Consider the following 205,998-nt stretch of genomic DNA (forward strand, 5'->3'; position numbering starts at 1 on the left):
CTCTACGAGACGCCCGCCGGCACCACCTTGCTCAGCCACGAGCTGACGTTTGCCCAGGACTACATCGAGCTGATGCACCTGCGCCTGACCGACAAGGTGCGCGTGACCTTCGACGCGCCCGCTCAGGTGCAGGAAGTGCAGATTGCGCCCATGCTGCTGCTGCCCTTCGTCGAAAACGCGTTTAAGCACGGCGTCAGCGCCACCGAGCCGAGCCACATCTACGTGGGCGTGCGCCAGCCCCCGGGCGCGCAGACCGTGGAAATGGAAGTGCGCAATACCTTGTTTCCGGAGCGCCCCGGCTCCTTGGACGAGCCCGGCGGCATCGGCCTCGTCAACACCCGCCGCCGCCTGGAGCTGCTCTACCCCGGCCGCTACACCCTTACCGTCACCCCGCGCACCGCCGACCACGAATACCGGGTGCTCCTAACTCTAGCCGTATGATCCTGAACTGCATTGCCGTCGACGACGAGCCCCTGGCCCTGGGCATGGTGTGCGCCTTTATCGAACAGACGCCGTTTCTGAAGCTGGCCGGCCGCTACGGCAGCGCCGTGGAGGCCCTGCGCGGCCTGCACCAGCCCGATGCGCAGGTCGACCTGATTTTCCTCGACATCCAGATGCCCGACCTCAACGGCCTGGAGCTGGCCCGCGTGCTCGGCCGGGGCGAGGACAAGGCCCGCATCATCTTCACCACGGCCTACAACCAGTACGCCCTCGAAGGCTACAAAGTCGACGCGCTGGACTACCTGGTGAAGCCGTTCAACTACGACGAGTTCCTGCGCGCCGCCCTCAAGGCCAAGAATTACTTCGAGCTGATCCGGCGCCCGGCCGCCGTGGCCGCCCCGGCGCCCGCCCCCGAGCCGGCGGCCCCGTCCGCGCCCGAAGACGAGTACCTCTACCTGAAAGTGGAGTACCAGCTGGTGCGCGTGCCGCTCAGCGACATTCTCTACATCGAGGGCCTGAAGGACTACATCAAGGTGTACCGCCGCAGCGAAACCAAGCCGCTGCTGTCCCTCTCCAGCCTCAAGGGCGTGGAGGACAAGCTCCCCGCGCGCCGCTTCATGCGCATTCACCGCTCCTACATCGTGGCCCTGGACCACATCACGTCCGTCACCCGCGGCACCGTGCAAATCGGCGGCGAGACTATCCCCGTCAGCGACAGTTACCGCGAGGTATTTGATAAGTACCTGAGCCGATGGAAGTAAGCAGAATGTCTACAGGGCCGTCATGTCGCGCTTGTCGTGACATCTCGCGTGCTGACGTCCGGCAGTAGCTTCAGCGAGATGCCTCGGCTGCGCTCGACAGGACGGCTGGAAAAAGAACAACGGCCACCCGGATACGGGTGGCCGTTGTTCTTGCGTGGACTCCGGAAAATCAGCGGCGCTTGCGCAAGCCGCTCAGGGCGTAGGCCGCGCCGCCGGCCAGCAGCAGGGAGGCGCCGCCGTCGAGGGGCACAGCGGTAGGGTCGGCGGCGGGCGTGCCGGGCGTGGGCCCACCCGAGCCGGGCGTCTGGGCTCCGGCCGCGGCGGCAAAACCCAGGAGCGGCAGTAGTAGCAGGTAGCGTTTCATGCAGTGTTAGTTCAGCACGAGTTTGCGGGTGAGCGTGCCGGCGGCGGTGCGCAGCTGCACGGTGTACACGCCCGCGGGCAGCTGCTCCACCGACAGCGCCTGCTCCAGCAGGCGGCCGGTAAGCGGGGTGGTTTCGGTGCGCACCAGCTGGCCCAGGCTGTTGAGCAGGCGCAGCTCGGCCTGGCCCCCGGCCGTCAGCCCGGCGGCCGATACCGTGACCGTGCGGCCGTGGGCGGGGTTCGGGAACACCTGCAGCTCGGCGCCCACGAGGCGGCCGGTCTGCGCGGAGGTCACGCGCTGGGCGTTCAGGTGCAGCACGAAGCGCATGGTGTTCGGGCCGGCGGCCAGCTGGGCCGCGTAGGCGCCCTGGCGCAGGTCGTGCCAAGTGCCGGTGAGGCGGTCTTCGAGGTACAGGGTGGCCGCGGCGGGGAAATTCACCAGCTGCTGCGGCGCGAAGGTGTAGGTGCCGGCGGCGGGCGCGTGCAGGCCCAGCGGCAAGCTCACGGGCTGGCCGTCGGCGGGTAGGCCCTGGATGCTGAGCGCGTCGGCGCCGGCCTGCTGGTAGAGCGTGGGCTGCTGGCCGCCGTTGAGCTGCACCTTCCGCGCGTCGTAGCGGCCGTCGAAGCCCGCGGTAGCGCCGGCCTGCTGGTACACGTAGAGCACATCCGACGCTGCATCAGCCGCGGTGCCGGGCGCCTGCAGGGCCAGGGCCAGCAGCGGGCGCGTTTCCTGGGTGCGGTTCAGGGCGGGGTTGGTTAGGGTAGTGGTGCGGTGGGTGTTGCTTAGCACCAGCGTGGGCGTACCCGAGGCGGCCTGCACGAAGAAGGCCTGGCCCATGGGAATCAGGTGCGAAGCGCCCACGCCGTTGACGTAGCTCACGTAGCCGCCGGCGTAGGGGCCGGTGCTGCGGTACACGTAGGCCGCAGCGTTCATGCCCGTCGGGATGGACACCAGGTCCCAGTCCAGGGGCGAGGGGTAGGGGTTGCCCACCAGGTTCCAGCCCGGGGCAGCCGCGCCGCGAGTGAGCGGAATGTTGACCGTGCCGTTGCCGAGCGTGCCCACGAAATCCACCGTTTGCGGGGCCAGCTGCACGGTGTAGCCGCGGCCGGGCGTCAGGGCCTCGCCCAGGCTGGCCGGCGACTCCCAGCCGGCGTCGAAGCCGTTGCCGGGGCCGGGCGTCAGGCGCAATTCATTGTAGCCGAACACGGTGGGGAAGGGCGTCACCGAGCCGGGGTTGGCCGCCGCGTTGTAGGCCGCATTCACCGTAGGCAGGAAAGTGCCAGTGGTCAGGTCGGCCACCGTCGAGCCGCTGACGGGTGCCGCCAGGTGGCGGTAGCCGGGGCCGGCGTTCAGGGCCGGGCTGATCCAGCGCTGCACCGTGGCCGTGCCCTGCACCGCGCCGCCGTTGTTGTAGACGGCGGCCGTGCCGCTGGCGTCGGAGAGCAGGGTAAGCATCTGCCCGTTGGTGTTCAGGTTACCGGCCAGCGTGAGCAGGCCGCGCACCTGCACCGGGGCCAGCAGCCGCGCGCCGCTCGTGCCAATAATCAGGTTGCCAAACTCGGTGCCGTTGCCGCCGATGTCGTCGGCCGTGGCGCCCAGCATCGACACCGTGCCGCCGGTTTGGGTGAAGCTGCCGTTGTTCTGGAACTGCCCGTGCACGGCGAAGGTGCCGCCGGTCAGCGTGAGCTGCGCGCCGCTCTGAATCGTCAGGTCGCGCACGGCGGCGTTGGCGCCGATGACGGGGTAGCGCGGCATGCCCGCCGGAATGGTGATGTTGTCGCCGAAGGTGGGTACCACGCCGCAGGCCCAGTTGGTCGCCGCGTTCCAGTCGGTGCTCACCGCCCCGCTCCAGGTGAAGGCGCCGCCCACGTTCACCACCACGGTGGCTTCGGCAAAGCAGCCGCTGTTCACGTTGGTGGCCCGCACGCGGTAGGTGGTCGTACTGCTGGGGTTTACCTGCACCGCGGCGTCGGTGGTGCTGCTGATGTTGGTCGTGGGCGTCCAGGAGTACGCCAGGCCCTGGCGAATCGAGGCCGTGTTGTTGATCCAAGTGGGCGTGGTCGAGCCGCTGCCCAGGGTGCCGTTGTTGGCGTTGGTCGTCTGGTCGACGAAGGCGGTGCCGTTGCCCTCGTCGAGGCGGTAGTAGGCCACCAAGCCGGGCTGGGTGCCGAGCACGGTTTTGTTGTAGTCGGCCTGAATCTGGGCTTCCGAGCGGGCCACGTTCCAGAAGCGCAGCTCGTCGGCCTGTCCGTTGTAGAACTCGCCGTAGCCGCGCTGGGTGCCCAGGGTCAGGGCGTTGGTGTTGGTGGCCACGGCGCCGGTCTGGGCCTGGTCCAGCACTTTCGCCCCGTCGATGAACAGCTTCACCCGGCTGCCGTCGTAGCTGGCCGCCACGTGGTGCCAGCTGCCCTTGTAGGCCGTGTAAGGCACCGAAAACAAGCGCCAGCTGCCGCCGATGTGCAGCCACAGGCTCAAATCGTCCCAGCGCGCGTCGGTGCGGGGAAAGATGTAGCCGGTGTTGTCGGTCATGTTCGACTTGCTGGCCACGTTCTGAATGGCCGAGCCGGTGCCGACAGGGTTGATCCACGCTTCCACCGTGAGGGCCGTGCTCAGGTTCAGCGAGGCGCTGGCCGGCACGCTGGCCTGGTCGTCGGTGCCGTCGAAGCGCAGGCCGCGGCCGGCCACCGAGGCGGCGCCGTTGGTAGCCGTGGCGGTAAGCGTGGCCGAGCCACCTCCGCAGATGCTGGTGCTGCCCGCCGGCGAAATCGTCACCGTCGGCGCCGTGTCGGTCATGATGTTGAAGGGCGCCGAGGTGGCCGTGCAGCCCGCGTCGTTGGTCACGCGCACCGCGTAGGCCCCGGAGGTCGTCAGGTTCGAGAGGCCCGGGCCGTTGGCCCCGGCGGTGGTGGCGGGCAGGTCGGCGCCGTTGTACTGCCACTGGTAGGTGGCCGACTCGTCGGACAGCGCCACCGCATCGATTTCGTTCCAGCCCGCCACGGCCGCCGAGTTGATGGCTAGGCGCACGTCGCGTACGGCGAAGCTGGTCAGCGGGAAATTGATGTTCAGAATGCGCGAGTTGCCTCCGGCCGCCGCGGCGGTGGCCGTGTACACCGGCACCCAAGCGCCCGAGCCGGGGTTGCGCACGAACACCGTGTCGATGGCGCCGGGGTTGTAGGTTTCCCAAATGAGGATGCGCTTGGCCGGGGCCGGGTTGTTGAAGCGCAGCACCAGGTATTCGCGGGTGCCGTCGGCGGCCGAGCTGGCCCAGGCCCCGCTCAGGTCGCCGTAGCGCGGGTACACGTCGGGGGTGCCGGTGGTCATGCTGGCGGCCCAGCTGCTGCTGTACTCCGAGCTGAAGCGCAACACGGAAGCGGCGTAGCGCAAAGGGTTGGCGCCCAGCGTGGTGCTGAGGCTCACGTCGCCGTTGCAGACGGACGCCGCGCCGTTCGACGTGACGGGGGGCGCGGCGCACTGGGCCAGGGCGGCCTGCGCGCCCCAGGTGCTCAGCAACCCGAGCAGTGGTACGATTCGATTCATGCGAAGAATGCAGTTAGTAAGTCACGGTGGCGGCCCGCCGCCCGCAAGCGGACACGGCGGAGCCAGCGCAAAGGACGTTTCCGCGCTTGCACTCATCAATTACATCTTTGGGTTTAAGCCATGCCGAGGCCTCACATCAACGTGTGATGCGCGCCGCTCGAATTAAGCGTACACTCCGCCGGCTCAGTCGCAGATGGTGGGCAGCTCGGGCTGCCGGGCGAAGCGAAACATATCGGCCAGCTGCCCGGGCGTGGTGCGCGCCGCCGACAGCTCCAGACTGGGAATTTCGCTTTCGTGCACCCAGCGCACTTCCCCGGTTTCCATGGTATCGGTGGTAAGGGTTCCGCCTGTCACGCGGCAGAGCACGTAGCACTTGTAGCAGTACCAGGGCTCCACGGGGTGGGGGTGCAGCTTTTTGTCGTAGAGGGCCAGCAGGCGCACGGCCTCCACCTCCAGGCCGGTTTCCTCGCGGGCTTCCTTCACGGCCACTTCCTTCGGCGTCAGCCCGATGTCGGCCCAGCCGCCGGGCACCGTCCAGCGGTTGCCGTCGATTTTTTCCTGCACCATCAGGATTTCGTCGGTGCCGCGGAAGACGACCACGCGGATGTCGACCTTGGGCGTCTGGTAGCCGGTTTCGCTTGCGAACAGCGGGCCGATTTTCTCGATGGGCTCGTCGGTCAGCCGGTGCAAAATGTCCACGCTCATGGCGCGCAGCTGCTCGTAGCGCTCCGTGTCGTACACGTTCTGGCTGTACGTCAGGCCGGTTTGGGCAATAGCTTGCAGCTGCTGGGCAATGCCGAGCCAGTCGAGGTTGGTCATGAAAGGGTGGACGGTGAATCAGAGCGGAAGATAGACGCGGCGCGTGAAAAAAGAACGTCATGCTGAGCTTGGCGCAGCATGACGTTCAAACGAAACACGCGGGATGCCTTTGTCGCGCCTGGACGCTTGTGAAAGCACCGTTGCTACGCCAGCAGCACCTTGTCAGGCGTCACGGGCAGCTCGCGGATGCGTTTGCCGGTGGCGTTGAAAATGGCGTTGGTAATGGCCGGGGCCACGCCGATGATGGCAATTTCGCCGATGCCCTTGGTGCCCAGCGCGTCCACCAGCGGGTCGGGCTTGTTCACAAAGTACACCTCCACCGGCGGCGCGTCGGCGTGCACGGGCACGTGGTAATCGGCCAGGTCCTTGGTCACGTAGCGCCCAAACCGGTCGTCCATCACCGCCCCTTCGTGCAGGGCCATGCCGATGCCGCCGATGGCGCCGCCTATCATCTGGCTACCGGCCGTCTTCTGGTTGACGATGGTGCCCGCGTCGGCGCACGACACCATCTTGGTCACGCGCACCTCGCCGGTCATGGCGTGCACGCGCACCTCGGCGAAATGCACCGAAAACGAGTACATGGAGTAGTTCTGCCGCGCGTCGCCGCTGGGCTTCGACTCGGTGGTCACCTCCACGTCCTGCCCGTTGTTGGCCTTGCGCAGGTCGGCAAAGCTCATGCGCGGGCCGCCGTTGGCCTTCAGCCCGAGCTGTCCGCCGCTCAGGGTGAGTTGCTCCGGCTGCACGTTGGCGAAGGCGGCGCCGCCCAGCTCCTGCAGCTTCTTTTTCAGGGCCAGGCAGGCGTCGTTCACGGCCGAGCCCACGGTATTGACCGTGGACGAACCGCCTTGCGAGGGCGCCTGCGGAAACAGGGAGTTGCCCAGCTCAAAGCGAATCTTGTCGGTGGGCAAACCCAGAGCATCCGAGGCAATCTGCACCATGGCCGTGCCGGTGCCTGGGCCGATGTCGGTGGTGGCGCTTTGCAGCAGCACCGAGCCGTCGGCGAGCAGGGCGGCGCGGGCCTTGGCCGTGCCGCGGTTGGCCCCGAAGGTGCCCACGCCCATCCCGTAGCCGATCAGCCAGTCGCCCTCGCGCAGCTGCCCGGGCTGCAGCTGGCGCTTGCTCCAGCCGATGCGCTCGGCCCCGGCCTGAAAGCACTCTTTCAGGTACTTGGTCGACCAGGGCTTGTTTTTCTCGGGGTCCGAGTCGGTGTAGTTGCGCAGGCGGAACTCCAGCGGGTCCAGGCCCACCAAATGCGCCATTTCGTCGATGGCCGACTCCAGGGCAAAGGCGCCGGTGGCCTCGCCCGGGCCGCGCATCCAGATGGGCGTGCTCACGTCGAGGCCCAGGATGCGGTAGCGCGTGCTCACGTTCGGGGCCGCGTACATCATGCGCGTCTGCTGCACCGTCGACTCAGTAAACTCCTCGTAGGTCGAAGTCTGGCCCACCGATTCGTGGGTGATGCCCACCAGCTTGCCGTCCTTGGTGGCGCCCATCTGAATGCGCTGCCAGGTTTTGGGCCGGTAGCCGACCATGGTAAACATCTGCTCCCGCGTCAGCATGAGCTTGACCGGCTTGCCGGTGACCTTGGCGGCAATGATGGCGGCCGTTTCGTGGGGCCAGTTGTGCAGCCCGTTGCCGAAGGCCCCGCCCACAAAGGTGGCAATGACTTTCACGTTCTGCTCGGGCAAACCCCAGTCCTTGGCAAAGGCCCGCTGCGTGCCCTTCACGGCCTGCACCTTGTCGTACACCGTCAGCTGGTCCGCGGCTTCCCAGTGCGCGATGATGCTTTGCAGCTCCATGGGGTTGTGCATTTCCGACTCGTGCACGTACTCGGCCTCCAGCTTCACCGGCGCCGCCTGGTAGCCGTCGGCCTGCCCGCGGGTGTAGTCGTTTTGCGCCGATTTGGGGTTGCGCTTGGCCTGGGTCGGCAAAAAGCCCTTGCTCTTGTTGGCTTCGAAGTTGGTTTGGTGCTGCTCGGCGACGTACTGCACCTTCACCAGCCGGGCCGCGTGGCGGGCGCGCTCCAGCGTGTCGGCCACCACGATGGCCACGGGCTGGTCGTTGAAGTAGATTTTCTCGTCGTGGAACACGCGCAACGGCTGGCCGATGGCCGGCGGCTCGTCGGGGTTGCTCTTGGCCGCGAAGCCCGGCACCTTGGGCGAGTTCAGGTGCGTAATGACGGCCAGCACGCCCGGCGCCCGCTCGGCCGCCTTGGTGTCGATGCTGGTGATGCGGCCCTTGGCAATGGTGCTGCCCACCAGGGCGCTGTGCACCAAACCCGGCAGCTCGTACTCGGCCGAATACTTGGCCCCGCCGGTTACTTTCAGGCGGCCGTCCACCCGGCTCATCCGGTCCCCGACGGCCTTGCCGTCTTGCAGTGCTGCAATGTTGTTCATTGGAAGGTAGTTCGAAGGGGAAACCTAGCTGACGGCAGCGGCATTTTTCAGCGCCTGCACGATGGCATTGGGCGCCAGCTTGAGCTTGTACTGGTTGTGCTTGAACGCCTTGGCGCCCTGCATGGCCACCCGGGCCGCTTCCTGAAAGGTGGCTTCCGTGGCCGGCTTGCCAATCAGGCTTTTCTCGGCCTCGGTCAGGCGCCAGGGCTTGTGAGCCACCCCGCCCATGGCCAGGCGGGCGTCCTTGATGGTATTGCCGTCGAGGCTCAGGGCCGCGGCCACGGATACCAGCGCAAAGGCGTAGGAGGCCCGCTCGCGCACTTTTAGGTAGTGCACGTGCTTGGTAAAAGGCGAATCGGGTACTTCCACGGCGGTTATCAGCTCGCCGGCTTCCAGGTTGGTGTCGCGCTGGGGCTCGTCGCCGGGCAGGCGGTGCAGGTCGCCGAAGGCCAGGCGCCGCTCGCCTTTCGGGCCACTCACTAGCACGGCCGCGTCGAGGGCGACCAGGGCCACACTCATGTCGGAGGGGTGCACGGCTATGCACTTGTCCGAAAAACCGAAGATGGCGTGCATGCGGTTGTAGCCTTCCAGCGCCCCGCAGCCCGAGCCGGGTTCCCGCTTGTTGCAAGGCATGGCCGGGTCGTAGAAGTAGGAGCAGCGGGTGCGCTGCAGCATGTTGCCGCCCACGGTAGCCATGTTGCGCAGCTGGGCCGAGGCGCCGGCGTTGAGCGCCTGGGCCAGCAGCGGAGCCCGCTCCAGCACCTGCTTATCCTCGGCCGTGGTGCTGTTCAGGGCCAGCGCCCCGATGCGCAGGCCGTTGCTTTGCCGCTCGATTTTGTCGAAGGGCAGCTTGTTGATGTCGATGAGGCGCTGCGGGGTCATCACCCCGCGCTTCATCAGGTCGAGCAAATTGGTGCCGCCCGCTATGAACTGGGAAGTGGCGTCGCCGGCGCGGGCGTCGATGGCGGCTTTGGCTTTGGTGGCCCGTACGTACTGAAACGGATTCATACTCGCTGCTCGTTAAACTTTCTGCCCGCCGTTTTTCACTTCCTGAATGGCCGCCACGATGTTGGGGTAGGCGCCGCAGCGGCAAATGTTGCCGCTCATGTACTCCTTGATTTCGCCCTCCGAATCGGCGTGCCCCTCGCGGATGCATGCCACGGCCGACATGATCTGGCCCGGGGTGCAATAGCCGCACTGAAAGCCGTCGTGCTTGATGAAGGCCTCCTGCATGGGGTGCAGCTTGTCGCCCTCGGCCAGGCCCTCGATGGTGGTGATTTTCTTGCCGTCCTGCATCACGGCCAGCGTCAGGCAGCTGTTCACGCGCTTGCCGTCGACGTGCACGGTGCAGGCCCCGCACTGCCCGTAGTCGCAGCCTTTCTTGGTGCCGGTCAGGTGCAGCTGTTCGCGCAGCAGATCGAGCAGGGTGGTGCGCGGCTCCACCGACAGCTTGTGCTTGACGCCGTTGACGTCGAGCTTGAGCGACACTTTTTCGAAGGCGGCGGCCACTTTCTCGTCGAATTCAGTTTCGGCGGCCCGCACGACGGCGCCCGGGGCCAGGGCCAGCGCCGTCAGCAAGGACGACTGCTTCAGGAAGGTGCGGCGGGCTTCGTCGTGGCCCGGGCAGCCGGCTGGCGGCGTTTCGTGTTCCATGATGCGGGGTAAGGAAAGTCGGTAGTATCAAAAGGACAGTAACCAAACCCGACGGCGGCCGCTTGGTTTGGTTGCGTGGCGGGCGCCGGCGTCTCGGCGCGGGCCCGCAAACCTTGTGCATACGCGTCGGCGGCCGTTTCGTTAAGAAAAAGGGCCAAGCGGCGAGTAGCGCAGCTTGGCATCGCACGATAATCAAGCCGACGGCTTCGGGCGCATGCATGAGCCAGGTTGCGCGGCGTCGAGCGGCGCTACGCCCGCTAGCGGCGGCTGCGCAGCTGGCTCAGCCGCCGCCCGGCGTCGCGGGCCATGCCGGGATGCTTGGCCGTGCCCACCACCTGCGCTCCGTAGATGCCGCCGTGGCCCGAGGTCAGGTACGCCACCACGCAGCCCAGCGCCAAATAGGGCGCGGCGGGCAGTCCAAACAGCTCCAGGCCCATCAGCGTGCAGGCCAGCGGGGTGTTGGCCGCCCCGCTGAACACGGCCACGAAGCCCACGCCCGCCAGCAAAGCCACGGGCAGCGGCAGCACCAGGGCCAGGGCCGAGCCCAGCGCCGCGCCCATGAAAAACAACGGCGTCACCTCGCCGCCCTTGAAGCCCGCCCCCAGCGTGAGCGAGGTCAGCAGCAGCTTCAGCCCGAAGCTATACCCGGGCAGCGGCGCCTCAAACGCGGCCACGATGGTGGGCACGCCCAGGCCCAGGTAGCGCGTCACCTCGGCGCCGATCAGCAGGTAGAGCAGCCCCACGAGTCCGAGCAGCAAGGCGCCGCCCGCCACCGGCCGCAGCGGGGGCCGGGCTATCCACCGGCCAAACCAGGCCTGCCAGCCGTGCACCGCCGCCACAAAGACCCGCGCCGTGAGCCCGCTGAGCAAACCCAGCAGCAGCGTGGCCGCCACGCCCCCGGCCGACAGCGCCGGCACCGCCGGCACGTGGTAGTGCGTGTGGCCCACGCCCCAGGCCCGCGTCACCCAGTCGGCCCCGAACGCGGCCAGCAGGCTCGGTAGCAAGGCCTCGTAGCGCAGGCGGCCCACGCGGAATACTTCGAGCCCGAACACGGCCCCGGCCAGCGGGGTGCCGAACACCGAGGCAAACCCCGCGCTGATGCCGGCAATGAGCAGCAGGCGCCGCTCCCGGGGGCGGTGCAGGCGCAGGCCCCGCGGCAGCCACCGGCTCAGTTGATCGGCCAGGGCGCCGCCCATTTGCACGGCCGTGCCCTCGCGGCCCGCCGAGCCGCCCACCAAGTGCGTGAGCAGGGTGCCCAGCAGCACCAGCGGGGCCATGCGCAGCGGAATGACGTCGCGCGGCTGGTGGATTTCCTCGATGAGCTGGTTGTTGCCCTTGGCTACCGATTGCCCGAAATAGTGGTAGAGCAACCCCACCAGCAGCCCGCCCACGGGCAGCAGCCCCAGCAGCCAGGGCTGCGCCTCGCGGGTGCGGGTCGTCCAGTCCAGGGCCACCAGGAAGCCCGCCGACGCCGTGCCCGCCAGCGCGCTGATTACGCCGCCGAGCAGCAACCAGCGCAGCACGAACTGCAGCTGCGGCAGCGGCTCAGGCCAGCCGGAGCGCCGGGCGGATGGGGCAGGAGAGGAGGGGGCAGGCACAGAATCAGGCGTAGAGCGGACACAAAAGTAGGCGACTCCGGCGCGCCCAAGCGGCCTTTCGGTGCCGACTGCGTATGTAGTGCACTAATATTGCCGGGCCAACGCGCCGGACCGCCGTTTCCGGCGCGTGTCGGGCCCACCACTCAGCTCCACCCTCGCATGATTACCCCGCCCATTCCCGCCGTGCTGCTCGCGGCCGGCGCTTCCACCCGCATGGGCCAGCCCAAGCAGCTCTTGCCCTACCAGGGCCGCACGCTGCTGCGCCGCGCCGCCGAAACCGCCCTGGCCGCCGGTTGCGCGCCCGTTATCATCGTCACCGGCGCCCTGCACCAGGAGCTGGCCGTCGAGGTGGCCGATTTGCCGGTGCAGCTGGTGCACAACGCCGTGTGGGAGGCCGGCCTGGGCACTTCCATCGGCGTGGGCGTGCAGGCCGTGGAAGACGCCGCCCCCGAGGCGCCCGCCGTGCTGGTCCTGCTCACCGACCAACCCCTGGTCACCGCCGAATTGCTGCGCCAGTTGCTGCGCGAGTGGCAGCTCAGCGGCCTGCCCGTGGCCACCGGCTACGCCGATTCGGTGGGCGTGCCCGCCGTGTTTGGCCGTTTGGTGTGGCCGCAGCTGCTGGCCCTGCCCGCCGCCGCCGGCGCCAAGCTGCTGCTGCAGCGCCTCGGCGACGAGCTGGTGGTGGTGCCCTTCCCCGCCGCCGCCCTCGACGTGGACACGCCCGAGCAGTACCAGGCGCTGCTGGATCAACCCAGCCCGGAACCGGTCTAAGCTAGCCAGTGCGCCGACTTAGCCGGAATCAGCGCTTTGGCCCTCTCTCGTGGGCGAAGGTGTCCTCTAGCGTAGCAAGGCCGCATAACCGCCAGAGGCGGACCGCCCATCATCCTCCCGAAACCGCTGCGCGGGGCTGCCGGTACCCGCGGGCCGGTTTGTGTGGCCACGCCGGGGCCTCGTATTTTTGAGGGTCGTATTTATTTTCTTCGACTTATGCTACGCACCTCGCCGCCCGGTCGCTGGGCGGGCCTGCTCGCCGGCGCAGTGCTGCTGACCGGTTGCCCCAAGAAGTCGGACCCCCAACCCGCTGCCCCCGATTACACGCTGGAAGTGCTCCAGGGCGACGCCCAGCGCGACACCATCGGCCACATCGCCGCGGATACGGTGGTGGTGCGCGCCCGGCGCGGCGCCCGCCTGCTGCACGGCTACACCCTGCGCTACGAAGCCGGAGCCTGCGGCGAGTGGCCCACCTACCTGCCCTACCAAACCGACCGGAGCGGGCGCAGCCGCTACCGCTGGCGCCTCTCGGGCGAGGTAGGCGCTCAGCAGCTGCGCATCCGCCTCATCGATTCGGCCGGGGTGGAGCGCGCCACCGCTACGCTCCGGGCCACGGCCGTGCAGCCCACCCGCGGCTGGCACCCGGCTGCTTGCCTGCCCGGCGGAGCCGGCGCCCTGGCCCAGCAGCCCGGCGGCCGGGTGCTGGCCGGGGTGGCCGGCGCCCTTTACGCCTCCGCCGACAACGGCGTGAGCTGGCAGCCGCTGGCCTTCCCGAAGGTCATCGGCCTGACGATAGACGAGATTGTGCCGGTGGGGGCCACCGAGCTGCTGGTGCGCGCCAGCGTGCTGGGCAACAATGCCGGCACCGGCCTCTACTACTCAGCCGACAACGGCGCCACCTGGCAGCTGCGCGACGCGGGCCTGCGCAACGACTTTTTCGCCGACGTGCTCTACACCCGCGGCGGACGCATTTTGCTCAGCAGCGAGTACAACGGCCTGGTGGCTTCCGCCAACAAGGGCCAGAGCTGGAGCCCGGTGCCGCTGCCCGTGCCCGCCGCCCGCTCGCCCTTCAGCAGCCTGACCGAAGCGCCCAACGGCGACCTGTACCTGCTCGACTACGACGGCAAGATTTTCCGCGCGGCCGGGGGCGGGACGAGCTGGCAGCGCCTGCCCGATCCGCCCGCCATCCGCAACAGCTACGCCTACGCCGACCCCGACAACTTGTATGTGGGCACCAACTACGGCCTGTACCGCTCCGCCAACCAAGGCGCCACTTGGCAGCTGGTGTACCAAGCCTCGACCAACCAGCCTTACATCACCCAAGTGTTCAAGGCCGGCGGGGCGTTTTATCTGACTGTAACCGGGCAGGGCGTGGTGCGCACCGCTGATTTTGCCACCTTCCGCTACCTCACCCGCCGGGCCGACGGGGAGCCGTGGGGTGGCTGGTACGAGGAAACCCTGCTGACGACCAACGGCACGCTGCTCACCAACGGCCGGCGCTCCGGGCTGGATGGCTACAGCGGCCTGCTTTACAACCAGCGCCCCTAACGCGGCCCCGCCGCCGGTCCGCCGGTGCGGCCATTGGGGGCAGCAAACGGGCGCTCCAATGGCCGTACTTGCTATTTCTGCGTAGTTTGCCCGTTGCCAACCCTCACCTCCCAAGAGCTACATGACCACTGCCGCCGCGCCCGCCGCCGACTCGGGCTTTGAAAGCGTACCCAAGGACGACAAGCGCATCACCCGCGGCTGGACGTTCTACGACTGGGCCAACTCCGTCTACCCGCTGGTCATCACCAGCTCCATCTTCCCGATTTACTGGGGCTCGGTCACCAAGGAGCTGAGCCCCAAAACCGACGTCGTGGACTTCCTGGGCTTCCAGGTGCCCGGCTCCTCGCTGCTGACATACGCCATTTCGGCCGCCTTCCTGCTCATTGCTCTGGTGAGCCCCTTCCTGACCGCCCTAGCCGACTTCTCAGGCCGCAAGAAGCTGTTTATGCAGATTTTCTGCTACATCGGCGCCCTGTCTTGCGCGGCCCTGTACTGGTTCGACAAGTCCACGCTGGTCGTGTCGACCTTCATCTTTATTGCCGCCACGGTGGGCTTTTCGGGTTCCATTGTGTTCTACAACAGCTACCTGCCCGTCATCAGCTCCGAAGAAAAGTACGATTCGCTGTCGGCCCGGGGCTTTTCCATGGGCTACATCGGCTCAGTGCTGCTGCTGGTTATCTGCCTGGTGCTCATCATGGGCCACGAAACCTTTGGGCTCGAAACCGGCCATGCCACCCGCATCGGCTTCCTGCTGACCGGCCTGTGGTGGGCCGGCTTCGCGCAAATTCCCTTCGCCACGCTGCCCAAAGACCCCGGCCGCCCCGCCGGCGCAGCCGCATCCGATTCAGGCTGGGTGCTCAACGGCTTCCGCGAGCTGGGCAAGGTGTGGGACCAACTTCAGCACTTGCCCAACCTCAAGCGCTTCCTGCTGGCCTACTTTACCTACAACATGGGCGTGCAGACGGTCATGTACGTGGCTACCATCTTCGGCGACAAGGAACTGCACCTGGAAAGCACCGCCCTGATTACCACCATTCTGCTGCTGCAGCTGGTGGGCATCCTCGGCGCTTGGCTCTTTGCCAAGCTCTCGGAGCGCATCGGCAACACCCGGGCCCTGAGTTGGTCGGTGGTCATCTGGTGCGGTATCTGCGTGGCGGGCTACTTCGTGCAGGCCGGCTGGTCGTTCTACGCCCTGGCCTCGGTCATCGGCCTCACCATGGGCGCCATCCAGAGCCTCTCGCGCAGCACCTACTCCAAGATTATTCCCGAAAACACACCCAACACGGCCGCTTTCTTCAGCTTTTTCGACGTGACCGAGAAGCTCAGCATTGTAATCGGCACCTTCTCCTTCGGCTACATTGCCCAGCTCACCGGCTCCATGCGCAACAGCATCCTGGCGCTGATTGTGTACTTCATCCTGGGCCTGCTGTTCCTGCTCACGCTGCGCGGCAAAAAGCTGCGCGAGCATACCGCGGTCGGCGCCGGCGAAGTGCTGGCCCCGCCGCCCGCTACGCCCAACATCGGCATGCCCGCTTCCCGCTAGGCACTAGGCCGGTGTGTTTGCTTAGAACCCAGAAAAACCTAGTTTTAACGCTGATTCATCTTTCGTAAATACTATCGTATGAAACAGCGTTACTTTTCCCTCAGCGGCGGCATCTTGCTGGCTGCCCTAAACCTGCTCGGAAGGCCGGCCGCGGCGCAGGGGCTGCGCCTCGACCCCTCGTTTCAGCCCCCGCAGATTACGCCCGCCAGCCCCGCGGCCGGCCCGGCGGCCGTGCAAGCACTGGTGCGGCAACCCGACGGCAAATACCTGATTGGCGGTTCGTTTGGCAGCATCAACGGCGTGCGCGTGCGCAACCTGGCCCGCCTGAACGCCGACGGCACCTTGGATACTTCGTTTAGCGCCAACTGCCCTGCCAACGGCACGGTGCACACCCTGGCCTTGCAGGCCGATGGCCACATCCTGGTGGGCGGCAGTTTCGACTCGCTGGCCGGCGCGGCGCGCCCGCGCCTCGGGCGGCTGGCGCCCAACGGCACCCTGGACGCCGGTTTCACTCCCGTGGGCTTGGCCAACATCCGGCAGGTGGCCGTATTGCCCAACGGCGACGTGCTAGCCCTGAACCCCACCGGCGCCAGCAACTACAGCCCGCCGAGGGGGTTGTACCGCCTGAACGGGACGAGCGGCCAGCCGGTGACGGGCTTTCAGCAGGCCGTGGAAGTGCAGTGCTTTGCCGTGCAGCCCGACGGCAAAATCCTCACCGGCGGCGGCAGCGGCTCGTACGTGCTGATGCACCTGCTGGCGCGGCTCCAGCCCGACGGCCGCCTCGACCCGACGTTTACCCCGGTTACCACCTACTTCACCGCCACCACGCTGCAGGTGGCCCAGCACACCGACGGGACGATTTACTACAACTCCCAGTACACCGGCCTGGTAGGCCACGCGGGCCCCTCCACGGGGCAGCTCAATACGTTTGCCCTGCAGCCCGACGGGCGCATTCTGCTAATGCCCCTGCCCGCCGCCAATTCTCCGCTCACCGCGCGCTTGTTGGCCACCGGCCAGCCCGACGCCAGCTACTTGGCCGCCAACGGCCCGCGCGCCAGCGCTACCGGCACCGGCAACGTATTCGCCACGGTAATCCAGCCGGACGGAGCCATCCTGTATGCCGGCGACTACGCCTTGGCAGGCACCACGACTGTCTGGGGCTTGGCGCGCTTTCTGGACAATAACGCCTTGACAACCCGCGCCCAGGCCCAGCTTCCAGTGGCCGCGTGGCCCAATCCGGCCGCCGACCGGCTGCACCTGCGTTTTGAGGCGGCGAGTCAGCCGCAGCAGGTGACGTTGCTCGACAATGTAGGCCGGGTGGTGCGCCGCCAGCCCGTAAGAGGCACCGCCGAATTGACCTTGGATGTAGCCGAACTGCCGGCCGGGGCCTATGTCCTGCGCGTGGACGATGCGCAGACGAGTCCGCGGACGCAACGGGTACTGCTGCAGCGCTGATTCCGCGGCGGATGGGGCTGTATCTGCTCACACGGCTGAAAACGTAAGCCCAGAAAAAGGCCCGCTACCCCGCAGCGGGCCTTTTTCTGGGCTTTATTTGCTGTTATTGCATCCATTGGCCTGGCTAGCCGCCCGGCGGATGCTGGGGCCAATCCGTTTGTTCTTTTCCCTTCTCCCATGTCCGACCCGCTTACCCCGCCTACCCTGCAAACCGCGTTTGCCAACGAGCTACAGCAGGAATTGCACCTCACGCGCCGCCTGCTCGAGCGCGTGCCCACCGACCGCTTCGACTGGCGCCCGCACCCCAAGTCCATGCCCATCGGCAAGCTGGCCTGGCACATGGCCAACCTCACGTCCTTCCTCGACCTCTCGCTGCAGGGCACCGAAACCGACATGACCACCGTGCAGTGGCCCGCCGCGGCCACCAGCACCGACGACGTGCTGAGCCGCTTCAACGTGACGGCCGCCAGCGTGCAGCAAACGGTGGCCGCAATCGAGGACGAGCAACTGCACGGCCCGTGGACCATGCGCGTGGGTGAGCGGGTAATTCGCACCATGCCGCGGCGCATCGTGCTGCGCACCCTGGTGCTCAACCACCTCATCCACCACCGCGGGCAGCTTTCCGTGTACCTGCGTCTGCTCGACATCCCCGTGCCCAGCATCTACGGCCCCTCCGCCGACGAGCAGTAACCTTTCCGTGACGCCACGTAGAAGAATATTCGGCTGGAATGGTACATTTCGGCCGAATATTCTTTTTTCACATTTAGTGGTTGCGGTATGACTACACGTATTACTCCGGCGCTGCGGCGCTTGTTGTTCATTGGCGGTGTGCTGCTCAGCGCGGCGGCCCAGGCCCAGAGCCCGACGGTCGACCCCACCTTTCCACCCGTGCAAATCAGCGGCACAACGGCCCTGGCTGGAGTGTACGACGTGGCGCGGCAGCCCGACGGCAAATACCTGATTGGCGGCGACTTTCAAGCCGTTAACGGGCAGCCCGTCAGCAACCTGGCCCGCCTCAACGCCGACGGCAGCCTCGACGCGGCCTTCACGGCGGCCTGCGCCGCCAACGGACCGGTTGGGGCCATCATCGTGCAGCCCGACGGGAAAATCCTGGTAGCCGGGTCGTTTCAGACGCTGGGCGGCAGTGCCCGGGCGGCCGTGGGCCGGCTGCTGGCCAACGGCACGCCGGACGCCTCTTTCGCTCCGAATTTTAACACGGCCGATGGCTGGGTGAACAGCGCAAGCAATTTGCTGCTGCTGCCCGACGGCAAAGTGCTGGCAACCGGCTCCGTATACCTGCTGGGCAACCCTAACGAGCAGCGCATGTTCCGCCTCGACGGCGCGACCGGGCAGGCAGACCCCAGCTTTCAGTTTACCCTGCCTTCCCCCGACAGCCACCCCGGCCGCATGGTGCGGCAGCCCGACGGCAAGGTGATTCTCAGCGGCAGCGTGCCCTCGTACCGGCAGGCCACCATGCTCATGCGCGTCGAGGCCAACGGCAGCGCCGACGCCAGCTTTTCGCCGGTGGTGAACTACTTCACCGGCGGCATTTACACCATCGCGCTGGACGGGGCGGGGCGCATTTACGCCGGCGGCAGCTACAACGGCCTGGGCGGCGGGCACCCTGCCCTGCGCCGCTACCTGGCCAATGGCACCGTCGACCCCAGTTTTGCCTACGCCGGCGCCGGCTCGGCCGTGGTCAACGCCGTAACCCTGCAGCCCAATGGCAACCTGCTGGTTGGTAGCGGCATTACCGAGCGGGTGTTGCCGACCGGGGCCGTAGATGCCACCTACCTCTCCGCCAACGGGCCGAGCGGAAACTACAACTTCGCCTTTCGCAAAGTGCTGGTGGAGCCCAGCGGCGCCATTCTGATGGCCGGCGCGTTTGCCCTGCCCGGTACCACTGGGGTGGTGGGGCTGGCGCGGCTGAACGCGGCCAACGTGCTGCCCGTGCGCCCGGCTACCGCGGCCGCCGAACGGCTGGCGGCCTGGCCCGTGCCCACGCGCGACGTGCTGCACCTGCGTGCCACCGCCCCGGCCCAGCACGTGCAACTGCTCGACGCCTTGGGCCGCTCGGTGCGTAGCTACCGCCTGCCCGTCGCCGACCTGAACATTCCCGTCGCCGACTTGCCCGCTGGCACCTACCAGCTGCGCGTGGCCTTCACCGATGGCAGCCAAGCGGTGCGGCGGGTACTGCTTCAGTAAGCAGCTCGCAACCAAGAGCTGTTATACAACAATCCCCGGTCGTAACGGCATGTTACGGCCGGGGATTGTTGCGTTGCTGGTGGGCAAAAGCCTGCTTCTCACGCTGAGCCGGGCAGCAGCTCGGCTCGGGTGCCCAAGCGTTGGCCAGGCGTTAACGGCAGTTCGGCTGCCTCGGCCATTGGCTCCGTCCCGCACACGACGCCATTCTCCAGCAAGTGGTCGGCGGCTTCTTTGGCTGCCTTCGGTGGCCGGGCAGCCGTGGTCATCGGTAGATTAACGAAGGCTGCGGCCTGGAAGCCAACCGGCTAGCCCTGAAAGCGGACGGTGGGCAGGGCGGTAGGTCGTTAGCGCGTTCCGTAAACCTTTTCGCCCTGGATGTAAGTGCCGAGCACTTTCACCTGGCGCAGTTGCTCGGCCGGCGCCGTCATGATGTCCTGGTCGAGGATGACAAAATCGGCCCACTTACCGGGGGTGAGCGTGCCTTTCTGGTCGTCCTCGAAGGCGGCCCAGGCCGCCCAGACGGTCATGCCGCGCAGGGCAGCTTCGCGGGTAATGGCGTTTTCGGGCTGAAAGCCGCCCTGTGGAAAGTTCTTGGCGTCCTGCCGGGCCACGGCGGCGTGGAAGCCGAACAGCGGATTCAGGTACTCCACCGGGAAGTCCGAGCCCAGGGCCAGGCGGCCGGTGGCGCGCAGCAGATCCTGGTAAGCGTAGGCGGTTTTCAGCCGCTCGGCGCCCAGCCGCTCGCCGGCCCAGTACATATCGGAAGTGGCGTGGGTGGGCTGCACCGAGGGCACGATGCCGTAGCGGGCAAACTTGGCTACGTCGCCGGGACTCACCACCTGCGCGTGCTCGATGCGCCAGCGCCGGTCTTTCTGCCCCCGCAGCACCGCGCCGTAAATGTCGAGCAACAGGCGGTTGGCCGAGTCACCGATGGCGTGGGTGTTCATCTGGAAGGGGCTGGCGGCCAGCCGCTGGGCCAGCTGCCGGTACTCCTGCACCGAGGATAGCAAGAAACCCGTTTGCTTGGGCCGGTCGGTGTAGGGGTGCAGCAGGCAGGCTCCGCGGGAGCCCAGCGCACCGTCGGCGTACACCTTGAAGGAATTGACGGTGAGCCGGTCGGTGCGGGTCGGGCCCTTTTTGAGGTAGTACTGCACGTTGGCCGGCGAGGCGCTGATCATGGCGTCGAGGCGCAGCTTGAGCTGGCCCGCCCGGTGCAGCGAGTCGAGGCGCTCGATCTGGGCGGGCTCCAGGCCGGCGTCGGCGAGGCTGGTCAGGCCCAGGGCCACGCACTCCTGCTGGGCCTGCAGCAGCAGCTTGGCGGCTTCGGCGGGCGTGGGCTCCGGAATCTTGGCCGAAACCAAATCCACCGCGTTGTCGACCAGCAGGCCTGTGAGCCGGCCTTGGGCGTCGCGTTCCAGCACACCCCCGCTGATGGGCGTGCGCGCCGTCACGCCGGCCAGGTCCAGCGCCTTCTGGTTGACCAGCGCCGCGTGCCCGTCGACGCGGGTGATGAACACCGGAACGTCCGGAAACTGCCGGTCCAGGGAGTCTTTGGTCGGAAACTGCTTGGTGGGCCAGTCGTTCTGGTCCCAGCCGCGGCCCGTGAGCCACTGGCCCTGCGGGTACTGCCGGCGCTGGGCGCGCAGCTTCCGCAGCACGTCGTTCCAGGAGCTAGTACCCACCAGCACGGCGTCGCGCAGCCCGAGGGCGTAGCGGTAGAAGTGGCAGTGCGCGTCGTAGAAGCCGGGGTAGATGAATTTGCCGTGGGCGTCGACTTCGGCCTGCCCCTTGAAGCGCTGTCGGGCTTCGGCGTTGCTCCCGACGAATACCACGCGGCCATTCTGCACGGCCAGGGCCTCGGCCTTGCTGAACGCCGAATCGACGGGATAAACGGTGGCGTTGTAGACCAGCAAGTCGGCGGGCTGCCGGGCACCGGGGCAGCCGGCAAGGCCGAAGAGGAGGGCGGGCAGGACGGCCGGCAGCCAAAGCTGGCGCAGCCGCGGCAGGCGGGGCGGGCGAATCATGCGGCGAAGGTACGCCCGGCCAGCGGTTTGGAAAGCGGCGGCGCGGGGCCGTCGTCCCGGCTGGGCCGCGCCGGGCTAAGCCACCTCCGCGTCTTGGCTGGCGCAGTGCTGCAGCCAGCGGCGGGCCTCGTTTTCGCTGGTGAAGCGGGCCAGGTGATAGGGCCGCCGGTCGTAGTGCGAAAGGTCGGCAATGCGCGGATCGGCCAGGGCGCCGGCCAGCTGGTGCGGGGCCATCAGCAGGGCAATGTAAGTGGTGCCGCCGAGGCGTTTGGGGAGCTGCGGGAAGAACTGTTCGCGCATCCACTGCACGTCGCCGGCGTCGAGGCCCACCTGGCGCGGGGTGGTGTCGACGAGCCAGAAGCGGCACTGGTGCTTCTCGGCCGCGTCGAGCAGACGGTCGTAGCCGCGGGCCAGCTCGAAGGGCATGACCATGCGCTGCCAGCGCCCGGTGAGCACGGCCGCGTCGGCGTCGTAGTTGATAGTGAGGTAGTTTTGTGCTGGGGTAGGCATGGCGCAGGCCGTTGAGCGGGGAGTAAAAATAACAAGCCCCCGCTAAAAATGCCGGGGGCTTGTGATAAAAGCAGGCGGACCCGCCGCGGCCGGGCAAGCGGCCGCGGGGCGGGCCGCTTATTCGAAGCGCATGTGCTTGACCGACTCGCCGGAGTTCTTCAGCTCCAGCAGCGACTCGATGCCAATCTGCAGGTGCGAGGTGACGTAGTCGGACGTGACTTTCTTGTCGCTTTCGGCCGTTTTCACGCCTTCCGGCGTCATCGGCTCGTCCGACACGAGCAGCAGCGCGCCGTGGGGAATTTCGTTGGCAAAACCCACTACGAAAATGGTGGCCGTTTCCATGTCCACGGCCATGGCCCGGATCTGGCGCAGGTAGTCCTTGAAGTTCTCGTCGTGCTCCCACACGCGGCGGTTGGTGGTGTACACCGTGCCCGTCCAGTAGTCTTTCTCGTGCTTCTTGATCATCGACGAGACGGAGCGCTGCAGGCGGAAGGAGGGCAGGGCCGGAATTTCTGGGGGCAGGTAGTCGTCGGAAGTACCCTCGCCGCGGATGGCGGCGATGGGCAGGATCAGGTCGCCCACGCGGGTGTTGTGCTTCAGGCCGCCGCACTTGCCCAGGAACAGGGCGGCTTTGGGCTTGATGGCCGAGAGCAGGTCCATCACCGTGGCGGCCATGGCCGAGCCCATGCCGAAGTTGATGATGGTAATGCCGTTGGCTGTGGCCGTCTGCATGGGCTTGTCGAGGCCGCGGATGGGTACCTCAAACTGCTTGGCAAACATTTCCACGTAGTTGATGAAGTTGGTCAGCAGGATGTACTGGCCGAACTCCTCCAGCGGCACGCCCGTGTAGCGCGGCAGCCAGTTCTTGACGATATCGGATTTGGTCTTCATGTAGTATGGGAAGTAGGGAAGGGGCGTTTGGTTGAGGGGTTAAAACACCGCCGGCCGGGCGGAGGGGTTCGGCCGACAGCGGCGGGTACAAAAAAACCGTCGTGCATGGACTGAACGACGGCTCTGCGAAGCGAAAAGCGGGTGCAGGAGCCTGACTTGTGCCGTACCTTTGGAGGTGATGCAAGCGTTGAACCTGCCGCCTTTCGCCCACAAACTTACGCAATCCGGCGACAATTTGCTGATTTGGGACCAGCTGCGCCGCCGCCACGTGGTGTGCACGCCCGAGGAATGGGTGCGCCAGCACGTGGTGCATTACCTCGTCGAGCACCTGGGCTACCCGCGCGGGCTGCTCAGCCTGGAGCGCGGCCACACCTACAACACCCGGCGCAAGCGCACCGATCTGCACGCCCTCGGCCCCGACGGCCAGCCCCTGCTGCTGGTGGAGTGCAAAGCCGCCGCCGTACCGCTGACTTCGGCCGTGACCATGCAGATTGCCACCTACAACCAGACCGTCGGCGCCCCGCTCATGCTCGTCACCAACGGCGTGCAGCACTACTGCTGGCGCGTACACACGCTGGAGCGCACCACCCAGGCCCTCACGTTCATTCCCACCTACGCCGAAGCCCTGGAGCTGCTGGCCGTGGCCCGCTCGTAACCGACCCTGCCCCCCTCGCGCATCAGGGCTCTGGTGCTGCGGGGGCGGGTCAGGCGTGGCCGGCCGGGTGAGCTAGTTTGGTACCCAACCATGCTCCGCCGGTATTTTTTGTGGCGGATCGGCGGGCCTAGCTTACCAAAATGGCTTACCTTCCGGTTAGGTGCCCGCCGCGAACCATTGCACCTCTGGTCATGGATGCACGCGAAGCTGCCCCGGACGGGGCCAATACCGGGGTTCGGCCCGAAGCCCTGGTTTACCTGAACCCCCAAGGCGAGATTGTGCACGGCAACGAGGCCTTTGCGGCGCTTACCGGGCATGCGCCCGCCGCGCTGCAGGGGCAGGCGTTGGTGCAGCTGGTGGACCCCACCGACGCCGAAGCGGTATTGCCGCAGCTACAGCGGGGCTTGCGCGGCGAGTCGCTAACCTGCGAGGTGCGCCTGCGCACGGCCGCCGGCTCGTCCGAACGGTTTGCCCTGACCATGTTTCCCCTGCACCCCACGGCCGAGGCCGGCACGGGCGTGCTGCTGCGCCCGGTGGAAGCCACTGCCCGGGCCGCGGCCGCCGTGCAGGAGCGCGAAAAGCGCCTTTCCATCATCTTCCAAACCATTGCCGACGTCATTTTCGTGCTGCAGGTGGAGGGCCCCGGTCAGTACCGTTTTCAGTTCGTCAATCAGGCTTTCACGCGCGTAACGGGGCTCGAAGCCGCGCAAGTGGTGGGCAACACCGTGGCCGATGTCATTCCCGAACCGTCGCTGAGTCTGGTACTAGACCACTACCAGCAGGCCCTGCAAACCGGGCAGCCCGTGCACTGGGTCGAAACCTCGGACTACCCCTCGGGCCGCGTGGTGGGCGAAGTGAGCGTGACGCCGGTGCTCGACGCAGCCGGCCGCTACAGCCAGATTGTGGGCGTGGTGCACGACGTGACGGAGCGCCAGCAGATCGAACACGCCCTGCGCGACAGCTCCGAGCGGTTTCGCTACGCCCTCAAAGCCACCACCGACGCGCTCTACGACTGGGACGTGGCGGCCGACACGCTGTTCTGGGGCGAGGGATTCGAAGAATTGTTCGGCCACCAGCTCGCCCAGAACCCGACGCCGTTCAGCCAGTGGTCGGCGCACGTGCACCCCGACGACGTGGCCCGCACCGTCGACGACCTGCGCTACACGGCCCTGCACACAACGCGCACCCGCTGGCAGCAGGAGTACCGCTTCGAGCGCGCCGACGGCCGCTGGGCCACCGTGTTCGACCGCGGCTACCTCCTACGCGACGAGGCCGGGCGGGCCGTGCGCATGATCGGGGCCATGCAGGACGTTTCGGAGCGCAAGGAAGCCGAGCAGCGCCAACAGCAGCTGGCGCAAGAGCTGTTTCAGCACAACGCCGACTTGCAGCAGTTCACTTACCTGGTGTCGCACAACCTGCGCGCCCCGCTGGCCAATGCCACCGGCTTTGCGGGCCTGCTCGACCGCCTGCAGCCCGGCTCGGCCGAATTCGGGCAGACCCTGCAGCACCTGCACACCAGCCTGCGCCGCGTCGACGAGATACTACGCGACCTGAACACCATTCTCTCGGTGCGGGGGCGGGCGCTGCTCACCGAACCCGAGCCCGTGCCGCTGGCCGAGGTACTGCGCGAAGTCACCGACCTTCTAGCCGAAGACCTGGCCAGCAGCGGGGGCGAAATTCGCGACGAGCTGCCCGCCGGCTTGCGCGTGCTCGGCCGCAAAGCCTACTTCCACAGCATCTTCTACAACTTGCTCAGCAACGCCATCAAGTACCGCTCGGCCGAGCGGGCCCTGCTGGTGACCGTCCGCGCCGAACCGCCGGCCGAGGGCTGGGTGACCATCCACGTGGCCGACAACGGGGCCGGCTTCGACGCCAGCCGGGCCCGGCCCGATGCGTTTCAGCTGTACCAGCGCCTACACGCCGGCGTGCCCGGCCGCGGCATTGGCTTGTTTTTGGTCAAAGCGCATACGGAATCGATGGGCGGCCGCGTGGCCGTTGCCAGCAACGTCGGGCAGGGTACTACCTTTACGTTGCAGTTCCGCTCGCCAGCCGCATGACGATTTATCTGATCGACGACGATTCCCTGGGTAATTACCTGACCGAAGCCTTGCTCCGGCTGGAAAACTTCGCCAGCCAGATTTGCACCTACGAATCGGCCGAGGACGCGCTGGCGGCGCTGCTGCGGGCGCCCACGCCGCCCCGCGTCATTTTTCTCGATCTGAACATGCCCGTGATGAGCGGCTGGGACTTTCTCGACGCCCTGGCCCCCCACCGGCACCGCCTCCTGGGCCAGTGCCAGATCTACATCCTCACCTCATCGCTGGCGCTGTCAGACATGGAAAAGGCCCGCACCTACGACCTGGTCAGCGGCCTCATCCACAAGCCCATCGACCGGGAGGAAATCCGCGCCATTCAGGCCGAGCTAACGTTGGAAAACCGCTAAATCGGCCCGGCCTCGGCGTTAGGGCGCCGACTGACGGTAGAGCGAGTTGTCGAGCAGCCCAATGGTGAAGTACTGCGTTACCGCCCGCAGCTCGTCGCCGTAGCGGCGCAGTTTGTCGGCCGGGGGCGCGGGCAGGGGCTGGGCCGGCAGCTGGTGGGTGGCGTAGGGGTAGAGGCGCACCTCATTGTCGGCGGTTAGCTCGGTCACGTAGTCGCGGTGCACGAGGTAGTGCGCGCCGTTGGAGAGGAACAGCGCCCGGCCCGGCGCCTGCGGGTCGAACACGGAGTAGCCGAAGGGCAGCAGCTGCCGGGCGTCGGCCCCGTAGCCGAGAAAGTCGAGCACGGTGGCGGGCACGTCGGCCTGCTGGGTGACGCGGTGCGCGTCGGCCGTGGGCATGGGACGGCCCGGGTGGAAGAGCAGCAACGGGGTTTTGTACTCGCCGAGCAGGTTCTGGTAGGCCGGGGCCAGGCTCTGGGAGGTGTGGTCGGCCAGCACCACGAACAAGGTGTGCTGGTACCACGGCTGGCGGCTGGCCGTCTGGAAAAAGCGGCGCAGAGCGTAATCGGTATAGCCGATGGAGGCATGAATGGGCAGCTGCCCCGGCGCAAAGCGGCCCTGGTACTGCGGCGGTACCGGAAAGGGCTCGTGCGAGGTCAGGGTGAAGACCGTGGAGAAAAACGGCTGCGGCTGCTGGCCGAGCTGCCGGGCAAAGTACTGCAGGTAGGGCTCGTCGTAGATGCCCCAGTGCCCGTCGAAATCCGGGCTTTGCGCCCCGCCAGGGTATTCCTCCAGGCCGTAGTACTGGCGGATGCCGGCCTTGCCGCTGAACACGTTGAAGCCCATCGTGCCATTCTGCGCCCCGTGAAACACCGAGGAGGCGTAGCCGTGGCGGCCCAGCAATTCGCCCAGGCCGTGCAGCTCGTCGGTCTGAAAGTTGGAGGTGATAAACGGCGACTCCATCAGGGCCGGCAGCCCGGCCAGCACCGCCGGCAACGACTCGATGGAGCGGCGGCCGTTGGCGTAATGCTCGCGCATGAGCAGCGCGCCGGGCGCCGTCGCCAGCGAATCGAAGAAGGGCGTGTAGCTCTTCTGCCCAGGGTTTTCGACACCGTTGTACTCCGAAGCGAAGCTCTCCACCAGCAGAATCACCACGTTATCGGGCGTCGGATTCGGCCGCGGCGCGGGGTAGTGCGGGGCCAGCGCGCTGGTAAGCGCCCACTCCGAGTCGAAGTACGCGGGCCGCTCCAGGGTTTTCTGCCCGAAGCTTTTGACGAAGGTAAACGTGCTGTTCAGCGCCACGTGCCCGAGCGAAGGCGGCGTCTGCACAAAGGCGTGACCGGGGCGCAAGGGCTTGAGCTGCAGGCCGCCGCGGATGCCGAGCACCGCCAGCCCCGCTACCAGGCCCAGTTCCAGCATGGCCCGGCCCATGCGCCAGAGGGCGTGGCGCGGCGTCTGCTCCGTGGGGCGGGCCGCGGGCATGGGGTAGAAGTACCACAGCAGCCCGAAGAGCACGGCGAAGGGCAACAGCAGAAACCAGTAGTGCCACACCAGCTGCCCCGCCTGCCGCTCAATGTCGCCGGTAATGGTGAACAGCTCGTCGGAGGTGCGCCGTCCGATAAACTTGAAGTACTGGCTGTCGATGATGTTCAGGGCTAGCCCCGGCGCGTTGAGCGTGAGGTACACCCCGCGCAGGGCCCGCTGCCAGCCGCGTCCGTACCAGGGTACGAACGAGAGCAGAATAAACGGCAGATTCAACAGCAGCAGCGCCGACAAATCAAACCGGAACCCGTGCCAGAACGCCCACAGCGTCTCCGCCCCCGAGGCCTCCGCAAACACGCCGTAATTGGCCGCGAAGAACCCGAGGCGCAGCAGCAGGTACGCGGCCAGCAGCAGCGAAAACCGCCGTAGCAGCAGGCGAAGCAGGGGAGAGGGCATTAGGTGGTGACGTTGTGAGTTTGTGAAGTTGGGAAATCGGCAAAGTGTCGTTTGAACGTCAAATTCACCATTTCACAACTTCACAAATTCACCTTTTAATAATCCTTGCGCAGGCGAATTTGCTGGCCGGGCTTGAGCTTGACAATCTGCTTGTAAAGGTGGGCCAGGGAGTGCAGGCGCACTTCCGTGGGCATGCGCGTGAGCTCGAAGCTTTCGTCTTCGCTTTTCACGCACACCGGCGGGTAGATGGCCAGCAGTTCGCCGGGCTGCAGCAGGGCGCCGTACTCCATGAACTGGCCTACCGGGCCTAGGTCCAGGGCCTTGTCGGGAAAGCGCTGCACGCCTTCGATAAAGCCGGTGAAGTTCACGCCCAGGGGCTGGATTTCGCCGGTTTCCGCGTCGAGGAAGATGACCTCGCCGCGGCGCAGCAGAAACTGGTTGCCCACCGCATCCTCGGCAAAGGGCAGGTCGGAGCGCTTCACGTTGCGGTAGTTGCGCCAGAAGGCGTTGGGGCCGTCCCAGGTTTCGCGGATGCTGTGCCAGAGGGGCTCTTTGCAGCAGCCGCGAATGTGCAGCCCGCCGAAGTAAGCCACCAAGCCGTTGTTTTGCAGCATAAACGACTGCATATCAAACGGCAGCAGCTTAAAGGTTGCCGCGTCGGATACCGGCTCCCCGATGTAGGTAATGTCTTTCATACTCAAAAAGAAAGCGGTTCAGCAAAAAGCCTCCCCGGCCACGGCGGGACGGGAAGGCTTTTGAGGAAATTCAAAATTAAAGAATGAGCAATTAAAAATGCGGCTTCGGGTGGCCCGGCTTGGCCTACGCCCCCATCATTTCTAATTCTCAGCTTTTAATTGACTTAGGCTACGTAGGCCGAGTCCAGCACCTTCGACACGTTGGTCAGGGGCAGGCCCCAGGCTTCGGCTACGCCTTTGTAGACCACCTCGCCGTTGACTACGTTCAGACCCAGGCGCAGGGCGTTGTCGCGGGTGCAAGCCTCGCGCCAGCCCAGGTTGGCCAGCTTGACGGCGTAGGGCAGGGTGGCGTTGGTCAGCGCCAGCGTGGAGGTGTAGGGCACCGCGCCGGGCATGTTGGCCACGCAGTAGTGCACCACGTCCTCGATGATGAAGGTCGGGTTTTCGTGGGTCGTGGGGGTGCAGGTTTCGATGCAACCGCCCTGGTCCACGGCCACGTCCACCACCACGGCGCCGGCTTTCATGTCCTTGAGCATGTCGCGGGTCACCAGGTGCGGGGCCTTGGCGCCCGGAATCAGCACGGCGCCGATAACCAGGTCGGCCGTCTTGATGGCTTCGCGGATGTTGTAGTCGTTGGAGTACTGAGTCACCACGTTCTTGGGCATGATGTCGTCCAGCTCGCGCAGGCGGTTCAGGCTGATGTCCATGATGGTCACCTGAGCGCCGAGGCCGGCGGCCACTTTGGCGGCGTTGGTGCCGACCACGCCGCCGCCCAGGATAAGCACTTCGGCGGGGCGCACGCCGGGCACGCCGCCCAGCAGGATGCCGCGGCCTTTCAGCGGCTTCTCCAGGTACTTAGCGCCTTCTTGCGGGGCCATGCGGCCGGCCACCTCGCTCATCGGCACCAGCAGGGGCAAGGAGCGGTTGGGCAGCTCTACCGTTTCGTAGGCCAGGCAGGTTGCCTTGCGCTCGATCATGGCGTGGGTCAGCTCTTCCGAGGAAGCGAAGTGGAAGTAGGTGAACAGCAGCTGACCTTCCTTGATCAGGCCGTACTCCTCCGAAATCGGCTCCTTTACTTTCACGATCATTTCGGCCTGCGCGTACACCTCCTCGATGGTCGGCAGCAGCAGCGCCCCGGCTTGCTCGTACTCGGCGTCGGAGAAGCCGCTGCCGATGCCGGCGCTGGCCTGTACGTACACCGTGTGGCCCGCTTTGCGGAATTCAGCTACACCGGCCGGCGTCACGCCCACGCGGTTTTCGTTGTTTTTAATCTCCTTCGGAACGCCGATGATCATGGGAAAAATGCTGGGATGGGTTGACGGGGAAAACGCCGGCAAATATAGGCAAGGTTTCGCGCGAGCGGGCGAACAACAGTTAGTTTGCGCGAAAGAACCCGGCCCAGTAGCCCGCATCGGCCGCCGGGAGGAATGCCGGTGCAACCCCTCGCTGCCTTACCCCATGCTGTTCGGCCTTGAACCCCAGTCGGATGGGCCCGCTAGGGCCTAGAATCGATACCGGTTGCTCGGAATTTCAATAACCCGCGCAAACGAACCCGCCGGGGAATACACCCGCGGGTGATAAAACAACTGCAGTTGGTAATCGGCCTGGGTTTGCGGCCGCGTCGGGCCGCCGAAGCGGCTCAGGGGCAGCTCGTAGGTACGCGTGACGCTGCCGTGGGGCGGCACGGTGATGCGCTGGTCCTTGCTGCGGCGCATGTGCAGCTCCCAGGGCAGGGCCTGCCCGTTGACCCACACTACCGGCAGGCAGGCCTGCGTCTGCGCCGGATCCGACACCACGAAGGGCAAATCGTTTTGGTTGACCAGCTCCACCGTGGCGCGCACGCCTTCCAGGTCGGTGCCGGGCGTGATGGGCGGCAGACTCACGCGCACTTGCAGGCCGTACTGCGGCGTGACGCGGGGCGAGCGGACGTTGCGGGCACAGCCGCCGAGCAGGGTGGCGGCGCCGGCCAGTAAGAGCAGAGCGGGTAGGGGAAAACGCATAACCAAGTTTGTTGAGAGGGAAGGGAAGCAAAGCGCCGGAGCGCGTAGGCGGCGTACCTAAAAAATAATGCCACGACCGACGGCCGTGGCATCAAAACTGGGGGAATTTGCGCAGCAGCGTCAGAACCAGCGGGAAAGAATCGATGGACCGACGCTGTTTGAAAGTCGACTGTCAACTTTCATCTGCCGGACGCCAGATGAAGAATGATATACTCATTCGTTCAGACCGGCGCCAGCATCCGGGACCTTATTTAAACGGCACGGCCGCGCTGCCTTCTTTCAGCATGCTCTGCTGGGTCAGGCTCTGCACGATGTTAGCTTTCAGGGTAATCTTGGGGTCCGAGGCGGTGATGTCGTTGGAGTGCAAGGTCACCACGTCGGTCATCTGGCCCACTTGGCGCTGGGCGTACTGCAGCTCCAGCGTAGCCGATTCGCCCGGCTTCAGGGCTTTGGGCAGGCTTTTCACCGTCACGCAGTAGCAGCTGGAGGTAATAGGGCTCAGTTCCAGGTTGGACTTTCCGGTGTTTTTCACCGTGAACTTGGCCACGGGCTGCTGGCCCGACTCCATCTTGCCGAAGTCGTGCGTGGCGCGGTCCAGCGTGAGCTTGGGCGACTTGGCCAGCTCGGCCGGCGAGTAGGTTTTGGTCATTTCGGCCTTGTCGACCACCGTGCCGGTGATGCTGAGCACCATCGACGGCTCCTTGGCGTTGCTGGTCACCGTCACGGTCTTGTTGAACTGGCCGGGCCGGCCGGCACTGTTGTAAGCGGCGCGGATAAAGCCGGTTTTGCCGGGCAGCACGGGCGTTTTGGTCCAGTCCGGGGTGGTGCAGCCGCAGGAAGCCTGCACGTTGGCAATGACCACGGGCTGGTTGCCGGTGTTGGTGAACTTAAACTCGTGGGTGGCCAAGACGCCCTCGGCTACTTTCTTGAAGTCGTGGGCGGTTTCGGTAAACTGGAGCACGCCCTGCGCCAGCGCGCCGAGCGAGGTGAACAGTAGCAGGGCCAGGCCCAGCAAGGAAGTAAAGATGTGACGCACCATAGCGGAAGAGTTGAAAATCAGCGGAAGCCGGCCCGCAACAACAGCGCCGGGCCGTGAAGGCGCGGTGAAGCTACGCCGCGCCGCGAACCAGAGCAAATATAACCATAACCCGCGGCTGATGCACGCCGCCGAGGTAAGGTCCGTACCCTAACGCTCGTTTTGCGTACTTTTGCCTGCCTGCCGTGCGGTCAGGCCGCCCCGCCCACCGGGCGTCTGCTCCCCCAATCCATTCCCCCAGTATCCACTGCATGTCCACCGCCGACTCGGCCGTAGCTTCGGCCGCCGCCACGCTTAGCAAGGAAGAGCTGCTCCGCGATTACCGCCTCGGCTGGGAAAGCCGGCAGGCGTCGCTTGCCGGCCGCAAAGAAGTATTCATGGGCAAGGCCAAGTTTGGCATCTTCGGCGACGGCAAAGAGCTGCCGCAGCTGGCCATGGCCCGGGCCTTCCGCCCCGGCGACTGGCGCTCCGGCTACTACCGCGACCAGACCTTCATGCTCGCCACCGGCGAGCTGACCCTGCAACAGTACTTCGCCCAGCTTTACGCCCACCCCGACGTGGAGGCCGAACCCAGCACCGCCGGCCGCGCCATGAACGGCCACTTCGGCACCCGCATCCTCGACGAGGACGGGCAGTTCAAAGACCAGCTGGCCAGCAAAAACTCCTCCGCCGACATTTCGCCCACCGGCGGGCAGATGCCCCGCCTCGTGGGCCTGGCTTACGCCTCCAAGCTCTACCGCCAGAACCCCGAGCTGGCCCAGTTCGCGCAGTTCTCGCGCAACGGCGACGAAGTGGCCTTCGGCACCATCGGCAACGCCAGCACCTCCGAGGGCATGTTCTTCGAGGCCATCAACGCCGCCGGGGTGCTGCAGGTACCCATGCTGATGAGCGTTTGGGACGACCACTACGGCATTTCGGTGCCGGCCGAGTACCAGACCACTAAGCAGAGCATCAGCGAAATTCTGATGGGCTTCCAGCGCAACGCGCCGGGCGAGCAAGGCTTCGAAATCTTCGTGGTAAAGGGCTGGGACTACGCCGCCCTCGTCGACACCTACCAGCGCGCCGCTGAGGTCTGCCGCCGGGAGCACGTGCCGGTGCTCATTCACGTGACGGAGCTGACCCAGCCCCAGGGCCACTCCACCTCCGGCTCGCACGAGCGGTACAAGAGCAAGGACCGCCTGGGCTGGGAGCAGGAGTTTGACTGCCTGCGCCAGCTGCGCCTGTGGCTGCTGCAGGAAGGCCACGCCACCGAAGCCGAGCTGGATCAGATCGAGAACGAAGCCAAGGACACTGTGCGCCAAGCCCGCGCGGCCGCCTGGGAAGCCTTCTTCAACCCCATCAAGCAGGAGCGCGACGAAGTGGTGCAGCTGCTCAACGGGCTGGCTACTGAAGCCGGCCGCGAAAACGAGCTGCACGAGCTGATTCACCAGCTGGAGCACAACCCGACGCCCATCCGCGCCGATTTGATGCGCGCCGTGCGCAAGGCCCTGCGCCAGGTGCGCGACCTGAAGCGCAGCTTCGCCCGCGCCGAGCTGCGCCGCTGGCACGAGCAAGCCCTGGCCGACAACGCCGACCGCTACAATTCCCACCTGCACAGCCAGAGCGAAGACGCCGCCCTGCACGTGGAGGAAGTGAAAGCTGAGTACGCCGCCGACGCCCCGCAAGTGGACGGCCGCGAGGTGCTGCAGGCCTGCTTCGACGCCATGTTCCAGCGCGACCCGCGCGTATTTGCCATCGGTGAAGACGTGGGCCGCATCGGCGACGTAAACCAGGCCTTTGCCGGCCTGCAGGAGAAATTCGGCGAGCTGCGCATCACCGACACCGGCATCCGCGAGTGCACCATTGTGGGCCAGGGCATCGGGGCGGCGCTGCGCGGGCTGCGGCCCATCACCGAAATCCAGTACCTGGATTACCTGCTCTACGCCATCCAAATCCTCAGCGACGACGTGGCCTGCCTGCAGTACCGCACCAAGGGCGGGCAAAAAGCCCCGCTCATCGTGCGCACCCGCGGGCACCGCTTGGAAGGCATCTGGCACTCCGGCTCCCCGATTCAAATGATTCTGGGCGCCGTGCGCGGCATGTACCTCTGCGTGCCCCGCGACATGACCCAGGCCGCCGGCTTCTACAACACCCTGCTCAAGGGCGACGACCCGGCCATTGTCATCGAGCCGCTCAACGGCTACCGCCTCAAGGAACGCCTGCCCGCCAACATCGGCGAATTCACCGTGCCGCTGGGCGTGCCGGAAGTGCTGCGCCCGGGCACCGACGTGACCGTGGTGACTTACGGCTCGATGTGCCGTATCGTCATGGACGCGGCCAAGCAGTTGGAGCAGGTGGGCGTGTCAGTTGAAGTCATCGACGTGCAGACCCTGCTGCCCTTCGACCGCGAAGGCGTGATTCTGGAGTCGATTCAGAAAACCAACCGGGTGGTCTTCGCCGACGAGGACGTGCCCGGCGGGGCTTCGGCCTACATGCTGCAGCAGGTGCTCGACGAGCAGGGCGGCTACCGCTTCCTCGACTCGCAGCCGCGCTGCCTCGCGGCCCAGCCCCACCGCCCGCCCTACGGCTCCGACGGCGACTATTTCAGCAAGCCCAACGCCGAAGACGTGTTCGACGTGGTGTACGAGCTGATGCAGGAAGCCGCGCCCGGGCAGTTTCCGAGCATCTACTAGCCCCGACCTCAGCGGCTGAAAACGCAACCGCCCCGCCGTCGGCACAGGCCGATGGCGGGGCGGTTTAGGTTGGCCGCGGGCAGCGCTTAGGGCAGCACGTATTCTTCGGTGGTGATGACGTTGCTCTTGTTCTTGGCGCGGTCGTAGATGTAGATGTCGAATTTGACCTTGTTGCCGGGCGCGTACTGCGGGTAGTTGATCGGGAAGCCGTTGCCCTTGTTGATGTTGTAGGTCAGCTCGCCGCGAATGGGCTGCGCCTTGGCGTCGGCGGCCAGCATGCGTGCGAAGGTGCCGTTAAACGACAGATCCTCCACAAACTGGTTTGTGCGGCTGTTGAACACGTACATCTTCGCATAGTAGTTGAAGTTGTAGGGCGGCGCGTTGTACGGCGGGGAGTTCAGGTCTTCGGCGGCGAGGCCCAGGTCGCCGTCACCATCTTTGTAGGTGATGGTGACAAAGATTTCGTTGACGTCCGTTTCCGGGGCCGGTTTGTCCACGCGCTCCGCCCGCATGCTTTTGAACTCGATGGAGGGCTCCACCGGGTAATCCGGCGCCGGTTCGCAGGAAAACACGAGCAACGGCGCGGCGGCGGTAAGCAAGCTCGAAAGTAGACGTGTGCGTAGCATAGGAACTGGTAAGGCTGGCGTGAACATCCGGCGGCAAAAAGTACGCATTAATATCCTCTGAACGCGCAAGGGCCGCATTTGTTATGCCCTTTCCAAACCCGGTTTCCGAGCAATGAGTTTCCGCGCCGATTACTTGTCTGAGCTGCCGCAGGTGACCTTCGCCACGGCCGAAGCGCTGGCCCTGCGCCTCTTCCGTCACCAAGCCGCGCACTGCACCCCGTACCGCCGGTGGCTGCAGGCGCTGAACTGCCGCCCCGAGCAGGTGCAGCGCCTGACCGACGTGCCCTTCCTGCCCATCGAGTTCTTTAAAACCCAGGACGTAGTGACGGCCGAACCGGGCGACGCGTGGCAGCCGGTGCAGACGTTTCGCAGCAGCGGCACCACCCTGCAGCAGCGCAGCCGCCACCTCGTGCGCGACCCGCAGCTTTACCACGAGCACGCCCGGCGCATTTTCGAGCAGCAGTACGGCCCGCTCACCGGCTGGACCTTCCTGGCCCTGCTGCCCTCGTACCTGGAGCAGGGCGAGTCGTCCTTGGTCGACATGGTGGAGCACTTCGTGCGCGCCTCCCAGCAGCCGCAGCAGGAGGCTTTTTTCCTGCGCGACCACGCCGCCCTGCTGGCCGCCCTGGAAACGGCCAAGCGCACCCAGCCCGGCCGCCGGCTCATGCTGATCGGCGTGACGTACGCCCTGCTCGACCTGCTGGCGGCTTTCCCCGGCCACCCCGCGCTGCGTCTGCCCGACGCCGTGCTGGAAACCGGCGGCATGAAGGGCCGCCGCCGCGAGATGATCCGGGAGGAGCTGCACGCCGAGCTGGGCGCCGGTTTTGGGCAGGCAGTCATCCACTCCGAGTACGGCATGACGGAGCTGCTTTCGCAGGCTTACAGCCCCGGCCACGGCCGCTTCTGGGCGCCGCCGGCGCTGCAAATCCTGCTGCGCGAACCCACCGACCCCTTCAGCCCCAGCTTCGAGCGCGCGGCCGGCGCCATCAACGTGGTGGACTTGGCCAACATCGACAGCTGCGCCTTCCTGGAAACCCGCGACCTGGGCCGCCGCCACCCCGACGGCTCCTTCGAAGTGCTCGGCCGGCTGGATAACTCGGACATCCGCGGCTGCAGCCAGCTGGCGGGATAGGGGCCGCTGTCATTGCGAGCAAAGCGAAGCAATCCTTCCTCTAGTTGCAGAAACGGCACAAGAAGCAGAAACCGAAAACCACCAGAACAAAAACGCTACGGCCCGAAACCAGAGTCACCTGGTTTCGGGCCGTAGCGTTTTTGGGTAATAGGGACTGAGCCGGCGGTGCTCCTGGGGGAAGGGTTGCTTCGTCCTTCGTCCTCGCAATGACAGCCAGTGAGCCGGCGGCTTACTTCCCGGCGTAGCTTTTCGCGTCCTGCTCGGTGATGGGGTCGCCGCCCATGATGACGAGGCGTTCCACCACGTTGCGCAGCTCGCGGATGTTGCCGCGCCAGTCCAGGCTTTGCAGGTAGGCCATGCCCTCGGCGCTCATTTTCTTGGGCTTGGTGCCGTAGTCGTTGCCGATGTCGGCGAGGAACTTCTCCACCAGGGCCGGAATGTCGTCGCGGCGGTCGTTCAGCGCAGGCACCTGGATGAGGATGACCGAGAGGCGATGGTAGAGGTCTTCGCGGAAGTTGCGGTCGGCAATTTCCTGCAGCAGGTTCTTGTTGGTGGCGGCCACCACGCGCACGTTCACGCTGATTTCCTTTTCGCCGCCCACGCGGGTAATCTTGTTTTCCTGCAGGGCGCGTAGCACCTTGGCCTGGGCCGAGAGGCTCATGTCGCCGATTTCGTCCAGAAATAGCGTGCCGCCGTCGGCTTGCTCAAACTTGCCGATGCGCTGCTTCACGGCCGAGGTGAACGAGCCTTTCTCGTGGCCAAACAGCTCCGACTCAATCAGCTCCGAAGGAATGGCGGCGCAGTTGACTTCCACCATGGGGCCGCCGGCGCGGTTGCTGAGCTCGTGAATTTGCCGGGCCACCATTTCCTTGCCGGCGCCGTTGGGGCCGGTGATGAGCACGCGGGCATCGGTAGGGGCCACCTTTTCGATGGCGGTGCGTACGGCGCCCAGGGCGGCTGAGGCGCCCACCATTTCAGAGCTCTTGGCAATCTTTTTCTTGAGCGTCTTGGTTTCGGTGACGAGCTTGGTGCGGTCCAGAGCGTTGCGCACGGTCACCAGCAGGCGGTTCAGGTCGGGCGGTTTCGGGATGAAGTCGAAGGCGCCTTTCTTGGTGGCGTCCACCGCCATTTCGATATTGCCGTGGGCCGACACCATGATAAAAGCCGTGTCGGGCGCAATTTTCTGGGCGCGCTCCAGCACTTCGAGGCCGTCCATCTTGGGCATTTTCACGTCGCAGAGCACCACGTCGTACTTGTCCTTGATGAGCATGTCGAGGCCGGCGGGGCCGTCTTCGGCCTGGTCGACGGTGTAATTTTCGAACTCCAGGATTTCCTTGAGCGTGTAGCGGATGGCTTTTTCGTCGTCGATGATGAGGATGCGGGGCATGGAAGCGGGGTAGGTGAGTCGGAGGCCAAAGTAACGAAAACCGCCGCGCTGCCGTTCAGCCGGGGCCGGCCGCGGGCCCAAAATCCGGCCGGCAACCTTTGCCGCCGATTTGCGACTTTGCCGCCCCAATCACCTTTTCGTTCCCTGCGCAATGAACCGAACCCTTCCGCGCTACCTGCTGCTGTCGGCCGCCGTGGCCGGTAGCCTCTCCCTGCTGGCCCTGCGCCCTTCCGCCCCCGCCGCCGTGGTGGCCGACCCCAACAACGCCGGGCTGAAGTTGCCCGCGGGCTTCGGAGCCCTGGTGGTGGCCGAAACCGGCGGCCGCGCCCGGCACCTGGTCGTCACGCCCAAGGGCATCCTGTACGTGAAGCTGAACCGGCCCGACAAAAGCGGCCGGGGCATCCTGAAACTCACGCCCAACGTGGGCGGCAAGGTCACCGTGGCCGGCGGCTTCGGCAACTACGGTGGCACCGGCATCAGCCTCAAGGACGGCTACCTGTACGCCTCCTCGGACGAGGACGTGTACCGCTACAAGCTCGACGGGAATGGTGAAGTGACCAATCCGACCGCGCCCGAGAAAATCGTGACCGGGCTCATCAACCGCCGCCAGCACGAGAGCAAGTCCATCGTGCTCGACAACGCGGGCAACTTGTACGTGAACATCGGCGCCTACTCCAACTCCTGCCAGGAGCAGGACCGCCAGAAGGGCTCGATGGGCCAGCCCAACTGCCCGATTCTGGAGCAGGCCGGTGGCATCTGGCAGTTCCGCGCCGACAAGCCCAACCAAGGCTACGCCGAGGGCACGCGCTACGCCACCGGCCTGCGCAACGTGGTGGGCCTCGACTGGAACAGCCAGGCCAACCAGCTCTTCGTGATGCAGCACGGCCGCGACCAGCTGCACGACATTTTCCCCGAACTCTACGACACGAAGCAGTCGGCCGAGCTGCCCGCCGAATGCCTGTACGCGCTGACCAAGGGCGCCAACGCCGGCTGGCCCTACGTGTACTACGACGGGCAGCAGCGCAAGCTGATGCAGGCCCCCGAGTACGGCGGCGACGGGAAGAAAGAAGCCACCGGTAACTACCTGCAGCCCGCCGCTGCTTACCCGGCCCACACTGCGCCCAACGCCCTGCTGTTCTACACCGGCACCATGTTTCCGGAGAAGTACCGCCACGGCGCGTTTATTGCCTTCCACGGCTCCTGGAACCGCGCCCCCGAGCCGCAGAAAGGCTACTACGTAGTGTTCCAGCCCTTCAAGGACGGCAAGCCCTCGGGCAACTGGGAGGTATTCGCCGACAACTTCGCTGGCACCCCGGAAAAAGCCGCCGCCGGCCGCCCCGACCACAAGCCCTGTGGCTTGGCCCAGGGCCCCGATGGGTCGCTCTACGTCTCGGATGACAGCAAGGGCACCATTTACCGCATCGTATACACCCAGAAGAAGTCTTGATGAAGCGTTTTTTTGTTCTGCTAGCTGCCGTGACGCTGCTGCACGGCGCGGCCGTGGCCCAGCAAAAAAAGCCCGTTGCCAAAAAGCCCGCGGGTAAGCCCGCAACCGCCATGCCGGCGGCGCGGCTGGCCGCCGGCAAAACCGTGTATACCCAGAATTGCCTGACCTGCCACATGGCCGACGGCGGCGGGGTGGAGGGCATGAACCCGCCCCTAAGCAAAACCACCTGGGTGCTCGGCGACAAAACCCGCCTCGTGGGCGTGGTGCTCAACGGCCTGCAGGACCAGGACATCGACGGGGAGCCGTACCGCAACGTGATGCCCGCCCAAAACCAGCTTACCGATCAGCAGATTGCCGACGTGCTGACCTACGTGCGCAACAGCTTTGGCAACAAGGCCTCGGCGGTAACGCCGGCCGAGGTAAAAGCAGCCCGCGCCGCGAATAAGAAGTAGCGCTGCCGACGGCCAAACTGGTCGTCATTGCGAGCAAAGCGCAGCAATCCTGACTCTAGCAACAACGCCGTTACCATACTTGCTGCCCAAAACAAGCCCCGCCCGAAACGGTAACCCCAGTTTCGGGTGGGGCTTGTTGGTTTCTGCCAGTTGAGCCATTGTGCCGCGAGAGGAAGGATTGCTTTGTCCTTCGTCCTCGCAATGACGGCGGGATGAGCCGTTGCAGAAATACCACCAAATCACAACCGCCCGCCGCTGCAGAGCTGCAACGACGGGCGGTTTCGTGAGTGGTGATGCGCCTGTAAGCCGGGTTCTGTCCGCTGCCTTGCGGCCGCGGCCCCACCATTTATCTAGGCCCGAACTTGCGCGCGGGCTCCATCAGCCTACCCGCCGACCGGACGAACCGCCCGTTGCAGCGCCTTGCGGCGCTGCGTGCCGGCCTATTTGGCCTTTCAACCCCTGAGGTTTACCCAGCCGGACGGTCACCCGCCCGCTGGTGCGCTCTTACCGCACCTTTTCACCCTTACCAAAGGTGAAGTTGTGAAGTGGTGAAATTGTGAGTCACAACCTCGCCTTTCGCAACCTCACCGCGCTTGGCGGTAGTTTTCTGTGGCACTAGCTGTCCGGCGGCCGTTCCCAGCCGCCGTCCTTCCCGTTAGGAAGCAGGGTGCTCTGCGTTGCCCGGACTTTCCTCTCCGCCCCGAGGGGCGCAGCGGTGGGGCGGCGCATCACTTGCGGGCAAAGGTAACGAATGAATTGCCTTGGCTCCTAGAAAGGCTAGGAGTCAGCTCTGGCGTAGACCAAAGTCGGATAGTGCGCCTCCGGACTGTACGCTGCAGTTGAGCTTATGAAAGAGACATCAAAGGACTTCATATCCACAAAGTCGCCATTTACTTCACCGGCTGCTTCTCCACACATAGCCTTGTCATCACCGGTAGGCTCATTGTCGAACTGGAAACGCATAAAAAACTCGTTCGCCTCGGATAGATGGATAGAAATACAGACCACAGCTGGTCGAATGTTGAATAGCAAGGCTCGTTGAACGGAAGCTTTCAGCTCAAGCCAGTTAATCCTCTCCATGCGGTTTTAATATTTTAATAATCAATCTGGTTACCTCCCCGTCCACACATTGTCCTGTGGGTAGCTGTCGGGCACGAGAGTGCTGCCCAGCTTCACCTGCTTCACCGCTTTGTCGCCGGGGACATTCACCGTGACAGTGCGGGCGCCGGTTTCCCAGACGGCTACCGAGCGGTGGGCCTGCTGGGTCGTGCCGTCGGTGTACGTGATGGTCAGGTCGATGGGCACGGGCTTGCTGCCTTTGGCTGCCACCAGCACGTCGTAGCCGGCGCCTTGCTTGGTTACGCTCTGGATGGCCAGGTCGGGGTAGCCAGCGTCGAAAAACCAGCGCTGCCAGAACCAGTTCAGGTTGCGGCTCGCGCCGGCGTTCATCGCGTTGAAAAAGTCGTAGGGCATGGGGTGCTTGCCGTGCCAGGTCTCGATGTAATGGTGCAGGGCCTTGGTAAACAGCTCGTCGCCCAGCATATCCTTCACGTAGAGGTAGCCCAGGCCGGGCTTGGGGTACGAGTTCAGGAAAAAGGCCGTACCGGTCTGCTGGGTGCTCAGGGTGGCGATGGGCACGTCGACTTCAGTAGCAGCCGCGCCGGCGTAGGGCGCGATGCCGTAGTCGTCGTCCAGCTTGGGGGCGATGATGCTGGAAATCAGCCACTCGCCGATGGTAGCCCAGCCCTCGTCCATCCAGCCGTACTTGGTTTCGTTTGTTCCCATGTAGAAGGGGAACATGGTGTGGAAGATTTCGTGGTCGGTCAGCGTAATGGCGTCGGCGCGGGTTTCCACCGGGTTGTCGTTCACCATCATCGGGTACTCCATCTGGTCGAGTCCGTCGAACACGGTGATGTGCGGGTAGGGGAAGGGCCACTTGGGGAAGGTGTAGCTCATGGCTTCCACCGTTTTGCGCCCGAACTGCACCACTTCCTCGTAGTCCTGGTGCTTGGGGTTGTAAACGGCATCCACGCGGGTGCGGCGCTTGGTCTTGGGGTCGACGACGAGGCTGGTGGCCTGCCACACGTAGTGGTCGGCGGTGGCGAAGGCGAAGTCCGTCACGTCGCGGGCTTCGAAGTGCCAGGTATTCTGCGCATTCGGGGCCGTGATGCCGCGACGCTCGGCTTCCTGCCGGCTGACAATGGTGGTGTAGCCGTCTTTTTTCTCGGCCTCGCGCAGGCGCTTGAGGTAGGCCTTGCCGAGCACCTGCTCGGCGTTGGTCAGGTCGCCGGTGGCCCACACCAGGAAGTCCCGGGGCACGGTGATGTCGGCGGTGAAGTTGCAGAAGTCGTTGTAAAACTCCTGCTGGCCGTTGTAGGCAAACTCGTTCCAGCCGTCGATGTCGTCGTAGACGGCCACGCGCGGAAAGAAGTAAGCCACAAAATCGGCCCCCGGCTCAATCTCGCCGGTGCGCATATGCGAGCTTTTGTTGAGCGTGTACGAATACGCAATGGTGAGCTGGGTGCTCTGCATGCTGCCCAGCGCCTGCGGCAGCGGCACCAGCATGTTGGTGGCCTGCACGCGCCACTTGGCCGCATCCACCGCCTGCCCGTTCACCGCCAGCGCCTCGATTTTCACGCCTTCTCCGATGTCCTCGGGCTCCATGCGGCTGGCCCGGGGGGCGCCCTGCTGGTAGAGGTTCGGGTAGAGCTTCAGCAGCAGCCGCGGCAGCTCGTCGGGGCTGTTGTTCTGGTACTTGATGTCGACGGTGCCCTGCACCCGCCGCGTGGCCGGGTCGAAATTGACCTTGATGGCGTAATCGGCCGTATTCTGCCAGTAGTTGGGGCCGGGCTGGCCGTCGGGGCTGCGGGTTCCTTTGGTGTAGGTGGCCTGCAGGTTGCGCGGCACGGGCAGGTTAGGCGCGGCGGCCTGCTGGGCAAAAGCGGCGAACGGGCCGAGGGCGAGGAGGGAAGCGGCGAGCAGCAGTGACTTCATAGAAAAAACAGAACGTCATGCCGAGCGCAGCCGAGGCATCTCGCGTGCTGATGGCGGGTAGTAATGTTCAACGAAGAAATTACTATCCGGCGAGATGCCTCGGCTGCGCTCGGCATGACGGCCAAACGTTGGAAATGCTACTTCAGCCGCACCAGCGTGGCGCCGTAGCCGAACTTCTCCTTGCGCGCCTCTTCGAAGAACTTGATGTCGCGGTTGCGGCTCAGGCGCTTGTGCAGCTCCTTGCGCAGGGTGCCGTTGCCCACGCCGTGGATAAAGATGATTTCGTGCATGTTGGTGGCCAGGGCCCGGCTCAGCGCGTCCTCGAAGGCCGCCGTTTGCAGCTCCAGCACGGCGGTGTTGCTCAGGCCTTCGGTGCCGCCTTCGGGCTTGAGCGCCTCCAGGTGCAGGTCTACCTCGTGGGGCGGCGCCACAATGGCTTTGACCGGCTCGGGCTTGGGCGCGGGCACGACGGTTTTGGCGTCGCCGCGCAGCTTGTCGGCAATCTGGTCGCGCAGCTTCACCGGGTCCACGGCGGGGGCGGGCTTGGGCGCCTCGTCGGTGAGGGGCACGGCAATGGGGGCGGCAGGCTTTTCGTCGAGCTGGAAGAGGTAAGCCTCGCGCTTAATCACCGGCGCTTCGCGGCGCGAGGAGTAAAACGAGCTTGCCTTGAAAGACACGCGCTTGAGCAGGGTGTCGTAGAGCGTGGGCGCGTTCAGCTGCGACGGGAGCAGCTGCACCACGGCCGTGGCCCACTGGTCGAAGTCTTTGAGGTGGCGGTGGCCCAGCGGCTGGCTTACGGTTTTGGGCGCCAGCTTGTCGGCGGCCAGGGCGCGGTACTGCCCGCCGCGTTCCTCGCCGAAGGTAAAGAGCACGTCGGCGTCGGTGTTGTTGATCAGGTGGGCCACCAGCAGCTCCGAGGTTTGCTGCACCAGGGCCAGGTACAGCCCCTTGGGCGCGGGCGGAGCGGGGGCGGCTTTGGCCGGCGTGGTGCTGCTGCCGCTGGGCGTCGTGGTGGTGGTCGGCGCAGCTGCGGCGGGCTTGCCCGGCTTACCGGGCTTGAGCGGGCGCGGGGCAGCTACCTGCGAAGGCGCCAGCTCGCTGCCGCCGAAGGCTTTAAACTCTTCCGCGGCCACTAGCACCAGCTCCGAGCGGAGCACGGGCACCGGGAAGTCGTCGATGGTAACTTCCACCAAGTTTTGGTCGAGGATGCGGGTAACGATGCCTTCTTCGCGGCCCGACATGAGGCGCACACGGTCTCCGATATTCATAGTTGTTGCTGAGGGGTGTAGTCCTTCAATACGCGAACGGCCAGGGAAAAAGTGCCGCCGCGCGGCAGGACAAGGGGGTAAAGGTCGGCAGAGAATCGGGAAAGTTGCCTGTTAAGCTGAAGCACGCCGCTCCGCCGAAGCTACTGCCGCCGCGCTGCCTAGTAATACAAACCGTGTGCGACCAGCCCGCGCTTGCGGCTGAACTCCAGCGCCGGGGCGGGCAGGTGGAAGATGCTGGCCACGTAAAACACGGTGCGCAAGGCCTTGCTGCGCGTGGGAATGCGACGTAGGTCGATATCAAACGACAGGTAGTACTGCCGGTAGCTGTCGAGGCCGGCGGCGCGGTTGGTGGCCGCGTCGTTGTACACCATCTGCTGGGCGCCGTAGCCCAGGGCCGGCTGCAGCCAGCGCGGCCAGCGGCTGCTCTGGGGCAAAAAGGCGCCCACGTCGGCGCACAGCCAGTAGGTTTGGCCGTTGTAGTCCTTGAGCAGCCGCTCGCCGACGTTCTGGCCGAGCACGTTGGGCCGCCGGGCGGCGTAGGGCGTGAGGTGAAACGACACCTTGGGCATCAGGCGCACCTCGCCCCAGGCCAGCTGCTGCCCGATGACGCCCGCCGAACCCAGAAAGTTGGCCGCCAGGTCGGTGGCCGAGGCGCCGTAGGCCGGGTCGCGGCCGTCGAAGTATTCGATGGGGCTTTGCAGCAAAAAGCCCAGGAAGCCGCCGTACCAGAGCGCTTTTTTCGGGGAAAGGCCCGCCCAGCGCAGCATGTCCACCGCGCCGCGGCTTTCGTGGAAGGCGCCCCAGAAGTGCCCGGCTTTGTCGAGCTGCTTCCACTCGGGCAGGTCGTTGAACCAGTGAAACGGCTCGCGCGGGCCCGTGTACCAGCCCGCGGCCAGGGCCGAATAGGTGCCGGCGTAGCCCACGCCCAACGTGCCAATGACCAGCGGCAGCCGGTAGCGGGGCACCGCCGGTGGGGGCAGCGAGTCGGCGAGGGACAAGCGGCGCAAGCTGACGGGATGATGGCCCTCGACGAGGCCGCAAATGGGCAGGCGGTTTCGCAGGGCTAGCTCGGCAGCTGCTGGGGTAGGGGAAGTTGAAACGACGGGCCTGAGCGGGGGAATGACCCGGTCAGCTGCCAGGCCTTGGGCCTGAACTGAGTGAGCACTCAATCTATTAAAAAACATTAATAAACCACACAAATAAAAACCGGAGTAACTTAGGGGCGCCATTGCTCGAAAAGTACGCACAAAAGCCCAATGCGCCCGGAAATGCGCACTGGACTGCTGCCCCGGCCGTGGCCCCAACCGTTTGCGACATTCGATTTTCTTACCCATTCCCACTCGTTACATGAAAGCACTTCGACTCCTGACCGTGCTGCTGCTGGCCCTGACCGGCGTGGCGCGGGCGCAGGTGGTAACCACCAATCCGGCGTTTTTCACCGCGGCCGACCCGGTGACGCTGACCTTCAACGCGGCCCAGGGCAACCAAGGGCTCAACAACTTCACCGGCGACGTGTACGCCCACATCGGCGTCATCACCAACCTGAGCACCTCGCCCTCCGATTGGCGCTACGTGAAGTTTAGCAACTTCAACGCAGCCGACCCCTCGGTGCTGCTCACCCGCACCGGCGCCAACACCTACACGCTGAGCATCACCCCGAGTGTGCGGGCGTGGTTCAACGTGCCGGCCGCCGAACAGATCCTGAAACTGGCCATGGTGTTCCGCAACGCCACCGGCACCATCGTCGGCCGCGCCACCGGCGGCGCCGACATTTTTGTGGACGTGGCCCAGAGCAGTGCCCTGGCCGTGCGCATTACCGCCCCGACCACCGGCCAGAACCCGACGTTTATCAACTCGGGAACCACCGTCAACGTGACGGGCACGGTCTCGCAGGCTGCCACGCTTACCTTGCGCCTCAACGGCACGCAAATCAGCCAGCAAACCAACGCCACCAGCTTTAGCGGCAGCGTGACGCCCACCCAGGCCGGCCGCAACGTCATCCGCCTGACCGCCACCGTGGGCACCACCTCGGTGTCCGATTCGGCCATCGTCTACATCCGCCCGGCCGTTACCACGGCCGCCTTGCCCACGGGCGTGCGCGACGGCATCAACTACCTGGCCGGCGGCACCTCCGCCGTGCTGGTGCTCACGGCCCCGGGCAAGCAGTTCGTGTACGCCATCGGCGAATTCAACGGCTGGCAGCCGACCACGGCCGGCTACATGAACAAAACCCCCGACGGCAACCAGTGGTGGGTGCAGCTCAACGGGCTCACCGCCGGGCAGGAATACGCCTTCCAGTACCTCGTCGACGGGGAGCTGCGTGTGGCCGACCCCTACGCCGAGAAAATCCTCGACCCCAGCAACGACCAGTACATTCCGGCCGCTACCTACCCTAACCTGAAGGCCTACCCCACAGGCCAGACCACGGGCATCGTGTCGGTGTTGCAACCCAATGCCCCGACCTACACTTGGACCACGACCGGCTACCAGCGCCCGGCCAAGAGCAAGCTGGTGGTGTACGAGCTGCACCTGCGCGACTTCATTGCCCGCCACGATTACCAGACGCTCATCGACACGCTGGGCTATTTGCAGCGCCTGGGCGTAAATGCCATCGAGCTGATGCCGGTGGGCGAGTTTGAGGGCAACGAATCCTGGGGCTACAACCCCTCGTTCCACATGGCCCCCGACAAGTACTACGGCCCCAAAAACGAGTTGAAGCGCTTCGTCGACGCGGCCCACGCCCGCGGCATGGCCGTGGTGCTCGACATGGTGCTCAACCACGCCTTCGGCCAGAACCCCCTGGTGCAGCTCTACTTCGCCAACGGCAACGTGACCTCGGCCTCGCCCTGGTTTAACGTCACGCCCACCCACCCCTACAACGTGGGCTACGACTTCAACCACGAAAGCACCTTCACCAAGGCGTACTGCAAACGTGTGATGCAGTACTGGCTGCAGGAATACCGCATGGACGGCTACCGCTTCGACCTCTCGAAGGGCTTTACCCAGACCAACAACCCCAACGACGTGCCCGCCTGGGGCCGCTACGACCAATCGCGCATCAACATCTGGACCGACTACAACAACTACATCCAGACCGTCGACCCGAACGCCTTCGTCATCCTGGAGCACTTCGCCGACAACTCGGAGGAAACCGTGCTGGCCGCCGCCGGCATGATGCTGTGGGGTAACCTGAACCACAACTACAACGAGGCCACCATGGGCTGGCTGAACGACTCCAACTTCAGCTGGGGCTACTACGGCAGCACGACCCAGGGCGGCCGCGGCTGGGCCCAGCCGAACCTGGTGACCTACATGGAAAGCCACGACGAGGAGCGCCTGATGTACAAGAACATCACCTACGGCAACCAGTCGAACCCCAACCACGACACGCGCACCCTGCCCGTGGCGCTGGCCCGCCAAGAAGCCGCCGCGGCCTTCTTCTTCACCGTGCCCGGCCCCAAAATGGTGTGGCAGTTCGGCGAGCTGGGCTACGACGTGAGCATCGACTTCAACGGCCGCGTGGGCAACAAGCCCATCCGCTGGAACTACTACCAGGAGCCTGCCCGCCGCAAGCTCTACGACGTGTACAGCTCGCTCATCGCCCTGAAGAAAAGCCAAGCGGTGTTCGACAACCCCACGAGCTACTCCCAGCAGCTGGCCGGGGCCGCCAAGTCGATTCACCTCAGCGACGCCGCCCAGAAAGTAACCGTCATCGGCAACTTCGACGTGACCAGCACCACCATCGACCCGGCTTTCCAGCAAACCGGTAAGTGGTACAACTACCTCACCGGGGACAGCATCACCGTGAGCAACGTGAATGCTCAGTTGACGCTGCAGCCCGGCGAGTACCGCGTGTACACCACCACCCGCGTGCGCCGCCCCGCCACGGTGCTGGCCAGCAAAGCCGAGCAGCGCGTGGCCGCCCTCGGCCTGACGGTGGCCCCGAACCCGGCCGCCGGCCGCGCCACCGTGCGTCTGACCGCCCCCACCGCCGCGCCCGTGACGGTGAGCGTGCGCAACGTTATCGGCCGCGAGGTGCGCCGCGTGCAGCTGCCCGCCCGCCCCGCCGGCGCCGCGCTGGAAGTACCCCTGACGCTCGACGGCCTGGCCGCCGGCGTGTACATCGTGAATGTGCAGGCTGGCGCGGCCAGCGCCGCCACTCGCCTCGTGGTGCAGCCCTAATACGGCTCGGTTAGCAAGCCAAAAAAGCCTGCTCCGGTATTCGGAGCGGGCTTTTTTGTGTGATGTATAAATCAGACCGTCATCCTGAGGCGTAGCCAAGAACCTACCTCTAAGCCCGCACCGCCGCTGCCGACGAAGTGCGGCCTCTTTTTCGACAATGGCAGTAACGCGAAAGCGCAGCCACCGAGCCCAGACGAGGGGCGTTGGTGGCTGCGCTTTTCAGGTGGTGCGGGGTTGGAGGAAGGTCCTCGGCTACGCCTCAGGATGACGGTCTAAGGTCGTTGTTTTACCTACTCCGCCGCGGCCATTTCCACGTGGTAGTCTACCAGCGAATCGATAGGGGAGCGGATGATTTTGCCGACTTCCATGCCGTGGGCGCGGGCCACCTGGGCCAGTGCGTCGCGGAAGTTGTAGCCCACCGAGCCCACGCAATTAAAGGTGTAGTTCTGGTAGCCGGGGTACTGGATGACCAGGTTCTGGAAGAAGGCTTCAAAGCCGTCGACCACGATGTCGCGGCAGTAGCTCACATTGTTGTGGTCGTAGGCAAACTTGCTGAACGACGCCAGGAAGCGGTTGGGTAGCGGCTGGTTATACACACGGTCGAAAATCTGCTCGTTTTCGAGGCCGTACTGCTGGCGGAAGGCGTCCTGTAGGCCGTCGGGCAGCAGGCCGCGCATGTAGTCGCGCAGCAGGCGCTTGCCAATCCACGAGCCCGAGCCCTCGTCGCCGAGGAAGTAGCCCAGCGAGTCGATGTTGTGGGTGATGTCCTTGCCGTCGTAGATGGCCGAGTTGGTGCCGGTGCCGAGGATGGCGGCGAAGCCCGGCTTGTTGCCGAGCAGGGCCCGGGCCGAAGCCAGCAGGTCGTGGCCCACGAAGATGTTGGCCAGCGGAAACACTTGGCGCATGGCCTTTTCCACGATGGCCACGTTTTGCTCGGTGGAGCAGCCTGCCCCGTAGTAGCTCACTTCGCGCACGGCCTGCCGATTCAGCGTGTCGGGCAGGTTGGCGTCGAGCGAGGCCACGATGCCGGCCGTATCGATGAAGTAGGGGTTGTAGCCTTCCGTGTTGAAGTGCACGCGCTGCTGCGGGTCGGCCAAATCGAGTTGGCACCAGCTGGTTTTGGTGGAGCCGCCGTCGGCAATCAAGATCATAGAAAGGAGGGAGGTTGCGGTAAGACCATATGCGCGGCCAGAATGCCGCACGGGCGGCTAAGTTACGGGCCTGCGCCGAAGTTGACGCGGATCTGGGCCGGCGGTTTGCGCTTTTTTTGCTGGTGTAAGTGAGCCTTTACACACGACGTTCAAGGAGTTAGGAATAATGCAGTGTTTGATGAAAAAAACGCGCAACTTAAATGCATTGATTTTGCGTATTATTTAACATCTTTCACGCACAATTGCTGCATTTTCAACATTTCCCACATCCTCTCACACTACTCTCATGAAGTACATCTCTACCCTGTTTGCAACCGGCGCCCTGGCTTTGCTTGGCCTGAACGCCCAAGCCCAGGCCCCGATTACCATCAACGGGCAACTGGCGGCCTCGGAGGTAGCCACTAACGGTTACCAGCTGGTGGGCCGCTTTACCAACCCGCACGGCTTCGGCGACGCCGGCCTGCTGGCCCTCTACGCCGCTTCCGACGCCAACAACCTGTATTTCTTCATTGCCGGCACCCTCGAAAACAACACGGGTGGCGTGAGCAACTCCCTGCAACTGTTCATCGACCGCCCGGGCTCCACGCCCGGCGTACCCGTAGGCACCATCCTGCCGGCCGGGGGCGCCAACACGTCCTTCGCCAACACCACCATCAAGCTGGATTTGGCGGCTGATATGGCCATCGGTATCAAAGGCACGGGCACGGGCAACCAAGTGCAGGTCGACGGTGTGGTGTATACCTCCTCCACTGCCGCTACCGGCGGCGTGCTGACGGGCACGACCCCGCTGAACACCACCGGCACGGCCGGCACCATTACTGCTGCCAACGCCCCCGGTAACCTAGCGCCCTTCGTGGGCTCGCAAGTAGCTTACACCAGCAGCGCCAACCTCTCGTCGAACCCCGGCTTCAGCACCACCACGCCCGGCAACGCTCCTAGCAACGGGCTGGAAATTGCCGTCAGCCGTTCGGCCATCGGTCTGCCCACGGCGGGTGGCACGGTGCAGATTTTTGCCCTGCAGAACAACAGCGGCGGCGGCTACCTGTCGAGCGACTTTATCCCGCAAAACAACGCGGCCATTCCGACCACGCTGGGCTACCCGCTGCCCAACTTGGGCGGCCCCAGCAACGGTACGCCCAACGCCGTGGACTTCGCGAACATCCCCGGCACCCAGGCCGCCTCGCTCAACGTCACGGCCACGAACCTAACGGTAACCAGCAACCGCGCCAAGGCCGAAGCCGTGGCCCTGAACGTGTACCCCAACCCCGTGCAAGGTGAAGCCACGGTAACCTACCGCGTGCAGAATGCCCAGCAGCAGGTGAACATCGAGCTGACCGACCTGATGGGCCGCCGCGTGAGCACGGTGTTTGCTGGCCAGCAAGGTGTGGGCGTGCAGAGCCAGAAGCTCGGCGCCGGCAACGTAGCCGCTGGCACCTACCTGGTGAAAGTGCAGGTAGGCGAGCAAGTGGCCACGCACAAAGTGACGCTGCTGTAAACGGCTTCCCGTTACCACGAATGCAAAAGCCTTCCGGGTCTGACCCGGAAGGCTTTTTTGTGCGTCGACAGGAACGCAGGAGCGGCTGTTGGCCGTGGGAGCGGGGCGGTCATTGGTTGAGCTACGAGGGCAACAGCCGCTCCTGCCAGCACTAGCATTAGCTATATGCAGACTGGCTATGGCAGATGGCGCAGCTACGCGCTGCCAGCACTGCTTATGGGCAGAAACGTAAGAAGCCCTAGCCGGACTGAGGCAGCGCAACATGGCCGGAAACGAGCGGCTAGTAGCCATAAAAAAAGCCCCGCCACAAGGTGGCGGGGCTTGGCATCACGGGAGCGGTAATTAGCGCGTCACCGTGTACTTGTAGTTGCCGGCGTCGTTCAGGTCCAGGGAGACCTTGTAGCCGGTGCCGGGGCTGGCGAGCTTGATGTTGGCCCCGTCGTAGTCCAGGACGCCATCGGGTGCCGAAGCGGGCGAATCACCGAAGTTGATGGTCCATTCGTCGTTGGCGCGGAACTTATACTCGTTGTTCGAGCCAGTGCCGGGCAGGTTGATGGTGCCTTCCCACTTCTTGGTCGTCGTATTGTAGGTCAGCGGCTTCGACGCGTTCCAGCCCGAGCCGTCGTTGGTCGTGGCCGAGCCAACGATGCCCCAAGTCGTAGACGTCGCTTTGAAGGTATTGACGCCGGTGTTCAGGTCCAGCTCGATACGGTACATGCGCCCGCCGGGCAGGGTAATGTCGTTGCCCGAACCGGCCGCGGCCATCGAGCCGGTTACCGTTACCACGCCGTTGGCGGCCGTAACCGGCGTGCCCAGCGAACCGATGCCCGTCACCGTGCCCGAGGCGGACGAGGTGTTCGAGAACTTAAAGGTGTTGTTCGGCGCGGCCGGCACGTAGATGTAGCCGTCGTACTTGCGCGGAGCGGTTTCGCGCACGAAGGGCGAACCGCTGCCCAGCCCACCAAGGCTGCCGAAGGTGTACAGCTCGCGCGAGTAAGGCGTGGCGGCTACCGTCAGCGAGTTCGTGCTCAGCACCATCGACATGTTGTTGGCGTAGGCGGCGCGCAGCCGCACGTCGACTTCACCGGCCACTTCCGGGGTAAGACCGGCCCGAATCAGGGCGGCGTTCAGGTCGCCGACCTTAATCGTGTCGCGGTTCGCCCCGGCCTTGTTGGGCAGGTCAATCGTGGTGGAGTTGGCGAAGCTGCTCCCCCGCTTGGCTACTTCCAGCGAGTAGGTTACCGGAATAACGGTGGTAGCCGAGTTGTTGAACGTGAGGGGCGTCCACGAGTAGATGATACCCGGACGGGCGGCGTTGGCGCTGGTCAGCACGCCGTTGGTCGGCAGGCTGCTGGCCGCGGAAAGCGTGGGCGTCCCCGTGATGTCGGAGGTGACCTTCACTTCGTCTTTCTCGCAGGCAGCGACAACGACGAGCAAGGAACCGAGGCTCACGAGCTTAAAGAAGCTGTTTTTCATATGGAATGAGTGGGAAAAGCGTGGAAAGAAACCAAGCTGGTCGGCCCCCGCCTAACGAGGGCCGACCGCCGAAAGGTTCTAGTACCCCGGGTCGTTTTGCTGCAGGTTGGGGTTGGCCACCAAGTCCGTCGTCGGGATGGGGAACAGGTTGAACCGCGCCGCCACGCCTTGGCCAACGGCCGTACCGCCCTTGAAGGGCCACACGTAGTTGCCGCTGGTGAAGAGGCCGTAGCGGATCAAGTCCGTCCGGCGGTGACCCTCCCAGTACAGTTCCCGCGCCCGCTCGTCCAGCACCGTCTGCAGGCCTTGGCTGCCCGTGGGCAGCGCCGCAAACTGCGTAGCCCCGGCCCGGCGACGAATGTCGTTCAGGTAGGTAAGGGCTTGGGTGTTCGAGCCGCCGGTGCCGCCGCGCAGCACGGCTTCCACGTACATCAGCTCCACGTCGGCGAGGCGGAACATGGGGAAGTCCGTGTCGATGAAGTTGCCTTCGCCACCGTTCACCTTCGCGTCCGTGCCCGGCACCCCCGTCGAGGAGATGTTGCGGTACTTGGTCATCAAGTAGCCCTGGCTGAAGGTGAAGATGTCGCTGATATCACGCGACTGGCCGGTGGTGAAGAACATGGCACGCCGGTCGGAGCTGGTGGCACCGCCGTCGAACTTGTCTACCAAGGTCGACTTGGCGCGAACCCCGCCCCAGCCGCCGGCAATACCGAAGGAGTCAGCCGCAAACGCGTCGAGGGCACCGCCCACCGGGGCGTGGACCAGGAAGGTCATGCCGCCGTAGGTCTTCGTGTTGCGCCCGTCCGAAGTCACCGGGAAGATGATTTCGTTGCGCGCCGCCGCCCGGTTGTTGTCGGTGCGGAACAGGTTGCGGTAAGCGGGGGCAAGCGAGTAGCCGCCCTTGGTCAGCACTTCGTTGGCGTAGAACACGGCCTCGTTGTAGCGGGGCGTGCCGGTGTACACCTGCGCGTTCAGGTACAGCTTGGTCAGCAGCGTCCAGCAGGCGCCTTTGTCGGCGCGGGCGTATTCGGCGCGCGGCGGCAGCAGGTCGCCTTCGATGGCTTTCAGCTCGGTTTCGATGAAGGTGAACACCTCGGCCCGGCTCTTCTGCTGGGGCAGGCTGCCACCCACGGCCGCGGTTTCGTCGGCGAAGGGCACGTTGCCGAACATGTCGATGGCGTGCCAGTAGCTCAGGGCGCGCAGGAAGCGGGCCTCGGCGCGGTAAACGCGGATGGTGGCCTTGTCACCGTCCGACAGCCCGCGCTCCGACATGCGGTCCTCGGTGGTCTGACGGATGAACTCGTTGCAGAGCGAAATCTGGTAGAAAATCCGGTCATACATGGCCCGCACAAAGTTGTTGTTGGCGTTCCACGTAAGCTTGTTGTAGTCGGGCAGGTTGCCGTCGTTCCAGGCGATGATGGCCTCGTCGGTGGGCAGTTCCTGGGCCATCCAGTACTGGCGCAGGTAGTTGGAGAAGCCTTCGTCGATGCCCGTGATGTCGGGCTGGCCGGCCGGACCTTGCTGGCCGCTCACGGCCAGGGTGGCGTACAGACGAGCCAGCACCTGCTTCACCTGGGCCGGGTCGCGGTAAACCACGTCCGGTACGGCGTCGAATTCAGGAGTTTGGTCCAAGTCGCCGACGCAGGAAGAAACAGCGGGGAGCAGCAGGGCCGCCAGGGCCAGGGCTCCCAAAGTCCGCGTGAATTTGTTTTTCATCAGTGTGGGAATTAGAAGCCGAGGTTCAGACCAAGGGTGAAGGTGCGGGCACGCGGGTACACCACGTTGTCGATGCCGAGGTTGCCGTCGCGCACGGCCTCCGGGTCAAGGCCGCTGTATTTGGTGATGAGGAATGCATTCTGAACAGCGAAGGAAACCCCGAAGTTCGTGTTTTCACCGGCCAGGGAACCAAAGTTATAGCCCAGCGTGACGTTTTCCAGGCGCAGGAACGAGCCGTTCTCCAGGAAGTAGTCCGACAGCAGCACTTGGTCGGTGCCAGCCGTGAACCCGGACTTGTTGATTTCCGGCGTCACGTTGTAGAGGTAGTTAAGCGAGTTCGACGAGAAGTTCGCGCCCGAGCGGACGTTGTTGTACACGTAGTTGCCGATCTGCGAGCGGAACGTGAAGGCCAGCGAAGCCTTGCCGTAGCTCATGTTCGAGCCGAAGCCCAGCGAGGCTTTCGGGCGGGGCGACTTGTACTGGTAGCGGTCCGAGCCGTTGATGACGCCGTCGCCGTTGCGGTCCACCACTACGCCTTGCAGCGGGCGGCCGGTTTGCTTGTCGTACACTTGCTGGTACACGTAGAACGACTGGGCGGGGAAGCCCACCGAGTTGATCTGCACCGTGTTGCCCACGCCGCCCGAGATGCCGCCCACCAGGTTGCCCACGGTGTTGGCGTTGGCCACGTTGGTCAGGCTCTTGATTTCGTTGCGGTTGAAGGCCGCGTTGGCATTCACCGAGAGGTTAAACTGTTCGCCCTGTACGGCGTCCACGTTGGCCTGAATTTCGAGGCCGCGGTTCTGCAGCTTGCCCACGTTCAGGTTCAGCTCGTTGGTCAGGTTCACCAGAGCGGCCACCTGCGTGAAGCTCAGCAGATCTTTGGTGTCGCGCTGGTACACATCCACCGAACCGTAGAAGCGGCCGCCGAAGAAGCCGAAGTCCAGACCGGCGTTGTAGGTCGTAGTGGTTTCCCACTTCAGCTGGCCGTTGTAGCCCGAGCTACGCAGCGTGCGGATAAACTGGTCGCCGAACTGGTACTGCGCAGTGGTGGTGCTCAACTGGTAGCGGGGCAGGTAGTCGTAGAAACCGCCGATGTCCTGCTGGCCCGTCTGGCCCACGCCCACGCGCAGTTTCAGGTCCGATACCGTGGCGTTGTCCTTCAGGAACCCTTCGTCCTTGAGGCGCCACGCGAAGGCTGCCGAGGGGAAGTAGCCGAACTTGTTGTCGGTGGGGAAGCGCGACGAGCCGTCGGCGCGGAACGTGGCGGTGAAGAGGTACTTGCCGCTGAAGTTCAGGTTGGCGCGGCCGTAGAACGAAATCAGGTTGTACTGCTGCCGAATCGTGGAGTCGCCGTTGTAGGCGGCCACGGCGCGCTGGAACACGGTGCGGTCGGCGCGGTACTCGGGGAAGTTGTATTCGGTGTTCTTAAACTGCTGCCAGGAGTAACCGGCCAGCAGTTCGAGGCGGGTAGCGCCGAATTCGCGGTTGTACTTGCCGAAGGTTTCCAGCAGCAGGTTGTCGCGGTCTTGGCCGTAGTTGTTGTTGCGGCCGCCGCGGTTAAAGTCGGCGGCGGCGTTGGTCGGCACGAAGGTGGTGCCGCGGCCGCGCTGGATGTCGTAGCCGGCGTTGACGTTGGCGCTCAGGCCTTTCAGGAAGGGCAGTTGGTAGTCGAGCTGAATGTTGCCGATGCTGCGCTTCACGGTGCTTCGGTCGCGGCGCTGGTTCACCAGGCCCACCGGGTTGCGCGGGGCCAGGGCCACCAGGTCGCCGTTGGGCTGCAGGAACTGGAAGTAACCACCGTAAGGCGCAAACTGGGCTTCGCTGGAGCGCACCGGCTGGGTCGGGTCGAAGAACACGGCCCCGCCCACGGCGCCCTGGTCGGAGAAGTTGTTGTCGATCCACGAACCCTTCACGTTCATGTCCACGCGCAGCTTGCCGTCGAGCAGCAGGGGCGTCAGGCCCACCGAACCGGTGAAGCGCTTCAGGTCGTTGTTGATCAGCAGGCCCTGCTGGCCCAGGTAGCCGCCCGAAACGCGGTACGGCACTTTGCCGACGGCGCCGGTCACGCTGGCCGTGTTGTCGGTGGTGTAGGCGGTGCGGAAGATTTCCTTCTGCCAGTTGGTGTTGGCCGTGCCCAGCAAGGATTTGGACAGGGCGCTGCCGCGGGCGTTAACCAAGGCGCGGTACTCGTCGCCGTTGAGCACGTCCACGTACTTCACCGGGGTCGAAATAGCGTGCTGGCTCGTCACGTTCACGCGCAGCTTCTCGCCGGCCACGCCGCGCTTGGTGGTTACCAGCAGTACGCCGTTGGAGGCGCGCGAACCGTAGATGGCGGTGGCCGAAGCATCCTTCAGCACCGTGATGCTCTCGATGTCGTTCGGGTTGATGAGCGTCAGCGGGTTGGAAGCGCCTTTCAGCGTGCCGTTGTCCACCGGTACGCCGTCGATAACGATAAGCGGGTCGTTGGAGGCCGACAGCGAGGAGCCGCCGCGGATGCGGATCTGGGAGGCAGCGCCCGGCTGGCCGCTGGTAGTGGTGATTTGCACACCGGCTACTTTGCCCTGCACCAGTTGCTCGGGGTTGGTCACCTGGCCCTTCACGAACTGCTTCTCGGAGATTTGCTCTACCGAGCCGGTCAGATCCTGGCGGCGGGTGGTGCCGTAGCCCACAACCACTGCTTCGTTGAGCAGGGTGGTGTTTTCGCCCAGCGAGACGTTGGCCACGTTGGCCGTCTGCCCGGCCGTCACCGTTACGGGAATGCGCTGGGTGGAGAAGCCCACGAACGAGGCCACCACCGTGCGCGGGCCAGCCGGCACGTTCTGGATCAGGTACTGCCCGTCGGCATTGGTGGAGCTACCCAGCTGCGTACCCTCGATGATAACAGTAACGCCCGGAAGGGGCTGCTGCTTCTCGTCGAGTACGCGCCCGCTCACCGCCCCGGTTTGGGCAGCAGCGCTTAGCGTGCAGCAAATGAGAAAAAATAGCAGAAACCAGAGTTTCGGCAGGTACGAGTGCTTCATGATGACATGAAAAGGGTTGTGGGAAAATGGCAGGGATTGGCGAGGAGAACGGGAGGCCGCTGGCGCCGGGCGCTAACGTTTCCGGTAGCCCGGGAAACGGGCTGGCTAAGGCCCTTACGCATTAATAAACTGCGCAAGATATAGTTTTGGTTTTGGCAATTGCAACGGCGGAAATCAGCAAATAGCGCTGATTTTTGACTCGGTAAAACGGCCAAACAATTGTCATGACGCTGATTATCAGCGGCGACGCACCCCAAAAACTCCAAACGATTGCGTAGCAAGTGTAAGTGAGCGTTTAATCACCGAGGGTATTCGGTAGGCAAATTTCGCTGGTTTCTATCACTTTTGCGCTGTTAACCCCCCGATTATATGCGTCTTTTTTTTGTCTTGCTGACCCTGCTGGCCGGTAGCGCCCAAGCGCAAACCACTTTTCGGCTGGCGAGCATCCCCGCCAACACCCCGGCCGGGGCCACGCTCTACGTGGCGGGTTCGTTCAACGGGTGGAACCCGAGCAGCGCCGCCCACGCCCTGGCCCCGCAGCCCGACGGCAGCTACGCTGTCACGCTGCCGGCCACGGTGACCGGGGCGCTGGAGTTCAAGTTCACCCGCGGCAGCTGGGCCGCCGTCGAAACCGACGCCCAGTATCAGGACATAGCCAACCGGCGCTACACCGCCACCGGGGCCGCGGCCACGGTCACGCTGCAAGTGCTGGGCTGGAAGGACCTGGGCGGCGCGGCGCCCTGCCAGTCGACGGCCCTGCAGCCCAACGTGCAGGTCATCAGCACCAATTTTGCCATGCCTCAGCTGCCCGGCCGCACCCGTCGGGTGTGGGTGTATTTGCCCACGGGCTACGCCAGCAGCGGCGCGCGGCGCTACCCCGTGCTCTACATGCACGACGGGCAGAACGTATTTGACCAATGCACCAGCTTTTCGGGGGAGTGGGGCGTCGACGAGGCGCTGGTTGCGCTGCAGCAGAGCGGGCAGGACCCTACCGGCTGCATCGTGGTGGCCGTGGACAACGACGGGCAGCAGCGCCTCAACGAGTATTCGCCCTGGAACAACCCGCAGTACGGCGGCGGGCAGGGCGACCAGTACGTGGACTTCCTGGTGCAGACGCTCAAGCCCTACATTGACCAGCAGTACCGCACCCTGCCCGACCGCCTGAATACGGGTATCGGGGGCAGCAGCATGGGCGGGCTGATTTCGCTGTACGCCGCGCTGAAGTACCCGGCCGTGTTCGGGCGGGCGGCCTTGTTCTCGCCCGCGTTCTGGTTTGCCGAAGCCCCGCTCAAGGCTTACCTGCACCAGCACCGCGCCGCTGCCGGCCAGCCCACGCGCTTCTACTTCGTGGCCGGCACCCCGGAAAGCGCAACCATGGTGCCGCTGATGCAGGCCGTGCGCGACTCGCTGCAGCGCGCGGGCTACGCCGCCACCGACCTCAACGCCCAGGCCCTGGCCGATGGGCAGCACGCGGAGTGGTTCTGGCGCCGCGAGTTTCCGGCCGCCTACCAGTGGCTGTACCGGCCCGCCACGGCCACGGCCGCGCAACCCGGCGCGGCGGCGGCTTCCTTTCAACTGTTTCCCAATCCCGCGGCCCACACGCTGACGGTGCAGCTGCCCGCCGGCTGGCGGCGCGCCCGCATGGAAATCTTGGACTCGGCCGGGCGCGTAGTGCTGCGCCGGTCCCTGCGCAGCGCCGCCGAGGCCGTGGAGGTGGGCACGCTGCGCCGCGGCAGCTACGTAGTGCGGCTGCAGAGCGAAAAAACGACCGTCAGCCAACCTTTCGTGAAAGAATAGGTTGAAAGAACATTAGTAGATCCGCAAAACCAGCGGCTATTCGTCGGTGAATTTTAGAGGCAGGCAATTATTTGGGTGCTTATTTTGTGAATTGTTAAAATTTTAGCTCATTGTTTAAAATATTTTGATTGTTGCTTGGCATCTGTTGCCAAGCCGCGGTACTTTTGCAGCGTCAACCATTCACTCACCATGACACTTGCTTCAACCACGCCTCTGCTGCTTTGGTGGTGGCCCAACCGTTCTGCCGGTCGGGACCTGACCATTGCGTGCATAGCCTAATTTGAAGCAGTTGACCCTGCTACTCCTGAATGCTTAGCAGTGCAAGCCCGGCCCGCCAGCCGGGCTTGTTGCTTTTCGGAGCCGCCGCTACGCCTTCACCTCTTGCCGCTTTTCTATGCTGCCTACCATCACCCTGCGCACCCGCCACCTTCGCCTGCCCGCCGACACCGTCACGCCGGTGGGGCTGTACCTGCGGCTGCGCGACCAGTACCCCGGCTGCCTGCTGCTGGAAAGCTCCGACTACCACGCCCAGCAGAACGCCTTTTCTTACCTCGCCCTCGACGAACTGGCCCGCTTCGAGCTGCGCGGTGCCGAGCTGCTGGAGCGCCTGCCCGGCGGCCGGGAGCAGCGCCGCACCCTGCAGGACCCGCGCCACGAAGCCTTGGACTGCCTGCGCCAGTTTGCCGGCCGCTTTTCGGCCCCCGAAAGCGGACAGTCCTTCATCAGCGGCGGCTTGTTTGGCTTCATGGGCTACGGCGCGGCCCCGTACTGCGAGGACGTGACCTTCGACGCCGCCAAGCCCGCGCCCTACCGGCTGCCCGACGCGCGCTACGGCCTGTACCGCTACGTGCTGGCCCTGAACCACTACCGGCAGGAGCTGCACGTGTTCGAGCACACGCCCGAGGGGCAGGAGCCCGACGAAGCGGCCCTGCATCGCCTGCTGAGCGTGGTGCGCAGCCCCGTACGGCCCTCGTTCAGCTTCGCGCTGGAAGGTGAGGAGACGACCAACCAGACCGATGACGAATTCCGCCACGTACTGGCCCAGGGGCAGCGCCACTGCCTGCGCGGCGACGTGTTTCAGATTGTCCTCTCGCGGCGCTTTCAGCAGCGTTTCCGCGGCGACGAGTTTCAGGTCTACCGCGCCCTGCGGGCCATCAACCCCTCGCCCTACCTCTTCTACTTCGACTACGGCAGCTACCGCCTGCTGGGCTCCTCGCCCGAGCCGCAGCTGCGCGTGGCGGGCGGCGAAGCCAGCATCTTCCCCATTGCCGGCACCTTCCGCCGCACCGGCCACGACGCCGAGGACGCGGCCCTGGCCGAAAAGCTGGCCGCCGACCCCAAGGAAAATGCCGAGCACGTGATGCTAGTGGACCTGGCCCGCAACGACCTCGCCCGCCACGCCGAATCGGTGACGGTAAAGCGCTTCCGCGAAATTCAGTACTACTCGCACGTCATTCACCTCGTCAGCCACGTGCAGGCCACCCTGGCGCCGGGCACCGACTCGCTGCAAGTGGCGGCCGATACCTTTCCGGCCGGCACGCTCTCGGGTGCCCCCAAGGTGCGGGCCATGCAGCTCATCGAAGCGCTGGAGCCCTCGGCCCGCGGCCTCTACGGCGGCTGCCTCGGTCACCTGGGCCTGGACGGCAGCTTCAACCACGCCATTTTCATCCGCTCCTTCGTGAGCGTGGGCGGCACGCTCTACTACCAGGCGGGGGCTGGCGTGGTGGCCAAATCCGACCTCGAAGCGGAGCTCAACGAAGTACACCACAAGCTCGGCGCGCTGCGGCAGGCGCTCAAGCAGGCCGCCCGCGCCGGCGAAGAGGTGGTGGCCACCGAACTAGGCGAACGGGCACCGTTTCCCACCGCCGCGGTCTAACGCTGCTTTATCCGCCTGACCGATGAACATTCTCGTCTTCGACAACTACGATTCTTTCACCTACAACCTGGTGCAGGTGCTGCGCGAGCTGGGCCACGGCGCCCGGCTGACGGTGCGTCGCAACGACCAGCTCGACTTGGACGAGGTAGCGGCCTACGACGCGGTGCTCTTGTCGCCCGGCCCCGGCGTGCCGTCGGAAGCCGGGCTGATGCCCGCACTGATTCAGCGCTACGCCCCCGTCAAACGCATTTTGGGCGTGTGCCTGGGCCACCAGGGCATAGCCGAGAGCTTCGGCGCCGAGCTGGTGAACCTCACCGAGGTGCACCACGGCGTGGCCAGCCAGGCCACCGTGACGGTGCCCGACGAGCGGCTGTTTCAGGGGCTGCCGGCGCAGTTCAACGTGGGCCGCTACCACTCCTGGGCCGTGCGCCCCGGCTCGTTGCCCGACGCGCTGGAAGCCACTGCCCACGACAGCAGCGGCGAAATCATGGCCCTGCGCCACCGCCACTACGACGTGCGCGGGGTGCAGTTTCACCCCGAATCGGTGCTGACCGAGCACGGCCACCAGCTGCTCAGCAATTGGCTGGAAAGGTGAAGTTGTGAAGTAGTGAAAGGTGAATGGACTAACGCTGTCAATAGCCTTCACGCCCGAGCCAAACCGCTCTTCACAAGCTCACCACTTCCCAAATACACCCTTGCAATGAAAGACCTGCTCACCGCCTTATTCGACCACCACACCCTGAGCCGCCCTGAGGCGCACGCGCTGATGCTGCGCCTGGGCGAAGGGGAGGTCACGGACGTGGAAGCGGCTGCCCTGCTGGCCGTCTACCGCATGCGCCCCATCACCGTGCCCGAGCTGGCCGGCTTCCGCGACGCGCTGCTGGAGCTGTGCCGCGACCCGGAGCTGGGTACCCACGAAGTGCTCGACATCGTGGGCACCGGCGGCGACGGGAAGGCCACGCTCAACATCAGCACCCTGGCTTCCTTCGTGGTGGCCGGCGCCGGCTACAAGGTGGCCAAGCACGGCAACTTTGGGGTGTCGTCGCCGGTGGGCTCCAGCAACGTGCTGGCTTACTTCGGCTACGACTTCGACGCCGGCCCCGACCGCCTGCGCCGCCAGCTCGACGCGGCCGGCATCTGCTTTCTGCACGCGCCGGCCTACCACCCGGCCATGCGCCGCGTGGCCCCGGTGCGCCGCGACCTGGGCGTGCGCACCTTCTTCAACATGCTCGGGCCGCTGATCAACCCGGCCCGGCCGGCGGCGCAGCTGCTGGGCGTGTACAGCTTGGAGCTGCTGCGCCTCTACCAATACCTGCTCGAAGACGCCGGCACGCGCTACGCCGTGGTACACGCCCTCGACGGCTACGACGAGCTGAGCCTCACCGGCGAGGCCAAAATTGCCACCTCCGCCGAGGGCGAGCAGCTGCTCACGGCCGAAGCCCTGGGCCTGCCCGTGTGCCAGGCCGAGGAGCTGGCCGGCGGGCAGTCGGTGGAGGGCTCGGCGCGCATCTTCCGCGACGTGCTCGACGGCAAAGGTACCCGCGCCCAGTGCGACGTGGTGGCCGCCAACGCCGCCCTCGGCATCCGCTGCATCAACCCCCAGGTGTCGCTGGCCGACGCCCTCGAAGCCGCCTACGACTCGCTCGATTCCGGCCGCGCCCGCCGCGCCTTCATCGGCCTGCTAAACACGCAGTAGGGCTTCGTAGAGGAGCTTGCGCCTGCTCGCTGCGCACGGAAAACACTACCCGACGATGGAGGCGCAAGGTTGCATCTCGACGCCAGGATCTTACCATACTAACAACTCAACAGACCTCCCGAGTCGTCAGGCTTGCCCTCTCCCCAAGGAGAGGGGCCGGGGGTGAGGTTTCCCATGACAACGACCCTGAACACCCCCGACGTGCTGGCCCGCATTGTGGCCCACAAGCGGCAGGAAGTGGCCGAGCGCCGCGGCCTGGTGCCCGACAAGCTGCTGGAGCGCAGTCAATACCTCGACGCGCCCACGCTGTCCTTGCGCGGCTACCTGCGCCGGCCCGAGCTGAGCGGCATCATCGCCGAGTTCAAGCGCCGCTCGCCCTCCAAAGGCTGGATCAACGAGTTTGCGCCGGTGGAGCGCACCACGCTGGGCTACATGCAGGCCGGCGCTGCCGCCTTGTCGGTGCTGACGGATACCGAGTTTTTCGGCGGCAAAAACGAGGACCTGACCACGGCCCGGCGCTTCAACCTATGCCCGATTTTGCGCAAGGACTTCGTGGTGGACGCCTACCAACTGCTCGAAGCCCGCAGCATTGGTGCCGACGCGGTGCTGCTCATTGCCAGCGTACTCACGCCCCAGCAAATCCGCGAGCTGGGCCTGCAGGCGCAGGGCCTGGGCCTGGAAGTGCTGCTGGAAGTGCACGACAAGGAAGAGCTGGACCGCACGCTCGACGTGGCCCACGATGCCATCGACCTGGTGGGCGTAAACAACCGCGACCTGCGCGACTTCTCCGTGTCCTTGGAGCGCAGCCTGCAGCTGGTGGAGCACCTGCCGGCCCAGTTAGGCAAGGTGGCCGAAAGCGGCCTGCGCACCGCCCAGGACATCGATACGCTGCGCCGGGCCAGTTTTGAGGGCTTCCTCATCGGTGAAACGTTTATGCGCCACAGCCGCCCCGATCGGGCCTGCGCCGCCTTGGTGCAGCAACTGCGCGAACTATCGGCCGCCCGCTAGCCTTATCAGCGCTATGACCGTTTCCGCTGCCACCCTCACGCCCGCGCTGCCCAGCCCGCACCCCGACCGGCCGCTGCTAAAAGTGTGCGGGCTGAAATACCCCGCCAACGTGGCCGCCGTGGCCGCGCTGCCGGTGGACATGCTCGGCTTCATCTTCGCCCCAAAGTCGCCGCGCTACGCGCCCACGGCCCTGGACGCGGCCCAGCTGCGGGCCTTGCCGGTGGCCAAGGTCGGCGTGTTCGTCGACGAGCAGCCGGCGGTCATTCGCCGCACGGCCCTGCACTTCGGCCTCACGGCCGTGCAGCTGCACGGGCAGGAGTCGCCGGCCGACTGCGCGGCGCTGGCCGCCGCCGGGCTGCCGGTGCTCAAGGCCGTTGGGGTGGGGGAGCAGCTCGACCTCGGCCGCCTGGAAGCCTACGCCCCGCACTGCGCCTACTTCGTGTTCGACGCGGCCGGGCCGGCGGCGGGCGGCAACGGCACCACCTTCAACTGGGACCTGCTGCGCGACTACGACCTGCCCACGCCCTACCTACTGGCCGGGGGCCTCGGGCCCGACCACGCCGCCACGCTGCGGGCGCTGCAGCTGCCGGGCCTCGCGGGCTTCGACGTGAACAGCCGCTTCGAGCAAGGGCCCGGACTAAAAGACGCGGCGCGGCTGCGCACGTTTATCGACGAACTGCGCGGGTAGCGCTGCCCGCGTGGCAAGCAAGTCAGCTGCGCTACCGGTTACCCGCCGCCCCAAACCACACCAGAACGAATCATGAGCCACTACCAACCCTCCGCCCGCGGCTACTACGGCCAGTTCGGCGGCGCTTTTATCCCCGAAATGCTCTATCCCAACGTGGAGGAGCTGCGGGAGCAGTATCTGGACATTCTGGCCGATGAGAGCTTTCAGCGGGAGTACCAGCTGCTGCTGCGTGACTACGTAGGCCGCCCCACGCCGCTGTTCAAGGCCGAGCGCCTAAGCCAGCATTTTGGAGCCACCATCTACCTCAAGCGCGAGGACCTCTGCCACACCGGCGCCCACAAGGTCAACAACACCGTGGGGCAGATTCTGCTGGCCGAGCGCTTGGGCAAGAAGCGCATCATTGCCGAAACCGGGGCCGGGCAGCACGGCGTGGCCACGGCCACCGTCTGCGCACTGCGCGGGCTGGAGTGCATCGTGTACATGGGCGCCGTAGACATGGAGCGGCAGAAGCCCAACGTAGCCCGCATGCGCATGCTGGGCGCCGAGGTGCGGGCGGCCGTCAGCGGCTCCCAAACGCTCAAGGACGCTACCAACGAGGCCATCCGCGACTGGATCAGCAACCCCACGGACACGCACTACATCATCGGCTCGGTGGTGGGCCCGCACCCGTACCCCGACCTGGTGGCCCGGCTGCAGGCGGTTATCAGCGAGGAAATCCGCCGGCAGCTGCGGGAGAAAACCGGCTCGGAGCTGCCCGACTACGTGGTAGCCTGCGTGGGCGGGGGCTCCAACGCGGCCGGCGCCTTTTACCACTACCTCGACGAGCCGGCCGTGAAGCTGGTGGCCGTGGAAGCCGCGGGCCACGGCGTGGATACCGACAAGTCGGCCGCTACCTCGGTGCTGGGCCGGCCGGGCATCATCCACGGCAGCCGTACCCTGCTGATGCAGGACGAGCATGGGCAAATCACCGAGCCGCACTCCATCTCGGCCGGCCTCGACTACCCCGGCATCGGCCCGCTGCACGCTTTTCTGGCCGACTCCAAGCGGGCGCAGTTCCTGAGCATCACCGACGCCGATGCCCTGCAGGCCGCTCAGCTCTGTAGCCGCCTCGAAGGCATCATCCCGGCCCTGGAATCGGCCCACGCCATTGCCGCGCTACAGGTCATGGACTTGAAACCCACCGACGTGGTCGTGCTAAACCTCTCCGGCCGCGGCGACAAGGACCTGGAAACCTACCTGCGCGAACTGCACCTGGCTTAATGCTAACCTGACACGTCCTGGCGAGACATCTCGCGGGCTGACGCTGGATAAGCTGCCCGTTCGACGGTAGAGCTACTATCCGGCGAGATTCCCCGACTTCGCTCGGAATGACGTTTCGACGTAACGCGACATCCTCTTTGCTCATGCAAAACCGCTTTGCCGACCTGCTGGCCCGCAAGCCCCAGGGCCTGCTCAACCTCTACATCACCGCCGGCTACCCCGGCCGCCACGACACCGTGCCGCTGCTGCGGACGCTGGCCGAAGCCGGCGCCGACATTCTGGAAATCGGCGTGCCCTTTTCCGATCCGCTGGCAGACGGCCCGGTTATTCAGCAAACCAGCGCAGTGGCCCTGCGCAACGGCATGACGCTGAAGGCGCTGCTGCAGGAGCTGCGGGGCGTGCGCGAGGTGCTGCCCGACACGCCGCTGCTGCTCATGGGCTACCTCAACCCGGTTATGCAGCTGGGCATGGAGGAATTTTGCCGCCAGGCTTCCGCCGCCGGCATCGACGGCGTCATCCTGCCCGATTTGCCGGCTGAAGAGTACGCCGAATTCTACCAAGACACCTTCCGCCGTTACAACCTGCGCCCGGTATTTCTCGTGACCCCGCAAACCTCCGAGGCCCGCATCCGCCGCCTCGACGAGCTAACCGACGCCTTCCTCTACCTCGTGTCGGGTCCGGGGCTGACCGGCGGCAACCAAACCGCCGACCAGGGCGCCCAGCAGGCCTACCTGCAGCGCGTGGCCGCCCTGAACTTGCGCAACCCCCGCCTCGTCGGCTTCGGCATTGCGGATAAAGCGTCGTTTGAGCAAGCCTGTCAGCACGCCCACGGCGCCATCATCGGCTCGGCCCTGCTGCGCGCCCTCGACGGCGCCGCCGACCCGCACGCAGCCGCCCGGCAGTTTGTGCAAGGCATTCGGACAACCCAGCCTGCCTCGACGCCGGCTACTTCCTGATTTCCTCCAGCGTTTTCCCCGCTGTTCCCGGCCGGTGCTCTGCCGGAGTGCCGGCCCCTTTTCCTCGCTTTTCGCCGCCCCATGATTATTCACCTCGCCCCCGATCTTACCGCCGCCGACCAGGACACGCTGGTAGCCCAGCTGCGCGAGCTGCGCTTTAAAGTCACCCCGGTGCGCACCCAGCGCGCCGCCTACCTCGTGGCCCTGGGTCCCAAGGACGTCGACATCCGCCGCATCGGGGCCCTGCCCGGCGTGCGCGACGTGCACCGCGTATCCGACGACTACAAGCTCGTCTCGCGCAAGTGGCGCGTGCGCCCCACCGTCCTCGACCTCGGCGACGGTATCCATTTGGGCGAAGGTTCGCTGAGCATCGTGGCTGGTCCCTGCAGCATCGAAAACGAGGCTCAGATGGAGGCCGTGATGCAGCACCTGGTGCAAAGCGGCGTGCGGCTCATGCGCGGCGGCGTGTTCAAGCCCCGCTCGTCGCCGTACTCGTTCCGCGGCCTCGGGCTGGAGGGCCTGCGCGACTTTTACCGCCTGGCCCGGCAGCACGGCCTGCGCATCGTGACGGAGGTCATGCAGGTGTCGCAGGTGGAGGAAATGCTCGACTACGTGGATGTGTTCCAGGTAGGCGCCCGCAACACCCAGAACTTCAACCTGCTCGATGCCCTGGGCCAGGTCGACAAGCCGGTGCTGCTCAAGCGCGGCGTGTCGGGCACCATCGAGGAGCTGCTGCACTCGGCCGAGTACATCTTCTCGGGCGGCAACGAGCACATCATCCTCTGCGAGCGGGGCATTCGCACTTTCGAAACGGCCTCGCGCAATACGCTGGATCTGAACGCGGTGCCGATTCTAAAGGAAAAAACTCACCTGCCTGTGTTCGTCGACCCTTCGCACGGCATCGGCATCCGGGAACACGTGGCCCCGCTGGCCCTGGCCGGCGTGATGGCCGGCGCCGACGGCATCCTCTACGAAACCGCCCCGGTGCCCGAGCGCGCCGCCTCCGACGGGCAGCAGACGCTGAACTTCGACGAGTCGGCCCGGCTGGTGGAGGCGCTGCGCCGCACCTACGCCCTGCGCCAGGAGCTGGCCGAGCTGGAGCTGGTGTAAGCGGCCGGTAAACAGAACTTTGCGGCAAGGGCCGGGTTGAGGTTGTAAGTGGCCTTGCCCGGCCCTTTCTTCGCGTATGTTGTTCCAGTTCGGCCCGTACAGCTCCCTGCTGCTGCCCTTTTTCGTGCAGGGCATCGTGTTCAGCGTGCTGCTGCTGGTGCGCAGCTGGCGCCGCAGTGAGCCCGCCGACCGGTGGCTGGCCGCGCTCATTCTGCTGCTCACGGCCAACGTAGCCCAGTGGATGCTGGGCTTCGCCGGCTGGTACGACGCGCACAACGCCTACTCAACCTTCATGTTTTACTTCCCGTTTCCGATGTACCTGGGAGCGGGGCCGCTGTTCTATTTCTACTTCCGCAGCCTCACCAATCCGGCGTTTCGGCTGCAGCCGCGGCAGCGCTGGCATTTCGCGCCCTTTTTCGCCTACCTGGGCTGGTTCGCCGTCTGCTTCGGGGTCGATGTGCTGCTGCGCCACGGGCTGCTGGGCCAGCCCCTGCCCGAGCACTTCGGCACCAAAGGCGCGTTGATCAGCCTTAGCGGGGTGCACACCGCGGCCGAGCTGCTCAACTACGTCTCGCTGGCCGGCTACGGCTACCTCGCGCTGCGCGAGTTTCGGCAGTACGCCCGCTACCTCGACGACAACTTTTCCGATACCGAGCGGCGCCGCTTCCGCTGGTTGCGCCACGTGCTGGTGGCCGTGTTGGCGGGCACCATGGTGTCGGTGGCTTTTTCACTGGTGGGCTTGGGCGTGGAGCTGTCCTACGTGCAGTTTTGGTACAGCTACCTGTTTACCGGCGTGCTCCTCTATTACCTGAGCGTGGGCGGCTGGCAGGCCCAGCAGCAGTGGCGCGTACCGCTGCAGTTCGAGCCCGCTCCGCTGGGCGGCGACCCGGCCACTGCGCCGGCCGAAGTCCCGGTGGCCCCGGCGGATGCGGCAGCCGAAGCGCCGGCGGCCGAGCTGCTGCGCTGGACCGAGCGCCTGGAACAACTGATGCGCGCGGAACGGCCGTACCTGGAGCCCGATTTGTCCTTGGCTGAGCTGGCGGCGCGGCTGCGCACCAACCCTGTGGCCCTGTCCAAGGTCATCAACTCCGGGTTCGGGCAGAACTTCAACGACTTCGTCAACGGCTACCGCGTGACCGAAGCCGAGCGGCTGCTGATCGACCCGCGCTATCAGCATTACACGTTGGTAGCCATTGCGTTGGAGTCGGGGTTCAACTCCAAGTCGACGTTCAACCGGGTGTTCAAGAAGCTCCGGGGCGAAACGCCCAGCGAGGCGGCACTACGGCTCAAATCACAACCTGAGCCGTCCCAAATCATAACCTAAAGCGCAAGGCGGCGCCGGGCGGAGCAGTTTTGGGTCGTTCAACCAACCCCCAGCCCCGACCCATGAAAAAGCTGCTGTTTTCCGCCACCGCCCTGCCCAGCCTCCCCACCGACGTGGCCTGGCTGCTGTTTCGCCTGCACCTAGGCCTTTCCATCGCGCTGGGTGCTGGCTGGTCCAAGCTCGTCAACCTCAGCACCACCCGCGACCTGGACAAGCTGCTCGTCGACCCGGGGCAGCTCGGCACGCCCGACTGGTTTGTGCAGCAGGTGGCCGGCCTGGGCTTCACCTTTCCCTCGCCGTATTTCTGGGCGGCGGCAGCCGTGTGGGGCGAGTTTGTGGGCGGGCTGCTCATTGCCGCCGGGCTGCTCAGCCGCTGGAGCGCTCTGCAGCTGGCTGTGCAGTTTTTGGTCATTGCCTTTTTCTGGTACGAACACCCCGAGCCTCTCGTGGGCATGTACTACCAGCAGCTCTTGTTCTGGGCCTTCGTGGCGGTAGTGGCCGTCGGTCCCGGGCGGTATTCCCTGGATTACTGGCTCACGCAAGCCCGGCCGGAACGGGCAACTCCCGCCGGCTTGGCCGTGCGCGGAGCCGTGGCGGTGCTGGCGTTGGGGCTGCTGACTTCGGCTACCCGGGCCGGCGAAGTGCATTCCGATTTGCTGTTAGCCCCCGGTAAGGTGTTCGTGCTCGGCGGCGGGCAGGAAGCGGCTTTCCGGGTGGCGGCGCACAACGTTGGCCAAGCAGCCGTCGACGTGCAGGAACGGGGGGCCGACGGCCAGTTGGGTACCTCTTCCGTTCTGGCCCCCGGAGCGCGCACGATGCTGCGCTTTGCGGCGGGCTCGGCTGCCATCCTTACAAACGCCACCCCGGCGCAGGCCCGCTTGAGCCTGCGCATCAGCGGGGGCGCAGGCCTGGGCATGCGCTACGAAAGCGACGCGAACCGGCCCGCCACGTCTGTTTTCCCGACATCCGACCCGCAGGGGGCCGTCTTCCGCGCAGCTGATTTCCGCCCGCTGGTGGGCTATGATTGGCTGGGTACGCTCACCTATCGCGACTACCAAAGCCAGCGGCCAGTGACGCTGCGCACCCGGCTCAACGGCATGCAGGCGGGCCCGCAGGAACTGGTGCTCGATTACCAATACCAGGAACCGGAGGGCGGCATGGTCAAGGGCTTCGAGCGGCTGCGGCTGCGCCCCGACGGCCGGGGCGTGGAGTGGGACGGGCTGCCCATGCGCCTAGAGCTGCGCCAGCTCCTGCCCGACAGCACCGTGCAGCTGGTGCTGCTGGGGGAGGGGCAAGACGACAACCGCCCCGCGGCCATCCGGCGCACTGTGCTCTTGGCCCCGCGGCAGTGCAGCATCCGCAAGGACGTGCGCTTTGCCGGGCAAGCGGAGTGGCTGCAACGCCACGAGTACCGCTTCAGTCGCTAGTACTAGTCGCTGAAAATTATTGGCTCGAACCCAGGTTGGGTTGTACACTTGCAAAATCTTGCTAATTTTGCCTACATCATGCTGCACCAGGCCATTAATCGCAACTTTACCATGTGCGTCCTGCCCGTCAAATGGGCCGGAGCCGTGCCGTTGCATACCGTCTGGAAATGAAGCCTCCGCAGCTAGTTTTTCCGACCTGAAATCAACCAAGCCCGGCTCCGTACCACGGAAGCCGGGCTTTTTTTCTGCCTAGCGAGTTATGAAAGCCCCGCACTTCACCGCCGAAGACCACCTCGTGTGGAAAGTTCTCTTCGACCGTCAGACCGCCCTGCTGCACCGCCGGGCCGCGGCGCCCTTTATGGCCGGGGTGCAGCGTCTCGGCCTCAGCCGCGACGCTGCACCCGACCTCGACGCCCTGACCGAGCGCCTGCACCAGCTGACCGGCTGGGAGGTCGTGTCGGCACCCGGCCGCGTCGACGATAAAACGTTTCTGGCCTTGCTGGCCGAGCGGAAGTTCCCCGTTACGCACTGGGTCCGCTCGATGCAGTTCTTCGACTTCCTCGCGGGCCCCGACCTCTTTCACGACGCGTTCGGTCACTTACCGCTGCTCACCGACCCCGAGTGGGCGGCTTGGCTGGCGCACTTCGGCCAGATAGCCCGCCACCACCTCCACGACGAGCAAGCGGTGCAGCAGCTGGTGCGCTTGTTCTGGCACACCGCCGAGTTTGGCTTGGTGCAGGAGGGTGAGACCCTGCGCGTGTACGGCGCCGGGCTGCTGTCGTCGGCCGCAGAGCTGCACCACTGCCTTGCTGCCGAGGCGCCGCGGCAACCCTTGGAAGTCAGCGAAGCCCTGGCCACGCCCATCGTGCGCGACGGGTTTCAGCAGCAGTACTTCGTGCTGCCCGCCTGGGCCGAACTGGCTGATGCCACCGCCGAACTGGTGGTGCGACTGACTGCCGTGCCCGCTTCCGGTGCCCCCGAAGCGCCTCAATCCGCTAGCCGCACTGCCGCCGTGGTGCCGGGTTTGTCGTCCTAGCCTCTTATTAATTAGTTTGAGGGGCTGCGTGGCTCATGCCTGGGTTTGTGGCAACGCAGCTGGAAACCTTTACGCGCGTGATACCCGGCCAAGCCACGACAAACTAAGACCTCGCAAACGTCTTCTTTCAAGCTACTTGCTCATACCCGAAAACAGAAAAGCCCGCTAGCAGCGGGCTTTTCTGTTTGGTGGGGCTGCCGCAACGGGCAGCCAATAGGGAAAGGCCTACCGTTTGCGCAGGCGCTTAAGGGCGTAAGCGGCCCCGCCGGCAAGCAGCAGGGAGGCACCGCCGTCAAGGGGCACGGCGGTGGGGTCGGCGGCGGGCGTGCCAGGCGTGGGACCACCCGAGCCAGGCGTTTGAGCCTGAGCGGCGTGGACCAGAATAATCAGCAGCGAGGAGCACAAGAGCGTACCGAGGCGCAGAAGAGCAGAAGAGCGAAGCATAGAATGGAATTGGAGCAGAAACGAAAGAGGTACGCGGTTCTTACTCAATGACCACGCGCTTGGTAACGGAGCCCTGGGGCAGGGCAACGCGCAGCGTGTAGACGCCGGGGGCAAACTGACCCACCTGCAGCGTTTGGGCGGCCGCGCCGCGGCCGGCGGGCAGGGTGCGGCGCAGCACTTCCTGGCCCAGGGCGTTGAGCAGCACCACGTCGGCCGGGTGCTGGTCGGCGGGCAGGCTCAGGAAGAGCTGCTGACGGGCCGGGTTGGGGTACACCGACACCTGCGCGGCCAGGGCCGCCGCCGAGGCGGCCGTTACGCGGTTGTTGAAGATCAGCTCGAAGCGGGGCGTGCTCAGGGAGGCGTCGGCCGCGAACGAGTAGCTAGCCAGCGGGGCCAGCGGGGTGAGCGTGCCGGTGAGCAGGTCGCGCAGCTGCACGCCGGTGCCGGCGGGCAGGTTCGCCAGCTCATCTACGCGCAGCGAGTACGTGCCGCTCTGGGCCACGCGCACCAGCACCGGCACTGTCACGGGCGTCGTGCCCAGCGCGGGTCGGCCGTCGATGGCCAGCAGCGCGCCGGCCGCGTCCAGGCCCAGCAGCACGTTGTGGCCGGCCGTGAGCTTGGGCGCGTCGAAGGCCGCGTCGAAGCCGGCGGTGGCGCCGGTCTGGAAGTAGAGGGCAACTTGGTCGCTGGCACTCTGCCCGCTCAGGCTCAGCTGCAGCTGCGGGCGGGTGTCGGCGGCGCTGCGCTGCAGCGCGGCGTCGGTGTAGGTCGTGCGGCGGGCGGCGTTCGAAAGCGAAAGAGTCGCGGAGGCGCCGGGCGCGCTGGTGTGCACGAAGAAGGCTTGGCCCAGCGGGATGATATTGCTGCCGCCGTTCACGCCCACGCCGTTGACGTAGCTGGCGTAGGTGCCCGCGTACTGCCCGCTCGACTTGTACACGTGCACGGCATTGTCGAGGCCCGTCGCGCCGGTGAAGGCTTGGGTCCAATCCAGCGGCGCCGGGTAGGGGTTGCCCAGCAGGTGCCAGCCTGACTGCGTTTGCGTGCCGCGGCTCAGGCCGGTGATGGCCACGCTGCCGTTGCCGAGTGTGCCGACGAAGTCGACGGTCTGGCCCGCGGCCAGGTTGACCGTGTAGCCCCGGCCCGGCACCATCGCCTCACCCGTGCTGGCCGGCGACACCCAGCCTTGGTCGAAGTCCGCCACGGCCCCGCTGGTCGAGGCGTTGACGCGGCTCTGGTCGTAGGCAAATACCGTCGGGAAGGGCGTTACGCCGCCCGGGTTGGCAGCCGAGTTGTAGGCCGCGTTGACCCGCGGCGTAAAGGCGCTGGTGGCCAGGTCGCTCAGCGTGGTGTTGGCGACGGGGGCGGCCAGGTGGCGGTAGCCCAGGCCCGAGTTCAGGCCGCCGTCCAGGTAGCGCTGCACGGTGGCGGTGCCAGTAACCGTGGCCGCGCCGGCGTTGACGACCATGGCCGTGCCGGTCGACGACGAGAGCAGGGTGAGGTTGCCGCCCGAGGCCAGGGTGCCGTTGAGCGTGAGCAGGCGCGCCACCGAAAGCGGCGCAGTTAGCTGCGCCCCGGCCGCGCCCACCGTCACGTTAGCCAGCTGCACGGCGTTGCCGCCGCCCAGCGTTTGCAGCGCGTTGCCCGTCGTGACGAGCGTGCCCGCGCCGCTGAGTGTGCCGTTGTTGGTCAGGTTCCCGGCCAAGGAGAGGGTGCCGCCGCTGGCAATCTGCAGCGTGGCCCCGCTGACCACGTTGAGCGAGGCCGAAGCCCCGGCGGTGCCCAGGATGGGCATGCGCGGCGCGCTAGCGGGGATGAATACGTCGGTGGTGCTGGTGGGCAGCACATTGTTGGTCCAGTTGCCGGCCGTAGCCCAGTCCGTGCTGACTGCCCCCGTCCAAGTACCATTGGCGGCGGGTGGGTTCACGATGACCTGCAGGTCAAAGGTAGTCTGGGCCGGGAGGGGCAGGCCGTTGTCGGTGGCAATGAAGCTGACCGTATTGGTGCCCACGTTGCAGGGGCTGCCGGTCACGGTAAACACCGTGGTCGGGTTGCTGGTGTTGTTGCCGGTGGTGGTGATGGAGGCGTTGCAGAGGCCCCGCAGCGCCGAGCTCACGTCAACCGTTTGCGAAACCTCCGGCCCCGAAAACTGCATGGTGATGGTCTGGGTTTCGCCCTGGTTCAGCGTGATGGTGCTGCCGGCCGGCAAGCCGGCCACGGCCGGCGGAATGTTGCTGCTGCCGCCGCCGCTGCTCGCGCCGCGCACTTGGTAGCCCAGGCACTGCGCGTCCAGCCAGCTCACGCCGCCCGGTTCGCCCACGGTGGGCTGGTTGGGCGCTTGGTTGCTGTCCAGGTTGAAACGCCCGGTCTGGATGTAGTCGATACCGTTGCCGCTGTTGGCGCCAACGGTGGCCGGTACGCCGCCAAAGCCCCCGGAGCCCTGCGAGGCGCTGCCGGTGGTCCACTGCATGTCATCGTAGGAGATGAGCACGTCGTTGCCGGTGAAGCCGGGCGCCGTGTTGGCCTTGATGACGAGCTGAAAGGTGTTTTTCTTGTCGGCCTGGGTGCCGTAGTACCCGACTTTGTTCCAGACAACTACCAGGCGGTCGGGGAAAACTTTAAACCACACCGAGCCGCTGGCGGGGTTGCGCGTGTCCACGTCGGCCCAAAAAGCCGCCACCATGGGCGTGGAGATGGGAAAGCCCGACGAGCTGTAGGTCCCCAACCCCGCGTTGAAGGTGATGTTGCCGTTGGTGTTGACGTACACCGAGTTGTACGTATTGCCGAACAGGGAAAAATCCCAGCCCAGGGATACCGGGCCGTAGTAGTTGTCGTCGGCGCGCGGAACCTGCGTCCAACCGCCGGCGGCCGTCGTATCGAAGGGCTCAAAGCAGGCCGGACGGGCCACTACCGGGCCGGCGGGCCGCACGGCCGCGGGCCGATGGGCTGCCGTGGGCGACTGGTTGGCCAGCCGTTGCTTGCGCAGGGAGTAGTTCGGGTCGGTGTCGGCCGGGTCCCAGTTGCGGGGCGGGCCGGTTTGCTGGGCGAAGGCAGCGCTGCCGAGCAGCAGTGCCATCATCGCCGTGCCGAAAAGACGGCGTAATCGGGTAACGGTGGGCATAGAGTAAGAAGATGAAGTGGACAAAAAACTTGGACGAAACCGGCTTGCGGCCACGAATGACCCGACCAGCGGCAATAGTCAGAGCGAAAGTAACAGGTGTAGATATGGAAACAACCCCCAAATCCAGGATTTGGGGGTCTTTATTCTAAGCAATATACCAGCCGGGGTCAGGGGTAGGCCCGCGCAAGCAGGCAATAGACCAATGAGCGGGAAGCGCCGACCCAGCGCCAGCGCCTACGCTTTGAGCTTGAATTTCTTTAGTAAGTAGTTCAGCGCGATGGTGTTGGCCTGGGTGGCCGCCTTGGCGTCGTACTTGGGGTTCGACGGATTGGCAAAGGCGTGCACGGCGTCAAAGCTGTGTACCGTGAGTTGCTTGCCGGCCTTTTTCATATCGGCTTGAAATTGTTTCACCACCGCCGGGCTGATGCCCTGGTCCTGGGTGGCAAAGAGACCCAGCACATCGGTGTTAAGGGTTTTGAGCTTGGCTACGTCTTTTTCGGGCATGCCGTAGTACATCACGCAGCCCACGGCCTGCTTGCCGGCCAGCAGAGCTGCCTGCAACGACCAGCCCCCGCCGAAGCACCAGCCCAGCGAGGCTACTTGCGCCTTGGGCCCGGCGTGCAGCAACGCGCCGCGCAGAATGTTTTTGGCTCTGTTGTTATCCACGGCCTGCACCAGGCGGCTGGCTTCTTCGGCGGTGGTGGCCAGCTTGCCGTCGTAGAGGTCCACGGCCAGCACCGTTACGCCGGGCAGGGAAGCGGCGAGGCGGTCGGTTTCGCGCTTGATGTAGTCGTTCAGGCCCCACCATTCGTGAATCACCAGCAGGTACTTGCCGTCCTTGGTGCCCGGGCCGACTTGGTAGGCGTGGGCCGTGCTGCTGTCGGGCGTGGAGTAGGTAATGATTTTCCCGGCCTGCTGCGGGGTATAGTCCAGGGGCAGCGGCGAGTCGTGCCCGCTCATGAAGGCCGGGTCGGCGGCCAAGCTGGCGAAGGCCACCAGGGCATCGGGCGCGGGTTTGACGCAGCAAGAAGGAGCTGCTTTTTGGGCAAAACCGGTGGCAGCCAGCAGCCAAGCGGCCAGCACAAGGACGAGGTGTTTCATGGAATAAGGCTTGGGAGTGGGTTTGGTCCCTGAATCGAAAACCAAGGCAATATGTTTCGCTCCGAGGTTCTCAGGCCGGGGCTCCGGTGCGCACGTCAGCCTTAAGTTCGGTGAGCAGGGCGTAGAGCCCGACGTACGTGCGGTTCAGGTAAATGAAGTGCTCCGAACCGCGCGGTTCCCGCTGCCGGCGCAGCTCGGGCTGCTGCAGCAGGTCGTCGCCGAGGGCGTAGAGCGCCTGCATAAATGCTGGGTCGCCAAAGTCGAAATGGGGCTGGCGGAAAGGCCGGCCTACCAGGGTCAGCGAATCGTGCAGGGTGCGCAGGTACAGCTCGCGCAGGGCGGGCGCGTCGGCAGGGCGCAGCACGCCGGCTTCGGTGAGCAGGGCGGCCAAGCGGCCTTCGTCGGCTAGGGTTTCCGGAGCCAGCAGGGCCGTGAATAACCGGTGTACCTCGGCCGGAATGGTCTTTACGCAGCCGAAATCGAGGACGCCGACCGTGCCGCCGTGCTCCGCTCGCAGCAGGAAGTTGCCGGGGTGCGGGTCGGCATGCACCTGCCGCAGCGTGTGCAGCTGGTGCATGTAAAAGTCCCAGAGCGCCTGCCCGAGTTGGTTGCGCACGGCCTGCGGGGGCTCAGTGGCCAGAAACTCGCGCAAATGCTGGCCGGGCAACCAGTCCATCGTCAGGATGCGGGCCGCCGACAGCTCGGGGTAGTAGCCCGGAAACTCCAGGTGCGGCAGCTGCGCCGAGGCCTGGGCAATCTGCTGGCCGCGGCGCAGCTCCAAGGCGTAATCGGTTTCCTCCAGCAGGCGCGTTTCCACTTCCTCCAAGTACGGGCGCACGGTGGCTTCGTCGAGCCCGAGCACCCGTAGGGCAATGGGCTTGACCAAGCGGATGTCGGAGCGGATGCTGGCCGCCACGCCGGGGTACTGCACCTTCACGGCCAGGGGGCAGCCGTTTTTGCGCGCGAAATGCACCTGCCCGATGCTGGCCGCCTGCCGGGCCTGCGGCTCAAACTCGTCGAATAGCTCGTAGGGCGACTTGCCGAATGTGTCGCGGAAGACCTTGATAACCAAGGGCGCCGACAACGGCGGGGTTTGGTACTGGGCTTGGGCAAACTGCTCGGCGTAGGCCGCAGGCAGGATGTTTTTTTCCATGGCCAACATCTGCGCCACTTTCAGCACCGAGCCCTTCATTTCGCTCAGGGCGCCGTAGAGTTCGGCCGCGTTGGCCGCGTGCAGGTCCTCGGGCCGCACCTCGGCCCCGGCGGCGCGCTTGGCGTAGTGCTTCACGTAGTTGGCCCCCACTTTCAGGCCGGTTTTGGCGAAGCGGGTAGCCCGAGCCACTTTGCTGGTCGGCAGCGAGGCCAAAGACCCGGCGTCCGGCTCGCCGGCCGGCCGCGGGGCGTCGGCAGCCGGGTCGTGCGTGGGCTCGCTCATGCCCGCCGGGCCGATTGGATCAGGAAACGCGCCAGGTCCAAGGCCGAGTCAAACGTGTTGCGGCCGACTAGGTCGAAGCTGAGCGTCACGGCTTTTTCCACCGCCGCGTCGCTGCGCTCAAAGTTCAAGGACTCGTCCTTCGCGAAAAAGCCGAGCACAAACAGCGCCTGCTGCCAGAAGGCGCGCGGGTACTGCTCTTGCAGCAGCGGGCGGGCCGCCACTTCCTCGCTCAGCCGGCCTTCGCGCAGCAAATCGGCCACGAAGGTTTCGAAGTCTTGGCGGAAGTCGTCGAGCACGCGGGGCGTGAAGCCGGGCACTGCGGGCATAGAACGGCGCAAGGACTGCAGGGCGTAGCTGCGGTTCTGCTTCAGGATTTCGAGCAGCGTGAAATAAAACGCCAGCAGCTTTTCCCGCGCCCCGTAGTCGGCCCACACCGGCTCTTGCGCGGCCCGGGTGCGGGCATTCCGGCCAAAGTCGGCCCACAACTCCCGGTCGATGGCCGCGAAGGTGGGGTAGTAGCGGTAAAACTCAGCTTCCGGCAAATCCAACTGCTGCGTGAGCTGGTACACCGATGCCGGGGGCTGGTTGTGCCGGAGCACGTAGTCGAGGTATGCCTGCTTGATGCGGTCCTTTTCCATAGCACTTATCAACCACGGAAGGCCGCTAATGGTTGGGATTCAAAATTGAAAATGAGCGCAGTATTATGCATTAAAATAATATTTTATTGAACATAGTTGGTGTTTTATCCAAGGGTAGTACTTTTGACCAACTCGGTATTATGCCGCTAACCCCATGGATTATCTTATTTCCTTTCGAGTAGCACTGTGCTGGGGAGGCCTGTTGCTTACGGGCCCCACAGCCTTTGCGCAATCAATCGGCCCTAGTATTGCCGGCAGTGTGCAGTCAATTGAAAGCCAAGGTGTAAGCAAGGCGTTGGTAACGGTGGTGCACGTGCCCTCCGGCGCTAAAAAGGCCACCACCACCGACGGCAGCGGCAAGTTTGTGTTGGCGAACCTGACCGCCGGCGGACCCTACGTGGTGCAGGTCAGCCAGCCGGGGTTCCAGTCGCGGGTGGCCGATAACGTGTTTCTGACCACGGACCAGCCCACCAAGCTGACGTTCACGCTGACGCGGCCTGGTGACAAATCCGCTGCCCGCGCATCGGCTTCGACTGCAACGCCGCGCGAAGCTACCGCACCGGCTCCGGTGGCCGCACCGCTGCCGGCGCCTCAGCTCACCGCCCAGGTTGCGGCGCCGGCGTCCGGCGCCAGTGCGGGCGAGCCGGCCCGCACCTACGCCTACAAGCCTCGGGCCGCCTACACTCCGCGCAAGCCCGCGCCCGTGGTGAAGCCCGCCACCAGCGGCCACTACGACGCCAAGTCTGGCAACTACATCTACGAAACCGGCGCCCCCGTTACCCTCAAGCTCGCCGGCGGCAGCCAGCTCAGCGGCGTGGGGCAGATGTCGACCGAAAGCCTGCTGTACCGGTTCATCACCGACCCGGCCGCGCAGGTGGATACCGTGGACCTGACCAGGGGCTGGGTGAACTTCGACCGGGTGTTCTTCGAGCCCGGCAAGGCCACGCTCACGCCCGATTCGCGGGTGCAGCTCGGCCACATTGCCCAGTTGCTGCGGGCCTACCCGAACGTGCGCATCAAGCTCGGCGGCTACACCGACAGCACCGGGGCCTACAAAGTCAACCGCCTGCTCAGCGAAGCCCGCGCCCAAGCGGCCTGGGCTACTCTGGTGGAAATGGGCGTGGGCGCCAGCCGCATGGATGCCCGCGGCTACGGCCCGCGCTACGCCATTGCGCCGAACACCAGCGAGGAAGGCCGCGCCATGAACCGCCGGCTGAGCATCAAGGTGCTGCAGAAGTAACAGCTGGTTTTGCCCTGCAACCCGCCCGCGCCCGGCTTCCACCTCTGGTAGCTGGGCGCGGGCGGGTTGCAGGAGCGTCTCAGCCGGCCGAGGCGGCCTGGTACGCGGCCCGGTAGGTGCTGATGGCCCGCTCCCGCGCAAATTTGTGGTCTATCAGGGGCGCGGGGTACGCGGGCGTGCCGAACTCGGGCACCCAGCGGCGCACGTACTCGCGCGTGGGGTCGAACTTGTCGAGCTGCGAATCGGGGCTGAACACCCGGAACCAGGGCGCGGCCACCACGCCGGTGCCCGCCACCCACTGCCAGTTGCCCACGTTCAGGGCCAGGTCGTAGTCGAGCAGCTTGTCGCCGAAGTACCGCTCGCCCCAGCGCCAATCGATGAGCAGGTGCTTGACCAGGAAGCTGGCCGCCGCAATGCGGGCCCGGTTGGGCAGGTAGCCGGTTTGGTTCAGCTCCCGCATGCCCGCGTCGATGAGCGGGTAGCCGGTGCGGCCCTCGCACCACCGCTGAAAGTCCGCCTCGGCGTGGCGAAACGGCACGCCGCGCAGCCGCGGCTCGAAGCTTTGCTCGGGCAGCTGCGGGTAGTGCCAGAGCAGCATCATGAAATAGTCGCGCCAGATCAGCTCGGCCAGCAGCTTGGGATTCAGCGCCTGGGCCTGCCGCATCAGTTCCCGCACGCTCAGCGTGCCGAAGCGCAGGTGCACCGAGCGCCGCGTGCTGCTCTCGACAAGGCGCAGTTGGTCGCGGGTGCCGTGGTAGCCGCGCACCAGCTGCTCGCCGGGCAGCTCCGCGGCGGCCACGAACTGCTCGTAGGGCGCAAACCCCATCTGAGCCAACGTGGGGCGGGGCGGCACGGCGGGCAGCAGCTGCAGCCGGCCCGGCAACAACTCGGCCGAAGGGTAGGGCTGCAGCTGTTCGGGGCGCAGGGCGGCCAGCCAGGCGTCGCGGTAGGGGCCGAAGCTGCGGTGCGGGGTGCCGGTTTTGGTCAGCACTTCGCGTTGGTGAAAAATCACCTGGTCTTTCCGGGTCTCGAAACCGATGCCGCGCTCCTGGCACAGCTGCGCCACGGCCGCGTCGCGGGCGGTGGCGTAAGGCTCGTAGTCGGTGTTGGTGTACACGGCGGCTACGTCCAGCTGATCGAACAGCTGCCGGAAAACCTCTGCCGGGCGGCCGTAGTACGCCAGAAACGTGCCGCCGGCCGCGGCCGTCTGCTCCGCCAGCCGCTCCACCTGATCGTAGATAAAGGTGACCCGGGCATCCTGCGGGCGCGGGACGTGGTCGAGAATGTCGGTGTCGTAGATAAACAAGGGCACGACGGGCAGGCCACTCTGCAGGGCGGCCGCGAGGCCCGCGTTGTCGTGCAGGCGCAGGTCGCGCCGGTGCCAGAACAGGGCTATGGGCATAAGCAAGAGGGGAGGAGAGCGAGGGCAGGCGTGTAAGAGTTACCGCGCTGAATAACGCTTACACGCCTGCCCTCCCAAACGCATACCTTATTTCAGCGTGGAGTAGCCCCCGTCGACGCGGATGATTTGCCCGGTGATGAAGCCGGCCGCGTCGGACAGCAGGAAGGCGGCCGTTTCGGCCAGGTCCTGGGGCTGGCCCACGCGCTGCAGCGGGTGGCGCTTGGCGCCGGCCTCCTGCTTTTCGGGGGTGTTGAGCAGGGCCGCGGCCAGGGGCGTGTCGGTAAGCGAAGGCGCCAGGGCATTCACGCGCACGCCGCTGCCGGCGTATTCGGCGGCCAGGGAGCGGGTAAGACCTTCCAGGGCGGCTTTGGCAGCCGCAATGCTGGCGTGAAAGGGCATGCCGTTGTAGGCCGCCACCGTGCTGAACAGCACCACCGAGGCGCCGCCGGCTTTTTTCAGCCGCTTCAGCACAGCCTGCAGCACTTGCACGGCCCCCACCACGTTCAGCTCAAAATCCTGCCGAAACTGCTCAGCACCCAGCCGTTCGAAGGGCCGCAGCAGGATGGAGCCGGGGCAGTACACCACGCCGTGCAGCACCTCGGGCAGCGCCTCCAGCGCCGCGGCGTCGAACTGCGTTACGTCTAGCGTTAGGTGCTGCGTGTTGAGGGCCGCCAGCTCGGCGGAGCGGTGGCGCGAAGCCGTAATCAGGGTGGTGCCGGCCGCGTGCAGGCGCTGGGCGGTGGCCAAGCCGATGCCCGAAGAGGCGCCGACGATGAGAATGGTTTTGCCGGTAAAATCCATGCGGTGGGAGTGGTTGCGGAACTGAGCCATCAACCCGCCCGCCGCCCGAAGGTTTGCGCGCCGTCAATAACGCGTCAGCGCGAAAAACCACCCGTCGGATACCACGCGCCGCTGCCCGCTGCCGCCATCGAGCAACACCAGCTCAAACGTGCCGCGCACCTCCCGGCGGTCCGGCGTCCATTCCGTGACGGTCAGGCGCTGCGGCGCGCCCGGAGCGGCCAGCAGCTCGGGGCCCGACTGCCACTGCTGCCGGGCGTCGCGACGCTGCTCTGCAAAGCTGGCCTCGAAGCTGGTATACGTCCCCACACCGTGAAACCCGGGCACGCGCAGCACCAAGTCGTGGCGCACCTGCTGCGGGGTGGGCTGGCTCTCTTCGGTGGGCCGCTGCGCGTCGATGGCCGCCAGCACCAAGGTGCTGTCCTCCCACACCGTGGCCTCGACGGGAAACTTGCGGTTGAGCAGCGGCACGGCCAGCAGAAAAATGTCGCCCAGGTTGGAGTAATTATTAGCCACCACGGGCTGGCCATCGAGCCGGTACGAGACGGTGGCCTGGCCCGAAACCGGCTCCTGGGGCGGGGTGGGCTCCACGTCTGTTGAGGTGAGCGTGCAGGCCGTCAGCGTGGCGGCCAAAGCGGGGGCGCAGAGGAGGAGAGGCAGGAGCTTCATCAGCGTGGATCGGCGAGGGGAATGGCAAACGCGAGGGTGGCCAGCAGCGTCAGGTCGCGGTGCTGCGGGTTGAGGTTGCCCTGGGCCGTGAGGCCCAGGCGCGTCACGCCCAGCTCGTCCAGCTGCACTTGCCAGCCCAGCTCCAGCGGCAACCCGAGGGCGGTATAGCGCTGGTAGGCAAAATAATCGGTGCTCGGGCTGCTGAACAGGCCGCTGCGGCGCAGGGTGTAGCGGTAGTCGCCCAGGTTGCGCCCGGCTAGGAAAGCCACCCCGGCGGCGGCGTGGAAGCGGTGCGCGCCCGCGGTCAGGGCCCGGCCCAGCAGCAGGGCCGCTTCGGCCTGCCGCGAGCGGGAGTTCAGGCGGCTGAACACCGGATTCAGGTCAATTTCGCGGGGAATCCACCACTTGTAACGGGTGCGGGCCAGCAGCAGCCAGGGCCCCCGCTCGTACGCCGCGCCGGCCCCCAGGCCGTTGCCCACGCCGGCGCTCAGCGTAAGCCGCGACTCGGCGCGCTGCGCCCGGGCGCCGGGGGCGGCAAGAACAACGCCACCGACCGCCAAGACGGCGGCCCCAATTCGAAGGTTAAGCATAAAGCGTCGGCAATAACGGGTTAGCTGCTCAGGCAAGAGGAGGCGAGGCGGCCCGGGGTTGCATGACACGACCAGAATAGAATCCTGGGGCCGTATGCGGGCTGCCCGGGCCGAAGGCCGTTCTGCCTGCGGCGCAGCGCCGGTGGAATAGCGTGGGGTAGAAATATTCAAGTGTAACTAACTATCTTTTAGTCAACAGCCTCTTGCCGGGTGAATATAAATTAACGACGCAAAAATACTCGGCATGCCGAGTATATAGCCAGCGGAAGCAGCTCGTTTTGCGTAGCTTCACCACTCCCCATTCCCCAACCCCACAACCTCACTTTCATGAACATCCGCAAGCTGCTCGTCGCCAACCGCGGCGAAATTGCGATTCGCGTACTGCGCGCCGCCACCGAGCTCGGCATTCAGACGGTGGCCATTTACACCTACGAGGACCGCTACTCGCTGCACCGCTACAAGGCCGACGAAGCCTACCAAGTGGGCCGCGACGAGGACCCCTTGAAGCCCTACCTCGACATCGAGGAAATCCTGCGGGTGGCCAAGCAGAACGGCGTCGACGCGATTCACCCCGGCTACGGCTTCCTCTCCGAAAACGCCGTGTTTGCCCGGCGCTGCGGCGAGGAGGGCATCACCTTCGTGGGTCCCCGCCCGGAGGTGATGGAGGCCCTCGGCGACAAGGTGCGCGCCAAGCAGGTGGCCGTGAGCTGCCAGGTGCCCATCATCGAGAGCAGCCAACAGGACCTGACTTCGTTTGAGGTGGCCCGGCAGGAAGCCCAGCGCATCGGCTACCCGGTGATGCTGAAGGCCGCTTCGGGCGGCGGCGGGCGCGGCATGCGCGTCATCCGCGACGACGAGCAACTGGAAAAAGGCTTCTTCGAGGCCCGTAACGAAGCCCTCAAGGCCTTCGGCGACGACACGGTGTTCCTGGAGAAGTTCGTCGAGCGGCCCAAGCACATCGAGGTGCAGCTGGTGGCCGACAACCACGGCAACATCATGCACCTCTACGAGCGGGACTGCTCGGTGCAGCGCCGCTACCAGAAAGTGGTGGAAGTGGCACCCTCGCTGAACCTGCCCGACCACATGCGCCACCTCTTGTACGAGTACTCGCTGCGCCTGGGCCGGGCCGTGGGCTACAACAACGTGGGCACCGTTGAATTCCTCGTCAACCCCGAGCTGGACCGCATTTACTTCATCGAGGTGAACCCGCGCATTCAGGTGGAGCACACGGTGACGGAGATGATTACCGGCGTCGACCTGATCAAAACCCAACTGCACATTGCCGACGGCCGCCACCTCTCGGACCCCGAAATCGGGCTGGGCGAGCAGAAGCCGCTGAAAATCGGCTACGCCATTCAGTGCCGCATCACCACCGAAGACCCCGAAAACGACTTCAAGCCCGACTACGGCACCATCGTGGCCTACCGCTCGGCCGGCGGCTTCGGCATCCGCCTCGACCAGGGCTCGGTGTACCAGGGCGTCAAGATTTCCCCCTTCTTCGATTCGCTGCTGGTGAAAGTGTCGGCGCACGCGCCCACGCTGGAAGGCGCGGCGCAGAAGATGCAGCGCACCCTGGACGAATTTCGCGTGCGGGGGGTGCGCACCAACATTCAGTTCCTGCAAAACATCATTCAGCACCCGGTTTTCGTGGCCGGGCAGGCCAACGTGGACTTTATCAAGGACCACGCGGAGCTGTTTAAGTTCAAGCTGCGCCTCGACCGCGGCACCCGCCTGCTGGAGTTTCTGGGGGACTTGATTGTCAACGGCAACCCGGACGTGAAGGGCCACGTGGACCCGAAGCGGGAGCTGCCCAAGCCCACCTTGCCGCACTGCGAGCCGGGCCTGCAGGTACCGGCCGGCACCAAGCAGAAGCTCACCGAGCTGGGCCCCGAGGGCTTTGCCCAGTGGCTGCGCGAGGACCCGCTGATTCACTACACCGACACCACCTTCCGCGACGCGCACCAGAGCCTGCTGGCCACGCGCATGCGCTCCTTCGACATGCTGAAAGTGGCCGACCGCTACGCCCGCCTGCACCCGCAGACGTTCAGCATGGAAGTGTGGGGCGGCGCCACCTTCGACGTGGCCCTGCGCTTCTTGCACGAGGACCCCTGGGACCGGCTGGCCAAGCTGCGCGAAGCCGTGCCCAACGTGCTGCTGCAGATGCTCATCCGCGGGGCCAACGGTGTGGGCTACAAGGCCTACCCCGACAACCTCACGGAGCGTTTCGTGCAGCAAGCTTGGGAAACCGGCGTCGACGTGTTCCGCATCTTCGACTCCCTGAACTGGATGAAGGGCATGGAAGCCTGCATCGGCTTTGTGCGCAATAAAACCCAGGGCCTGGCCGAGGCCGCCATCTGCTACACCGGCGACATTCTGGATGTGCGGCGCAACCAGAAGTACAACCTCGACTACTACCTGCGCCTCGCCAAGCAAATCGAGGACGCCGGCGCCCACATCCTCTGCATCAAAGACATGGCCGGGCTGCTCAAGCCCTATGCCGCCACCGAGCTGGTGACGGCCCTGCGCAGCACCGTGAAGCTGCCCATTCACCTGCACACCCACGACACCTCGTCCTTGCAGGCGGCCACCTACCTCAAGGCCGTCGAAGCCGGCGTCGACGTCATCGACGTGGCCCTGGGCTCCTTGTCGGGCCTGACCTCGCAGCCCAACTTCAACTCGGTGGTGGAAATGCTGCGCGGCACGCCGCGGCACCGCGAGTTCGACCAGCTGAGCCTGAACGAGTTTTCGAACTACTTCGAGACGGTGCGCGACTATTACTACCCCTTCGAGTCGGGGCTGAAGGCGGGCACCTCGGAGGTGTTCCAGCACGAAATTCCCGGCGGGCAGTACTCCAACCTGCGCCCCCAGGCCGCCGCGCTCGGCCTGCTCGACAAGTTTGAGCTGATCAAGAAAACCTTCGCCGACGTGAACCAGCTGTTCGGCGACATCGTGAAGGTGACGCCCTCGTCGAAGGTGGTGGGCGACATGGCCCTGTTCCTGGTGTCGAACAACCTCACCACCGAGGACGTGCTGACCAAGGGGGACAGCATCGACTTCCCGGAGTCGGTGCGCGAACTGTTCCGCGGCGACATCGGGCAACCCGAGGGCGGCTGGCCCAAGAAGCTGCAGAAAGTGATTCTCAAGGACGAAAAGCCCTTCAAGGACCGGCCCAACGAGCACCTGCAGCCCATCGACTTCGAGCGGGAATGGACGAAGTTTCAGGAGAAATTCGGCCCGGGTGCGCGCTTCACCGACCTGTTGTCCTGGCTGTTGTACCCGAAGGTATTCGAGCAGTACTGGTCGCACCTGCAGCAGTACGGCGACGTGTCGGTGGTGCCCACGCGGGTGTTCTTCTACGGGCTGCGGCCGGGCGAGGAAACCATCATCGACATTGCCCGCGGCAAGAGCATCATCGTGCGCCTGCAGTCGGTGGGGCAGGTCAACGACGACGGCTGCCGCACCATTTTCTTCACCCTGAACGGGCAGACGCGCAATCTGGAAATCCGCGACCGGTCGGTGGAAGTCAAGACCGTGGCCAACCCCAAGGTGGACAAGAGCAAAACCGGGCAGATCGGGGCACCGCTGCAGGGCTTGCTCTCGAAGGTGCTGGTGGAAAACGGGCAGAAGGTGAAGCGCAACGCCCCGCTGTTCATCATCGAGGCCATGAAGATGGAAACCACCATCACCGCCCCGGCCGACGCGCTGGTGCAGGCCGTGAACCTGAGCGAAGGCACCTTGGTGAATGCCGATGACCTGGTGCTGACCTTGAACTAAGCCCGCAGGGCAAGCAAAACCGGCCGGTGAGCGGTGCCCGCGGGCGCCCCGCCGGCCGTTTTTTTTGGCAGAATATTGGCTAAGTTGCGACGGTTTATTCCCATTCTACTCCCATGAAATCCACGTTTCAACACCGCTTAGGCCTCCTTCTGTTAGTGACCGGCAGCCTCGCTGCCACCCCGGCCCTGGCCCAGCAGACGCCCGCCGGCTCCCAGCCCGCTAATTACAACAAGACCAACATTACCCCCGGCGAATTTCAGGCCTACAACACCTTCGACTACCGCTACGAGGGCCTAGTGGGCACCCCCTACCTGCAAAAGGGCTGGACCCAGGCCAAGGTCACCCTGGCCGACAAGCGGCAACTGACGGGCGCCCCGGCCCGCTACGACGTGTACCGCCGGGTGCTGGTGGTGCAGCCCTACGCCAACAAAAAGGATTCCGTGTGGCTCGACGCCAGCCGCATGCACGAATTCACGCTGTTGTCTCCGTTGCCGGGCCAGCCCGAGCGGCATTTCGTGCCCTTCGCCGAAGCCCCCGAGGCCGAAAAGCGCACGGCGTTTGTGGAAGAGCTGTACCGCGGCCCCAGCGGCTACGCCCTGCTGAAGCTGCCGCGCAAAGTAATGGTGAAGGCCAATTATCAGGGCGCCTACGCCGCCGACCGCCGCTTCGACGAGCTGGTGGACCGTACCGAATACTACCTGCGCCGCCCCGACGGCTCGGCGGTGGAAGTGAAGCTCACCCAAAAATCCATTGCCGGCGCCGCGCCGGCCCTCACCGCGCTTGGGCAGAGCAAGCGCAACGTCAAAACCGAGCAGGACGCCGTGGAGCTGCTGCGCTCAGCCGATGCAGCGAAGTAAAGTCTTTGAGTGTCTAAATGCGACGGCCGCCCCCGGTTTCGGGGGCGGCCGTCGTGCTATTGGGTGTAGACGGCTTCGAGCCGCAGCAGGGGCGCAGTGTCGGCCGGGGGCCCGGGGTAGAGGCGCAGCGTGTCGCCGCTGATGCGAAAATAGGTGGCTTGGCCGAGCGCGGCGACGTAGCGGGTTTCGACGTCGAGGACGGGGCAGGCCATGCGGGTGGTGAGCAGCTTGCCGAAGCGCACCTGCTCGGGCGTGGGTTGTTCGTAGGTGCCGGAAAAGCGGTTGCAGCCGGCGTTGCCCTGCACCCGGCCTTCGTCAGTGCGCAGCAGCAAGTCGATTTCGCGGCTGTCGGCGGGCAGGCGCACGGGCTCGTTGCCGAGCTGCCGCAGCACCCAACGGGTGTTGCGCAAAGGGGCGGGCGGCGTGGCGGGGGTGGTGCTGAGGCGGGCCGGGCCGGCCGTTTGGCAAGCGGTGAGCAGGAGCCCGAGGCCCAGCAGGCGCAGGTAAGCAGCAATCATAGCGGCAGGAGTAGAAAAAGGCGCGTGAATGGGCCTTTCTTAACGCGGCCGGGCCGGTGGAGTTGGGAGCAGCTAGGCAAAGGCCTGTGATTGTTGGGCTTAATTGCCGGAACGAAGCCGACGCGGTGCGTTTCCGCTAAAAAAACGCGCCCCGGCGGCCCTGCGCAGAGCAAGGCCACCGGGGCGCGGAAAAGCGGGCTGAAGCCGTTAGTAGTTGCTCGCAGCCACCGGCGCGGGGCGCGCAGTTCGGGTGCGGCCGGCCGGGGCCTGCAGGCGCTCCAGCTGCTGCAGCTGGGCGCTTTGGGCGTTGTAGCGGGCCACCAGCTGGTCGTAGGCCTGCAGCAGGGTTTGCAGCTGCGTTTTCAGCTCCGTCACCTCGGTTGCTTGGGCGTAGCGCGGGTCCATGGGCTCCGGGTCGCCGAGGCCGGTGACGGTGGCCGACGGGCGCTCCTCCAGCGTTTGGGCGTGGGCAGAGGCGTAACCGAGCAGCAGCAACGCGAAAAGAAGCAGGAAACGAACGAGCGTGGCGGGCATGTTGGGTTGTATGAAGCGTGGTTTGGATGTGACAAAACTAGGTTGTCTGCATTCCGCCCACAATCACACGAAGATGTGAGCCACGCAACCTGCCGCCCGTGCGGCCCTACTTAGTGCGGCAGGCGCACGCTCAGGCCGCCGCTGAGCACCGTGCCGCGCTGGCCCGTAACGGACCGGCCGGCGCTGACGTCGAGGCGCAGGCCGGGCAGCGGACGCCAGTTCAGGCCCAGGGTGCCGCCGTGAGTAAAGCTCTGCCGGCCAAAGCCGTAGGCCTCGGTGAAGAAGCCGAATTTGCCCGTCAGCGGCCCGTTTAGCGCCAACGTGTAGAGAAACTGTCCCTGCTTGGTGTCGGCGGCCCGGAAGCCGCTCTGACTAAAGCCCAGGTTGGTTTCGACGCCGAAGCGCTGCCCGATCTGCTGCGACACCAGCGCGCGGGCCGAGGCCAGGGGCTTGGCCAGGTGCATGGTTTGGTCGCCGGTTTTGGGCAGGGTCAACTCGGTCAGGAACACCACCTGCGAGCGGGCGTCCTGGTGGGTCGAAGCCAGCCACTTGGCGCCTACCGTAAGCGGGGCCAAACCGAAGGCCGGGCGGCTGACGTCGGCGCCGAGCAGCGGCGGCCCGGCGTGCAAATAGCCCTGCGTAAGGCGCAACTCCATGTGATTGAAGAACCCCACGCGCAGCAGGCCCGACGAGAGCGTGCGGGCCGAGCCCGTGGCCGGCAACTGCCGCTGGGTGCCTAGCTCCACCTGAAACTGGCCGGGGCGCAGCATGCTGGTGGTGACGGTCTGGCCCGGCCGATCCGGGCGAATGTTGCGCACGAAGGGCGCGTCTTCGTTGTAGGTCGGATCGGTGGCGGGGGACTGGGCCAAGGTGCGGCCGGTGGCAGCCGCAACGAGGGCGCCGGTCAGCAGGATGGTCTTGCGCATGCCCTATCGACACGCGGAAACAGGCTTGTCGTTCATTAATTGTCTGCCGGAGAGAATTAACTTTAAAATCAAGGCAAGAAGATGGTTTTAAATTGTTCTTTTCGAAGAATATAGCAAAAAACGTAACCTTTGCCGGGTGGCCCTGCTGGTCTTCGTCAACCACCAATTCCTCACCTTCACGCCATGAAACACGCTTACCTGACCCTGCTACTGACGAGCCTCGCGCCGCTGGCCTACGCCCAAACCCCCGCTCTGGCCCCGGCCGACACCGTCTCGCCGTGGAAAACCAAATTCAAAGGCTCCGTCAACGTGAGCGAAGCCCTGCTCTCGGACAACTGGAAGGGCGGGGGCGTGAGCTTTCTGGGCCTGAACGCGCTACTCAATACCCAAGCCAACTACCGCCGCGACAAGCACAGCTGGGACAACCAGGCCGATCTGCTGTTTGCTTTTGCCCAGAACAAGGGCCAGGGCTACCGCAAAAACCTCGACCGCCTGTTCCTCGACACCAAGTACGGCTACAGCATCAGCGGCGACTGGGATATGTTTCTCTCGTTGAACCTGCTCTCGCAGTTTGCCCGCGGCTACGAGTACGGCAAGGACGCCAACGGCAACGAGCAGGCCCGGCTGGTGTCGTCGTGGTTTGCGCCGGCTTTCCTGACGGCGGCTTACGGTTTCGAATACCACCCCACCACCTACTTCAAGGTACGGCTGGCCCCGTTTTCGCCGCGTTTCACCTTCGTCAACCGGCCGGAGCGTTTCCTCGCGAGCGTGGGCGCCGAGCCTTACGGGGTGCGGCCCCCGCGCGAGGTGCGCCGCGAATGGCTGGCGGCGCAGGTGTTGTCGGAGTTCGACAAGGACATTATGCAGAACGTGAACCTGAAGGCCCGCTACTTGCTCTTCGCCAACTACCAGGAACTGCGCTGGCGCACCATCGACCACCGCCTGGAGCTGGCCGTGACGGCCAAAGTCAACCGCTACATCAACGTGGCCCTGACCGGCATTGCCCTTTACGACCGCGACCAGGACGCGCACGTGCAAGCCAGCCAAGCCCTGTCGCTGGGCTTTCTGTACACCTTCCAGAACTACGTGGACAAGAAGCAGCCGTAGCGGCCGAGACGCCTTGGCCGCTACGGCAAAGCTCCGTCAGACTTAGTCCATCGAGTGCGTTTCCGTCTTGGTGGCGAAGCGGCGCAGGATGAACTCGGCGTCGTCGGCAAGGCCGGTGCGCAGGCGCTGCACGGCGGTGTCTTGCCAGTGGCGAAGCTGTTCGGGGTCCTGGCGACGGTTGCGCAGGCGGTCGGGGTGCGCGTCGAGCCAGTGCTGGACGAAGGTGCGGGCCTGCTGGTCGGTCATGGGGTCCATAAGGGTAGGAGTTGGAGTTGCCGATACCCATAAGATACACCCACTGAGCGCCGATGCGGCTGCGCGCCGGGCTGATTTTTGTCAGCGTTTGGCGCCGGGCGTTACAGCTCACGGCCCGTCACAACTGCAGTTGTGACGGGCCGTGGGGTAGGGGACATTCCGCCCGGGGTTAGCGGCGGGGCTGATTGTCGAGGTCCGGCGTGTCAGACCAGCGGCGGCCGCGGTCGGCTTGCCCCCGGCCCCGGTCACGGTCTTCGTCGTCGCGGCGGCGGAAGGCGCTGTTGCGGCTGTTCGGGTCGTAGAGCGAGCTGCTGTAGTCGTCGCCGTAGCCGTAATCGGAACGGGCACCGTCGCGGTTGCTGCCGTCGTAGCGGGAGCGGCGCTCGTCCTGGCCTTGGTCGCGGCGGCCGTCGTAGTGGCCCGCGTCGTCGCGGCGCTCGGGGCGGCGGGTGTAGTCGTCGCGGTAGTCTTGGGAGGAGCGGTTGGCGCCGCGGTCGAAGTCGCCGCGTGCAGGCAGGTTGCGGGCGTCGTCGTACCCCCGGCGGCGCGAGTCGTCGCGGTCGTCGGAGCGGCGGTCTTGGAGGTAGCCCGAAGTTCCTTCGGGGCGGTAGCCGCGGCTGTGCTGGTCGCGGGTCTGGCGGCGGTTGTCGTCGTTGTCGTAGCCGCGGGCGTAGTCGGCCCCCCCGGTTTCCATGCGGCCGGGGCCGTAGCCGCGGCCGCGGTCGGAGCCGGCGTAGTCGCCGTAGGTGCGGAAGCCGCGGCGGCGGTCGTCGTCCTCCTGGTGGCGGCGGCGGTCATCGGCTTCGTTGCGCTGGGGCTGCTCGTCGCGGCGCTGGAAGCGGCCGTATTCGTCGCGAGGCTCGTCGCGCCAGTTCTCGTTCGAGCGGCGCGAATCGTAGTTGTCGCCGAAGCGGTCCTGGCCGCGGCGGTCGTCGTGGTGGGGGTGCTGGCTGCGGCGGTCGTCGAAGTCGTCGGAGCGGCGGATGTGGTGCTGGGCCATGGGAGCGGGTAGGGTTGGTTGAGCCTTAGTTTACCCGCTCCGCGGGCTGCGGGTTGCCTTTTGGCGCCCCCTGCCCTCGTGGCCGGAGAAGCCCGGTGCCAGTGTTACCGGTGCTGCGCGCCACCCCCAAGCTCTATTCTACCTGCCAAGGGCTAAGCGGCGCACCCGCCCATGTGCAACCATGCGCCGCGACTACGCCGCTAGGTGCACTTCGACTGGCAATTCGCCGCCTCATTCCTGCGCAAAGGGCGCATTACCCCAGGCCGGGGCGCCCCGCATTTTGCCGGCTGGCGGCGCATCGTCCTGGCTCCAGCACCAGGCGCGGGGGGAAGAGCCCGGGCGGGAGCCGGTGCCCAGCGCGGCCGGTTGACAGCAACAAAAAGCCCCCGGCACGGGGCCGGGGGCTTTTTGTTGGCACTTGAATACCACAGACGGCAGTCCGTGCTTAAGCCGTGGCGAGCTGCAGCGGGGCGGGCGCGGCCGGTTCGTCCTGGTGCAGGGAAGCGTAGGCCCAGCGGAATACCAGCGGGAAAATCAGCAGCGTGAGCACCGTGGCCGACACCAAGCCGCCGATAACCACGATGGCCAGCGGCTTCTGCGTTTCGGAGCCGATGCCGGTGCTCAGCGCGGCCGGGAACAGTCCGATCATGGCCATCAGGGCGGTCATCACCACCGGGCGCACCCGCGAGGCCACGCCCTGGCGCAAGGACTCGTCGAGGGAGAGCTTCTTGCGCAGGTTCTGCTTGAACACGGAGATGAGAATGACCCCGTTCTGGATGCAGATACCGAACAAGGCGATGAAGCCGATGCCCGCCGAAATCGAGAAGTTGGTGTGCGTGACGTGCAGGGCTGCAATGCCGCCGATGAGGGCGAAGGGCACGTTCACCAGCACCAGCCCGGCGTCCTTGGCGTTGCCGAAGGTGATAAAGAGCAGAATGAAGATGATGACCAGCGACACCGGCACCACCTGGGTGAGGCGGTGGGTGGCGCGCACCTGGTTTTCAAACTCCCCGGCCCAGGCAATGCTGTAGCCCTTGGGCAGGTGAATCTGCTTGTCGACTTTCTTCTGCGCCTCGGCAATGGTGGAGCCCATGTCCCGGTCGCGGATGCTGAACTTGACGGCAATGAAGCGCTGCCCGTTGTCGTGGTACACGAAGGCTGGGCCGGTGATGGTGCGCACATCGGCAATTTCCTTCAGGGCCACCTTGCCGCCGCCGATGGTGGGCACGCGCAGCTCCCGGATCTGCTCCTCGGTGCTGCGGTACTGCTCGGGGTAGCGGATGCGCACGTCGAACTTCCGCTCGCCCTCGAAGAGCTGGGTGGCCGCCTTGCCGCCGATGGCCATTTCCACCACCGTTTGCGCGTCGGCGGTGCGCACCCCGTACACGGCCATGCGGCCCTCGTCGAGCAGCACGCTCATTTCGGGCTGGCCCAGGTTGCGCATGATGCCCAGGTCCTTCACCCCGCGCACCGTCTTGAGGATGGCCGCCACCGAGTCGGCTTTGTCGTCGATGGTCTGCAGGTCGTTGCCGAAGATTTTCACGGCCAGCGAGGCGTTGATGCCGGCCACGGCCTCGGCCACGTTGTCGATGATGGGCTGGGAGTAGTTGTAGATGACGCCCGGGTACTGGCGCAGCTTGTGGTCCATCTCGTCGATGAGCTGCTCCTTGCTAATCTTGCGCGTCCATTCCTCCTTGGGCTTCAGGTTCACCTGGCACTGCACGTAGTACATCCCGCTGGGGTCGGTGCCGTCGTTGGAGCGGCCGGTCTGGCTCAGCACGCCGTTGACTTCGGGAAAGGAGCCCAGAATTTTCCGGAATTCGGCCACTTTCTTGGTCGTCTCGGTCAAGGACGAGGACATGGGCAGCTTGGCTTCCACCCACAGCGCGCCCTCGTTCAGCTCGGGCAAAAACTCCGAGCCCAGAAACTTAAACGAGTACAGCGCCCCGGCCATGATGGCAAAGCTCACCAGCAGGCTCACGCGGCGGTGGGCCGAGGTGAAAGCGAAGCCGCGCGTGACGATGCGGTCGAAGAAGTTGACGATGGGGTTGTTCTTCTCTCGCACGTTCTTGTTGAGCAGGATGCTGGCCATGACCGGCACAAACGTCAGCGTCAGAATCAGCGCGCCGAGCAGGGCGAAGCCCAGCGTCCAGGCCAGCGGTGAGAACATCTTGCCCTCGACTTTCTCGAAGGCGAAAATGGGCAGCAGGCAGGTCAGGATGATGAGCTTGGAAAAGAAGATGGCCTTGCCCAGCTCCTTGCCGGTTTTCTTGATCAGGCCCAGCTTGGCCAGCTTGTTGTAGGTCGGCATGCCCACCTGGTGGGCCTTGTGGTCGAGCACTACGAACAGGCCCTCCACCATCACCACTGCCCCGTCGATGATGATGCCGAAGTCGATGGCGCCCATCGACAAGAGGTTCGCCGACATGCCCTTCAGGCGCAGGCAGATAAAGGCGAAGAGTAGGGACAGCGGAATGATAATGCTCACGATGAGCGTGGTGCGCCAGTCGGCCATGAACAGGAACACGATGAGCGTCACGAGCAGAATACCCTCCACCAGGTTGTGAATGACCGTGTGGGTGCAGAATTCCATGAGCCGGTCCCGGTCGTAGAAGGTTACCAGCTTCACGTCGGCGGGCAGCACCTTGGTGTTCAGCTCCTCGATTTTGGCCTTGACGCGCCCGAGCACCTCGGCCGGGTTTTCGCCCTTGCGCATGATGACAATGCCCTCCACCACGTCGTCGTTGCCGTCGAGGCCGGCCTGGCCCACGCGCGGGGCGTGACTTTCGGCCACCTGGGCCACGTTGCGCACCAAAATGGGCGTGTTGTGGATGTCGGCCACGATGATGTTGCCGATGTCCTCGGGCTTGTTCAAGAGGCCGATGCCGCGCACCACGTAGGCCTGCCCGTTCTTTTCAATCACGTCGCCGCCCACGTTGAGGTTGCTTTTCTGCACGGCCTCGTACACGTCGGTCGGGGTGAGGTTGTACTTCTGCAGCTGGGCCGGGTCCACGCTGATTTCGTAGATTTTCTTCGTGCCGCCGAAGGCCGCAATGTCGGCCACGCCCGGCACCGACTTCAGCGCCCGCTCCACCGTCCAGTCCTGGATGGCCAGCAAATCGTTGGTCGAGCGCCCGGCCTTGCTCTGCACCGTATAGCGGAAGATTTCGCCGGTGGGGCCGTAGGGCGGCTGCACGTGGTTTTCGCAGCCCTCGGGGAAGTTCACGCCGGCCAGCAGGTTGTTCACCTGCTGCCGGGCGAAGAAGTCCTCTACGTCATCGTCGAAGTTGATTTTGATAACCGACAGCCCGAACATGCTGATAGAGCGCATGTTCGATTTCTTCTGCACCGAGTTCATGGCCACCTCGATGGGCACCGACACGAAGCGCTCCACTTCCTGCGCCGAGCGGCCCGGCCACTGGCTCACGATGATGATCTGGGTGTTGGTGACGTCCGGAAACGCCTCAATGGGCGTGTGCAGGTAGCTGAAGATGCCGCCGACCACCAGCAGGGCCGTGAGGAAGAACACGAAAAAGCGGTTCTTCAGCGAGAAGGATATGATGCCCTGAATGAATTTATTCATCGGGATGCGCCGGGCGGGCCGGCCGGTAAAAGGTTGGTGAGGGGTGAGGCAAGCAGGCAAAGGGCGAAACGCCGCGCAGCCGCCGGCCCAGCGGGGCGGCGGTAGCGGCCGGGGCGCAGAGGCCCGGGGCAGGGTTGGGCGGTAAGAATCAGCTGGCCATGACGCGAGTAGGCTGGGAGCGGACTGAGAAAAGCGGGTTTGGTAGAAAACCCGCCGTGAAACACGACGGGCTTTTCTCTCACCAAACCTTGAAGGGAAGTCGGGAAAAGGATTCGGCGGGACCGGCCGCGGCCAGGGCCGCGGGCTGTTCCTGCCGCCCGCGCCGCTCGGGCCGGTACGCCGCGCGGAACAGGTGGCGCAGGTGCGCCAGGTTGGCCACCACCAGCACCGTGGTGGCGTAGCCGATGAGCATTTCGCTGGTCACGTACAGCTGCCCGAGCAGGGTGGTGGGGTACACCTCGTTGCTGCCGGCGGTGGTGAAGGTGCCCGCGCTCAGGTAGAAAAAGGTGAGCAGCTGGCCCAGCGGGTCCCGCTCGCCGAAGGGCAGCCGGAACGCCCCCGGGTAGATGCGGTGCAGGCAGTAGTAATCGAGGGCGTAGGAGGTGATGATGAGCAGCACCGTCAGGGCAATGAAGGTGGTCAGGTGCCGCAGGTGCTCGGCCGAGTCCACCGTGCGCCGAATCCAGCCGAGCACGGCCCGGGCGCAGTACCACAGCTTGCCGGCCGTGACGAGCAGCAGCAGCCCCGCCACCAGCGCCGGCCGGGCCAGCATGTACCAGTCGACCACGAAAAGCGCCGCGCCCAGCCCGATGAGGCCGGCAAAGAGCAGCAGCGCGTGCAGCACGGAAGCGGGGAGGCGAAGCATGGCGGAGGTGGTGAAAGTGGTGGTGGGGGTGCCGGAGGGGCGGGTGGTTAGTGCACGAGCACGGCTTTGGTGTCGGGGTGCAGCTCCGCGTCGGTGTGCGGGCCGTACTTGCTGTGCTCGGCGCGGTAAGCGCGCTCGAAAATCAAGGGGAAGATGAACAGCGTCAGCAGGGTGCCGGTGATGAGGCCGCCGATGACCACGATGGCCAGGGGCTTGGAGGTTTCGGAGCCGATACCGGTGCTGATGGCGGCCGGCATCAGGCCGATGGTGGCCATCAGGGCGGTCATCACCACCGGGCGCACGCGGCTGGTCACGCCCTCGTAGATGCTCTTGTCCAGGCTCATCTTGCGCAGCATGTTCTGCTTGAACACCGAGATGAGAATCACCCCGTTCTGAATGCAGATGCCGAACAGCGCGATAAAGCCGATACCCGCCGAGATGCTGAAGTTGGTGTGCGTGAGCAGGAGGGAGGCAATGCCGCCGATGATGGCAAACGGCACGTTCAGCAGCACCAGGCCGGCGTCCTTGAGGTTGCCGAAGAGAATGAAGAGGATGAAGAAGATCAGCCCGAGCGAGATGGGCACCACCTGGGTGAGGCGCTGGGTAGCGCGGCGCTGGTTTTCAAAGTCGCCGGTCCACTTCATGGTGTAGCCCTTGGGCAGGTGCACCGCCGCGTCCACTTTCTTCTGGGCCTCTTCGATGGTGGAGCCCATGTCGCGGCCGCGGATGCTGAACTTCACGGCGGCAAAGCGCTTGTTGTCGTCGCGGTAGATGAGCGAAGGGCCGTTGACCGGGCCGATGGTGGCTATTTCTGAAATCGGGATGGTCTTGCCCGCCTGCGTGGGCACCATCAGCTGGCTGATTTCGGCCGGCGTCGAGCGGTACTGCGGCTCGTAGCGGACGCGGATGGGGAATTTCCGCTCACCCTCGTAGAGCTGGGTGGCCTGCTTACCGCCCACAGCCATTTCCAGCACTGCGTTGGCGTCGGCCTTGTCCACGCCGTAGCTGGCCATCTTGTTCTCGTCCAGCTCCACGTGCAGCTCCGGCTGGCCGATGTTGCGCAGGGCGCCCAGGTCGTCGATGCCCTTGATATTCTTAAGGATGGCGTAGACCTCGCGGCCCTTTTCCTCCATCAGCTTGAGGTCGGTACCGTAGATTTTGACGGCAATGGAGCCTTTCACGCCCGAGGCGGCTTCCTCCACGTTGTCCATGATGGGCTGCGAGAAGTTGAAATCCACGCCGGGGAAGCGGCCGAGTTTGGCTTTCATGTGGTCGATGAGCTGGGCGCGGTAGGCGGCCGACTTCATCTTGTTCTGCACGTCCTTGGTGTGCTTGATCTGCACCAGGAACTCGTTGTTGTAGAAGCCCGTCGGGTCGGTGCCGTCGTTGGGGCGGCCGGTCTGGCTCACCACGTCCGACACCTCGGGGAAGGAGAGGAACACCCGGCGCATCTCGTTGCAGAGCTTGTTGGACTCGTCCAGCCCGATGCTCAGGGGCAGCTGGGCTCGCACGTAAATCGAGCCTTCGTTCAGTTCCGGCAGGAATTCCGAGCCCAGAAACTTGAAGGCGCCGAGGCCGCCGGCCACCACCAGGGCGGCAATGAGCAGGCTGATGTTTTTGCGGGCGTAGGTGAAGCGGAAGAAGCGCTGGGCCCCGCGGTTGATGGCGCGCACGAAGAAGTTGTCCTTCTCCTTCACGTCCTTCTTCAGCAGGATGCTCGTGAGCACCGGCACCAGCGTCAGGGTGAAAATCAGCGCGCCGAGCAGGGCGAAGCCGAGCGTCCAGGCCAGCGGGCTGAACATCTTGCCCTCCACTTTCTCGAAGGAGAAAATGGGGAGCAGGGCGGTGATGATGATGGCCTTGGAGAAGAAGATGGCCTTGCCCATGTCGCGGCCGGTTTTTTTGATCAGCCCGAGCTTGGCCAGGCTGTTGAACCGCGCCATGCCTTTCTCGTGCGCCTTGTGGTCGAGGGCCACAAAGAGCCCTTCCACCATCACCACCGCCCCGTCGATGATGATGCCGAAGTCGATGGCGCCCATCGACAAGAGGTTCGCCGACATGCCCTTCAGCCGCAGACAGATGAAGGCGAAGAGCAGGGCCAGCGGGATAATCACCGACACGATGACGGTGGTGCGCCAGTCGGCCATGAAGAGGAACACGATAACCGTGACGAGCACGATGCCTTCGAGCAGGTTGTGAATCACCGTCTCGGTGCTGAAGTCGATGAGCTGCTGCCGGTCGTAGAAGGTCTTGATCTGCACGTCCCGGGGCAGAATCTTCTCGTTCAGCTCCTGCACCTTGTCCTGCAGGCGGGCAATGACTTCCGAGGGGTTTTCGCCCTTGCGCATCACCACGATGCCCTCCACCTTGTCGTCTTCGAGCCCGCGGCCCACTTTACCGAGGCGCGGCAGCGCCGATTCCTGCACCGACGCCACGTTCTTGATCAGAATCGGGGCGCCGTTCACGTTCTTGATGACCGTGTTGTTGATGTCGCCGATGTTGTTCAGCAGCCCGATGCCGCGCACCACGAAGTTCTGCTGGCCCTCGTTGATGACGTCGCCGCCCACGTTGATGTTGCTGCGCTGCACGGCGTTGTACACGTCGAGCGGGGTGATGCCGAAGGTCTGCAGCTTGGTCGGGTCCACGCTGATTTCGTAGTCCTTCACCTCGCCGCCGAAGCTGTTCACGTCGGCCACGCCGGGCACGGCCTTCAGGTTGCGCTCAATCACCCAGTCCTGGATAGTTTTCAGCTCGCGCACCGTCTTATCCTTGCTCTCGATGGTGTAGCGGTAGATTTCGCCGGTGGGGCCGTAGGGCGGCTGCACCTCCGGGTCGATGCCGTCGGGCAAATCCACATCGGCCAGCAGGTTATTCACCTGCTGCCGGGCGAAAAAGTCCTCCACGCCGTCGTCGAAAATCACCTTCACCACCGACAGGCCGAAGAGCGAGGTGCTGCGCACCGAAGTCTTCTTCTGCACCGGGTTCAGCGCAATTTCGATGGGCGCCGTCACGAACTTCTCAATCTCCTCGGCCGAGCGGCCCGGCCACTGGGTGATGATGGTAATTTCGGTGTTGGTGACGTCCGGAAACGCTTCGATGGGCGTGTTGCGGTAGCTCACCACCCCGGCCACGATGGCCACCGCCGTCATCAGGAAGACGAAGCCGCGGTTTTTTAGCGAGAAGGCAATGATGCCTTGGATGAACTTGTTCATGGTTGCTTGCGAAGAAGCGGGTGGTCAGGAGCTGGGGAGGCTGTAGCAGCAGGTCGAAAGCCGTTCGGCAACGGCAAGGGAATGGCCGTCGGCGTACTTTGCGCCGACCTCGGGGGCCTCGTGGGGCTGGCTCCTGACGGAGGCTAGTCGTTCAGCTCGTCGTAGACGAGCAGCTGGTTTTTGGCGATGATGACGTCACCGTCCTTAAGGCCGGAGGCCACGTAGCTCACGTCGCCCACGGTCTTGTCGAGTTTCACCTCGCGGGTGTCCACGTGCTTCCGGTCGCGGTAGACCATCACGTAGTTGCGGTCCTTGTCGAAGATGACGGCCTCGGAGGGCACGGCCAGCATCTTGGTGGCCTCGGTGTTGAGCACGTTGATGCGGGCGTACATTTCGGGCTTGAGCAGGTAGCCGGGGTTGGCGAGGCGCACGCGCACCTTCATCACCTTCGCGTCGGGGTCGAGCACGTTGAACACCTTGTCGATGCGGCCCTCAAAGTGCTTGTCGGGGTAGGCCAGCGTCGTCACGTCGGCCTGGTAGCCCTCCTTCACTTTCGCAATGTCCGACTCGAACACGTTGGCCATAATCCACACGTCGTCGAGGTTCGACACGGTGAAGAGGTTCTGCACGTTGTCGGCGTTGAACTGCATGTGGTCGGTCACGTTCTTCTCCGTGATAAAGCCCGAAATCGGGGCCCGCAGCGTGTAGGTGCCGTCGGCCGACACGCCGTACACGCTCAGCTGCTTGCGCGACTTGCCCACGTTGCTCTGGGCTTTCTGCAGCTCCTTGCGGGCCAGCACCACGTCGCGCTCCGAGGCCAAGCCCGACTGAAACTGGTCTTCGGCCACCGCCAGGTTCTTGCGGGCAATGTCGAGGTCGGTGCCGGCCGTGGCGCTCTGGTTTTGCAGGTCGGCAATTTCGCCCGAGCGGATGACGGCCAGCACTTGGCCCTTCTCCACATGGTCGCCCAGCTCCACGTTGAGCTGCTCCACCACGCCGCCCACCAGCGGAAACACCTGCACGGTTTTGTCGCCGTTGGTGGCAATCTGGCCCGAGAGGGTCAGCTCGTTGCGCACCGGCTCGGCGTGCACCGTGTCGAGCTTGATTTCCTTCATCATTGTGTCGGAGAGCATGAAGGGCTGGGTTTCTTCGGCGGCCGGGTTGGCGTCGGAATCGGTGCAGCTGCTCAGCAGGCCCGCGGCGGCAATCGGAAAGAGCAGGGCGGTGAGGGAGCGGGAAACGCGAAGCATGGCGGTAGGCGGTGAGGTGCGCCGCGGCGGGGCGCGGGCGGGTGAAAGACTTAGTTGGCGGGCGTCAGCACCGGGCGGCCGACGGCGTAGTTGAGCTGCTCGTAGGCGCGGATGCGGTTGTTGCTCCGCTCGTTGCGCTGCAGCAGGTTTTCCTTGTAGCTCTCGTAGAAGTCGAGGAATTCCACGATGGTGATGTTGCGCTGGGCGTAGCTGCGCTCGATGCCGTCGATGAGCTTGTCGAAGTCGGCGGTGTTGCGGTCGGTGTTGGCCGACAGCTGCTCGGCCTGCTGGGCCAGCGCGTAGGCCTGGTACACCTCCTGGCGCACCTGCAGCTGCTGCTGCGAGAGTTGGGCCTGGCTGCCCTCCATCTGCGCCCGGGCCGTGCGGATGTTGCCCTGGTTGCGGTTGAAGACGGGCACGGCAATGCCCAGCGTCACCGCGTTGTAGTTCTGGATGTAGTTGCCGGCGCGGTCGTACACGTAGCCCACGGCCAGGTCAGGAGCGGCCAGGGCGTGTTGCAGGCGCAGGTTGGCCTGCTGCTGCTGCACCTGGGCCATGCGGGCTTTCACGTCGGCGCGCACGTTCTGGGCCGAGTCGGCCAGGGCGGTTTCGCCCGGGGCCTGGCTGAGCGAAAGGGCCCGAATGGCGGCCAGCGACACCTGCGGCACCAGGTACGAGGGAGTTTCGTCGCGCAGCAGCACGTGCAGGTCGGCCTGGTCCTGGGCCATGTCGCGCAGCAGGGTCTGCCGCTCGGTTTCCAGGTCAAACAGGAAGGCCTTGAGGCGCACCACGTCCTTCAGGGCGATGTTGCCCTTCTGCAGCTGCTGCTCGTAAAGGCCGATGGTGCGGCGGAATTCGCTGATCTGCCGGTCGTACACGCTCAGGGAGCGTTGCTTGAAGTACAGGTCGTAGAAGGTGGTGCGCAGCTGGTAGCGCAGGGTGCGCAGCAGATCCTGCAGGTTATACTGCTCCACCAGGGTGTTTTGCTGGGCCACCGCGGCCGCGGCTTTGCGGCGGCCGGCAATGGCGAACAGTTGCTGCACCTGCACGGCCGTGTTGCCGGTGCGCGTCACGTCCAGCGTCTTGCGCGTAAACTGGTTGTAGGCGTTCTGCTCGACGCTGATGGTGGGGTTGTCCCACAAACGAGCCTGCAGAATCTGGGCCTCGGCGGCCGAGACGTTGAAGCGCTGGGCCAGCAGGGCGAAGTTGTTGTCGACGAACTGCTGCTCGGCCTGCGGCAGGGCGAGGCGGACGGTATCGGTAGCGGCAGCCTGGACGGGCGCTTCGGCGCGGGCGGCCGCGGCCGTCAGCAGCAGGCCGGCGGCCAGGGAAAGTAAGCGAAAGGGGGCGCGGAACATTGTCGTCTGGTGAGTTGACAATGCAAGTGTACCGCGGGGGTATTAGGCGAATATTAGAGGTGCATTAGAAACAGATTAGAATCGTAATATTTTCTGAAAAATGCCATTTGCAGGTGTTTAAGGCGTTTTTTGTTAGTGAATATTTTTGATAAATGTGGTCATGAGTAGCTCCAGCTGGCGGGGCGGGGCTCTGTTAAGATATTCAGCCGGCGCAATTTTTGCCGCGTCACGCCGCATTCATTGTTCGTTCTTTTTACGTCGACTTTATGGCTCTTTCTACTCCTCGTTTCTTGGCGCTTGGTTTCTTGGTAGGTCTTGTGTCTACCCGAGCCGCGCAGGCCCAGCAGGCACCGCGCTACGTGTTTCCCAACACGCCCCAGGGCAAGGTGCTGGCCCTACCGGGCGGCCAAATACTGCTCGCCAGCAACGTCACCGGCAGCCGGGCCCTGCGGCTGCACTGGCTCAACGCCCAGGGCGACACCGTGCGCAGCCGCCGCATTACGTTGCCCGGCACGGCCGGCATCGGGCTGCGCAGCGTCGCGCCCAACCCGCACACGGGCACCGCGCTGATCGAATGCGGCGGGCGGACCGTGCTGCTCTCGGCGCAGGGCGACACGCTCTGGACGCGCCGGCTCAACGTTCCCGCGTTAGCCACTGGCACCCCCGACGGCGGCTTTGTGGCTTTGGGCGAAGGCTACGCCCCCGGCGCGAGTCAGTTCGGCCCTTACTGGGTTAAAATAGCCGCGACCGGGCAGCAAGTCGGCCAAACCTATTTGCCGCTGCCGGCCGGTATCAATTACCGGTATCCCGTGGGCGTAGTGCCGGCCGCCAGCGGTAGCTGGCTGGTGGTGCAGGAAGATCTGGCCACCAGTCCGTACGCCGCCTACCGTGCCATTCAGGTCAGCGACGCCGGCGTGATGGGCGCGCAGCTCGTGCTGCCGGTGAGCGGGTACGGGCTGGGTTCCATCGCCGCCCTGCCCAACCCCGCCGACGGTTACCTGGCCCTGATCGGCAGCCGGGTGCAGCGGTTTTCGCCGTCGTGGGTCGCGCAGTGGCCCGCGCCGGCCCCGGGCTACGACGGCATGCGCGTGGCGCCCGACGGCAACGCCCTGGTGTTCATGGCCGGGCCCTACGCCCGCATTCCGGAGGCGCCCTTGGGCTTTCCCATCGGCGTCGGGCAGGTGACGCCGCAGGGCCAGCAGCTCTACGCGGCCCTCATCGATGAGCAGATGGGGGCCATCGGGGTGGGGCTGGACATTGCCAAGAACACGACCGGCTCGTTGCTCGTCCACACCGCCGTCCGCCAGACCTCCGCTTCCAGCCCCACCTTGCTGGTGTACACGCTGCCCGCCGTAGCGCTGGCTGCCAACAAGGCCGCCGCGAACGAACTGGCTGTGTACCCGCAGCCCGCTACCGAAGCTGTGACCATCCGCACCGCCGGCTTGCAGGGGCAGCTGACCTTGCTCGACGGCCTCGGCCGCGTGATGCGGGAGTTGCCGCTTGCGGCTGGCCAGACCGAACAGCAGCTGCCTTTGCAGGGCCTAACCGCCGGCGTGTACGTGCTGCGCGCCACCGACAAGCACGGTCGAGCCCTGAGCACCCGCTTGAGCAAGCAGTAAAACGCTAGGCGTCGGGGTGGTCAAACACTACCTCGGCCATAGTGCCGCCCCCGTGCCGGGCCCGCAGCGCCAGCTGCCCGCCGTGCCGCCCGATGATGTTCCGGGCCAGCGGCAGCCCCACGCCGTGCCCCACGACGTGGCGCGAGTTGTCGCCGCGGAAAAAGGGCTGGAACAGCCGGGCGTAGTCCTTGTCGGCAATACCGATGCCGCGGTCGAGCACGCGCAGGCGCAGGGTGTGCGGGGCTTCGTAATCGAGGCGCAGCTCCACGGGCTGCTCGGCGGGGGAGTACTTTAGGGCGTTTTCCACCAGGTTGCTCAGCGCCCGCAGCAGCAGGGCCCGGCTGCCGCGCACTACCAGCCGCTCGGCGTCGTCGGGCAGCGCGCCGAGCTGCACCTGCACGCGGCGGCGCTGCTCGGTGGGCAGGCCGTTGCGCACTTCCCACACCAGCTCGTCGAGGCGGATTTCCTCGGTCTTGGGCAGGTCCACCGAGTCGGTTTGGGCTAGCTCCAGCAGGTTGTTCACCAGCAGACGAAACTGCAGCAGCTCGGCCAGCACCGAGCCCAGGGCCTCGCGGTAGGCGGGGGCGTCCCGTTCGCGGGCCATCAGCACCTGCAGCTCCCCGATGGTGGACGTGAGCGGGGTGCGCAGCTCATGCGAGGCGTTGCGTACGAAGGTGCCCTGGCTTTCGAAAGAGTCTTCCAGGCGCTCCAGCATGCGGTTGAAGGTGCGGGCCAAGCGCGAAATTTCGTCGGGTTCCTCGGTTTTGCCCTCGTCGAGGCGCAGGTGCAGGTCGCGGGCCGTGATGCGGTCCACCTGGTCGTTGATGTCGGCAATGGGCCGCAGGGCCCGGCCCGCAAACAGCCGCCCGGCCACGTAAATCAGCACGAGGCTGCCCACGAACACGGCCACCATGATGCCGGCCAGGTAGCGCAGCCGGGCCTTGCCGAAGCTGTTTTCGGCCGCCGCCACGATGACGTAGTCGCCCTGGTTGTCGTGGTAAAACACGCCCACGGCCTGCCGCGGCCCGATGTCAAAGAACACCTCCCGCTCGCTCACGATGCGGGCCAGCAGGTGCTCCGAAAGCTGAATCCGCTCGTCTTCTTCCAGAAAGCGGGGCTGCAGCTGGCTGTTGTACACCTGCAGCACTTCGTTGGGCAGGGTTTGCAGGTAGCGGCGCTCAAACTCGCGGAAGGCATTGGCGCGCATCTCGTCGCGCTCCAGAAAGATATAGCCCGTCACCTCGGCCCGGTCGCGCAGGCGGCGGTGAAACTCCTCGTGGGTGTAGCGTTCCTGCAGGATAAACGACACCGACAGCGCCGCCAGCATAATGACGGCCACCATGCCCAGAAACAGCCAGGTCAGCCGGTCGCGGATAGTCATGGGGTCAAGTGGTGAATTTGTGAACTTGTGAACTTGTGACCGGGCGTTCGTGAAGCGGGCAGAGTAGCCGCATTCACAAATTCACCACTTCACAAGTTCACCTTTCTTCTTCCCGCATCACGTAGCCCATGCCCACCACGGTGTGGATGAGCTTGCTGGGGAAGGGCTTGTCGACTTTGTTGCGCAGGTAGTTCACGTACACGTCGATGACGTTGGAGCCCGCGTCGAAGGAGTCTTCCCAGCTGTGCTCGGCAATTTCGGCCCGGCTGAGCACCCGGCCCTTGTTGCGCAGCAGCAGCTCCAGCAGGGCAAATTCGCGGGCGGTGAGCTTGAGCGGCTGCCCGGCGCGGGTGACGGTCTTGGCGGCCGTGTCCAGCGTGAGGTCGGCCAGGGCGAGGGTGGCGCCTTTCACTACGTGGCCGCGGCGGCGGGTGAGGGCGCGCACCCGGGCCAGCAGCTCCGGAAAGTCGAAGGGCTTGACGAGGTAGTCGTCGGCGCCGGCGTCGAAGCCCTCCAGCTTGTCGGCGGTGGTGCCCAGGGCCGTGAGCATAAGCACGGGCACGTCCTGGTCGCGCTGCCGGATGGCTTTGAGCACCTCGAAGCCGCTCATGCCGGGCAGAATCACGTCCAGAATAACCAAATCGAAGGAGTGGGCCAGGGCCAAGCGCGCCCCGAAGGTGCCGTCGTAGGCCACTTCCACGTCGAAATGCTCCTCCTCCAAGCCCTTGCGGATAAAGGCCGATACCTTCGGCTCGTCTTCCACCAGCAGTACTTTCATAGCTGCAAGATTACGCAACCGCGGCGCAAGGGAACCAGGCCGTAATCCAATTTGCTTGTAGATTAGCACTGTTGCCCAGCACTTACTCCTGCGCCGGGCCGGTTTTGCGGCGCATCGGCGGCTTCACCCAGGCTGCTGATTATCAGGTCCGCAGCCCGGCTTGGCTTCCGCCACCTATGCCGCAAACCACCGTCAGTCAGCGCGAGCAAGTCACCCAGCTGCTCTACGAGAAAGCCGAGGAGCTGAGCGCCGCCGCCTACCAGCACTACGCCCAGCAGGGCGGGGAGGTAGACGACGAAAGCCGCCTGCGCGCCCAGCTGCGCAGCCACCTGCAGCCCCTGGCCGACGCCGTGCTCATGAGCAGCCCGGCCCTGTTCGACTCGCACCTGCAGCAGCTGCGCCAGCGCGGCGCGGCCGCCGAAGCCCAGCTGGCCCGCCAGCTCACCGCCTTGCGCCAGACCTTGCTGCTGCGCCTGCCCATCGGCGAGTACGTGCTCATGGCGTCGCTGCTGAGCGCCGGCATTGCTCAGCTCGACGAGCCCGCGCCCGCCCCGCTGGCCGAGGAAGAACCGGCCGACGCGGCCGCCGCCTACCAAGGCATGGCGGCCGAGTACCTGCGCCGCCTGCTCGTGCCCGACCGCCCCGGGGCCTGCCGGCTCATCCTCGACGCGGCCCGCGGCGGCACCGACGTGCGCGAACTGTACCTGCAGGTGCTGCAGCCTGCCCAGCGCGAAGTGGGCCGGCGCTGGCACCGCGGCGAGGTCAACGTGGCCGAGGAGCATTTCTGCACCGCTACCACCCAGCTTATCATGGCCCAGCTGCAACCCTACCTGCACGGCACCCCGCGCAACGGCCGCCGCCTGCTGGCCGCCTGCGTGGCCGGCGACCTGCACGCGCTGGGCCTGCAAATGGTGGTCGACTTCCTGGAGCACGACGGCTGGGACGTGTATTACCTCGGCGCCAGCGCCCCGGCCGATTCCGTGCTCAAAACCGTAGCCGATTTGCAAGTCGACCTGGTGCTGACCGCCGCCTCCATGCCCCACCACGTGCCGCTGGTCACTGAGTTCATCAGTGAGCTGCGGCGCAACCCCGAAACCAACCTGACCCGCGTCCTCGTCGGCGGCCGGCCCTTCAACTACGACGCGACGCTGTGGCAGCGGGTGGGGGCCGACGCCTGGGCCCCCAGCGCCGACCAAGCCGTGCAGGCGGTGCGGCAGCTCTTCGGCGAGTCGACGGCCAGCCCGGCGTAGTGTCAGGCAAGCGCCTGCTAAAAAGGCCGGACCGCCGCGGGGCAGTCCGGCCTTTTTGTCGGGGTGGCCGAAAAATGTTAGGCGTGCCGAATAAATTTTAGTCGTCCTCGTAGTCCAGTCCGAGCACGTTATTGAGGGCGCCTTGCAGCTCGGCGGCGGCGTGCATTTGCCCGGCTTTGCGGGCTACGGTAAGGCCCGTACGCAGGATGTTTTCGGCTTCGCCGAGGTGCCCTTGTTCCTGCCGAAGCTTGCCTGCGTGGTAGTAAGTACCCACATAATCAGGGTGTTCCGCGAGGAGCTTCTGGTAGTAGAGCCAAGCCGTGTCCAGGTCGCCAGCCGAGCGGTATTCGGTGGCCAACGCGTACACGGTAAAGGCGTCGGTGGGGTCTTCCTTATAGAAGGTGAGCAGTTGCTCCAGGCGGCTCGGTGAGGTTTCCATCGGTGGGATTTTCCAGTATCTTCGGCCCGAAATTAGGGCATAGCCCGCATCTTCTGACCCTTAAGTCGACCTGATGAAGTTTCTCGTTTGCATTAGCAACGTCCCGGACACGACGACCAAAATCACGTTCACCCCGGATAATAAGGAGTTTAACAAGGCGGGCGTGCAGTTCGTCATCAACCCGTGGGATGAGTATGCACTCACTCGCGCCATTGAGTTGAAGGAAGCCCAGGGCAGCGGCACCGTGACGGTGCTCAACGTGGGCGAAGCCGATACCGAGCCTAATATCCGCAAGGCCCTGGCCATCGGGGCCGACGACGCCATCCGCGTCAACGCCGCGCCGAAGGACGCGTGGTTTGTGGCCCAGCAGATTGCCCACTACGCTAAGGAAGGCGGCTACGACGTCATCCTGATGGGCAAGGAAAGCATCGATTACAACGGCTTCCAGGTGCACGGCATGGTGGGCGAGCTGCTCGGCATTCCGACGGTGGCCCCGGCCATGAAGCTGGACATGAGCGGCAACACCGCCACGCTGGAGCGCGAAATCGAGGGCGGCAAGGAAATCGTGGAGGTGAACACCCCCTTCGTGGCCTCCTGCCAGCAGCCGATGTGCGAGCCGCGCATCCCGAACATGCGCGGCATCATGACGGCCCGCACCAAGCCGCTGAAAGTGGTGGAGCCCGTAGGCGAAGGCGCCGCTACCGCGGTGGCCGAATACGCGCTGCCGCCCAAAAAGCAAGGCGTGAAGCTCATCCCCGCCGAGCAGGCTGGCGAGCTGATCAAGTTGCTGCGCAACGAAGCCAAAGTCATCTAATCCAGAACTGAGATTGTAGAGCGTAGAACTTAACATTTCGATGTTAGTTCTTGATGGTGAATGGCTTATCCATGGCTGTTCATAGTCCTAAGCTCTAGCTTCTAACCTCTCTGAAAATGTCAGTACTCGTAGTAGTAGAATGCGATAAGGGCGAAGTGAAAAAGTCTTCGCTGGAAGTAGCGTCGTACGGCGCGCAGGTGGCCCAGGCCCTGGGCACCACGGCCACGGCCGTGGCCGTGGGCGAAGCCACCGAAGCCAACTTGGCCAAGCTCGGCGAACAGGGCATCTCGAAGGTGCTGTTCGACAACGAGCCGCGCCTAAAGGATTTCGTCAACGGCGCTTACACCAAGCTCATTGCCGCCGCCGCTGATAAGGAGCAAGCCAAAGTCATCGTGCTGGCCAACTCCAACATTGGGGCCTCGGTCGGTTCGCGCCTGGCGGTGCGCCTGAAGGCTTCCTTGGCCACCAACGTGGTGGAGCTGCCCAAAATCGACGGCGGCCAGTTCACGGTGAAGCGCGGCGCCTTCTCGGGCAAGGCCTTCGCCGACGTGGTGCTGTCGGGCGAGCGGAAAATCATTGCCGTGAAGAAAAACAGCATTGAAGCCCTGCACAACGGCGGCCAGACGGCTCAGGTGGAAAGCTTCTCGGCCCAGCTTTCGGACGCCGACTTCGCGGACGCCCCCAAGCAGGTAATCATGCAAGACCAGGCCGGCGGCATCCTGCTGCCCGAGGCCGACAAAGTGGTATCGGGTGGCCGCGGCATGAAAGGCCCGGAAAACTGGCACCTCATCGAGGACCTGGCGAAGGCGCTGGGGGCGGCTACGGCCTGCTCCAAGCCGGTGTCGGACGTGGACTGGCGCCCCCACCACGAGCACGTGGGGCAGACGGGCATTACCGTTTCGCCGAACTTGTATATTGCCTGCGGCATCTCGGGCGCCATCCAGCACCTGGCCGGCGTTAACTCGTCGAAGGTTATCGTGGTCATCAACAAGGACCCCGAGGCCCCCTTCTTCAAGGCTGCCGACTACGGCATCGTGGGCGACGTGTTTGAGGTGCTGCCCAAGCTGACCCAGGCCGTGAAAGAACTGGGCTAGCCCCGGTGACTGCGCAGAGTGCGGGCGGGAAAAAAATGCGCTAACATTTTCCTCTCGCCCGCATTCTTGCGTTAGAAGCAATTCAGTCACCCGTTCACCTTCCGCACAACTACTTCCCCCTCGTGAAGAAAATTCAGCTCGAAATTCTGGGCTTGTCCTCCAGCCAGTCGCAATCGGGGTCGTTTGCCCTGATCCTGGGCGAAAAGCACGGCAACCGCCGCTTGCCCATCATCATCGGCATGTTTGAGGCGCAGAGCATTGCCATCCAGATCGAGAAAATCAACCCCAACCGCCCGCTTACCCACGACCTGTTCAAGTCGTTTGCCGAGCAGGTGCACGTGACCATCCTCGAAGTGCTGATTTCGGACCTCAAGGAAGGCGTGTTCTACTCCAAAATCGTGTGCTCCGACGGGGCTACCACGTTTGAGCTGGACTCGCGCCCCTCCGACGCCATTGCCATCGGCCTGCGCTTCGGCGTGCCGATTTACACGGTGGAAAGCGTGATGAGCGAAGCCGGCATCATCCTCTCCGACCTCGACGAAGGTGCCGACACCGACGACGAGGACGATGACGACGAGGACGACGACACCCCGAGCACCCGCAGCGAGGTGGCCGAGCACAAGGAGCCTTCCGGGCAGGTGTCGCAGGAAGAGCTGACCAAAATGCTGGCCCAGGCGCTGGAGCGCGAAGACTACGAGAAAGCGGCCAAAATCCGCGACGAGCTCAACAAGCGCGGCGACAAGGACAAAGACAAAGAATAGCCGGCCTCAGCGGCCCGGCCACAGGGCAGCGGCCCGCGTCTCCCCGGACGCGGGCCGTTTGCGTTCAGTAGGTTGCAAGTGAACAGGCACGGCCGGGGAGGGGTGCACTGCCGGCGCCGCGGCCACGTGGTGGTGGTCGAAAAAGTCGCCCAGCCCTAGCGTGAACAGCAGCAGGCCGTAAAGCGTGTGCTCCAGCCAAACCAGGCGCAGGGAGCGGGTGCGGGCGTAGGTCTGGGCGAAAAACCAGCCACCGACAAACGTCAGGCCCACGGCAAGCCAGTTCTGGTACACGATGTGTAGTAGGGCAAACACGACGGCGCTGACCCACACGCGCAGCTGCTTGCCGGGAAACAGGCGGCGGTAGCGGCGGAAAAAGAAGGCCCGATATATCAGTTCCTGCGGGTACACCGACAGCACGGGATAGAGCACCAACAGCAGCACCCAGACCAGCGGCTGCCGACGCGGCAGTGCCAGCCACTGCTCGGGGTAGTGCCAGAGCACCAGGCCGGCCAGCAGCAACAGGCAGGGCAGCAACCGCCGCAGCAGACGGCGCAGCTGGCTGGGCTCCCGGCGCGCGTTTGGGGCCCGCCAGAAAGCCTGCTGCCCGAACTTGCGGTGCTGCCCCAGCCACCACGCCGTGCTGCCGCTCACCAGAATCAGGAGCGCGGCCAGCACGGCCGGTTGCCACCAGAAATACAGCAGGAGCGGGGCTAGCACGAACAGCGCGGCCCATTCGAGCCAGAGGTACAGGGTGCGGGCAAAGCGGGGCATACCAAGCGGCGGCGGACACAACGGCCACGCCCGGCAGGTGCCGCACGTGGCCGCAATTGAGTAGACTTGCACCTTCGCTTACGCAAGCCACTTCCCCGCGTTTATGTCTACCCCCGAAACCCACCCTGCCGCCGAGCAGGACCTGCGCTACCCCATCGGCCATTACCAGCTGCCCGAGCAGCCGCTCACGCAGGAGGAGCGCCACGGCTACATTCAGCAGCTGATGGCTCTGCCCACCGAGCTGCGCATGGCTCTCGACGGGCTCAGCGGTGAGCAGTTCGACACGCCTTACCGCCCGGGCGGCTGGACGGTGCGCCAAGTGCTGCACCACCTGCCCGATTCGCACGTGAACAGCTACACGCGCTTCCGCCTGGCCCTGACCGAAGACAACCCCACCATCCGGCCCTACGACGAGTCGGCCTGGGCCCAACTGCCCGACGTGAGCATCGTGCCGCCCGATGTGTCGCTCATCTTGCTCGATGCCCTGCACGCCCGCTGGGTGGTGCTGCTGAGTCAGCTCACCGACGAGCAGTGGCTGCGCACCTGGTACCACCCCGAGGCCCAGCAGACCATTCGTTTGGATGAGGCCCTGGTGATGTACGCCTGGCACGGCCGGCACCACACGGCCCATATCACCAGCCTGCGCAAACGCATGGGCTGGGGCAACTTCCAGCAGTAGAATATTGGGTGCGGTGGCACCGGCTGTTTATCGGAGGCTACACCCCGGCACTTCCGGCCGTCATGGCTAGGCCCAGCCGAAGTAACCTTGCCACTCGCGGCACGACGCCGCTGGCTTAAGCCAACAACGCCACCGCCCGGAACTCCAGACGCGGAGTTTCGGGCGGTGGCGTTGTTAGTCGGCGGGTATTGTGTTGGCGGTGCTCCTGGAGGAAGGATTGCTGCGCTTCGCTCGCACTAACAGTGGCTACCACCGTCGGACGGCGCAAACGCTAAATGTCCTTCGACGGCTCCTGACGGATTTCTTCGAGGCTGCCGCCTTCCATTTCGATGCGTTTGGCGGCGCGCACCAAGCTGCTGCTGAAGATAAACTCTTTCAGCTCGGGCACTTGCGCATTAAGAATTTCGTCCTTGGTGCCGTCCCAGAGCTTCTGGCCCTTGTGCAGGTACACGATATGGTCGCCGATTTCCACCACCGAGTTCATGTCGTGGGTGATGATGACGGTGGTGATGCCGTACTCGTGGGTGATTTCGTAGATCAGCTCGTCGATCTTGATGCTGGTGAGCGGGTCCAGGCCGGAGTTGGGCTCGTCGCAGAAGAGGTAAGTACAGTTCGGGGCAATGGCGCGGGCAATGCCCACGCGCTTTTTCATGCCGCCCGACAGCTCCGAGGGCATCTTGTTGCCGGCCGCTTCGAGGCCCACCCGCTTCAAGCAAAACTCCACCCGGTCGCGCCGCTCGCCCTTGCTCATGTCGGGCGTGAGCATGCGCAGCGGGAATTCCACGTTCTCGAACACGTTCATGGAATCGAACAGGGCCGAGGCCTGGAACAGCATGCCGATCTGCTTACGGATTTCCTGGCGGATTTCGATTTTGTTGTTCGTGAAGACCGTCCCGTCGAAGGTGATGGAGCCGATGTCGGGTTTGAGCAAGCCCACAATGCACTTGAGCAGCACCGATTTGCCGGTGCCCGAGCCGCCAAGCACTAGGTTGCACTTGCCCGTCTCGAAGGTGCAGGTAACGCCCTTCAGAATGGGGGCGTCGCCGAAGGATTTATGAACGTTGTGGATTTCAATCATCTGTCAAGTGGTGAAATTGCGAACTTGTGAGGTGGTGAAATCGGCAGGAGTGCCTGCGGTTCACAAATCCACCACTTCACAATTTCACCTTTAGAGGAGCGTCTGCGCCAGCACGTAGTCGGCCAGCAGGATGGCAATAATGGAGTGCGTGACGGCGGTGGTGCTGCTGGCACCTACTTCCAGGGCGCCGCCCTCGGTGTAGAAGCCGCGGTAAGCCGAAATGGCCGACACCAGGAAGGCAAATACCACCGACTTGATCAGGGCAAACGCAATGTTGTAGGGAATAAACGTGTCGCGGATACCTTCCACGTACTCCTGAGCGGTCATGGCGCCCGAGAGCGTGCCGGCGAGGTAGCCGCCCAAAATCGACAGCACCATGGCCAGAATTACCAGCAGCGGGAAGGTGATGATGGCGCCCAGAATGCGCGGCAGCACCAAATAATTGCTGGCGTTGATGCCCATGACTTCCAGCGCGTCGATTTGCTCGGTGATGCGCATGGTGCCCAGGCCGCCGGCAATGCTGCTGCCCACCTTGCCCGCCAGCACGATGCTGGTGATGGTGGGGGCCAGCTCCAGGATGGTCATTTCGCGCACCATGTAGCCGATGGTCGACTTCGGAATGAGCGGGTTGGTCAGGTTGTAGGCAATCTGCACGCAGGTTACGGCGCCGATAAACGCGGATACAATGCTGACAATGAACACCGAATCGATGCCGATGAGCACGGCTTCGTCGAGGGTGCGGTTCCAGAGCACTTTCACGCGCTCGGAACGGATAAACATACTCTGCAGGAAAAGCAGAAATTGGCCGAAAACTTTGACCATAGCGTAGGCTGGCGAGAAAAAAATGGAACCGCCGGGGCGGTGCTGGTCTACATACGTACAAACCGCGAAACAATCTTACGCGATATGCAGAAAACAATTGTGGTGACGGGCGGCAGCAAGGGCATTGGCCGCGCCATTCTGGAGCGTTTTGCCCGCGCCGGCTGGCGCCTCGTCACCTGCGCCCGCTCGGCCGAGGACCTCGACGCCTTGCGCGCCGACTTGGAGCAACAGTTCCCGGATGCGGAGGTTCAGGCCCTGCCCGCCGACCTGAGCAAGCCCAACGAAGCCCGCCGCTTCGTGGACTTTGTGCTCGGCCTGGGCGGCCCGGTCGATGTGCTCGTCAACAACGCCGGCTCATTCATCCCTGGCCGTTTGCAGGACGACGCCGCCGACGGCTCCACCCTGCGCGACATGCTGGCCGTGAACCTGCTCTCGGCCTACGACGTGACGCGCGGCCTGCTGCCGCAGCTGCTCCAACAGGAAGCGGCCCACATCTTCACCATTTGCTCCACCGCCAGCCTGATTCCCTACCCCAACGGCGGCTCCTACGGCGTGGCCAAGTTTGCCCTCTACGGCATGACCAAGAACCTCCGCGAGGAGTTAAAGCTCACGCCCATCCGCGTGACGGCCGTGCTGCCCGGCGCCACTTACACCGCCAGCTGGGAAGGCGCCGGCCTGCCCCCGGAGCGGTTTATCAAAGCCGAAGACGTGGCTGACGCCGTGTTTGGCACCTGGAGCCTCTCGCCGCAGGCCGTGGTGGAGGAGCTGCTCATCCGCCCGCAGCTGGGAGACATTTAGGGCATGAGGGTGTGAGGGGAGGAGTGTAGAAATTCTGGTTCCGTCAACTCCTACACTCTTACCCTACTGTGCCACCGCGCGGCCCTTGCCGGTCACGCTGATTTCCTTCTGCCGGGCCGAGCCGTTGTAGTACAGGCTGCCGTTGCCGGCCACGCTGGCGCGCAGGTAGTCGGTGGCCTGTACGTGGGCGTCGCCGTCGCCGAGCTTGTCCAGGTCGAGGTAGGCGCGGTGGGCGCGCAGGTCTTGGGCGTAGAGGCTGCCCAGGTCGCCGACGGTGGCCAGCAGCTCGTCGGTCTGCCCGCTGAGGCGCATGTCGCCCAGCTCGTAGAGGTCGACGAAGAGGCGCTGGCAATTCACGTCGAATTCGATGTCGCCGGCGCGGGAGAGGTGCAGAAAGAGCGTGTCCTGGCGAAAGGTGCCCTGGGTGCGCAAGGTTTTTTCGCCGATGTGAAACACGTCGGTGAGGCGCGGGGTGTGCAGGGTGACTTGCCGGGGCACGTCGTAGCGGCGCATCCAGTTGCAGCGGCTGGTGTTGTGGATGGTGAGCGTGCCGTCCTGCTCGGTCAGCTGCAGGTCTTCCTGCAAGTTCTGACCGGTGCGCACGGTAGCGTAGGTTTCGGCGTCTTGCACCACGGTCACTTCCACGTTGTCGTAGAGGCGCAGCACGTGGAAGGGCGCCAGCTCGCGCCGCTCTTCCGTGACCTTGCCGCTGCTTTTGAGACAGTCGCCCTCGTGGTCTTTGCCGCAGCCGCCGAGCAGCAGCGCCGCCAACAGCAGGGCCGGGGCTGCGTATGCCCCTAGCCGGGGGCGCGTACTAACTTGCGCGCCCGTTTTGCACCGGTTCATCAACACTTCTTCCAACCTAACAACGTATGGATCTGAACGGCAAGGTAGCCATTGTCACCGGCGTCAGCAAAGGCATCGGCTTGGCCACGGCCCAGCTGCTGCTGCTGCGCGGGGCCGTGGTGGCCGGCTGGGGCCGCCGCCGGCCCGCCGAGCTGCAGCACGAGCGGTTTTCGTTTTTTGAGTGCGACGTGCGCGACGAAGTGCAGGTGCAGGAGGCCTTCACCAACACGCAGCGGGAGCTGGGCCAGCAGGTGCACGTGCTCGTCAACAACGCCGGCCTGGGCCTGGCAGGCCCCGTCGACGGCTTTGATTCCCAGCAGTGGCACCGCATGTTCGACACCAACGTGCACGGGCTGTTCTACTGCACCAAGGCCGTGCTGCCGCAGATGAAACGCCAGCAGCTGGGCCACATCGTCAACATCTCGTCCATTGCCGGCCTCAACGGCATCGAGAACATGGCCGGCTACTGCGCCACGAAGTATGCGGTGCGGGGTTTTTCGCATTCTTTATTCAAGGAAGTGCGCCCGGACGGCATCAAGGTGACCTGCCTGTACCCGGGCTCGACGCAGACCAATTTCTTCGACGACATTCCCGGCACCACCGCCCACGAGCACATGATGCAGCCCGCGGACATTGCCGGCTGCATCGTCTACGCGCTGGAAACGCCGTTCAACTTCCACGTGGTCGACGTGGAAATGCGGCCGCTGCAGCCCAAAGGCCGCTGACCATGCTGCTGATTTGGGCGGGCTCGGCGCTGCTGCTCTGGTACACCCTGCGCCAGTACCGCCGGGCCCGGCCGCAACGCAGACCCGCGCAGCGCTGGTTTGTTTTCCTGGCGCTGGCCTGGCTGGTGCTGCTCGGCATCTGGGTGGTGCTGCCGCTGGTGGCCTCCTGGATCGGGGAGTACCTGCTGAAGAAACCCTGAACCGGCGGCAATGCGCCCGCTGCGCCGTACTTTCGCCCTCCTTATGGTTGAAATCCAACATTTGACCAAGCTCTTTGGCCCCCAGGCCGCCGTCAACGACATTTCGTTCACGGCCGGCCGCGGCGAAATCCTGGGCTTCCTGGGTCCGAACGGGGCCGGCAAAAGCACCACCATGAAAATTGCCACCGGCTACCTGCCGCCCAGCAGCGGCACGGTGCGCGTGGCCGATTTCGACGTGGTGGAGCAGCCCTTGGAAGTGCGCCGCCGCGTGGGCTACCTGCCCGAGCACAACCCGCTCTACCTCGACATGTACGTGCACGAGTACCTCGACTTCATCGGGCGCGTGCACGGGCTGGGCGGCAGCACCCTGCGCAACCGCGTGCGGGAGCTGGTCGGCCGCGTGGGCCTCACGCGTGAGCAGAATAAGCAAATCGGTGCCCTCTCGAAGGGCTACCGGCAGCGCGTGGGCCTGGCCCAGGCCCTGGTGCACGACCCGCAGGTGCTCATCCTCGACGAGCCCACCACCGGCCTCGACCCCAACCAAATCGGCGAAATCCGCACCCTGATCCGCGAGCTGGGCCAGGACAAAACGGTCATTTTTAGTACCCACATCCTGCCCGAAGTGCAAGCCCTCTGCGACCGGGTGGTCATCATCAGCCGCGGGCAGCTGGTGGCCGACGCGCCGGTGCGCGAGCTGAGCGGCCTCACCAAGGGCGGCACCGTCATCCGCGCCGAGTTCGAGGGGCAAATCGACCCGGCCCCGCTCTGGCAACTGCCCGGCGTGAAGGGGGTGGAGCAGGGGCAGAATGGCGCCTGGATTATCCGCACCGAGGGCCAGGGGGACCAGCGCCGCGCCATTTCGCAGCTGGCCGCCCAGCAGGGCTGGCTGCTGCTGGGCCTTCGCCAGGAAGAACAGTCCTTGGAGCAGGTGTTCCAGGAGCTGACGACCTCGCAACCAAAGAAATAAGAGCTACTAGAAAATAAGAACGTCATGTCGAGCTTGTCGAGACATCTCGCGTGCTGACGTCCGGGAGTAATCTGCCAGGTGAAAGGATGTTACTATCCGACATCAGCACGCGAGATTCCTCGACTTCGCTCGGAATGACGTTCTAAGTTGAGTCGTTCGACCAGACGAATCAGCGAAATCAACTAACTCAGCGCCAATCAACGGTTCATGTTCGCCGTCCTTCGCAAAGAATTCAACGCCTTCCTCAACTCCCCGGTGGCCTACGTGGTGCTCGGGGTGTTTTTGGTGGCCACCGGCCTGTTCGTGTGGGTCTTCCCCGATAGCTCAGTGCTCGACTACGGCTTTGCCGACCTGCAGACGCTGTTCAACCTGGCCCCCTGGATTTTTCTGTTCCTGATTCCGGCCATTACCATGCGCACCTTCGCCGAGGAAAAGAAGGCCGGCACCATCGAGCTGCTGCTCACCCGCCCGCTCACCGACGGGCAGCTGGTAGGAGGGAAGTACCTGGCCTGCCTGCTGCTGGCCCTGCTGGCCCTGGTGCCCACGCTGCTCTACTACTACTCGGTGGTGAAGCTGGGCGCCCCCGAAGGCAACATCGATTCGGCCGCTTTTGCCGGCTCGCTCATCGGTCTGGCGCTGCTGGCGGCCGTCTTCGCCGCCATCGGCGTGCTGGCTTCGGCTCTGACGCGCGACCAGATCATTGCCTTTCTGGTGGCCGTGGTGGGCTGCTTCCTGGTGTATTCGGGCTTCGATTCGCTGGCCTCGCTCTTCGAGGGCAGCTCGGCCTACTACATCGGCCAACTCGGCATTGCGGCCCACTACCGCGACCTGAGCAAGGGCTTGGTCGACTCGCGCGACCTGCTGTATTTCTTCTCGGTGGTGGCGGCCATGCTGCTGGCCACACGTCTCGTGCTTCGCAGCCGCAACTGGTAATCCGGACCTTCTGACGCATGGAAACCACTCCCGCCGCCACTACGCCCGCTCCTGTTGCGCCCGCCCCGTCGCGCAAGCAGCGCGACCTGCTCCGATTCGGCCTGATCATCCTGGCCTTGGTGGTGCTCAATTTCGTCGCCCAGCAGTTTTTCTTCCGCCTCGATTTGACGGAGGACAAGCGCTACAGCATGGCCCCCGCAACCAAGCAGCTGCTCGAAACCGCGCCCGAGCCCATTACCGTGACGGTGTACCTGGCCGGCGACTTTCCGCCCGCCTTCCGCCGCCTCGCCCAGGCCACTCGCGAAACCCTCGACGAAATGCAGATTCACGCCGGCTCCAAGCTGCGCTACGTCTTCGTCGACCCCTCGGCCGCTTCCTCCGAAGCCGACCGCAACAAAACCTACGGGCAGCTCATCCAGAAAGGCTTGCGCCCGACCAACCTCGGCGCCAACGAAAACGGCAAGCGCGTCGAGAAAATCATCTTCCCCTGGGCCACCGTGACGGTGGGCAACCGCGAGGAAAACGTGCTGCTGCTGCGCGGCAACCAAGCCGCCCCGCCCGACGTGCGCCTCAACCAGAGCATCGAAGGCCTCGAATACGAGCTAGCCTCCGCCGTGCGCCGTTTGGAGCCAGGCAAGCGCCAGCTCATCGGCATCGTGGAGGGCCATGGCGAGCCCGACAACGAGCACGTGGCCGACCTCATCGGTACGCTGCAGCGCGACTACAACGTGTACCGCATCGACCTGAATAAGGTGACCGAGCAGAACATGAAGGCCCTGTCAGCCGTCATCGTGGCCAAGCCCGAGCGCCCGTACACCGACCCCGAGAAGTACCAGCTCGACAAGTTCATCACCGAGGGCGGCCGGGCCCTGTTCTTCGTCGACGCCATGCGCGTGAACCTGGACAGCGCCAACCGCGGCGGCATGCTGTCCTTCCCGATGGAGCTGGGCCTGACGGATTTGCTGTTTACTTACGGCGCCCGCGTCAACGGGGACCTGATTCTGGACGTGAATTGCGGGCTGATTCCGCTGGTAACGGGCATGTCGGGCAACAAGCCCCAGGTAGAGCCCATGCCCTGGCCGTTTTACCCGGTCGTGAACAACTTCAGCCCGCACCCCATCACCCGCAACCTCGACGCGGTGTACCTGAAGTTCGTCTCCTCCATCGACACGGTAAAGGCCCGCGGCATCCGCAAGACGCCCCTGATGTTCACTTCGCGCTACACCCGCGTGCTGCCCGCTCCGGTGCCCATCAACCTCAACGACGCCCGCCTGCCCCCGGACCCGAAGCTGTACAAGAGCGGCCCCAAGCCCGTGGGCTACCTGCTCGAAGGCCAGTTCCGCTCCCTGTTTGCCAACCGCGCCAAGCCCGGCACTACGCAGTTTCAGCCCGCCCAAAGCCCCCAGGCCAAGCCCAGCAAAATCCTGCTCATCTCCGACGGCGACTTCGTGCGCAACGACGTGGACCCGAAAACCAAGCGCCCCCTGCGCCTGGGCTTCGACCGCCTCGCCACCACCGAGTTTGCCAACCGCGAGCTGACCCAGAACGCCGTCGACTACCTGCTCGATGAGTCGGGTCTGATCGGCGTGCGCGGCAAGCAAATCACCCTGCGCCCCCTGGACAAGGTGAAAATCAACGCCGAGCGGCGGCAGTGGCAACTGCTAAACCTGGGTGCCCCGCTGGCCTTGCTGGCCGTGTTCGGGTTGGTGCGGGCTTGGCTGCGCAAGCGCAAGTACGCCTCGTTTGGGGTGGAATAATGACTAGAATTTGATAGAGGTGCGCAAATCTGTTAGGTATGAGGTAGCAAGGCCAAGTAGCTCCTCAACCTTTTCTTTGGTTACGGGTTTGCCTGAATCATGTGATAATTCATTAGAAAGGCGTACGATTTGGTTTAGTGTGCTTCTCTCTTCTGCGCTCTTAACCTGCTTTAGCGTATTTATCAAGTCTCCTAAAGTTAAATCAGAGTAAGCATTGGGGAAGGAGAATAAACCGTTTCTTAGTCCTGATTGCCATATTAGGCTAAAATTCAATTGAGAATGATGGCAGCATTCAATCTTTAGTACGAATTCGAAAACTCTTCTAATGGAATTAGTTTTTTCACAAAGTTCATCTTCGTCAAGGTGGCCGTGTAAGGTGTTTTGTATTTTTTGTAAGCGAACTTCGCAGCTATAATAATTATATGTAAATAATAGTTTCTGCGATGTATCTGTCCCGAAACCGGCGTCTTTCGGAATAATTATGATTGAATAAATAGGTGTGTTATAACAGTAGCAGTTTTCTGCGTATTCGCCACGATCTAATTCGTAATCTATGTAGAAGTTTTTTCTGTATTCATATGAATCCTTAACATCTGGATCAATGGTTTTTAAGTAAGATAAAATCTCTTTGTGTTTCATGGCATAACCTCTTATGGTTATAAATGGCAAGTTTTTTAGCTCCACTAACTGCATGTCTTTGAAATGGAGTAAAATACTTGAGATATTTGGTTTGTATTTATTTTCTTTGATAAAACTATTTATTCTATCGCCTTTATAGTAATGCCAGTTAAGGGTTAAATAATTTTTATCTTTATCAATTGAGTAGCTTCCGATGCAGTCCCAGCACCCGCTATCTAAGAAATCTACTATAACCCATCCTTCTGTCTCTTTAAGTAGTCTGTTGAGGAATTTATCTAACAAGTTAATATCATAAATTGATTCTTTGCCGAAATCTTGAAAAATATTTGTGAATATTTTGGAGCCATCTGTAATTGGGTCGAGTTTTGACATAAAAATTTGTCGAACGATTGAAGTGATTTATGTACTCCGGTGTGAAGCTTATATTTTGTTAGTTACTTGCTACTGGGTTGCTCACGAAACCGCCGGTAATGCTCCAGTAACCCCCGAATATTCGCCGCGCCCACCGGATTGGCCGAATGCACGTTGAAGCGCTCCACCAGGAGACCTTGCTCCACCAGCCACTTGGCGCAGTCGTAGCCGCTGGGCAGTTCGCAGTTCCGCGCCTCGTCCCATCCCAGGTCGTGGTCAAAGGAAATTTCGGCGGGCACGCCCAGCCGCTCGATGGTGGCCACGAACTCGTCGAAGCTACGCACTACCACCCAGCCCGCGGTGCGGGGCGTGCGCAGGTCGTCTAGGTAAAGCTTGTAGGGCGTAGGCATCGGCGAGGGAAAAGTAGGACCGTTGCAGCAACTTTCGCAGCGGCAAGACGCAGCTAGGAGGTGCTATACGCCCAGGTCGCCGGGGCTGCGCACGGCCGGGTGAGGATTGCCCGTCAACCAGCACGTCGTGCCGGGTTAAAGCCGCGCCACGTCTTTATGCACAAATTCGCTTAGCAGTTCGTGCAAGGATGCTGCGTCGCGGTCGGTGTCTTTGACCAGGGCTTCGGCTTCTTCCAAGGGCCGGAAGCCGCTCAGGTGCCGGTAATCCGCCGGCGTCACTACCCCAAAGCCCATGGACCAGTCAGCGAAGTTGCGCTGCGCAATGGGCCCATCGGCTAGCTTGGTGACGCCCCGGTGGCGGTAGTCCCGCTCGATGCGGGCAAAAATGCCCAGCACCTCGTCGGTCGGGCCCTCCAACACCTGCAGGATGTCGCCCTCGCAATAAAGCAGCACGCCGGTCAGGTCGTGCGCTTCGTTCCAGGCCCGTGACTGCCGCAGCAGGGCCTGCAACTCGGCTTCGCTAAACGGGGCGGTGGCCGAGCTCTGGTAAACTAAATGGTGCAGGGTAGGGGCGGGCATGCGCAGATGAGGGGGCTAATGGAAACCAGGGCGCGGCAGCCTGAACCTACGAAGAAAGCCCGAAACTAGCGGGTCGGCGGCGGCGGCGCCCCGGCCCGCTGCGAGAACGGGGCCAGCGGCCCGTTTTGGCGGTCCATTGCCCCCAACGCGCCGCCCGCAAGCCGCTAGAAACTCCCGCCCGGCTTCCTATCTTTGTTCTCCCAAAACCGCAACCCTTCCCAAAGCCCTATATGAAGTTCATCGTCTCGTCCTCGGCGCTCCTCAAGCAGCTCCAGAGCATCAACGGCGTCGTCACGAGCAACCCCGTGGTACCCATCCTGGAGAACTTCCTCTTTGAAATCGAGAACGGCAAGCTCACCATCACGGCCTCTGATCTGGAGACCAGCATGATGACCGAGCTGCCCGTCGAAGCCCGCGAAAGCGGCCGCATCGCCGCCCCGGCCCGCATCCTGCTCGACACGCTCAAAAACCTGCCCGACCAGCCCGTGACCTTCACGCTGGACGAGGAAACCTACGGCATCGAAATAGCCTCGGCCAACGGCCGCTACAAGCTCGCCGGCGAAAACGCCACCGACTTTCCCCGCGTGCCGGTGGTGAAAGGCTCGGCCCCGGTCGAAATTCCGTCCAGCTCCCTGCTGCGCGCCATCACCAAGACCATCTTCGCCGTCAGCACCGACGAACTGCGCCCGGCCATGACCGGCATCCTCGTGCAGCTGGCCGACAACCAGGCCACCTTCGTCGCTACCGACGGGCACCGCCTGCTGCGCTACCGCCGCCAGGACGTGGCCGCCGGCCAGACGGCCAACCTCATCATTCCGCGCAAGGCCTTCAACCTGCTGAAGGGCGCCCTGCCCTCCGAGGCCACCCCGGTGCGCATGGAGTTCAACCAGTCGAATGCCTTCTTCTCGTTCAACCAGATGCGCCTCGTGTGCCGCCTCATCGACGAGCGGTACCCCGACTACGAGAATGTCATCCCGGTGGCCAACCCCAACAAGCTCATCATCGACCGCGGCCAGCTGCTGAACTCGGTGAAGCGCATTGCCATCTACTCGAACAAGACCACCCACCAAGTGCGCCTGCGCCTGGCCGGTTCCGAGCTGACCATTTCGGCCGAAGACCTGGACTTCTCGAACGAGGCCAACGAAAAGCTGCCCTGCCAGTACGACGGCGAAGACATGGAAATTGGCTTCAACGCCCGCTTCCTGATCGAAATGCTCTCCAACATCGACTCCGAGGAAATTACCCTGGAGCTGAGCACGCCCAACCGCGCCGGTCTGCTGATGCCCACGTTGGCGGAAGACAACGAAAGCATCCTGATGCTGGTGATGCCGGTGATGCTGAACAACTACGTGTAACCGCTGTTGCCCCCTTGCGCCTGTCATCCTGAGCGCAGCGAAGGACCTTACCCCGTCCGATAGTTACTTATCTGACGCCTGCCGTTCAACCGGCATAAGGTCCTTCGCTGCGCTCAGGATGACAGTTCTTTTAACCGCTTTCCTCGAATCTTACTTCGCATGAAAAAATCCGAAATCCGCTTCAGTATTGCCCTCGACGAGCAGAAAATCCCCGAGGCCATCAGCTGGAGCGCCACCGACGCCGGCGCCGACATCCACTTCGCCAAAGCCATGAACATCTCGATCTGGGACCGGGAAGAGCGCGGCACCATGAAGATTGACCTGTGGACCAAGGACATGCCCGTCGACGAGATGAAGCGCTTCTACGTGGACATGATTGGCTCCCTGGCCGAAAGCATCGTGGCCGCCACCAACGACGAGTTCATGGGCGCCAAGCTGCGGGCCGTGGGCAAAGAACTCGCCCAGCACGTGGAGCAGGAGGAGCGCGGCCAGCGCCAGTAACTATTCAGCGCGGCGTTTCACCACGTAACGGCACAAAAAAGCCCGCCCGGCAAGCTGCCGGGCGGGCTTTTTATTCGCTATGTCGAAGCCGCGTTAACGCGTGCGCGAAGCGGCCGGCTTGCTGTCCTCGCGCGACTGGCTGAGGGTAGCACCCCGGGCGCTGGCCGGCAGCGGGTTCTGCACCGATTTCACGAGCATGATGTCCGAAGCCTGGGCGGCGTAGTCTTTGTCGTACTTGTAGTAGGCCGAGCGGTTGCTGAAGTAATTGCTGTACTGCTCGGTCGTCAAGAAGGAGCGCAGCTCCCGGTCGCGTTCCTGGCACACGCCCTGGCACTGCTGGTCGATGAGCTGCGTGTTGCCGGCGTGCTTGGTTTCGATGGCGGCCATCTTGGCCACTTTGTCCTCGTTGATGGCGCGCAGCTTGGTGGTCTGGTAGTTATTCAGGCGCAGTTCGCGGGCCATCTGGTTGGAGAGGTGTTCGGCGCGCTGCTGCACAACCGGAGCTTTTTTCGCTTGGGCCTGGGCCCCGAGAGCTACGCCCGTTGCCAGCACAGCCGTTGCTAGGATCTTCTTCATCGTCATGGCAAGTTGTATCGTTAACGGGCCGAAGCCGCGGAGACTGAATTTCAGGCTGCCGAAGCAACCAACGTGTCTTTCTAACGAAAAAGTGTGCCAAGCGGTTCAGGGCCGCAATAACTGAAGCTGGTTAGAGGCCGAAAAAGCACGGTCATTCTGAGCAAAGCGACGGATCTGGCTCACGCCGCATCAACTAAAAAGCGCCGCTACTAACATCCAGTTAGTAGCGGCGCTTTTCAGTTCTGGCTGCTCAAGCAGCGTGCTGCTATCAGGGGCGGTGCGGGGCTAGAGGGAGGGACCTTCGTTCTTGCTGGCCGCGCAACGTGCTCAGGATGAATGTGCTTTTCGGCTCACGCACCCGGCCTCGCATCAAAACTTGTTCATCCACATCATCGACTCCACGGGGCGGTCGGTGCGCTGGTTGTACTTGGCGTTGGGCTTGCGGTTGTAGTAGTTCTGGATGGCGCCCTCCACGGTGAAGTAGATGAGCTGGCCGATGGGCATGCCGCGGTAGATGCGCACGGGCTGCGTCACGCTGATTTCCAGCGTCCAGGTGTTGGAAAAGCCCACGTCGCCCTTACCGGCGGTGGCGTGGATGTCGATGCCGAGGCGGCCCACCGAGCTTTTGCCCTCCAGAAACGGCACGTGGGCGTGGGTTTCGGTGTATTCCTCGGTTACGCCGAGGTAGAGGGTATTTTGTTCGAGTACGAAGCCCTCCACCGGGATTTCAAATACTTCGATTTCGTTGTGCTTGCGGGCATCGAGCACCCGGTCGCGGTAGGTGGCCAGGTAGCGGCCCAGGTGCACGTCGTAGGAGTTGGTGCCGAGGCAGGCGCGGTCGTAGGGTTCGATTACGATGGTGCCGCGCTCCATCTCGGCCAGAATTTGCTCGTCGGTGAGAATCATTGAAAAAAGGTGAGGGCCGCCATACCGGCGGCCCGTGTTGGGTGCTTGTCGGAAATTACGCCTCGTCGTCTTCGTAGCGGTCCTCGGGCAGCACGGCGGCGGGGCGGCGGGCGGGAGCTGGGGCGTCTTCGTCCTCCAGCGGCTCGGGCTCGGCGGTGAGGCTGTTGAGCTGGGCGCGCATGCCCGGAATGACCGCTAGGCTCAGGTATAACAGCAGCGCGAGCGACGCCACGGAGCAGAGCAGGGTGGTGTAGTCGAGCCAGTCGTGGCGCGCGGCGCCGTACTCGCCCAGGGGCCGGGCCCGGGCCACGGCGGGCTCTTCGACGGGGGCATCGGCTTCGGCGGCGGGTGCAGCGTCTTCCAGCGGCTTGGTTAGGGGGGCTTCGGCGTCGGCGTCCACGTCGGCCGGGGGCACGTTGGCGGCGTCCACGAGCAGCTCTTCGGGGGCAGGGTCTTCGCTGGCGTTAAACTGCGCGCTGGCCTGTTTGATGTACCGCTGCAGGCCGTGAATGAGGCCGGCCCGTTCGTCGCGGGGCAGACCGCGGATGAAGAACTCGAAGTTGGAATCGATCAGGATGCCGTTGAGCTGCTTTTCAAATTCCACCAAGTCGGTGCGCCCTTTGCCGAAGCGGTTCTTGAACCGCTCGGCCACGCCGTTGTAATTGTGAAACAGCGTCTTCAGGTCGTCGCGGCCGGGAAAGTCATCGAATTCGCGGCGGGCTTTGGCCGTGCGCAGCGTCACCGGAAACTTGCGGCGGGTGAAGGCTTTGTCGTAGACGGCCTCCATGGTGCGGAAGTTCATCTCGTCGACGGCGCGGTCGTAGAGCTGTTTGTTTTGCGCGGCCGTTTTCTCGGTTTGGGCGCGCAGCCCCAACGGCACCACCAACAGCACAAGCAGCAAGCTCCAAAACCCCAAACGGTAGCGGTAAGGCATAACGGGCAGACAAACGGTTTTCGGGGCAAAGATAGCCGGCCGCACGGGTATGCAGCACGGGGGCAGGGCGCCAAAATGGCGCGGTATTGGCGGAAAGCAACTTCTGGGGGCCGCCCGAGCTCCTATCCGTGATTTTCTTTCCCGCCCTGGCCGTCCGGCCAGGGCTATTTCATCCATTTTTTACTTTTTCTATGCGGAATGTTTTACATCTCGTGCGGTGGGTATTTGTGTTGATAATCAGTTGCGTGGCGGGGCGCCGGGCGCAGGCGCAGGCCCCGAGCTGGCAACTGGCCCTGCCGGTACGCGCCACCGTGGCGGCCGCCGTTACCGATGCGAACGGCAACGTGTACCTGACCGGGAGTTTTCGGGGAAGCGCGACGTTCGGCTCCATTGGGCTGTCGGCCAACAGCTCGAGCAACACCGATATGTTCGTGGCCAAATGGAGCCCGGCACTCGGTGCCTTCGCGTGGGCCGTGCGGGGCGGTGGCATGGGTGTCGACGCGGGCCAGGGCATTGCCGTGGGCGGGAGCAACGTGTACGTCAGCGGCAGCTTCCAGAGCTCCACGGCTACGTTTGGCAGCGTGGCCCTGACCAATGCCGATGCCAGCGCCGCCACCACCGACGTGTACGTGAGCAAGCTGAACGCCGAAACCGGTGCCTACCAGTGGGCGCAGCGCGCCGGCGGCCCGGGCAGCGACACGGCCCCGGGCCTGGTTGCGACGAGCAGCGGCCTGTACGTAGGCGGGGTGTTTGGCGGCACGACGGCCGCGTTTGGCGCGACCACGCTGAGCATCCGCTTTCCGGGCAGCACGGGCAGCGCCTACCTGGCCCGCCTGACCGATGCCGGCACCACGGCCGCTTTCGCCTGGGCGCTGGCGGGCGGGGCCACCGGCACCACCGAGTTTGGGGGCCTGGCCGGCAGCGGCAACGCCTTGTACTTGGCCTACAACTTCACCGGCACCGCGGGCTTCAGCAACCTGACCGTTGCCAACACCGACGCCTCCGGGGCCAGCAGCGACCTGGCCCTGGTGAAAGTCAACGACGTGAGCGGCGGCCCGACCATCGGCTGGCTGAAGCAAGCGGGCGGCCCGGCCAACGACTACGTGACGGGCTTGGCCGCGAACGGGGCCAACGTGTACTTGACGGGCGGCCTGAGCAGCGCCACCGCCGCTTTCGACGGCCTTACCCTGAACCTGAGCAGCGGGCCGGTATACGTGGCCAAGCTCAGCGACGCGGGCACCAGCGGCGCCTTCGTCTGGAGCCAGCAGATCGGGGGCAGCGGCGCCTACGCGGCGCCCTACCGGCTGGCGGTGCAGGACAACGGGGTGTACGTGGCCGGCGGCTTCACCGGGGCTACTATCAGCGCGGGCTCCACCACCCTCACCAACACCCTCAGCACGACCACCGACGCGGTGGTGGCCAAGCTTACCGACGTGGGCAGCACCGGCGCTTTTGCCTGGGCCGTGCAGGCCGGGGGCAGCGGCAACGAGCAGGTCAGCGCCGTGGCCGTCAGCCCGAACGGCTCGGCATACGTGGGCGGGAGCATGGGCGGCACAGCTAGCTTCGGGGGGCAAACCGTTAGCAGTACGGATATCACCGGCGCCCCGGTAGCCAGCGGCGGCTTCGTCGCCTACCTGCCCAGCGCCGGGCCGGTGCTGAACTTGGTGGCGCCCAGCACCGCGCCGGTGGGGGGCACCATTGCCCTTTACGGCCGGCAGCTCACCGGGGCTACCAGCGTGACGTTCAGCGGCGGTGCCACGGTCAGCGCAGGCTTTACGGTAAATGCTGCGGGCACCCAGCTTAGCGGGGTGGTGGTACCGGCCGGGGCCCAGAGCGGGCCGGTGCTGGTGACGACGCCCAACGGCGTGAGCAACGGCGTGGTGTACACCCTCGGCACGGCCAACCCGGCGCCGGCCTGGCAGGGCCTGGCCGCGGCCAGCACGGGCCCGCAGAGCACCGTGCGCTACGCAGTTACCGCCGCCAACGGCGACGTGCTCATCTCCGGCACGTTTGCCGGCAGCCTGACGCTGGGCAGTACCACGCTCACCAGCCAGGGCGCCCTCGATGTATTTGTGGCAAAGTGGAGCCCGGCCTCGGGCAGCTACGTATGGGCCGTCAGCGCCGGTAGTGCGCAGACCGACGCGCCGCTGGGCCTGGGCCTGAACGGCAGCAATATCTACGTGGCCGGCCAGGTGCAGGGCCCGACCATGACGCTGGGCAGTGTGACGCTCACCAACACCGAGTACGCAGGCTTTGTGACCAAGCTCGTCGACAACGGCAGCTCGGCCAGCTTTGTGTGGGCCGAGGCCGTGCGCGACGGCAGCTACGTCTTTCTGCAGGCGCTGGCCGTGAATGGCAACGACGTGTTCATTGGCGGCGACTACACCGGCGCGGCGCTGACGGTGGCCGGCGGCACCATCAGCGGCAACGCCAGCGAGGACGACGGCTTCGTGGTGAAGCTCACCGACAACGGCAACTCCGCCAGCTACCGCTGGGGCCAGCGCATGGGCAACGCCCTGACCTCCACTACCGACAACTGGGCAAACGTATACGGCTTGGCCGTGCAGGGCAGCAACGTGTACCTGACGGCCTTTTTCGTAGGCACCGTCGACTTTGGCAACCAGACCTTGAGCAGCGCGGGCGGCTACGACGTGGCCGTGGTGCGCCTCGCCGACGCGGGCAGCAGCAGCAGCTTCACGGCGGCGCTGCGGCTGGGTGGTGCAGGCAACGACGGCGCACTGTACCTCTCCGCGCGCGGCAACGCGCTCTACGCGTCGGGGCAGACGAGTAACCCCAGTTGGACGGGCGCCACGCCCAGCGGGACGGGCACCGGCTTCGTGGCCCGGGTCGACGACGCGGGTGCCGCGGGCCTACGCTTGGCTTGGGTGCAACTGGCCGGCATCACCGTGTTGCAGACCTTCCCCACCAACGCCGGGCTGTACGCCGCGGGCAGTTTCGGCCTGACGGGCACGTTCGGGGCCACTACCTACGTCAGCGCGGGCCATGCCGACGGCATGTTGCTGCGCCTGGAGGACCGCGGCAGCAGCGCCAGCATTGCCTGGGTGCAGACGGCCGGCGGGCCGGGCGCGGACGTGTTTTACAGCGTGGCGGTGAGCGGCACCAACGTATACGCGGCCGGCTACACTACTCCCGCATCGGCTTTCGGTAGCCTGGTCCTGACGGCCCCGGCTAGCGCGCAGGTGGCCGTGCTGGCCGCGCTGACCGACGTGGCCCTGCCCACCCAGGAACCGCGCACCGCCGCTACCGCCCTGGGGCTGTACCCCAACCCGGCCCACGGCCGCGCTACGGTGAAGCTGCCGGCCAGCAGCCCGGCCGGTCCGCTGATGCTGCTCGACGGTATGGGCCGCGAAGTGCGGCGCGTGGCGCGCCCGGGCAGCGCGCCGGAGGTGGAGCTGGACCTGCGTGGTCTGGCCGCTGGCCTGTACGTGGTGCGCTGCGGCGGTCTTAGCCAGCGCCTGCTGGTCGAATAAGCCTCAGGGCTAGTGCCTCAGCACATCGGCCCCGGCCTGCGGCGCGCAGTATTTGCGCCGCGGGCCGGGGCCGAAATCGTTGCGACCAAGCCGCGGGGCTTACAGGCCATGCGCCTCGCGCATGGAAGCGCGGCAGGCGGTCAGGTACATGTCCACTAGGTCGTCCGTCACGGCGGTGCTCACGAACAGGGCCTCGAACTGCGACGGCGCCAGGTAAATGCCGCGGTGCAGCATGGCGCGGAAGTAGCGGCCGAAGGCTTCCAGGTCGGCGGTTTTGGCCGAGGCCAGGTCGGTGACGGGCTGCGCGGTGAAGAACACGCTCCACATCGAGCCGACGCGGTTGACGGTGTAGTTCAGGCCCAGCTCGGCGGCAATCTGGCGGGTGCCGTCGGCCAGGGCGGCGCTGGTGTGCTCCAGTTGCTGGTACACCTCGGGGTGCTCGTTGAGGTAGCGCAGCTGAGCCAGGCCGGCGGCGGTGGCAATGGGGTTGCCGGAAAGCGTACCGGCCTGGTAGACCTTGCCGGCCGGCGCTACCTGGTCCATGATTTCCTTTTTGCCGCCGTAGGCGCCCACCGGCATGCCGCCGCCGATGATTTTACCCAGTGTGGTCATGTCCGGCTCGATGCCGTAGAGCTCCTGCGCGCCGCCGCGGGCGAGGCGGAAGCCGGTCATTACTTCGTCGAAGATGAACACGATGCCGTGCTGGGTGCACAGCTCGCGCAAGCCTTGGAGGAAGCCTTCGGCGGGCGGCACCAGACCAATGTTGCCCACCACAGGCTCCAGGATAATGGCCGCAATCTGGCCGGGGTTGGCTTCGATGGCGGCGGCCGTAGCGTCGAGGTTGTTGTAGGGCACCGTGAGCGTATCTTGGGCCACGCCTTCGGTCACGCCGGGCGAGTCGGGGGTGCCGAGAGTGAGGGCACCCGAGCCGGCGGCAATCAGGAAGGAGTCGCCGTGGCCGTGGTAGCAGCCTTCAAACTTCAGAATCTTGGGGCGGCCGGTGTAGCCGCGGGCCACGCGGATGGCCGACATGGTAGCCTCCGTGCCGGAGTTGACTAGGCGTACTTTCTCGATGCTGGGTACCATCTCGATGATGAGCTCGGCCATTTCCACCTCGCGGCGCGTGGGCGCCCCGAACGACAAGGACGAAGGCAGGGCCTGCGCCACGGCGTCGAGCACAATCTGCGGGGCGTGACCGAGAATCATCGGACCCCAGCTGTTGATGAAATCCAGGTAGCGGTTGCCGTCGACGTCGGTAAGCCAGGCGCCCTGGGCCGACTGCATGAACACAGGATGGCCGCCCACGGCGCGGAAGGCGCGCACCGGCGAGTTGACGCCGCCCGGAATGAGGTCTTTGGCGCGGGTGAAAAGTTGGTCGCTGGTCGAGAGGTTGAGGTCGGTAGCGGGAGTAGCTTGTTGCATAAGGGCCGAACAAGCGCCGGGGGAGGTTGGTGCCGGCAGCTGCGGGCAAAGGTAGACCGCAGCGGGTTATCTGGTGCTGGCTGCGGCCGGAGGCAATGCGTAGGTGCAGACCATTGATAAGAACCTGCTGACGGATGGTTGAATGCTACAGGCGGATGAGCAATGGCACCGTTGGCGTCCTTGCGAGCGAAGCGCGGCAATCCTTCCTCCAGCAATACCGCCGAATACCTACTGCCTAAAACCGGCCTCGCCCGAAACCGGCATCTGTGGTTTCGGGCGAGGCCGGTTGCGTTCTAATAATTTTTGGTTTCCGCCAATGTCCTCGTCGTGCCTCGGCAGGACCGATTGCCGCGCGTGGCTCGCGCCGACTGCTAGGTGAACGGTCGGCTCCGCCGCAAACACTTGCACTTACCCACTTCAGAAGCCCTTGGGCAGGTCAATGCCGCGAATGGTGCGGAAGAGGCTGAGCGCGTTCTGGTCGGTGAGGGCCCCGACGTAGTCGGTGAGCAGGATGATCTGCTCGTAGGCCGGCAGGTCGGCTTGGGGGCCGAGGGCGCGGTACTGGGCGGGCAGCAGGTCGAGCAGTTTGCGGGAGCGGGCGGAGGCCGAGGGGTCGAAGGCGGCGTGCAGGAAGGCATCGAGCAGGCCGGCCAGCACTTCGAAGCCGGCGGCTTCAATTTGCAGCACCGGGCGGCTGCGGTAGAGGTGCTGCACCGAAAGCTGCTGAATTTCCTGCAGGGCAGGCCAGCACTCCAGCTCCTGAATCAGGCAGTCGTCGTAGTCGCCGGTGAGCAGGTCGGGGGCATGACGGGCGAACACCTGGGCGGTTTCGGCCACCAGCTTGCCGATGAGGCGGGCGCGCAGGTAGCCCAGCTCCTCGCGCCAGTCGTGCCACTGCACGGTGCGGGGCCGGTCGGCCGGGTCGGCCAAGATGGCGCGCAGGCGCTGCAAGCCCTCCTCGGCCGGCAGCAAGCCCAACTTGAGCGCGTCCTCGAAGTCGATGATGCGGTAGCAAATGTCGTCGGCGGCTTCGACGAGGAAGGCCAGCGGGTGGCGGTGGTAGAAGCCGGGCGCTTCGGCTTTAGGTAGCAGGCCGAGGTCCTGCGCCACGTGCTGAAAACGGGCGGCTTCGGTCTGAAAGTGCCCGAATTTCTTTTCGCTGGCCCCGCCGGTTTGGGCCGTGGCCTCCACCTGCGACGGGCGCGGGTACTTGGTAAAGGCGCCGAGGGTGGCGTAGGTCAGCCCCAGGCCGGCCGTGCCGCTGCTGTGGGCGGCGTAGGTGTGAGTGAGCATCCGAAAGCCAGCCGCATTGCCACCGAAGTGCTGCAAATCGGCGCGCTGGGCGGCCGAGAGCGTGCGCACGAAGGGCTCGGCGGCCGGGCTGGTGAAGTAGGCGGCAATGGCGTCTTCGCCGGCGTGGCCGAAGGGCGGGTTGCCGATGTCGTGGGCCAGGCAGGCGGCCGCCACGATGTCGCCGCAGTCGGCGTCGAAAAAGGGCAGCTCTTCGGCCAGGGCCGCGTCGTGCTCCATAAGCAGGCGCCCGCCGAGGCGGCCCAGGGAGCGGCCCACGCACGCCGTTTCGAGGGAGTGCGTGAGGCGGGTGTGCACAAAGTCGGTTTCGGGCAGCGGCACGTTTTGGGCTTGGCGCTGCAGGCGGCGGAAGGCCGAGCTGAACACCACCCGGTCGTAGTCCTGCACGAAGGCGCCGCGCACGGGGGCGGCGTTGGAAACGACGTGGAGCTGGGGCTGATCGGGGTAGCGGCGGCGCGAGAGCAGCCGCGGCCAGGACATGGGGGCGGGGGAGGTGGCGAGCTTCATGCGGCGGGCAAGATACGCAGGCAGATGGCGCCTCACCCATCCCTGTCCTCTTCTCCTTAAATAGACTTGAGCATGAAATTCAGCGGAGGCGGAATATTGACCAGCCCCTTTCCTCAGATCCTTGACTCCGCTCGAAATGACAACTGAAAGAGCCCTTGGAGAAGAGAAGGTGCTACGCAAGGCAGAGGCCAGAGGAAACAGATGTCTATTGTGCCTTCTGTCCGCCCATAGAGCAGTTGCCTACAATTCCCGCGTCAGCTCGAAGCGGGCGGGCAGTTGAAAGCGCGGCGGCTGACTAGCGTTGAGGCGCCCCGTCTCCAGCTGTTCGAGGCGCGTCCAGATTAGCACGTTGCGGTTGCCCGGATCGGGGCGCAGGGCGGCTTTGAGGTGGTTGTTGCCGGCTTGGTCCTGAAAAATCACGTGCTGTTCGCTGGTGGCCTGTACGAAGCCAAACGGAAAGCTGCCTTGGCGGGGGCGGGAGCAAGTTTCGTCGACCACCACGCCGCGGCGGCTGAAGCGGTAGCAACCCAGCAGCACCGGGTAAGGGCTGGGTTTGCCGTCGGGCAGCAGGTAGTTGTGCACTTCGCGCAGCTGAATGCGAAACACGGTGGAATCGGTGCGGTATTCCCAGGCGCCCACGTAGGGGTTGGGCGTTTGGGCGGGCGAGGCAGCGGCGAAGGGCAGCAGCCCGGCCCAGGCGAGGGTTAGAACGGCGAGCATCTGAAATCGAGGCGAAGCGAATACCGGCAGCCGGTAGGATTCACACGGATTCCAGCCGGATTGGTTATTGTTCCGCCGTCACTTGCAGGCGCCCCAAGGCCCGCAGCGTGAGGTAGCCCAGCAGCAGAAACGCGCCGAACAGCACCGTTACGCCCCAGGCCCGCGGGTGGTGGGCCGGGTGCAGCAAGGTGCCGAGAATGTCGTAGGCGAGGCTGAAAGGGTTGGTCACGATGTCCCAGCTGTTCCAGCGCAGGAAGCGGCCCAGATATACGCCGTAGGAGCTGAGCACCAAGGCCACCGAGCTGAAGGCCCAGCCGGCTACCCAGCCCAGGCGCTCCTCCACGAAGCGCTGCATATCCAGCAGGGAGGCGTAGCCGAGCATAAGCCCGTTCCAGGCGGCGGTCAGCAGGAGCGTCAGGTCGTACCAGCGCGGCACGCCGGGGTATTGGCCCAGGTGCAGCAAATCGGTGAGGATGTACGGGGCGTTGGGGAAGAACAGCAGCCAGAGCAGGCCCACCGGCAGCAGCCAGCGGCGGCGGGTATCCGGAGCCAGCAGGCTCAGCAGCAAGCTCAGGCCCATCGGAATAGCGGCCAGAAACAGGTTCCAGAGCAGAAAGACGAAGGTGATGTGGTGCGTCCAGAACACCCGAAACACGATAAGCACCGTGCTCATGGCCAGCGAGGCGCCCAGGATAAGCACGAGGCCGAAGCGCTGGCGCAACAGGGCCGAAGCCGTGGGGGATAGAGTAGCCATAACGGTGATACGGGATTGGGCGAGGCAGCGTAACGCCGCTCCGCTGCGGAAAGTATGGCGACGAACAAAAACCACGCCCCCCAACTCGCCGCCGCTCTGTCGGGCGCCTGACCGCCGGCCCCTTCCAAAAAAGGAGAGGCTATTTCGCTTAGGATCTAGATTCAGTTGATACAGTAGTGCCCGCCGCTTGCGGTGATGGGGCGCAAACGGCGGGCACTGAAGGAAAGGAGGCAAGCCCGTTACTCGGCCGTGGGGGCGGCACCGGCGGCAAAGCGCAGGCCGGCTTGGGTTTGGGCGTACTTGGCTTGCAGCTCGGCCAGCTTGAGGCGGGCGGTGAGCAGGTAAGACTCGCGGGAATTGAGCAGAAATACGCTGCTTTCCCCGTTTTCAAAGCGGATTTGCTCCCCGTCGCGCAGGCGTTGGGAGTTTAGCACCACCTGCTCCTGGGCTTGCAGCTGCTGGGCCAGGGCCTGCTGGTCGTTGGCGGTAGTGCGCACGGCGGTGGCTACCTCGCGGCTGGCTTGGTCGAGGCCGAGGGTGGCTTCCTGGATTTTGAGGCGGTTGAGCTGCAGCTTGCTGCGCTCCTGGCGCAGCAGCAGCGGGTAGGCAAAGCTCACGCCCATCTTGTAGTTGTTCTGGTAGAGCGGGGCCGGGCCGTAGCCGGTTTCGGGATGGTAGGGGCGGCCGGTGAGCAGCACGTTGTAGTCGACCGAGAGCTTGGGCAGCAGCTTGTTTTGGTAAAGGCGGCGCTCCACGTCGAGGGCTTCGAGCTTGGCGCGGGTTTTCAGCAGCTCCGGGTGCTGCTGGCGGGCCTGCTCCACCAGCTGCTCCAGCGCGGCCGGGGCGGGCGTAGCGGTCCAGGCCGCGGCGGGCGGCAGCGGCTGGGGCAGTACCGTGACGGGCAGCTCGCGGGGGCGCAGCTCGGCGTCCCAGAGGTAGGTGCTGAGCACGAGGGTGGCGTTTTGCCACTCTACTTCGCCCTGCACCAGCTGGGCGCGGCGGTTTTGCAGCTCCGTGAGGGCCTCCACCGAGTCGATGGCGGCCAGGTCGCCGAGGCGCACCCGCTCGCGCACGGCGCGGTAGCGCACGTCGGCCAGCTCCAGGTTGCCGCGCATCAGCTGGCGGCGCTGGTGGGCCAGCGTCCAGTTCCAATAATCCTTGGTAGCGGCGAGCAGCAGCTTGTTGAGGGCGGCGCGGCGCTCGGCTTCGGCCAAGCCCTGCAGAGCCTGGGCCTGGCGCACGGCGGCGCGGCGCTCGTCGATAAGCAGGCCCTGGGCCAGGGGCAGGGACAGACCCACGTAGGTCAGGCCGGCGCCGGGCGTGGCGGTTTGCTCGCTCACGCGCGGGCCCACGTTGCGCTCATAGCCCAGCTTCACGTCGGGGCCGTACCAGGTGGGCACGCGCAGGGTGTTGTCCCAGAGGTTCCAGTAGTCCTTGCCGCCGAATTCCTTGCGGTAAAACTTGCTTTCGGCCATCGGGTCGAGCAGGCCGCGGGCCAGGCGCACTTCCTGGCGGGCGCGCTCGGGCTGCAGGGCGGCCTGCCGGGCCACCGGGTGGTTTTCGCCGACCATGGTCAGCAGGTCGGCCAGCGTGAAGGCTTCGTTTTGCGCGGGCGCCGCAGCAACCGGGGCCTGCGCCGGGAGGGAAGAGGATGCGCCGGCGGATTGGGCCGACGGGGCGACTGAGGGATTGAGCGGGAGTTGGGCCGCGGCGGAGAAGGTATGCAGCCACAGGGCCAGCGCCGGCGCGGCAAAGCGGCGAAACGGCCGCGGCAGGCTTAGCGAGTGGGTCATAAGTCGGTTTCGTCGGAGGAGCTGTAGTCAGCTTTCTTGTCGGATTTGGCGTTGTCCTTGCCGCCTTTTTCGGCGCCGAGGTAGTTGGGCGGGAAGCCGTTGAGCTGGCGCCACAGCTCGTACCAGATGGGCACGTCGTTGAGCAGGGCCCAGCCGTACACGCCCGAGCCCACGCGCAGCGGCTGCGGCCAGGGCTCCTCGTCGGGGTCGGGCGTCACCAGAATGCGGTAGCGGCCCTGCGAGTCGAGGTTGTCGATGACGGCCACGCGCCCGGCGAAGGTGCCGAAGGAGGTCCCGGGCCAGCCGGAGAAGACCAGCGCGGGCCAGCCGTCGAACTGCAGGCGCACTTTGCGGCCCACCGAGAGCAGCGGAATGTCCATGGGCTGCACGTACAGCTCGGCTGCCAGCTGGGGCTTGTTGGGCATCACCGTCACCAACGCCTCGCCCTCCTTGATGACCTCGCCGATACCGGCCTTGAGGGCGCGCACCACGTAGCCGTCCTGCGGGGCCGTGATGCGGTAGAAGCCCGAGCGGATGCTCAGGTTGGCGTACTCGTTGCGCATCTTCGAAATCTGCCCCTCGGTGTCGAACTGGTAAGCCAGCGTCGAGCGGCGGTCCGATTCCGACTTGGCCAGCTTATCCTGGTACTCGGCTTCCAAGGACGACAGCTCCAGGCGGGCGTTGATCAGCTCCTGACGCGAGGCGCCGAGCTTGTTTTCCACCGCCTGCCGCTTGGCCGTCGACTCCTGAAACTTCAGGCGGCGCTGCTCCAGCTCGGTCAGCGACTTGAGGCCTTGCTGGTAGAGCTTTTCCTGGCGCTCCAACTGCTGACGGGCAATGTCGAAGTCGTTGTTGGCGGCGCGCAGCTCGGCCTCGTCGCTGTTCACTTTCAGGCGCGTTTGCTCCACCTTGTTGCGGGCTTTGTCCAGGCTCACGCGCAGGGACGTGCGCAGGGCGGCCTGCTGGCTTTCCAGGGCGCGGCCCTTGGCCACGTTTTCGCGCAGGGAGGCCTGTTTGGCGTCTAGCTGCTCCTGGGTGCGGGTCAGCAGCTCCGGGTCGAAGTACTTGTCCTTGATTTCGGCAATGTCCACCAGCGTGTCGCCCTTGCGCACGAGCTGACCTTCCTGCACCCGCCAGCGCTGAATGCGGCCGGCAATGGTGCTGGGCACGGTTTGGGGCCGGTCCTGGGGGCGCAGGGTGGTCAAGGAACCCGTGGAGCGGATGTTTTGCGTCCAGGGCAGAAAACCGGCCAGCAAAATCAGCAGGCCCAGCCCGCCGCACCAGCGGGCCAGCACCCGGCCGGTGCGCGGGGTCTGCACCTGCTCAAACGAGCGAAACTGAGCCGCCTCGGGGTGGTCGGCCGGTATGGGATGTTCGGCAAAAGGTGCCATTTCTAGTCAATCAGTGATTTGGTGAATGAGCGAACGAGTGAGGAGCCAGTGAACGAGGGCCGCGGGTGGGCTACTTCACGCGTTTACCGGGTCACTCAGTCGCTATTGCGCCAGCAGTTCGCGCAGCTCCGGCTGCTGCGACACGGATTCGTAGGGGCCATCGGCCACGAGCTGCCCGTTGCGCAGCAGGGCGGTGCGCGGGCACAGAGCCAGGGCGCGCGGGTCGTTGGCAGCCAGGATGAGCGTCCAGGGCTGCTCGGGGCTCACCAGGCGCTGCAGGATGCGCAGGCGTTCGGCCGGCTCCACGCCGGGCAGGAAGTGGTCGAGCAGCAACAGGCGGGGGCGGCGCACCAGGGCCCGGGCCAGCAGCAGCTTCTGGCGTACGTGGTCGGGCAGGGCCGTGCCGATGCCGATGGGCGTGGCCAAGCCCTGCGGGCGGGCGTACACGTCGTCGCGCAGGCCCACCAGCTCCAGGGCCCAGGTCACGTCCTGCGGGCTGACGTCGGGCTGGTCGAGGGTAAGGTTGTCGAGCAGGGTGCCCGAGAAAAGGTGCTGGTGGGAGAGGTTTTCGCCCAGCACGGCCGAGAGCGTGCCCGCCGCCAGGTCGCGCAGCGAAACGCCGTCGTAGGCCACCTGCCCGGTGTAGTCGTCGAGCAGGCCGGCCAGCACCCGCAGCAGGGAGGTTTTGCCGGAGCCGTCGTAGCCGGCCAGGCCCAGGTGCTCCCCGGGCTTGAGGTGCAGCGTGACGCCGGTGAGCACCGTGCGGCTGCCGCCGGGGTATTGGTAGCGCACGTCGCGCAGGGCCACGGCCAGGCCCTGATCCGAGGGCGGCAGGGCCAGGCCCGCGCCGTGCTGCTCGGGGGCCACCGGCAGATCGAGCACCGAGCCGATTTTGTCGAGCGAGGTCAGCGCGTCGTAGAACACGTCGAGCTTGATCAAGACCTTCTCCACCGCGTTGATGGTGAGGATGATGATGATTTCGGAGGCCACGAACTGCCCGATGTTGATTTGCTTCTCAATCAGCAGCCAGCAGCCGATGATGAGCAGCCCGGCCGTGACGAGCGTCTTGAACGCTACGAAGCCGAAGTATTGGGTGAGCAGCACCCGGAAGTGCCCGCGGCGGGCGCCCAGGTAGCCCTGCACCAGCTCGTCGGTGCGGCCGAGCACGAGGCGGTGGCGCGGGGCCAGGCGGAAGGTGTGCACCGTGCGGGCCACGTCTTCCAGCCAGGCCACCACCCGGTACTTGTATTTGGATTCGGTCAGGGAGGTTTCGAGCCCCCGCCGCCCCGTCACGCGCAGCAGCAGGGCCAGCGCGGCCACCAGCAGCAGGCCGAAGGCAATGAAGATGGGGTGATAGAAGGAGAGCAGCAGCAGCCCGAACAGGATCTGCAGCCCGGCGGCCGACACCTCCAGCAGCAGCGTGGCCAGGCCTTTTTGCAAGGTGGGCGTGTCGAGCAGGCGGTTCACCAGTTCCGGCAGGTACTGCCCATTCAGCGCCTCGGTGCGCACCCGCGGCAGGCGCACGGCAAAGCCGAAGGCCACCCGCGCGAACAGGCGCTGCTGAATAAACTCCACCAGGTACACCTGCATCACCTGCAGCGCGCCCACCAGCAGGGTGCCGAGCACAATGAAGCCGATGAGGACGATGAGCGAGGTGCTCACCGCCCCGCTGGAAATGAAGCCGATAACCGACTGCACGCCCAGCGGCAAGGACAGGGCAATGAGGCCGGTGAGGGAAGCGTAAACGTAGAGGTAAATGATGTCGCGGCGCTCGGTGCCGAGCAGGCGCCAAAGACGCTGTATCGGGGTGAGGGCACCAGCAGCAGGGGTGTCGGCCATAGTTGCAACAGAGTGGGCAGATGGTAAGGGCGGCGCGGTGGGCTACCCTGGCAGGACCACGCCCGCGTCGGGCGGAAAGGAAGAAGCGGCCAGGCGGCGCGCTTCATCTTTTCACACTCATTCTGCCACAAAGGGAATAGTGCAAGCTTAAGACCGCGTTAAAGCCAACTTAAATGTTGATTAAAAACGCAACCGGCCGGCGGGTGCCTTCAGCGGCGCAACGCGGCAAAAGCCAGGTGTTCCAGGTAGGGCAGAATGGTTTCGTCCGGGGCCGGCGCAAGAGCGTCGGTCAGCGAGGGCAGGTGCTGGGCAAAAAACAGCTGCTTGCGTGCCGCTTCGAGCAGGGTGCTGACCAAGGCGCGCGGGTAGGGGTAGTCGGGGTTGAGTTCCTGCACCACCTGCACGATGTCGGCGGCCAGGTGCTTGTACTCGCGGTAAAATCCCTCGCGGTTCACCGCGTCCACCTCCTTGGTCAGGTAGGTTTTGGAGGCCTCGGCCACCACGATGCGGTACAGGGCAGCTTCGTCGAGCTCGGTGGTGGCGGGCAGGTCGCGGTGGGCGTGGGTGATGACGCCCAGAATCAGGCGCAGGCGCTGGGCCGGGTCGGCCACGTTATGGGTGTGAAAGCTAATCTGGAAGCGCAGCCAGGCCCAGTGCCACGACACGAGGTAGACCAGCAGGCGGTGCTTGTTTTCGAAGTAGCGGTACAGCGAGGCCTCGGTGGAGCCGATCTGCTGGGCCAGCTTCTTGAAGGTGAACTGCTCGAAGCCCGTTTCGTCGATCAGGCGCACACTTTCGGCAATGATTTTACGGCCGAGGTCGGTTTCCTGCGGGTCGCGCAGGTACAGCTTCTCGTTTAGTTCGGGGCGAATGGTGCTTAGCATGCGAAAAAGGCGAATCGGGGAGGAACCGGGCGGCCGGTCCGGCCGCCCGCAGACGCAAGGTATACGAGGGGGCCGGCTCCGGGCGCTGCCTCCGGTTCTCGTTTGCTCCCGTTCGCGGACCGTTCGCCCCCGCCGCCCGGCGGCGGGGGCGAAGGGGGCTACTCGCCCTGGCCCAGCGAGAAACCGCGTTGCCCGTCGAAGAGGTAGAGGTTCTCGGTCTTGACGATGTGCAGGCCGGCGGCGGTGAGCTGCAGCTGCAGCTGCAGCGCGTCGGCGAAGAACACGGGGTGGTAGCCGGCGCCGATGGTGGGCAGCTCCCCGGTGGCCACGAAGCGGCAACGCCAGTGGTCGGTGCAGTAGGTTTCGGGCTGGCCCTGGGGGTATACCTTCACCCCGCGGTTGGTAATGAGCTTGAGCTGCAGCGCGCCCTGGGCGGCGGCCAGCGCCTCGAGCTTGGCCCCGAGCTCGTCGGGCATGCCCGCGTCCCAGCGCAAGAACACGTCGATGCCCACCAGTTCCTGCCGGGCTTGGGGGCGCGGCGTCGGGTGCGGGGCGGGGGCGTCGGTGGGCGCGGCCGGCACCTGCGCGGCGGCTAGCTCGCCGGGCTCCAGGCCGAGGCGGGCAATGATGGCGTCGGCGAAGGCGGCGGTGCTCACCCGCTCGCGGCTGTGGCCGGGGCGGAAAATGTCGGCCGGGTGCAGGCCGTCTTCCAAGGTGTGCAGCCAGGCATTCTGAATGTTGGCGGCCACCGCGTGCTGGCCCAGGTGCTGCAGCATCAGCACGGCCGCCTGCAGCATGCCCGAGGGGTTGGCCACGCCCTGGCCGGCAATGTCGGGCGCAGAGCCGTGAATAGCTTCGAACATGGCGCTTTCGCGGCCGATGTTGGCCGAGCCCGCTAGGCCCACCGAGCCGGTCAGCTCGGCCACTACGTCGGAAATGATGTCGCCGTAGAGGTTCAGCGTCACCACCACGTCGTAGCGGGCGGGCTGGGTGGCCAGCCGCGCCGTCCCGATGTCGATGATTTGGTGCTCTTGCTCCATGTCGGGGTACTCGCGGCCGATTTCGTCGAACACGCGGTGAAACAGCCCGTCGGTGAGCTTCATGATGTTGTCCTTGGTCATGCACGTGACCTTGCGACGCCCGTGCCGGCGGGCGTACTCAAAGGCGTAGCGCACGATTCGCTCGCAGCCGGTGCGGGTGATGAGCTTGAGGCACTGCACCACATCGGGCGTGTGCTGGTGCTCGATGCCGGCGTACAGGTCCTCCTCGTTTTCGCGAATGATGACCACGTCGAGCTTGGGGTGCAGCGTCGCCACGGCCGGGTGCAGGGAGCGGCAGGGACGCACGTTGGCGTACAGGCCCAGCGTCTTGCGCAAGGTCACGTTCAGCGACTTGTAGCCGCCGCCCTGGGGCGTGGTGATGGGGCCTTTGAGCAGCACCCGGGTGCGGTGCAGCGAATCCCAGGCCTCCGGGGCAATGCCGGCCGTGTGCCCGGCGCGGTACACCTGCTCGCCGACTTCGATAAACTCCGGCTGCACGGGCGCCCCGGCGGCTTCTAAGATGCGCAGCACCTGCGCCGTGATTTCCGGCCCGATGCCGTCGCCGGCGGCCACGGTAACGGGGATGAGCGTGGAGGAGGAAGAGCGGGGCTGCTGGCCCGTGGTGGATTGGGGAACAAGGAGTTCAGCCATGTTTTTGGGGAATTGGGTTGCGCAAATGTATAAACGCTTTCTTGAATAATAGTTTTACTATCACAATTAAAAGTGAATAAACTCACCTATTTCGACCCGGCTTTGGGCTGAGGCCAACTACGTACCTTTGCCCTTCGGGCTTGCGTATGCGCTCCGAGCAGTTCTCCCGTTGACCTCTTTTCCCCTATGCGGTCCTTTCTCGCGTGCTTTGTTGCGTTGTCGTTAGGGCAGGCCGCCCCGGGCTTTGCCCAGCAGCCTGTTCCGGCCAAATCCACTCCCGCTAAAGCTGCGCCCGCCAAACCCGCAGCCAAGCCCGGCGCTGCCGCGGTGCCCGCCGGCAAAACGCCCGCCGCGCCCGCTAAGCCCGGCGCAGCCACCCCAACCGCCAAACCGGCTGCGGGCACCGCCGCCAAACCCGCCGGTACTACAACGACTACCAAACCCGCCCCCGGCACCAGCCCCACGGCCAAGCCCGGCACCACGGCTGCGCCCGTCGCGGCCCCAGCCGCTGCCAAGCCCGCGCCCAAGCCGGCCCTGCCGCTGCCCGCCAACCTCGGCTCCCAGGACCCGAATACGCGCTACCGCAACGGCAAAACCCTCATCGACCAGGGCCGCTACGACTTGGCGCTGGAGGAGCTGCTGCCCCTGACCACGCCCGGAGCCAAGTTTGCCAAGGCCCCGGAAGCGGCCTACCTCTACGCCGTGGCCGCCAGCCGCGGCCGGCGCTGGGCCGAGGCCGAGCAGATGCTCAACCTGCTGCGCACCGAGTACCCGCAGTGGCCGGGCCTAAGCGAGGCGTATTTTCTGCAGGGCCAAGTGTCGTTCGAGCAGGGCGACACCGACAACGCCCTGCAGGTGCTGGGTCAGATTCCGCCGACCCAGCTGCGCGCCCAACGCACGGCCATGAAGGCCGCCTACTTGGCCCGGGTGCGCGACAAGGCCCTGTGGCAAAACTTGGTGCGCCGCTACCCGCAAGACACCACCTTGGCCCGCGCTTACGCCGAGCAGCTGGTGTTCGGCGGCCTCTACACCGACGCCGACCGCCCGCAGCTCGACCAACTGGTGCAGCAGTACGGCCTCGACCGCACGCGCTACACCCCGCGCCCCCGGCCCCAGAAGAAAAGCAGCTACAACGTGGCCGTGCTCCTGCCCTTCGAGTTCGACGACCCGAGCTGGGAAACGCGCCGCCGCCTGCAGTTCGTCACGGACCTCTACGCCGGCATGAAGCTGGCCCAGGATTCGTTGCAGCGCGAGGGGCACTTCGTAAACCTCTACGCCTACGACACCGGCGCCGACACCCTGCAGCTCAAGCAGCTGCTGCAACAGCCCGAGCTGGCCAGCATGGACCTCATCATCGGGCCGGTGTACAAGACCGGCGCCAAGATTCTGGCCCGCTACGCCCAGCAAAACCAGATTGTGGCGGTAAACCCCTTGTCGCAGGACGGCTCGCTGGTGCAGGACAACGCCTGGTACTACCTCTACGAGCCGAGCACCGCCACGCAGGGCCGCGTGGCCGCCGAGTACGCCTACCGCACCTTTAATAATAGCCGCCCAGCGGTGGTGTTCTACGAAGACACCCGCGACGACGCGGCCTTCGCCGAAGCCTATAAAAAGGCCTACGAAGCCCTGGGCGGCAAAGTATCGGCCCTGCGCCGCATCGACTCCGACAACGCCGAAAGCCTCAACGCCGGCTTCGGCGGCCTCGATCTGAAAAGCGCCGGCCACCTCGTCGTGGCCTCCGACCACCGCAAGGCCGGGCCCTTCGCCCTCGGCGTGATGCAAAGTCAGGCGCTGACCATGCCGCTGATTACCTACGCCTCCTGGCAGGAAAACCCCAGCATCAGCCTGGGCCAGCTCGACCGCCGCGACATCCACTTCCTGCAGCCCAAGTACCTCGACCCGACCATGCCGGGCGTGCGCCGCTTCCGCCAGCTTTACACCCAGCAGCAGAACATTCCGCCTTCGGTGTTTGCCGCCTCGGGCTTCGAATTGCTCTACTACTTCGGCAGCCAGCTGCACCAAAACGGCCCCGCCTTCCAGCAGCCGCTGGCCAATTCTGGCCCAGTGTCGGCGCCGCTGTTCCAGGGTATCGGCTACCCTCAGCAGGCCCACGACAACCAGTACGTGCCCATTACTAAGCTGGAGCGCCTGGAAATCGAGGTGCAAAACCCGGTGGGCATCCGCTAGCCGTTGGCCGAGCCGCCGCAGGCAACTGTAGCGCCGCCGCCCGGCGTGAGTGGCCGTGGTGCACGTCGCTGCCTGCAACACGGAGCGCGGAGGTGGTATTGCTAAGAAAAATAGTAGCTAAATGGTTTGGCTAATACTGCGGTTGCTCTATATTGTGGAGCCTTAGTGTATACCACAACTCCTTCACTCAAAAGGAAATGCAAGAGCCTAACGACGCAGCACTACCCAATTCATTAACTGAGAAGTTACCGCCTAAGGTGACTGGGATTGGCGGGATTTTCTTTTTCTCAGCCAACCCTCAGGAAACCAGGCAGTGGTACGCCCAACACTTGGGGTTTGACGTGAACGAGTGGGGCAGCACCTTTGAATCCAGGAACCTGGAGCGCCCCGACGAAATCAACTCCCTGCAGTGGAGCCCTTTCCAGCAAGGCAGTGACTATTTCGCGCCTTCCCAGAAAGAATTTATGATCAACTACCGCGTCCAGAACATCGAAGCACTGGTGGGCCAGCTCCGGGCCAGCGGCGTCACCATCCTCGACAGCATCGAGAGCTTCGACTACGGCAAGTTCGTGCACATCATGGACGCCGATGGCAACAAAATCGAGCTGTGGGAGCCTAGCTAGTTAGGAAGGCAGCAGTGGGGTTCTGCCGCCGGTGGGAAGGGTTGGAGCCTGCATCAGTTCAGTGGCGCATTAGTATCCGTTGCCCAGTCTTGCTTCCTGAAAAGCAGCCCGCGCCTCACCAGCGCGGGCTTTTTTATGAACTGTGGAAAAGGCAGGTTGCGGAGGTTGTTTAAACTGTTTCTAAACAAGCCTTGGCCTGCGGTTAACTGGGGCGTACCTTTGCGCGACTTTTCGCAGAACCCAGATTGCCGCGCATGCTTTTGATTTCTCACCACCGCCTGTTGCTTACGCTGAGCGGGCTGCTGCTTTCCTTCTCCCTGCTGGCCCAAACCACCGGCACCATCCGCGGCACCGTGCGCGACGCCAAGGGCGGGCTCCTGCCCGGCGCCACCGTCCGCCTGCTGCAGACGACGGCCGCCTCCGCCGCGGGGGCCGACGGCTCCTACCAGTTGGAAAACGTGCCGGCGGGTAGCTACACCCTGGAAGCGTCGTTTATCGGTAAGAAGGCCGGGCAGCAGCGCGTGGACGTAGCGGCCGGTGCCACTGCCACCGCGGACGTGCAGTTGCAGGCGGGGGAAGACGAAGGCCGCCAGCTCGCAGAAGTCATCGTGTCGGCCAGCCGGCGGGCCGAGCCCATCCGGGAAACGCCGGTGTCGGCCACCATTCTAAACGCGCGCGAGGTGCAGCTGCAGGCCGCGGCCACGCCCAACAACCTGGCCGCCGTGGTGGGCAACGCCGTGCCCGGCCTGGGCCTGACCACCAACCAGACCGGCAACGTGGGCCAGACCCTGCGCGGGCGCAACGTGCTGGTGCTCATCGACGGCATCCCGCAGAGCACCCCGCTGCGCGCCGGCGGCCGCGACATCCGCAGCATCGACGCGACGGTGATTGAGCGGGTGGAAGTCATCAAGGGTGCCACGGCCATTTTCGGCAACGGCGCCGACGGCGGCCTGATCAACTACATCACCAAGCGCCCGGTGACGGGCGTGAAGTTCGGCGGCCTGAGCACGGTGGGCGTTAATGGCAACATCGCCCACGCCAAGAATAGCGTGGGCTACCGCGCCACCCAGCAGTTTTACGGCAAGCCCGGGCGCTTCGACTACGTGGCCAGCGGCACCTTCGACCAGACCGGCGTGTACCGGGACGCCCGCGGCGCGGTCATTTCGCCGCGCTACGGCCTGGGCGAGACCAAGACCTACAACGGCTTTGCCAAGCTGGGCTACGACCTCAACGACAAGAACCGCGTGGAGCTGATGTACAACTACTTCAGCTCGCGCCAGAACTCCGACTATCTCACCCTGAACGGCAAGTACGGCCAGTACCCGAGCATCGGGGTGAAGGGCGAGCGGCCGGGCGTGGACGAGGGCACCCGCCACAACCACAACGCCTACCTGACTTACCGTGGCCGCGAGGTGCTGCCGCTGGCCACCAGCGTGGAGCTGACCGGCTACTGGCAGGATTTCCGCACCATATACGACGCCGAGCCGAGCTTTTTTGAGAACGGCGGGCAGTCGGAAATCAACTCCGACAAGCAGGGCCTGCGCCTGAACCTGAACACCCCGCTGCTCACCCAGGACCGCTTCAGCGCCGAGCTGACCTACGGCCTGGACCTGCTCGGCGACGAAACCACCCAGAACCTGACCGACGGCCGCCTCTGGACGCCGCGCATGCAGATGCAGAACCTGGCGCCCTACGCCCAGCTGCGCGCCACCTTGTTCGAGCATTTCGTGCTGAAGGGCGGCGCCCGGCGCGAAAACATCCGCGTGAAAGTGCCCGACTACACCACCATTCGCACGCTCAGCGGTACCACGTACGTGGGCGGGGTGGCCGTGCAGGGCGGCACGCTCAAGTACAACACCACTGTGTACAACGCCGGCCTGCGCTACGCCCGGTACAAGTGGCTGAACCCCTTCGTGAGCTACTCCGAGGGCTTTTCGCTCTACGAATTGGGCCGCACCCTGCGCACGGCCAAGGCCAATACCCTGTCTTTGCTCGAAACCGAACCCATCGTGGTGCGCAACTACGAGGCCGGCGCCAGCTCCGAGCTGGGTCCGCTGACCCTGAGCGGGGTGTACTTCGTGAGCAAATCCGACCTCGGCGCCAACCTCGTCGACCAAGGCAACGGCATCTTGGTGCCGCAGCGCGCCCCCGAGCGGGTGTGGGGCTACGAGCTGACGGCGGACCTCGTGGCTTTGAAAAACCTGACCGTAGGTGGCTCGTGGAGCTGGGTAGAGGGCCGCGCCACGCTCACCAGCACCGCCGGCGGGGTCGAAACCAAGTCGAAGGTGTGGCTAAACGGCAACCGTATTGCCCCGCCCAAGGCCACGGCCTACCTGCGCTACCAGCCCTGGGAGGCGCTGTCGGTGGCCCTGAACTACGTGTACTCCGGCACCCGCACGCGCTTCGTCTCGAACGCGGCCGGCGCCTACGCCTCGGGCGAGGGCCCGGTGCACAGCTTCGGCCTGCTGAACCTGACCTCCTCGTACCGCTTCTCGTCCAAACTCAGCTTGACGCTGGGCGTGGAAAACGTGCTGAACAACACTTACTACGCCCCGCTGGCGCAGTTTACGGGCACGGCCGCCAACTACACCCGTGGCAACGGCGCCCGGTTTAATCTCACCGCCGGCTACTCGTTCTAGCCCGGGCCGCCAACGCCGGCACGCGCCGCGGCACTCCGCGTGACGGTCTTGTAACTTTTCCGCCGCTGCCTGACTCGGCTTGTTCCGCTTTCGCCCCGCGCCCATGAACCTCAAGCGCCGCCTGTTTACGCTGCATTCCTGGCTGGGCCTCTGCGGCGGCCTGGGCCTGCTGGTGATTTTCCTGACTGGCTCCCTAATGGTGTTTCGGGAGGAACTGAGTGAGCGGCTGCACCCCGAGCTGTTCCGGGTGGGCGTGGCCAAGGCGGACCCGGCCTACGACCTGCTCTACCGCCAGGCCCGCGCCGCCGAGCCCGCGGCGCAGTTCTACTCCTTCCGCCGCCTGCCGCAAGCCGCCGACGAGTCGCTGGAAATCCGCATCAACGAGCGGGGCGAAGCCGGCCGGCTGTTTGTCAATCCCTACGACGGCCGGGTGCTGGGCAAGCGGTTTGCTTCCTTCACCGACCAGCTCATCGTGCTGCACTCCACGTTCTTTCTCAAAGAGCTGGGCAAGCTGCTGTCGGTGTTCTGCGGCTTGGCCTTGCTGGGCTCGGTCGTGACGGGCTTCATCGTCTACCGCCGTCACCTGCTCGGCGCGCTGCTGTTTCGCACGGGCATCCGCTGGCAAAACTGGCGTACCGCGTCCTCGGGTCTGCACCGGGTGCTGGGCTCCTGGGCCCTGGTGTTCAATCTGGTGCTGGCGGCCAGCGGCTTCTGGATGAGCTTCGACGCCTTCAACCTGCAAAAGCTGCTGCAGGACGAGCGGGACAAAAAGGAAAAAGCCCTGCCCGAAGTGCAGGCCAACCTCGACGCGCTGATGGCCGCGGCGCAACGCCTGGAGCCCGGCTTGCAGGTCACCCGCATCAACTTTCCGCGCAAGCCCGACGCGCCGGTGGTGGTAATGGGCCGCGCGCAGGGCAGCAGCTGGCTGTGGGGCAGCGCGGCCAGCAAGTTTGAGTTCAGCAACGTGCCCGGCCCGCCGCAGCTGAAAAAAGCCTTCCGCGAGCGGGACCTGGGCCCGGCCCAGCGCCTCGACTTTGTCCTGCGCACCCTGCACTTCGGCCAGTACGGTGGCCTGGGCGTCAAAATCCTCTACTCGCTGCTGGCCCTGAGCAGCGCCGTGCTCAGCCTCACCGGCTACCTGCTCTGGTGGCGGCGCCGGCGCCACGCCGGGCGGCGCCTGGTCCGCAGCAGGAGGGTAGCAGCATAGATTAACAGTAGGAGAGACGCAAGCGGTCCAGCGGCGCCTGAACAAGTTAATTCCCTCTCCACGGCCCCGCGGAAATTCTGGTGCAGCGCAGCTAATTATGGAGTGATGCACCTAGAGAAGGAGCATAGCTTTTCTCCTGCAGTCATTGCGTGCAACGCGAAGCAATCTTTCCCCTCGCGGCACAAGGCGACAATACCCACAAACCCAAAACAGCACCGCCCGAAACTACAGCCGGTAGTTTCGGGCGGTGCTGTTTTGGTTTTTACCAGTTATCGGGGCGGTGTTAGTAGAGGAAGGGTTGCCGCGCTTCGCTCACCATGACGGTCAGTGAACCGCCGCGCTCCTTGCTCTCGCAACCCCGACTGCGGGGCCTTATTCCCATTCAATCGTCGCCGGCGGCTTCGAGGAAATGTCGTAGACCACGCGGTTGATGCCGCGCACCTGGTTGATGATGCGGTTCGACACGTCGGCCAGAAACTCGTAGGGCAGGTGGGCCCAGTCGGCCGTCATGCCGTCGACGCTGGTGACGGCGCGCAGGGCCACCACTTGCTCGTAGGTCCGCTCGTCGCCCATCACGCCCACGCTGTGAATGGGCAGCAGGATGGCGCCGGCCTGCCACACCTTCTCGTAGAGGCCGGTCTGGTGCAGCGCGTCGATGAACACCGCATCGGCGGCTTGCAGCAGGCGCACTTTCTCGGGCGTGATGTCGCCCAGGATGCGGATGCCCAGGCCGGGGCCGGGGAAGGGGTGCCGGTGCAGGATGTGGTGCGGCAGCCCGAGGGTTTCGCCTACTTCGCGCACCTCGTCCTTGAAGAGCATGCGCAGCGGCTCCACCACCTTCAGGTTCATCTGCTCGGGCAGGCCGCCCACGTTGTGGTGGCTCTTGATGGTCACCGCCGGGCCCTTTACCGATACCGACTCGATGACGTCGGGGTAGATGGTGCCCTGAGCCAGCCACCGGGCGCCTTCCACTTTGTGCGCCTCGCGGTCGAACACCTCGATAAAGGTGCGGCCGATGGCCTTGCGCTTCTGCTCGGGGTCGGAGAGGCCCTTGAGCGCGGCGTAGAATTCCTCCGACGCGTCCACGCCCGTCACGTTCAGGCCCAGGCCTTGGTAGGAGTGGAGCACGCTCTCAAACTCTTCCTTGCGCAGCAGCCCGTTGTTGACGAAAATGCCGTGCAGGCGCGGCCCAATAGCGCGGTGCAGCAGCAAGGCCGCCACCGACGAATCGACGCCGCCCGAGAGGCCCAGAATCACCTGGTCGTCGGGCCCGATGGTGCGCTGCAGCGCGGCCACCGAGGAGTCCACGTAGTGCTCGGGCGTCCAGTCCTGGGCGCACTGGCAGATGTCGACCACGAAGTTGCGCAGCAGCTGCTTGCCCTGCGTCGAGTGGGTGACTTCGGGGTGAAACTGAATGCCGTAGGTGGGCTGCCCCTGAATGTGGTAAGCGGCCACGTCGACCTCCGGGGTGCTGGCAATGATGTCGTAGCCGGCCGGCAGGGTCTTAATCGTGTCGCCGTGCGACATCCACACCTGCGAGTCCAGGCTCAGGCCCTGCATCAGCGGGGAGCCTTGGTCGATGTGGTGCAGGCGGGCGCGGCCGTACTCGCGGATGGTGGCCGGCAGCACCTCGCCGCCGCCCTGCTGGGCCAGCAGCTGGGCCCCGTAGCACACGCCGAGCACCGGCACGCGGCCCAGGTACTTGCTCAGGTCGGGGTTGGGTGCCTCCGGGTCGCGCACCGAGCACGGACTACCTGAAAGCACAACGCCCCGGATATCCTCAGTGAGGTCCGGGGCGTGCGTGAAGGGGTGGATTTCGCAGAACACGTTCAATTCGCGGATGCGCCGCGCAATCAGCTGTGTGTACTGCGACCCGAAATCAAGGATCAGAATCTGTTGAGGCATGGGCAAAGGTAGGGCCGCAAACCCTTGCCATCCAAGTTCGGGGCGGCGGCGAGGCAAGCAAAGGCCGGCGTGGGCCGGCGGGGCAGGGGCGAAGTTGGATGCGAAAAAGACCCGGCTTGATTATTCGGGCAAGGCGCCGAAAACGCGGAAATCGGCTTGCATTGAATAGGCGGAATTCGCTTTCTTACACCACGTTCCGAAATTCTGCCCTCCTCTTACCGCGTGCAAAAACTTTTACTTCTTCTCCTCCTGACGGCCGGCGCCGCCCAGGCCCAGTCACTCGATTTGTTGCCGCCCGGCGGAGCGGCCGTGCCCCCGCCGCCCCCGGCCGTAGCCCCCGCCCCGGCCGCGGGGCCCCGCCCGGCCTGGCAGGGCGGCCTGCTCATGGGCCACGATTTGTTTCGCGTCACCAACCAGCGCCCGGCCTTTTCGGTGGGCCAGTACCGCGTGGTACCCCGCATGACCACGCCTGCCCCCGGCTTCCGCATCGGGTTCTGGGCGCGCTACAATTTCGGTCCCGGCCGCCGCTGGCTGCTGCAGCCCGAGGCCTCGTACTCGCGCAGCCAAAGCTGGCACCGCGTCACCAACACCGCTGCCGCTGCCACCGCCCCCGGCACCCCGTCGGGTACCGACTTCAGCGCCATGTCGACCAGCCAGGACTGGCAGCGGCTCAACTTAGCCCTGCCCGTGGGCTACCGCCTCACCCCGCGCCTGCTGGTGCTCGGCGGCCCGGTGCTGGCCCGGCGCATTCCCACCGGCTACGAGCGGCTCGACCAAGGCTACGCGCTGCGTATCGTGGAAAGCATCAACCACAGCATGCGCCGCAACGGCCTGGCCTGGCAGGCCGGCGTGGGCTACGAGCTGGGCCGCGTGCTGCTCACCGCCCGCTACGAGCGCAGCCTGTTGCACGTGGCCCGCGACATCGAGCTCGACGGGCAGCGCTACGCCTTCCGGCATTTCGCCAGCCAAGTCAGCTTCGGGGCAGCCCTGCGCGTGGCACCGCTGCGCTGAGCGCGGTTTTTTCGCGGCGCGGAGTGCTTCTAAACCAGCTCGTTTCGTGGGCTGGCAGCGCTTCCGACGCAGTTTTTTGCGGCAATTCGGCGCCGGAGCTTGTTTCGGGCCGAATTGCCGTTGTATCTTTGCACCGGCGAATCAGTACGACCAGCTCCCGCTGAACTCCCCCAGGACCGGAAGGTAGCAAGGGCAGGCGGTTGTAGCGGTGCGATACTGGTTCGCTTTTTTTTTGCCCCGCCAGCAGCAGTTGGCCTCGCCGTCCGCCGCCTATCGGGCGCGTTTTCGATGCGGCTGCGGCCACAAAATCCACGCAGTCCGTCGAATCCGTCGAATCCGTGGTTAGTTTTGGGCCAGCATTTTCTTTTTAAGCGTTTCCCCGATGAAGTTTTTCATTGACACCGCCAACCTGAAGGACATTCAGGAAGCCGTGGAGCTTGGTGTGCTCGACGGCGTAACCACCAACCCCTCGCTGATGGCCAAGGAAGGCATCGGCGGCGTGGACAACGTGATGGCCCACTACAAGCGCATCTGCGAGCTGGTGGACGGCGACGTGTCGGCGGAGGTTATCGGCACCACCTACGAGGACATCATCCGCGAAGGCGAGGAGCTGGCCGAATTGCACCCCAACATCGTGGTGAAAGTGCCCATGATCCGCGACGGCGTGAAGGCCATCAAGTACTTCTCGGAGAAAGGCATCAAGACCAACTGCACGCTGATTTTCTCGGCCGGGCAGGCCCTGCTGGCCGCCAAAGCCGGCGCTACCTACGTGTCGCCCTTCGTCGGCCGCCTCGACGACATCGGCCACGACGGCATTCAGCTCATCGAGCAGATCGTGCAGATTTTCGGCAATTACGGCTACCCCACGCAGGTACTGGCCGCCTCGCTGCGCCACGTGCCGCACCTGATTCAGTGCGCCGAAGTGGGCGCCGACGTGGTGACCTGCCCGCTCAACGTCATCACCGGCCTGCTCAACCACCCGCTGACCGACAAAGGCCTGGCCACCTTCCTGGCCGACCACAAGAAGGTCAACGGCTAATGTGCCGATGCGGTAATGTGCCGACGTGCTAATCAAAAGGATGCTCCTTGTTGGCACATTCGCTAATTAGCACATCAGCACATTCCCCCACATTAGCACATGAACTAAGATGTACATCATCAAAGTCAAAGGCAAGGCGAAGATTCCGGACTATATCCAGCTCCGCGACAGTGACTTCGTGCTCATTGCCTACTTCCGCGCCGACCGCCCGCTGAAGGATTTGCACCGCTACGGGCTGGAGGGCAAGGAAGCCGAGCTGGCCGCCGTCATCGAGCAGCTCGAGTTCGGCAAGCTGCAGCCCTTGGCCATCTAAGCCGACTGGTTTTTCGGGTATCCTGGGTGTCGGGCCGTGCGCCGGGCGCCCAGGATACTTATTTTAGCGCCCAGCATCCCCGCCGTTTCGCCCGCAAGCCCCGCATGGAAAACCCGCCCGTTATTGAGTTGCGCGATGCGCGCATCATGCAGGACTTTCACACCGTGCTGCAAGGCGTGTCGCTGACCCTGGCCAAGGGCGAGTTTGCCTACCTGGTGGGGCGCACCGGCTCGGGCAAAACATCTTTGCTCAAGACGCTCTACGCCGATTTGACGCTGCCCGAAGGCATGGGCACGGTGGTGGGGTACCCCCTGCAGAAGCTGGCCGCGGCCAAGGTGCCCTACCTGCGCCGCAAGCTGGGCATCGTGTTTCAGGATTTTCAGCTGCTCTACGACCGGAGCGTGGCCCAGAACCTGCTGTTTGTGCTGCAGGCGACGGGCTGGCAGGACCGGGCCAAGATGAAGCAGCGCGTGCAGGACGTGCTCATGCGCGTGGGGCTGAGCAGCGTGGGCACCAAGATGCCGCACCAGCTCTCGGGCGGCGAGCAGCAACGCGTGGTCATTGCCCGCGCCCTGCTCAACGAGCCCGTGCTGCTGCTCGCCGACGAGCCCACCGGCAACCTCGACCCGGACGTGACAGACGGCATCATGCGCCTGTTCCTGGAAATCAACAACGCGGGCACGGCTGTGCTCATGGCCACCCACAACTACGACCTGATTCACCGCTACCCCAAGCGCGTGTTCCGCTGCGCCGACGGGAAAGTGGCGGTGATTGACGCCGAGGAATTGAAGGTGAAGAATTGGGAAGGGTAGGAGCTGCACCGCTAGTTACAAGCCGAAGGCAGCCGTTGGCCTGTCATGCCACCCGGCTGATTTCTAATTATTAATCCTCAAGTGTTACTTGAAATCCGCGGGCCTTTCGGTACTGATTCCGTTGCATAACTGGCCCGTGGAAGGCTTGGTGCGCGCCCTGCTGGCTCAGCTGCCCGACTGGCCCGGCCCCGCCGAAATCCTGCTGCTCGACGACGGCTCGGCCCCGGAATTTCGGCAGCGTAACCGGCCGCTGGGCGCGCTGCCCGGGGTGCAGTACGACGAGCTGCCGCGCAACGTGGGCCGCGCCGCCATTCGCAACCAGCTGGTGGCCCGGGCGGAGTACCCCTGGCTGCTGCTGCTCGACAACGACTCCTCGCTGCCCGACGCGCAGTTTGTGGCCCGCTACGCGGCTGCCGCTGCCCAGGCGCCGGTGCTGGTGGGCGGCACCTGCTACCCCGCCGCCCCGCCCGCCGACGCCGCCCTGCGCCTGCGCTGGCACTACGGCCGGCAGCGGGAGCAGCGCCCGGCCGCGGTGCGGCAGCAGCAGCCCTACGCCCAGCTCACCATCAACAACCTGCTGATTCAAGCGGCGGTGTTTCGCCAATTCGGCCTCGACGAAGGGCTGACCCGCTACGGGCACGAGGATACCAAGTTCGGCTGGGGCCTGCGCGACGCCCGCGTGCCGGTGCTGCACCTCGACAACCCCGTGCTGCACGACGGTCTGGAACCGGCCGATGCCTTCCTGCGCAAGTCGCGGGAGGCGGTGCGCAACCTGGCTTCCTTGTACCGCGCCGAAGGCCTCGGCACCGACACGCGGCTGTTGGCCACGGCGCTGCGGCTGCGCCGCCTGGGCATGGCCGGCACTGCCCGCCAAGCGTTGCGGGCCTTGGAGCCGCAGCTGCGGCGGCAGGTGCTCGGGCCGGCCCCCGGCCTGCGCGCCTTCGATCTGCTGAAGCTACTCTGGCTGCTGGCGGAGCTGCGCTAGGGCGCGGCTGCTTCAGCGCTGGTGTATCGGCATCCCCCCAACAAAAAGCCCCGCCGATGGGGCGGGGCTTTTGCCAAATGCGGGAGTGAGCCGCAAACATGGTGAGGGCGGGCTGCTTAGTCGTTGTCGGTGTTTTTGACCTCCGACTTCACTTCCTTGTAGCCTTCCTTGGTTTTCTCGCCGACTTTCTTGGCGACGTGGCCGATGCCATGGCCCACGTCCTTGCCGGCTTCTTTCACGTCGTTAGCGGTGTTTGAGGCCGCCTGGCCGACTTTCGACCGTTCGTCGCGGGTTTCTACCTCGGCTTGTTGAGCTTCGCCCTTCACGTCGGCGGCGGCTTGCTCGGCGCGCACGGCCGTCTTGTTGGCCGATTTGATGCCGGCGTATTTCAGTTTCTCTTTCTGAATTTCCGCCAGATCCTTGGCCGGAATGTCGCCTTTCACCTTGTCGTAAGCTTCATCCAGGGCGCGCCATTCGGCATTCACGTAGCGCCAGTCTTCGATGTCGTACTTGTCGCCGTTCTGCTTGACGTTGTTGACAAACGACTCGTAGGTCTGGCGGGCATTGGCAGCCGTAATCTGGGCGGCCGGGTTCATGGGCGTGTAGTACTTGCCGGGCTTGGTGGGCATGGCCGCGCTGCCCGAGGCGCCACCGGCGCTCATGCTGGCCGAATAGGCGGCGTTGCGCTTGTCATAGGCGGTGGTGTAACGCGTCTTGAGCTGCTCGTATTCCTGCTTGCGGGCCTCGTCCCAGTTGCTCATGTCGGCTTCGGCGGCGGCCACTTTGGCGTCGTATTCGTCCTTGAGCTGCTTGGTTTCTTCGTCCCATTCGGCCTGGGTTTTGTTGCCCACGGCGTCGGCGTTGGTTTCGGTGTTGGCCACGAAGGTTTTGAAGTCGTCGTAGGCTTGGTCAGTTTCGGCCGCGGCTTCCTGGCGGTCGGCGCGGTTGCAGCTGGCGGTGGTGAAAGCCATGCCGCCGCCGAGCAGCAGCAGGGCAAGGGCGTGGGTGGTCAGGGTCTTCTTAAGCATGGTCGTAGCTAGGTTACGGTGTGGGGAAGGATGCGCCCGCAGTTGCGGCGGCGGGCGTTTGGGCCGCATTAACGCAGCCGTTACATAGCAGGTTACGCATGGAAGCGGCGAAAGGATAAGCACGAGCGTACGGGCCGGCGGCCGCGCCGCGCGGGTCGGCTATCTTTAGCGCCCCGCGCCGGGTGGCGCGGGTTTATCTGCTCCCCGGTTGTGACGCCTGCTTTGTTGCCCCTTGCCCCGCCCGCGCCCATTCGCCTTCTCGACCTGCCCGCCCAGCACGCCGCCATCCAAGCCGAACTCGATGCGGCCCTGCACCGCGTGCTGCAGGAAGGCGCCTTCATCCAAGGGCCCGACGTGCAGCTTTTCGCCGACGAGCTGGGCCAGTACCTCGGCGGGGCCCGCGTGGTGCCCTGCGCCAACGGCACCGACGCGCTGCAGCTGGCCCTGATGAGCCTGGGCCTGGCCCCCGGCGACGAAGTCATCGTGCCGGCGTTTACCTACGTGGCCACCGCCGAGGCCGCCGCCATCCTCGGCCTGCGCCCCGTGCCCGCCGACGTCGACCCGCGCACCTTCAACCTCGACCCGGCCGCCGCCGCGGCCGCCATCACGCCGCGCACCCGCGCCATGCTGTGCGTACACCTCTACGGGCAGTGCGCCGACCTCACTGCCCTGCGCCAACTGGCCGATGCCCACGGCCTAGCTTTGATCGAAGACAACGCCCAGGCCATCGGGGCTACCTGGCAGCTGCCCGACGGCACCGCGGCCTACGCCGGCACGGTGGGGGAGGTGGGCACCACCTCGTTTTTCCCTTCCAAGAACCTGGGCTGCCTGGGCGACGGCGGCGCCCTGCTCACCCGCGACGAGGCCCGGGCCACCGTGCTGTACGAACTGGCCAACCACGGCCAAGCCCGCGGACGCAAGTACGTGCACCAGCGCCTGGGCCTCAACTCCCGCCTCGATACCCTGCAAGCCGCCCTGCTGCGGGTGAAGCTGACCCGGCTGGCCGAGTGGACCGCCGCCCGCCAGCGCGTGGCCGCCCAGTACGACGCCCTGCTGGCCGACGTGCCCGGCTTGCTAGTACCGCTGCGCCAGCCCGGCAGCACCCACGTGTTTCACCAGTACACCCTCACGCTCAACTCGGAAGCCCGCCGTGACGCGCTGCAGCAGCACCTGCAGCGGCACGGCATTCCGTCGGTGGTGTACTACCCGGTGCCGGTGCACCGGCAGCCGGCCTACGAGTACTTGGGCTACCAGGCTGGGCAGTTTTCGGTGGCCGAGCAGCTGTGCCGCACGGTGTTGTCGCTGCCCATTCACCCGGGGCTGACCGCTGCGCAGGTGGAGTACGTGGCCGCCGTGGTTCGAATGGAGAACTGGTAGGAGGTGTGCGCACCCCGGACTAAGGGCAAGGGCTCTAGCTCCGCAATTCACCCCGCGCCGCGCGGCTGGCACCGTTTTTTCTAGGCGGCCGTACAAGCCACCATCGTTTTTTGCTCCGACCATGACCCGTTTCCTTCTGACCCTAGCCGCCTCCGCCCTGGCCGTAGCCGGGCTGACGGCTGCGGCCGTGCACCAACCCGCTGCATCCGCCGTCCCCGCGCAGGGCTTCAATATCTTTTCCGTCGACCAAGACGTGGCCCTGGGCGCCCAGGTGGCGCACCAGACCGACTCCATGTACCAGGCCAAGGGCCAGCTGATGGCGCGCAGCAGCAACGCCCGCGCCTACCAGCTGCTCGACGGCGTGGTGAAGCGCGTGCTCGACAACGGCAACCTGAAGTACCGCAGCAAGTTTCCCTGGGACGTGAAGCTCATCAAGGACGACCAGACGCAAAACGCCTTTGCCACGCCTGGCGGCCACATTTACGTCTTCACGGGCTTGGTGAAGTTCCTCGACAACGAAAGCCAGCTGGCTGGCGTGCTCGGCCACGAAATTGCCCACGCCGACCGCCGCCACAGCACCCAGCTGCTGCAGCGCCAGTACGGAGTCGGCATTCTGGCCAGCATGATCTTGGGCAAAAACCAGGGCCTGACGGCGCAGATTGCCAATGGTCTGGCCGGGCTGGGCTCCTTGAAGTTCAGCCGCACCTTCGAGCAGGAAGCCGACAAGTACTCCACCGTGTACCTCAACGGCACCCGCTACTACGCCTGCGACGGCGCCGCCGGCTTCTTCATCAAGGCCGAAAAGCAGGGCAATGCCAACCCGCCGGAGTTCCTGAGTACCCACCCCAACCCCGGCTCCCGCATCCAGGCTATTCAGAACAACGCCCGCTCGTTGGGCTGCACCGGTCGCTCGGTGAACAACAGCAACTTCGAGGAGTTGAAGCGCCTGCTGTAGTGGTGGCGCGCTTGGCGCCAGTCCCCAAGTTCGCACGTGCCAACAAGGCGCCGCCGCTCCCGGATAAGGGAGCGGCGGCGCCTTGTTGGGCAAATAGAAGCAGGTGGACTGCAAGGTATTTTGCCAAGGGGAAAAAATACCTTGCAAGGGCCATCAGTGCTCTTGTAAGGTATTTATCAAGGAGCTACGAACACCTTACAGCTCGCCATGGCCCGGCCTATCGGGGTACGGGCTTCTAAAGCCACGAACGAAGCCTATCTGCCCGGATCCGGTGCTTTTTTCGGAGCTTGCGGCGTGCTCTCTCCCGATTCCAACTCTGCTGCCGCCGCGCCCGTCCGCTTCGTCATCTGCGGCGTGGGCCACATCGGCCGCCGCCATGCCGCGCTGGTGGCCCGCCACCCCGGCGCCACGCTCACAGCCCTCATCGACACCAACGAGGCGCTGCGCCCCGGCCTCGAAACCGAGTTTCCGGGCGTGCCCTTTTTTGCTTCGCTCGACGACTACCTCGCCCAAGGCCCAGCGGCCGACGTGCTGACCGTGGCCACCCCCAATTACCTGCACGCCCCGCAGGCCATTCGCGGGTTGCGCGCGGGCCTGCACGCGGTGGTCGAAAAGCCCATTGCCCTGCGCAAGGCCGACGCCGAAGACCTCGTGCACACCGCCCTGCAAACCGGCCGGCTGGTGTTTGGGGTGATGCAGAACCGCTACTCACCGCCGGCAGCTTGGCTAAAGCAGGTGTACGACGAAGGCCGTCTGGGCCAGATTTACCTGGTGCAACTCAACTGCTTCTGGAACCGCGACGCCCGCTACTACCAGTCCGGCCGCTGGCACGGCACGCAGGCGCAGGACGGCGGCACGCTCTTCACCCAGTTCAGCCACTTCGTCGATTTGCTCTACTGGGTGTTCGGCGACATTACCAACATCACGGCTCGTTTCCGTGACTTCAACCACCAGCAACTCACCGAATTCGAGGACTCCGGCCTGGTCACCTTCGACCTCGTGCGCGGGGGCTCCGGCACCTTGCAGTACAGCACCGCCGTGTGGGACCGAAACCTGGAAAGCTCCCTGACGGTGGTGGCCGAGCACGGCAGCCTACGCCTCGGCGGCCAATACCTCGATAAAGTGGAGTACTGCCACGTAAAGGATTACGTGATGCCCACGCTGCCGCCCACCAACCCGGCCAACAACTACGGCGCCTACCAGGGCTCGGCCGCCAACCACGTGCAGGTTATCGAAAACGTGGTGGATACGGTGCAGAAGCGCGGGTTTGCCACCACCAACGCACTGGAGGGGCTGAAAGTGGTAGATATAATCGAGCGGATTTACGGCTTGAAGCTTTAGGTATAGAAACAATGACTAAAGCTGATTTTGAAAATTATTGCCGCCGTGTTTTAATCGGTAGGAAAATTACTAAGGTGTTATATGGAGAAGTTAATTATGCCTTCTGTGAAGAGCTTCCGGATGAGCCAATCAGGTATTATCATACTGATTTTGAAGAGCTTCATTCACTGGACTTTTCAATAGCATTTATGAATGAGGATAAACTCATCTATATCACGTGGGATGGTACATTCTACCAATATGGGCTATATCCTTTTGTGTTGGCCAAGACTGAGTACGAGGCGAAGAGAGAACAATGCTGGGACGTTACAGAAGAACCCATGTGGCAACCTTGCATTGGACATTCAATTGCCAATTTGGAAATAGTTTGGGAGGATATATATGACGTGGGCCATACCGGACACAAACTTCATATTGCTATTTGTCCTTACGCATTTTGTCTCAAGCTTTCGAATGAAACGCAGGTGTTCGTTAGCGCGGCCGAGTTGAGGTCTGATGGTATAGAAGCGTATGGATTGGCGGATAATCTATTAGTCACGACCAATGAGCGTTTGGCTAAACAGATCAATATGATTTAGACCGCATTTGCTAATACCCATGTACCTCACGGACAGTCAAGCTCATCAAGAGCTTCTCGCCTGGCAGCAAAAGATGCAGGCTGCGCCCGGGCCGCTCGACCGGCTCACCCGCACGGTGCAGACGCGGCTGAACGCCCTGCTGCCCGAAAAACTGCACCAGGCCATTACCGCCACCATCAAGCAGATGGTGCGCGGGGTGCTCTTCGGCTCCACCCACCTCACGCGCCGCCCGCTGCTGACGGGCACCTTGGCCGAGCGGGAAGGTGTGGTGCGCCAGCGCATCCGCCGCTACCGGCACGTGGCGGTGGTGGAGGGGGCGGCTACCGGCGCGGCGGGCTTTTTCGTCGGACTTACGGACTTTCCCTTGCTGCTCGGCATCAAGCTCAAGCTACTCTTCGACGTGGCCGCCCTCTACGGCTACGACGTGCGCGACTACACCGAGCGCCTGTACCTGCTGCACGTGTTTCAGCTGGCCTTCAGCTCCCAGCACACCCGTAACGCCACCTACCAGCGCTTGGTCCATTGGAACGACTACCGCCAAGGCCTGCCGCCCGACGCCGCCGACTTCGACTGGCGCACCTTCCAGCAGGAGTACCGCGACTACATCGACCTGGCCAAGCTGGCGCAACTTGTGCCCTTTATCGGCGCTGCCGTGGGCGCCGTGGCTAACTACCGCTTGCTGGAGCAGCTCGGCGAAACAGCCATGAACTGCTACCGCATGCGGTACTTCGACGCGGAAGCCGGCGCACAACTCGGCGGATAACGGGCCCGATAGCTCTGCTGCAAACAAGCGGCAGCCCTAGCCGTCATTGCGAGGAGGCGCGACGAAGTAATCTTTCCTTTAGCAGCACCGCCGACTCAACCCCCTGCCAACCGAAAACAGCCCCGCCCGAAACCTAGTGACTCTAGTTTCGGGCGGGGCTGTTTCCAACGGTTGCTTTTCGGCTTCCGCCAGCGGGGCCGTCGGGCCGCGAGAGAAAGGATTGCGTCGCCCTTCGTCCTCGCAATGACTGCGAGGTGAGCCGCTTACCCCTTCACCTGCTTGCGAATCCACTCCAGAATCAGCAGCTGCAACTGGGGCGACACCACGGGCTGGGGCTGGCCGTTGATGAGGGGCCACTCTGCCATGGGCGCCTGCCAGCTATGGTTGAAGCCGTCGAGGCGGCGGGCCTGGGCGCGCTTGTTGTCTTTGAGGGCTTTTTCCAGCGCCGTCAGGTTGGCGGGCTGCAGCTGCTGGTCCTCCGAGCCGTGGAGCAGCAACAGGCTGCCGCGCAGCTGGGCGAGGTTGGCGGTGGGCACGTAGTCGAGGTAGGCGCGGTAGCCGGCCGCGGTCATGTCCGTCACGATGGCCTGGGCCTGCTCGGCGGGCAGATCGGGCTGCTGCTGGCGAAGCATGTTCAGCAGAATGGCCTGGGCCTGGCCCTGGTCGGCGGTGTGGCGCACGATTTCCATCATGGGGCGCTGGCGCTTGTAGCGCGCGTCAAGTTGCTTCTTGTCGGCGGCGCGCTGGCGCATCTGCTGCTGCCCCACGTAGGTATCGATCTGCGCCGAATTGGCCCCTTTGGCGCGCAGTTCGGCCACTTTTTCGCTGGTGGCCTGCTGCAGGCGGAAGCGGCGGCGCGTGGCGTTGTCCTGGGCCGTGTCGGCTTCGCCGGCTTTCAGAAAGCCCAGCATCGGGCGCTGGGCCATGACTTCGTACCCTGGCAGCCCGGTGCCTGCCAGCGTGACCACGTAGGCCGGGCCCAGGGGCTGCGCAGCGGCTTCCAGGGCCAGGTTGGCGCCGGTGCCCACCCCGATAATGCCCAACTGAGCAATGTCGATGCGGGGGCGGGTGCGCAGAAAGTTCAGGGCTACCTGCGTGTCCTTGAGCAGGTCGAGCGGGGTGGCGGTGCGCCAGTCGCCGCCCGATTGGCCCACGCCGCGGTCGTCGAGCCGGAGCACGGCCACCCCGTGGCGGGTGAGGTAGTCGGCCATGGCCCCGAACAGCTTGTACTCGCCTTGCGTGGCGTCGCGGTCCTGGGGGCCGAGGTCGGAAACGAGCAACACGGCGGGAAATGGACCTTCGCCGGAGGGCACGGTGAGCGTGCCGGCCAGCCGGGTGTTGTCGTGGGCGCTGGTGAAGGACACCTCCTCCACGCGGTAGGGCGGCGGAAACTTGAATGCCGTCTTGGGCTGGGGCGGCAGCGGGGTAAACTGCAGCGTGAGGCCCACCGGCTGAAAGCCCTGCTGCCGCCACTGGCCCTGCAGCTGCTGCCCGTCGGCCGAGCGCAGGCACACGTAGCTGCAGCCTAGCTCCTGCGAGTCAAAGATGACGGTATCGGCCTTGAGGTCGACGGTGAGCAGGGCGCGGTTGATGCGCTGGGCCGGCACGCTGAGCACGGCAAAGCGGGTGCCGTTGGCCAGTTCCGTCACGGTGATGCTCAGCGGCAGCGAGCCGCCCGGCACCGGCAGCGGGCCTTTCCACTCGCCCTCCAGCGAGGTCTTCGCGGCGGGCAGCGTTTGAGCCGCGCCCAGCCGCGCCAGCAGTAAAAGGAGCAACAGCCAGACGAAGCCGCTGGCAAACAACTTATTCATTCTGTAAAGGTAGCTGCGCCCGCCGCCGGGCCGCCCGTCGGGCGACCAACAACGGGCGGGCGTCGCCGAAACCGAGCAAAGACTGGCCGAAACCCTCGGCCCCTAGGGCACCAGAACCCCGTCGATGACGTGCACGATGCCGTTGGTGCACTGAATATCGGGAATGACCATCTTGGCTGGCGTGGCGTTGCTGGCCGCCTTCACCGTCAGCGTGCCGTCGACAAAAGGGCCGAAGGTGACGTCGCCCCCGCCGGCCGAGCCCGCGGTGGCGTTTTCGGGCAGCTCCGGGGTGAAGCGGGCGCCGGGCAGCGCGTGCTGCAGCAGCACCGCCGTCACCGTGTTCTTGGGCAGCTTGCGCACATCCGAGGGAATGTAGCCGCTGGGCGAACCCGGCTGCACGTTCAGCACCGTCAGCAGGTTGCGGAAGGCCTGGTCGGTGGGGGCAAAAACGGTGAACGGACCCGCGCTGGACAGGGTAGCGGCCAGGTCGGCGTAGAGCACCGCTTCCACCAGAAACGTCAGCTCGGGCTTCACGAATACCTGCCCCTGGCTCATGGCCACGGCCGAGCCGACGATGTTGGCGTTGGTGGCCAGCAGCACTTTGTCCACCACGTGCACCGTGCCGTTGGAGGCGCGCACGTCGGTGGCCAGGATGCGCGAGCCGTTGACGTAGGTGCTGCCGCCGCGGCTGATAAAGCGCCGGGTGACGCCCTGGAAGGCCGAGGGGGAAGGCGCGGTAGCGGGACGCAGGCTGCCGCCGGCCAGCGTGCCGCCGGTCACGTGGTAAAACAGCGTGTTGGTGAGGAAATCTTTGTTGAGCACCAGCAGGTCGGGGGCGCTGCGCAGGCCCAGGCGGGCAAAGGCGTCGTTGTTGGGTGCGAAAACCGTGTAGTTGCCCTGCGGGTCGTTGGGGTTGCGGTTCGAGAGGATGCCCACCACGCCGCCGCGCACGGCCGCGTCTTCAAGCACGCTGAAGTCGTCGTTGGCCACGGCAATGCCGGCAATCGACGGATTGGTCTCGGCGTTTTTGTTGCAGCCGGTTAGCAAAGCGGCGGATATTCCCAGAATGGGAAGAAAATGGCGTAGGGGTGTAAACATGGTAGAGGAGAGGCTTGAGAAGGATTTTCGGCGAAGCCGACTACAAACGGGCGACGTTGGGCGAGTGGATTTACCGGTTCGACAAATTTTTCTCCCGCTATGGGAATCCGAAAGTAATCTTGCCGCCGTAGCTAGCGCGCTTCAATTAGGCAAGCATCAGTCCTGGCCCTGCCAACGGCCCAACTTGCTCGCTGAAGCGTCCACCACTCTCTTCTTGCTCGTTTCATGCAACACCCTTACCTCTCCACCTTTCTGGCCGGGGCAGCCCTGCTGTGCCTGAGCACGGCGGGCCAGGCGCAGAGTTTGATTACCGGCTTCATGGCCGGCAAAGGCCACGGCTCGGTGGTATTTACCGGCACGGCCGAACGCTACCGCAACGTGTTTCTGGTGCCCGAAAAGGTGGACGCCGTACCGATTTACCGGGAAGTGCGCGTGTCCTCGGTCAGCTTGTTTGCCAACTACGGCATTTCCAACAAAGTCGAGGCCGTGGTGAGCTTGCCGTTCATCCAATCGTCGGGCCGGGCCAACAAGCAAGTGCTCGACTCGCTGGGCGCCGCCTACGTGAACACCCGCTCGGGGCTGCAGGATTTGTCGGCCTTTCTGAAGTTCAAGGTGCTCACCATGCCGGTGGGCAGCAGCCAGCTCGATTTGCTCGGGGCGGTGGGGGTGAGCACGCCCGCCAGTAGCTACCAGAGCAAGGCCGACCTGGGCTACATCATTGCCATCGGCAACCGCGCCACCAAGTACACCACCGTGGGCGTGGCCCAGCTGCGCACGCCCTCGGGTGTGTTTGTGATGGGGCAGGCCGGCTACAGCGTGCGCACCAACCCCGTGCCCGACGCCTTCGTGGCCGACGCCAAGGTGGGCTACGCGGGCCTGAAGCTCTACGCCGAAGCCTGGGCCTCGCTGCAGCAGTCGAGCAGCAAGGGCACCGATATTCTGCAGCCGGGCTTCACGGGCCTCTTCACCGCCACCCGCGTCAACTACACCCGCGTGGGCCTCAGCCTCTACAAACCGCTGAGTAAGGGCGTGGGCCTGGTGCTCGGGGCCAGCCAGTACCTGGCCGGCCGCAACGTGGGCCAATCCACCGGCGTATCGGCCGGCGTGTCGTACAACTACTAGCCCCGCGCTTTTCTGCGCTGCGAAACCAGACTTACGCCGCCCGGCGGAGCGGGCCCCTCGGGGCTGCGGCTCCGCCGGGCGGCGGCCGTTTGGGGCGGTCAGGGCTTGACGAAAATGAGCGTCACCCAGCCGTCGGTGGCGTGGCCCGTGGCAAAGGAGCTTTGCAGTGCGTAACCCTCCTGGTAAAGCTGCTGAATCAGCTTTTGGTAGCCCGCGCTGGCTTTTTTCAGGGAGCCCGTGGTGTAGCCGTTTTCAAACTCGACCAGCTCTTCCTTGCGCCCGCTGCGCGCCACCGACACGATGATGCTGCCGAGCATTTCCAGCGAGCGGACCACGACTACGTCGGGCGGCAGGGCGCGGGCAGCGGGGGGCGTAACGGCCAGCGTGAGCAGGGAGGCGCCGAGGAGCAGAAGCTTTTTCATGCCGGCAAGATAGGCGGGGCGCCGCGCCGCCGAGGTTGCAAGTACGGGCCCGCCGGGGCTACCTTTGCGGCATCAATTCTTTTGCTGAAGGATTGTTTTTATACAGAGGCGTGGAGAGACAGGCTCCGAGAAGCGCCGGCAACCCCGGGAAAATCCCGGACGGTGCCAAGTCCTGACCATATAAAAACAAGTTGCTGTGGGCTTTTTGCACCCCGTTTCTGCTTCGATGGTTTCCCGCCTAGCCGCCGCTACCGGCCGCGCTGCCGCGGGCTGTTGTTGCTGTTGCCGCTAGCGCCGCGCGTTGCCTGAGCCGGCGCTGAAGCCGGCCGTATTCATTCGTTTCATTTTCTGCTGTTGCTGCCGCCCGTTGCGGGCGCGCCGCTGGTTTGGCGTCGCCCGTTCGGTGCGCCTAGCCGGCCGCAGGTCACATTTGCGCCGGCCGCTCTGGCCGGGGCTACCCTCGTTTCATGCTCAAAAAATCCTTGGAGCTGCTGCGGCAAGAAGCCGCGGACAGCGGCTCGCACACGCTCAAGCGCAGCCTCGGCCCGCTCAATCTCATTGCCATCGGCGTCGGCGTCATCATCGGCGCGGGGCTGTTTTCGCTCACTGGCATTGCCGCCGCCAACCACACCGGCCCGGCCGTCACCCTGTCCTTTATCGTGGCCGCGGTGGGCTGCGCCTTCTCGGCCCTGTGCTACGCCGAGTTTGCCTCCATGGTGCCCGTGGCCGGCTCGGCCTACACCTACTCCTATGCCACCATGGGCGAGCTGTTTGCCTGGATTATCGGCTGGGACTTGGTGCTGGAATACTCCGTGGGCGCCGCCACGGTGGCCATCAGCTGGTCGCAATACCTGGTGAAATTCCTCTCGAAGTACGGCCTGCACCTGCCGCCGCAGCTGGTGATGTCGCCCTGGGAAACGGCCTCGCTGGCCGACGGAGGCGGCACGGTGCACGGCTGGCTGAACCTGCCGGCGGTGCTCGTGGTGCTGGCCATTACGGCCATCATCGTGCGCGGCACCCAGGGCTCGGCCTGGTTCAACGCCGTGGTGGTGGCCCTGAAGGTGTCGGTGGTACTGGTGTTCATCGCGCTGGGCTGGCAGTACATCAACCCGGCCAACTACCACCCCTACATCCCCGAAAACACCGGCACCTTCGGCGAATTTGGCTGGAGCGGCATTTTGCGCGGGGCCGGGGTGGTGTTCTTCGTGTTCATCGGCTTCGACATCGTGGCCACCATGGCGCAGGAGGCCAAAAACCCGCAGCGCAACATGCCCATCGGCATCATCGGCTCCCTGCTGGTGTGCACGGTCCTGTTTGTGGTGTTCGGCTACGTGATGACCGGGCTGGCCAACTTCACCGAGTTCAAGAACAGCGCCGCGCCGGTAGCCATTGCCATCGAAAAAACGCCCTACGGCTGGCTGTCGACGGCCATCATCGGGGCTATTCTTATCGGCTACACGTCGGTGATTCTGGTCGATTTGCTGGGCCAGAGCCGGGTATTCTTCTCCATGAGCCGAGACGGGCTGCTGCCGCGCGTCTTCTCGCAGGTGCACCCACGCTTCCAAACGCCGCACAAATCCAACCTGCTGCTGGGCGCCTTTATCAGCTTGTTCGCCGGGCTGGTGCCCATCAACGTGGTGGGCGAAATGTGCAGCATCGGCACGCTGCTGGCCTTCGTGATGGTGTGCGTGGGCGTGCTCATCATGCGCAAGCGGGAGCCCGACGCTCCGCGCGCGTTTCGCACGCCCTGGGTGCCGCTGGTGCCCATTCTGGGCATCGTTACCTGCCTGGTAATGATGCTCAGCCTGCCCGGCGACACCTGGATTCGCCTGTTCGTGTGGCTGGCCATCGGCCTGGTGATTTACTTCGGCTACGGCAAAAAGCACAGCAAGCTGGGCCGGGGCGTGGCCGTGGCCCCGACGGTGGAGCCGGCGGGCAGCAAGGTAGCTTGAGGCACCAGCACGGCGTGCTTTTCGACGCCACGGCCGCCGGGCCACGGCGTCGTTGTTTTCGGCCCCGGCCTGGCTATTTTGCGGCGTATTAGCGTTGCGTAATGGAGCCTATTTATTCCGAAGCCGAAGCTTCCCCGGCGGAAACCGTGGCAGCCTTACTACCCGCGGCGGCTGTTGTGGCGCCGCCGGCTTATCCCACCTACGCCGAAAGCTGGGGCGTGCTGGGCTGGTACCTGCTTGCCCAGTTGCTGTCGGGGCTAGTGGCCGGCGGCCTGCTGCTGTGGCTGCCCAAAACCGCCCGCACCGGCCCGTCCATGCTGATTGTGGAGCTGGCGCAGCTCGGGCTGGTGTTGTGGCTGGTGGCTCAGGCCGGCACGCGGGCGCAGCCTGTGCGTTGGCGCGGGCCGTCGGATGGGCCGGGGTTGTGGGCCGTGGTGGTGCCCACCACGTTTGGGGTTGCCCTGGCGGTGTCGGCGCTGCAGTGGCTGGAGTTGCCGCACTGGGGCGTGGATGCCGCCTTCGACAAGCTAATGCTCAACCCAGGCTTGGCGTTTGGGCTGATCTGCGTTGCGGCACCCGTCATTGAGGAATGGCTGTTTCGAGGGCTGCTGCTGCCGGGGCTGGCGCGCAACTACGGCTCCACGCGGGCCATTGTGCAGAGCAGCCTGCTGTTCGGCATCATTCACTTCAACCCCGCCCAAAGCCTGATGGCGTTTTGCCTGGGGCTGTTTCTGGGCTGGCTCTACATCCGCACCCAGTCGGTGCGGACCTGCGTGCTTGCGCACGCCACGGTAAACACGGCGGCCTGGGCGGGCATGTACTTCGCCAAGCAACACTACGGGCAGGTTACGCCCCTGGCCCAGACTTCGGCCTGGGAACTGGCCTACATGGCCGGCGGCGCGCTGGTGGCCCTGGCCGGCATCTGGTACCTGGCCCGGCTGAGGGCGCCGGGGCAGGCCAACGCGGAGGAGCCCGCCGCTCCCGGGCCAGCTGTCGAGGCCTGAGCGGAAGTGCCAGGGCGTTTGCGTAGATGATAGCGCCCACACATCGGCGTCCGGTGCCCAAGCGTGGAAGGCCAGCGTCCCGGCATCAGACGACTGAGGCCAAGCCCTAAGCACGTGCGTCCGAGTGTTGGAGCACTGCCGCGAAGCTTTGGCGCACCGCGTCGGGGCCTTGGACGACCGTGTCCATGCTTTGGACGACTAAGGCGAAGGGTTGGCGCGTCGTGGCTAACCTTTGGACGCCCGCGACTTGGGTTTGGACGGATGAAACTTCGGTTTGAGCCGTTGTGTCCGGGGGGCTTTGGGCTTGAAATCAGTGCAGCCGCTGACGAATTTTCTGCAGGGCCGCCTGCGCTTCGGGTACCGCCCGGGTGAGCAGCAGGCCAGCGGCGTACACCAGCGTCAGGGCGGCGGAGCGCAGCACCATTGTCACGAAGGGGGAGTGGACCGGCGGCACCAGCCAACCGGCCAGCGCGGTGGCGGCGGCCACGCCCAGAATCAGCGGAATGCGCCCGTCGAAGGGTTGCAGGCGGTAGGCGTGCCACACAAACCAGGTGCGGGCCACGTTGATGCTGGTCAGCGCCAGCAGAGCGGCCCAGGCGGCGCCCACCATGCCCAGCGGCGGAATCAGCAGCAGGTTTAGCCCCACGGTGCCCGCGGCCAGGGCCACGTTGAACACCAGATCGAAGCGGTAGCGCGGGGAGGTGACGACAATGAGCCCGTTGACGCCGGTGATGCCGTCGAGCAGGCGGCCGGCCAGCAGTACCCACACGATGGTGGTGCCGGCGGCGTACTCGGGCTTCATCAAGGAGTAGATGAAGTCCAGGTTCAGGCCGATGCCCAGGGCCAGGTAGCAGCCCAACACGGTGTTGAGGCGGGTGGTGCTGCGGTAAAACGCGGCCATGCGGGCCATATCCTGCTCCTTCCAGTAGTCGGCCAGCAGCGGGAAGGCAATTTTGTAGAGCGAGCGGAACGGGATGGTGAGGGCCGTGCTGATGAAGAAAGCGGTGGTATACACGCCCGCCGCCTTCAGGTTCACCTTCGAGCCCACCATCAAGGCGTCGATGGAGCTGATGACGGTGCCCGAAATATTGGAGAGCAGTGCAAAGGCGCCGAAGCTGAGCAGCTCCCGCACCGGCCGTACCTGCAGCGCCGCCCGGGTGGGCCGCAGGTGCAGCTCGCCGATGTAGGCCAGGTAGCCGGTCAGCAGCATGGTCAGCGCGCTGTTGACACCGATGTAGGCCAGCACGAACTGGTGAAACGTGAGGTAGCCCAGCCCAAAGGCCAAGGTGACGCCGGCAATGAGCACGCGCAGGAATACTTCCTGCAGAAACGAGGAAAACGCGGTGTGGTACAGGCCCTTCAGGTAGGCATCCTGCAGCGAATACAGCAGGGTGAACAAGGCCAGCAGCGCGCACCAGCCGTAGTAGGGCCCAAGCAGCGCCGCGTCGGCGTCGTAGGCTCGCAGAATCAGCGGCCGGCCCAGCCAGTAAGCCAGCGAAATGACGGCGAAGCCGAGCATGGGCAGCCCCAGCAGCAGCGGCAGAAAGCCCTGGTGGCCGGTTTCGCGGTTGCGGAAGTAAGGGAAAAACCGGATGCCCGCGCTGGCAAAGCCGAACGCGGCCAGCTGGGCGTAAATGGTGGCCAGGCTCAGCAGCACCCGCGTCAGGCCCACTTGGTCGGCGGCCAGAAAGCGCGGCATCAGCAGGGCCGTGTTGACGAAGCCCAGCCCCAGCCCGAAGTAGGAAATAACGGTATTGCGCAGCCCCTGGCGCTGAACGATGCCCAAGTGGTAAAGGTGAAGTTGTGAACGTGTGAAGTTGTGAAAAGCGAATCGGAACGTAGGGCCGGCCCGGAACTGGCCATTTCACAACTTCACCATCTCACAAATTGCCCGTCCCGTCAGAAACGCGGTTTGGCGGCTGCGAAGGTAGGCCATGATGCGGTGGAACTCCCGGGGGCCGTTCGTGGTGTTGGCCGGGTCGAAGTTTTCGTTGTGCCAGAGCAGGGTAAACACCCCGCCGAACCTTTCGATTTCTTGCAGCATGGGCTCGACGGCGGGCAGGATTTCGTCCGGGGCCAGTTGCAGGTAGCGCGGGTGGTGCAGGGTAGCGTCCATCAGGTTCAGCGGAAGTTCGAGGAAGCTATGGGGCGCCAGGCTTCGGAAGTTGAAGGGCTGAAACGGCAGGCAGTAGGAATGACGGAAGCCGAAGTGCTCGGCAAAGCCCAGGGTTGAGTCGTACAAAATGCCCAGGTCGTCCAGGTGCTCGGGCGTGATGCGGGGCTCCCACTGCAGGTAGTGAAACCGCAGCCCAAGTGCCGTCGGCTGCGTCGCCAGGTCCCGGCTCAGGGTGTCGGCTTCGGCCCAGAGCTGCTGCGAGTTGCGCCCGGAGCCGAGGCTGCCGTGCAAGCCGATTTCCGAGGTGCTACCGAGCTGCCGAATGCGCGGAAGCAGCTGGTGAAACCGGTAGTCGGCGTTGGACGGGCCGTTTTCGGCGGAGCGGCCGTGGTTGAGAATAAAGAAAAACGTACTGGCGGCCCCGTAGCTGGCCACGGTCTGCTGCACCAGTTCCAGGTTGTCCCAGGCGTCGGGTCGGGCGAGGTGCCGCCAGAGCTGCCGGCCGAAACCAAGCCAGTCGCGGCGGCGCAGCGCCTGTTTGGCCGGTTCTTTCCAGGCGCTGTACAGGTTGTCGATGTCGTGGGTGACGAAGGTGGCGAAAGGCGTCCCATTCCAGTGGCGCGGGTGCAGCGGCCGGCCCGTTACGTGCTCCACGGCCGTGCGCAGCACGTCGAAGTAATAGTTGACCACCGGCACCGCCACGAAGCCGTAGCGCTGCTGCACGCTGGCGGAGTAGGGGAAACGTCCGTGCTGGTCGCGCTCCTCCGAGAAATACTCCTGCCAGCCGCTGAGCAGGTAAAACGCCGCCGAAACTACGTCGACGTGGATTTCGGCCCGGCCCGGCGAGCGAGTCAGCAGCGGCCCGGCAGGGTTGGGGTCGAAAAAGAACGGCAGCTGCCGCCCTTGCCATTCGCGCCGGCTTGGTTCGGGCGGGTAAGGCTGGGCGCCCTCAAAAAAATCCGCGGCCCCGTCGGCAACCGTCACCAGCGGCTGCGCGTCGGCGTAGCCGATGCTCGGCAGCTCCTCGGCGGCGTACGCGGCGCGAAAATGCTGCAGCACGTAGGCCAGGCGCGTTGCGGCCGTCACCGGCGTGGCCGTAATGGGAATCAGCCGTTCGTGGGGCAAGCTCATGTGCGCAAATTACGCCCCGGCGGCCAGCCAGGCGTCTAGCTCCCGCAGGGCCAGCTGCTGGCTGCGGCCTTCGTCGGGCGTGCCGAGGGTGGCGCAGTAGTAGGCGGCGCGCCGGTAGTGGTCGGCGGGCTTGCGAGCGACGTAGCCGCGCAGCAAAGCACCTAGCTCATCCAGGGTAAACGCGCGGTCCACCAGCCCGCGGGCTGCGTAGCCGTAGTAGTCGTCGGCCACGCCGTGCTGGCCGAAGCGGTAGTACAGGCTCACCAGGTTCAGCAAGGTGGCTTCGAGGTGGGTCGACGTATCGGCCGCAATCAGCGCGTCGTGGCGCTGCAAAAACTCGAACACCGACTCCTGCCGCGCATCCGAAAACGAGAGCTGCGGAAAGCGCCGCCGCAGCTCCTCGAAGCGGCGCGGGTCGCTGGGGTGGGCGCGGTACGTGAACTGCAGCTCCGGAAACGACGTCAGCAGGTAGCTCACCGCCGCCTCGATGCCGGCCGTGTCGTCCAGGGTGTTGGTGGCCAGCGCCACGCGCTGCACCCGCGGCTGCTCGTTGCGCTGCTGCACAAAAGCGTCGGCCTTGGGCATGCCCACCAGCCGCGTCTCGCCGCGCACCGGGCCGCAGAGCCGGTACTTGTCCAGCGCGTCCTGGCCTTCAAGCAAACTCAAATCGAAGCCCAAAGGCGGGAAATTGGTGCTCACGCTGGCGTGCTGCACGTAGGCGGTGGGCACGCCCTCCGCCCGGCAGGCCAGCAGCAGGGCGCGGGCGTCGTCGTTGTGGTCGTTGGCGAAGACCACCGCCCGCGGCCGGTAGTGGCGCAGCGCCCGGCGGTACACCTCGTAGTAGCCGACGGCGTTGAAAATTAAGTCGAAAAACCGCCAGGCCCGCCGGCCTTCCGTGCGCTGCAGTCCCGCAAATACCAGCGGAAATTGCCAGTAGTAGAGCAGCTTGCGCCGCAGCGAGAGGCGGTTGACTTGCTGGTTGTAGCGCCCGATCTGCTTGGCTTGCCCCGCCAGCAGCACGGCATCGGTGCGGTGCTCTTTGATGAAGCGCAGCGAGTCGTAGTTGTTCTGGCTCACGACGTACAGCCACACCGCCCCGCGCAGCCGCTCCGGGTTGCGAATGGGCTGGAACACGTTGCCTACCAGCCGCACGGCCGCGTAGCCCAGTACTTTGGCGAGGCGCTTAAGCGGGTTGCCGGGCGAAATCGACTCCAGCGTGGCGGCCGGCAAGGAGCCGAACAACGGGGTGAAGCGCAGCTGCAGCATATCCCGCAGCCGGCCCACGCGGGTGGTAGGCGGCCAAACGGGCATCAGAGGGCCTCCCAGGTGAGCGGGGTGCCTGCGCGCAGCGCGGTACGGGCGGTTTTGCCCATCACCTCGGCGTAGAAGCGCGGGGCCAGCCCGTCGCCGGGGCGCACCACGCGCAGGTTATCCGGGGTAAACGCCTCGCCGGCCTGGATGTCGCGGGCCACGTAGATGGAACGTTTGTAGAGCCGACTCTTTTCCTCGGCTCGCTGCACGCCGTATTGAATGTGGCCCAGCGCCTCCCAGGCGCGCTCGGTTTCAGTGACCAGCTGGGCTACTTCCTCGGGTTCCAGCGAAAAAGCCGAGTCCACGCCGCCGTCGGCGCGGCGCAGGGTTACGTGCTTTTCCACCACGCAGGCGCCCAGGGCCACGGCAGCCACGGCCGCGCCCACGCCCATGGTGTGGTCAGAGAGGCCCACCAGCGCGTCGGGGAAGAGCTGCTGCAGGTGCGGAATGGTGCGCAGGTTGGTGTTCTGGGGCGTGGCGGGGTAGGTGCTGGTGCACTTGAGCAGCGTCAGCTCCCGGCAGCCGCCGGCGCGCAGAATGTCCACGGCTTCGGCCACTTCGGCCAGCTTGCTGGCGCCGATGCTCATGATAACGGGCTTGCCGGTGCTGGCTACCTTGCGCAGCAGCGGCCAGTCGGTGTTTTCAAAGGACGCAATTTTGTAGGCCGGCACGTCGAGCGACTCCAGGAAGTCCACGGCCGTTTCATCGAAGGGCGAACTGAAGGCTTCCATGCCGTGCTGGCGGGCGCGCTCAAACAGGGCCTGGTGCCAGTCCCAGGGCGTATGGGCTTCTTCGTACAGCTCGTACAGCTCGCGGCCGTACCACAAGGACGAAGGATCGTCGATGCGGTGGGCGCCGCGCAGCGTCATCGTGTCGGCGGTGTAGGTTTGCAGCTTGATGGCGTGGGCACCGGCCGCCGCAACGGCGTCGACGATGGCCAGGCCGCGCTCCAGCGACTGGTTGTGGTTGCCGCTGAGCTCGGCAATAATAAAGGGGGCGTGACCGGGACCGACGAGGCGGGAGCCGATGCGTATTTCGGACATACTACTACTGGATGGCGCCGGGCGCCGAAGCTTACTGCGGGGCCAGGATAATGGCTTCCCCCGTTAACACCACAACCGCGTCTTGGTTCACGCACTCGGTGCGCAGGGTCACCAAGTGGCGCTCCGGCTGCAGGCCGGTCACCGTCACCACGGCCGTGATGACGTCGCCGGCAAACACGGGCTTGAGAAATTTCAGCGTCTGGCTCACGTAGATGCTGCCGGGGCCGGGCAGTTCGTTGCCGATGACCGCGCTGATAAACGAGGCGTAGAGCATGCCGTGGCAGATGCGCCGCCCGAAGCGGGCCTGCCGGGCATATTCCTCGTCGAGGTGCAGGGGGTTCACGTCCAACGACAACCGGGCAAACGCCTGTACGTCCTCAAAGGTAATCGGCTGGGTAAGGCGGGCGCTGGCCCCAAGGGCTGGAAGCATGGCAGCGGGCGGTTAGGCAGGCGCGTCGGTGGAAGGGGCGGCGGTGCGGAACACGCGGCTGCGCATGGCCTCGCGCAACTGGGCCCACTCGCGCTGCAGCATGGCCAGGCCCACCACGTCTTTCGGCTTGCCGTCCTTCATGATATGCTCGCGGAAGTACGACTCGCGGCGGAAGCCGAACTTCTCGTGCATGCTGATGACCTTGTCGTTGTCGACGAAGACTTCGCAGAGCAGCTTGTTCAACTTCAGGGTGTTGAATACGTAGTCGAGCACCGTGAATTCCACCTTACCGCCGATGCCGCTGCCACGCACGCCCTGCTCGGCAATGTAGAAGGCCCAGTAGCAGGTGCGGGCGGCGCGGTTGATGGCGTACAGGTTGGCCACGCCCACGTCCTTGCCGCCGCTGGTGATAATCCAGTATTCCTTGCTGGCGTCCTGGCTGATGCTCTGAAACCAGGCTTCCTGCTGCGCCGGCGTAATCGGCTCGGCGGTGTACATGTATTGGGCAACGCCTTCGGAGTTGCGCCAGGTGCGGACCATTTCGATGTCCTCGTAGCGCAGGGGACGGAGTATTTCTTCCATAAGTAGGGACGGTGCGGGCAGCACCGGCGGCAAAATTACACCGCTGCTGGGCTTTGCGGGAAAAATGATTCGGCCGATTTGGGCCGGGCTGGTGCCGAGTTGGCGTTGCGGCCCCTACGCCGGCCGCAGCCGCCGGAATTCCGCCTGCAATACCTCCGGCGTAAGCTGCGGCACATAGGGCTGACGCAGCGTGGTTTCGTGAAAACGCAGGCCCTGGCGCAGCAGCGGTTCGAAATCAGTCTGACGCAGCTGCCGGAAGTCGCCGACGGAAAAGGCCTGTTGGTGGCGGTGCACGAAGCCGGCCAGCACCTGCTGGTCGGGCACGTAGTAGCCGGTAATGGCGGCCTGGCCCAGCACCAGCGTTTCGAGTAGCACGGTGCTGGCCGGGCACACCACCACGGCGTAGTCGGTGAGCAGCCGGACCATATCGGCGGCCGACAACTGCTGGTAGAACTGCACCTGCTTATCCGGCTGGGCGGCCGCCAGCGCGTGCAGGGCCGGGCCGTGCTGGTAGGCAGCTCCGGTTACCACGCCCACGGCGCGGACGGAATCGATGCGCAACAACGCCTGGAGCGTGGCATGGGTAAACTGCTGCGGATCAGCGCCGCCGAAGCATACCAGCACCGAGTTGGCCTGGGGTACTGGCCAGGGCCGCTGGGCGGCTTCGCGGAACTCGCGCCGTACCATGGTAAAGCCCGGACCCAGGCAGTAGCGGGTACCGGGGCGGGCTTTGTACAGGGCCGGCGTGGCTTCGGGGCCGTGGTTGATAATGAGGTCGGCCTCCATGCGGTAGGCGTGCAGGTCGTCGACGACCACCACCCGGCAGCCCACGGCCCGCACCGCCCGCTGGTAGTCCGTGTCGAAGGCCAGGCCGTCGAGCATGACCACGTCGGTGGGGCGCAGCTGCGCTAGCAATGCCGCCGCCGAGGCAGTGGGCAGGGGGCAGAGGGTGAAGCCGGCCGCCGTCACCAGAGCCCCTAGAGCCGGCAGCGGCTCGGCTACGGCCACCAGCACTTCGGCAAACTCATCGCGTACGATGTCGGCCACGGCCATGCTGCGCACCACGTGGCCCAGCCCGATGCGGGCGTTGCCGTCGGCGCGCACGACGAGGCGGGGGAGGGCGTTGCTCATACCCGGACTTGCTCGTTCTGGTCGTTGATGTGCCGCAGCCAGGGGTGTTCGGCCAGCAGCTCGGCCACGTCGGTTAGGCCGAAATCCGCGGGCAACCGGGTGTAGAGCAAATGCTGCAATGCGTAGTCACTGGGGTAGTCGAGGGTAAGGCGGCAGGCGGCCAGCGCGGGCGGCACCGCCAGCGGCAGCGTGTGCAGCCGAAACCGCTCGGGGTGGCGGCGCAGGTAGGGCGTCACGTGCTCCCGCTCGTCGGGCTGGCGGGCCTGGGCGTGGGCCGCGGCCAGCGCCGTCCGGCCCATAACCTCCAGATTCGTCCCCACCGGCAGCCCCGTGGTCAGGGTGTAGTCGGCGCCCGCGGCAAGATGGGCTTGCACGGCCGCGTCGATGTAATGCGGGTCGATGGCCGGGTTGTCGGCCGTGAGGCGCACCACCACGTCGAGCTGGTGGGCGGCGGCGGCTTCGGCGAAGCGGCGCAGCACGTCCTGCTCGTCGCCGCGAAACACTGGCCCGCCCAGCGCCTGCGCCGCGGCTGCCAGGGCGTCGTCGACGGGTTGGTCGGTGGTGGCTACGACAACGGTATGCAGGCTGGCGGCGCGGCTGGCGCGGGCCAGCACGCGGGCCAGGACGGAGGTGCTGTCGTGCAGGGGCAACGGCAAGAGCACCTTGCCCGGCAAGCGCGTCGAGCCCAGGCGGGCCTGCACCAGCGCGCCCACCCGCAGGGGCGTTACCGAATGGTCCATCCGCCGTCGACTATTAAGTTGTGGCCCGTTACAAAATCGGCGGCGCGGCTGCTCAAGTACACGAAGGCCCCTGCTAAGTCCTCGGGCCGACCGATGCGCCCGAGCGGAATCCGCCGCTCCAGTTCCCGAATAAACTCCGGGTGTTGCTGCACCGGCGCGCTCGGGAAAGCGCCGGGCGTCACGCAATTCACCTGGATGTGGTCGGCCGCCAGGTAGGAGGCGAAGTACTTGGTGAGCTGAATCACGCCGGCCTTGGCCGCGCCGTAGTGGGGCGGGTTGGTAAACTGCGGCGTGGCTTCGTAGGCCGTAAAATCGGGGGCCACCACGCCGTACATGGACGCTACGTTGATGATTTTGCCGCCGCCCCGCTCGCGTAGGTAAGGCAGGATTTCACGGATGCAGCGGTAGGTGCTGCCCAGAGCGCCGTCGAGCGTGAAGGCAAACTCCTCGTCGGTTAGCGCCTCGGGCTGGTTGCCCTTGCCGTAGGTGGCGTTGTTGATGAGCACGCTCGGCAAGCCAAACTGCTCCCGCGCGGTGCGAAACGCCGCCTGCACGGACGCCGTGTCGGCCACATCCCCCTCTATTAAATGAATGCCCTCGGCCGCGGCATCAGCGCCAAATACGTCGGCAAACGTTTCGGGGCGGCGGCCGATGACCACCACCGTGGCGCCGTGGGCGGCCAGGCCCGCGGCCACGGCGCGCCCTAAGTGGCCGTAGCCGCCGGTGAGCAACACCACGTGGTCCTGTAACGAGAAAAGGGTAGTATAAGCAGCTGGCGAAGCAGGCATGGTGTACTCGGAAAACGAAAGCTGCGAACTTAGTCAGGTTTGGGGATTTGCGCCGACGGCAAGCAAGGCGGCCGGACGTTTTGTCCACGGTGGGCTAGCTACCGAATAACGCTAAGTAGCACTAAATACCCGTTGCTGGCATAGACTCTCAAAGCCTGAATAGGCTCAGGTGCCAGCGCAAAAAATGTTCGGGTCTATGCCGTTATTGTGCTATTTTAGGCACTTATCTTCGTTAAGAAAACGGGTCATTCTCATCGATTATACTTTCTTTTCTGCGTGCTTATGAAGCATTTTTTTACGCTGCTATTGGGCTTGAGCGTCAGTGCAGTCTACGGCCAAAGCCGGGAGCAAAATTGGTACTTTGGCGGCAACGCCGGCCTGCGGTTTAATGCGGCCCCCGCGGCCCCGACGGTGCTGTCGGATGGGCAGCTGTTCAGCTACGAAGCCAGCGCCACCATGTCGGACGCCGGTGGCAACCTGCTGATGTACACCAACGCAGTAACCGTGTGGGACCGGACCCACACGCCCATGCCCGGCGGCCCGCTCGTCGGCGGCTACCAATCGGCTTCGCAAGGGGCCCTTATTCTGCCGGCCCCGGGTAGTACCAGCCAATACTACCTTTTCGTGGTGGATGCGGCCGAGAATGGATTTGCGGCCGGATTGCACTACTCCGTCGTCGACATGACGCTGCGTAACGGCTTGGGCGACCTGACGGCTACCAAAAACGTGGCCGTGCCCACGCCCAGCCCCCAACTCACGGAAAAGCTCACGGCCGTGCGCCACGCCAACGGCCGCGACTATTGGGTACTGGTTCATGGCTGGCAGAACAACAGCTTCCACGCCTACTTGCTGAGCCCGGCGGGGCTTTCGGCTACGCCGGTAACCACCACCATCGGCATCACGCACACCGGCGGCGTTGCAAACGGGGTCGGTTACATGAAGGCCTCGCCTAACGGGCAATTGCTAGGTGTAGCCATCCGCGACGCCGCGTTTGAGCTCTTCGACTTCAACAACAGCACCGGGCAGCTGTCCAACCTGCGCCGCCTCTACACCGCGTTTGGTGACCGGATCTACGGGGTGGCTTTCTCGCCCGACAACACCAAACTCTACACCACGGATCTGGTAAACGGGGTCTACCAATTCGACCTTTCGGCCAGCACGATTTCGCGGCAATTTCTGGGGAGCACGCCGGGCCAGAGCGGGGCAGTGGCGTTGGCACCAGATGGGCGAATTTACGTAGCGGCCTACAACACGTCCCGGCTCTCGGCTATAACCAACCCCAACGGCGCCGGTGGTGCCAGTGGCTTTGTTAGCCAGTATGTTACGCTGAGTGGGACTTCCCAAATCGGCCTGCCCAACTTTCCCAACGCCTTCGCCGTGGTGGTAAATGAATGGACGGGGGCGGTGAGCACCACCTACACCGATGCGGCCAACTGGAGCGCGGGCTACGTACCCGGCGCCAGCGACGACGTGACCATTCCGGCCACGGCCGTGCGCATGCCCGTGCTCGGCGCGGCGGCGGCGGCGGCCAGCTTCACCGTGGCCAGTGGCGCCTCCATGACGGTGGCCCCGGGCGGCGACTTGACCCTGACCCGCACGCTGACCAACAACGGCACCTTTAGCGGCGACGGCAGCCTGCGCATGGGCGCCAGCGGCTCGACGCAGCTGCTGGGCAGCGGCCCGGTGCGCATCGGCAGCCTGACGGTGGGCGGCAGCCCGATTACCATCCCGCAGAACGTGGACGTGCAAACGCCATTGTCCATCACCCGGGTGCTCACGCTGGGCGGCAACCTCACCATGAGCGGCAGCGGCGCGCTGACGCTGGTGTCGGACGCCAGCGGCACGGCCATGGTGGTCAACCAGAGTGGCGTGGTCAGCGGCGCGGCTACCGTGCAGCGCTACCTCGACCCGAGCCTGAACCCGGGCCTGGGCTACCGCCACCTTGCCGCTCCCGTGACCAACACCACGCTGAGCGACTTAGCTACGTCAGGGTTTGTGCCCGCTTTCAACTTGGCTTACAACACCAGCGCGCAGCCCGGCACGGTTACGCCCTTTCCCACCGTGTATGGCTACGACCAGGGCCGCCTGACAACCAGCCCGGCCACCGGCACCTCTGCTTTCGACAAAGGGTGGTATTCACCCGGTAGCAGCACCGACGCGATGGTGGCGGGACAAGGCTACACGGTAAATATGGCGGCTGGTCAAACCGTGGATTTTGTGGGGACGCTCGGCAACGGTAGTCTGACGGTTGGCGCGTTGGGCCGCGGGCCGCAAGCCGATGCGGGCTGGCAGCTGCTGGGCAACCCGTACCCGGCGCCCATCGACTTTACCCTGCTCAGCCGGTCGGGCCTCGACAACGCGGTGTACGTGTACAAGTCGAGTGGGCAGTACAGCGGCGCTTACGCCAGCTACGTCAACGGCGTGGCCACCAACGGCGGCAGCAACGTCTTGCCGCTGGGCCAGGCCTTCTTCGTGCGCACCGCGGCGGGGGCTACCGGCAGCATGTCCTTTACCAATGCCGCGCGCCTCACTTCCTACCAAAACCCGGCGCTGCAGCGCGGGCGGGAAAGCCGGCCGCTGCTGACTCTTACCCTAACCAATGCGGCCGGGCAACGGGATCAAGCCGTGGTGTATGCCCAAGCGGGGGCCACGGCGGGGTTCGATGCCGGCTTCGATGCTTACAAAATTGCCGCGGGCGGATTGCCTGCCTTGAGTGTGCCAGTAGGAGGGGAAGAGCTGGCCATCAGCGGGCTGCCGGCCCTGGGCGCCACAACCCAGGTGCTGCCCCTGACGGTAGTGGTGCCGACTTCCGGTACTTACGCGCTTACGGCCAGCGAGCTGCTGAACCTGCCGGCTGGGTGCCGCGTGAGCTTGTTGGACGGCCAAACCGGCATCAGCACGCTGCTCACGGGGCAAAACGCGTATTCGTTTAGTGCCGCCGCAGGCGCGCTCATCGGCCGTTTCTCGCTGCTCATCGAGCCGGCCCGGCCGACGGCTACGGCCAGCGCCCTGGCCCAGCAAGTGAGCGTGTACCCCAACCCGGCCCACGGGCAGCTGTGGCTGGCCTTGCCGGCCCGCTACACCCAGCAGACGGTGCGCGTGACGGTGCTCAACGCCCTGGGCCAGGCCGTGCTGACGCAGACCTTGCCCGCCGGCCGCCCCGCCGCCACGGCCCTGACGCTGCCGACTAACCTCGCCCAAGGCGTGTACTCGGTGCGCTTGCAGCTGCCCGACGCGGTAGTCGACAAGCGCGTGGTCCTCGAATAGCCGAGAACTGCCCTACAACGCCCACGGCCGGCCCTTCCACGGAAGGGCCGGCCGTGGGCGTTGTAGGACCTGCCCGCTGGGGCGTCTCAGCTGAGTTTGGGCCAGCGGTAGGGCAGCAGCAGCTCTTCCGCCGTTTCGCGCAGCTCGGCCAGAGCCGGGCGCAGTGCCTCAAATCCTGCCAGGTAGTCCTCCGCCGCCACATTGGCCCGCAGGTTGTCGGCCGAGTCCACCCCGATGACGACCCGGGCCACGCCGGGCGCCGTGGCCGCGAAGAGCAGCAGCGCAGCTTCCAGCGGGATGCCGGCGGCCGCACTTACCTCGCGCATGCGGGTGAGCTTCGGACGCAGGGCCTCGAAATACGCGGGCAGCGCGTCGAGGGGGCGCAGCAGCAGGCCCTGCAGAAACGCCGAGCGCACGTGCACCTCCACGCCGCGCGCCGCCAGCACCGGCAGCAGCGGGGCGAAGCGCTGGTCGAGCACGTTGAAGGGCACTTGCACCATGTCGAAGTCCCAGCCGCGGCGGTCGAGCAGCCACTGGGCCTGCCAGGGGTGGTAAAGCGAAATGCCGATGCGCGTGGTCAGGCCGGCGGCGCGGCTGTCTTGCAAGGCCTGCCAGGCCGCGGGCTGTTGCTGCAGCGCCTGAAAATCGTGGAACAACACGCCGTATACCCGCGGCTGCTGCAGCCGGTCCAGGCTGGCTTGCACGGCGGCCCGCACCACGGCCGGCGCGGCGGCGGCCACTTTGGTCACGACGCCGAAGGAGCCCGGGTGCGGGCCCAGCCACTGGCCCAAGCGCGCCTCACTGTCGCCGTAGGCCGCGGCCGTGTCGAGCAGGGACAGGCCGGCGGCTTGGGCGGCGGCCAGCACCGCCGCCACGCTGGCGTCGTCGGGGCGGCCCAGGGTGTTGTTGATGCCGTAGGCCAGGCCAAACTGCGCGGTGCCCAGGGCCAGCTTTTGCCGGAACTCCACCGCCGTCATCGGGCCAGGAATTCGCGCACGCAGTCGATAACGTACTGCTGCTCCGCGTCGGTGAGACTGGGAAACATGGGCAGGCTCAGGCAGCGGGCGTAGTAGGCCTCGGCCGCCGGGAAGTCCCCGGCTTGCCAGCCCAGCTGCTGGTAGTAGGGCATGGTGTGCACCGGGATGTAGTGCACTTGAGCAAAAATCTGCTTGCTGCGCAAAAAATCGTAGAGCCCGCGGCGGTCCGGCACCTGGATGACGTAGAGGTGGTAGGCGTGGCCGGCGGCCCCGGCCAGCGGCGTCACGTCGGCCAGCTCGGCAAAAGCAGCGTCGTACTGCCGGGCCAGCTGGCGGCGGCGGGCCAGCCCTTCGTCGGCGCGCTCCAGCTGGGTAAGGCCCAGGGCGCAGAGCATATCGGGCATGCGGTAGTTGTAGCCCAACTCCTGCATTTCGTAGTACCAGCCGCCCTCGTCGGGGTGCTGCAAACGGCCCGGGTCGCGGGTGATGCCGTGGGTGCGCAACAGCAGCAGCTGCTCGTACAGGTCGCGGCGGTTGGTCGTAATCATGCCGCCTTCGCCGGTGGCAATGTGCTTGACGGGGTGGAAGGAAAAGATGGCCAAATCGGCCAGCTGCCCGTTGCCGCAGCGCTGCTCCTGGCCCTGGCTATCGGTGAAGAAGCCGCCGGGCGCGTGGCAGGCGTCCTCGATTAGCCAGAGCCCGAACTCGTCGGCCAACCGCCGGGCTTCCTCCAGGTCGACGGGCAGGCCGGCGAAATCCACCGGAATCAGGCCGTGAAAGTACCCTTTGGGGTGGCTTTCGAGCAGGCGGCGCACGGCCCGCAGGTCGATGAGGGCCGTTTCGGGGTCGATGTCGGCGAAGTACACCTCGCCGCCGCAGTAGCGCACGCAGTTGGCCGAGGCGGCGAAGGTGATGGGCGTGGTGATGACGCGCTGACCGGGCTGCACGCCCAAAGCGAGGGCGCACAGGTGCAGAGCGGCCGTGCCGTTGCTCACCGCCACCGCGTACTCCACCCCGATATACTCGGCAAAGCGCCGCTCAAACTCGGCTACCTGCGGGCCCTGGGTCAGAAAGTCAGAGTGCAGGGTGCTGATGACGGCCTGCACGTCGGCGTCGGTGATATGCTGGCGGCCGTAGGGGATGGGTCGAGAGGGCGTGAAAGCGGACATAGTAAGGTCAAAAGTACGCGCCAACTGGTTTTGGCGCGGGCGCAGGCGCGGATATATTGGCAAAATCGGATCGGTTACCCACAGTCCACGCCAATTGCTATTCTCTATGACGCGACTTCTGCCTTGCTTGTGGGTTGTATGGCTGACCCTCGGCAGTTGGGGGCTGGCCCGCCCCGCCCAGGCCCAGCGCGCGTATTTCAACTGGTACTTCGGCAAAGGAGCGGGCCTTACGTTCAATAGCAGTCCGCCGGCGGTGTTGCCGCCGGGCCCCACGTTGTATTACCACAGCAGCAGCGTGTCGGACAGCGCCGGCCGGCTGCAGTTCATTGCCGAAGGCAACACCATCTACAACCGGCAGATGCAGGTGATGGAGGGCGGGCAACTGGGCGGGCCGAGCATTTTCGGCTACGAGGTCATGGCCGTGCCGCAGCCGGACCGGCCCGGGCGCTACTACGTGTTTGTGCCCCGGAATTGGTTTATCCCCAGCCCCTCCCTGCAAAACGTGCCCCCCAACCTGACGTATTACATCGTGGACATGCGCCGGCAGGGAGGCCTGGGCGAGGTGGTGGGGCGCGACAGCCTGGTGCTGCTGCCCACCGGGCCCATGCCCTGGGGCACCGACGGCGGCTACGTGAGGACCGATGTTGCCGCCGTGCGGCACGCCAACGGCCGGGACCTGTGGCTGATCGTCAAGAACGACCTGCAGCAATACGTGAGCGTGCTGCTCGACCGCCGCGGCCTGCACAGCCGGCCGGTGGTGACACCCAACCCCAGCGGCCGCCGGCTGCTGACGTTGACTCCTACAGGCGCGCTGCTCAAGGCCTCGACCGACGGCCGCACGCTGGCGTTCAGTAGCTTCAGCCTGCTGACCAATGGGCGGGGCGGCCCGACCGGCCAGCGCATGTTTTACATCGAAATTGCCCGGTTCGACGCGCAATCCGGGCGCATCAGCAGCGCCTACATCATTCCCGATTCCGTGCGCTACCCCGTCAAGCCGGCCTTGTGGCACAACGGCTGCGGCGGCCTGGAACTCTCGCCCGACGGCAGCCGCCTCTACGTCGACACGCTGCTGAGCCGCCACATCTGGCAGTACGACCTCACGGCCGGGGCGCCAGCGGCCGTGGCGGCCTCGCACGCCGTGGTAGCCGAGCCACTCAGCGGATTCAAGGGCCTGTCCGGGGCCTTCGGCAACAACTTGCAGCTGGGCCCCGACGGCCGCATCTACCACGTCACGGTGTCCTCGCCGTGGGTGTCGCGCTTCGAAACGCCTAATGCGCTGGGCCGCAACGCCGCTTTCCGCGACTCCGTGCGCTTGTTTGCTGCCGGCACCCTGTCGTGGTCGGGGTTGCCGAAAGCGCCCAACGACCTGGGCCTGCCGCCGGTGGTGGTCGGCGGGGCCGGCACCATCCGGGCCGCCAGCATCTGCGCCGGCGAAGTGGTGCAGTTCAGCTCCTCACTTAGTCCGTTTGTGACGGCCCTGGCCTACGCCTGGGACTTTGGCGACCCGGCGTCCGGGCCGCTGAACACCGCCTCCGGCCAGGCGCCCGCGCACCGGTACGCGCAGCCCGGCACCTACACCGTGACCTTGCGCCTCGCGGCGGCCGGCGGGCAGCAGTACACCACCACGCAACAAGTAAGCGTGGCGCCCCGCCCTGCGGTCAGCCTCGGGGCCGATGTGGCCCTGTGCACCGGCGAAACCCTGGTGCTGCGCCCCGCGCCCCAGCCCCCGGGCAGCACCTACCGCTGGCAGGACGGCAGCACCGCCCCGCAATTCACGGCCACGGAAGCCGGCCGTTATTCGCTCACCGTCACCAACGCGGCCGGCTGCGCGGCGTCCGCCGGTATCACCGTTACCGCCGCCGACTGTCCCGACATTCCGAACGTCATTACCCCCAACGGCGACGAGCAGAACGACTTTTTCGTGCTGAAAGGGCTGAACGCCCCGGCCTGGGGCTGCCGCGTCTTCTCGCGCTGGGGCCGGCTGGTGTTCGAAGCGGCTGCGTACCAGAACGACTGGAACGGCACCGGCCAGCCCGCCGGCGTGTACTACTACGAGCTAACCAACCGCCGGACCGGGCAGCGCCGCAGCGGCTGGGTGGAGGTGGTGCGCTGACGGCCCGGCTGAACGCAAACAAGCCCGGCTGCGCGTCACAGCCGGGCTTGGGGAGCTTTGCGAAAAGCGGGGCTTACGCCACGAACTCCGGGTCGACGTGCACGCGAATTTCCTCGCGCAGCTGCTCGGCCGACAGCCATTCGGTGTTGTTGGCCGAATCGTAGTGAAAGCCCAGCGGCACGCGCTTGCCGTTGAAATGCTCGATGAACTTGTCCAGGCTCCACGGCGGCGTGGCGGGCAGAATCACGTAGTAGCGGTCTAGCTCCACGGTGCTCAGCGCGTCGGTTTCGGTAATCATTTCCTCGTGCAGCTTCTCGCCGGGGCGGATGCCCACAATTTCCTGCTGGCACTGCGGACCGATGGCCGTGGCCAGCTCGGTGATTTTGTAGGAGGGAATCTTCGGCACGAAAATTTCGCCGCCCCAGGCGTGCTCCAGCGCGTAGAGCACCAAGTCGACGCCCTCTTCCAGCGAAATGTTGAAGCGCGTCATGTCGGGGTGGGTGATGGGCAGCACGCCCTTCTGGCGCTGCTGCAGGAAAAACGGCACCACCGAGCCGCGCGAGCCAATAACGTTGCCGTAGCGCACCACCGAGAAGCGCAGGTCGCGGGTGCCCTTCATGTTGTTGGCCGCCACAAACAGCTTGTCGGAGCAGAGCTTGGTGGCGCCGTATAGGTTGATGGGCGCGGCGGCTTTGTCGGTGCTCAAAGCCACCACGTCCTTCACGCCGCAGTCCAGGGCGGCGTTAATCACGTTTTCGGCCCCGAAGATGTTGGTCTTGATGCACTCCATCGGGTTGTACTCGGCCGCCGGCACCTGTTTCAGGGCCGCCGCGTGCACGATGATGTCGATGCCCTCGCAGGCGCGCTTCATGCGCTCCGCGTCGCGCACGTCACCGATGAAGTAGCGCATGGCCGGGTACTTCTCCAGAGGGAAGTGCTGGGCCATTTCGTACTGCTTCAGCTCGTCGCGCGAAAACACGACGAGGCGCCGGATCTGCGGAAACTGGTCGAGTACCGTTTGCACGAACTGCTTGCCGAACGAACCGGTGCCGCCGGTTACCAGAATGGATTTATGATTGAGGTCGAGGGCCATGTGAATTATCGGTGCCAGCCGCCGGGGTGGACGGCGGCAAGGGCGCAAAAGTAGGCAATCGGGGCGGGCTTTGCGTAGTTTTGCCGCGTCGTGTCCGCGTCTGCCGTCATCTTCCATCTTGCGTACGCGCAGCGAAGGACCTTACCACGCGTACACGACAAGCGTCAGGTAGGTTTATCTGATTACTATCTGGTGTCATAAGGTCCTTCGCGTTGCTCAGGATGACAGAAGTACAAAATCCGTTTCCAGCCCCCGTCAAGCTCATCATCTGGGACTTGGACGACACGTTCTGGCGCGGCACGCTCTCGGAAGGCGAGGTGGAAGCCCTGGCCGACAACGTCGAGCTGGTGCGCGCCACCGCCGCCCGGGGCATCATTCACACCGTCGTCAGCAAAAATGACCTGGCGCCGGCCGAAGCCAAGCTCGCGGAGCTGGGCGTGCGCGACCTGTTCGTGTTTTTGCGGGTGAGCTGGCAGCCCAAGGGCCCGATCATCAAGCAGTTGCTGGAGGATATGCAGCTGCGCGCCCCCAACGCGCTGTTTCTCGACGACAACCCCATCAACCGGGCCGAGGCCCTGCACTACAACCCCCAGCTGCAGGTGGCCGACCCCGCCGACCTGCCCCGCTTGGCGCCGCAACTGCTGGCCTTCGGCAAGCCCGACCCCTCGTACGCCCGCCTGGAGCAGTACCGCCTGCTGGAGCGCCAGCAACAGGCCCGCGCCGATTACCAGGGCGACAACCTGGCCTTTCTGCGCGACGCCCAGGTGCGCGTGGAGCTGCGCGAGGGCAAAGAGGCCGTGTGGCCCGACTTCAACCGCATCGAGGAGCTGATCAACCGCTCCAACCAGCTGAACTATACCAAGAAACGGGTGGTGCTGCAGGAGCTGGAAGCCCGGCTGGGGGCCACGCGCCTACGCTGGGGCACCGTGCGCGTGCGGGACCGGTTCGGTGACTACGGCATGGTCGGTGTGTACGCCCTGAACACCTTTACCAATGAGCTGGAGCAGTTCACCTTCAGCTGCCGCATCTTGCACCTGGGCGTGGAGCAGTGGACCTACGCCCACCTGGGCTTTCCCCGGCTGGACGTGCAGGGCGACGTGGCTACGCCGCTCAACCAGACGGATCAGCCCGACTGGATAACGCTGGAATCCACCGCCGAAGCCGGGCAGGACCTCGCCGCCGCTACCGCGCTGACGCCGGGTGCCGACAAGGGACGCCTGCGCATTCTGCTCAAGGGCGGCTGCGACCTGGGTCAGCTCACGCCCTACCTGCAGACCTACCAGGTCGACGTGACGGAGGATTTCAACTACGTCAACGACCACCAAGTGCCGGTGCACACCGAGCACACCGAGCTGCTACGCCTGAGCCAGTCCTTGCCGCCCGCCGAGCAGCACCGGCTGGCTGATGCGCTGCCGTTTCTGGACCGCGAGGCCTTTCAGCCCCGGCTCTGGCAGCCCGGCCCCGGCTACGACGCCGTGGTGTACAGCCCCTTGATGGACTACACCCAGGACCTGTACCGCGAAAAAGCCACCGGCATCCTCGTGCCCTTCGGCGGCTACCAGGACCTGACGCAAGTCGACCCCGCCGCGCAGGCCCAGCGCTACGCCCAGCGCAAGTTTCGCGGCATGGACGAGGCCTGGCTGCGCCGCTTCCGCGAGGAGTTCAGCTACGCCGGCCCGCTCACGCCCGAGCGGTTCCAGGAGAACCTACAGTGGCTGCGCGAGCAGCTGCCGGCCGCGGTGCCGCTCGTCTTGCTCACCGGCGCGGAAGTGGAAGTGCCCGGCTCGCCCGAGCCCGGCGCCGTGCTGCGCCACCAGCAGATGAACGCCGCCCTGCTCGACTTCGCCGCCCGCACGCCCAACGTGCTGGTGGTGGACGTACGCGAGGTGGTGCGCACCCGCGCCGACGTGACCAACAACCTGCGCCACTACCAACGCCCGCTCTACAAGGCCTTGGCCGACAAATTGGCCGCCGAACTGGCGCAGTGGCAGGGCCGACAGCTCAGCCGCTCCACCGTTGGGCAGCTGCGCGCCGCCCTGCTCGATGCCCTGCCCCGGCCCGTGCGCAAGGTGTGGGACCGGCTCACGCAGTAGCGCGGGCCAGCTACGCCCTTCGCGTATTCCAGATGATTGTCGCGAAAAGAGGTCGTTCTGCACAAGCAAAGCAGAACGGCCCGCGCCAGCCGTTTACTTCCGAATGAGCTCCACCAAGCGCTGCGTGAGGCCGCGGCGGGAGTAACGGGCGCTGCTGAAGGCAGGCAGGTCCTGGTTGGGGCTTTGCTGCCAGGCGGCCACCAGCTGATCGAGGTAGGCGCGCATAGCTTCTCGGTCTTCGTAGCTAAAGTTCTGGCCGGCGTGGGTTTCCTCCAGGATGTGGGCCGCGTCGGAGCCGGTGGGGCCGATGCAGATGACGGGCTTATTGGCCGCCAGGTACTCGAACACCTTGCCGGGCAAAATGCCGCGGTTGTGCGGCACGTCGGGAATGCCGAGCAGCAGCACGGTGGCGCGCAGCATGTAGCCCACGGCCGCGTCGTGGGGCACGAATTCCACCAGCTCGGTGCGCTCCGTCAGGCCCGCCTCGGCCAACTGCTGCGCTACTTCCTTGGCCACGCGCCCCACGAAGCGCAGGCGCAGCGGCACCTGCGGGTGCCGCGCGGCGCAGGCCGCTACCTCTTCCAGAAAGGGCCCAACGTGGTACTGCCCGGTGATGGTGCCCACGTAGGTCAGCAGCAGCGCATCAGGGGGTGGGAGGGAAGGCAGCTGAAAATCGGCTTCGTCGTAGCCGTTGGGCAGCACCGCAAACTTATCCGAATGCAGCCCGGTGCCCTTGCCCTGCAGCAGCCGACCGGTGTCGGGGCTGGTGGTGATGACCACGTCGGCCGCTTCCAGGACCTGCCGCTCGTAGCGTTGATCCAGCCAGCGGGCCACGGCGGTGCGCATCAAGGTCTGGGTGTAGTAGATGTCGGTCCACGGGTCGCGCAGGTCGGCCAGCCAGCGCCAGCCGTAGCGCTTTTTCAGGGCCAGGCCGATGAGCTGGGTGGAGTGCGGGGGTGAGGAGGTGAGCACCGCGTCGAACTGCTCCCCGGCGGCCACCAGGGCCGCGACTTGCTTCAGGACGAAGCTGTTCCAGCCCCGGCGCGGGTCGGGCAAAAACACGTTGCCGCGCACGAAGCGCGCCACCCGCTGCGCCACCGACGGTCGGCCTTCGTTAGCAAAGCCGCCGTGCGGAATCGGCCGGTTGGTGAGCTTCTGGTAGGCCCCGAACGGCTCCCGCGTGCCCGTGCGCAGCACCCGCACGCCCGGCGGCACGTCGGCTTCCAGGGAGTAATCCAGCACCGGGTACGCCGCCTGGGCCGGGTCGACGGTGATGACCGTGGGCTCGACGCCCAGGGCGGGCAGGTGCTTCACCCACTTCAGGCAGCGCTGCACGCCGGCCCCGCCCGACGGGGGCCAGTAGTAGGTGATGACCAGCAAACGAAGCGGCGCGGGCACGGCAGGGCGATTTTTGGGGTTACGGGAGGGCGAAAGTAAAGCGCAAAGCCGGCTTTCATGGTTTTGTGGCTATTTTTGTGCTTGGTGCTCCGGCCCCGCGCTCCGGGCGCGGCTGTTCAGCCCGCACTTTTTCGCCCGAAGCAACTCTTTGCTACGCCCAACCCATGTTTGATAATTTATCTACCAAGCTCGACCGCGCCTTTAAAACCCTCAAAGGCCAGGGCAGCATCACCGAAATCAACGTCGCCTCGACGGTAAAGGAAATCCGCCGCGCGCTGGTGGACGCCGACGTGAACTACAAGGTGGCCAAGGAAGTCACCGACAAGATCAAGGACGAGGCCATGGGCCGCGAAGTCCTGACCGCGGTGTCGCCGGGCCAGCTGATGGTCAAAATCGTCTACGACGAGCTGACCGAGCTGATGGGCGGTGAGAAGAAGGACATCCAGATCAAGGGCGACCCGGCCGTGGTGCTGCTCTCGGGCCTGCAGGGCTCGGGCAAGACGACCTTCGCCGGCAAGCTGGCCGCGTTTATCAAGAAGCAAAACCGCAACGTGCTGCTGGTGGCCGCCGACGTGTACCGCCCGGCCGCTATCGACCAGCTGAAGGTGCTCGGCGAGCAAATCGGCGTGGAGGTGTACTCCGAAGTGGAGAACAAAAACCCTGTGCAGATTGCGCAGAACGCCATTCAGTTCGCCAAGCAGAACAACAAAAAGGTCGTCATCATCGACACCGCCGGCCGCCTGGCCGTCGACGAGCAGATGATGGCCGAAATCGAGCAGGTGAAGCGGGCCATCAACCCCTCGGAAACCCTGTTCGTGGTCGACTCCATGACCGGCCAGGACGCGGTGAACACCGCCAAGGCCTTTAATGAGCGCATCAACTTCGACGGCGTGGTGCTCACCAAGCTCGACGGCGACTCCCGCGGCGGCGCGGCCCTGAGCATCCGGGCCGTGGTCGAAAAGCCCATCAAGTTCATCTCGACGGGCGAGAAGATGGAGGCGCTGGACCTGTTCTACCCCGACCGCATGGCCCAGCGCATCCTGGGCATGGGCGACGTGATTTCGCTGGTAGAGCGCGCCCAGCAGCAGTTCGACGAGGACGAGGCCAAGCGCATCAACGCCAAGATCCGCAAGAACCAGTTCAACTTCGACGACTTCCTCTCGCAGCTGGACCAGATCAAGAAGATGGGCAACCTAAAGGACCTCGTCGGCATGATTCCGGGCATGGGCAAGGCCATGAAGGACGTGGAAATCGACGACGACGCGTTCAAGCCGATTGAGGCCATCATCAAGAGCATGACCCCGCAGGAGCGCGCCAACCCGGACATCATCAACGGTTCGCGCCGCAAGCGCCTCGCCGCCGGCTCGGGCCAGGGCATTCAGCAGGTGAACAACCTGATGAAGCAGTTCGACGAGATGCGCAAGATGATGCGCACCATGAACAAAATGAGCCAGACCAAGGGCGGCATGGCCCAAATGGCCAAAATGATGGGCATGCGTCGGTAAACCACGCGCCAAGGCGGTTCCACTGGCTGACATTGTGAGCAACGCGACGCACTCTTTCCTCCAGTAGCACTACCGCTACAATCCCTACTGCCCAAAAACAGCACCGCCCGAAACTGTAGCATCAGTTTCGGGCGGTGCTGTTTTGTGTTGGCTTTTCGCTTAAGGCGTGCCGGGAGCGGAAGGCTTGACCCCGCTTGATGCGCGGAGTGTCGGGCCTGCTCGCAATGACGGCGGGCGCAGGAGCCGTACCGGAGTTAGTACTCCGTCTTGCCCTCGTGCTGTTCCCAGGCGCCGAACCCTTCCAGCGCTTCGTCGCGCAGCAACTGCTGCATGGGAATGTTGCGCTCGGAGAGCGGCTTCTCGATTTCGTCGTAGATGAACTGGTCGTCGAAGCCGATGGCGGCCGCGTCCTGCTTGGTGTTGCCGTAAAACACCCGGCGCGGGCGGGCCCAGTAGATGGCACCCAGGCACATGGGGCACGGCTCGCAGGAGGTGTACAGGTCGCAGTCGGTGAGCTGAAAGGTGCCCAGCTCCTGGCAGGCCTTGCGGATGGCGTCGACCTCGGCGTGGCAGGTGGGGTCGTTGGTGCTGGTGACTTGGTTGTAGCCGCGGGCGATAATGCGGCCGTCTTTGACGACGACGGCGCCGAAGGGGCCGCCGTGGCCGGCCTGCATTTTCTCGACGGAGAGGCGGATGGCCTCGCGCATGAAGTCAGGGTTGGGAGTGTCCATAGGGGAAAACGGAAAACGAACCGGCAAAAATACGTTGCCGCCGGGCAACTATCCGTGGCCGGGCTCCGAGTTTACGGCTAGTACTTGAAGAAGGCGGGCAGGCACTGCTTGCAGCGGGCCGCCCGGCCTTACCACAACCAAACCCATTTCCCACTCCTCAACCAAACATCCTCCGTTATGAACCGACCATCTACTCTCGGGCGACTGTTCGGGCTGACCGTTGCGCTGCTGCTCAGCCTGGCCGCCCGCGCCGACCACCTGCGCCCGCACCTGCTGCTCGGCGCCCAGCTGCGCGGCGACCAGGAAGTACCGGCCGTCACGACCAACGCCCGCGGCGTGGCCAGCTTCACCCTGAACGCCACCCGCGACACCCTGTTTATTACCGCCGCTTTCAACGGGCTGAGCGGCGCCATCACCCAGGCCCACGTGCACGACGGGGCCCGCGGCGTGGCCGGGCCGGTGGTGACCAACCTGCTGCCCTTCATCACCGGCAACCGCATGCAGGGCTTCCTCACCGGCACCGACCTCGACCGGGCCAAGCTCAGCAAGTACCTGCGCGGCGAGTACTACATCAACGTGCACACGGCCGCCAATCCCGGTGGCGAAATCCGCGGGCAGATCGAGGTGGAAACCGACGGCGAGTACGCCGCCACGTTGACGGGCGACCAGGAAGTGCCGGCCGTCACGACCAGCGGCACCGGCCTGGGCACGTTCAACCTGAGCCAGGACCAGACCAAGCTCAAGTTCAAGGTGGTGGTGTCGGGGCTGAGCAGCGCCATTACCAACAGCCACTTCCATACCGGCGCCTTCGGCGTCAGCGGCCCGGTAATCGTGGGCACGGAATCCTTCCGCACCGGCAACGTCATCGAGGGCGAAATTACGCCCACGGCCGCCTTCCTCACGGCCCTGGCGGCCGGGCAGATCTATTTCAACGTGCACACGGCCAACAACCCCGGCGGCGAAATCCGCGGGCAGGTGCTGCTCGCCGCCCGCTCCCTGGCCCACGACGCCCGTCTCGACGGCACGCAGATGGTGCCGGCCGTCACGACCACCGGCCACGGCGTGGCGGTGCTCCGCCTGAATACTACGCTGGACACGCTGCGCATTGCCGTTTCGCATACCGGGCTGAGCGGCGCGCCCACCAGCATTCAGCTGTTTGCCAACGATGCCGGCACGGCCAATACCACCGCCACGCGCCTGCTGAACGTGGCCATTCCGGCCAGCACGGGCAACAGCTTCGGCCTGACGCTAACCGGCCTGAATGCGGCCGCCATCAACCTGTTTCTGAGCGGCGGCGCCAACGTGGTCTTCACGACGGCCGCTAACCCCAACGGCGAAATTCGCGGGCAGATCTACCGCTTGGCGCGGGAGGGCTACACTTTCGCCCTGAACGGCCAGCAGGAGGCCCCCAACCCGGTGAGCAGCGGCGGTTACGGCGCGGGCTTCGTCTCCGTCGACCGCGACCAGAACAACGCGCACTTTGCCCTGGTGTGGGGCGGGCTCAGCGGGCCGGCCACGCAGGGCCACTTCCACACCGGGCTACTCCGGCAAGCCGGACCGGTGGTGTTCAATCTGCCCGCCTTTTTCAACAACACGACCAACCCCTTCGAAGCCAACGGCTTTTGGACCAGCACCGCCGCGCAGCCGTTTACCCTGCGCCGCTCCCTGCAGTTCCGCCGCGACAGTATGTACGTGAACCTGCACACGGCCGCCAACCCCGGCGGGGAAATCCGCGGGCAGGTGCTGCGCGGCGCCCGCAACCTGAGCCGGGTGCTGGCTACGCAGCCCGAAGCCCTGGTCGCCGAGTCGTTTGCGGTGTATCCCAATCCGGCGCGCGGGCAGCTGCAGCTGACCTTTGAAAGTAAAGTAGCCGCAGCGGGCACCATTCAGGTCCACGATGTGTTGGGCCGCCAGATTCTTTCGCAAACCGTGCGCATGCAACCCGGAGTCAACAATCCGACTCTTGGGGTTAGTGACCTGAAGGCCGGAATATATTTTATCACGATAAATGCTTCTGGCACGAAGATTGTCACTAAATTTGCGAAAGAATAGTTTTTAGGTGTTTTGGTTGTGGAAAAGAGGGCGGCTGTTAGCTGCCCTTTTTTTATTGCAGATAATGAGGTCTTTACCCGGCCTGGCAGCCCCCAGCGGCAGGGCCGTCAGCCTGTCAGCCGGGTCGTTTTGGCTACTTTTTGACGTAGAAATACTCCTGCCGCGGCTCGGGGCTGCCGTGACGACGGTGCTGTTCCTCCTGAGCCCGCAGCTCCACGCGGCGGATTTTGCCGCTGATGGTTTTCGGCAGCTCAGCCACAAATTCCAGGATGCGCGGCATCTTGTAGGGCGCTAGCTGCTGCCGGGCAAACGCAAACAGCTCCTCTGCCAGCGCTTCGGAGGCCGGTGAGCTGGGGTGTAGGATGACGAAGGCTTTGATTTCGTGGCCTTTGATGGAGTGAGGGGAGCCAACCACCGCTGCTTCCACCACGGCCGGGTGGTCAATAAGGGCGCTTTCTACTTCGAAGGGGCCCACGCGGTAGTCGGAGGACTTGATGACGTCGTCGTCGCGGCCGACGAACCACACGTAGCCGTCGGCGTCGCGGTAGGCTTTGTCGCCGGTGTAGTACAGGCCGTGGCGGAACACCGTAGCGCCGCGCTCCGGCTCGCCGAAATACTCCTTGAAAATGCCGTTGGGGCGGCCGGTGTCCATGCGCACCGCAATGTGGCCTTCCTCCAGGGCCGGCAACTCGCGGCCCTCGTCGTCGGCAATGACGATATCGTACATGAAGGAGGGGCGGCCCATGGAGCCGAAGCGCACCGCGCTGCCGGGTAGGTTGTACACCATAGCGGTGCTTTCGGTTTGTCCGTACCCGTCGCGGATCAGCCGGCCGGTGCCGCGCTGCCAGGCCTCAATAACTTCGGGGTTGAGCGGCTCGCCGGCGCTGACGCACTCGCGGAACTGGAACTGGTAGGCCGCCAGGTCTTCCAGAATGAGCAGACGCAGCACCGTGGGCGGGGCGCAAAACGTGGTAGCGCCCTCGCGCTGCAGGGCCCGCAGCAGGGGCGGGGCCGCAAACTTGCCGGCCTGCCGGTACACCAGCAGCGCCGCGCCCACGCTCAACGGGGCAAAAAAACTGCTCCAGGCAAATTTGGCCCAGCCCGCCTGCGAGATGTTGCAGTGCAAATCGTCGGGCCCGACGCCAATCCAGGCGGCCGTGCTCAAGTGCCCGACGGGGTAAGAAAAGTGGGTGTGCGTGACGACTTTGGGCAGGCCCGTGGTGCCCGAGGTGAAGAAGAGGAACAGCGGGTCGTCGGAGCGGGTGGGAGCGGGCTCGGCCGTGGCCGGGTACGCCTGGGTTTCCTCGAAGCCGGCCCAGCCCGGGCGCGGGCCCGCCCCGACCAGCATTTTCAGCGGAATCTGCGCGCCCAGCGCCGCTTCGGCCTCGTCGATTTTGGCGGCGTTGTCGGCATCGGCAATGACCACGGCGGGCAACAGCCGGCCGAAGCGGTACTGCAGGTCCGGCACCGTCATGATGGTGGCGGTGGGAATGAGCACCTGCCCGCCCTTGATGCCGGCGAGGTAGGTAAACCACAGTTCGGCCACCACGGGCACCATCAGCAGCACCGCCTGCCCGGGCTGCACGCCGCGGGCGCGCCAGTAGTTGAGCAGGCGGTTGGCGTGCCCGCTCAGCGCCGCGTAGCTATAGCTTTCCGCGGGTTCGGCCTCGTCGCCGACCAGGCGCAGGGCTGCTTTGGCGGGGTGCGCGGCCGCGTGCAGGCCCTCGAAGATGTCGGCGGTCCAGTTGAAGTACTCCGGCTTGGGAATGGGCAGCTGGGCCAGGTCCTCGTAGCGGCCGGCCGCGGCCAGCTGTTGAAACTGCTGGAAATACGCTTTCATGCGGGCAGGGTGGGTGAGGGGCAACACAAAAAGGCGCGGCCGCCCAAAGCCGGCCGCGCCCGAAGCGGGGGCTTTGGGCGGCTTAATGTACTACCCGCAGGATGTAGTTTGGCGCGTCGGCCGGGCTGGTTTCGTCGCGGAAGGCCCCTACGCGGCTCGGGCCATAGCCCAGGTTGACTTTCACCCACTCGTCTCGGGTCGGGAGCAGGGCGAGGATGTCCTGGCGCAGCGCCGCCAGCGTGGTTTGCAGGTTGTCGCGCTGCTGGGCCTGCTCGTCGGTGGTCTGGTCGAAGCTGCCGGTGGGCGGGCGTTGCTCAAACGGCGCCGGGTCGGGGGCGGGCTGGGCGGCTTCGGCCTGGTGCGAGACGGCGGCCACGTGCAGCTGGCGCAATTCTTCTTCGGCGGCCAGGTAGGCCGTGACTTTCTCCTCCAGCGGGAGCAGGTTGGGGTCGAGGTAATCGAGGTTGGAGGCCATGGTTGAGAGAAAACAAGGTCGGTAACTGAACGGAAGGCGCCGGCGGAAGGATACAACGGAAAGCCGGCGGGGTCGCGGCGACGCTCAGGTGGCATCAGGGGGCTTGGGCCGGTTGCGCTGGCATTTTTCGCCGCAGTACTTCACCTGCTCCCAGGTGCGGGCCCACTTCTTGCGCCAGGCAAAGGGCCGGCCGCAGGTGGCGCAGACTTTGGTGGGCAGGGTGGCTTTGGTGTAGCGCGGGGTGGGAGCGGAGGCGGCCATGCTGCGACGGAAACAGATGAGTAATACTAGTACTCGGTGGCGGGGCGCCGAGTTGTGGCTACCTTTGCGGGCTTTTTCCGTTTCCCTCCCGCATGAATCGATTACTCCTGATGCTGCTGGCCGTCAGTATGGGCGCGCTGCTACCCGTGCAGGCCGCGCTCAACACCCGCCTGGCCCGCGCCACCGACGGCCCGGTGGTGGCCGCGCTGGCGTCCTTTGCCGTAGGCACGCTCACCCTGCTCCTCATTGCCCTGGCCGCAGGCATGCGCCTGAGCAGCATTGCCGACGCCGTGCGCACCCAGTCGCCCACGGTGTGGCTGGGCGGGGTCATCGGCGCCTGCTACGTGGGTTCCGTCACGGTACTCACGCCGCGCCTGGGCGTGGCCCTCACCTTCGGCCTGCTCATTGCCGGGCAACTGCTGCTGTCGGTGCTCTTAGACCACTTTGGGTTGTTTGGCCTGCCCGTGCAGCGCCTCTCGCCGGGCCGGGTAGCCGGCGTCCTGTTGCTGCTCATTGGCGTAGTATTGATTCGTCGCTTCTGATTTGTAGGCGGCCCCGGTCATTTCGGCCGGCGGTCGGCCATCCACCCCCCCATTTCACCTCATGGCTACTTTCGACCCCATCGGCGCGGCCCTGCTCGACTACGTGGCCGGCCACGCGGCCGCCACCATCACCGTGCACAGCAACGTGGCCGAGGACGAGCCGCTACCCGCCAAGTACTTTTTCCGCACGCTGTGGGAAATGCCCGCCCTGGAGCGCACCGCCCTCGACCAGTGCCGCGGCCGAGTGCTCGACCTCGGGGCCGGCGCCGGCGCCCACGCCTTGGAGCTGCAAAGCCGCGGGTTTCAGGTCAAGGCCGTGGACGTGTCGCCGGGGGCGGTGCAGGTGATGCAGCAGCGCGGGGTGCAGGAAGTGGCCTGCCACGACGTGTTTGAGCTGAGCACGCGCGCCGACGACGCGCGCTACGACACCCTGCTCATGCTCATGAACGGGCTGGGCGTGGTGGGCACGCTGGAAGGCCTGGAGAAGTTTCTGGCCCTGGCCGAGCCGCTGCTGGCGCCCGGCGGGCAAATCCTGGCCACTTCGGCCGACATCAGCTACCTGTTCGAGGACGAAGACGGCGCCCTGGTGTTCGACCTGAACGCGCCTTACTACGGGCAGGTTGACTACCAGATGAGCTATAAAGAACAAACCGGCCCGGGTTTCCACTGGCTGTTTGCCGACCCCACCATCGTGCAGGACTACGCCGAGGCCGCCGGCTACGACGTAGAATTCGTCGACGAGGACGACAACCAGCAGTTTCTGGTGCGCCTCACGCGCCGCGCCTAGCCGCGCGGGCCCGCTGCCCGAACCATCTGCCCGCCCCGCCGGTTATCCGGCCTTTCGCCCGCGGGCTGCTTTTTTGCCCCAACCTTCCCCGCATGACCTACGCCAAACAGTACCCCATTCGCTGGGCCGACCTCGACCCGAACGGCCACATGCGCCACTCGGCCTACAACGACTACGCCGCCCAGCTGCGCCTCGACTACCTCACTGACGCGGGCTTTCCGCTGGCCCAGTTTGCCAAGCTCGGCATCGGCCCGATTCTGTTTCGCGAAGACACGCGCTTTCTAAAGGAAATCAGCCCAAACGAACTCATCAAAGTAGATGCCCGACTAGCCGGCCTGAGCGAGGACGGCAGCCGCTGGCGCATCGTGCACACGGTGTACAAGCAGGACGGGCGCGAGTCGGCCACCATCACCGTCGACGGGGCCTGGCTGGACTTGCGGCAGCGCAAGCTGGCCGTACCGCCGGTGGAGCTGGCCCAGGCCCTGAGCCAACTGACGCACCACAGCACCTACGCCCCCATCGAGCGGCGCCCCAAGGCCGAGTAGACGCGGTGTGGCCCCACGCAGCCGGCCCCAGCGGATTCGACTACCCGTCGGAACCCGCTGGGGCCGGTTTGGTGCTTGGGCAGCAGCCGCGGCCTTAGCCCGCCGCGGCGTTTTGGCCCTGGCGGGCGGGGGGCGCCGAGGCCGGGCCCAGCGCCTTGCTGATGCGGGCCAGCTGCTGGCGGTGGTGCAATACGTGGTCGAGCATGAAGTCCAGGGTCTGCTGGATGGTGAGCATGCCGGCGCGCGGGTGCTTGAAGATGGCGCGGCGGGCATAGCGGCTCGGAAACTCGTTGAGCAGCTGCTCCAAATGCCGCCGCGAAGCCGCCCACTGCTGGCGCATGTCGGCCAGCGGGGGCAGAGTGGCCGCATCGGCGGGCGTGAGGGCCGCTACCCGCGAAGGGGCCTTGAAGCGCAGGCCCGGCAGGCGCAGGGCCAGCCGCAGCAGGGCGGCCCGCAGCTTCATGCCCGCATTGGCCTGGCCCAGCTGCTCGACCTCGCGCAGTTTCTGCTGCAGGTACTGCCCGATGGCCGCTTCCGAGGCGAGCAGGTGGTGCACCACGTGCGCGGCCGACCACTGCCCGGCCGCCGGGGCCGCGTACGCTCGTTCGCCGAGGCGGGCGGCGTCTTGCAGAAGTTGTTCGGTCGCGCTTTCGAGCTGTTCGAAGCGCAGGTGCAGGCGGTGGTTCATGGGGAAGGCAGCAAGGAAAGAAGCGGGCCGGGCTGGCAAAGCTCGGTCTAAAAGGTACACCTTTGCGCACGAATGTCCCCGTTGCCATCCTCTGCCCCCGAGCGCGTCGTCGTCCGGCGCCTGACCGGTGCCCTGTTGCTGGGTTACCTGGTGTATCTGTATAGCACGCCCTACACGGCCCTGTACTACGATTCGATGACGTACTGGGACCTGACGGGCCGGTATTATTACCCCACCAAGAGCTTCCACCTGCTCTCGTTCGACTCCAGCATCCGCGGTTACCTGCTGCCGCTGCTGCTGTTTCCGTTTCGGGTTGTGGCCTACCTCACCCACATTCCCCCGATTCAGTTTACGCGGGCTTTGGGCGCCCTGCTGGCGGCGGGACTGTTTGGCTGGGCCGCGCCGGCCACCTGGCAGGCCGTGGTCGACCCGGCGCCGCTGAGCTGGGGGCGGCGGCTGGCCTTTGCCGCGCTGGGCTTCGTGTTCTGGCGCGACTACTTCAACTTTCCCCTCACCGACTTTTTGTCGCTGGGCGTGATGCTCACCGTGTTCTGGCTAATTGCCCGGCGCGGGCACCGGCCGGGGAGCGTGCTGCTGGCCGGCGTACTGTGCATGGCCGCCGTCAACATGCGGCCGGTGTACGCGGGGGCGGCGGGGCTGCTCATCGTGGGCGGGATGGTGCTGGCCCGGCGCCAGCAGCTGGCCTGGGCGGTGGTGAGCCGTCAGCTGGGCGCGTTTGTGCTCGGCATGGCCCTGGTAGGGGCGCCCCAGCTGGCCATGAACGCCAAGCACTTCGGGCAGTACACGCCCTTTGTGCTGACCTGGAAAAACCCCGCCGCCCCGCAGAGCCTCTACCTGTCGCAGCTGAGCTGGGGCCTGGCCGTGCAGAAGTACGAAACCACCATCGACCCCGACTACTGCGTGCCCGGCACCCGGGAACCGGAGCCGCGCATCATGTACGTGGACCAAGTCGGCCAGCGCATCATGGACGAGGAGCAGATTTCCTTTATCTACGGCCTGCGCGACCTAAACCACTACCTCGTGGCCGTGCGCCACAACCCGGCCGACATGGTGGCCCTTTACGCCCGCCACGTCTTCAACGGGCTCGACCTGAAGTACCCCACGCCCTACTTGCTGCGGGTGTTCGGTTCCACGCTGCCGCTGTCGTTGCTGAACTACACCGTGCTGTTTCTAGCCGGGCTGCTGCTGCTTGGCCGGCGCCACCGGCGGCCCACCTGGGCGCAGTGGGTGGTGCTGGCGGTGCTCGTCGGACCCTGTCTGCTGGCCATTCCCACGGCCATCGAGTGCCGCTTTTTCATCCCGATCTACCTGCTGCTCTACGCCGTGCTCAGCTTTCAATGGCCCGCCGACTGGCGGCCGTGGCTGCTGCGCTGGCCGGTGGCGCTGGCCTACGCGGCCTTCGTGCTCATATGCCTGGTCATCTCCTCGAATACGCTGTGGCACATGACCAACGGCCCGCGCCTGCTCTGGCCCTAGCAGGCCGGGGCTCCCTCGTTAGCTGTCCAACTTGCTTTCGACGTGATGCCGGTAGCCGAGGGCGGGCTGTATCTTGCCTGCCCCTGGTGCCGTCGGGCCGGACCTGCCCGCCACCGTGAATGCTTTTCGCCGTGCGTTTGCCCCGTTCCGCTGCTCTTCCGCCTTCCGCCCGCCCGGCCTGGCGCCGCTACCTGCCGCTGACGCTGCTGGTGCTGGCGGCGTACTTGCTGTATCTGCCGCTGACCAGCTACCCGCGCCTGGTGTATGATGCCGAGCTGTACTGGTTTATTTCCATCTACTTCCACAAGGTGGGTAGCCTCTCGCTGCTGCACTTCCACGACGCCATGCGCGGCTACGTGTGGCCGCTGCTCTTGCTGCCGGCGCGGGTGGCGCAGTTCTACTCCGGCTTGCCGCCGTTGGCGTTTACCCGCCTGCTGGGCGCGCTGTCGGCCGCGGGGGGCTTCGGGCTGCTGGGGCCGTTGCTCTGGCAGGCCGTAGTCGACCCGGCGCCGCTGAGCGGGCCGCGGCGGCTGGCCTTTGCCGCGCTGGGCTTCGGGTTCTGGCGCGACCATTTCAACTTCCCCCTCACCGATTTTCCGGCCCTCTGGGCGCTGGGGCTGGGCTTGTTGCTGCTGTTTCGCCGGCCGGGGCAGCTGGGTGCGGCGCTGGGGGCGGGGATATGCCTGGCCGCGGCCACCAACATGCGCCCGATTTACCTGGCGGCGGTGCCGTTGTTTCTCGCGCTGCAGTGGGTCTTGCTCCCGACCGGCCTTGGCACCGGCCGCCGCGTCGGGGCCGTGGCCGCGCTGCTGCTGGGCGGGGCCCTGGTGCTTGGGCCGCAGCTGCTCATCAACCAGCGCCACTTCGGGCAGGCTACCCCGCTGGTGCTGGCCCAGGACGCCAACATTGCACCGGGCACGCTCTACCGCTTCAAGCTGCTGCGGGGGCTCAAGTTCCAGAAGTACGAAACCAGCATCGGCGCCGATTACCCGCAGTCGGTGCTCTTTTTCTTCGATCCGGCCGGCCGCCGCTTCGTGGAGCAGCAACGCATCCGCGAGTTTGGCTCCACAGCTGAATACGCTCGTTTGGTCTGGCAGAACCCGGGCTTTTTCGCCGGCCTTTACCTGCGCCGCCTCTTCAACGGCCTCGACGTGCAGTACCCCACGCCCTACATTCAGCGAGTGTACACGCCCACCTGGTCGCTGGCTGCGCTGAACTACTCGGTCTGGTTTGCCGCCGCGCTGGTGCTCTGGCACCGCCGCCACGGTGTCCGCCGGGCGCAGCTGCTCGCTTTGGCCGTGCTGCTGCTGCCCTGCCTGCTGGTGCTGCCCACCGACGTAGAATGCCGGTACCTGTTGCCGTTGCACCTGCTGCTCTACGCGTTGGTCTGCTTTGGCTGGCCCGCGGCGTGGCGGCCTGGCCTGCTGCCGTGGCGGCAATTAGGGCTAATAGGGACAGGCTATGCGCTGTTTCTGGTGCTGTGTTTTGCGGCTTCGACGGCCACCCAAGCGCAGCTGGAGTACGGCGGCCGCTCGTTGCGCGGGCAGCGGCTGGCACCGGCCCGGCCCTGAGCTTGGCCGCGGTGCCCGTCTGGGTGTAAGCCGCTGCAATAGACCAACGAAAAAGGCCCGAAGCAGTAAAGCTCCGGGCCTCCAATCGTTCTTAAATCCGCGGAATCCGAAAATCCGGCGGATCCGAGGGCTATTTGCGGTACAGCACGTCCTTCACCGCCTTCACCGTGCGGGCTACGTTCGGCAGCGCGGCTTCGATGAGGGTGGGGGCGTAGGGCAGCGGCACGTCGGCCGAGGTGATGCGCACTACCGGCGCGTCGAGGTAGTCGAAGGCGTAGCGCTGCACGTGGTAGGCCAGCTCCGAGCTGATCGAGGCGAGCGGCCAGGCTTCTTCCACCACCACCAGGCGGTTGGTTTTCTTCACCGATTCCACCAGCGTGGCGTAGTCGATGGGGCGGACCGAGCGCAGGTCGATAACCTCGGCTTCGATGCCTTCCTTTGCCAGCTCGTCGGCGGCGGCGTACACCACCTTCATCATCTTGCCGAACGACACGATGGTCACGTGCTTACCCTGGCGCACCACGTTGGCTTTGCCAATTTCAAGGATGTACTCCTCTTCCGGCACTTCGCCCTTGTCGCCGTACATCAGCTCCGACTCCATGAAAATCACCGGGTCATTGTCGCGGATGGCGGCTTTGAGCAGGCCCTTGGCGTCGTAGGGGTTCGAGGGAACCACCACTTTCAGGCCGGGCGTGTTGGCGTACCAGTTCTCGAAGTTCTGCGAGTGCTGCGAGGAGAGCATGCCGGCGTTGCCGGTCGGGCCGCGGAACACGATAGGGCAGGTGTACTGCCCGCCCGACATCGACATCATCTTGGCCGCGGAGTTGATGACCTGGTCGATGGCCACCAGCGAGAAGTTGAAGGTCATGAACTCGATGATGGGGCGCAGGCCGTTCATTGAGGCACCCACGCCGATGCCGGCAAAGCCCAGCTCGGCAATCGGGGTGTCGATGACGCGCTCCGCACCAAACTCGTCGAGCATGCCTTGGCTTACTTTGTAGGCGCCGTTGTATTCGGCTACCTCTTCGCCCATCAGGAAAATGCTCGGGTCACGGCGCATTTCCTCGGACATGGCTTCGCGCAGGGCTTCCCGGAATTGGATGGTCCGCATGTAGATGTCAGGAAAGAAAAAGTCGGGTCAATGAAAACTTGGGCCGGTTCGGGCTGAACCGGCTCGTAAAGCTACAACCCTCGGCGGGAGTGGGCAAATTCGAGCCGCCTTGCGGGAAATAGCAAACGTTTGCGGTGCGCGGAAATGCTTAGGCGTCTTGTTCCGGTGTCAGTTCTAGGCGCACGGTGGCGGCGTTGACTTTGAGGCCCCACTCACTTTGGAAGTACAGCAGCAGGTCGTAATTAGGCTGGGCATCCTCGTTGAAATAAATACTCTCGAACTCGCTGGGGTCTTTCGAATCACGCATTTGGGGCGGAGTACGGCAGATATGCATCAGGCAGTCGTCTTCGCTCAACGGATATTCTGGGTCGCGTTCTTTGATGCGCAGGAAGCTTACGCCTTCGAACAGCAGGCACAACTCAGCCCACGGTTCGAGTTTCGCCCACTCGCCCGCCGACTTCCGCCATGCCAGCCGGAGCCGTGCTTGGCTAGGTTCAAAGTGCAGAGCGGTGAAGTCGAAATTGTTATGTAGGTCGGCATAGCCACCATCTGGCCATTCCAGATCGATATACTGGCCGCCGACAGTGACGTTTGTTAGTTATATAAGTCGCTGGTAATTAATTATATGTCAAATGTGTCAATAAATACCCTTCGCCACCTCAGCTAGGCCTGCGACCCGGCGTCCGATCTTCAAATGAGTAGGGGAGTTGTCGTTCTGCTTTTACTGCCGCAGGGCCTCAGTAAACACTTTGTTGGTAGCGTACTCGCGGAATTCCAGGTCCTCGACGGCGCGCTGGGCGTAGCTGCGGTCGAGCTGCACGGCGCGGCGCAAATACTGGCCCACGTCGCCGGGGCGCTGGGCGCGGGCGGCCACCACGGCCAGGCAGTAGTAGGCCTGCGCGTCGTTGGGCCGCAGGGCCAGGGCTTGGTTGTAGATGTCGGCGGCGCCCTCGTAGTTTTCCTTGGTGAGGTAGATAAGCGCCTTGTTCATCACATTCTGGTAGGCCTGCGGGTCGCCGAAGCCGAGGCTGCGCAGCGCGTCGTCGGTCTGCCCGATTTCGATTTCTAGGGCGGCTTTGTCGGCGAATACCTTGTCGAGCACCAGCCGCGGGCCGCCGAGCTTGATGGCGTAGTCGTAGTTCTGCAGGGCCTCGAGCCGGTCGCCGGCGCGGTGCCAGGCCGTGGCCACGTGGTAGAACATTTCGGCCGTGGGGTTGCGGTGGGCGGCCAAGGTGAAGTTGGTGGCCGCCCGGCGCTGGTAGGCCTTGCGCACCTTGTCCGACACTTCCTTGTCGGCGCGCTCCAGCAGCACCACCCCGAGGTTGTGGTAGGCCTGCCAGGAGCCGGAGGTAGCCACGGCCGTTTCGTAGATGCGCTGCTTTTCGGCCAGCAGCGGGGTGAGCGTGGCCGAGTAGCGCAGCTCCTCCGGCGTCAGCGCATCGGCCTCCACCTCCTTCTCTACGATTTTCTTGGAGAGAATGTAGATTTCCGACTGCAGGCGCTTGGGAGCGGAGTACTTCACGGCCACCGTGCCGAAGCGCATCACCGGGTAGATGTACTGCTCCAGGTAATCAAAGTAGCTGAGCTTGTGCAGGGCTTTTTCCTTGCCGGCCCAGCCGCCGGGCGCCTCGTTAATGATGTCGATAACCGAATCCTGCTGGGCGGGCTTCAGGGCCGAGGCCTGTACCTTGCTCACAAACAAATCCCAGCGGCGGTGGTAGGTCTGGGTTTCAAACTGCACCGTCTTGAGCGAGTTCAGATAGGAGTCGGTATCGAGGCGCTTCTGGTAGTACTTCAGCAGGGCCTTCACGCGCTTGTCGGCCAGCTGCCGGTCGTGCGAGTCGAGCGAATCGGGCGAGTGGCCGGCCGCAATCATCACCTTTTCGGTGCGCTGGTTGGCTTCGATGAATTCCTCCAGCGCGGCCACGTTGGTGCCGAGGTAGTTGCGCACCGCCGACTGCCCCTGGTCAAAAAAGAAGGGCAGCACGCGGGTGCCGCCGCCTTCGAGGCTGGCGGCTTCGGGTAGATACTGCACCGGCTCCAGTTCGCGCACTACCAGGCGGCTGGGCTGGGCCACGCCGCGCGCCAGCACGATTTCCGCGTCGGCCTTGAGCACCTTGCCGTTGGGCTTGAGCTGGCGCACCTGCGGGCGGGCCAGCAGCTGCCCGGGGTTTTTGCGCGGCTCGAAGCGGAAGGCCACCGGCTTGCGGACCACCAGCAGGCTTTTGTCGGTGTCGTCGTACACGTACTCGCCGAGCTGGAAGCGCACGGTGCCCACGGTGTCTTCGCGCAGGCCGTTGTCGTAGCGGTAGCGCAGGGGCAGCTCGTACACGGCGCCTTTGTGCAGGTGCGCAGCGGGTACTTTAATGGTCAGCTCCCCGAGCACCTGGTCGCCGTTGGCCTCAAGCACCGGCGGCCGGGCTTGCACCTGTTGGCCGCTTTGCGCAACCCGCAGCATGCGCGGCAACGTACAGGCAGGCAGCCAAGCCGTTGAAACAACCGTAATTAGGGGGACCAGCGCGCGGCGCGAAACGTTCATGCAACTCAATTCAAACGGCAAAATCAGCACCCTTAACGCAAATTGCGGCTGATTGGACACGTAACCAACGAACTTTACGGCACCCGGGATTTGCCCAATTGCCGGCAGCAAGTTAACTTTTCGGCAGCACTGCCCTGAACCTCACCCGGCTATGAAACGCATTACCGACTTTATTGAGCAGCAAAGCTTCGGCGTGTGCAGCGCCTTAGGCAACCGCATCGGCTTTTCCACCCGCAGCGTGCGGTTGTCGTTTATTTACGCCTCCTTTTTCACTTTCGGCTCGCCCATCGTGCTCTACTTCGCCCTGGCGTTCTGGATGAACGTGCGCCGCGCCCTGCGCCAGCAGCGCAGCACGGTGTGGGATTTGTAAGAGTCCGTTCCCGCTTTCAACGCAAACCCGGCTGGCTGGCACGTGTGCCGTCCGGCCGGGTTTTCTTGTTCCATCAAGTAAGCTCGACGCTCCAATACCTTTCGGGCGTCTGCATTTAGGTTAGCAACTCGCTGAACTTCTTCTTGCCCTGCGCGAAGTAGGCCCACACCAAACTGCCGTTGTAGGTGCCCGGCCGCTGGGCCGCGCGCAGGTGCGGCTTGGCCAGCGCGCGGCGCTGCCGCCAGTAGCCCAGCTTCCGCCAGAAGTGCCAGTGGGCCCGTAGCACGGCCCGGAAGTCGCCGGTTTGGCCTTTGGCCAGCAGTTGGGCCGCCGCCACCAAGTCGAGCCCGGTGCGCTGCAGCAGGGTGGGCCACAGCTCGCCGGGCGCGAGGTTTTTGTAGAGCAAGGCCAGGCCGTTGCGGAAGTTCAGGTAGGTTTTGCGCGGGTTCGACTTGTGCAGGGTGCCACCGCCGACGTGGTAGACCGTGCTGCCGCCGTGGTACCAGACTTCGTGGCCGGCATTCCAGAGGCGCCAGCACAGGTCGATTTCCTCCATGTGGGCGAAAAACGCCGGCTCCAGGCCCTGCAGCGCGTGCCAGGCCTCGGCGCGCACCAGCATGCAGGCTCCGGTGGCCCAGGCCACGGGGCGCGGGTCGTCGTACTGGCCTTGGTCGGTTTCCAGCGAGTCGAAGAGGCGGCCGCGGCAGAAGGGGTAGCCCAGCCGGTCGAGGTAGCCGCCGGCAGCCCCGGCGTACTCAAACTCCTGTTTAGCGTGGTAGGCGCGGATTTTGGGCTGCACGGCGGCTACCGCGGGCCGCTCGGCCAGCAGCTCTAGCTGCGGGCGCAGCCAGTCGGGCGTCACTTCCACGTCGGAGTTGAGCAGAACGTAGTACCGGTCGGTGGGCAGCTCGCGCAGGGCGCGGTTGTAGCCTTCGCAGAAGCCGTAGTTGTCGGCCAAGCGCAGTACCTGCACCTGCTCGGGGTACTGCGCCCGCAGCCAGGCCACCGAGTCGT

The 205,998-nt window shown here is 65.1% G+C and carries 169 protein-coding genes, 2 other RNA genes and 1 riboswitch; of the genes, 77 read left to right on the forward strand and 94 right to left on the reverse strand.

The window, feature by feature from the left end; translation table 11 throughout:
- Both LJ737_RS18600 and LJ737_RS18605 read left to right on the forward strand, forming a co-directional pair.
- Window positions 1–441 (forward strand): sensor histidine kinase (locus LJ737_RS18600; protein WP_410779958.1); only part of this gene is annotated, 441 nt, incomplete at its 5' end.
- Complete coding sequence (locus tag LJ737_RS18605; RefSeq protein ID WP_227768253.1) at window positions 438–1,202, forward strand: LytR/AlgR family response regulator transcription factor; 765 nt, start codon at window positions 438–440, stop codon at window positions 1,200–1,202. The genes LJ737_RS18600 and LJ737_RS18605, both read left to right, overlap by 4 nt.
- Window positions 1,203–1,371: 169 nt before the next feature.
- On the opposite strand, the gene LJ737_RS18610 is transcribed toward LJ737_RS18605, so the two are convergent.
- The 7 genes from LJ737_RS18610 to LJ737_RS18640 form a co-directional block, all read right to left on the reverse strand.
- A complete protein-coding gene (locus tag LJ737_RS18610) occupies window positions 1,372–1,566 on the reverse strand; it encodes a PID-CTERM protein-sorting domain-containing protein (protein ID WP_227768254.1) in 195 nt (64 codons plus the stop codon).
- 6 nt (window positions 1,567–1,572) lie between these two features.
- Window positions 1,573–5,103: a DUF8693 domain-containing protein gene (locus tag LJ737_RS18615; protein ID WP_227768255.1), complete on the reverse strand. Its 3,531-nt coding sequence runs from the start codon at window positions 5,101–5,103 to the stop codon at window positions 1,573–1,575.
- 183 nt (window positions 5,104–5,286) lie between these two features.
- A complete protein-coding gene (locus LJ737_RS18620; RefSeq protein WP_227768256.1) occupies window positions 5,287–5,922 on the reverse strand; it encodes an NUDIX hydrolase in 636 nt (211 codons plus the stop codon).
- A gap of 143 nt (window positions 5,923–6,065) precedes the next feature.
- The gene (locus tag LJ737_RS18625) at window positions 6,066–8,318 is read right to left on the reverse strand and encodes a xanthine dehydrogenase family protein molybdopterin-binding subunit (RefSeq protein WP_227768257.1); all 2,253 of its coding nucleotides are present in this window, start codon (window positions 8,316–8,318) and stop codon (window positions 6,066–6,068) included.
- Window positions 8,319–8,342: 24 nt separating this feature from the next.
- Entirely contained in the window at window positions 8,343–9,326 is a 984-nt protein-coding gene (locus LJ737_RS18630; RefSeq protein ID WP_227768258.1) for an FAD binding domain-containing protein, read from the reverse strand.
- Window positions 9,327–9,338: 12 nt separating this feature from the next.
- Window positions 9,339–9,971, reverse strand: a complete 633-nt coding sequence (locus LJ737_RS18635; RefSeq protein ID WP_227768259.1) for a (2Fe-2S)-binding protein — start codon at window positions 9,969–9,971, stop codon at window positions 9,339–9,341.
- Between the two features lie 257 nt (window positions 9,972–10,228).
- A complete protein-coding gene (locus LJ737_RS18640; protein WP_227768260.1) occupies window positions 10,229–11,569 on the reverse strand; it encodes a chloride channel protein in 1,341 nt (446 codons plus the stop codon).
- 159 nt (window positions 11,570–11,728) lie between these two features.
- Here LJ737_RS18640 and LJ737_RS18645 point away from each other — a divergent pair, with 159 nt between their 5' ends.
- The 6 genes from LJ737_RS18645 (at window position 11,729) to LJ737_RS18670 (ending at window position 19,091) form a co-directional block, all read left to right on the forward strand.
- Window positions 11,729–12,340, forward strand: a complete 612-nt coding sequence (locus tag LJ737_RS18645; RefSeq protein ID WP_227768261.1) for a nucleotidyltransferase family protein — start codon at window positions 11,729–11,731, stop codon at window positions 12,338–12,340.
- Between the two features lie 216 nt (window positions 12,341–12,556).
- The gene (locus LJ737_RS18650) at window positions 12,557–13,888 is read left to right on the forward strand and encodes a WD40/YVTN/BNR-like repeat-containing protein (RefSeq protein WP_227768262.1); all 1,332 of its coding nucleotides are present in this window, start codon (window positions 12,557–12,559) and stop codon (window positions 13,886–13,888) included.
- Between the two features lie 121 nt (window positions 13,889–14,009).
- Window positions 14,010–15,431 carry an MFS transporter gene (locus LJ737_RS18655; protein WP_227768263.1) on the forward strand — a complete coding sequence of 474 codons (1,422 nt, stop codon included), beginning with the start codon at window positions 14,010–14,012 and terminating at the stop codon, window positions 15,429–15,431.
- Window positions 15,432–15,509: 78 nt separating this feature from the next.
- Window positions 15,510–16,886, forward strand: coding sequence for a T9SS type A sorting domain-containing protein (locus LJ737_RS18660; RefSeq protein WP_227768264.1), 1,377 nt, complete (start codon window positions 15,510–15,512; stop codon window positions 16,884–16,886).
- 177 nt (window positions 16,887–17,063) lie between these two features.
- Entirely contained in the window at window positions 17,064–17,576 is a 513-nt protein-coding gene (locus LJ737_RS18665) for a DinB family protein (protein WP_227768265.1), read from the forward strand.
- 87 nt (window positions 17,577–17,663) lie between these two features.
- Window positions 17,664–19,091: a T9SS type A sorting domain-containing protein gene (locus LJ737_RS18670; RefSeq protein ID WP_227768266.1), complete on the forward strand. Its 1,428-nt coding sequence runs from the start codon at window positions 17,664–17,666 to the stop codon at window positions 19,089–19,091.
- Between the two features lie 344 nt (window positions 19,092–19,435).
- On the opposite strand, the gene LJ737_RS18675 is transcribed toward LJ737_RS18670, so the two are convergent.
- The 3 genes from LJ737_RS18675 to LJ737_RS18685 form a co-directional block, all read right to left on the reverse strand.
- Window positions 19,436–21,115, reverse strand: a complete 1,680-nt coding sequence (locus LJ737_RS18675) for an amidohydrolase (RefSeq protein WP_227768267.1) — start codon at window positions 21,113–21,115, stop codon at window positions 19,436–19,438.
- Window positions 21,116–21,190: 75 nt separating this feature from the next.
- The gene (locus tag LJ737_RS18680) at window positions 21,191–21,625 is read right to left on the reverse strand and encodes a hypothetical protein (protein ID WP_227768268.1); all 435 of its coding nucleotides are present in this window, start codon (window positions 21,623–21,625) and stop codon (window positions 21,191–21,193) included.
- Window positions 21,626–21,742: 117 nt separating this feature from the next.
- Window positions 21,743–22,516, reverse strand: a complete 774-nt coding sequence (locus LJ737_RS18685; protein ID WP_227768269.1) for an AMP nucleosidase — start codon at window positions 22,514–22,516, stop codon at window positions 21,743–21,745.
- A 235-nt stretch (window positions 22,517–22,751) separates the two neighbouring features.
- On the opposite strand from LJ737_RS18685, the gene LJ737_RS18690 reads away from it, so the two are divergent.
- The 3 genes from LJ737_RS18690 (at window position 22,752) to LJ737_RS18700 (ending at window position 25,614) form a co-directional block, all read left to right on the forward strand.
- Window positions 22,752–23,171, forward strand: a complete 420-nt coding sequence (locus LJ737_RS18690; RefSeq protein WP_227768270.1) for a type I restriction enzyme HsdR N-terminal domain-containing protein — start codon at window positions 22,752–22,754, stop codon at window positions 23,169–23,171.
- A 191-nt stretch (window positions 23,172–23,362) separates the two neighbouring features.
- Window positions 23,363–25,228, forward strand: a complete 1,866-nt coding sequence (locus LJ737_RS18695; protein ID WP_227768271.1) for a PAS domain S-box protein — start codon at window positions 23,363–23,365, stop codon at window positions 25,226–25,228.
- Window positions 25,225–25,614 carry a response regulator gene (locus LJ737_RS18700; RefSeq protein ID WP_227768272.1) on the forward strand — a complete coding sequence of 130 codons (390 nt, stop codon included), beginning with the start codon at window positions 25,225–25,227 and terminating at the stop codon, window positions 25,612–25,614. Before LJ737_RS18695 ends, LJ737_RS18700 begins: the two co-directional genes overlap by 4 nt.
- Window positions 25,615–25,632: 18 nt before the next feature.
- On the opposite strand, the gene LJ737_RS18705 is transcribed toward LJ737_RS18700, so the two are convergent.
- From LJ737_RS18705 to LJ737_RS18725, 5 genes are all read right to left on the reverse strand, one after another.
- Window positions 25,633–27,549: an LTA synthase family protein gene (locus tag LJ737_RS18705; protein ID WP_227768273.1), complete on the reverse strand. Its 1,917-nt coding sequence runs from the start codon at window positions 27,547–27,549 to the stop codon at window positions 25,633–25,635.
- Window positions 27,550–27,644: 95 nt separating this feature from the next.
- On the reverse strand, window positions 27,645–28,244 hold the full coding sequence (locus LJ737_RS18710; RefSeq protein WP_227768274.1) for an SMI1/KNR4 family protein: 600 nt from the start codon (window positions 28,242–28,244) through the stop codon (window positions 27,645–27,647).
- A 164-nt stretch (window positions 28,245–28,408) separates the two neighbouring features.
- Window positions 28,409–29,539, reverse strand: a complete 1,131-nt coding sequence (ald, locus tag LJ737_RS18715; RefSeq protein ID WP_227768275.1) for an alanine dehydrogenase — start codon at window positions 29,537–29,539, stop codon at window positions 28,409–28,411.
- A gap of 207 nt (window positions 29,540–29,746) precedes the next feature.
- Complete coding sequence (locus LJ737_RS18720; protein WP_227768276.1) at window positions 29,747–30,244, reverse strand: hypothetical protein; 498 nt, start codon at window positions 30,242–30,244, stop codon at window positions 29,747–29,749.
- Window positions 30,245–30,491: 247 nt separating this feature from the next.
- Window positions 30,492–31,283 (reverse strand): DUF1573 domain-containing protein, encoded by a 792-nt coding sequence (locus tag LJ737_RS18725; protein WP_227768277.1) that lies wholly within the window; start codon window positions 31,281–31,283, stop codon window positions 30,492–30,494.
- Between the two features lie 248 nt (window positions 31,284–31,531).
- On the opposite strand from LJ737_RS18725, the gene LJ737_RS18730 reads away from it, so the two are divergent.
- A complete protein-coding gene (locus LJ737_RS18730; protein ID WP_227768278.1) occupies window positions 31,532–33,952 on the forward strand; it encodes an alpha-ketoacid dehydrogenase subunit alpha/beta in 2,421 nt (806 codons plus the stop codon).
- Between the two features lie 86 nt (window positions 33,953–34,038).
- Here LJ737_RS18730 and LJ737_RS18735 read toward each other — a convergent pair whose 3' ends face one another.
- The gene (locus LJ737_RS18735; protein WP_227768279.1) at window positions 34,039–34,578 is read right to left on the reverse strand and encodes a hypothetical protein; all 540 of its coding nucleotides are present in this window, start codon (window positions 34,576–34,578) and stop codon (window positions 34,039–34,041) included.
- Window positions 34,579–34,690: 112 nt separating this feature from the next.
- Here LJ737_RS18735 and LJ737_RS18740 point away from each other — a divergent pair, with 112 nt between their 5' ends.
- Entirely contained in the window at window positions 34,691–35,710 is a 1,020-nt protein-coding gene (locus tag LJ737_RS18740) for an acyl-CoA synthetase family protein (protein WP_227768280.1), read from the forward strand.
- A gap of 229 nt (window positions 35,711–35,939) precedes the next feature.
- Here the strand turns inward: LJ737_RS18740 and LJ737_RS18745 are convergent, their stop codons facing one another.
- A complete protein-coding gene (locus tag LJ737_RS18745) occupies window positions 35,940–37,097 on the reverse strand; it encodes a sigma-54-dependent transcriptional regulator (protein ID WP_227768281.1) in 1,158 nt (385 codons plus the stop codon).
- Between the two features lie 151 nt (window positions 37,098–37,248).
- Here LJ737_RS18745 and LJ737_RS18750 point away from each other — a divergent pair, with 151 nt between their 5' ends.
- Together LJ737_RS18750 and LJ737_RS18755 are read left to right on the forward strand one after the other, a co-directional pair.
- Window positions 37,249–38,544, forward strand: a complete 1,296-nt coding sequence (locus LJ737_RS18750) for a PQQ-dependent sugar dehydrogenase (RefSeq protein ID WP_227768282.1) — start codon at window positions 37,249–37,251, stop codon at window positions 38,542–38,544.
- Window positions 38,544–38,996 (forward strand): c-type cytochrome, encoded by a 453-nt coding sequence (locus tag LJ737_RS18755; protein WP_227768283.1) that lies wholly within the window; start codon window positions 38,544–38,546, stop codon window positions 38,994–38,996. Before LJ737_RS18750 ends, LJ737_RS18755 begins: the two co-directional genes overlap by 1 nt.
- Before the next feature lie 286 nt (window positions 38,997–39,282).
- Here the strand turns inward: LJ737_RS18755 and rnpB are convergent.
- The 5 genes from rnpB to LJ737_RS18775 all read right to left on the reverse strand — a co-directional run bounded on the left by rnpB (window position 39,283) and on the right by LJ737_RS18775 (window position 44,256).
- An RNA gene (rnpB, locus tag LJ737_RS18760) (RNase P RNA component class A) lies at window positions 39,283–39,728 on the reverse strand.
- A gap of 45 nt (window positions 39,729–39,773) precedes the next feature.
- On the reverse strand, window positions 39,774–40,076 hold the full coding sequence (locus tag LJ737_RS27315; RefSeq protein WP_501993665.1) for a MafI2 family immunity protein: 303 nt from the start codon (window positions 40,074–40,076) through the stop codon (window positions 39,774–39,776).
- Window positions 40,077–40,106: 30 nt separating this feature from the next.
- A complete protein-coding gene (locus LJ737_RS18765; RefSeq protein ID WP_227768284.1) occupies window positions 40,107–41,990 on the reverse strand; it encodes a M1 family metallopeptidase in 1,884 nt (627 codons plus the stop codon).
- Between the two features lie 137 nt (window positions 41,991–42,127).
- Entirely contained in the window at window positions 42,128–43,258 is a 1,131-nt protein-coding gene (locus LJ737_RS18770) for a Smr/MutS family protein (RefSeq protein ID WP_227768285.1), read from the reverse strand.
- 158 nt (window positions 43,259–43,416) lie between these two features.
- Window positions 43,417–44,256: a YfiM family lipoprotein gene (locus LJ737_RS18775; RefSeq protein ID WP_227768286.1), complete on the reverse strand. Its 840-nt coding sequence runs from the start codon at window positions 44,254–44,256 to the stop codon at window positions 43,417–43,419.
- 349 nt (window positions 44,257–44,605) lie between these two features.
- Between LJ737_RS18775 and LJ737_RS18780 the strand changes: the two genes are divergently transcribed.
- Entirely contained in the window at window positions 44,606–47,440 is a 2,835-nt protein-coding gene (locus LJ737_RS18780) for an alpha-amylase family glycosyl hydrolase (protein WP_227768287.1), read from the forward strand.
- Window positions 47,441–47,730: 290 nt separating this feature from the next.
- On the opposite strand, the gene LJ737_RS18785 is transcribed toward LJ737_RS18780, so the two are convergent.
- A complete protein-coding gene (locus LJ737_RS18785) occupies window positions 47,731–48,591 on the reverse strand; it encodes an N-acetylglucosamine kinase (protein ID WP_227768288.1) in 861 nt (286 codons plus the stop codon).
- A gap of 286 nt (window positions 48,592–48,877) precedes the next feature.
- Between LJ737_RS18785 and LJ737_RS18790 the strand changes: the two genes are divergently transcribed.
- Window positions 48,878–50,086: a T9SS type A sorting domain-containing protein gene (locus tag LJ737_RS18790; protein ID WP_227768289.1), complete on the forward strand. Its 1,209-nt coding sequence runs from the start codon at window positions 48,878–48,880 to the stop codon at window positions 50,084–50,086.
- 342 nt (window positions 50,087–50,428) lie between these two features.
- On the opposite strand, the gene LJ737_RS18795 is transcribed toward LJ737_RS18790, so the two are convergent.
- The 3 genes from LJ737_RS18795 to LJ737_RS18805 all read right to left on the reverse strand — a co-directional run bounded on the left by LJ737_RS18795 (window position 50,429) and on the right by LJ737_RS18805 (window position 56,298).
- Window positions 50,429–51,562 (reverse strand): SusE domain-containing protein, encoded by a 1,134-nt coding sequence (locus LJ737_RS18795; RefSeq protein WP_227768290.1) that lies wholly within the window; start codon window positions 51,560–51,562, stop codon window positions 50,429–50,431.
- Window positions 51,563–51,640: 78 nt separating this feature from the next.
- On the reverse strand, window positions 51,641–53,278 hold the full coding sequence (locus LJ737_RS18800) for a RagB/SusD family nutrient uptake outer membrane protein (RefSeq protein WP_227768291.1): 1,638 nt from the start codon (window positions 53,276–53,278) through the stop codon (window positions 51,641–51,643).
- A gap of 11 nt (window positions 53,279–53,289) precedes the next feature.
- On the reverse strand, window positions 53,290–56,298 hold the full coding sequence (locus LJ737_RS18805) for a SusC/RagA family TonB-linked outer membrane protein (protein WP_227768292.1): 3,009 nt from the start codon (window positions 56,296–56,298) through the stop codon (window positions 53,290–53,292).
- Window positions 56,299–56,667: 369 nt separating this feature from the next.
- On the opposite strand from LJ737_RS18805, the gene LJ737_RS18810 reads away from it, so the two are divergent.
- From LJ737_RS18810 to LJ737_RS18865, 12 genes are all read left to right on the forward strand, one after another.
- Complete coding sequence (locus LJ737_RS18810; RefSeq protein ID WP_227768293.1) at window positions 56,668–58,095, forward strand: alpha/beta hydrolase-fold protein; 1,428 nt, start codon at window positions 56,668–56,670, stop codon at window positions 58,093–58,095.
- A gap of 394 nt (window positions 58,096–58,489) precedes the next feature.
- Window positions 58,490–59,971, forward strand: coding sequence for an anthranilate synthase component I family protein (locus LJ737_RS18815; RefSeq protein WP_227768294.1), 1,482 nt, complete (start codon window positions 58,490–58,492; stop codon window positions 59,969–59,971).
- A gap of 22 nt (window positions 59,972–59,993) precedes the next feature.
- A complete protein-coding gene (locus LJ737_RS18820; RefSeq protein ID WP_227768295.1) occupies window positions 59,994–60,566 on the forward strand; it encodes an anthranilate synthase component II in 573 nt (190 codons plus the stop codon).
- 105 nt (window positions 60,567–60,671) lie between these two features.
- Window positions 60,672–61,667, forward strand: coding sequence for an anthranilate phosphoribosyltransferase (gene trpD, locus LJ737_RS18825; protein WP_227768296.1), 996 nt, complete (start codon window positions 60,672–60,674; stop codon window positions 61,665–61,667).
- Between the two features lie 174 nt (window positions 61,668–61,841).
- Window positions 61,842–62,675: an indole-3-glycerol phosphate synthase TrpC gene (trpC, locus tag LJ737_RS18830; RefSeq protein WP_227768297.1), complete on the forward strand. Its 834-nt coding sequence runs from the start codon at window positions 61,842–61,844 to the stop codon at window positions 62,673–62,675.
- 13 nt (window positions 62,676–62,688) lie between these two features.
- Entirely contained in the window at window positions 62,689–63,363 is a 675-nt protein-coding gene (locus tag LJ737_RS18835; RefSeq protein ID WP_227768298.1) for a phosphoribosylanthranilate isomerase, read from the forward strand.
- Between the two features lie 72 nt (window positions 63,364–63,435).
- Window positions 63,436–64,623 (forward strand): tryptophan synthase subunit beta, encoded by a 1,188-nt coding sequence (gene trpB / locus LJ737_RS18840; protein ID WP_227768299.1) that lies wholly within the window; start codon window positions 63,436–63,438, stop codon window positions 64,621–64,623.
- Window positions 64,624–64,766: 143 nt separating this feature from the next.
- On the forward strand, window positions 64,767–65,579 hold the full coding sequence (gene trpA, locus LJ737_RS18845; protein WP_227768300.1) for a tryptophan synthase subunit alpha: 813 nt from the start codon (window positions 64,767–64,769) through the stop codon (window positions 65,577–65,579).
- A gap of 81 nt (window positions 65,580–65,660) precedes the next feature.
- Entirely contained in the window at window positions 65,661–66,689 is a 1,029-nt protein-coding gene (locus LJ737_RS18850; protein ID WP_227768301.1) for a bifunctional 3-deoxy-7-phosphoheptulonate synthase/chorismate mutase, read from the forward strand.
- A 76-nt stretch (window positions 66,690–66,765) separates the two neighbouring features.
- Complete coding sequence (locus LJ737_RS18855; protein ID WP_227768302.1) at window positions 66,766–68,013, forward strand: helix-turn-helix domain-containing protein; 1,248 nt, start codon at window positions 66,766–66,768, stop codon at window positions 68,011–68,013.
- Window positions 68,014–68,075: 62 nt separating this feature from the next.
- Window positions 68,076–69,440 carry a DoxX family protein gene (locus tag LJ737_RS18860; RefSeq protein WP_227768303.1) on the forward strand — a complete coding sequence of 455 codons (1,365 nt, stop codon included), beginning with the start codon at window positions 68,076–68,078 and terminating at the stop codon, window positions 69,438–69,440.
- Between the two features lie 259 nt (window positions 69,441–69,699).
- Window positions 69,700–70,476, forward strand: coding sequence for a phenylalanine-4-hydroxylase (locus LJ737_RS18865; RefSeq protein ID WP_227768304.1), 777 nt, complete (start codon window positions 69,700–69,702; stop codon window positions 70,474–70,476).
- Window positions 70,477–70,701: 225 nt separating this feature from the next.
- Here LJ737_RS18865 and LJ737_RS18870 read toward each other — a convergent pair whose 3' ends face one another.
- The 5 genes from LJ737_RS18870 to LJ737_RS18890 all read right to left on the reverse strand — a co-directional run bounded on the left by LJ737_RS18870 (window position 70,702) and on the right by LJ737_RS18890 (window position 77,212).
- The gene (locus LJ737_RS18870) at window positions 70,702–70,920 is read right to left on the reverse strand and encodes a PID-CTERM protein-sorting domain-containing protein (protein ID WP_227768305.1); all 219 of its coding nucleotides are present in this window, start codon (window positions 70,918–70,920) and stop codon (window positions 70,702–70,704) included.
- A 40-nt stretch (window positions 70,921–70,960) separates the two neighbouring features.
- The gene (locus tag LJ737_RS18875) at window positions 70,961–74,038 is read right to left on the reverse strand and encodes a DUF8693 domain-containing protein (RefSeq protein WP_227768306.1); all 3,078 of its coding nucleotides are present in this window, start codon (window positions 74,036–74,038) and stop codon (window positions 70,961–70,963) included.
- Between the two features lie 234 nt (window positions 74,039–74,272).
- Entirely contained in the window at window positions 74,273–75,139 is an 867-nt protein-coding gene (locus tag LJ737_RS18880; protein WP_227768307.1) for a dienelactone hydrolase family protein, read from the reverse strand.
- Window positions 75,140–75,209: 70 nt separating this feature from the next.
- A complete protein-coding gene (locus LJ737_RS18885; protein WP_227768308.1) occupies window positions 75,210–76,574 on the reverse strand; it encodes an ABC1 kinase family protein in 1,365 nt (454 codons plus the stop codon).
- A complete protein-coding gene (locus tag LJ737_RS18890) occupies window positions 76,571–77,212 on the reverse strand; it encodes a TetR/AcrR family transcriptional regulator (RefSeq protein ID WP_227768309.1) in 642 nt (213 codons plus the stop codon). Before LJ737_RS18890 ends, LJ737_RS18885 begins: the two co-directional genes overlap by 4 nt.
- Window positions 77,213–77,366: 154 nt before the next feature.
- Here LJ737_RS18890 and LJ737_RS18895 point away from each other — a divergent pair, with 154 nt between their 5' ends.
- On the forward strand, window positions 77,367–78,452 hold the full coding sequence (locus LJ737_RS18895) for an OmpA family protein (RefSeq protein WP_227768310.1): 1,086 nt from the start codon (window positions 77,367–77,369) through the stop codon (window positions 78,450–78,452).
- Window positions 78,453–78,531: 79 nt separating this feature from the next.
- Here LJ737_RS18895 and LJ737_RS18900 read toward each other — a convergent pair whose 3' ends face one another.
- From LJ737_RS18900 to LJ737_RS18915, 4 genes are all read right to left on the reverse strand, one after another.
- The gene (locus tag LJ737_RS18900; protein WP_227768311.1) at window positions 78,532–79,854 is read right to left on the reverse strand and encodes a cryptochrome/photolyase family protein; all 1,323 of its coding nucleotides are present in this window, start codon (window positions 79,852–79,854) and stop codon (window positions 78,532–78,534) included.
- Between the two features lie 87 nt (window positions 79,855–79,941).
- The gene (locus LJ737_RS18905; RefSeq protein WP_227768312.1) at window positions 79,942–80,655 is read right to left on the reverse strand and encodes an SDR family NAD(P)-dependent oxidoreductase; all 714 of its coding nucleotides are present in this window, start codon (window positions 80,653–80,655) and stop codon (window positions 79,942–79,944) included.
- A 63-nt stretch (window positions 80,656–80,718) separates the two neighbouring features.
- On the reverse strand, window positions 80,719–81,321 hold the full coding sequence (locus LJ737_RS18910; protein ID WP_227768313.1) for a hypothetical protein: 603 nt from the start codon (window positions 81,319–81,321) through the stop codon (window positions 80,719–80,721).
- On the reverse strand, window positions 81,321–81,911 hold the full coding sequence (locus LJ737_RS18915) for a hypothetical protein (RefSeq protein WP_227768314.1): 591 nt from the start codon (window positions 81,909–81,911) through the stop codon (window positions 81,321–81,323). The genes LJ737_RS18910 and LJ737_RS18915 overlap by 1 nt, the downstream gene beginning before the upstream one ends.
- A gap of 327 nt (window positions 81,912–82,238) precedes the next feature.
- Between LJ737_RS18915 and LJ737_RS18920 the strand changes: the two genes are divergently transcribed.
- Both LJ737_RS18920 and LJ737_RS18925 read left to right on the forward strand, forming a co-directional pair.
- On the forward strand, window positions 82,239–85,685 hold the full coding sequence (locus tag LJ737_RS18920; RefSeq protein WP_227768315.1) for a pyruvate carboxylase: 3,447 nt from the start codon (window positions 82,239–82,241) through the stop codon (window positions 85,683–85,685).
- 113 nt (window positions 85,686–85,798) lie between these two features.
- Window positions 85,799–86,542, forward strand: coding sequence for a hypothetical protein (locus tag LJ737_RS18925; RefSeq protein WP_227768316.1), 744 nt, complete (start codon window positions 85,799–85,801; stop codon window positions 86,540–86,542).
- Window positions 86,543–86,598: 56 nt separating this feature from the next.
- Here LJ737_RS18925 and LJ737_RS18930 read toward each other — a convergent pair whose 3' ends face one another.
- The 3 genes from LJ737_RS18930 to LJ737_RS18940 form a co-directional block, all read right to left on the reverse strand.
- Window positions 86,599–87,060: an META domain-containing protein gene (locus LJ737_RS18930; RefSeq protein ID WP_227768317.1), complete on the reverse strand. Its 462-nt coding sequence runs from the start codon at window positions 87,058–87,060 to the stop codon at window positions 86,599–86,601.
- A gap of 207 nt (window positions 87,061–87,267) precedes the next feature.
- Window positions 87,268–87,594: a hypothetical protein gene (locus tag LJ737_RS18935; RefSeq protein ID WP_227768318.1), complete on the reverse strand. Its 327-nt coding sequence runs from the start codon at window positions 87,592–87,594 to the stop codon at window positions 87,268–87,270.
- A 110-nt stretch (window positions 87,595–87,704) separates the two neighbouring features.
- Window positions 87,705–88,520 (reverse strand): transporter, encoded by an 816-nt coding sequence (locus tag LJ737_RS18940; RefSeq protein WP_227768319.1) that lies wholly within the window; start codon window positions 88,518–88,520, stop codon window positions 87,705–87,707.
- A 183-nt stretch (window positions 88,521–88,703) separates the two neighbouring features.
- Between LJ737_RS18940 and LJ737_RS18945 the strand changes: the two genes are divergently transcribed.
- On the forward strand, window positions 88,704–89,627 hold the full coding sequence (locus LJ737_RS18945; RefSeq protein ID WP_227768320.1) for a DUF3078 domain-containing protein: 924 nt from the start codon (window positions 88,704–88,706) through the stop codon (window positions 89,625–89,627).
- A 42-nt stretch (window positions 89,628–89,669) separates the two neighbouring features.
- Here the strand turns inward: LJ737_RS18945 and LJ737_RS18950 are convergent, their stop codons facing one another.
- The 7 genes from LJ737_RS18950 to LJ737_RS18980 form a co-directional block, all read right to left on the reverse strand.
- The gene (locus LJ737_RS18950) at window positions 89,670–89,882 is read right to left on the reverse strand and encodes a hypothetical protein (protein WP_227768321.1); all 213 of its coding nucleotides are present in this window, start codon (window positions 89,880–89,882) and stop codon (window positions 89,670–89,672) included.
- Between the two features lie 169 nt (window positions 89,883–90,051).
- Entirely contained in the window at window positions 90,052–90,882 is an 831-nt protein-coding gene (locus tag LJ737_RS18955) for a hypothetical protein (RefSeq protein WP_227768322.1), read from the reverse strand.
- A gap of 445 nt (window positions 90,883–91,327) precedes the next feature.
- A complete protein-coding gene (locus LJ737_RS18960; RefSeq protein WP_227768323.1) occupies window positions 91,328–94,465 on the reverse strand; it encodes an efflux RND transporter permease subunit in 3,138 nt (1,045 codons plus the stop codon).
- 238 nt (window positions 94,466–94,703) lie between these two features.
- The gene (locus LJ737_RS18965) at window positions 94,704–95,330 is read right to left on the reverse strand and encodes an ion channel (RefSeq protein WP_227768324.1); all 627 of its coding nucleotides are present in this window, start codon (window positions 95,328–95,330) and stop codon (window positions 94,704–94,706) included.
- A 47-nt stretch (window positions 95,331–95,377) separates the two neighbouring features.
- Window positions 95,378–98,542 (reverse strand): efflux RND transporter permease subunit, encoded by a 3,165-nt coding sequence (locus LJ737_RS18970; RefSeq protein ID WP_227768325.1) that lies wholly within the window; start codon window positions 98,540–98,542, stop codon window positions 95,378–95,380.
- 143 nt (window positions 98,543–98,685) lie between these two features.
- Window positions 98,686–99,792, reverse strand: a complete 1,107-nt coding sequence (locus LJ737_RS18975) for an efflux RND transporter periplasmic adaptor subunit (RefSeq protein ID WP_227768326.1) — start codon at window positions 99,790–99,792, stop codon at window positions 98,686–98,688.
- 50 nt (window positions 99,793–99,842) lie between these two features.
- Complete coding sequence (locus tag LJ737_RS18980; RefSeq protein WP_227768327.1) at window positions 99,843–101,150, reverse strand: TolC family protein; 1,308 nt, start codon at window positions 101,148–101,150, stop codon at window positions 99,843–99,845.
- Window positions 101,151–101,467: 317 nt separating this feature from the next.
- Here LJ737_RS18980 and LJ737_RS27180 point away from each other — a divergent pair, with 317 nt between their 5' ends.
- Window positions 101,468–102,769: a T9SS type A sorting domain-containing protein gene (locus LJ737_RS27180; protein WP_227768328.1), complete on the forward strand. Its 1,302-nt coding sequence runs from the start codon at window positions 101,468–101,470 to the stop codon at window positions 102,767–102,769.
- A 4-nt stretch (window positions 102,770–102,773) separates the two neighbouring features.
- Here LJ737_RS27180 and LJ737_RS18990 read toward each other — a convergent pair whose 3' ends face one another.
- Both LJ737_RS18990 and LJ737_RS18995 read right to left on the reverse strand, forming a co-directional pair.
- The gene (locus LJ737_RS18990) at window positions 102,774–104,150 is read right to left on the reverse strand and encodes a sensor histidine kinase (RefSeq protein ID WP_227768329.1); all 1,377 of its coding nucleotides are present in this window, start codon (window positions 104,148–104,150) and stop codon (window positions 102,774–102,776) included.
- A gap of 97 nt (window positions 104,151–104,247) precedes the next feature.
- Window positions 104,248–104,928 carry a response regulator transcription factor gene (locus LJ737_RS18995; RefSeq protein WP_227768330.1) on the reverse strand — a complete coding sequence of 227 codons (681 nt, stop codon included), beginning with the start codon at window positions 104,926–104,928 and terminating at the stop codon, window positions 104,248–104,250.
- Window positions 104,929–105,104: 176 nt separating this feature from the next.
- Here LJ737_RS18995 and LJ737_RS19000 point away from each other — a divergent pair, with 176 nt between their 5' ends.
- Window positions 105,105–106,178: a cobalamin B12-binding domain-containing protein gene (locus tag LJ737_RS19000; RefSeq protein WP_227768331.1), complete on the forward strand. Its 1,074-nt coding sequence runs from the start codon at window positions 105,105–105,107 to the stop codon at window positions 106,176–106,178.
- A 97-nt stretch (window positions 106,179–106,275) separates the two neighbouring features.
- On the opposite strand, the gene LJ737_RS19005 is transcribed toward LJ737_RS19000, so the two are convergent.
- Entirely contained in the window at window positions 106,276–106,617 is a 342-nt protein-coding gene (locus tag LJ737_RS19005; RefSeq protein ID WP_227768332.1) for a tetratricopeptide repeat protein, read from the reverse strand.
- Between the two features lie 73 nt (window positions 106,618–106,690).
- Here LJ737_RS19005 and LJ737_RS19010 point away from each other — a divergent pair, with 73 nt between their 5' ends.
- The 3 genes from LJ737_RS19010 to LJ737_RS19020 all read left to right on the forward strand — a co-directional run bounded on the left by LJ737_RS19010 (window position 106,691) and on the right by LJ737_RS19020 (window position 109,286).
- On the forward strand, window positions 106,691–107,431 hold the full coding sequence (locus tag LJ737_RS19010; RefSeq protein WP_227768333.1) for an electron transfer flavoprotein subunit beta/FixA family protein: 741 nt from the start codon (window positions 106,691–106,693) through the stop codon (window positions 107,429–107,431).
- Between the two features lie 116 nt (window positions 107,432–107,547).
- On the forward strand, window positions 107,548–108,525 hold the full coding sequence (locus LJ737_RS19015) for an electron transfer flavoprotein subunit alpha/FixB family protein (protein WP_227768334.1): 978 nt from the start codon (window positions 107,548–107,550) through the stop codon (window positions 108,523–108,525).
- 122 nt (window positions 108,526–108,647) lie between these two features.
- Window positions 108,648–109,286: a bifunctional nuclease domain-containing protein gene (locus tag LJ737_RS19020; protein ID WP_227768335.1), complete on the forward strand. Its 639-nt coding sequence runs from the start codon at window positions 108,648–108,650 to the stop codon at window positions 109,284–109,286.
- A 6-nt stretch (window positions 109,287–109,292) separates the two neighbouring features.
- Here LJ737_RS19020 and LJ737_RS19025 read toward each other — a convergent pair whose 3' ends face one another.
- Window positions 109,293–110,057, reverse strand: a complete 765-nt coding sequence (locus LJ737_RS19025; protein ID WP_227768336.1) for a CPBP family intramembrane glutamic endopeptidase — start codon at window positions 110,055–110,057, stop codon at window positions 109,293–109,295.
- Between the two features lie 103 nt (window positions 110,058–110,160).
- Between LJ737_RS19025 and LJ737_RS19030 the strand changes: the two genes are divergently transcribed.
- Complete coding sequence (locus LJ737_RS19030; protein WP_227768337.1) at window positions 110,161–110,736, forward strand: YfiT family bacillithiol transferase; 576 nt, start codon at window positions 110,161–110,163, stop codon at window positions 110,734–110,736.
- 271 nt (window positions 110,737–111,007) lie between these two features.
- On the opposite strand, the gene LJ737_RS19035 is transcribed toward LJ737_RS19030, so the two are convergent.
- Together LJ737_RS19035 and LJ737_RS19040 are read right to left on the reverse strand one after the other, a co-directional pair.
- The gene (locus LJ737_RS19035) at window positions 111,008–111,814 is read right to left on the reverse strand and encodes an ABC transporter ATP-binding protein (protein ID WP_227768338.1); all 807 of its coding nucleotides are present in this window, start codon (window positions 111,812–111,814) and stop codon (window positions 111,008–111,010) included.
- A gap of 90 nt (window positions 111,815–111,904) precedes the next feature.
- Window positions 111,905–112,594: an MlaE family ABC transporter permease gene (locus tag LJ737_RS19040; RefSeq protein WP_410779959.1), complete on the reverse strand. Its 690-nt coding sequence runs from the start codon at window positions 112,592–112,594 to the stop codon at window positions 111,905–111,907.
- 126 nt (window positions 112,595–112,720) lie between these two features.
- Here LJ737_RS19040 and LJ737_RS19045 point away from each other — a divergent pair, with 126 nt between their 5' ends.
- A complete protein-coding gene (locus LJ737_RS19045; RefSeq protein ID WP_227768340.1) occupies window positions 112,721–113,434 on the forward strand; it encodes an SDR family oxidoreductase in 714 nt (237 codons plus the stop codon).
- 63 nt (window positions 113,435–113,497) lie between these two features.
- Here LJ737_RS19045 and LJ737_RS19050 read toward each other — a convergent pair whose 3' ends face one another.
- Window positions 113,498–114,280 carry a head GIN domain-containing protein gene (locus LJ737_RS19050; protein WP_227768341.1) on the reverse strand — a complete coding sequence of 261 codons (783 nt, stop codon included), beginning with the start codon at window positions 114,278–114,280 and terminating at the stop codon, window positions 113,498–113,500.
- Between the two features lie 26 nt (window positions 114,281–114,306).
- Here LJ737_RS19050 and LJ737_RS19055 point away from each other — a divergent pair, with 26 nt between their 5' ends.
- From LJ737_RS19055 to gldG, 5 genes are all read left to right on the forward strand, one after another.
- A complete protein-coding gene (locus LJ737_RS19055) occupies window positions 114,307–115,005 on the forward strand; it encodes an SDR family oxidoreductase (RefSeq protein ID WP_227768342.1) in 699 nt (232 codons plus the stop codon).
- 2 nt (window positions 115,006–115,007) lie between these two features.
- A complete protein-coding gene (locus tag LJ737_RS19060) occupies window positions 115,008–115,205 on the forward strand; it encodes a hypothetical protein (RefSeq protein WP_227768343.1) in 198 nt (65 codons plus the stop codon).
- A gap of 43 nt (window positions 115,206–115,248) precedes the next feature.
- Entirely contained in the window at window positions 115,249–116,172 is a 924-nt protein-coding gene (gene gldA, locus LJ737_RS19065) for a gliding motility-associated ABC transporter ATP-binding subunit GldA (RefSeq protein WP_227768344.1), read from the forward strand.
- 207 nt (window positions 116,173–116,379) lie between these two features.
- Complete coding sequence (gene gldF / locus LJ737_RS19070) at window positions 116,380–117,105, forward strand: gliding motility-associated ABC transporter permease subunit GldF (RefSeq protein WP_227768345.1); 726 nt, start codon at window positions 116,380–116,382, stop codon at window positions 117,103–117,105.
- 17 nt (window positions 117,106–117,122) lie between these two features.
- Window positions 117,123–118,862: a gliding motility-associated ABC transporter substrate-binding protein GldG gene (gldG, locus tag LJ737_RS19075; RefSeq protein ID WP_227768346.1), complete on the forward strand. Its 1,740-nt coding sequence runs from the start codon at window positions 117,123–117,125 to the stop codon at window positions 118,860–118,862.
- A gap of 3 nt (window positions 118,863–118,865) precedes the next feature.
- Here the strand turns inward: gldG and LJ737_RS19080 are convergent, their stop codons facing one another.
- The 3 genes from LJ737_RS19080 to LJ737_RS19090 all read right to left on the reverse strand — a co-directional run bounded on the left by LJ737_RS19080 (window position 118,866) and on the right by LJ737_RS19090 (window position 120,841).
- Window positions 118,866–119,873, reverse strand: a complete 1,008-nt coding sequence (locus LJ737_RS19080) for a hypothetical protein (RefSeq protein WP_227768347.1) — start codon at window positions 119,871–119,873, stop codon at window positions 118,866–118,868.
- Between the two features lie 62 nt (window positions 119,874–119,935).
- On the reverse strand, window positions 119,936–120,262 hold the full coding sequence (locus LJ737_RS19085; protein ID WP_227768348.1) for a cyclic-phosphate processing receiver domain-containing protein: 327 nt from the start codon (window positions 120,260–120,262) through the stop codon (window positions 119,936–119,938).
- Window positions 120,263–120,397: 135 nt separating this feature from the next.
- Window positions 120,398–120,841, reverse strand: a complete 444-nt coding sequence (locus LJ737_RS19090; protein ID WP_227768349.1) for a BLUF domain-containing protein — start codon at window positions 120,839–120,841, stop codon at window positions 120,398–120,400.
- A 230-nt stretch (window positions 120,842–121,071) separates the two neighbouring features.
- Here LJ737_RS19090 and dnaN point away from each other — a divergent pair, with 230 nt between their 5' ends.
- Both dnaN and gldC read left to right on the forward strand, forming a co-directional pair.
- Window positions 121,072–122,196 carry a DNA polymerase III subunit beta gene (dnaN, locus tag LJ737_RS19095; RefSeq protein ID WP_227768350.1) on the forward strand — a complete coding sequence of 375 codons (1,125 nt, stop codon included), beginning with the start codon at window positions 121,072–121,074 and terminating at the stop codon, window positions 122,194–122,196.
- Window positions 122,197–122,355: 159 nt separating this feature from the next.
- Entirely contained in the window at window positions 122,356–122,697 is a 342-nt protein-coding gene (gene gldC, locus LJ737_RS19100; protein ID WP_227768351.1) for a gliding motility protein GldC, read from the forward strand.
- 93 nt (window positions 122,698–122,790) lie between these two features.
- Here the strand turns inward: gldC and LJ737_RS19105 are convergent, their stop codons facing one another.
- The 3 genes from LJ737_RS19105 to LJ737_RS19115 form a co-directional block, all read right to left on the reverse strand.
- Window positions 122,791–123,273 (reverse strand): DUF4890 domain-containing protein, encoded by a 483-nt coding sequence (locus tag LJ737_RS19105; RefSeq protein WP_227768352.1) that lies wholly within the window; start codon window positions 123,271–123,273, stop codon window positions 122,791–122,793.
- A gap of 369 nt (window positions 123,274–123,642) precedes the next feature.
- Complete coding sequence (dcd, locus tag LJ737_RS19110; RefSeq protein ID WP_227768353.1) at window positions 123,643–124,179, reverse strand: dCTP deaminase; 537 nt, start codon at window positions 124,177–124,179, stop codon at window positions 123,643–123,645.
- A 55-nt stretch (window positions 124,180–124,234) separates the two neighbouring features.
- Window positions 124,235–125,113, reverse strand: coding sequence for a hypothetical protein (locus LJ737_RS19115; protein ID WP_227768354.1), 879 nt, complete (start codon window positions 125,111–125,113; stop codon window positions 124,235–124,237).
- Window positions 125,114–125,304: 191 nt separating this feature from the next.
- Between LJ737_RS19115 and LJ737_RS19120 the strand changes: the two genes are divergently transcribed.
- Complete coding sequence (locus LJ737_RS19120; RefSeq protein WP_227768355.1) at window positions 125,305–128,604, forward strand: T9SS type A sorting domain-containing protein; 3,300 nt, start codon at window positions 125,305–125,307, stop codon at window positions 128,602–128,604.
- Window positions 128,605–128,703: 99 nt separating this feature from the next.
- On the opposite strand, the gene hemL is transcribed toward LJ737_RS19120, so the two are convergent.
- The 9 genes from hemL to LJ737_RS19165 form a co-directional block, all read right to left on the reverse strand.
- Window positions 128,704–130,026 carry a glutamate-1-semialdehyde 2,1-aminomutase gene (gene hemL, locus LJ737_RS19125; protein ID WP_227768356.1) on the reverse strand — a complete coding sequence of 441 codons (1,323 nt, stop codon included), beginning with the start codon at window positions 130,024–130,026 and terminating at the stop codon, window positions 128,704–128,706.
- A gap of 417 nt (window positions 130,027–130,443) precedes the next feature.
- Entirely contained in the window at window positions 130,444–131,844 is a 1,401-nt protein-coding gene (gene dgt / locus LJ737_RS19130; RefSeq protein ID WP_227768357.1) for a dGTP triphosphohydrolase, read from the reverse strand.
- A gap of 240 nt (window positions 131,845–132,084) precedes the next feature.
- The gene (locus LJ737_RS19135) at window positions 132,085–132,564 is read right to left on the reverse strand and encodes a DUF6705 family protein (RefSeq protein ID WP_227768358.1); all 480 of its coding nucleotides are present in this window, start codon (window positions 132,562–132,564) and stop codon (window positions 132,085–132,087) included.
- Between the two features lie 64 nt (window positions 132,565–132,628).
- The gene (locus LJ737_RS19140) at window positions 132,629–133,318 is read right to left on the reverse strand and encodes a DUF1361 domain-containing protein (protein ID WP_227768359.1); all 690 of its coding nucleotides are present in this window, start codon (window positions 133,316–133,318) and stop codon (window positions 132,629–132,631) included.
- A 239-nt stretch (window positions 133,319–133,557) separates the two neighbouring features.
- Complete coding sequence (locus LJ737_RS19145) at window positions 133,558–135,111, reverse strand: TolC family protein (protein ID WP_227768360.1); 1,554 nt, start codon at window positions 135,109–135,111, stop codon at window positions 133,558–133,560.
- A complete protein-coding gene (locus LJ737_RS19150) occupies window positions 135,108–136,502 on the reverse strand; it encodes an HlyD family secretion protein (protein WP_227768361.1) in 1,395 nt (464 codons plus the stop codon). The genes LJ737_RS19145 and LJ737_RS19150 overlap by 4 nt, the downstream gene beginning before the upstream one ends.
- A gap of 102 nt (window positions 136,503–136,604) precedes the next feature.
- Window positions 136,605–138,341, reverse strand: coding sequence for a peptidase domain-containing ABC transporter (locus LJ737_RS19155; protein WP_227768362.1), 1,737 nt, complete (start codon window positions 138,339–138,341; stop codon window positions 136,605–136,607).
- A 209-nt stretch (window positions 138,342–138,550) separates the two neighbouring features.
- The gene (locus LJ737_RS19160; protein ID WP_227768363.1) at window positions 138,551–139,225 is read right to left on the reverse strand and encodes a TetR/AcrR family transcriptional regulator; all 675 of its coding nucleotides are present in this window, start codon (window positions 139,223–139,225) and stop codon (window positions 138,551–138,553) included.
- Between the two features lie 158 nt (window positions 139,226–139,383).
- Window positions 139,384–140,916, reverse strand: coding sequence for an NADP-dependent isocitrate dehydrogenase (locus LJ737_RS19165; RefSeq protein ID WP_227768364.1), 1,533 nt, complete (start codon window positions 140,914–140,916; stop codon window positions 139,384–139,386).
- A gap of 186 nt (window positions 140,917–141,102) precedes the next feature.
- Between LJ737_RS19165 and LJ737_RS19170 the strand changes: the two genes are divergently transcribed.
- The 4 genes from LJ737_RS19170 to LJ737_RS19185 all read left to right on the forward strand — a co-directional run bounded on the left by LJ737_RS19170 (window position 141,103) and on the right by LJ737_RS19185 (window position 147,572).
- On the forward strand, window positions 141,103–143,103 hold the full coding sequence (locus LJ737_RS19170) for an ABC transporter substrate-binding protein (RefSeq protein WP_227768365.1): 2,001 nt from the start codon (window positions 141,103–141,105) through the stop codon (window positions 143,101–143,103).
- Between the two features lie 197 nt (window positions 143,104–143,300).
- The gene (locus tag LJ737_RS19175; protein ID WP_227768366.1) at window positions 143,301–143,726 is read left to right on the forward strand and encodes a VOC family protein; all 426 of its coding nucleotides are present in this window, start codon (window positions 143,301–143,303) and stop codon (window positions 143,724–143,726) included.
- 254 nt (window positions 143,727–143,980) lie between these two features.
- Complete coding sequence (locus LJ737_RS19180; protein ID WP_227768367.1) at window positions 143,981–146,365, forward strand: TonB-dependent receptor; 2,385 nt, start codon at window positions 143,981–143,983, stop codon at window positions 146,363–146,365.
- 103 nt (window positions 146,366–146,468) lie between these two features.
- Window positions 146,469–147,572, forward strand: coding sequence for a PepSY-associated TM helix domain-containing protein (locus LJ737_RS19185; protein ID WP_227768368.1), 1,104 nt, complete (start codon window positions 146,469–146,471; stop codon window positions 147,570–147,572).
- A 372-nt stretch (window positions 147,573–147,944) separates the two neighbouring features.
- Here the strand turns inward: LJ737_RS19185 and guaA are convergent, their stop codons facing one another.
- A complete protein-coding gene (gene guaA, locus LJ737_RS19190) occupies window positions 147,945–149,477 on the reverse strand; it encodes a glutamine-hydrolyzing GMP synthase (RefSeq protein WP_227768369.1) in 1,533 nt (510 codons plus the stop codon).
- Window positions 149,478–149,699: 222 nt separating this feature from the next.
- Between guaA and LJ737_RS19195 the strand changes: the two genes are divergently transcribed.
- The 6 genes from LJ737_RS19195 (at window position 149,700) to LJ737_RS19220 (ending at window position 153,637) form a co-directional block, all read left to right on the forward strand.
- The gene (locus LJ737_RS19195; RefSeq protein WP_227768370.1) at window positions 149,700–150,488 is read left to right on the forward strand and encodes a hypothetical protein; all 789 of its coding nucleotides are present in this window, start codon (window positions 149,700–149,702) and stop codon (window positions 150,486–150,488) included.
- Window positions 150,489–150,621: 133 nt separating this feature from the next.
- Window positions 150,622–150,719, forward strand: an RNA gene (ffs, locus tag LJ737_RS19200) — signal recognition particle sRNA small type.
- A gap of 151 nt (window positions 150,720–150,870) precedes the next feature.
- Window positions 150,871–151,527, forward strand: a complete 657-nt coding sequence (gene fsa / locus LJ737_RS19205; RefSeq protein ID WP_227768371.1) for a fructose-6-phosphate aldolase — start codon at window positions 150,871–150,873, stop codon at window positions 151,525–151,527.
- Window positions 151,528–151,636: 109 nt separating this feature from the next.
- Window positions 151,637–151,840 carry a fructose-6-phosphate aldolase gene (locus LJ737_RS19210; RefSeq protein ID WP_138075090.1) on the forward strand — a complete coding sequence of 68 codons (204 nt, stop codon included), beginning with the start codon at window positions 151,637–151,639 and terminating at the stop codon, window positions 151,838–151,840.
- 104 nt (window positions 151,841–151,944) lie between these two features.
- Entirely contained in the window at window positions 151,945–152,652 is a 708-nt protein-coding gene (locus tag LJ737_RS19215; protein ID WP_227768372.1) for a cell division ATP-binding protein FtsE, read from the forward strand.
- 88 nt (window positions 152,653–152,740) lie between these two features.
- The gene (locus tag LJ737_RS19220; protein WP_262907982.1) at window positions 152,741–153,637 is read left to right on the forward strand and encodes a glycosyltransferase family 2 protein; all 897 of its coding nucleotides are present in this window, start codon (window positions 152,741–152,743) and stop codon (window positions 153,635–153,637) included.
- A gap of 116 nt (window positions 153,638–153,753) precedes the next feature.
- On the opposite strand, the gene LJ737_RS19225 is transcribed toward LJ737_RS19220, so the two are convergent.
- On the reverse strand, window positions 153,754–154,665 hold the full coding sequence (locus LJ737_RS19225; protein WP_227768374.1) for a DUF6565 domain-containing protein: 912 nt from the start codon (window positions 154,663–154,665) through the stop codon (window positions 153,754–153,756).
- Between the two features lie 210 nt (window positions 154,666–154,875).
- Between LJ737_RS19225 and LJ737_RS19230 the strand changes: the two genes are divergently transcribed.
- From LJ737_RS19230 to LJ737_RS19250, 5 genes are all read left to right on the forward strand, one after another.
- Entirely contained in the window at window positions 154,876–156,042 is a 1,167-nt protein-coding gene (locus LJ737_RS19230; RefSeq protein ID WP_227768375.1) for a DegT/DnrJ/EryC1/StrS family aminotransferase, read from the forward strand.
- A gap of 121 nt (window positions 156,043–156,163) precedes the next feature.
- A complete protein-coding gene (locus LJ737_RS19235; protein WP_227768376.1) occupies window positions 156,164–156,997 on the forward strand; it encodes a M48 family metalloprotease in 834 nt (277 codons plus the stop codon).
- Between the two features lie 294 nt (window positions 156,998–157,291).
- Entirely contained in the window at window positions 157,292–158,338 is a 1,047-nt protein-coding gene (locus LJ737_RS19240) for a Gfo/Idh/MocA family protein (RefSeq protein ID WP_227768377.1), read from the forward strand.
- Between the two features lie 11 nt (window positions 158,339–158,349).
- The gene (locus LJ737_RS19245; protein ID WP_227768378.1) at window positions 158,350–158,916 is read left to right on the forward strand and encodes a hypothetical protein; all 567 of its coding nucleotides are present in this window, start codon (window positions 158,350–158,352) and stop codon (window positions 158,914–158,916) included.
- Between the two features lie 19 nt (window positions 158,917–158,935).
- On the forward strand, window positions 158,936–159,679 hold the full coding sequence (locus LJ737_RS19250; RefSeq protein ID WP_227768379.1) for an EcsC family protein: 744 nt from the start codon (window positions 158,936–158,938) through the stop codon (window positions 159,677–159,679).
- A 263-nt stretch (window positions 159,680–159,942) separates the two neighbouring features.
- Here the strand turns inward: LJ737_RS19250 and LJ737_RS19255 are convergent, their stop codons facing one another.
- Window positions 159,943–161,490 carry an alpha/beta hydrolase family protein gene (locus LJ737_RS19255; protein ID WP_227768380.1) on the reverse strand — a complete coding sequence of 516 codons (1,548 nt, stop codon included), beginning with the start codon at window positions 161,488–161,490 and terminating at the stop codon, window positions 159,943–159,945.
- Between the two features lie 102 nt (window positions 161,491–161,592).
- Entirely contained in the window at window positions 161,593–162,588 is a 996-nt protein-coding gene (locus LJ737_RS19260) for a fasciclin domain-containing protein (protein ID WP_227768381.1), read from the reverse strand.
- A gap of 225 nt (window positions 162,589–162,813) precedes the next feature.
- Here LJ737_RS19260 and LJ737_RS19265 point away from each other — a divergent pair, with 225 nt between their 5' ends.
- Window positions 162,814–163,710, forward strand: coding sequence for a hypothetical protein (locus LJ737_RS19265; RefSeq protein WP_227768382.1), 897 nt, complete (start codon window positions 162,814–162,816; stop codon window positions 163,708–163,710).
- A 98-nt stretch (window positions 163,711–163,808) separates the two neighbouring features.
- Here LJ737_RS19265 and LJ737_RS19270 read toward each other — a convergent pair whose 3' ends face one another.
- Window positions 163,809–164,132: a hypothetical protein gene (locus tag LJ737_RS19270; RefSeq protein ID WP_227768383.1), complete on the reverse strand. Its 324-nt coding sequence runs from the start codon at window positions 164,130–164,132 to the stop codon at window positions 163,809–163,811.
- A gap of 95 nt (window positions 164,133–164,227) precedes the next feature.
- A riboswitch (SAM riboswitch) is annotated at window positions 164,228–164,319 on the forward strand.
- A gap of 280 nt (window positions 164,320–164,599) precedes the next feature.
- Between LJ737_RS19270 and LJ737_RS19275 the strand changes: the two genes are divergently transcribed.
- Both LJ737_RS19275 and LJ737_RS19280 read left to right on the forward strand, forming a co-directional pair.
- Window positions 164,600–166,084: an amino acid permease gene (locus LJ737_RS19275; RefSeq protein WP_227768384.1), complete on the forward strand. Its 1,485-nt coding sequence runs from the start codon at window positions 164,600–164,602 to the stop codon at window positions 166,082–166,084.
- 101 nt (window positions 166,085–166,185) lie between these two features.
- Window positions 166,186–167,088: a CPBP family intramembrane glutamic endopeptidase gene (locus LJ737_RS19280; RefSeq protein WP_227768385.1), complete on the forward strand. Its 903-nt coding sequence runs from the start codon at window positions 166,186–166,188 to the stop codon at window positions 167,086–167,088.
- Between the two features lie 310 nt (window positions 167,089–167,398).
- Here the strand turns inward: LJ737_RS19280 and LJ737_RS19285 are convergent, their stop codons facing one another.
- The 9 genes from LJ737_RS19285 to LJ737_RS19325 all read right to left on the reverse strand — a co-directional run bounded on the left by LJ737_RS19285 (window position 167,399) and on the right by LJ737_RS19325 (window position 176,360).
- Window positions 167,399–168,874: a lipopolysaccharide biosynthesis protein gene (locus LJ737_RS19285; RefSeq protein WP_227768386.1), complete on the reverse strand. Its 1,476-nt coding sequence runs from the start codon at window positions 168,872–168,874 to the stop codon at window positions 167,399–167,401.
- A gap of 78 nt (window positions 168,875–168,952) precedes the next feature.
- Complete coding sequence (locus tag LJ737_RS19290; protein ID WP_227768387.1) at window positions 168,953–170,335, reverse strand: DUF7033 domain-containing protein; 1,383 nt, start codon at window positions 170,333–170,335, stop codon at window positions 168,953–168,955.
- Window positions 170,336–170,344: 9 nt separating this feature from the next.
- On the reverse strand, window positions 170,345–171,646 hold the full coding sequence (locus tag LJ737_RS19295) for a glycosyltransferase family protein (protein ID WP_227768388.1): 1,302 nt from the start codon (window positions 171,644–171,646) through the stop codon (window positions 170,345–170,347).
- Entirely contained in the window at window positions 171,646–172,689 is a 1,044-nt protein-coding gene (gene pseI, locus LJ737_RS19300; protein WP_227768389.1) for a pseudaminic acid synthase, read from the reverse strand. The genes LJ737_RS19295 and pseI overlap by 1 nt, the downstream gene beginning before the upstream one ends.
- Before the next feature lie 31 nt (window positions 172,690–172,720).
- A complete protein-coding gene (locus tag LJ737_RS19305) occupies window positions 172,721–173,119 on the reverse strand; it encodes a MaoC family dehydratase (RefSeq protein ID WP_227768390.1) in 399 nt (132 codons plus the stop codon).
- Window positions 173,120–173,131: 12 nt separating this feature from the next.
- A complete protein-coding gene (pseH, locus tag LJ737_RS19310) occupies window positions 173,132–173,701 on the reverse strand; it encodes a UDP-4-amino-4,6-dideoxy-N-acetyl-beta-L-altrosamine N-acetyltransferase (RefSeq protein WP_227768391.1) in 570 nt (189 codons plus the stop codon).
- A 114-nt stretch (window positions 173,702–173,815) separates the two neighbouring features.
- A complete protein-coding gene (gene pseG, locus LJ737_RS19315; protein WP_227768392.1) occupies window positions 173,816–174,832 on the reverse strand; it encodes a UDP-2,4-diacetamido-2,4,6-trideoxy-beta-L-altropyranose hydrolase in 1,017 nt (338 codons plus the stop codon).
- Complete coding sequence (locus LJ737_RS19320; RefSeq protein WP_227768393.1) at window positions 174,829–175,572, reverse strand: cytidylyltransferase domain-containing protein; 744 nt, start codon at window positions 175,570–175,572, stop codon at window positions 174,829–174,831. Before LJ737_RS19320 ends, pseG begins: the two co-directional genes overlap by 4 nt.
- Window positions 175,557–176,360, reverse strand: a complete 804-nt coding sequence (locus tag LJ737_RS19325; protein ID WP_227768394.1) for an SDR family NAD(P)-dependent oxidoreductase — start codon at window positions 176,358–176,360, stop codon at window positions 175,557–175,559. The genes LJ737_RS19320 and LJ737_RS19325 overlap by 16 nt, the downstream gene beginning before the upstream one ends.
- A gap of 282 nt (window positions 176,361–176,642) precedes the next feature.
- Here LJ737_RS19325 and LJ737_RS19330 point away from each other — a divergent pair, with 282 nt between their 5' ends.
- Window positions 176,643–179,627: a DUF8693 domain-containing protein gene (locus LJ737_RS19330; protein ID WP_227768395.1), complete on the forward strand. Its 2,985-nt coding sequence runs from the start codon at window positions 176,643–176,645 to the stop codon at window positions 179,625–179,627.
- Between the two features lie 86 nt (window positions 179,628–179,713).
- On the opposite strand, the gene LJ737_RS19335 is transcribed toward LJ737_RS19330, so the two are convergent.
- Together LJ737_RS19335 and pseC are read right to left on the reverse strand one after the other, a co-directional pair.
- Window positions 179,714–180,604, reverse strand: a complete 891-nt coding sequence (locus tag LJ737_RS19335) for an aldo/keto reductase (protein ID WP_227768396.1) — start codon at window positions 180,602–180,604, stop codon at window positions 179,714–179,716.
- A complete protein-coding gene (gene pseC / locus LJ737_RS19340; protein ID WP_227768397.1) occupies window positions 180,601–181,773 on the reverse strand; it encodes a UDP-4-amino-4,6-dideoxy-N-acetyl-beta-L-altrosamine transaminase in 1,173 nt (390 codons plus the stop codon). The genes LJ737_RS19335 and pseC overlap by 4 nt, the downstream gene beginning before the upstream one ends.
- A gap of 106 nt (window positions 181,774–181,879) precedes the next feature.
- On the opposite strand from pseC, the gene LJ737_RS19345 reads away from it, so the two are divergent.
- On the forward strand, window positions 181,880–183,886 hold the full coding sequence (locus tag LJ737_RS19345) for a T9SS type B sorting domain-containing protein (RefSeq protein WP_227768398.1): 2,007 nt from the start codon (window positions 181,880–181,882) through the stop codon (window positions 183,884–183,886).
- 73 nt (window positions 183,887–183,959) lie between these two features.
- Here the strand turns inward: LJ737_RS19345 and pseB are convergent, their stop codons facing one another.
- Complete coding sequence (pseB, locus tag LJ737_RS19350) at window positions 183,960–184,979, reverse strand: UDP-N-acetylglucosamine 4,6-dehydratase (inverting) (protein ID WP_227768399.1); 1,020 nt, start codon at window positions 184,977–184,979, stop codon at window positions 183,960–183,962.
- Between the two features lie 221 nt (window positions 184,980–185,200).
- Here pseB and LJ737_RS19355 point away from each other — a divergent pair, with 221 nt between their 5' ends.
- Window positions 185,201–187,072, forward strand: coding sequence for a hypothetical protein (locus LJ737_RS19355; RefSeq protein ID WP_227768400.1), 1,872 nt, complete (start codon window positions 185,201–185,203; stop codon window positions 187,070–187,072).
- 93 nt (window positions 187,073–187,165) lie between these two features.
- On the opposite strand, the gene LJ737_RS19360 is transcribed toward LJ737_RS19355, so the two are convergent.
- Window positions 187,166–188,470 (reverse strand): glycosyltransferase family 4 protein, encoded by a 1,305-nt coding sequence (locus LJ737_RS19360; protein ID WP_227768401.1) that lies wholly within the window; start codon window positions 188,468–188,470, stop codon window positions 187,166–187,168.
- Window positions 188,471–188,634: 164 nt separating this feature from the next.
- On the opposite strand from LJ737_RS19360, the gene ffh reads away from it, so the two are divergent.
- Window positions 188,635–189,975 carry a signal recognition particle protein gene (ffh, locus tag LJ737_RS19365; RefSeq protein ID WP_227768402.1) on the forward strand — a complete coding sequence of 447 codons (1,341 nt, stop codon included), beginning with the start codon at window positions 188,635–188,637 and terminating at the stop codon, window positions 189,973–189,975.
- Between the two features lie 254 nt (window positions 189,976–190,229).
- Here the strand turns inward: ffh and LJ737_RS19370 are convergent, their stop codons facing one another.
- Complete coding sequence (locus tag LJ737_RS19370) at window positions 190,230–190,706, reverse strand: nucleoside deaminase (RefSeq protein WP_227768403.1); 477 nt, start codon at window positions 190,704–190,706, stop codon at window positions 190,230–190,232.
- A gap of 177 nt (window positions 190,707–190,883) precedes the next feature.
- On the opposite strand from LJ737_RS19370, the gene LJ737_RS19375 reads away from it, so the two are divergent.
- Window positions 190,884–192,758 carry a CHRD domain-containing protein gene (locus LJ737_RS19375; protein ID WP_227768404.1) on the forward strand — a complete coding sequence of 625 codons (1,875 nt, stop codon included), beginning with the start codon at window positions 190,884–190,886 and terminating at the stop codon, window positions 192,756–192,758.
- Between the two features lie 133 nt (window positions 192,759–192,891).
- Here the strand turns inward: LJ737_RS19375 and LJ737_RS19380 are convergent, their stop codons facing one another.
- The 3 genes from LJ737_RS19380 to LJ737_RS19390 all read right to left on the reverse strand — a co-directional run bounded on the left by LJ737_RS19380 (window position 192,892) and on the right by LJ737_RS19390 (window position 195,334).
- A complete protein-coding gene (locus LJ737_RS19380) occupies window positions 192,892–194,598 on the reverse strand; it encodes an acetate--CoA ligase (protein WP_227768405.1) in 1,707 nt (568 codons plus the stop codon).
- An 82-nt stretch (window positions 194,599–194,680) separates the two neighbouring features.
- The gene (locus LJ737_RS19385) at window positions 194,681–195,073 is read right to left on the reverse strand and encodes a hypothetical protein (RefSeq protein WP_227768406.1); all 393 of its coding nucleotides are present in this window, start codon (window positions 195,071–195,073) and stop codon (window positions 194,681–194,683) included.
- A gap of 84 nt (window positions 195,074–195,157) precedes the next feature.
- The gene (locus LJ737_RS19390; protein WP_227768407.1) at window positions 195,158–195,334 is read right to left on the reverse strand and encodes a DUF2256 domain-containing protein; all 177 of its coding nucleotides are present in this window, start codon (window positions 195,332–195,334) and stop codon (window positions 195,158–195,160) included.
- 92 nt (window positions 195,335–195,426) lie between these two features.
- On the opposite strand from LJ737_RS19390, the gene LJ737_RS19395 reads away from it, so the two are divergent.
- From LJ737_RS19395 to LJ737_RS19405, 3 genes are all read left to right on the forward strand, one after another.
- Window positions 195,427–195,876: a DMT family transporter gene (locus LJ737_RS19395; RefSeq protein ID WP_227768408.1), complete on the forward strand. Its 450-nt coding sequence runs from the start codon at window positions 195,427–195,429 to the stop codon at window positions 195,874–195,876.
- A gap of 61 nt (window positions 195,877–195,937) precedes the next feature.
- Complete coding sequence (locus LJ737_RS19400; RefSeq protein ID WP_227768409.1) at window positions 195,938–196,663, forward strand: class I SAM-dependent methyltransferase; 726 nt, start codon at window positions 195,938–195,940, stop codon at window positions 196,661–196,663.
- A 92-nt stretch (window positions 196,664–196,755) separates the two neighbouring features.
- Window positions 196,756–197,208 (forward strand): acyl-CoA thioesterase, encoded by a 453-nt coding sequence (locus LJ737_RS19405; protein ID WP_227768410.1) that lies wholly within the window; start codon window positions 196,756–196,758, stop codon window positions 197,206–197,208.
- A 94-nt stretch (window positions 197,209–197,302) separates the two neighbouring features.
- On the opposite strand, the gene LJ737_RS19410 is transcribed toward LJ737_RS19405, so the two are convergent.
- Window positions 197,303–197,896, reverse strand: a complete 594-nt coding sequence (locus LJ737_RS19410; protein WP_227768411.1) for a DinB family protein — start codon at window positions 197,894–197,896, stop codon at window positions 197,303–197,305.
- 72 nt (window positions 197,897–197,968) lie between these two features.
- Here LJ737_RS19410 and LJ737_RS19415 point away from each other — a divergent pair, with 72 nt between their 5' ends.
- Both LJ737_RS19415 and LJ737_RS19420 read left to right on the forward strand, forming a co-directional pair.
- Window positions 197,969–199,393: a hypothetical protein gene (locus tag LJ737_RS19415; RefSeq protein ID WP_227768412.1), complete on the forward strand. Its 1,425-nt coding sequence runs from the start codon at window positions 197,969–197,971 to the stop codon at window positions 199,391–199,393.
- A 131-nt stretch (window positions 199,394–199,524) separates the two neighbouring features.
- Window positions 199,525–200,964: a hypothetical protein gene (locus tag LJ737_RS19420; protein WP_227768413.1), complete on the forward strand. Its 1,440-nt coding sequence runs from the start codon at window positions 199,525–199,527 to the stop codon at window positions 200,962–200,964.
- A gap of 130 nt (window positions 200,965–201,094) precedes the next feature.
- Here the strand turns inward: LJ737_RS19420 and LJ737_RS19425 are convergent, their stop codons facing one another.
- The 3 genes from LJ737_RS19425 to LJ737_RS19435 all read right to left on the reverse strand — a co-directional run bounded on the left by LJ737_RS19425 (window position 201,095) and on the right by LJ737_RS19435 (window position 204,533).
- On the reverse strand, window positions 201,095–202,075 hold the full coding sequence (locus LJ737_RS19425; protein WP_227768414.1) for a pyruvate dehydrogenase complex E1 component subunit beta: 981 nt from the start codon (window positions 202,073–202,075) through the stop codon (window positions 201,095–201,097).
- A gap of 148 nt (window positions 202,076–202,223) precedes the next feature.
- Window positions 202,224–202,382 carry a hypothetical protein gene (locus LJ737_RS19430; RefSeq protein WP_227768415.1) on the reverse strand — a complete coding sequence of 53 codons (159 nt, stop codon included), beginning with the start codon at window positions 202,380–202,382 and terminating at the stop codon, window positions 202,224–202,226.
- A gap of 414 nt (window positions 202,383–202,796) precedes the next feature.
- The gene (locus tag LJ737_RS19435) at window positions 202,797–204,533 is read right to left on the reverse strand and encodes a tetratricopeptide repeat protein (RefSeq protein WP_227768416.1); all 1,737 of its coding nucleotides are present in this window, start codon (window positions 204,531–204,533) and stop codon (window positions 202,797–202,799) included.
- Between the two features lie 232 nt (window positions 204,534–204,765).
- On the opposite strand from LJ737_RS19435, the gene LJ737_RS19440 reads away from it, so the two are divergent.
- Window positions 204,766–204,984 (forward strand): PspC domain-containing protein, encoded by a 219-nt coding sequence (locus LJ737_RS19440; protein ID WP_227768417.1) that lies wholly within the window; start codon window positions 204,766–204,768, stop codon window positions 204,982–204,984.
- Window positions 204,985–205,099: 115 nt separating this feature from the next.
- Here LJ737_RS19440 and LJ737_RS19445 read toward each other — a convergent pair.
- A partial coding sequence (locus LJ737_RS19445) for a glycosyltransferase family 2 protein (RefSeq protein ID WP_227768418.1) occupies window positions 205,100–205,998 on the reverse strand: 899 nt, incomplete at its 5' end.

The organism is Hymenobacter sp. 15J16-1T3B (genome assembly GCF_020711235.1).
GTDB lineage: Bacteria > Bacteroidota > Bacteroidia > Cytophagales > Hymenobacteraceae > Solirubrum.

Coding starts and splice junctions, on each gene's coding strand:
- LJ737_RS18605 (WP_227768253.1), top strand. CDS start 438: ATGATCCTGAACTGCATTGCCGTCGACGACGAGCCCCTGGCCCTGGGC.
- LJ737_RS18610 (WP_227768254.1), bottom strand. CDS start 1,566: ATGAAACGCTACCTGCTACTACTGCCGCTCCTGGGTTTTGCCGCCGCG.
- LJ737_RS18615 (WP_227768255.1), bottom strand. CDS start 5,103: ATGAATCGAATCGTACCACTGCTCGGGTTGCTGAGCACCTGGGGCGCG.
- LJ737_RS18620 (WP_227768256.1), bottom strand. CDS start 5,922: ATGACCAACCTCGACTGGCTCGGCATTGCCCAGCAGCTGCAAGCTATT.
- LJ737_RS18625 (WP_227768257.1), bottom strand. CDS start 8,318: ATGAACAACATTGCAGCACTGCAAGACGGCAAGGCCGTCGGGGACCGG.
- LJ737_RS18630 (WP_227768258.1), bottom strand. CDS start 9,326: ATGAATCCGTTTCAGTACGTACGGGCCACCAAAGCCAAAGCCGCCATC.
- LJ737_RS18635 (WP_227768259.1), bottom strand. CDS start 9,971: ATGGAACACGAAACGCCGCCAGCCGGCTGCCCGGGCCACGACGAAGCC.
- LJ737_RS18645 (WP_227768261.1), top strand. CDS start 11,729: ATGATTACCCCGCCCATTCCCGCCGTGCTGCTCGCGGCCGGCGCTTCC.
- LJ737_RS18650 (WP_227768262.1), top strand. CDS start 12,557: ATGCTACGCACCTCGCCGCCCGGTCGCTGGGCGGGCCTGCTCGCCGGC.
- LJ737_RS18655 (WP_227768263.1), top strand. CDS start 14,010: ATGACCACTGCCGCCGCGCCCGCCGCCGACTCGGGCTTTGAAAGCGTA.
- LJ737_RS18660 (WP_227768264.1), top strand. CDS start 15,510: ATGAAACAGCGTTACTTTTCCCTCAGCGGCGGCATCTTGCTGGCTGCC.
- LJ737_RS18665 (WP_227768265.1), top strand. CDS start 17,064: ATGTCCGACCCGCTTACCCCGCCTACCCTGCAAACCGCGTTTGCCAAC.
- LJ737_RS18670 (WP_227768266.1), top strand. CDS start 17,664: ATGACTACACGTATTACTCCGGCGCTGCGGCGCTTGTTGTTCATTGGC.
- LJ737_RS18675 (WP_227768267.1), bottom strand. CDS start 21,115: ATGATTCGCCCGCCCCGCCTGCCGCGGCTGCGCCAGCTTTGGCTGCCG.
- LJ737_RS18680 (WP_227768268.1), bottom strand. CDS start 21,625: ATGCCTACCCCAGCACAAAACTACCTCACTATCAACTACGACGCCGAC.
- LJ737_RS18685 (WP_227768269.1), bottom strand. CDS start 22,516: ATGAAGACCAAATCCGATATCGTCAAGAACTGGCTGCCGCGCTACACG.
- LJ737_RS18695 (WP_227768271.1), top strand. CDS start 23,363: ATGGATGCACGCGAAGCTGCCCCGGACGGGGCCAATACCGGGGTTCGG.
- LJ737_RS18700 (WP_227768272.1), top strand. CDS start 25,225: ATGACGATTTATCTGATCGACGACGATTCCCTGGGTAATTACCTGACC.
- LJ737_RS18705 (WP_227768273.1), bottom strand. CDS start 27,549: ATGCCCTCTCCCCTGCTTCGCCTGCTGCTACGGCGGTTTTCGCTGCTG.
- LJ737_RS18710 (WP_227768274.1), bottom strand. CDS start 28,244: ATGAAAGACATTACCTACATCGGGGAGCCGGTATCCGACGCGGCAACC.
- ald (WP_227768275.1), bottom strand. CDS start 29,539: ATGATCATCGGCGTTCCGAAGGAGATTAAAAACAACGAAAACCGCGTG.
- LJ737_RS18720 (WP_227768276.1), bottom strand. CDS start 30,244: ATGCGTTTTCCCCTACCCGCTCTGCTCTTACTGGCCGGCGCCGCCACC.
- LJ737_RS18725 (WP_227768277.1), bottom strand. CDS start 31,283: ATGGTGCGTCACATCTTTACTTCCTTGCTGGGCCTGGCCCTGCTACTG.
- LJ737_RS18730 (WP_227768278.1), top strand. CDS start 31,532: ATGTCCACCGCCGACTCGGCCGTAGCTTCGGCCGCCGCCACGCTTAGC.
- LJ737_RS18735 (WP_227768279.1), bottom strand. CDS start 34,578: ATGCTACGCACACGTCTACTTTCGAGCTTGCTTACCGCCGCCGCGCCG.
- LJ737_RS18740 (WP_227768280.1), top strand. CDS start 34,691: ATGAGTTTCCGCGCCGATTACTTGTCTGAGCTGCCGCAGGTGACCTTC.
- LJ737_RS18745 (WP_227768281.1), bottom strand. CDS start 37,097: ATGCCCCGCATCCTCATCATCGACGACGAAAAAGCCATCCGCTACACG.
- LJ737_RS18750 (WP_227768282.1), top strand. CDS start 37,249: ATGAACCGAACCCTTCCGCGCTACCTGCTGCTGTCGGCCGCCGTGGCC.
- LJ737_RS18755 (WP_227768283.1), top strand. CDS start 38,544: ATGAAGCGTTTTTTTGTTCTGCTAGCTGCCGTGACGCTGCTGCACGGC.
- LJ737_RS27315 (WP_501993665.1), bottom strand. CDS start 40,076: ATGGAGAGGATTAACTGGCTTGAGCTGAAAGCTTCCGTTCAACGAGCC.
- LJ737_RS18765 (WP_227768284.1), bottom strand. CDS start 41,990: ATGAAGTCACTGCTGCTCGCCGCTTCCCTCCTCGCCCTCGGCCCGTTC.
- LJ737_RS18770 (WP_227768285.1), bottom strand. CDS start 43,258: ATGAATATCGGAGACCGTGTGCGCCTCATGTCGGGCCGCGAAGAAGGC.
- LJ737_RS18780 (WP_227768287.1), top strand. CDS start 44,606: ATGAAAGCACTTCGACTCCTGACCGTGCTGCTGCTGGCCCTGACCGGC.
- LJ737_RS18785 (WP_227768288.1), bottom strand. CDS start 48,591: ATGATCTTGATTGCCGACGGCGGCTCCACCAAAACCAGCTGGTGCCAA.
- LJ737_RS18790 (WP_227768289.1), top strand. CDS start 48,878: ATGAAGTACATCTCTACCCTGTTTGCAACCGGCGCCCTGGCTTTGCTT.
- LJ737_RS18795 (WP_227768290.1), bottom strand. CDS start 51,562: ATGAAAAACAGCTTCTTTAAGCTCGTGAGCCTCGGTTCCTTGCTCGTC.
- LJ737_RS18800 (WP_227768291.1), bottom strand. CDS start 53,278: ATGAAAAACAAATTCACGCGGACTTTGGGAGCCCTGGCCCTGGCGGCC.
- LJ737_RS18805 (WP_227768292.1), bottom strand. CDS start 56,298: ATGAAGCACTCGTACCTGCCGAAACTCTGGTTTCTGCTATTTTTTCTC.
- LJ737_RS18810 (WP_227768293.1), top strand. CDS start 56,668: ATGCGTCTTTTTTTTGTCTTGCTGACCCTGCTGGCCGGTAGCGCCCAA.
- LJ737_RS18815 (WP_227768294.1), top strand. CDS start 58,490: ATGCTGCCTACCATCACCCTGCGCACCCGCCACCTTCGCCTGCCCGCC.
- LJ737_RS18820 (WP_227768295.1), top strand. CDS start 59,994: ATGAACATTCTCGTCTTCGACAACTACGATTCTTTCACCTACAACCTG.
- trpD (WP_227768296.1), top strand. CDS start 60,672: ATGAAAGACCTGCTCACCGCCTTATTCGACCACCACACCCTGAGCCGC.
- trpC (WP_227768297.1), top strand. CDS start 61,842: ATGACAACGACCCTGAACACCCCCGACGTGCTGGCCCGCATTGTGGCC.
- LJ737_RS18835 (WP_227768298.1), top strand. CDS start 62,689: ATGACCGTTTCCGCTGCCACCCTCACGCCCGCGCTGCCCAGCCCGCAC.
- trpB (WP_227768299.1), top strand. CDS start 63,436: ATGAGCCACTACCAACCCTCCGCCCGCGGCTACTACGGCCAGTTCGGC.
- trpA (WP_227768300.1), top strand. CDS start 64,767: ATGCAAAACCGCTTTGCCGACCTGCTGGCCCGCAAGCCCCAGGGCCTG.
- LJ737_RS18850 (WP_227768301.1), top strand. CDS start 65,661: ATGATTATTCACCTCGCCCCCGATCTTACCGCCGCCGACCAGGACACG.
- LJ737_RS18855 (WP_227768302.1), top strand. CDS start 66,766: ATGTTGTTCCAGTTCGGCCCGTACAGCTCCCTGCTGCTGCCCTTTTTC.
- LJ737_RS18860 (WP_227768303.1), top strand. CDS start 68,076: ATGAAAAAGCTGCTGTTTTCCGCCACCGCCCTGCCCAGCCTCCCCACC.
- LJ737_RS18865 (WP_227768304.1), top strand. CDS start 69,700: ATGAAAGCCCCGCACTTCACCGCCGAAGACCACCTCGTGTGGAAAGTT.
- LJ737_RS18870 (WP_227768305.1), bottom strand. CDS start 70,920: ATGCTTCGCTCTTCTGCTCTTCTGCGCCTCGGTACGCTCTTGTGCTCC.
- LJ737_RS18875 (WP_227768306.1), bottom strand. CDS start 74,038: ATGCCCACCGTTACCCGATTACGCCGTCTTTTCGGCACGGCGATGATG.
- LJ737_RS18880 (WP_227768307.1), bottom strand. CDS start 75,139: ATGAAACACCTCGTCCTTGTGCTGGCCGCTTGGCTGCTGGCTGCCACC.
- LJ737_RS18885 (WP_227768308.1), bottom strand. CDS start 76,574: ATGAGCGAGCCCACGCACGACCCGGCTGCCGACGCCCCGCGGCCGGCC.
- LJ737_RS18890 (WP_227768309.1), bottom strand. CDS start 77,212: ATGGAAAAGGACCGCATCAAGCAGGCATACCTCGACTACGTGCTCCGG.
- LJ737_RS18895 (WP_227768310.1), top strand. CDS start 77,367: ATGGATTATCTTATTTCCTTTCGAGTAGCACTGTGCTGGGGAGGCCTG.
- LJ737_RS18900 (WP_227768311.1), bottom strand. CDS start 79,854: ATGCCCATAGCCCTGTTCTGGCACCGGCGCGACCTGCGCCTGCACGAC.
- LJ737_RS18905 (WP_227768312.1), bottom strand. CDS start 80,655: ATGGATTTTACCGGCAAAACCATTCTCATCGTCGGCGCCTCTTCGGGC.
- LJ737_RS18910 (WP_227768313.1), bottom strand. CDS start 81,321: ATGAAGCTCCTGCCTCTCCTCCTCTGCGCCCCCGCTTTGGCCGCCACG.
- LJ737_RS18915 (WP_227768314.1), bottom strand. CDS start 81,911: ATGCTTAACCTTCGAATTGGGGCCGCCGTCTTGGCGGTCGGTGGCGTT.
- LJ737_RS18920 (WP_227768315.1), top strand. CDS start 82,239: ATGAACATCCGCAAGCTGCTCGTCGCCAACCGCGGCGAAATTGCGATT.
- LJ737_RS18925 (WP_227768316.1), top strand. CDS start 85,799: ATGAAATCCACGTTTCAACACCGCTTAGGCCTCCTTCTGTTAGTGACC.
- LJ737_RS18930 (WP_227768317.1), bottom strand. CDS start 87,060: ATGATTGCTGCTTACCTGCGCCTGCTGGGCCTCGGGCTCCTGCTCACC.
- LJ737_RS18935 (WP_227768318.1), bottom strand. CDS start 87,594: ATGCCCGCCACGCTCGTTCGTTTCCTGCTTCTTTTCGCGTTGCTGCTG.
- LJ737_RS18940 (WP_227768319.1), bottom strand. CDS start 88,520: ATGCGCAAGACCATCCTGCTGACCGGCGCCCTCGTTGCGGCTGCCACC.
- LJ737_RS18945 (WP_227768320.1), top strand. CDS start 88,704: ATGAAACACGCTTACCTGACCCTGCTACTGACGAGCCTCGCGCCGCTG.
- LJ737_RS18950 (WP_227768321.1), bottom strand. CDS start 89,882: ATGGACCCCATGACCGACCAGCAGGCCCGCACCTTCGTCCAGCACTGG.
- LJ737_RS18955 (WP_227768322.1), bottom strand. CDS start 90,882: ATGGCCCAGCACCACATCCGCCGCTCCGACGACTTCGACGACCGCCGC.
- LJ737_RS18960 (WP_227768323.1), bottom strand. CDS start 94,465: ATGAATAAATTCATTCAGGGCATCATATCCTTCTCGCTGAAGAACCGC.
- LJ737_RS18965 (WP_227768324.1), bottom strand. CDS start 95,330: ATGCTTCGCCTCCCCGCTTCCGTGCTGCACGCGCTGCTGCTCTTTGCC.
- LJ737_RS18970 (WP_227768325.1), bottom strand. CDS start 98,542: ATGAACAAGTTCATCCAAGGCATCATTGCCTTCTCGCTAAAAAACCGC.
- LJ737_RS18975 (WP_227768326.1), bottom strand. CDS start 99,792: ATGCTTCGCGTTTCCCGCTCCCTCACCGCCCTGCTCTTTCCGATTGCC.
- LJ737_RS18980 (WP_227768327.1), bottom strand. CDS start 101,150: ATGTTCCGCGCCCCCTTTCGCTTACTTTCCCTGGCCGCCGGCCTGCTG.
- LJ737_RS18990 (WP_227768329.1), bottom strand. CDS start 104,150: ATGACTATCCGCGACCGGCTGACCTGGCTGTTTCTGGGCATGGTGGCC.
- LJ737_RS18995 (WP_227768330.1), bottom strand. CDS start 104,928: ATGAAAGTACTGCTGGTGGAAGACGAGCCGAAGGTATCGGCCTTTATC.
- LJ737_RS19000 (WP_227768331.1), top strand. CDS start 105,105: ATGCCGCAAACCACCGTCAGTCAGCGCGAGCAAGTCACCCAGCTGCTC.
- LJ737_RS19005 (WP_227768332.1), bottom strand. CDS start 106,617: ATGGAAACCTCACCGAGCCGCCTGGAGCAACTGCTCACCTTCTATAAG.
- LJ737_RS19010 (WP_227768333.1), top strand. CDS start 106,691: ATGAAGTTTCTCGTTTGCATTAGCAACGTCCCGGACACGACGACCAAA.
- LJ737_RS19015 (WP_227768334.1), top strand. CDS start 107,548: ATGTCAGTACTCGTAGTAGTAGAATGCGATAAGGGCGAAGTGAAAAAG.
- LJ737_RS19025 (WP_227768336.1), bottom strand. CDS start 110,057: ATGCCCCGCTTTGCCCGCACCCTGTACCTCTGGCTCGAATGGGCCGCG.
- LJ737_RS19030 (WP_227768337.1), top strand. CDS start 110,161: ATGTCTACCCCCGAAACCCACCCTGCCGCCGAGCAGGACCTGCGCTAC.
- LJ737_RS19035 (WP_227768338.1), bottom strand. CDS start 111,814: ATGATTGAAATCCACAACGTTCATAAATCCTTCGGCGACGCCCCCATT.
- LJ737_RS19040 (WP_410779959.1), bottom strand. CDS start 112,594: ATGTTTATCCGTTCCGAGCGCGTGAAAGTGCTCTGGAACCGCACCCTC.
- LJ737_RS19045 (WP_227768340.1), top strand. CDS start 112,721: ATGCAGAAAACAATTGTGGTGACGGGCGGCAGCAAGGGCATTGGCCGC.
- LJ737_RS19050 (WP_227768341.1), bottom strand. CDS start 114,280: ATGAACCGGTGCAAAACGGGCGCGCAAGTTAGTACGCGCCCCCGGCTA.
- LJ737_RS19055 (WP_227768342.1), top strand. CDS start 114,307: ATGGATCTGAACGGCAAGGTAGCCATTGTCACCGGCGTCAGCAAAGGC.
- LJ737_RS19060 (WP_227768343.1), top strand. CDS start 115,008: ATGCTGCTGATTTGGGCGGGCTCGGCGCTGCTGCTCTGGTACACCCTG.
- gldA (WP_227768344.1), top strand. CDS start 115,249: ATGGTTGAAATCCAACATTTGACCAAGCTCTTTGGCCCCCAGGCCGCC.
- gldF (WP_227768345.1), top strand. CDS start 116,380: ATGTTCGCCGTCCTTCGCAAAGAATTCAACGCCTTCCTCAACTCCCCG.
- gldG (WP_227768346.1), top strand. CDS start 117,123: ATGGAAACCACTCCCGCCGCCACTACGCCCGCTCCTGTTGCGCCCGCC.
- LJ737_RS19080 (WP_227768347.1), bottom strand. CDS start 119,873: ATGTCAAAACTCGACCCAATTACAGATGGCTCCAAAATATTCACAAAT.
- LJ737_RS19085 (WP_227768348.1), bottom strand. CDS start 120,262: ATGCCTACGCCCTACAAGCTTTACCTAGACGACCTGCGCACGCCCCGC.
- LJ737_RS19090 (WP_227768349.1), bottom strand. CDS start 120,841: ATGCCCGCCCCTACCCTGCACCATTTAGTTTACCAGAGCTCGGCCACC.
- dnaN (WP_227768350.1), top strand. CDS start 121,072: ATGAAGTTCATCGTCTCGTCCTCGGCGCTCCTCAAGCAGCTCCAGAGC.
- gldC (WP_227768351.1), top strand. CDS start 122,356: ATGAAAAAATCCGAAATCCGCTTCAGTATTGCCCTCGACGAGCAGAAA.
- LJ737_RS19105 (WP_227768352.1), bottom strand. CDS start 123,273: ATGAAGAAGATCCTAGCAACGGCTGTGCTGGCAACGGGCGTAGCTCTC.
- dcd (WP_227768353.1), bottom strand. CDS start 124,179: ATGATTCTCACCGACGAGCAAATTCTGGCCGAGATGGAGCGCGGCACC.
- LJ737_RS19115 (WP_227768354.1), bottom strand. CDS start 125,113: ATGCCTTACCGCTACCGTTTGGGGTTTTGGAGCTTGCTGCTTGTGCTG.
- LJ737_RS19120 (WP_227768355.1), top strand. CDS start 125,305: ATGCGGAATGTTTTACATCTCGTGCGGTGGGTATTTGTGTTGATAATC.
- hemL (WP_227768356.1), bottom strand. CDS start 130,026: ATGCAACAAGCTACTCCCGCTACCGACCTCAACCTCTCGACCAGCGAC.
- dgt (WP_227768357.1), bottom strand. CDS start 131,844: ATGAAGCTCGCCACCTCCCCCGCCCCCATGTCCTGGCCGCGGCTGCTC.
- LJ737_RS19135 (WP_227768358.1), bottom strand. CDS start 132,564: ATGCTCGCCGTTCTAACCCTCGCCTGGGCCGGGCTGCTGCCCTTCGCC.
- LJ737_RS19140 (WP_227768359.1), bottom strand. CDS start 133,318: ATGGCTACTCTATCCCCCACGGCTTCGGCCCTGTTGCGCCAGCGCTTC.
- LJ737_RS19145 (WP_227768360.1), bottom strand. CDS start 135,111: ATGACCCACTCGCTAAGCCTGCCGCGGCCGTTTCGCCGCTTTGCCGCG.
- LJ737_RS19150 (WP_227768361.1), bottom strand. CDS start 136,502: ATGGCACCTTTTGCCGAACATCCCATACCGGCCGACCACCCCGAGGCG.
- LJ737_RS19155 (WP_227768362.1), bottom strand. CDS start 138,341: ATGGCCGACACCCCTGCTGCTGGTGCCCTCACCCCGATACAGCGTCTT.
- LJ737_RS19160 (WP_227768363.1), bottom strand. CDS start 139,225: ATGCTAAGCACCATTCGCCCCGAACTAAACGAGAAGCTGTACCTGCGC.
- LJ737_RS19165 (WP_227768364.1), bottom strand. CDS start 140,916: ATGGCTGAACTCCTTGTTCCCCAATCCACCACGGGCCAGCAGCCCCGC.
- LJ737_RS19170 (WP_227768365.1), top strand. CDS start 141,103: ATGCGGTCCTTTCTCGCGTGCTTTGTTGCGTTGTCGTTAGGGCAGGCC.
- LJ737_RS19175 (WP_227768366.1), top strand. CDS start 143,301: ATGCAAGAGCCTAACGACGCAGCACTACCCAATTCATTAACTGAGAAG.
- LJ737_RS19180 (WP_227768367.1), top strand. CDS start 143,981: ATGCTTTTGATTTCTCACCACCGCCTGTTGCTTACGCTGAGCGGGCTG.
- LJ737_RS19185 (WP_227768368.1), top strand. CDS start 146,469: ATGAACCTCAAGCGCCGCCTGTTTACGCTGCATTCCTGGCTGGGCCTC.
- guaA (WP_227768369.1), bottom strand. CDS start 149,477: ATGCCTCAACAGATTCTGATCCTTGATTTCGGGTCGCAGTACACACAG.
- fsa (WP_227768371.1), top strand. CDS start 150,871: ATGAAGTTTTTCATTGACACCGCCAACCTGAAGGACATTCAGGAAGCC.
- LJ737_RS19210 (WP_138075090.1), top strand. CDS start 151,637: ATGTACATCATCAAAGTCAAAGGCAAGGCGAAGATTCCGGACTATATC.
- LJ737_RS19215 (WP_227768372.1), top strand. CDS start 151,945: ATGGAAAACCCGCCCGTTATTGAGTTGCGCGATGCGCGCATCATGCAG.
- LJ737_RS19225 (WP_227768374.1), bottom strand. CDS start 154,665: ATGCTTAAGAAGACCCTGACCACCCACGCCCTTGCCCTGCTGCTGCTC.
- LJ737_RS19235 (WP_227768376.1), top strand. CDS start 156,164: ATGACCCGTTTCCTTCTGACCCTAGCCGCCTCCGCCCTGGCCGTAGCC.
- LJ737_RS19245 (WP_227768378.1), top strand. CDS start 158,350: ATGACTAAAGCTGATTTTGAAAATTATTGCCGCCGTGTTTTAATCGGT.
- LJ737_RS19250 (WP_227768379.1), top strand. CDS start 158,936: ATGTACCTCACGGACAGTCAAGCTCATCAAGAGCTTCTCGCCTGGCAG.
- LJ737_RS19255 (WP_227768380.1), bottom strand. CDS start 161,490: ATGAATAAGTTGTTTGCCAGCGGCTTCGTCTGGCTGTTGCTCCTTTTA.
- LJ737_RS19260 (WP_227768381.1), bottom strand. CDS start 162,588: ATGTTTACACCCCTACGCCATTTTCTTCCCATTCTGGGAATATCCGCC.
- LJ737_RS19265 (WP_227768382.1), top strand. CDS start 162,814: ATGCAACACCCTTACCTCTCCACCTTTCTGGCCGGGGCAGCCCTGCTG.
- LJ737_RS19270 (WP_227768383.1), bottom strand. CDS start 164,132: ATGAAAAAGCTTCTGCTCCTCGGCGCCTCCCTGCTCACGCTGGCCGTT.
- LJ737_RS19275 (WP_227768384.1), top strand. CDS start 164,600: ATGCTCAAAAAATCCTTGGAGCTGCTGCGGCAAGAAGCCGCGGACAGC.
- LJ737_RS19280 (WP_227768385.1), top strand. CDS start 166,186: ATGGAGCCTATTTATTCCGAAGCCGAAGCTTCCCCGGCGGAAACCGTG.
- LJ737_RS19290 (WP_227768387.1), bottom strand. CDS start 170,335: ATGAGCTTGCCCCACGAACGGCTGATTCCCATTACGGCCACGCCGGTG.
- LJ737_RS19295 (WP_227768388.1), bottom strand. CDS start 171,646: ATGCCCGTTTGGCCGCCTACCACCCGCGTGGGCCGGCTGCGGGATATG.
- pseI (WP_227768389.1), bottom strand. CDS start 172,689: ATGTCCGAAATACGCATCGGCTCCCGCCTCGTCGGTCCCGGTCACGCC.
- LJ737_RS19305 (WP_227768390.1), bottom strand. CDS start 173,119: ATGCTTCCAGCCCTTGGGGCCAGCGCCCGCCTTACCCAGCCGATTACC.
- pseH (WP_227768391.1), bottom strand. CDS start 173,701: ATGGAAGAAATACTCCGTCCCCTGCGCTACGAGGACATCGAAATGGTC.
- pseG (WP_227768392.1), bottom strand. CDS start 174,832: ATGAGCAACGCCCTCCCCCGCCTCGTCGTGCGCGCCGACGGCAACGCC.
- LJ737_RS19320 (WP_227768393.1), bottom strand. CDS start 175,572: ATGGACCATTCGGTAACGCCCCTGCGGGTGGGCGCGCTGGTGCAGGCC.
- LJ737_RS19325 (WP_227768394.1), bottom strand. CDS start 176,360: ATGCCTGCTTCGCCAGCTGCTTATACTACCCTTTTCTCGTTACAGGAC.
- LJ737_RS19330 (WP_227768395.1), top strand. CDS start 176,643: ATGAAGCATTTTTTTACGCTGCTATTGGGCTTGAGCGTCAGTGCAGTC.
- LJ737_RS19335 (WP_227768396.1), bottom strand. CDS start 180,604: ATGACGGCGGTGGAGTTCCGGCAAAAGCTGGCCCTGGGCACCGCGCAG.
- pseC (WP_227768397.1), bottom strand. CDS start 181,773: ATGTCCGCTTTCACGCCCTCTCGACCCATCCCCTACGGCCGCCAGCAT.
- LJ737_RS19345 (WP_227768398.1), top strand. CDS start 181,880: ATGACGCGACTTCTGCCTTGCTTGTGGGTTGTATGGCTGACCCTCGGC.
- pseB (WP_227768399.1), bottom strand. CDS start 184,979: ATGGCCCTCGACCTCAATCATAAATCCATTCTGGTAACCGGCGGCACC.
- LJ737_RS19355 (WP_227768400.1), top strand. CDS start 185,201: ATGACAGAAGTACAAAATCCGTTTCCAGCCCCCGTCAAGCTCATCATC.
- ffh (WP_227768402.1), top strand. CDS start 188,635: ATGTTTGATAATTTATCTACCAAGCTCGACCGCGCCTTTAAAACCCTC.
- LJ737_RS19370 (WP_227768403.1), bottom strand. CDS start 190,706: ATGGACACTCCCAACCCTGACTTCATGCGCGAGGCCATCCGCCTCTCC.
- LJ737_RS19375 (WP_227768404.1), top strand. CDS start 190,884: ATGAACCGACCATCTACTCTCGGGCGACTGTTCGGGCTGACCGTTGCG.
- LJ737_RS19380 (WP_227768405.1), bottom strand. CDS start 194,598: ATGAAAGCGTATTTCCAGCAGTTTCAACAGCTGGCCGCGGCCGGCCGC.
- LJ737_RS19385 (WP_227768406.1), bottom strand. CDS start 195,073: ATGGCCTCCAACCTCGATTACCTCGACCCCAACCTGCTCCCGCTGGAG.
- LJ737_RS19390 (WP_227768407.1), bottom strand. CDS start 195,334: ATGGCCGCCTCCGCTCCCACCCCGCGCTACACCAAAGCCACCCTGCCC.
- LJ737_RS19395 (WP_227768408.1), top strand. CDS start 195,427: ATGAATCGATTACTCCTGATGCTGCTGGCCGTCAGTATGGGCGCGCTG.
- LJ737_RS19400 (WP_227768409.1), top strand. CDS start 195,938: ATGGCTACTTTCGACCCCATCGGCGCGGCCCTGCTCGACTACGTGGCC.
- LJ737_RS19405 (WP_227768410.1), top strand. CDS start 196,756: ATGACCTACGCCAAACAGTACCCCATTCGCTGGGCCGACCTCGACCCG.
- LJ737_RS19410 (WP_227768411.1), bottom strand. CDS start 197,896: ATGAACCACCGCCTGCACCTGCGCTTCGAACAGCTCGAAAGCGCGACC.
- LJ737_RS19415 (WP_227768412.1), top strand. CDS start 197,969: ATGTCCCCGTTGCCATCCTCTGCCCCCGAGCGCGTCGTCGTCCGGCGC.
- LJ737_RS19425 (WP_227768414.1), bottom strand. CDS start 202,075: ATGCGGACCATCCAATTCCGGGAAGCCCTGCGCGAAGCCATGTCCGAG.
- LJ737_RS19430 (WP_227768415.1), bottom strand. CDS start 202,382: ATGCGTGATTCGAAAGACCCCAGCGAGTTCGAGAGTATTTATTTCAAC.
- LJ737_RS19435 (WP_227768416.1), bottom strand. CDS start 204,533: ATGCTGCGGGTTGCGCAAAGCGGCCAACAGGTGCAAGCCCGGCCGCCG.
- LJ737_RS19440 (WP_227768417.1), top strand. CDS start 204,766: ATGAAACGCATTACCGACTTTATTGAGCAGCAAAGCTTCGGCGTGTGC.